The 223174-nt window shown below is 73.0% G+C and carries 212 protein-coding genes, 3 pseudogenes and 1 riboswitch (1 of these 216 cut by a window edge); of the genes and pseudogenes, 112 read left to right on the top strand and 103 right to left on the bottom strand.

Annotated elements, in window-relative coordinates; genetic code table 11:
* Both SGA01_RS07710 and SGA01_RS07705 read right to left on the bottom strand, forming a co-directional pair.
* A protein-coding gene (locus SGA01_RS07710) for a peroxiredoxin (RefSeq protein ID WP_141294601.1) crosses the window boundary here: on the bottom strand, positions 1-305 show its 5' portion. 145 nt of this gene lie to the left of the window's left edge; 305 of the gene's 450 nt are visible here — the first part of the coding sequence; it begins with the start codon at positions 303-305; its stop codon lies off the left edge, out of view.
* A gap of 104 nt (positions 306-409) precedes the next feature.
* Complete coding sequence (locus SGA01_RS07705) at positions 410-994, bottom strand: PadR family transcriptional regulator (protein WP_141294599.1); 585 nt, start codon at positions 992-994, stop codon at positions 410-412.
* A gap of 205 nt (positions 995-1199) precedes the next feature.
* Here SGA01_RS07705 and SGA01_RS07700 point away from each other — a divergent pair, with 205 nt between their 5' ends.
* The 3 genes from SGA01_RS07700 (at position 1200) to SGA01_RS07690 (ending at position 3637) form a co-directional block, all read left to right on the top strand.
* Positions 1200-1685: an SRPBCC family protein gene (locus tag SGA01_RS07700; RefSeq protein WP_141294597.1), complete on the top strand. Its 486-nt coding sequence runs from the start codon at positions 1200-1202 to the stop codon at positions 1683-1685.
* Positions 1686-1846: 161 nt separating this feature from the next.
* Positions 1847-3220, top strand: a complete 1374-nt coding sequence (locus SGA01_RS07695) for a L,D-transpeptidase (RefSeq protein ID WP_229918285.1) — start codon at positions 1847-1849, stop codon at positions 3218-3220.
* Between the two features lie 108 nt (positions 3221-3328).
* Complete coding sequence (locus tag SGA01_RS07690) at positions 3329-3637, top strand: CU044_2847 family protein (RefSeq protein ID WP_141294593.1); 309 nt, start codon at positions 3329-3331, stop codon at positions 3635-3637.
* A 20-nt stretch (positions 3638-3657) separates the two neighbouring features.
* On the opposite strand, the gene SGA01_RS07685 is transcribed toward SGA01_RS07690, so the two are convergent.
* From SGA01_RS07685 to SGA01_RS07675, 3 genes are all read right to left on the bottom strand, one after another.
* Entirely contained in the window at positions 3658-4983 is a 1326-nt protein-coding gene (locus SGA01_RS07685; RefSeq protein ID WP_229918284.1) for a threonine/serine exporter family protein, read from the bottom strand.
* Positions 4984-5231: 248 nt separating this feature from the next.
* A complete protein-coding gene (locus SGA01_RS07680) occupies positions 5232-5552 on the bottom strand; it encodes a cupin domain-containing protein (RefSeq protein WP_079037238.1) in 321 nt (106 codons plus the stop codon).
* On the bottom strand, positions 5549-6853 hold the full coding sequence (locus SGA01_RS07675) for an MFS transporter (RefSeq protein ID WP_229918283.1): 1305 nt from the start codon (positions 6851-6853) through the stop codon (positions 5549-5551). The genes SGA01_RS07680 and SGA01_RS07675 overlap by 4 nt, the downstream gene beginning before the upstream one ends.
* Before the next feature lie 128 nt (positions 6854-6981).
* Here SGA01_RS07675 and SGA01_RS07670 point away from each other — a divergent pair, with 128 nt between their 5' ends.
* Positions 6982-7869, top strand: a complete 888-nt coding sequence (locus tag SGA01_RS07670) for a LysR family transcriptional regulator (protein ID WP_141294587.1) — start codon at positions 6982-6984, stop codon at positions 7867-7869.
* 26 nt (positions 7870-7895) lie between these two features.
* On the opposite strand, the gene SGA01_RS07665 is transcribed toward SGA01_RS07670, so the two are convergent.
* Entirely contained in the window at positions 7896-9221 is a 1326-nt protein-coding gene (locus SGA01_RS07665) for a M20 metallopeptidase family protein (protein WP_229918282.1), read from the bottom strand.
* A gap of 216 nt (positions 9222-9437) precedes the next feature.
* Positions 9438-10022 carry a TMEM165/GDT1 family protein gene (locus tag SGA01_RS07660; RefSeq protein ID WP_055639632.1) on the bottom strand — a complete coding sequence of 195 codons (585 nt, stop codon included), beginning with the start codon at positions 10020-10022 and terminating at the stop codon, positions 9438-9440.
* Positions 10023-10338: 316 nt separating this feature from the next.
* Here SGA01_RS07660 and SGA01_RS07655 point away from each other — a divergent pair, with 316 nt between their 5' ends.
* From SGA01_RS07655 to SGA01_RS07640, 4 genes are all read left to right on the top strand, one after another.
* A complete protein-coding gene (locus tag SGA01_RS07655; protein ID WP_141294583.1) occupies positions 10339-11073 on the top strand; it encodes a TetR/AcrR family transcriptional regulator in 735 nt (244 codons plus the stop codon).
* Positions 11070-12575, top strand: a complete 1506-nt coding sequence (locus SGA01_RS07650; RefSeq protein ID WP_141294581.1) for an MFS transporter — start codon at positions 11070-11072, stop codon at positions 12573-12575. Before SGA01_RS07655 ends, SGA01_RS07650 begins: the two co-directional genes overlap by 4 nt.
* A 19-nt stretch (positions 12576-12594) precedes the next feature.
* A complete protein-coding gene (locus SGA01_RS07645) occupies positions 12595-13791 on the top strand; it encodes a PP2C family protein-serine/threonine phosphatase (RefSeq protein WP_141294579.1) in 1197 nt (398 codons plus the stop codon).
* A 184-nt stretch (positions 13792-13975) separates the two neighbouring features.
* Positions 13976-15895, top strand: a complete 1920-nt coding sequence (locus SGA01_RS07640) for a CocE/NonD family hydrolase (protein WP_229918281.1) — start codon at positions 13976-13978, stop codon at positions 15893-15895.
* 205 nt (positions 15896-16100) lie between these two features.
* On the opposite strand, the gene SGA01_RS07635 is transcribed toward SGA01_RS07640, so the two are convergent.
* Both SGA01_RS07635 and SGA01_RS07630 read right to left on the bottom strand, forming a co-directional pair.
* On the bottom strand, positions 16101-17465 hold the full coding sequence (locus SGA01_RS07635) for an NtaA/DmoA family FMN-dependent monooxygenase (RefSeq protein WP_141294577.1): 1365 nt from the start codon (positions 17463-17465) through the stop codon (positions 16101-16103).
* The gene (locus tag SGA01_RS07630; RefSeq protein ID WP_141294575.1) at positions 17462-18604 is read right to left on the bottom strand and encodes an LLM class flavin-dependent oxidoreductase; all 1143 of its coding nucleotides are present in this window, start codon (positions 18602-18604) and stop codon (positions 17462-17464) included. Before SGA01_RS07630 ends, SGA01_RS07635 begins: the two co-directional genes overlap by 4 nt.
* A 539-nt stretch (positions 18605-19143) precedes the next feature.
* On the opposite strand from SGA01_RS07630, the gene SGA01_RS07625 reads away from it, so the two are divergent.
* Entirely contained in the window at positions 19144-20340 is a 1197-nt protein-coding gene (locus tag SGA01_RS07625) for an alpha/beta hydrolase family protein (protein WP_141294573.1), read from the top strand.
* 130 nt (positions 20341-20470) lie between these two features.
* On the opposite strand, the gene SGA01_RS07620 is transcribed toward SGA01_RS07625, so the two are convergent.
* The 3 genes from SGA01_RS07620 to SGA01_RS07610 all read right to left on the bottom strand — a co-directional run bounded on the left by SGA01_RS07620 (position 20471) and on the right by SGA01_RS07610 (position 23398).
* Complete coding sequence (locus tag SGA01_RS07620) at positions 20471-21055, bottom strand: nucleosidase (protein WP_174867222.1); 585 nt, start codon at positions 21053-21055, stop codon at positions 20471-20473.
* A 73-nt stretch (positions 21056-21128) separates the two neighbouring features.
* Positions 21129-22532 carry a VWA domain-containing protein gene (locus SGA01_RS07615; RefSeq protein WP_229918280.1) on the bottom strand — a complete coding sequence of 468 codons (1404 nt, stop codon included), beginning with the start codon at positions 22530-22532 and terminating at the stop codon, positions 21129-21131.
* Positions 22529-23398 (bottom strand): AAA family ATPase, encoded by an 870-nt coding sequence (locus SGA01_RS07610; protein ID WP_055639625.1) that lies wholly within the window; start codon positions 23396-23398, stop codon positions 22529-22531. The genes SGA01_RS07615 and SGA01_RS07610 overlap by 4 nt, the downstream gene beginning before the upstream one ends.
* 233 nt (positions 23399-23631) lie before the next feature.
* Here SGA01_RS07610 and SGA01_RS07605 point away from each other — a divergent pair, with 233 nt between their 5' ends.
* Complete coding sequence (locus tag SGA01_RS07605) at positions 23632-24741, top strand: PP2C family protein-serine/threonine phosphatase (RefSeq protein WP_141294570.1); 1110 nt, start codon at positions 23632-23634, stop codon at positions 24739-24741.
* A gap of 135 nt (positions 24742-24876) precedes the next feature.
* Positions 24877-25242 (top strand): luciferase domain-containing protein, encoded by a 366-nt coding sequence (locus SGA01_RS07600; RefSeq protein WP_229918279.1) that lies wholly within the window; start codon positions 24877-24879, stop codon positions 25240-25242.
* A gap of 28 nt (positions 25243-25270) precedes the next feature.
* Here the strand turns inward: SGA01_RS07600 and SGA01_RS07595 are convergent, their stop codons facing one another.
* Positions 25271-25699 carry a PaaI family thioesterase gene (locus tag SGA01_RS07595; RefSeq protein ID WP_223835426.1) on the bottom strand — a complete coding sequence of 143 codons (429 nt, stop codon included), beginning with the start codon at positions 25697-25699 and terminating at the stop codon, positions 25271-25273.
* 163 nt (positions 25700-25862) lie between these two features.
* On the opposite strand from SGA01_RS07595, the gene SGA01_RS07590 reads away from it, so the two are divergent.
* Positions 25863-26336: a winged helix-turn-helix transcriptional regulator gene (locus tag SGA01_RS07590; protein ID WP_141294569.1), complete on the top strand. Its 474-nt coding sequence runs from the start codon at positions 25863-25865 to the stop codon at positions 26334-26336.
* Positions 26337-26363: 27 nt separating this feature from the next.
* Here the strand turns inward: SGA01_RS07590 and SGA01_RS07585 are convergent, their stop codons facing one another.
* Positions 26364-26663 (bottom strand): hypothetical protein, encoded by a 300-nt coding sequence (locus SGA01_RS07585; protein ID WP_141294568.1) that lies wholly within the window; start codon positions 26661-26663, stop codon positions 26364-26366.
* Positions 26664-26825: 162 nt separating this feature from the next.
* Between SGA01_RS07585 and SGA01_RS07580 the strand changes: the two genes are divergently transcribed.
* Positions 26826-27695 carry a YhjD/YihY/BrkB family envelope integrity protein gene (locus tag SGA01_RS07580; protein ID WP_141294567.1) on the top strand — a complete coding sequence of 290 codons (870 nt, stop codon included), beginning with the start codon at positions 26826-26828 and terminating at the stop codon, positions 27693-27695.
* An 18-nt stretch (positions 27696-27713) separates the two neighbouring features.
* Here SGA01_RS07580 and SGA01_RS07575 read toward each other — a convergent pair whose 3' ends face one another.
* Together SGA01_RS07575 and SGA01_RS07570 are read right to left on the bottom strand one after the other, a co-directional pair.
* Entirely contained in the window at positions 27714-28553 is an 840-nt protein-coding gene (locus tag SGA01_RS07575; protein WP_141294566.1) for an ABC transporter permease, read from the bottom strand.
* Positions 28550-29458, bottom strand: a complete 909-nt coding sequence (locus tag SGA01_RS07570) for an ABC transporter ATP-binding protein (RefSeq protein ID WP_141294565.1) — start codon at positions 29456-29458, stop codon at positions 28550-28552. Before SGA01_RS07570 ends, SGA01_RS07575 begins: the two co-directional genes overlap by 4 nt.
* A gap of 134 nt (positions 29459-29592) precedes the next feature.
* Here SGA01_RS07570 and SGA01_RS07565 point away from each other — a divergent pair, with 134 nt between their 5' ends.
* The 3 genes from SGA01_RS07565 to SGA01_RS07550 all read left to right on the top strand — a co-directional run bounded on the left by SGA01_RS07565 (position 29593) and on the right by SGA01_RS07550 (position 32310).
* Positions 29593-30927 carry a sensor histidine kinase gene (locus SGA01_RS07565; RefSeq protein ID WP_141294564.1) on the top strand — a complete coding sequence of 445 codons (1335 nt, stop codon included), beginning with the start codon at positions 29593-29595 and terminating at the stop codon, positions 30925-30927.
* Positions 30924-31691, top strand: a complete 768-nt coding sequence (locus SGA01_RS07555) for a response regulator (RefSeq protein WP_268257676.1) — start codon at positions 30924-30926, stop codon at positions 31689-31691. Before SGA01_RS07565 ends, SGA01_RS07555 begins: the two co-directional genes overlap by 4 nt.
* A gap of 118 nt (positions 31692-31809) precedes the next feature.
* On the top strand, positions 31810-32310 hold the full coding sequence (locus SGA01_RS07550; RefSeq protein WP_141294563.1) for an NUDIX domain-containing protein: 501 nt from the start codon (positions 31810-31812) through the stop codon (positions 32308-32310).
* Between the two features lie 48 nt (positions 32311-32358).
* Here SGA01_RS07550 and SGA01_RS07545 read toward each other — a convergent pair whose 3' ends face one another.
* Positions 32359-32880, bottom strand: a complete 522-nt coding sequence (locus SGA01_RS07545; protein ID WP_141294562.1) for an AMIN-like domain-containing (lipo)protein — start codon at positions 32878-32880, stop codon at positions 32359-32361.
* Positions 32881-32981: 101 nt separating this feature from the next.
* Here SGA01_RS07545 and SGA01_RS07540 point away from each other — a divergent pair, with 101 nt between their 5' ends.
* The 3 genes from SGA01_RS07540 (at position 32982) to SGA01_RS07530 (ending at position 34465) form a co-directional block, all read left to right on the top strand.
* Positions 32982-33590 (top strand): DUF6629 family protein, encoded by a 609-nt coding sequence (locus tag SGA01_RS07540; RefSeq protein WP_141294561.1) that lies wholly within the window; start codon positions 32982-32984, stop codon positions 33588-33590.
* Between the two features lie 30 nt (positions 33591-33620).
* Positions 33621-33842, top strand: a complete 222-nt coding sequence (locus tag SGA01_RS07535; protein ID WP_229918278.1) for a hypothetical protein — start codon at positions 33621-33623, stop codon at positions 33840-33842.
* A 125-nt stretch (positions 33843-33967) separates the two neighbouring features.
* Positions 33968-34465, top strand: coding sequence for a peptidylprolyl isomerase (locus SGA01_RS07530; protein WP_141294560.1), 498 nt, complete (start codon positions 33968-33970; stop codon positions 34463-34465).
* A 210-nt stretch (positions 34466-34675) separates the two neighbouring features.
* Here the strand turns inward: SGA01_RS07530 and SGA01_RS07525 are convergent, their stop codons facing one another.
* From SGA01_RS07525 to SGA01_RS07515, 3 genes are all read right to left on the bottom strand, one after another.
* A complete protein-coding gene (locus SGA01_RS07525) occupies positions 34676-35512 on the bottom strand; it encodes an NAD(P)H-binding protein (RefSeq protein WP_141294558.1) in 837 nt (278 codons plus the stop codon).
* A gap of 172 nt (positions 35513-35684) precedes the next feature.
* On the bottom strand, positions 35685-35933 hold the full coding sequence (locus SGA01_RS07520; RefSeq protein ID WP_055639612.1) for a type B 50S ribosomal protein L31: 249 nt from the start codon (positions 35931-35933) through the stop codon (positions 35685-35687).
* A 152-nt stretch (positions 35934-36085) separates the two neighbouring features.
* Positions 36086-38689, bottom strand: coding sequence for a SpoIIE family protein phosphatase (locus SGA01_RS07515; RefSeq protein WP_229918277.1), 2604 nt, complete (start codon positions 38687-38689; stop codon positions 36086-36088).
* Positions 38690-38881: 192 nt separating this feature from the next.
* On the opposite strand from SGA01_RS07515, the gene SGA01_RS07510 reads away from it, so the two are divergent.
* From SGA01_RS07510 to SGA01_RS07495, 4 genes are all read left to right on the top strand, one after another.
* Positions 38882-39646, top strand: coding sequence for an alpha/beta fold hydrolase (locus SGA01_RS07510; RefSeq protein WP_141294554.1), 765 nt, complete (start codon positions 38882-38884; stop codon positions 39644-39646).
* 213 nt (positions 39647-39859) lie between these two features.
* Complete coding sequence (locus SGA01_RS07505; RefSeq protein ID WP_174867230.1) at positions 39860-40831, top strand: universal stress protein; 972 nt, start codon at positions 39860-39862, stop codon at positions 40829-40831.
* 147 nt (positions 40832-40978) lie between these two features.
* Positions 40979-41575, top strand: coding sequence for an LURP-one-related family protein (locus tag SGA01_RS07500; RefSeq protein ID WP_141294550.1), 597 nt, complete (start codon positions 40979-40981; stop codon positions 41573-41575).
* Between the two features lie 103 nt (positions 41576-41678).
* Positions 41679-42965 (top strand): alpha/beta family hydrolase, encoded by a 1287-nt coding sequence (locus SGA01_RS07495; protein WP_141294548.1) that lies wholly within the window; start codon positions 41679-41681, stop codon positions 42963-42965.
* Here SGA01_RS07495 and SGA01_RS07490 read toward each other — a convergent pair.
* Positions 42959-43873 (bottom strand): LysM peptidoglycan-binding domain-containing protein, encoded by a 915-nt coding sequence (locus SGA01_RS07490; RefSeq protein WP_141294546.1) that lies wholly within the window; start codon positions 43871-43873, stop codon positions 42959-42961. The two genes, SGA01_RS07495 and SGA01_RS07490, sit on opposite strands and share 7 nt — an antisense overlap.
* Before the next feature lie 4 nt (positions 43874-43877).
* A riboswitch (cyclic di-AMP (ydaO/yuaA leader) is annotated at positions 43878-44031 on the bottom strand.
* A 398-nt stretch (positions 44032-44429) separates the two neighbouring features.
* Here SGA01_RS07490 and SGA01_RS07485 point away from each other — a divergent pair.
* Positions 44430-45062, top strand: a complete 633-nt coding sequence (locus SGA01_RS07485; RefSeq protein ID WP_141294545.1) for a DUF6197 family protein — start codon at positions 44430-44432, stop codon at positions 45060-45062.
* Between the two features lie 6 nt (positions 45063-45068).
* On the opposite strand, the gene SGA01_RS07480 is transcribed toward SGA01_RS07485, so the two are convergent.
* The 3 genes from SGA01_RS07480 to SGA01_RS07470 all read right to left on the bottom strand — a co-directional run bounded on the left by SGA01_RS07480 (position 45069) and on the right by SGA01_RS07470 (position 48652).
* Positions 45069-47093 carry a phosphocholine-specific phospholipase C gene (locus SGA01_RS07480; RefSeq protein WP_141294543.1) on the bottom strand — a complete coding sequence of 675 codons (2025 nt, stop codon included), beginning with the start codon at positions 47091-47093 and terminating at the stop codon, positions 45069-45071.
* Between the two features lie 172 nt (positions 47094-47265).
* Positions 47266-47772: a multidrug efflux MFS transporter gene (locus SGA01_RS07475; protein ID WP_141294541.1), complete on the bottom strand. Its 507-nt coding sequence runs from the start codon at positions 47770-47772 to the stop codon at positions 47266-47268.
* Between the two features lie 76 nt (positions 47773-47848).
* Positions 47849-48652 carry a DeoR/GlpR family DNA-binding transcription regulator gene (locus tag SGA01_RS07470; RefSeq protein WP_141294539.1) on the bottom strand — a complete coding sequence of 268 codons (804 nt, stop codon included), beginning with the start codon at positions 48650-48652 and terminating at the stop codon, positions 47849-47851.
* A 150-nt stretch (positions 48653-48802) separates the two neighbouring features.
* Between SGA01_RS07470 and SGA01_RS07465 the strand changes: the two genes are divergently transcribed.
* Both SGA01_RS07465 and SGA01_RS07460 read left to right on the top strand, forming a co-directional pair.
* Positions 48803-49726: an SIS domain-containing protein gene (locus SGA01_RS07465; protein ID WP_141294537.1), complete on the top strand. Its 924-nt coding sequence runs from the start codon at positions 48803-48805 to the stop codon at positions 49724-49726.
* A 108-nt stretch (positions 49727-49834) separates the two neighbouring features.
* Positions 49835-50671 (top strand): class II fructose-bisphosphate aldolase, encoded by an 837-nt coding sequence (locus SGA01_RS07460; RefSeq protein ID WP_141294535.1) that lies wholly within the window; start codon positions 49835-49837, stop codon positions 50669-50671.
* A 30-nt stretch (positions 50672-50701) separates the two neighbouring features.
* Here SGA01_RS07460 and SGA01_RS41810 read toward each other — a convergent pair.
* A pseudogene (locus SGA01_RS41810) lies at positions 50702-50997 on the bottom strand (FAD-dependent oxidoreductase); the annotation flags it as partial.
* 64 nt (positions 50998-51061) lie between these two features.
* On the opposite strand from SGA01_RS41810, the gene SGA01_RS07450 reads away from it, so the two are divergent.
* On the top strand, positions 51062-51595 hold the full coding sequence (locus SGA01_RS07450) for a GNAT family N-acetyltransferase (RefSeq protein WP_141294533.1): 534 nt from the start codon (positions 51062-51064) through the stop codon (positions 51593-51595).
* Positions 51596-51619: 24 nt separating this feature from the next.
* Here the strand turns inward: SGA01_RS07450 and SGA01_RS07445 are convergent, their stop codons facing one another.
* Entirely contained in the window at positions 51620-52891 is a 1272-nt protein-coding gene (locus SGA01_RS07445) for a serine hydrolase domain-containing protein (protein ID WP_371866009.1), read from the bottom strand.
* A 251-nt stretch (positions 52892-53142) separates the two neighbouring features.
* Between SGA01_RS07445 and SGA01_RS07440 the strand changes: the two genes are divergently transcribed.
* The 3 genes from SGA01_RS07440 to SGA01_RS07430 all read left to right on the top strand — a co-directional run bounded on the left by SGA01_RS07440 (position 53143) and on the right by SGA01_RS07430 (position 56336).
* Entirely contained in the window at positions 53143-54099 is a 957-nt protein-coding gene (locus SGA01_RS07440) for a GlxA family transcriptional regulator (protein WP_141294531.1), read from the top strand.
* A 114-nt stretch (positions 54100-54213) separates the two neighbouring features.
* A complete protein-coding gene (gene gap / locus SGA01_RS07435; RefSeq protein ID WP_141294529.1) occupies positions 54214-55212 on the top strand; it encodes a type I glyceraldehyde-3-phosphate dehydrogenase in 999 nt (332 codons plus the stop codon).
* 257 nt (positions 55213-55469) lie between these two features.
* Positions 55470-56336 (top strand): poly(ethylene terephthalate) hydrolase family protein, encoded by an 867-nt coding sequence (locus tag SGA01_RS07430; protein ID WP_141294527.1) that lies wholly within the window; start codon positions 55470-55472, stop codon positions 56334-56336.
* A gap of 53 nt (positions 56337-56389) precedes the next feature.
* On the opposite strand, the gene SGA01_RS07425 is transcribed toward SGA01_RS07430, so the two are convergent.
* Genes SGA01_RS07425 through SGA01_RS07415 form a run of 3 tightly spaced genes read right to left on the bottom strand, consistent with a single transcriptional unit; the run spans position 56390 to position 59147 of the window.
* The gene (locus SGA01_RS07425) at positions 56390-56887 is read right to left on the bottom strand and encodes a GerMN domain-containing protein (RefSeq protein ID WP_141294525.1); all 498 of its coding nucleotides are present in this window, start codon (positions 56885-56887) and stop codon (positions 56390-56392) included.
* Positions 56884-58455, bottom strand: a complete 1572-nt coding sequence (locus SGA01_RS07420; RefSeq protein ID WP_229918276.1) for an ATP-binding protein — start codon at positions 58453-58455, stop codon at positions 56884-56886. Before SGA01_RS07420 ends, SGA01_RS07425 begins: the two co-directional genes overlap by 4 nt.
* The gene (locus SGA01_RS07415) at positions 58452-59147 is read right to left on the bottom strand and encodes a response regulator transcription factor (RefSeq protein WP_055639595.1); all 696 of its coding nucleotides are present in this window, start codon (positions 59145-59147) and stop codon (positions 58452-58454) included. Before SGA01_RS07415 ends, SGA01_RS07420 begins: the two co-directional genes overlap by 4 nt.
* Before the next feature lie 133 nt (positions 59148-59280).
* On the opposite strand from SGA01_RS07415, the gene SGA01_RS07410 reads away from it, so the two are divergent.
* The 4 genes from SGA01_RS07410 to SGA01_RS07395 are packed head-to-tail and all read left to right on the top strand — an operon-like array spanning position 59281 to position 62925.
* Positions 59281-59958 carry a hypothetical protein gene (locus SGA01_RS07410; protein WP_141294523.1) on the top strand — a complete coding sequence of 226 codons (678 nt, stop codon included), beginning with the start codon at positions 59281-59283 and terminating at the stop codon, positions 59956-59958.
* Positions 59955-61034 (top strand): peptidoglycan-binding protein, encoded by a 1080-nt coding sequence (locus tag SGA01_RS07405; RefSeq protein WP_141294521.1) that lies wholly within the window; start codon positions 59955-59957, stop codon positions 61032-61034. The genes SGA01_RS07410 and SGA01_RS07405 overlap by 4 nt, the downstream gene beginning before the upstream one ends.
* The gene (locus SGA01_RS07400) at positions 61031-61735 is read left to right on the top strand and encodes an ABC transporter ATP-binding protein (RefSeq protein WP_141294519.1); all 705 of its coding nucleotides are present in this window, start codon (positions 61031-61033) and stop codon (positions 61733-61735) included. Before SGA01_RS07405 ends, SGA01_RS07400 begins: the two co-directional genes overlap by 4 nt.
* Positions 61732-62925, top strand: a complete 1194-nt coding sequence (locus SGA01_RS07395) for an ABC transporter permease (RefSeq protein ID WP_141294517.1) — start codon at positions 61732-61734, stop codon at positions 62923-62925. The genes SGA01_RS07400 and SGA01_RS07395 overlap by 4 nt, the downstream gene beginning before the upstream one ends.
* Positions 62926-62999: 74 nt before the next feature.
* Here SGA01_RS07395 and katG read toward each other — a convergent pair whose 3' ends face one another.
* On the bottom strand, positions 63000-65222 hold the full coding sequence (katG, locus tag SGA01_RS07390; RefSeq protein WP_141294515.1) for a catalase/peroxidase HPI: 2223 nt from the start codon (positions 65220-65222) through the stop codon (positions 63000-63002).
* A 208-nt stretch (positions 65223-65430) separates the two neighbouring features.
* Between katG and SGA01_RS07385 the strand changes: the two genes are divergently transcribed.
* Positions 65431-65841 (top strand): Fur family transcriptional regulator, encoded by a 411-nt coding sequence (locus SGA01_RS07385; RefSeq protein WP_055639589.1) that lies wholly within the window; start codon positions 65431-65433, stop codon positions 65839-65841.
* Between the two features lie 74 nt (positions 65842-65915).
* Here SGA01_RS07385 and tpx read toward each other — a convergent pair whose 3' ends face one another.
* The gene (tpx, locus tag SGA01_RS07380) at positions 65916-66416 is read right to left on the bottom strand and encodes a thiol peroxidase (protein WP_141294513.1); all 501 of its coding nucleotides are present in this window, start codon (positions 66414-66416) and stop codon (positions 65916-65918) included.
* A gap of 345 nt (positions 66417-66761) precedes the next feature.
* On the opposite strand from tpx, the gene SGA01_RS07375 reads away from it, so the two are divergent.
* Together SGA01_RS07375 and SGA01_RS07370 are read left to right on the top strand one after the other, a co-directional pair.
* A complete protein-coding gene (locus SGA01_RS07375) occupies positions 66762-67934 on the top strand; it encodes an alginate lyase family protein (protein WP_055645785.1) in 1173 nt (390 codons plus the stop codon).
* A 171-nt stretch (positions 67935-68105) separates the two neighbouring features.
* A complete protein-coding gene (locus tag SGA01_RS07370) occupies positions 68106-70217 on the top strand; it encodes a hypothetical protein (RefSeq protein WP_141294509.1) in 2112 nt (703 codons plus the stop codon).
* Between the two features lie 10 nt (positions 70218-70227).
* Here SGA01_RS07370 and SGA01_RS07365 read toward each other — a convergent pair whose 3' ends face one another.
* The 8 genes from SGA01_RS07365 to SGA01_RS07330 all read right to left on the bottom strand — a co-directional run bounded on the left by SGA01_RS07365 (position 70228) and on the right by SGA01_RS07330 (position 78206).
* Positions 70228-71406 (bottom strand): NADase-type glycan-binding domain-containing protein, encoded by a 1179-nt coding sequence (locus SGA01_RS07365; protein WP_141294507.1) that lies wholly within the window; start codon positions 71404-71406, stop codon positions 70228-70230.
* Positions 71407-71410: 4 nt separating this feature from the next.
* Positions 71411-71980, bottom strand: coding sequence for a phage tail protein (locus SGA01_RS07360; RefSeq protein ID WP_141294505.1), 570 nt, complete (start codon positions 71978-71980; stop codon positions 71411-71413).
* On the bottom strand, positions 71977-73968 hold the full coding sequence (locus SGA01_RS07355) for a putative baseplate assembly protein (protein ID WP_141294503.1): 1992 nt from the start codon (positions 73966-73968) through the stop codon (positions 71977-71979). The genes SGA01_RS07360 and SGA01_RS07355 overlap by 4 nt, the downstream gene beginning before the upstream one ends.
* Before the next feature lie 11 nt (positions 73969-73979).
* Complete coding sequence (locus tag SGA01_RS07350) at positions 73980-74378, bottom strand: GPW/gp25 family protein (RefSeq protein ID WP_024759521.1); 399 nt, start codon at positions 74376-74378, stop codon at positions 73980-73982.
* Positions 74379-74391: 13 nt separating this feature from the next.
* Positions 74392-76209, bottom strand: a complete 1818-nt coding sequence (locus SGA01_RS07345; protein ID WP_141294501.1) for a VgrG-related protein — start codon at positions 76207-76209, stop codon at positions 74392-74394.
* Positions 76206-76946, bottom strand: a complete 741-nt coding sequence (locus SGA01_RS07340) for a CIS tube protein (protein WP_055639583.1) — start codon at positions 76944-76946, stop codon at positions 76206-76208. The genes SGA01_RS07345 and SGA01_RS07340 overlap by 4 nt, the downstream gene beginning before the upstream one ends.
* A 1-nt stretch (position 76947) precedes the next feature.
* The gene (locus tag SGA01_RS07335) at positions 76948-77385 is read right to left on the bottom strand and encodes a phage tail protein (RefSeq protein WP_055639582.1); all 438 of its coding nucleotides are present in this window, start codon (positions 77383-77385) and stop codon (positions 76948-76950) included.
* A gap of 71 nt (positions 77386-77456) precedes the next feature.
* On the bottom strand, positions 77457-78206 hold the full coding sequence (locus SGA01_RS07330; protein ID WP_141294499.1) for a hypothetical protein: 750 nt from the start codon (positions 78204-78206) through the stop codon (positions 77457-77459).
* 130 nt (positions 78207-78336) lie between these two features.
* Between SGA01_RS07330 and SGA01_RS07325 the strand changes: the two genes are divergently transcribed.
* Complete coding sequence (locus SGA01_RS07325; protein WP_141294497.1) at positions 78337-79578, top strand: hypothetical protein; 1242 nt, start codon at positions 78337-78339, stop codon at positions 79576-79578.
* Positions 79579-80231: 653 nt separating this feature from the next.
* Here the strand turns inward: SGA01_RS07325 and SGA01_RS40935 are convergent.
* From SGA01_RS40935 to SGA01_RS07310, 4 genes are all read right to left on the bottom strand, one after another.
* Positions 80232-80384 (bottom strand): DUF6760 family protein, encoded by a 153-nt coding sequence (locus SGA01_RS40935; protein ID WP_017242135.1) that lies wholly within the window; start codon positions 80382-80384, stop codon positions 80232-80234.
* Positions 80381-80800 (bottom strand): hypothetical protein, encoded by a 420-nt coding sequence (locus SGA01_RS07320; protein ID WP_055639579.1) that lies wholly within the window; start codon positions 80798-80800, stop codon positions 80381-80383. The genes SGA01_RS40935 and SGA01_RS07320 overlap by 4 nt, the downstream gene beginning before the upstream one ends.
* Positions 80800-81243: a phage tail protein gene (locus SGA01_RS07315; RefSeq protein WP_024754772.1), complete on the bottom strand. Its 444-nt coding sequence runs from the start codon at positions 81241-81243 to the stop codon at positions 80800-80802. The genes SGA01_RS07320 and SGA01_RS07315 overlap by 1 nt, the downstream gene beginning before the upstream one ends.
* An 80-nt stretch (positions 81244-81323) precedes the next feature.
* The gene (locus SGA01_RS07310) at positions 81324-82904 is read right to left on the bottom strand and encodes a phage tail sheath family protein (RefSeq protein ID WP_141294495.1); all 1581 of its coding nucleotides are present in this window, start codon (positions 82902-82904) and stop codon (positions 81324-81326) included.
* A gap of 216 nt (positions 82905-83120) precedes the next feature.
* On the opposite strand from SGA01_RS07310, the gene SGA01_RS40930 reads away from it, so the two are divergent.
* On the top strand, positions 83121-84830 hold the full coding sequence (locus SGA01_RS40930) for a COG1470 family protein (RefSeq protein WP_167534036.1): 1710 nt from the start codon (positions 83121-83123) through the stop codon (positions 84828-84830).
* A gap of 75 nt (positions 84831-84905) precedes the next feature.
* On the opposite strand, the gene SGA01_RS07300 is transcribed toward SGA01_RS40930, so the two are convergent.
* From SGA01_RS07300 to rox, 4 genes are all read right to left on the bottom strand, one after another.
* Complete coding sequence (locus SGA01_RS07300; protein ID WP_229918275.1) at positions 84906-86954, bottom strand: ATP-binding protein; 2049 nt, start codon at positions 86952-86954, stop codon at positions 84906-84908.
* Positions 86955-86958: 4 nt separating this feature from the next.
* On the bottom strand, positions 86959-87627 hold the full coding sequence (locus SGA01_RS07295; RefSeq protein WP_141294491.1) for a Pvc16 family protein: 669 nt from the start codon (positions 87625-87627) through the stop codon (positions 86959-86961).
* On the bottom strand, positions 87627-88277 hold the full coding sequence (locus tag SGA01_RS07290; protein WP_055639574.1) for a helix-turn-helix transcriptional regulator: 651 nt from the start codon (positions 88275-88277) through the stop codon (positions 87627-87629). Before SGA01_RS07290 ends, SGA01_RS07295 begins: the two co-directional genes overlap by 1 nt.
* A gap of 289 nt (positions 88278-88566) precedes the next feature.
* Positions 88567-89997, bottom strand: a complete 1431-nt coding sequence (gene rox, locus SGA01_RS07285; RefSeq protein WP_141294490.1) for a rifampin monooxygenase — start codon at positions 89995-89997, stop codon at positions 88567-88569.
* Positions 89998-90205: 208 nt separating this feature from the next.
* Here rox and ligA point away from each other — a divergent pair, with 208 nt between their 5' ends.
* The 3 genes from ligA (at position 90206) to SGA01_RS07270 (ending at position 94891) form a co-directional block, all read left to right on the top strand.
* Positions 90206-92281 (top strand): NAD-dependent DNA ligase LigA, encoded by a 2076-nt coding sequence (ligA, locus tag SGA01_RS07280; RefSeq protein WP_141294488.1) that lies wholly within the window; start codon positions 90206-90208, stop codon positions 92279-92281.
* Between the two features lie 172 nt (positions 92282-92453).
* A complete protein-coding gene (locus tag SGA01_RS07275) occupies positions 92454-93101 on the top strand; it encodes a TetR/AcrR family transcriptional regulator (protein ID WP_141294486.1) in 648 nt (215 codons plus the stop codon).
* A 167-nt stretch (positions 93102-93268) separates the two neighbouring features.
* A complete protein-coding gene (locus SGA01_RS07270; RefSeq protein WP_141294484.1) occupies positions 93269-94891 on the top strand; it encodes an MFS transporter in 1623 nt (540 codons plus the stop codon).
* 24 nt (positions 94892-94915) lie between these two features.
* Here SGA01_RS07270 and SGA01_RS07265 read toward each other — a convergent pair whose 3' ends face one another.
* Positions 94916-95650 carry a TetR/AcrR family transcriptional regulator gene (locus tag SGA01_RS07265; protein WP_141294482.1) on the bottom strand — a complete coding sequence of 245 codons (735 nt, stop codon included), beginning with the start codon at positions 95648-95650 and terminating at the stop codon, positions 94916-94918.
* Between the two features lie 132 nt (positions 95651-95782).
* Between SGA01_RS07265 and SGA01_RS07260 the strand changes: the two genes are divergently transcribed.
* Positions 95783-97003: a saccharopine dehydrogenase family protein gene (locus SGA01_RS07260; protein ID WP_141294480.1), complete on the top strand. Its 1221-nt coding sequence runs from the start codon at positions 95783-95785 to the stop codon at positions 97001-97003.
* A 31-nt stretch (positions 97004-97034) separates the two neighbouring features.
* Here the strand turns inward: SGA01_RS07260 and SGA01_RS07255 are convergent, their stop codons facing one another.
* From SGA01_RS07255 to SGA01_RS07245, 3 genes are all read right to left on the bottom strand, one after another.
* Entirely contained in the window at positions 97035-98102 is a 1068-nt protein-coding gene (locus SGA01_RS07255) for a CU044_5270 family protein (RefSeq protein WP_141294478.1), read from the bottom strand.
* Complete coding sequence (locus SGA01_RS07250) at positions 98099-98731, bottom strand: RNA polymerase sigma factor (RefSeq protein ID WP_141294476.1); 633 nt, start codon at positions 98729-98731, stop codon at positions 98099-98101. The genes SGA01_RS07255 and SGA01_RS07250 overlap by 4 nt, the downstream gene beginning before the upstream one ends.
* A 103-nt stretch (positions 98732-98834) precedes the next feature.
* Entirely contained in the window at positions 98835-102152 is a 3318-nt protein-coding gene (locus SGA01_RS07245) for an ATP-binding protein (RefSeq protein ID WP_174867221.1), read from the bottom strand.
* Positions 102153-102293: 141 nt separating this feature from the next.
* On the opposite strand from SGA01_RS07245, the gene SGA01_RS07240 reads away from it, so the two are divergent.
* The 9 genes and pseudogenes from SGA01_RS07240 to SGA01_RS40920 all read left to right on the top strand — a co-directional run bounded on the left by SGA01_RS07240 (position 102294) and on the right by SGA01_RS40920 (position 110072).
* On the top strand, positions 102294-103439 hold the full coding sequence (locus SGA01_RS07240) for an alkene reductase (RefSeq protein WP_141294474.1): 1146 nt from the start codon (positions 102294-102296) through the stop codon (positions 103437-103439).
* Between the two features lie 43 nt (positions 103440-103482).
* Positions 103483-104019 carry a hypothetical protein gene (locus SGA01_RS07235; protein WP_141294472.1) on the top strand — a complete coding sequence of 179 codons (537 nt, stop codon included), beginning with the start codon at positions 103483-103485 and terminating at the stop codon, positions 104017-104019.
* Between the two features lie 107 nt (positions 104020-104126).
* Positions 104127-105533, top strand: a complete 1407-nt coding sequence (locus SGA01_RS07230; protein ID WP_141294469.1) for an amidase — start codon at positions 104127-104129, stop codon at positions 105531-105533.
* A gap of 286 nt (positions 105534-105819) precedes the next feature.
* Entirely contained in the window at positions 105820-106953 is a 1134-nt protein-coding gene (gene hppD, locus SGA01_RS07225; protein WP_141294467.1) for a 4-hydroxyphenylpyruvate dioxygenase, read from the top strand.
* A complete protein-coding gene (locus SGA01_RS07220) occupies positions 106950-108062 on the top strand; it encodes an alpha-hydroxy acid oxidase (protein ID WP_229918274.1) in 1113 nt (370 codons plus the stop codon). The genes hppD and SGA01_RS07220 overlap by 4 nt, the downstream gene beginning before the upstream one ends.
* Positions 108059-109372, top strand: coding sequence for an aminotransferase-like domain-containing protein (locus SGA01_RS07215; RefSeq protein WP_229918272.1), 1314 nt, complete (start codon positions 108059-108061; stop codon positions 109370-109372). Before SGA01_RS07220 ends, SGA01_RS07215 begins: the two co-directional genes overlap by 4 nt.
* 37 nt (positions 109373-109409) lie before the next feature.
* Positions 109410-109481 (top strand): annotated as a pseudogene (locus SGA01_RS42800) (hypothetical protein); the annotation flags it as partial.
* A 38-nt stretch (positions 109482-109519) separates the two neighbouring features.
* Positions 109520-109801 carry a transposase gene (locus SGA01_RS40925; RefSeq protein WP_167534034.1) on the top strand — a complete coding sequence of 94 codons (282 nt, stop codon included), beginning with the start codon at positions 109520-109522 and terminating at the stop codon, positions 109799-109801.
* A gap of 109 nt (positions 109802-109910) precedes the next feature.
* On the top strand, positions 109911-110072 hold the full coding sequence (locus SGA01_RS40920; protein ID WP_167534033.1) for a hypothetical protein: 162 nt from the start codon (positions 109911-109913) through the stop codon (positions 110070-110072).
* A gap of 146 nt (positions 110073-110218) precedes the next feature.
* Here the strand turns inward: SGA01_RS40920 and SGA01_RS07205 are convergent, their stop codons facing one another.
* Positions 110219-111439: an alpha/beta hydrolase gene (locus tag SGA01_RS07205; RefSeq protein WP_141294463.1), complete on the bottom strand. Its 1221-nt coding sequence runs from the start codon at positions 111437-111439 to the stop codon at positions 110219-110221.
* 399 nt (positions 111440-111838) lie between these two features.
* Between SGA01_RS07205 and SGA01_RS42795 the strand changes: the two genes are divergently transcribed.
* A complete protein-coding gene (locus SGA01_RS42795) occupies positions 111839-112033 on the top strand; it encodes a hypothetical protein (RefSeq protein ID WP_371866008.1) in 195 nt (64 codons plus the stop codon).
* Between the two features lie 337 nt (positions 112034-112370).
* Positions 112371-113780 carry an erythromycin esterase family protein gene (locus SGA01_RS07195; protein ID WP_141294461.1) on the top strand — a complete coding sequence of 470 codons (1410 nt, stop codon included), beginning with the start codon at positions 112371-112373 and terminating at the stop codon, positions 113778-113780.
* 567 nt (positions 113781-114347) lie between these two features.
* Here the strand turns inward: SGA01_RS07195 and SGA01_RS07190 are convergent.
* From SGA01_RS07190 to SGA01_RS07175, 4 genes and pseudogenes are all read right to left on the bottom strand, one after another.
* Positions 114348-114596, bottom strand: a pseudogene (locus SGA01_RS07190) (transposase); the annotation flags it as partial.
* A gap of 295 nt (positions 114597-114891) precedes the next feature.
* Positions 114892-119133 carry a caspase family protein gene (locus SGA01_RS07185; protein ID WP_141294459.1) on the bottom strand — a complete coding sequence of 1414 codons (4242 nt, stop codon included), beginning with the start codon at positions 119131-119133 and terminating at the stop codon, positions 114892-114894.
* Between the two features lie 122 nt (positions 119134-119255).
* Positions 119256-120134, bottom strand: coding sequence for an antibiotic ABC transporter ATP-binding protein (locus SGA01_RS07180; RefSeq protein WP_141294457.1), 879 nt, complete (start codon positions 120132-120134; stop codon positions 119256-119258).
* Positions 120135-120279: 145 nt separating this feature from the next.
* The gene (locus SGA01_RS07175) at positions 120280-121212 is read right to left on the bottom strand and encodes an NADP-dependent oxidoreductase (RefSeq protein ID WP_218037824.1); all 933 of its coding nucleotides are present in this window, start codon (positions 121210-121212) and stop codon (positions 120280-120282) included.
* Positions 121213-121301: 89 nt separating this feature from the next.
* Between SGA01_RS07175 and SGA01_RS07170 the strand changes: the two genes are divergently transcribed.
* On the top strand, positions 121302-122237 hold the full coding sequence (locus SGA01_RS07170; protein WP_141294455.1) for an AraC family transcriptional regulator: 936 nt from the start codon (positions 121302-121304) through the stop codon (positions 122235-122237).
* Positions 122238-122276: 39 nt separating this feature from the next.
* Here SGA01_RS07170 and SGA01_RS07165 read toward each other — a convergent pair whose 3' ends face one another.
* Positions 122277-122954, bottom strand: a complete 678-nt coding sequence (locus SGA01_RS07165) for a DUF5701 family protein (protein ID WP_141294453.1) — start codon at positions 122952-122954, stop codon at positions 122277-122279.
* 260 nt (positions 122955-123214) lie between these two features.
* Here SGA01_RS07165 and SGA01_RS07160 point away from each other — a divergent pair, with 260 nt between their 5' ends.
* The gene (locus tag SGA01_RS07160; RefSeq protein WP_141294451.1) at positions 123215-125209 is read left to right on the top strand and encodes a SpoIIE family protein phosphatase; all 1995 of its coding nucleotides are present in this window, start codon (positions 123215-123217) and stop codon (positions 125207-125209) included.
* A 162-nt stretch (positions 125210-125371) separates the two neighbouring features.
* On the top strand, positions 125372-126274 hold the full coding sequence (locus SGA01_RS07155; protein WP_141294449.1) for a YhjD/YihY/BrkB family envelope integrity protein: 903 nt from the start codon (positions 125372-125374) through the stop codon (positions 126272-126274).
* An 81-nt stretch (positions 126275-126355) separates the two neighbouring features.
* Here the strand turns inward: SGA01_RS07155 and SGA01_RS07150 are convergent, their stop codons facing one another.
* Positions 126356-126925, bottom strand: a complete 570-nt coding sequence (locus tag SGA01_RS07150; protein WP_141294447.1) for a HutD/Ves family protein — start codon at positions 126923-126925, stop codon at positions 126356-126358.
* Positions 126926-127089: 164 nt separating this feature from the next.
* On the opposite strand from SGA01_RS07150, the gene SGA01_RS07145 reads away from it, so the two are divergent.
* Positions 127090-128199, top strand: coding sequence for a chitinase (locus SGA01_RS07145; RefSeq protein WP_141294445.1), 1110 nt, complete (start codon positions 127090-127092; stop codon positions 128197-128199).
* Between the two features lie 130 nt (positions 128200-128329).
* The gene (locus tag SGA01_RS07140) at positions 128330-129523 is read left to right on the top strand and encodes an MFS transporter (protein ID WP_141294443.1); all 1194 of its coding nucleotides are present in this window, start codon (positions 128330-128332) and stop codon (positions 129521-129523) included.
* A 10-nt stretch (positions 129524-129533) separates the two neighbouring features.
* Here the strand turns inward: SGA01_RS07140 and SGA01_RS07135 are convergent, their stop codons facing one another.
* The 4 genes from SGA01_RS07135 to SGA01_RS07120 all read right to left on the bottom strand — a co-directional run bounded on the left by SGA01_RS07135 (position 129534) and on the right by SGA01_RS07120 (position 133721).
* A complete protein-coding gene (locus SGA01_RS07135; RefSeq protein WP_141294441.1) occupies positions 129534-130619 on the bottom strand; it encodes an acyl-CoA dehydrogenase family protein in 1086 nt (361 codons plus the stop codon).
* A gap of 65 nt (positions 130620-130684) precedes the next feature.
* Positions 130685-131677 (bottom strand): acyl-CoA dehydrogenase family protein, encoded by a 993-nt coding sequence (locus tag SGA01_RS07130; RefSeq protein ID WP_141294439.1) that lies wholly within the window; start codon positions 131675-131677, stop codon positions 130685-130687.
* Positions 131677-132846: an acyl-CoA dehydrogenase family protein gene (locus tag SGA01_RS07125; RefSeq protein WP_141294436.1), complete on the bottom strand. Its 1170-nt coding sequence runs from the start codon at positions 132844-132846 to the stop codon at positions 131677-131679. The genes SGA01_RS07130 and SGA01_RS07125 overlap by 1 nt, the downstream gene beginning before the upstream one ends.
* Positions 132846-133721, bottom strand: coding sequence for an enoyl-CoA hydratase (locus tag SGA01_RS07120; RefSeq protein WP_141294434.1), 876 nt, complete (start codon positions 133719-133721; stop codon positions 132846-132848). The genes SGA01_RS07125 and SGA01_RS07120 overlap by 1 nt, the downstream gene beginning before the upstream one ends.
* A gap of 45 nt (positions 133722-133766) precedes the next feature.
* Between SGA01_RS07120 and SGA01_RS07115 the strand changes: the two genes are divergently transcribed.
* From SGA01_RS07115 to SGA01_RS07100, 4 genes are read left to right on the top strand one after another with little or no spacing between them, the layout of a single operon-like run.
* The gene (locus tag SGA01_RS07115; protein WP_141294432.1) at positions 133767-134933 is read left to right on the top strand and encodes an acyl-CoA dehydrogenase family protein; all 1167 of its coding nucleotides are present in this window, start codon (positions 133767-133769) and stop codon (positions 134931-134933) included.
* Complete coding sequence (locus SGA01_RS07110; protein WP_141294430.1) at positions 134930-135718, top strand: SDR family oxidoreductase; 789 nt, start codon at positions 134930-134932, stop codon at positions 135716-135718. Before SGA01_RS07115 ends, SGA01_RS07110 begins: the two co-directional genes overlap by 4 nt.
* A 42-nt stretch (positions 135719-135760) precedes the next feature.
* Positions 135761-136390, top strand: coding sequence for a TetR/AcrR family transcriptional regulator (locus SGA01_RS07105; protein ID WP_141294428.1), 630 nt, complete (start codon positions 135761-135763; stop codon positions 136388-136390).
* Between the two features lie 35 nt (positions 136391-136425).
* The gene (locus tag SGA01_RS07100; RefSeq protein ID WP_141294426.1) at positions 136426-137583 is read left to right on the top strand and encodes an acetyl-CoA C-acetyltransferase; all 1158 of its coding nucleotides are present in this window, start codon (positions 136426-136428) and stop codon (positions 137581-137583) included.
* Between the two features lie 79 nt (positions 137584-137662).
* Here SGA01_RS07100 and SGA01_RS07095 read toward each other — a convergent pair whose 3' ends face one another.
* Genes SGA01_RS07095 through SGA01_RS07080 form a run of 4 tightly spaced genes read right to left on the bottom strand, consistent with a single transcriptional unit; the run spans position 137663 to position 141145 of the window.
* The gene (locus tag SGA01_RS07095) at positions 137663-138727 is read right to left on the bottom strand and encodes an NAD(P)H-dependent flavin oxidoreductase (protein ID WP_141294424.1); all 1065 of its coding nucleotides are present in this window, start codon (positions 138725-138727) and stop codon (positions 137663-137665) included.
* Positions 138724-139503 (bottom strand): CoA-transferase subunit beta, encoded by a 780-nt coding sequence (locus tag SGA01_RS07090; protein ID WP_141294422.1) that lies wholly within the window; start codon positions 139501-139503, stop codon positions 138724-138726. Before SGA01_RS07090 ends, SGA01_RS07095 begins: the two co-directional genes overlap by 4 nt.
* On the bottom strand, positions 139500-140348 hold the full coding sequence (locus SGA01_RS07085) for a CoA transferase subunit A (protein ID WP_141294751.1): 849 nt from the start codon (positions 140346-140348) through the stop codon (positions 139500-139502). The genes SGA01_RS07090 and SGA01_RS07085 overlap by 4 nt, the downstream gene beginning before the upstream one ends.
* Before the next feature lie 14 nt (positions 140349-140362).
* The gene (locus SGA01_RS07080) at positions 140363-141145 is read right to left on the bottom strand and encodes an enoyl-CoA hydratase family protein (RefSeq protein ID WP_057950561.1); all 783 of its coding nucleotides are present in this window, start codon (positions 141143-141145) and stop codon (positions 140363-140365) included.
* 78 nt (positions 141146-141223) lie between these two features.
* Between SGA01_RS07080 and SGA01_RS07075 the strand changes: the two genes are divergently transcribed.
* The 10 genes from SGA01_RS07075 (at position 141224) to SGA01_RS07030 (ending at position 149730) form a co-directional block, all read left to right on the top strand.
* The gene (locus tag SGA01_RS07075) at positions 141224-142000 is read left to right on the top strand and encodes an SDR family oxidoreductase (protein ID WP_141294420.1); all 777 of its coding nucleotides are present in this window, start codon (positions 141224-141226) and stop codon (positions 141998-142000) included.
* Positions 142001-142050: 50 nt separating this feature from the next.
* Positions 142051-142962 (top strand): SDR family oxidoreductase, encoded by a 912-nt coding sequence (locus SGA01_RS07070; RefSeq protein WP_141294418.1) that lies wholly within the window; start codon positions 142051-142053, stop codon positions 142960-142962.
* Between the two features lie 175 nt (positions 142963-143137).
* Complete coding sequence (locus SGA01_RS07065; RefSeq protein WP_141294416.1) at positions 143138-143920, top strand: 2-keto-4-pentenoate hydratase; 783 nt, start codon at positions 143138-143140, stop codon at positions 143918-143920.
* A gap of 7 nt (positions 143921-143927) precedes the next feature.
* Complete coding sequence (locus SGA01_RS07060) at positions 143928-144866, top strand: acetaldehyde dehydrogenase (acetylating) (RefSeq protein ID WP_141294414.1); 939 nt, start codon at positions 143928-143930, stop codon at positions 144864-144866.
* 12 nt (positions 144867-144878) lie between these two features.
* A complete protein-coding gene (gene dmpG, locus SGA01_RS07055; RefSeq protein ID WP_141294412.1) occupies positions 144879-145901 on the top strand; it encodes a 4-hydroxy-2-oxovalerate aldolase in 1023 nt (340 codons plus the stop codon).
* A gap of 35 nt (positions 145902-145936) precedes the next feature.
* Positions 145937-147088 carry a 3-ketosteroid-9-alpha-monooxygenase, oxygenase component gene (locus tag SGA01_RS07050; RefSeq protein WP_141294410.1) on the top strand — a complete coding sequence of 384 codons (1152 nt, stop codon included), beginning with the start codon at positions 145937-145939 and terminating at the stop codon, positions 147086-147088.
* Position 147089: 1 nt separating this feature from the next.
* A complete protein-coding gene (locus SGA01_RS07045; RefSeq protein WP_141294408.1) occupies positions 147090-147317 on the top strand; it encodes a hypothetical protein in 228 nt (75 codons plus the stop codon).
* Positions 147310-148365, top strand: a complete 1056-nt coding sequence (locus SGA01_RS07040) for a ferredoxin--NADP reductase (protein WP_141294406.1) — start codon at positions 147310-147312, stop codon at positions 148363-148365. The genes SGA01_RS07045 and SGA01_RS07040 overlap by 8 nt, the downstream gene beginning before the upstream one ends.
* 46 nt (positions 148366-148411) lie before the next feature.
* On the top strand, positions 148412-149188 hold the full coding sequence (locus tag SGA01_RS07035; RefSeq protein ID WP_141294405.1) for an SDR family oxidoreductase: 777 nt from the start codon (positions 148412-148414) through the stop codon (positions 149186-149188).
* 80 nt (positions 149189-149268) lie between these two features.
* Complete coding sequence (locus tag SGA01_RS07030; protein ID WP_255325159.1) at positions 149269-149730, top strand: SRPBCC family protein; 462 nt, start codon at positions 149269-149271, stop codon at positions 149728-149730.
* A 77-nt stretch (positions 149731-149807) separates the two neighbouring features.
* Here the strand turns inward: SGA01_RS07030 and SGA01_RS07025 are convergent, their stop codons facing one another.
* Positions 149808-150680: an IclR family transcriptional regulator gene (locus SGA01_RS07025; protein ID WP_229918268.1), complete on the bottom strand. Its 873-nt coding sequence runs from the start codon at positions 150678-150680 to the stop codon at positions 149808-149810.
* Between the two features lie 195 nt (positions 150681-150875).
* Here SGA01_RS07025 and hsaA (SGA01_RS07020) point away from each other — a divergent pair, with 195 nt between their 5' ends.
* From hsaA (SGA01_RS07020) to SGA01_RS06985, 8 genes are all read left to right on the top strand, one after another.
* Positions 150876-152045, top strand: a complete 1170-nt coding sequence (hsaA, locus tag SGA01_RS07020; protein ID WP_141294401.1) for a 3-hydroxy-9,10-secoandrosta-1,3,5(10)-triene-9,17-dione monooxygenase oxygenase subunit — start codon at positions 150876-150878, stop codon at positions 152043-152045.
* Positions 152046-152280: 235 nt separating this feature from the next.
* Positions 152281-153447 carry a 3-hydroxy-9,10-secoandrosta-1,3,5(10)-triene-9,17-dione monooxygenase oxygenase subunit gene (hsaA, locus tag SGA01_RS07015; RefSeq protein ID WP_141294399.1) on the top strand — a complete coding sequence of 389 codons (1167 nt, stop codon included), beginning with the start codon at positions 152281-152283 and terminating at the stop codon, positions 153445-153447.
* A 12-nt stretch (positions 153448-153459) separates the two neighbouring features.
* Positions 153460-154335: a 4,5:9,10-diseco-3-hydroxy-5,9,17-trioxoandrosta-1(10),2-diene-4-oate hydrolase gene (gene hsaD / locus SGA01_RS07010; RefSeq protein ID WP_141294397.1), complete on the top strand. Its 876-nt coding sequence runs from the start codon at positions 153460-153462 to the stop codon at positions 154333-154335.
* A gap of 108 nt (positions 154336-154443) precedes the next feature.
* Positions 154444-155337, top strand: a complete 894-nt coding sequence (locus tag SGA01_RS07005; RefSeq protein WP_141294395.1) for a VOC family protein — start codon at positions 154444-154446, stop codon at positions 155335-155337.
* Positions 155325-155807, top strand: a complete 483-nt coding sequence (locus SGA01_RS07000) for a flavin reductase family protein (RefSeq protein ID WP_079037227.1) — start codon at positions 155325-155327, stop codon at positions 155805-155807. The genes SGA01_RS07005 and SGA01_RS07000 overlap by 13 nt, the downstream gene beginning before the upstream one ends.
* Before the next feature lie 79 nt (positions 155808-155886).
* Entirely contained in the window at positions 155887-157605 is a 1719-nt protein-coding gene (locus SGA01_RS06995; RefSeq protein WP_141294393.1) for an FAD-dependent oxidoreductase, read from the top strand.
* Positions 157605-158369 (top strand): glucose 1-dehydrogenase, encoded by a 765-nt coding sequence (locus SGA01_RS06990; RefSeq protein WP_141294391.1) that lies wholly within the window; start codon positions 157605-157607, stop codon positions 158367-158369. Before SGA01_RS06995 ends, SGA01_RS06990 begins: the two co-directional genes overlap by 1 nt.
* On the top strand, positions 158366-159298 hold the full coding sequence (locus SGA01_RS06985; RefSeq protein WP_229918266.1) for an alpha/beta hydrolase: 933 nt from the start codon (positions 158366-158368) through the stop codon (positions 159296-159298). The genes SGA01_RS06990 and SGA01_RS06985 overlap by 4 nt, the downstream gene beginning before the upstream one ends.
* Before the next feature lie 101 nt (positions 159299-159399).
* Here SGA01_RS06985 and SGA01_RS06980 read toward each other — a convergent pair whose 3' ends face one another.
* The 4 genes from SGA01_RS06980 to SGA01_RS06965 form a co-directional block, all read right to left on the bottom strand.
* Positions 159400-161013 (bottom strand): flavin-containing monooxygenase, encoded by a 1614-nt coding sequence (locus tag SGA01_RS06980; RefSeq protein ID WP_141294389.1) that lies wholly within the window; start codon positions 161011-161013, stop codon positions 159400-159402.
* A gap of 13 nt (positions 161014-161026) precedes the next feature.
* On the bottom strand, positions 161027-162583 hold the full coding sequence (locus SGA01_RS06975) for a FadD3 family acyl-CoA ligase (RefSeq protein ID WP_141294387.1): 1557 nt from the start codon (positions 162581-162583) through the stop codon (positions 161027-161029).
* Positions 162584-162762: 179 nt separating this feature from the next.
* The gene (locus SGA01_RS06970; RefSeq protein ID WP_141294385.1) at positions 162763-163356 is read right to left on the bottom strand and encodes an ankyrin repeat domain-containing protein; all 594 of its coding nucleotides are present in this window, start codon (positions 163354-163356) and stop codon (positions 162763-162765) included.
* Between the two features lie 79 nt (positions 163357-163435).
* Entirely contained in the window at positions 163436-163996 is a 561-nt protein-coding gene (locus tag SGA01_RS06965) for a GlcG/HbpS family heme-binding protein (protein ID WP_141294383.1), read from the bottom strand.
* Positions 163997-164315: 319 nt separating this feature from the next.
* On the opposite strand from SGA01_RS06965, the gene SGA01_RS06960 reads away from it, so the two are divergent.
* Positions 164316-165464, top strand: a complete 1149-nt coding sequence (locus SGA01_RS06960) for a sensor histidine kinase (protein ID WP_141294745.1) — start codon at positions 164316-164318, stop codon at positions 165462-165464.
* A 3-nt stretch (positions 165465-165467) separates the two neighbouring features.
* Here the strand turns inward: SGA01_RS06960 and SGA01_RS06955 are convergent, their stop codons facing one another.
* From SGA01_RS06955 to SGA01_RS06945, 3 genes are all read right to left on the bottom strand, one after another.
* Positions 165468-166322: a S1 family peptidase gene (locus tag SGA01_RS06955; RefSeq protein ID WP_141294381.1), complete on the bottom strand. Its 855-nt coding sequence runs from the start codon at positions 166320-166322 to the stop codon at positions 165468-165470.
* Between the two features lie 141 nt (positions 166323-166463).
* The gene (locus SGA01_RS06950) at positions 166464-166889 is read right to left on the bottom strand and encodes an ATP-binding protein (RefSeq protein ID WP_141294379.1); all 426 of its coding nucleotides are present in this window, start codon (positions 166887-166889) and stop codon (positions 166464-166466) included.
* Between the two features lie 22 nt (positions 166890-166911).
* Positions 166912-167337, bottom strand: a complete 426-nt coding sequence (locus SGA01_RS06945; protein WP_141294377.1) for an STAS domain-containing protein — start codon at positions 167335-167337, stop codon at positions 166912-166914.
* A 186-nt stretch (positions 167338-167523) separates the two neighbouring features.
* Between SGA01_RS06945 and SGA01_RS06940 the strand changes: the two genes are divergently transcribed.
* The 3 genes from SGA01_RS06940 to SGA01_RS06930 are packed head-to-tail and all read left to right on the top strand — an operon-like array spanning position 167524 to position 168849.
* The gene (locus SGA01_RS06940; protein WP_141294375.1) at positions 167524-167922 is read left to right on the top strand and encodes a rho GDP-dissociation inhibitor; all 399 of its coding nucleotides are present in this window, start codon (positions 167524-167526) and stop codon (positions 167920-167922) included.
* A gap of 41 nt (positions 167923-167963) precedes the next feature.
* On the top strand, positions 167964-168389 hold the full coding sequence (locus tag SGA01_RS06935) for an STAS domain-containing protein (protein ID WP_141294373.1): 426 nt from the start codon (positions 167964-167966) through the stop codon (positions 168387-168389).
* Positions 168373-168849: an ATP-binding protein gene (locus tag SGA01_RS06930; RefSeq protein WP_141294371.1), complete on the top strand. Its 477-nt coding sequence runs from the start codon at positions 168373-168375 to the stop codon at positions 168847-168849. Before SGA01_RS06935 ends, SGA01_RS06930 begins: the two co-directional genes overlap by 17 nt.
* Here SGA01_RS06930 and SGA01_RS06925 read toward each other — a convergent pair.
* The 7 genes from SGA01_RS06925 to SGA01_RS06895 all read right to left on the bottom strand — a co-directional run bounded on the left by SGA01_RS06925 (position 168797) and on the right by SGA01_RS06895 (position 174558).
* Positions 168797-169801 (bottom strand): SigB/SigF/SigG family RNA polymerase sigma factor, encoded by a 1005-nt coding sequence (locus SGA01_RS06925; protein WP_371866006.1) that lies wholly within the window; start codon positions 169799-169801, stop codon positions 168797-168799. The two genes, SGA01_RS06930 and SGA01_RS06925, sit on opposite strands and share 53 nt — an antisense overlap.
* An 80-nt stretch (positions 169802-169881) precedes the next feature.
* Positions 169882-170634, bottom strand: a complete 753-nt coding sequence (locus SGA01_RS06920) for a nucleotidyltransferase family protein (protein WP_141294367.1) — start codon at positions 170632-170634, stop codon at positions 169882-169884.
* 113 nt (positions 170635-170747) lie between these two features.
* Entirely contained in the window at positions 170748-171764 is a 1017-nt protein-coding gene (locus SGA01_RS06915) for an iron-containing redox enzyme family protein (protein WP_141294365.1), read from the bottom strand.
* Positions 171761-172000 carry a CDGSH iron-sulfur domain-containing protein gene (locus SGA01_RS06910; RefSeq protein WP_308699043.1) on the bottom strand — a complete coding sequence of 80 codons (240 nt, stop codon included), beginning with the start codon at positions 171998-172000 and terminating at the stop codon, positions 171761-171763. Before SGA01_RS06910 ends, SGA01_RS06915 begins: the two co-directional genes overlap by 4 nt.
* Before the next feature lie 32 nt (positions 172001-172032).
* Positions 172033-172806, bottom strand: a complete 774-nt coding sequence (locus SGA01_RS06905) for a HemK2/MTQ2 family protein methyltransferase (RefSeq protein ID WP_141294361.1) — start codon at positions 172804-172806, stop codon at positions 172033-172035.
* Positions 172803-173924, bottom strand: coding sequence for a carboxylate-amine ligase (locus tag SGA01_RS06900; protein ID WP_141294359.1), 1122 nt, complete (start codon positions 173922-173924; stop codon positions 172803-172805). The genes SGA01_RS06905 and SGA01_RS06900 overlap by 4 nt, the downstream gene beginning before the upstream one ends.
* A gap of 124 nt (positions 173925-174048) precedes the next feature.
* The gene (locus SGA01_RS06895; RefSeq protein ID WP_141294357.1) at positions 174049-174558 is read right to left on the bottom strand and encodes a hemerythrin domain-containing protein; all 510 of its coding nucleotides are present in this window, start codon (positions 174556-174558) and stop codon (positions 174049-174051) included.
* Positions 174559-174637: 79 nt separating this feature from the next.
* Here SGA01_RS06895 and SGA01_RS06890 point away from each other — a divergent pair, with 79 nt between their 5' ends.
* The 4 genes from SGA01_RS06890 (at position 174638) to SGA01_RS06875 (ending at position 177633) form a co-directional block, all read left to right on the top strand.
* Positions 174638-174961 (top strand): plasmid stabilization protein, encoded by a 324-nt coding sequence (locus SGA01_RS06890; protein WP_141294355.1) that lies wholly within the window; start codon positions 174638-174640, stop codon positions 174959-174961.
* 124 nt (positions 174962-175085) lie between these two features.
* Positions 175086-176489, top strand: coding sequence for an FAD-dependent oxidoreductase (locus tag SGA01_RS06885; RefSeq protein WP_141294353.1), 1404 nt, complete (start codon positions 175086-175088; stop codon positions 176487-176489).
* An 86-nt stretch (positions 176490-176575) separates the two neighbouring features.
* Entirely contained in the window at positions 176576-176827 is a 252-nt protein-coding gene (locus tag SGA01_RS06880) for a hypothetical protein (RefSeq protein WP_141294351.1), read from the top strand.
* On the top strand, positions 176824-177633 hold the full coding sequence (locus SGA01_RS06875; protein ID WP_141294349.1) for a metallophosphoesterase family protein: 810 nt from the start codon (positions 176824-176826) through the stop codon (positions 177631-177633). Before SGA01_RS06880 ends, SGA01_RS06875 begins: the two co-directional genes overlap by 4 nt.
* A 39-nt stretch (positions 177634-177672) precedes the next feature.
* Here SGA01_RS06875 and SGA01_RS06870 read toward each other — a convergent pair whose 3' ends face one another.
* Together SGA01_RS06870 and SGA01_RS06865 are read right to left on the bottom strand one after the other, a co-directional pair.
* Complete coding sequence (locus SGA01_RS06870; RefSeq protein WP_174867220.1) at positions 177673-178674, bottom strand: DMT family transporter; 1002 nt, start codon at positions 178672-178674, stop codon at positions 177673-177675.
* The gene (locus SGA01_RS06865; RefSeq protein WP_141294347.1) at positions 178671-179255 is read right to left on the bottom strand and encodes a TetR/AcrR family transcriptional regulator; all 585 of its coding nucleotides are present in this window, start codon (positions 179253-179255) and stop codon (positions 178671-178673) included. The genes SGA01_RS06870 and SGA01_RS06865 overlap by 4 nt, the downstream gene beginning before the upstream one ends.
* Before the next feature lie 115 nt (positions 179256-179370).
* On the opposite strand from SGA01_RS06865, the gene SGA01_RS06860 reads away from it, so the two are divergent.
* On the top strand, positions 179371-180006 hold the full coding sequence (locus SGA01_RS06860) for a TOPRIM nucleotidyl transferase/hydrolase domain-containing protein (protein WP_141294345.1): 636 nt from the start codon (positions 179371-179373) through the stop codon (positions 180004-180006).
* A 62-nt stretch (positions 180007-180068) separates the two neighbouring features.
* A complete protein-coding gene (locus SGA01_RS06855) occupies positions 180069-180788 on the top strand; it encodes a VOC family protein (protein ID WP_141294343.1) in 720 nt (239 codons plus the stop codon).
* Positions 180789-180844: 56 nt separating this feature from the next.
* Here the strand turns inward: SGA01_RS06855 and SGA01_RS06850 are convergent, their stop codons facing one another.
* The 3 genes from SGA01_RS06850 to SGA01_RS06840 form a co-directional block, all read right to left on the bottom strand.
* The gene (locus SGA01_RS06850; protein WP_141294341.1) at positions 180845-181369 is read right to left on the bottom strand and encodes a hypothetical protein; all 525 of its coding nucleotides are present in this window, start codon (positions 181367-181369) and stop codon (positions 180845-180847) included.
* The gene (locus SGA01_RS06845) at positions 181369-181614 is read right to left on the bottom strand and encodes a helix-turn-helix transcriptional regulator (RefSeq protein ID WP_055639523.1); all 246 of its coding nucleotides are present in this window, start codon (positions 181612-181614) and stop codon (positions 181369-181371) included. Before SGA01_RS06845 ends, SGA01_RS06850 begins: the two co-directional genes overlap by 1 nt.
* Before the next feature lie 112 nt (positions 181615-181726).
* On the bottom strand, positions 181727-184420 hold the full coding sequence (locus SGA01_RS06840; protein ID WP_141294741.1) for an FAD/NAD(P)-binding protein: 2694 nt from the start codon (positions 184418-184420) through the stop codon (positions 181727-181729).
* Between the two features lie 299 nt (positions 184421-184719).
* Here SGA01_RS06840 and SGA01_RS06835 point away from each other — a divergent pair, with 299 nt between their 5' ends.
* A complete protein-coding gene (locus SGA01_RS06835; RefSeq protein ID WP_141294339.1) occupies positions 184720-185181 on the top strand; it encodes an RrF2 family transcriptional regulator in 462 nt (153 codons plus the stop codon).
* 51 nt (positions 185182-185232) lie between these two features.
* The gene (locus SGA01_RS06830; protein WP_141294337.1) at positions 185233-185799 is read left to right on the top strand and encodes a SixA phosphatase family protein; all 567 of its coding nucleotides are present in this window, start codon (positions 185233-185235) and stop codon (positions 185797-185799) included.
* A gap of 27 nt (positions 185800-185826) precedes the next feature.
* Here SGA01_RS06830 and SGA01_RS06825 read toward each other — a convergent pair whose 3' ends face one another.
* Positions 185827-186924 carry an ArsR/SmtB family transcription factor gene (locus SGA01_RS06825; protein ID WP_141294335.1) on the bottom strand — a complete coding sequence of 366 codons (1098 nt, stop codon included), beginning with the start codon at positions 186922-186924 and terminating at the stop codon, positions 185827-185829.
* A gap of 122 nt (positions 186925-187046) precedes the next feature.
* Here SGA01_RS06825 and SGA01_RS06820 point away from each other — a divergent pair, with 122 nt between their 5' ends.
* Together SGA01_RS06820 and SGA01_RS06815 are read left to right on the top strand one after the other, a co-directional pair.
* The gene (locus SGA01_RS06820; RefSeq protein WP_141294334.1) at positions 187047-188063 is read left to right on the top strand and encodes an NHL repeat-containing protein; all 1017 of its coding nucleotides are present in this window, start codon (positions 187047-187049) and stop codon (positions 188061-188063) included.
* A gap of 227 nt (positions 188064-188290) precedes the next feature.
* Entirely contained in the window at positions 188291-190330 is a 2040-nt protein-coding gene (locus SGA01_RS06815; protein WP_141294332.1) for a DUF11 domain-containing protein, read from the top strand.
* Positions 190331-190362: 32 nt separating this feature from the next.
* Here the strand turns inward: SGA01_RS06815 and SGA01_RS06810 are convergent, their stop codons facing one another.
* Both SGA01_RS06810 and SGA01_RS06805 read right to left on the bottom strand, forming a co-directional pair.
* The gene (locus SGA01_RS06810) at positions 190363-191289 is read right to left on the bottom strand and encodes an RNA polymerase sigma-70 factor (RefSeq protein WP_141294330.1); all 927 of its coding nucleotides are present in this window, start codon (positions 191287-191289) and stop codon (positions 190363-190365) included.
* Between the two features lie 97 nt (positions 191290-191386).
* Positions 191387-191860, bottom strand: a complete 474-nt coding sequence (locus tag SGA01_RS06805; RefSeq protein ID WP_141294328.1) for a carboxymuconolactone decarboxylase family protein — start codon at positions 191858-191860, stop codon at positions 191387-191389.
* 152 nt (positions 191861-192012) lie between these two features.
* Between SGA01_RS06805 and SGA01_RS06800 the strand changes: the two genes are divergently transcribed.
* The 4 genes from SGA01_RS06800 (at position 192013) to SGA01_RS06785 (ending at position 194065) form a co-directional block, all read left to right on the top strand.
* The gene (locus tag SGA01_RS06800) at positions 192013-192498 is read left to right on the top strand and encodes a DUF2975 domain-containing protein (RefSeq protein WP_141294326.1); all 486 of its coding nucleotides are present in this window, start codon (positions 192013-192015) and stop codon (positions 192496-192498) included.
* Positions 192498-192719, top strand: a complete 222-nt coding sequence (locus SGA01_RS06795) for a helix-turn-helix domain-containing protein (RefSeq protein ID WP_141294324.1) — start codon at positions 192498-192500, stop codon at positions 192717-192719. Before SGA01_RS06800 ends, SGA01_RS06795 begins: the two co-directional genes overlap by 1 nt.
* Before the next feature lie 123 nt (positions 192720-192842).
* On the top strand, positions 192843-193490 hold the full coding sequence (gene lepB / locus SGA01_RS06790; protein WP_229918472.1) for a signal peptidase I: 648 nt from the start codon (positions 192843-192845) through the stop codon (positions 193488-193490).
* A 50-nt stretch (positions 193491-193540) separates the two neighbouring features.
* Positions 193541-194065: an AAA family ATPase gene (locus tag SGA01_RS06785; protein ID WP_141294321.1), complete on the top strand. Its 525-nt coding sequence runs from the start codon at positions 193541-193543 to the stop codon at positions 194063-194065.
* Positions 194066-194115: 50 nt separating this feature from the next.
* Here SGA01_RS06785 and SGA01_RS06780 read toward each other — a convergent pair whose 3' ends face one another.
* Both SGA01_RS06780 and SGA01_RS06775 read right to left on the bottom strand, forming a co-directional pair.
* Positions 194116-194529, bottom strand: coding sequence for a cytidine deaminase family protein (locus tag SGA01_RS06780; RefSeq protein ID WP_141294319.1), 414 nt, complete (start codon positions 194527-194529; stop codon positions 194116-194118).
* 87 nt (positions 194530-194616) lie between these two features.
* On the bottom strand, positions 194617-195342 hold the full coding sequence (locus SGA01_RS06775) for a TetR/AcrR family transcriptional regulator (RefSeq protein ID WP_141294317.1): 726 nt from the start codon (positions 195340-195342) through the stop codon (positions 194617-194619).
* Between the two features lie 93 nt (positions 195343-195435).
* Here SGA01_RS06775 and SGA01_RS06770 point away from each other — a divergent pair, with 93 nt between their 5' ends.
* Positions 195436-196149, top strand: coding sequence for an NAD(P)-dependent oxidoreductase (locus tag SGA01_RS06770; RefSeq protein ID WP_141294315.1), 714 nt, complete (start codon positions 195436-195438; stop codon positions 196147-196149).
* Positions 196150-196246: 97 nt separating this feature from the next.
* On the opposite strand, the gene SGA01_RS06765 is transcribed toward SGA01_RS06770, so the two are convergent.
* A complete protein-coding gene (locus tag SGA01_RS06765; RefSeq protein ID WP_141294739.1) occupies positions 196247-197440 on the bottom strand; it encodes an RNA polymerase sigma factor in 1194 nt (397 codons plus the stop codon).
* An 8-nt stretch (positions 197441-197448) separates the two neighbouring features.
* Positions 197449-197856 carry a YciI family protein gene (locus SGA01_RS06760; RefSeq protein WP_141294313.1) on the bottom strand — a complete coding sequence of 136 codons (408 nt, stop codon included), beginning with the start codon at positions 197854-197856 and terminating at the stop codon, positions 197449-197451.
* Positions 197857-198258: 402 nt separating this feature from the next.
* On the opposite strand from SGA01_RS06760, the gene SGA01_RS06755 reads away from it, so the two are divergent.
* From SGA01_RS06755 to SGA01_RS06745, 3 genes are all read left to right on the top strand, one after another.
* Entirely contained in the window at positions 198259-199695 is a 1437-nt protein-coding gene (locus tag SGA01_RS06755) for an MFS transporter (protein WP_141294312.1), read from the top strand.
* Positions 199696-199718: 23 nt separating this feature from the next.
* The gene (locus tag SGA01_RS06750; protein ID WP_141294310.1) at positions 199719-200210 is read left to right on the top strand and encodes a pyridoxamine 5'-phosphate oxidase family protein; all 492 of its coding nucleotides are present in this window, start codon (positions 199719-199721) and stop codon (positions 200208-200210) included.
* Positions 200211-200379: 169 nt separating this feature from the next.
* The gene (locus SGA01_RS06745) at positions 200380-201057 is read left to right on the top strand and encodes a ScbR family autoregulator-binding transcription factor (protein WP_141294308.1); all 678 of its coding nucleotides are present in this window, start codon (positions 200380-200382) and stop codon (positions 201055-201057) included.
* On the opposite strand, the gene SGA01_RS06740 is transcribed toward SGA01_RS06745, so the two are convergent.
* The 5 genes from SGA01_RS06740 to SGA01_RS06720 all read right to left on the bottom strand — a co-directional run bounded on the left by SGA01_RS06740 (position 200991) and on the right by SGA01_RS06720 (position 206974).
* Positions 200991-201854 carry an AfsR/SARP family transcriptional regulator gene (locus SGA01_RS06740; RefSeq protein WP_141294306.1) on the bottom strand — a complete coding sequence of 288 codons (864 nt, stop codon included), beginning with the start codon at positions 201852-201854 and terminating at the stop codon, positions 200991-200993. The two genes, SGA01_RS06745 and SGA01_RS06740, sit on opposite strands and share 67 nt — an antisense overlap.
* A 298-nt stretch (positions 201855-202152) precedes the next feature.
* A complete protein-coding gene (locus SGA01_RS06735) occupies positions 202153-202809 on the bottom strand; it encodes a response regulator (protein WP_141294304.1) in 657 nt (218 codons plus the stop codon).
* Entirely contained in the window at positions 202806-204044 is a 1239-nt protein-coding gene (locus SGA01_RS06730; RefSeq protein ID WP_141294302.1) for a sensor histidine kinase, read from the bottom strand. Before SGA01_RS06730 ends, SGA01_RS06735 begins: the two co-directional genes overlap by 4 nt.
* Before the next feature lie 64 nt (positions 204045-204108).
* The gene (locus SGA01_RS06725) at positions 204109-206160 is read right to left on the bottom strand and encodes an MMPL family transporter (protein WP_141294300.1); all 2052 of its coding nucleotides are present in this window, start codon (positions 206158-206160) and stop codon (positions 204109-204111) included.
* Between the two features lie 166 nt (positions 206161-206326).
* A complete protein-coding gene (locus SGA01_RS06720) occupies positions 206327-206974 on the bottom strand; it encodes a class I SAM-dependent methyltransferase (RefSeq protein ID WP_141294298.1) in 648 nt (215 codons plus the stop codon).
* A gap of 112 nt (positions 206975-207086) precedes the next feature.
* Here SGA01_RS06720 and SGA01_RS06715 point away from each other — a divergent pair, with 112 nt between their 5' ends.
* On the top strand, positions 207087-207455 hold the full coding sequence (locus tag SGA01_RS06715; protein WP_141294737.1) for a hypothetical protein: 369 nt from the start codon (positions 207087-207089) through the stop codon (positions 207453-207455).
* 13 nt (positions 207456-207468) lie between these two features.
* Here SGA01_RS06715 and SGA01_RS06710 read toward each other — a convergent pair whose 3' ends face one another.
* On the bottom strand, positions 207469-208197 hold the full coding sequence (locus SGA01_RS06710; RefSeq protein ID WP_141294296.1) for a dienelactone hydrolase family protein: 729 nt from the start codon (positions 208195-208197) through the stop codon (positions 207469-207471).
* A 59-nt stretch (positions 208198-208256) separates the two neighbouring features.
* The gene (locus tag SGA01_RS06705) at positions 208257-209603 is read right to left on the bottom strand and encodes a HEAT repeat domain-containing protein (protein ID WP_141294735.1); all 1347 of its coding nucleotides are present in this window, start codon (positions 209601-209603) and stop codon (positions 208257-208259) included.
* A gap of 159 nt (positions 209604-209762) precedes the next feature.
* Between SGA01_RS06705 and SGA01_RS40915 the strand changes: the two genes are divergently transcribed.
* From SGA01_RS40915 to SGA01_RS06690, 3 genes are all read left to right on the top strand, one after another.
* Positions 209763-210725 carry a hypothetical protein gene (locus SGA01_RS40915; RefSeq protein ID WP_167534032.1) on the top strand — a complete coding sequence of 321 codons (963 nt, stop codon included), beginning with the start codon at positions 209763-209765 and terminating at the stop codon, positions 210723-210725.
* Between the two features lie 384 nt (positions 210726-211109).
* On the top strand, positions 211110-212894 hold the full coding sequence (locus tag SGA01_RS06695; protein ID WP_141294294.1) for a vWA domain-containing protein: 1785 nt from the start codon (positions 211110-211112) through the stop codon (positions 212892-212894).
* 19 nt (positions 212895-212913) lie between these two features.
* On the top strand, positions 212914-213708 hold the full coding sequence (locus SGA01_RS06690; protein WP_141294292.1) for a hypothetical protein: 795 nt from the start codon (positions 212914-212916) through the stop codon (positions 213706-213708).
* Positions 213709-213800: 92 nt separating this feature from the next.
* Here the strand turns inward: SGA01_RS06690 and SGA01_RS06685 are convergent, their stop codons facing one another.
* Together SGA01_RS06685 and SGA01_RS06680 are read right to left on the bottom strand one after the other, a co-directional pair.
* Entirely contained in the window at positions 213801-214454 is a 654-nt protein-coding gene (locus SGA01_RS06685) for a CoA transferase subunit B (RefSeq protein ID WP_141294291.1), read from the bottom strand.
* On the bottom strand, positions 214454-215230 hold the full coding sequence (locus SGA01_RS06680; RefSeq protein ID WP_141294289.1) for a CoA transferase subunit A: 777 nt from the start codon (positions 215228-215230) through the stop codon (positions 214454-214456). The genes SGA01_RS06685 and SGA01_RS06680 overlap by 1 nt, the downstream gene beginning before the upstream one ends.
* 449 nt (positions 215231-215679) lie before the next feature.
* On the opposite strand from SGA01_RS06680, the gene SGA01_RS06675 reads away from it, so the two are divergent.
* From SGA01_RS06675 to SGA01_RS06660, 4 genes are all read left to right on the top strand, one after another.
* A complete protein-coding gene (locus tag SGA01_RS06675; RefSeq protein ID WP_141294287.1) occupies positions 215680-217125 on the top strand; it encodes a 3-hydroxybutyrate oligomer hydrolase family protein in 1446 nt (481 codons plus the stop codon).
* A 181-nt stretch (positions 217126-217306) separates the two neighbouring features.
* Complete coding sequence (locus SGA01_RS06670; protein WP_055639496.1) at positions 217307-218101, top strand: 3-hydroxybutyrate dehydrogenase; 795 nt, start codon at positions 217307-217309, stop codon at positions 218099-218101.
* Positions 218102-218186: 85 nt separating this feature from the next.
* Positions 218187-219554 (top strand): MFS transporter, encoded by a 1368-nt coding sequence (locus SGA01_RS06665; RefSeq protein ID WP_141294285.1) that lies wholly within the window; start codon positions 218187-218189, stop codon positions 219552-219554.
* 109 nt (positions 219555-219663) lie between these two features.
* A complete protein-coding gene (locus tag SGA01_RS06660; RefSeq protein ID WP_141294283.1) occupies positions 219664-221598 on the top strand; it encodes a helix-turn-helix domain-containing protein in 1935 nt (644 codons plus the stop codon).
* 10 nt (positions 221599-221608) lie between these two features.
* Here the strand turns inward: SGA01_RS06660 and SGA01_RS06655 are convergent, their stop codons facing one another.
* Positions 221609-221944 carry a DUF4288 domain-containing protein gene (locus SGA01_RS06655; protein ID WP_141294281.1) on the bottom strand — a complete coding sequence of 112 codons (336 nt, stop codon included), beginning with the start codon at positions 221942-221944 and terminating at the stop codon, positions 221609-221611.
* A 190-nt stretch (positions 221945-222134) separates the two neighbouring features.
* On the opposite strand from SGA01_RS06655, the gene SGA01_RS06650 reads away from it, so the two are divergent.
* Positions 222135-223174, top strand: a 1040-nt coding sequence (locus SGA01_RS06650; protein WP_218037823.1) for an extracellular catalytic domain type 2 short-chain-length polyhydroxyalkanoate depolymerase, incomplete at its 3' end; no start/stop codon positions are given.

Below are 223174 nucleotides of genomic sequence, written 5' to 3'. Positions count from 1 at the left end.
CCGAACCGGTCCCGCACGGTGCCGTCCGGATCCGACAGCAGCGGATAGCCGAGGGAGTGCCGCTCCGCGAACTCCAGCTGGCGTTCCACCCCGTCGGTGCTGATGCCCACGGGCAGCGCGCCGACGGCGCGGAACTCGGTGGCGAGATCGCGGAAGTGGCATGCCTCGGCGGTGCAGCCAGGGGTCAGCGCCGCCGGGTAGAAGAAGAGGACGACCGGCCCCTCGCCCAGCAGCCCCGAGAGGGAGCGCGGGGTGCCGGTTTCATCCGGAAGGGTGAAGTCCTCGACAAGGTCACCGACGTTCATGGCGGTCCGTCCCCGATCCGTCCGTACGCGACCCCCGGCGCCTCCGGTGGCCGGCCGGTGACGTTACCGCAGAGTAGGGAATCCCGTAACCCCCGCCGACTGCCTCAGCGGGCGGGCTCCGGCACACCGCCGCGCGCGGCGGCGCGCCGGTCGAGAACGGCGAGGGCCCGCTCTCCCCAGCGCAGGTTCTCCTCCTCGAAGAACCGGCCGCGCATCAGGGTGAGATAGGGGCCGATCCGCTCCGCCTCACGGAGATACGTCTCCTCGTCCCGCCCGTCGAGCATCCGCTCCCGCAGTCGGTCGTAGCGGGCCAGCTTGGTCCGGGCCGTCTCCATCCGCTGGGCCACGAAGCCCCGGACCGCTTGCGTGTCGCCCTCGTCGCAGGCCTGCACCTGGACCATCAGCTCGTCACGGATGGCGCTGGGACGCGGGGGCGCCGACGTGTAGGCGTGCAGATCGCGATGCCCCGACTCCGTGAGGCTGAACATCCGCTTGTTCGGACGCCGTTCCTGCTCCACCACGCGGGCCGTGATGAGACCGGCCTCGGCGAGCCGCTCCAGCTCGCGGTAGAGCTGCTGCGGGGTGGCGGCCCAGAAGTTGGCGACGGACACGTCGAAGATCTTGGCCAGGTCGTATCCGGAGGCCTCGCCCTCCAGGAGAGCTGCGAGGACGGCGTGCTTGAGGGACATCCGGACAAACTAGCAGCACGTTGAATAGTTTCCTCCGCACCTATTCAACGACCGCAGGACCTGCCGCGCGCGCCGGGGGACCGGCGAGGGCCGGGCGGGCCGGGTCGCGGGTCCCCCGGCGGCGCTTCGCGCTGGCACGTCGCTCCCGCGCCTGCCTAGGCTGGAGGGAGAAGGTCTTGGGGGCGTAGATCCGAGGGGCAGCGCGATGTGCAGCGACACGTTCGTCTACATCACCTACATCCGGACCACTCCCGACGAGCTCTGGAAGGCACTCACCGACCCGGAGCTCACCCGCCGCTACTGGGGCGTGGCCTTCGAGTCGACGTGGACCGCCGGTGCCTCGATGGTGTGGGACGAGGACGGACGCAGGACCGTCGACCCCGAGCAGGTCGTCCTCGCAGCCGAGCCCGGCCGCCTTCTCTCGTACACCTGGCACACCTTCACCCCGGCGTGGGCGGAGGCCGTCGGCCTCGACCGGGAGATCTACGCGCCTTTGACCCGGGAGCGCCGGTCCCGGGTGACCTTCGACATCGAGCCCTCGGGCGACACCGTCAAGCTCACCGTCACCCACGGCGACCTGGAGCCCGACGGCATCATGCGGGGGCTGATCGGGGAGGGCTGGCCCGCGCTGATCTCCAGCCTCAAGTCCCTTCTGGAGACGGGCGAGGAACTCCCCGAGCCGCCCCGCTGACCTGCGTCGGGCCCACGCTGGCCCATTCGAGTCGTCTCCGTCCCCCACTCCGCCCCCACGCCCGGTGTCTTGATCATCTTTTCCTCCTTTCATCCGTTTTGATGCTGCGGTCGGCGACGCCCGTCGGCGCTGCTGTCGTCCGGAAAGGGAGGGTGTCCTACGTGCCGTCACGCAGATACGTACGGGGGTGGGGGGCGTTGCCCCTCGCGGTCGGAGCCGTCCTCGTCGGCACGGCGGCCCAGCCGCCCGCCGGCCCGGCCACGCTCGCGGCCGGGGCGCCGGACTCCACCGCCGTGGTCTCGGTGGACGCCTGCGGCAGCGGCCTGTGCTCCGCGCCCCGCCACACGGTGGCCCTGAGCGCCGGAGGCACCTCCGCGGCACGCACCCTCACGGGGCGCTCCGTCATGCTCGGCGATCAGGCCACCGGCCCCGTCACGCTGCTGCTCCGCACTCCCGGCCGGCTCGCCGACGTCACCGTGACCGACCGGCGCGGCCGCCGGGTCGCCGGGGTGCCGAGCGCGGACGGCACCCGCTGGACGAGCGACACCGCCCTGCCCGCCGGAGGCCGCTACACGGCCCGCCTCGTCGTCGAACGGCCCGACCATGAAGCCGGACCCGAGGCACCCCACCGCCATCTCGCCCGGCTGGAGTTCCGCACCGCCGTCGCAACCATCGATGAGCGGCTCACCGTCACCTTCGGGCCGGAGGGGGGCCGGACGTACGGAGTCGGCAGGCCGATCACCGCCGAACTCAGCCGCCCCGTCCCGGCGGACAGCCCCGGCGCACGCCGCCTCGTCGAGCGCGCCCTCCAGGTCCGCACCGAACCGCGGGTCGAGGGCTCCTGGCACTGGGTCGACTCCACCACCCTCCACTACCGGCCCCGCGACTACTGGCCCGCCCGCGCCGTCATCCGCGTCCACAGCGGCCTCGACGGGCAGCGCGTCGGCGGCGGCCTCTACGGCGGCCCGTCCCGCCCGCTCACCTTCACCACCGGAGACCGCGTCGAGGCCGTCACCGACGTGGCAGCCCTGAAGATGACCGTCTTCCACGACGGCCGGGCGGTCCGCACCTTCCCGGTGACCACCGGGAAGGCCGGGTACCGGACCCGGGGCGGCATCAAGGTCGTCCTCGGCAAGGAGCCGCTCGTCCGCATGCGGGGCGACTCGATCGGCATCGTGCGCGGGAGCCGCGACTTCTACGACCTCAAGGTCCGTTGGGCCACCCGGGTGACCTGGAGCGGCGAGTACCTGCATGCCGCGCCCTGGTCCCTGGACGCCCAGGGCAGCGAGAACGTCAGTCACGGCTGCACCGGGATGAGCACCGAGGACGCCGCCTGGCTGTTCCGTACGGTCCGCGAGGGCGACCTCGTCCGGGTCGTCAACGGCTACGGGGAGCCGATGACCCCCTTCGGCAACGGCTTCGGGGACTGGAACCTCGGCTGGGCGGAGTGGCGGCGCGGCAGCGCGCTCGCGGACCCGGCCGCCGCCGCCGGCCCCGCGGCGGCCGCGGCGGGCTCCCTGCGCCCCGCGCTCTGAGCCGTACGCCGACGCGCCCGCGCCACGCCGAGTGCCCTTCGGGCGCCCCTGTCCCGTACCCCTCGGTGATACTGACGTCCTGTCAGGTCGCCGGTCCAAGGAGCTTCGATGTCGGACGTCACCAAGGTCGAGGTCGGGGACGCGACCCTCTTCGTGGAAGCGCGGCGGCTCGGCCCCGACAGCGAGCTCGAAGGGTTCGGCGACCGGCTGCCGGACCTCTCCGCCGTCACCGGGGCGCTCGCCTCCTTCGCCGGGCAGATCGGCGAGGCGCTCGACCGGGCGGCCCCCGACCGGGCGACCGTCGAGTTCGGCTGCCAGCTCGGGCTGGACGCGGGCAAGCTCACCGCCCTCGTCGTCCAGGGCAGCGCCAATGCCAGCCTGCGGGTCACCCTCGAATGGATGAAGCCGCCCCACTGACAGGGCCGTGACGGGCCTTCTCACTCCTTCCGGATCGCGACGGCCCCTGGCGTCCCCGGCTCCGCCGCTTCGTCCGGGCCGGGCGAGTCCGGCGGAGCCGGTGCGCCCAGCATCAGCCGGGGGCGCCGCTGGAGTCCGGCGCCGACGAGGACTCCCATGGCGATCGAGGCCACGGTGATCACCATGCCGACCATGCTGTCGAGGCCGCCGCCGGTGTCGCCCGCCACGATGATCTCCGAGATGCTGGTGAGGCCGACCGCGCCGGGCACGAGCAGCCAGAAGCAGGGCAGGAACACCACCTGGTCCGGGGTGTGCGAGCGGCGGGCGATCCACTTGGCCATCGGCGGCAGCAGCATCCCGGCCGCGAAGGCGCCGAACGTCGCCCCGGCGAACTCCGAGGCCACCGACTGCACGAGCCGCTCGGTGAGCAGGGCGCCCAGGAGCCAGCCCGTGACGCGCGGCGGGGCGGAGAAGTACAGCAGGAAGCCGAAGCCGAGCAGCAGCACGCCGACCCACGGCGCCCAGAGGCCGAGGGCGGGTGAAGCGGGCCCGCCCGACGGGCGGGGGTCCACCAGCTCGGTGCCCACCAGGATGCCGATGGCCAGGAGCAGGAGCACGTTCGCGGCCCCCGCCAGGCGGGAGATGCCCGACAGTGCGGCCCCGGTGGCGAGTTCGATGGCACCCAGGGTGAGCGCGGAGCCCGGCAGGAAGGCGATCAGCGGCGGGATGTACAGCACCGTGGGCGCTTCGTGCAGCAGCGGGCCGGCCCACTGCTGCGCGGCCGCCGTGACCAGGATCGCCGCCACGACCGGCAGGGCGGTCCGGGCCGCCGGGAGCCGGTCGCCGAACAGGCGCAGCAGACCGACACCCGCGCCCAGGACCGCGTACCCGATGACGGCGGGGACGGTCGCGTGCCGCATCGTGCCCAGGCCGACGGTGAGCAGGATGTAGCCGAGGATCGTGGCGGCGGGGCTGAACCGCTCCGGTTGCGCCCGGACCTCCCGGAGCGCTCGCCGCACCTCCTCGAACGGCACCTGCCCCGAACGCATCCGCTCGACGAGTGACTGGAGCGCCTCCACCTGGTCGAGCCGCAGGTCCGGGCCTTCGACGGGGGCGAAGTCGAGCTCGCCGCCCCGGCCGTCGGGGCCGCCGCCGACCCGGACGAACAGCCCCGTGGGCACCACGAAGCTCCGCGCCCGCATGCCGTAGCGGGCGGCCACGTCGTGCAGCACCCGTTCGACCTCGGCCGTCCGCTCCCCGGCGCGCAGCAGCTCGGAGCCGAGCTCGCACAGCAGCGCGGCGAGGTCCCGCAACCACTCCCGGTCGGCGCCCTCGGCCTCCGGCACGGTCAGGGTCTTCCCCCGCCGCCGGGGTCGCAGCGCGGCAGCCCGCCGAGCAAGACCACGCACATCGAGACGGGACAAAAGGCGCATTCGCGCACGTTAGCAGCGGATTCGAACCCTCACACCCGTCCGCCCCGGTGGCCGGAGCCGACACGGGTTCCGGCCGCAAGCCTCTCCCTGTACTCGACGGTGAGAGTCCCCGGCGTGAGCCGGCCGTCCAGCCCGTCCAGCCCTGCCGGCCGTCCGGTCGGTCAGTCGTTCACGGCCGTCAGGAGGACCACCGCGTCCTCCACCGCCGTCAGCCCGTGCCGCTCCTTGGGGATCATCCGCAGCGCCGCCGCCGGGAGCTCCTCCGACCAGCCGGCCGCCGTCAGCTTGACCCGGCCCCGCAGCACCTGGAGGCTCGCGGCCGGTGGCGCGTTGTGCTCGTCCAGGGACGTGCCCGACGTCAGGGCGATGACGGTCTGCCGGAGCACCCCGTCGTGCATGACCAGATGGGCGCTGCGCCCGTGCGGCGCGGTGCGGGCCGCGGCCAGGTGCTCGTCGGCGAGCGCGGTGAGGTCCAGGATCATGTCTCTCCCTGCGGGGTTCTCTCCTGCGAGGTGCTCGAGCGGATACCCCCAGCCTCCCGTGTGGCGTCCGGGCCGCAACTCGGGACCACCGGTCGCGCCACGACCGCCACCACGAGACCGGCGACCGCGACGCACGCCCCCGCCGCCAGGAGGGCCGCGGACCAGCCGTACGCCGTGTACAGCCAGGAGCCGACGAGCGAACCGAGCGCCCCGCCGCCGAACGTCGCCAGCATGAAGACGGTGTTCACCCGGGCGGCCACGGCCCGGCCGATCGCGAATATCCGGGCCTGACTCGCCACCTGGCACGAGCTGACCCCGACCACCAGCAGATTGGCACCGGCCACGAGCGCCACGGGGGAGTACGGGGCGAACCCGGCCACCCCCAGGCCGAGCCCCGCGGCCGCCAGCCCCCCGGCGTTCACCGCCCGCGCCCCGTACCGGTCGGCCATGGGGCCGGCCACGGCCGAGAGGAGCGCCGCCGGCAGGGTCAGCACCCCGAAGAGCCCGGCGGCGCCAGGCCCGTACCCGAGGGGCGGGGCCGCCAGATGGAACGCGAGCACGGACCAGAAGACACTGAAGGCGGCGAAGACGCACGCCCCGAGCAGCGCCGAGATCCGCAGCTCCCGGTGGGCGGCGAGGAGCCCGGGCAGCCCGGCCAGAAGCCGGAGGTACGAGGAGCGGCGCCGGTCAGCAGGCCGCGCGCCCATCCGCTCGGGCAGCCGCCGGGGCAGGACCCACAGCAGTGCGGCCGTCGCCGCCGCGGCCACCACGTAGGCCGCACGCCAGCTCCCGCTCGCGTCGGTCACCGCGCCCGAGACCGTACGGGACAGCGTCGAACCCAGCGTGAGGCCGAGACCGACGAGCCCCACCACCCTGCCCTGGCGCCCCGGACCCGCGAGCACGGCCGCCACCGGGGTGAGGATCTGCGGCAGCACCGTGGTGGTGGACAGGGCCAGCGTGGCGAGCGTCAGCGTGACCACGTCCGGCGCCGCCGCGGCGACGAGCAGCGAGGCGGTGGTCAGCGCGAGGAGCGCCGAGGTGAGCCGGCGCAGCCGCGCGGTGTCGGCGAGCGGCACGAGCAGCAGGATGCCGAGCGCGTACCCGATCTGGGCCGCCGAGGCGACCAGCCCCGCCGTCCGCTCCGAGACCTCCAGGCCGCGCGCGACGGCGGCGAGCAGCGGCTGCGGGAAGTAGATGTTGGCGACGGTGACGGCCCCCGCGACGGCGAAGAGCAGGACGTTCACGGTACGGGCCGGAGGGGGCGAGGGGGCGGCAGGGACGACGGCGGGGCTCGGTTCCACGGACTCTCTTCCGTACGGGGAGGGCGACGCCTCCAGGCTCCTCGCCGTCACCCCCGTCGAACAAGATGCGATCATCGAAGCGGCGTTGAGCCACGCTCAACGATCGGAAGAAGCCCGGAGGAGGTCCGATGTTCGAACGGTACGAGCTGGAGGCGTTCCTGACGCTCGCCGAGGAGCTCCACTTCGGGCGCACCGCCGAACGCCTCGGCGTCTCCACCGGCCGGATCAGCCAGACCGTCAAGAAGCTGGAGCGGCGCGTGGGCGCCCCGCTCTTCGCCCGCACCAGCCGCAGCGTCCAGCTCACCCCCGTCGGCCTGAGCCTCTACGAGGACCTGCTGCCCGCCTACCGGCAGCTGCGCGCCGCGCTCGAACGCGCCGTCGAGGCCGGGCGTGGCGTCCACGGCAGACTGCGGACCGGCTTCGCCACGCCCTGGGGCGGCGAACTGCTCACGGCCGCCGCCGACACGCTGCTCGCCCGCCACCCCGGCTGTGAGATCACGGTCCGCGAGGTGCCGCTCGACGGCGGAACCGGCCCGCTCCGGGACGGAACGCTCGACGTCCAGTTCGTCGCCTTCCCCGTCCGGGAGCCGGACCTCACCACCGGTCCCGTCCTCGTCGCCGAGGACCGGGTCCTGCTGGTGCCCGTGGCACATCCGCTGGCGGGCCGGGCGTCCCTCGGCCTGGAGGACCTCGCGGGGCTGCCCCTGATCGCCCCCGAGGGCGCGAGCCCCCGCTACTGGCGCGATCATCACTTCCCCCGCCGCACTCCCTCGGGCGCCGCCGTGGGCCGGGGGCCCGCCGCGGCGACCTGGCAGGAGGTCCTCTCCCATGTGAGCGCCGGCCGGGGCGTCGTCCCCGGCGCGGCGCTCGGCGCCCGCTACCACCCGCGCCCCGGCATCGCCTACGTCCCCCTGCGGGACGCCCCGCCCATCGAGTACGGGCTGGTCTGGCCCACGGCCGCGGACTCCGCGCTGCTCAGGGCCTTCGTCGAGGCGGTCGGCGCGTCACACCTCTGACTCCTGCGCCGCTGACTGCTCCGCCCTCACTGCTCCGCCTCCGACTCCTCCGGCGGGGGTGCCGTCAGAGCCCCCGTCAGATGGTCGTACGCCACGTGCGCGTGGAGCCGGACACCGGTGACGAGGGTGTCGTCGTCCGCGTAGAAGTGCGGATTGTGGTTGGTGACGATCCCGCGCCCGCCCGGCACCGGCACGGGCCGCCCCGACGGGTCCAGGGCCGCGTCCTGGACCCCGAGCGTCACGTACAGGCCGCCGAAGCGGCGTACGAACTCGGAGATGTCGTCGTACCCGAGCGTGCCCCCGGTCTCCACGAGCCGGTCCTCGCCCACGACCCGGCGGAAGGTCGGCAGCGCCGACTCGACCCACGGCCTGCTGTTGTGCACGGGCGGTACGGACTGGAGGTACTCCACCGATGCGGCCGCCCCGTAAGCCGTCGCCGAGTGCTCCACGAGCGTCGTGAGGCGGCGCTGGACCTCGGCCATGTCCGACTCGACCGCGCACCGGACCGTGCCCCACAGCGTCACCGTCTGCCCGATGATGTTGAACCGGCCGACGTCCTCCACGTGCCCGATGGAGACCGTGACCGGCGCGAAGGCCGAGACCTGCCGGTACAGCTGACCCACCCCCGTCAGGACCGCCCCCACGGCCGGCATCGGATCGACGCCCTCCCAGGGAGTGGAGCCGTGCGTCTGCTTCCCGGTGACGACGACACGGACGAGGGTGGAGGCGGCGTACTGATTGCCGATCCGGTAGCCCACGTGACCCTTCGGATGGGGCGTCACATGCAGACCGAAGGCCATCGTCGGCACCGGGTCGGCGAAGGCGCCCGCCTCGACCATGGCCCGCGCCCCGCCCTCCTCGGTCACCGGCGGGCCCTCCTCGGCGGGCTGGAAGACGAAGAGCACGGTGCCGGGGAGGCGGTCCCGGACCCCGGTGAGCACCACCGCCGCGCCGAGGACCATCGCCGTGTGGCAGTCGTGCCCGCAGGCGTGCGAGACGGGGAACGGACCGCCCGGATAGTCGGAGTCCACGACTTCGGCGGCGAACTCCGTCCCGCACAGGTCCCTGACCGGCAGCGCGTCCATGTCCGCCCGGAGCGCCACGACCCGCCCGCCGGGTGACGCGCCCGCGCCGCGCAGGACGCCCACGACACCGTGTCCCGCGATGCCCGTACGCACCTCGTCGAGGCCCAGCGCGCGCAGCTCGTCCGCCACCAGCCGGGCCGTGTTCACCTCACGGTTGGACAGCTCCGGGTGCCGGTGCAGATGGTGCCGCCAGGCGACCACCCGGTCCGCGACCTTCGCCGCCCGTTCGTCCAGTTCGCCGTGTGTCGCGTCCGACTCCGTGCTCAACGGGGACTCCCTCTCGTACGGGCTCGTGCCGTGGCCATGGGGACCGTGCCCCACAAGCCTGCCACCCGGGGGTGGCGGATGGTTTCCGAACGCCGCGAGGTGGTGGCCCGGTTCGGAGGTGGTGGTCATCCCCGCTTGGCCGTACCGGGCCGGGACGCCGCACACCCCCCGTCCGGCGCGGGACGGGGGGTGTGCGGGGTGTGGGCCGGGGCGGCGTCAGCCGGTGAAGACCTCGATCAGCGACCAGATCGCGAGGCCGGCCATGCACACGCCGCCGACGCGCTGCACGGTCTTGAGCGGTACGCGCTTGGCGATGAACCGGCCCGCCACCAGGGCGAGGGCGGAGACGCTCATCAGGGCGGCGAGCGAGCCGATGGCCGTCGACCAGGTGCCGTTCGTGGCGGCGAGGTTGGCGGTGGTGATCTGGGTGAGGTCGCCCCACTCGCTGATGAAGACGGCCATGAAGGCGGTCGAGAAGACGGGCCAGAAGCCGGTCACCGTCCGGCCGCCCTCGTCGCCGTCCTCGTCGTCGCCCCCGCCGCGCAGCAGCATGAAGGCGCCGAAGCCGAACAGCAGGGCCGAGACCAGTTTGACGATCCAGCCGGGGAGCAGCCCGAGCAGGCTGCCGGCTCCCACGGCGATGGCGACATGCGCCAGGAAAGCGGTCGAGGTGCCGATCCAGACGTACAGCGGACGCATCCGCGTGCCCATGGCGAGGGACGCGAACATCGTCTTGTCGGGAAGCTCGGCGAGGAAGATCAGCCCGAAGGCGGTGAGGATCGCCAAGGGGTCGAGGTGCATACCGGGGCTCTCTGCTCGGTCCGGGCCCGTGGGCTCCACACCTCGAAGGCGACGGGAGGACCACTCGGCCCGGCATGACGGACCACGCCCACGGAAGCGCGGACGCGGTTGATGCCTGGCCGAAGGTCTCGCCCGTCCACGTCGTGCGTGGACCCGGTCACCGGGAACCCGAGGGTTCCAGTGTGTCGACGACCGGTTTGCAGGGCTACTCCCCTTCGCTGTCTCTCAGTGTAACCGAACAGGGCGCGACAGTAGGTGGACAGTGTCTGCCCGTGCTCGGTAGACAGTGTCTACTCGATCTTGGTAGACACTGTCTATGCATCTTCAGGAGAACGAAGGACACGACGAGCGCGAGGACGGACTGCGTGGACGGCTCGTCCGTGCGGGCGTCGAGCTCGTGAACGCCGAAGGCGCGCAGGCCCTGTCCCTGCGCGAGATCGCCCGCAGAGCCGGCGTCTCCCACGGAGCGCCCCGCCGCTACTTCCCGACCCACCTGGACCTTCTGTCGGCCATCGCCCGCCAGGGCTTCGCCGAGCTGACCGACCGCCTCGCCGAGGAGGACCGGGAGGACGCGGGGCCGCGCGAGCGGATCGCGATCCTCGCCCGCGTCTACCTCGCGTACGCGGAGACCCGGCGTGGCATGTACGAGCTGATGTTCCGCCATGACCTGCTCGAAAGCGGCCGGCTGGGACTGCGCGAGACGAGCCTGCCGCTCTTCGCCCACCTCACCGCGCTCGTCGCCCGCGCCACGGATCCCGGCCCGGGCCCGAACCCGACCGGCGACGCGGCTGCGCGTGCCGGAGTGGCCTCGCCCGGCGACGCAGCGCTGAGTGCCGACATGGCCTCGACCGGCGACACGGCTCTGAGTTCCGGCATGGCCTCGCCCGGCGGCGCCGCGCTGCGCGCGGGCGCGCTCTGGGCCAACCTCCACGGCATCGCCCAGCTCTGGCACTGGGGCAGCCTGCGGCTCGCCACCCGCGCCACCGACCCCGCCCCGCTCCTCGCCGCCGCCCTCGACGCCCACCTCGGGCCCGTGGAGGCCGCCCCGTGAACGCCCCGGGCCCCCGCCGCGCCTCCACTCTCGCCTGCAGCGTCGTCGGCGCCGCCGTCGTCGCCCTCGACGGCACCGTCCTCACCATCGCCCAACCCGCCCTCCAGCGAGACCTGCACGCCGGTGTCGGACAGGTGCAGTGGACCAGCACCGCCTACCTCGTCACCGTCGCGAGCCTCCTCGTCTTCGCCGGCCGGCTCGGGGACCGCTACGGCCACCGCCGCGTCTTCGCCATCGGCGCCCTGGGCTTCGCGGCCGCCTCCGCCGGGATCGCCCTCGCGCCCGGCATCGGCGCGGTGATCACGCTGCGCGTGCTGCAGGGCGTGTGCGGGGCGCTCCTCCAGCCGGCCACCCTCGGCATGCTGCGCACCGCCTTCCCGCCCGAGCGGCTCGCGACGCCGATCGCCGTGCGCACGGCCGCCATCGGCCTCGCCGCTGCGGCAGGCCCGCTCGTCGGCGGCGCGCTCGTCTCCGCGTACGGCTGGCGAGCGGTCTTCCTCCTCGGCGTACCGCCGACTCTCGCGATCGGCCTGCTCGCACTCGCCGGTCCGGATCCGCGCGCCGACGTCGCGGGGCGGCGCACCGCCTCCGGGATCGCCGCGCTCGACCCGCTCGGCGCCGTCCTGCTCGCCGCGGCCCTCGGTCTCCTGGTGCACGGTCTCGTGGACGCGCCCCGGCCCGGTGGAACGGGCACCACCGCGCTCGTGCTCGCCGCCGCCCTGGCCGCCGGGGCCGCGCTCGTCCGCCACGAGCGCCGCGCCCCGCACCCCCTCCTGCCGCCGGAGCTGATGCGGAGCGTGCCCGTCCGCGCCGGGCTCGCCGTCCTCCTCGCCGCCTCGGCCGCCCTCTTCGGGACGCTCTTCGTCACGACGTACTTCCTCCAGGACGTCCAGGGTCTCGAACCCCTCGACTGCGCGCTGCGCGTCCTGCCGCTCGCCGTGCTCATGGTGCTCGGCGCGTTCCTCTGCCCGCCGCTCCAGCGCCGCTTCGGCCCCCGGCGCACCGCCGCCGCGGGCGCCGTCCTGCTCACAATCGGCGTCCTGGTGCTCTCCCGCCTCGACGCGACGGCCTCCGCGGCCTCCGTGGGGACCGCCTCGGCCCTGCTCGGCGCGGGCTTCGCCACCCTCATGGTCACCGCGACCTCCGTCGTCGTGCACCGCGCCCCCGAGGCCCACGCGGGCGTCGCCGGCGGCCTCCAGCAGACCGTCATGAACGTCGGACCCGCCCTCGGCGTCGCCACCGCGACCCTGCTCCTCGCCCTCGTGCCGGACGCCGGCTTCGTCCCGGACCGGGGCGTCGTCCTGCCCGCCCTCGCCGCCCTCGCGGCTCTCGCCCTTCCCGCCGCCCTCGCCCTGCCCGATGCGGCGCACAAGCGGGTGGACAAGCCGGTGGACCAGCGGACGGACCAGCCGGTGAGCCAGCGGGCGGACCAGCGGATGGACCAGCGGGGAAGCCGCCCGGGGACACGCCCGGGACCCACTCCACCCGGGACCCGACGGTGATTCTGCGTACGATCACGAAATGCCCGACTCCGGCCACCGGCGCCCGCCCGGCAAGGCGGAGCGCACACAGTTCAATCTTGGTCGCGCCCTGCCCTTCCTGGTCCTCGCCGTGACAGCCGCCGCCGATGTCCTCACCCCCGACAAGGAGCGCTTCGAGCGCTTCCTCATCGCCGCGCCCGCCCTCGCGGCCGTCACCTGGAGCGTGCGCGGGACCATCGGCATCGGGCTGCTCGCCATGGTGGTCCGCGCCCTGCTGCACCTCGGCCGGGACGAGGCCCTCGTCCCGGATCTCCTCGCGAGCGAGGTGTTCCTGGTCCTGGTCACCGCCTGCGCGGCCTGGGTCAGCCATGTCCGCACCCGCTACGAGCGGGACCTCCGCGAGGTCACCGCCGTCGCCGAGGTCGTCCAGCGCGTCGTCCTGCGCCCCCTGCCCGACCGGCTCGGCCGCTTCGACCTGCACCTGCTGTACGTCGCCGCAGCCGCCAAGGCCCGGATCGGCGGCGACTTCTACGAGGCCGTCCGGGTCCCCGGAGCCGTACGGATCATGCTCGGCGACGTCCAGGGCAAGGGCCTCGGCGCCGTCGAGACCGCCTCCGTCCTGCTGGGCTCCTTCCGGGCCACCGTCAACACGGCCCCCGACCTCGCCACGCTCGCCGACACACTCGACGAGGGCCTGACCCGCTATGGCGGCTGGGACCCCGAATCCGACGCCGCCGAACGGTTCGCCACCGTCGTCCTCGTGGAACTCCCCGACGACCGGGACATCGCCCGCCTCCTCAGCTGCGGCCACCCCGCCCCCCTGCTCCAGCGCGGGGCCGAGGTCACTCCGGTCGAATTCGCCGACCCCTCCCTCCCCGTCAACCTCGCGGGCCTCGCGGAGAACCACCACCGGATCGAGGAGGTGCCCTTCGGCCCGGGGGACCGGATGCTCCTCTTCACGGACGGTGTCAGCGAGACCCGCGACCGCGCCGGCACCTTCTACCCGCTGGAGCTGCGTCTGCGCGGCTGGGCCCGGGAACCGGACGCCGAGCTGCCGGGCATCCTCCACCGCGATCTCGCCGCGTACGGAGTCGACGGCCTCGACGACGACGTCGCAGCGCTGCTCGTCGTCCGCCGGCCCGAACCCGTCCGCCCGCCCCATCCCGGCGACTCCGCCGAGCCCGGCAACCCTCCCGAGCCCAGCCGCCCGCCCGAGCCCGTCCGACCCACCTCCTGAACCCCTCTCCGTACCGCGATCGGCGCCCCCAAACATCAAGTTCGGGGCGGCTTGTGTCGTTCCCGCACGGTTACGCGACACGTGCGCCGTTCGTGCGCTCTGGCCGCTCCGGCCCTCATACGTGAGGCTTGCGACCGTCCGCAGCGCGGACAGTCTGCAGTCCACTCGAGAGGAACGGGTGCACGTGCCCCAGGACAACCCCTTCACCACCGGCTCGTCCGAAGACTTCCCCGGCTTCCCGGACGGCACGGTGGGCCTCACCGCCGCCGACACCGCCCGCATCGCGGGAAGCGGCGCAAGCGGTCTCTGGGCCGCCGACGGAACCGTGAACCCCGACGCCGTCCGCCTCGGCCAGACCCTCGCCACCGCACTCCTCGGCGGCGGCACCCCCGGCCTGGCGAGCGCCGACACGCTGCTCCCGGCCGAACTCGCCGCGCACGTCGAGGAGGTCCGCGGCGTGGCGCTGCCCGCGTACCACCGCATCGAGTCCACCGACGGCATCCGGCTCTCCGCCTTCAGCCTCCGGCAGCTCGGCCCCGGCCCGCACCCGCTCGTCGTCGTCCCGGCGGGCTGGACGCCCTACGGCTGGCCGCTGTTCCTCTGGGCGTACCTCAGCCTGGCGCGCAGGGGCTACCACGTCCTCGCGTACACGCCCCGCGGTCTCGGCATCCCCGGACTGCCCTCCACCTCCGAAGGCCTCGTCGACGTCGCCGGGCCCCACGACTGGGCCGACGGCTCGGCCGTCATCGACTTCGCCGTCGAGCACCTCGCCCCGAGCACCATCGGATTCCTCGGCGAGTCCTACGGCTCCGGCATCAGCCAGCTCGTCGCCGCCCACGACGGCCGCGTCTCCGCCGTCGCCGCCCTCAGCACCTGGGGCAACCTCGCCACCAGCCTCTACGACAACGAGACCCGTCACCTCGCGGCGGTGAAGGCACTGCTCGCGCTCACCGGCGGTCCGGTCGAGGAGAAGTTCGACGAGGAGAACCAGCGGATCCTCGCCGACTTCCAGGCGGACCGGAATCTGGACGAGGTCGTCAGGTGGGGCCGCAAGCGCTCCCCCGAGTCGTATCTGCCGCTCACCAACGAGAACGAGACGCCCACCTTCTTCTCCAACACCTGGCACGAGAGCCTCTTCCCGGTCAACCAGGTCCTGACGACCTTCGAGGGCCTGCGGGTGCCCAAGCGGCTCAATCTCTGGATCGGCGACCACGCCGCCCCCGAGGGACCGGCGCTCATCGGTACGGAACCCCGCAAGGCCAACGTCCCCATGGAGGAGGCGTACGCCTGGCTCGACCATCACCTCAAGGGCGAGCACAACGGGGTCGAGGAGTGGGAGAACGTCGCCGGCCAGGTGATGTTCACCTACGTCACGGAACCGGTCACGGACCCCGGCACCGGCGAACCGACCGGGGAGAACCGGATCGTCGAACCGGCCGTCCGCGAGACCCGCGCCGACTGGAGCCAGGTCACCACCGGCGTCGAGGTGTTCGGCCTCACCGGCGACGGGGCCCGCGGCGCCGACGGCCTGCTCGTCCCGCGCGCCGCCGAGGAGCCGGCACCGCCGGAGGGGACCGGCTGGAGCCGCGCCTTCGTCGCGGGGGTGGACACCGAGGCCACCGCCATGGACCTGCCGCTCATGAAGACCGGCCAGGCGGAGTGGCGCGGCAACCCCAAGATCTACGACACCCGCAAGATCGACCGTCGGCACGCCGTGGCCTGGGCGACGGAGCCGCTCCTCGCACCCGAGGGGGAGGGGCCGACGGGCCGCCGCGTCCGGGGGATCCCGCGCCTGCGACTCACGGTCCGCTCCACCGCCACGTCGGCGGGGCTCGTCGCGCACCTCCTGGACGTCGCCGAGGACGAGACGGCCCGGATCATCAGCCACGAACCGCTCAACGTGTACGGCCTGACGCCCGAACAGGACGCCACCGTGACCTGGAACCTCCAGGCCGCCGCGTACGACATCCCCGCGGGCCACCGGCTGATGCTGGTCGTCGACAGCATGGACCCGCTCTACGGCGGGGCCTCCATCACCTGGACGCAGACCGCCTTCGGCTCACCGGAGGGCGAGCCGTCGTTCCTGGAACTGCCCCTCGGCTGAGCCCGCGAGGCGGTACGAGGGGGAGCCGGCATGAGGGGAGCCGGCATGAGGGGGGCCGGCATGAGAGGGGGCCGGCATGAGGGGCCGGCACGAGGGGGTGGCACGAGGGGGTGGGGCACGCCAGGGGGGGCGTGTGAGGTGGGGGCGCGAGGCGGGGGGCGTGGCGTGGGGGCGGGATCGGACGCCGCGCCCCCACACCCGCCCGCTACTCCACCGGTGCGAGTCCCAGATGCTCGCGGAGCGTCGTCCCCGTGTACGCGGTCCGGTACACCCCGCGCTCCTGGAGCGCGGGAACGAGCAGGTCCACGATGTCGTCGAGCCCCTCCGGCACCAGGTACGGCGAGACGTTGAAGCCGTCGACCGCGCCGTACCGGACGAAGCGCGCGAACTTCTCCGCGAGTCCCGCCGGCGTGCCCACATGCCCGCGCTGCGGGCCGAGTTCGATCACGGCCTCCCGCAGCGACCAGCCGTTGGCCTCCGCCTTCGCCCGCCATTCGGCGACCGTCGCCAGGGTGTCCCTGAACCTGCTCGACCCGAACTTCCCGGTGTACTCGACGATCACGGGATCCTCGGCCGGCAGGGGGCCGTCGGCGTCCCGCCCCGACAGGTCGATGTTCCACAGCCGGCCCGCGATGCCGAGGGCGACGGCGGGAGTGACCTGTTCGAGGCGGACCCAGCGGGCCTTCTCCTCCGCCTCCTTCTCCGTCGCCCCGATGATGATCTCCGTACCCGGCAGGATCCGCAGCGCGTCCTCGGGCCGCCCGACCGCCCGCAGCCGCCGGCGGACGTCCTCGGCGAAGCCCAGGGCGTCGTCGAAGTCCAGACCGTGCGCGGAGAAGATCACGTCCGCGTTCCGGGCGCCGAAGTCCCGGCCCTCACCGGAGTCCCCGGCCTGGAAGATCACCGGGTGGCCCTGAGTGCTGCGCGGCAGGGTCGGCGCGAGATCGACGTCGAAGTGCGCCCCGCGCGACCGTACGCGACCCACCGCCCCCGGCACCGACCAGGAGCGCGCGTCGGCGGACGCGGCCACCGCCTCCTCCGACCAGCCGTTCCACACGGAGCGTGCCACGGTGAGGAACTCCTCGGCGCGCGTGTAGCGGTCGGCGTGGTCGAGGAATCCGCCGCGCCGGAAGTTCTCCCCGGTCCAGGCGTTGTGCGTGGTCACCATGTTCCAGCCGGCCCGGCCGCCGGAGAGCAGGTCGAGGCCCGCGAGGCGCCGGGCGAGGTCGGCCGGCTCGTTGTAGGTGGTGTTGGAGGTGGAGACCAGACCGATGCGGTCGGTTGCGGCGGCGAGTGCCGACAGCTGGGTGATCGAGTCCGGGCGCCCCGCGACGTCGAGTTCGTGGATGCCGCCCTCCGACTCGCGCAGCCGCTGACCGTCGCCGAGGAAGAAGGCGTCGAAAAGCCCTCGCTCGGCGGTCCGTGCCACCCGGAGGAACGAGGCCGGATCGATCTGCGAACCGCTCGCCGGGTCCGACCAGATCGTCCAGTGGTTGACCCCCTGGAAGAACACGCCGAAGTGCAGCTGGGCGTCCGGACGAGGGACGTCGGTGGGATCGGTGCGGGTCATCGGGTCTCCTCCCGGACGAGAGCGGCGGGGGTGGCGCTGACGGCGTCGGTGTCGGTCGCGAACCGGCTGACGGGCCGGGGAAGCCCCAGGGAGGTACGGAGGGTGGTGCCCGGCAGCGGGCGCGTCGCGAGCCGTCGGACGAACAGCTCGGGCAGGACGAGGCGGGAGAGCACCGACAGGTCCTCGTCGAGGACCAGCGGCAGCAGCCGCACACCGTCGACGTGCGCGGCGAGCTCCGCCAGGAGGGCCACAAGACCCTCGGCGGAACCCGAGTACCGGAGCCGGTCGGGGCGTTCCTCCCAGGGGGAGTAGCGCTCCAGATCGGCGATCCGCTCCCGGGCCGACTCACGGGGGGTGTCGAGGGCCACCTCGATCTCGGCGAAGGCCAGCGGCACGCCGGCGGCCTTCGCCGCCTCGCCTGCCGCGCCGGTCTCCGCCGCGGTCGTGCCACCGACCAGGGCCACATCGGTCAGTTCGGCCGGGACGAGGTCCTGGCGGGCGAGGACCACGGGGCGGCCCTGCGGGGGGCGCGGCACGATGGACGGGCCCTTCACGGAGTACGTCTCGCCCTCGAAGTCGATGGCGTGGAGCCGTTCGCGGTCCAGGTAGCGGCTCGTGGCCACGGACCGGATCACCGCGTCGTCCTCCCACGAGTCCCAGAGGTCGCGCACGACCCGTAGCCCGTCGCGTGCCTCGCGGGCCAGGGCCTCGGGGCCCTCGACGAGGGGACGGCCCCAGGCCCGCGCGGCCGTCGGGTCCTCTTCGGTGCCCACCACCCAGCCGGCGCGCCCGGCCGAGACGTGGTCGAGGGAGGAGAGCTGCGAGGAGACGTGGAACGGTTCGGCGTAGGTGGTGGCGACCACGGGGGCCACCCCGACGACGCTCGTCGCCGCGGCGACGAAGGCGGCGCGCTCGACCGCGCCGATCCGTCCGACGGGGCCGGCGCCGGAGGACGGCGGCAGGATCGAGTCGTCCAGGGTGACGAGGGTGAATCCGGCGTTCTCGGCGGCGGCCGCGGTCCGGGCGATCCGCCGCGGGGTCAGCAGCTCGGCGGGGGCGTGCGCGGCACGGCGCCACGCGGCCGGATGGGCACCGTCGCCGTCGAGTTCGACGGCCAGGCGCAGGGCAGGGCGAGGCATCGGAGGAGTCCTTCCGGAAGACGGGAGCGTGCGGCGGGCACGGACACGGGCGCGCGGAGGCGCGCCGGCGTGCGGCCGGGCGACGGGACGTCACGGAACGCGCGGACCCACGCGGGGCGGGTTCAGGCGCTGACGGAAGGACAGATGGCCGAGGAGGTACGGCAGAAGTCGACGTGCCGTCGGCAGACGAGCGGCGCCCCCGACCGGACGGGGCCGCGCGGCGTCGCGTTCGCTGCGTGCACGTGCGCCTCCCCTCGACTCCGGCCCCATGGCGTCCCGCTCCGTCCCCGGTCACCTTGGCTGAACTGGCCGTCCTGGCCGTCCTGGTTCCGGGAAGGAACGTCTCACCATAGGCAGGCGGGCTTCTGCGCTGTCAAGGCCGTCCCGGCAGGTGGGAGCGCCAGCACGCCCCGGGGGGAGGGGAGTTGAGGACAGACGGCCGGACGGGCCGTCGGGCGCGCGGGTCAGCCGTCGGTCTGACCGGACATGCGCCTGTGGGAGGACGCGCCGTCCCGGCCGTCGCCTCTAGCGTGCGACGCATGACCCGATTCACCCGCGCGGCCGCTGCCGCCGTTCTCGCCTGTTCCCTCGCCTTACCCGCTGCCCTCGCCACGGCGGGCCCCTCCGTCGCGGCTCCGGTCACGACCACCGCCCCGGCCGCGGCCGTCGCTCCGGACACCGCACGACCCGCGCTGCCCGCGCCCACGGGGCCGTACGCCATCGGCCGTACGGTCCTGCCGCTCGTCGACCGGTCCCGCACCGACCCCTGGGTGCCCACCGCCGTCGGGCGTGAGCTGATGGTCACCCTCCATTACCCGGCCGCGCGGCCTGGGGCGGGGCGCCCCGCCCCGTACGCCACCGGCGAGGAGGCGCGGCTGCTGATCGAGGCGCTCGGCGTCGGCGACGCCGTCCCGGGCGACGCGCTGGCCCGGATGCGTACCCACGGTGCGACCGACGCCCGGCCCGCCCCGGGCCGCCATCCGCTCGTGCTGCTCTCGCCCGGCTTCGGCGGCTCCCGCTGGACGCTCAGCCACCTCGCGGAGGACCTCGCCTCGCGCGGCTATGTCGTCGCCTCCGTCGACCACGCCTACGAGTCGTACGGCATCTCCGTCCCCGGAGGCCGGACCCTCACCTGCGTCGCCTGCACGGCGCTGGACGAGGGAGGTGTCCACGCGAGTGTGGTGACCTCCACCCGTGCCGCCGACATGCGCTTCGTCCTCGACCGGCTCACCGGCCCGCGCCCCGCCTGGCGTCACGCCCGCGTCATCGACGCGCGCCGTGTCGGCATGGCGGGCCACTCGATCGGCGGGGCGAGCGCGGCGACCGCCATGGCGGCCGACCCGCGCATCGACGCCGGGGTCAACATGGACGGTGCCTTCTGGGAGGACCTGCCGGCGGAGGGGCTGCGCGGCAGGCCGTTCATGATGCTCGGCACCCATGACGGCACGCACCTCCCCGGCGGGCAGGACACCAGCTGGGACCGGGTGTGGCCCACGCTCGACGGCTGGAAGCGGTGGGTCACCGTGGCCGGCGCGGAGCACTTCACGTTCTCCGACTACCCGGTGATCCAGGACCGGTTCGGCCTGCCCGGGCCGACCCTGCCCGCCGACCGGGCCGTCGCCGTCACCCGGACGTACGTCGCCGCCTTCTTCGACCGGCACCTGCGGGGCCTCGCGCGGCCCGTCCTGGACGGACCGACCGCGGGCAACCCGGAGGTCCACTTCCAGCACCGCTGATCCGTGAGCGGGGAGCCGCCGGGGCCGCTGACGCGGCTCGGGCGGCTCTGGAGGCTCCGGCGACGCCCGACCGTGCGGGTCAGGGTCAGGTTCAGGTGCAGGTCGAGATTCAGGTGCAGGGTCTTCGGCGTCAGACGCGGTACGGGGTGTTCGCCGCAGCCCAGTCGGCCAGCGCCCGCGCGCACTCGGCGACGGACTCGCGCCAGGTGCGGGCCGCGCCGTCACCGGCCTCGTCGCTGACGTGCTTGACCATCCGCAGCGGCACCCCGGCGAGCTGCGCGACCGTGGCCAGCGCGTAGCCCTCCATGTCGACGAGCGCCGCCCGCTCCGCGAGCCGCGCCTTCGAGGCCTCGTCCGCGATGAACGAGTCCCCGGTGGCCAGGACCACGTCACCGCCGTCGGGCAGGGTCAGCGGCTCGCCGTACGTCTCACCGGTCAGCGTGGCGAGGAACGCGCCGTCGAAGTCGTGCTGGAGCACGGTGCCGACGACGTGCGTCCCCATGTAGCCCGGGCGCAGCGCCCCGGCGGTCCCGAGGTTCACGATCCCGGAGGGCCGCGGCCCCCGGCCGAGTACGGTCGCGAGGGCGCTCGCCGCGTTCACCTTGCCCATGCCGGTCAGCAGCACCGGCAGATCGGTGTCGAGGAACTGCGCCTCCTCCTTCACGGCGACGACGTACAGAGGCCGGCCGACGACTATCTCTCCCAAAAGTTCCATGGAGGTCACGCTAATCGGCGCCCTTGTACGGGACAACCGACCCCCGTACGACCCCCCTACCGGCACACGCCCGTCAGACCGGTAGCAGGCGGCCGATCAGCGCGCCGAGCTGGCGTGCGTTGCGGCAGGGCCGCATGTCCACGATCTCGGCGTAGGCCGGGGCCTCCGAGTCGCCCGTGCCCCACAGCGAGGGCTGCTCGGGATTGAGCCAGTGCACCCGGCGCGCCCGGTCCGCGACCCGCTTGAGTGCCGCGAGGTTGGGGTCGGCGCGGTTGGTCCGCGCGTCGCCGAGGACGAAGAGCACCGTGCGCGGGCCGACGGCCTCCGCGTACCGGTCGGCGAACTCCCCGAGCGCCGTCCCGTAGTCGCTCTGCCCGTGCCGGCCGGTCAGCTCCGCCTCCGCGAGAATGCGGTCGCCGAGCCCCGCCGGGTCCGCCGCGCCCCGCGCGATCAGCCCGGTCACCTCGTCGACCCGGTTGACGAAGGCGAAGACCCGTACCCGGCTGAACTGGTCGTGCAAGGCCTGCACCAGCAGCATCGTGAACTGCGCGAACCCGGCCACCGACCCCGACACGTCGCAGAGGAGCACCAGCTCAGGTCGGCCGGGACGGCGCCGCCGCAGCACCGGACGGACCGGGACGCCCCCGGTCGACAGCGAGCGGCGCAGCGTCCGCCGCAGGTCGATCTCCCCGCGCGCCGCCCGGCGCCGGCGGGCCGCCAGCCTGGTGGCGAGCTTCCGCGCCAGCGGCCGTACCGTACGCCGCAGCTCGTCCAGCTGCGCCCGCCCGGCGAGCAGGAAGTCCACCCCGTCCGCCGTCCCCGCGACCGCCCGCCGCGCCACCCGGTCGCGGCCCTGGCGCTCGGCGACCCGCTGCCGCGCCTCCGTCCGGACCCGCTCGCGGAAGGCCTCGATCCGGCGCCGGATCTCCTCGTCGAGCAGCCGGTCGGCGAACTCGGGCTCCTCGCTCCGCCGGGCCTCCCGCACCCGCGCGAGCAGGGTCTCGGGGCGCAGCCGGGAGAGCGTCTGGTGAGAGGACCAGCCGTCCGTCTCCGGGCCGGAGCCGTAGCCCCCGAACCCGCCCACCGCCTCGGCGGCCAGCTGGGCGAGAGCGGCCCCGTCGTCGGCGGCCAGCGCGGCCGCGAGCCGCTCCCGCAGCTCGGCGAGGTCGGCCGCCGTGCCGTCGAGCGCCGGTCGGCCGCCGTCATCGCCGTCGTTGCCGCCGCCGAGCGGGAAGTACAGGTCGAAGACGCGGTCGAAGACGGGCCGCTGCCGCTCCCCGTGGAGCAGTGTCGCCGCCAGCGCCTCCCGGACCCGCTCGCGGTCCGTGAATCCGACCGCCTCAAGGGCGTGCCCCGCGTCCACGGTCTCGCCCGTCCCGATCCCGAAGCCGTGGTCGCGCAGCGCCGCCACCAGACCGGTGAGCCGCTCCACCGTCCCGTGAGGAGCCGTCGTCCCGGCCGGTTCCGCCGGGCTCACACCGCGTCCAGGTCGAGCTTGGCCGCGGCCCGCACGATGTCCTCCTGGTGCTTGAGGAGGACCCCCAGGCTGTCCCGTACGACACCCTCGTCCAGTCGGTCCGCGCCGAGCGCCAGCAGGGTGCGCGCCCAGTCGATCGTCTCGGACACGGACGGGGCCTTGCGCAGGTCCATGGCCCGCAGCGCCCCCACGACCCGGACGACGGAGGCGGCGAGCGCGGCGTCGAGCCCGGGCACCTTGCGGGTCACGATCCGGCGCTCCAGCTCCTCCTCGGGGAAGCCGATGTGCAGGAAGAGGCAGCGCCGGCGGAGCGCCTCGGAGAGTTCGCGGCTCGCGTTCGAGGTGAGGACGACGAAGGGCCGCCGCGTCGCCGCGATCGTCCCGAGCTCGGGGACGGTCACCTGGAAGTCGCTGAGCACCTCCAGGAGCAGGCCCTCGACCTCGATGTCGGCCTTGTCGGTCTCGTCGACGAGGAGGACGGTCGGCTCCTCGGACCGGATCGCGGTGAGCAGCGGGCGGGCCAGCAGGAACTCCTCGGAGAAGATGTCCGTCCGCGTCTCGTCCCAGGACTCGCCGCGGCCGGCCGTGATCCGCAGGAGCTGCTTCGCGTGGTTCCACTCGTAGAGCGCGCGGGACTCGTCGACGCCCTCGTAGCACTGGAGCCTGACGAGCCGGGCGCCCGTCACCTCGGTGACGGCCTTGGCCAGCTCCGTCTTGCCGACCCCGGCGGGCCCCTCGACCAGGAGCGGCTTGCCGAGCCGGTCGGCGAGGAAGACGGTGGTGGCGACGGCCCGCGACGCCAGGTAGCCGGTCGTGGCGAGCCGCTCGGCGACGTCGTCCACGGAGCTGAAGAATCCGGTCGTCATGCCTGTCCCCCCGGGGAGCGGAAATCCTTACTGGCCAGTAGCCTCAGGGGTACTTGATCAGATCCGGCAGCACCGCACAACCGTCCGGCGCGAGGTCCGTGCCCGCGCGAGGTCGGTGCCCGCATGAGGTCCGTGCCCGGGCGAGGTCCGTGCCCGTGCGCGGGCCACGACCCGCTGGTGCAATGGGGGGACCGGGCACGCCGCCCGGAGAGCCGCGCGGCGGTGGAGGTGTCGTGGCGGAACAGGACGAGGCCCTCCTGGCCAGGGTGCGGGCCATGGAGCAGGCGATCGGCGAGATCGGCACGACGCTCGACGAGACGAACACCTGCCGTGAACTCGCCACCTTCCTCGTGCGCAGGCTGGGCGGCTCGGTGGTGGTCGACCTCGCCGCCGAGCAGGGCGTGCCGCCGCGCCGCGCCGCCACAGCGCGTCTGTCCTCGGAGTCGTACCCGTCGGGGAGCACCCTCTCCGCCGCACTGGCCGTCGCCGAGGACGGGAAACCCCTCGGCACGGTCACCGCCACCCGCTCCGGCGGCGTCCCCTTCACCGCCGAGGAGGCCGCCACGGTCCACCACGCCGCACGGCTCGCCGCCCGGCACATCGGCCATGCGCGCCGCCTCGCCGCCACCGAGGACACCGCCCTCCACCTCCAGCGCGCCCTGGTGGCCGAGCCGGGCCGGCCGCATCCCAACCTGGAGATCGCGGGCGGCTACCTCCCCGCCGGGGTCCGCACCCTCGTCGGCGGCGACTGGTTCGAGACCGTACGACTCCACTTCGGCCGAAGCCTCCTCGTCGTCGGCGACGTGATGGGACACGGTCTGGACGCGGCCGTCGACATGAACGCCTACCGCACGGTGCTCCGCGAGGTCGCCGCCACGGACCTGCCGCCGCACCGGGTCCTGCGCCACCTCGACTCCGTGGTCGCCGAGGACGACGCGCGCCGCCCCGCGACCTGCCTGCTCGTCCGGGTCGATCCGGCGCGCTCCACCGCGACCTTCGCCAACGCGGGACACCTGCCGCCCGCCGTGTTCGGCGCGGACGGCTCGGCGGCGCTGGTCGACCTGCCGGTGGGCCCGCCGCTCGGCACCGGTGTCGGCGGCTACGAGCCCACCACACTCCCGCTCACGCCCGCCGAGACACTGCTGCTCTTCACCGACGGCCTCGTCGAGCGCCGGGGCGAGGACATCGACGTGTCGCTCGCCCGCCTCGCGGCCCTCCGGCTCCCGCCTGATCCAGGCCCCCACCAGGTCGTCGACGAGGTGCTCCGCCGTCTCGGCGCCCACCGTGCCGAGGACGACGTCGCCGTCCTCGCGGCCCGCGTCCGTGCCCGCCCGACGGCATGACGCCACACCACTCCCGGCCCACGAGCCTCGTGACACACGGTCACTTCGCCAAGTTCATGGCTTGTTTCACGTCTGTGCGGGATTCTTTCGCCAGGACGCTTGTGCGTGGCCCCGCGGCCCGGCACGCTCCTCGGTATGAACACGGCAAGGCATGCCAGTGAACGTCTGATGAGCTGGCCCTCGCTGACCCCCGGCCGCACCCATTGCGGTGCCGAGCTCGGCCTGGGCACCGCGACACAGGAGATCGTGCACTTCCACGGGGAGCACGAGGCCGACGTCCATCTCACCAGGGCCATGGTCGCGAAGCTGCGCCCGGCCCTCCTCGGGTCGAGCGCGGTCCGGCTGCGCGCCGGATCCGGGTGGGTGACGGTCCGTCTGGACATGGGCTCCGACATCGACCTGCTCGCCACACTGGTGAGCGCGGCCCTCCAGGCCAACGGCGTCCCCGACGTCGCCCCGGACGGCTGCACCCGCACCCGCCCCGTCCCCGGCATCCGCTGAACCCCGCCCCCGAGCGGGGGCGGTATGTCTATGCGGGCATGGGGAACAGCATGCAGGTGCTGGTCGCGTGCGCGAGCAGCCGGTCCTCCGCGTCGTACAGGCCCGCCTCCGCCAGCGCGGTCCGGCGCCCCCGCGACAGCACGGTCCCGATCGCGCGCACCTTGCCGGTGTCCATCGTGATCGGCCGGAGGAAGCGGGTCGACAGGTCGAGCGAGGTGTACGCCGTGCCCTGGGGGAGCGTCGAGTGCACCGCGCAGCCGGCTGCCGAGTCGAGCAGGGTCGCGTACACCCCGCCGTGCACGCTGCCGATCGGGTTGTAGTGCTCCTCGCCCGGCTCGAAGGCGAACACGGCACGGCCGTCCTCGACCTCCTCCAGGCCGAAGCCGAGCAGCGCGGCGATCGGCGGCCCGGGCAGTCGACCGGCCACCATCTCGCGCAGGAAGTCGAGCCCCGCCATCGTCTTCGCGGCCCGGGCGCTGGCCCCGGCGTCCTGCCACTCGACCGTCCGTGACCGCACCGTCACCACTCCGCTTCCACTCGTCCGGCTGACTCTGTACGGCGAAGCTAGCCCCCTCGTCAGCTGACTGTCAACGAAGCAGTCAGGTGGCTACAGTGTGACGATGAAGTGGCTGGAGACGGACACCGAGAACTGCTCGGTCCGCCGCACCCTCGACCTCGTCGGCGAGAAATGGAGCCTGCTCATCCTGCGGGACGCCTTCAACGGGGTCCGCCGCTACGACGAGTTCCGGCGCCACCTCGGCCTCTCCGAGGCCGTTCTCGCCGACAGGCTCCGCAAGCTCGTCGCGGCCGGCGTCCTGCGCGCCGAGCCCTACCGCGAACCCGGCACCCGTACCCGGTACGAGTACCGCCTCACGCCCAAGGGCGTCGACCTCTGGCCCGTACTCCTCGCCCTGAAGCAGTGGGGCGACGCGTACGCGGGCGATCCCGAGGGTTCCGTGCTCGACATCCGGCACACCGACTGCGGGGCGCCCGTCCGTGTGGTCGTCCAGTGCGAGGGCGAGGAGCACGCCACTCTCGCCGCCCGGGACGTCACCGTCAGACCGGGTCCCGGAGCCCGCCCCCTCACCCGCTGACACCACGGTCACGCCGGGAGGGTCCGCTCAGCTGCCGGACATCATCGCGGCAAGACCCTTGCGCAGGTCCTCCTGGTTCATCACCGGCGAGTAATGGACCCTGGCGCCCAGTTGGAGGAAGAAGGGCTCCGAGATACTCGGCATCCGCGACGGGTCCTCCAGGTCGAAGAAGATGTAGCCCGTCCGACAGCCGTCCTCCACCGTGAAGTACGCGGCCTCCGGTCGGAGACTCTCCAGGGCGCCCGCCACGATCTTCTGCAGGTTGCCCTGTCTGATGGCCTCGTTGGAGGCTTGGGTGTCCATCTGAACCTTCAGCAGCATGCGCATGACGCGGCCTCTCCCTACCGGGCAGGCGCCCCGTGCAGTACGCCCTCGACACCCGGACGTGCTCCACTCCAGCGTCCCCCCTTCCCTCCGGCGGGACCACTCGGCACCCGTTCGGCGGCACATCGGAGGTGTCCCGGCCCCCGGGCGGGTACCCCACGAACCATGCCCTCCACTCCCGGTCCGCCGGACGACGGTTCCCCCACCGAGCGCGGTCACTGGTTCCACCGGCTCCACACCCGCGTGCTCGCCTCGCCGGTCGGCCTCGCCTGGAACCGCGGCCGCGCCATGGAACTCATGCACCGCGCCATGGGCTTCGCGGCGCTCAGCCTGCTCACCCTCGTCCCCCTCCTCATCGTCGTCGCGGCGGCCGACCTCGCCAGCGGCCAGGGCTTCGCCCGCTGGCTCGTCCAGGGCCTCGGCGTCTCGGAGGTCAACGAGGAGGAGGTCGAGCGGCTCTTCGGCCAGCCGGGGCAGGCCCTCCAGCGCACCACCGCCTTCGGCCTCGCAGCCCTCGCCGCGTTCGGCGTCACCTTCGGGTCCGCCGTCCAGACCGGATACGAGCGGGCCTGGGACCTCCCCACCGCCCGCTGGCACACCATGTGGCGGCACGTCGTCTGGCTCGCCGTCCTCGTCGCGTCCCTGCTCCTCTTCGTCGCCAACCCCGCACCGGAGGACTCCCCGGCCTCGAGCACCCTCTTCGTCGCCGTCGCCGACCTCATCGGTACCTTCCTCTTCTTCTGGTGGTCGCAGCGCTTCCTCCTCTGCGGCCGCATCCGCTGGCGCGCCCTCGCCCCCGGCGCCGCGCTCACCGCGCTCGGCCTCCTCGGACTGCGGGTCTTCTCCCAGCTCGTCTTCTCCCCGCTCATCGCCTCCAACGCGGTCACCTACGGTCAGTTCGGCACCGTCCTCGTCCTCCAGTCCTGGCTCGTCGGCGTCGGCTTCGTCGTGTACGGAGGCGCCCTCACCGGGCGCCTCGTCCACGAACACCTCCTCCGCCGCCGCCTGAGCCGAGAGCTCACCGGCGGCGCCTGACCCCGACCGTGTGCGCCGCTACTGGTCCCGGCGGCGCACCGCCAGCACCGTCACCACGGCCGCGACCAGCGCCCACAGCCCGCACACGAGCCACGCGGCGCCGGTCGACCACGGGTACGGGTCCTGGCCCAGCCCCACCGGCATCTGCCGCCGCCACGCGTGCAGCGGTGTCGTGTGGGCCAGCACCGCCGTGAGGTGGCGCTGGTCCGAAAGCGCCGACGGCAGCAGCAGGAGCACCACCACCGAGCCGACGATCGAGACCGCGCTCTTCCGCAGCAGCGCGCCGATCGCCATGCCCACCAGCGCGCAGACCGGAGCGAGGAGCGCGGACGCGACGACGATCCGCAGCGCCCCCGGATGCGTGATCGGCAGGCCGAGGTCCCGCGCCGACAGCATCGCCTGCGTCGACCAGAACGAACCGGCCGCGACCACCACCCCGAACACGGTCTGCACGACCGCCACGACCAGCACCTTCGCCGCCATCACCGGACCCCGGGCCGGCACCGCCGCGAAGGTCGTCCGGATCAGCCCGCTGGAGTACTCGCCGACCACCGCCACCGCCCCCATCGCGCCGGCGCAGAGGATCAGCACCATCGACGCGTTCCCCGTGAAGGCGTCCCAGAGCCCCATGTCGTTCGCCTTGAAGTCGGCCCGGCTCTGCCCGTCGTACTGGAACCAGTAGCGGTAGTGGTCCCAGGCGGTCCCGAAGTTGAAGCCGACCACGGCCAGCGCGCTCAGCAGCAGCGCCCAGCCCGTCGACCGCAGCGACCACAGCTTCAGCCACTCCGACGCGACCAGGTCGCGGAAACGGGCACGAGGCTCCACGACGGAAGCCGCACGAAGGTCGAGAGTGGTCATCGGGCGTCTCCAGCCAGGTATTCGACACTGTCGGCGGTCAGTTCCATGAACGCCTCCTCCAGGGAGGCGGTACGGGTGGTCAGCTGGTCCAGCAGCACCCGGTGCTCCAGCGCGAGCCGGCCGATCCGTGCCGCGGAGAGCCCCGTCACCGTCAGCAGCCCGCCGTCCCGCGCCACCTCCGCCCCCTCCGCGAGCAGCAGCGGCGTCAGAGCCGACGCGTCGGGCGTACCGACCGTCACGCTCAGCCGGGCCCCTCGGGCGGCGAACTCCGACAGGCTCTCCGCCGCGATCAGTTCACCCCGGCCGATGACGACCAGCTCGTCCGCCGTGTGCTCCATCTCCGTCATCAGATGGCTGGAGACGAAGACCGTGCGGCCCTCCGCCGCGAGGCGCCGGAACAGCCCCCGCACCCACTTCACGCCCTCCGGGTCCAGCCCGTTGAGCGGCTCGTCGAACAGCAGCACCGGCGGGTCGCCGAGCAGGGCGCCCGCGATCCCGAGCCGCTGCCGCATCCCGAGCGAGTACCCGGCGATCCGGCGCCGCGCCGCCCCCGCGAGACCGACCTCCTCCAGCACCTCGTCGACCCGGGCGAGGGGGATGCGGTTGCCGCGCGCGAGGACCGCCAGATGCGCCCGTGCGGTCCGCCCGCCGTGCATGTCCCCGGCGTCGAGGAGCGCGCCGACGTGCCGGAGGCCGCGCGGCCGGTCCACGAAGGGCCGCCCGCCGACCGTCACGGAGCCGCTCGTGGGTGTGTGCAGCCCCAGGACCATCCGCAGAGTCGTGCTCTTTCCCGAACCGTTGGGCCCGAGGAATCCGGTCACGAGCCCGGGCCTGACCGTGAACGTGAGCGCGTCGACGGCGGTCGTGGAGCCGTAGCGTTTGGTGAGTTCCCTGACTTCGATCATGTGCACCACCGTGCCGCCCGGGCCCCTCCCCGGGCATCGGACCAGCAGGGACAATCGGCGGCCGGCGCTGTCACCCGTGGTCGTACACCCCCGGTCCGATGTCCCGGCCGAGGGCGCCCCTCTACGATCACCGCATGTCCGCCACTCCGTCAGCGCCGTTCCTCAAGAGGGTCACACCGGGCGGCTGGGCCGCCCTCGCCTGGCTCGCGGGCCTGCTCTTCACCGGTCTCCTGCGCCTCCGGCTGCCGGGCCAGGACGAGGCGGACGTCCTGCCCGGCGTGATCCTGCTGCGCTGGGACGGCGTCACCACCCTGCTCGTCGCCACCGCCCTCGCGCTGCGGGGCTGCGCGCTCCTGACCCGCCGTCCGGCCGCCGCGCTCCGGTGCCTGCTCGTCGCCGCGGTCGTCGCCTGCACCCCGCTCGGCGTCAACGCCATCCCGTTCGCCCAGTACCTCGCCGTCGACGTCGCCCTGTACGTCATCGCCGTCGCCCGGCCGCCCCGCGAGGCCGTCCAGGCGCTCCTCCTCGCCCTCGGCGTCCTCGCCGGCTACGTGACCTTCCGACTGCTCCGCGACTGGAACGTCGGCACCACCACCGAACTCGCCGTGGCCCTGACCGCCGTGGTCGCCTGGCTCCTCGGCCGTTCCGAGCACCAGAGCCGTACGTACGCGGAAAGCAGCCGCGCCCAGGCCGCCGCGCAGGCCGTCACCGCCGAACGGCTGCGCATCGCCCGCGAGATGCACGACACGGTCGCGCACAGCATCGGCATCGTCGCCCTCCAGGCGGGCGCGGCCCGGCGCGTCATCGACACGCAGCCCGAGGGCGCCCGGCAGGCCCTCGCGGAGATCGAGACGGCGAGCCGCGAGACCCTGGCGGGACTGCGCCGCATGCTCGGCGCCCTGCGAACCGCGGATCGGACCGACGCGGCCGCCACGACCGACGGCACGGGCATCGATGGCCCGGGCATCGGCACCGACGGCGCCGGCACCGACCGCACACCTGCCGGAATCCCCGCCGACCGCCTCGCACAGCCGTCCGGTCTGCCCGAGGCTCCCGGGCTCTCCGCGCTCGACCGGCTCGCCGAGGTCACGGGTGCCGCCGGGGTCCGCGTCACCGTCCGGCGGATCGGCGCCCCCTGCTCCCTGCCCCCGGACATCGACCTCTCCGCCTTCCGGCTCGTCCAGGAGTCCGTCACCAACGTCGTGCGCCACTCCGGCGCCGACGCCTGCACCGTGACCGTCGACCACGGGGACCCCGTCGCCGTCGCCGTCACCGTCGAGGACCGCGGCCCGGCCGCCGGCCGGGAGCGCGAACGCCCCGGCGGAGGCTCCGGTTACGGCCTCGCGGGCATGCGCGAGCGTGTCGCCCTGCTGCACGGAGAGTTCGCCGCGGGCCCCCGCCCCGGCGGCGGCTTCCGCGTCACCGCCCGACTTCCCCTCCCCACCGGCACAGGAGCCACCACCCGATGACCGAGCCCACCGCAGTGCAGCCAACGCCTGTGCCGCCCACCGGCCCCACCGGCCCCACCGGCCCCACCGGCCCCACCGGCCCCACGGGCCCCGTAGACCCCGTCGCCGTCGTCCGTGTCGTCCTCGCCGACGACCAGCCCCTCGTCCGCACCGCGCTCCGGATGGTCATGACGGACACCCCCGACCTCGTCGTGGTCGGCGAGGCCGCGAACGGCGCCGAGGCCGTCCGACTCGTCGAGGAGACCGGCGCCGACGTCGTCGTGATGGACCTGCGGATGCCCGGCACCGACGGCATCGAGGCGACCCGCCTCGTCACCGCGGGTCCCACCGGCGCCCGGGTCGTCGTCCTCACCACCTTCGACGACGACGACCACGTCTACGGGGCGCTGCACGCAGGGGCCTCCGGCTTCCTCGTCAAGGACATGGCCCTGGACGACATCCTCGCCGCCGTCCGGGTCGTCGCCTCCGGCGACGCCCTCATCGCGCCCGGCGTCACCCGCCGCCTCATCAAGGAGTTCACCGACCGCCCGCGACGGCCGTCCACCGCGCCCCGTCGTGGCACCGAGGGCATCACCGACCGCGAACGCGAGGTGCTCACGCTCGTCGGCCGCGGCCTCTCCAACACGGAGGTCGCCGCCGAGCTCCACATCAGCATCGCCACCGCGAAGACGTACGTCACGCGCCTGCTAGCCAAGCTCGACGCCCGCGACCGCGTGCACCTGGTCATCATCGCGTACGAGGCGGGCCTCGTCTCCGCCGCCTGACCCGGCTGCCGGGAGCGGTGATCACACGATCCGGTGATCTCCCCGTCACGGGCCGGACGGCGGCCCGCGGGCCGATTGGATGGAGGAGTCCCATCGGCCCGTCGAAAGAGAGCCGCCCATGACGAACATCTGGCTGCCGCCCGTCGAGTACGTCGAGACCCTGCCGAGAGCGACGGCGTACGCCTGCCTGTACTTCACCGACACGGGCGGCCGCCCGTTCCAGCTCCGTGCCTCCGACCGCACCGAGCTGTGGCAGTGGCCCGGCGGGAACATGGACCCGGGGGAGACCCCCTGGGAGACGGCCCTGCGCGAGTGCCACGAGGAGACCGGACTCGTCTTCACCGGGACGCCGCGTCTCCTCGGCACCCACTTCGTGACCGACCGGGGCGAGGAGTGGCCGGCCAACCACATCGGCTTCATCTTCGACGGCGGCGAGCTGACGGACGAGCAGATCGCCGCCGTCGTCCTCGACCCCGACGAGCACAGCGAGTACGGCGTGCGCAGCCTTGAGGAGTGGGAGCGCGAGATGCACCCGAGCGAGTTCGCCCGCCTCGCCGAGATCGACCGCGCCCGCAGGACCGGATCGACCGTGTACGTGGAGACCGGCGCCGTCACGTGACGACGGAGGTGGGGCCGCCCGCCCGGACGGCCCCACCGGCGCGGCGTCTCAGGCCCGGCAGCCGACCGGGTGGGCGATGTCGACGACGAGGCGCTCCGGGGAGTGCAGGGTGAAGGTCTTGAAGGCGGGCTTGGTGTCGAAGGCGGCCCCGATCGTGACCACACCCTCGAAGTCGCCGGTGAGAGCGAGCCCCTTGAGCGTGGGCAGATGGACCTTCAGCAGCCGGGGCCCCTGGTAGACGTTCCTTCCGTTGTCGTCGTGGGCGGCGGCGGGGGAGAGGGCGATCTCCAGGAAGTACTTCCCCGCGAGGGGGACCCGCTGCCCCGAGCCGTCGTAGTGCAGTGCGCTCGCCTGCCGGACGGTGACCGGGGGCACGGCGCCCCGTATGTCGATGACGATCCGGTCGAAGCCGGTGTGTCCGCCCCAGCGGGTGTTGACGACCTGGGCCGTGGCCGGTGGCGTCGACGCGCGGGACGGGGAATCGGAAGCACCTGCCGGGATCGTGGCGCCGATCCCGGCGGTAAGGAGGATCCCTGCGGCGACGGCCGCGAGAGTGTGACGGTGATGCATGACGTCCCCCAATTTCTCCTGCTCCGGGGACAGTGGTGTCACTGACAGAGACATCCATCCCCAACCATACGGTTCCGCCTGGTTTGGGGTAAAAGTGCGTTATGTGCTGGAGCGCGACGGCCGACCTCTGGGCGGGCCTCGGGATCGGCGCCGTCGGCCTGGTCTCGATCGCCTCCGTACGCCGCGCCGGGGACGTGCCGCTCGCCGCCCTGCCCCTGCTCCTCGGCGCCCACCAGGTCGTGGAGGCCGCCGTCTGGCGCTCCGGCGGGGGAGCGGGCCCCGCCACCCTCGCCTGGGCCGTGATCGCCCTGCCCCTCCTGCCCGTCTGGGTGCCGGTCGGCGTCCTGACCGCGGCGCGCCCCGCCGACCGGCGGCGCCTGGTCGTGCCGCTCGCGGCGGGCCTCGCGACCGCCGCCGTCCTCGCGTACCGCCTCGCGACCCGCCCGGTCACGGCCGAGGTCCGCGGACACACCCTCGGCTACGTCGTCGACCTGCCGCACGCGGCCCTGCTCCTCGCCGGCTATCTCCTCGCCACGGTCGGTGCGCTGCTCCTCGCCCGCGACCGGATCCTGCGCCTGCTCGGGCTCCTGGCCGGCGCCGGAGCGGTCGTCTGCGTGCTGCTGTGGCGCACGGAGTTCGTCTCCACGTGGTGCGCCCTCGCCGCCGCCGCGTCGCTGGTGCTCCTGGTCTGGGTGAGAAGTCGGGCGTAACCCCTCGCCGCCTCAGTAGTTGACCAGGGCATGAAGAAGCGCAGCATGCTCGCCATCGCCTCCCTCGCCGCAGGCGTCGTCACGGCCCTCGTCACCCCGGCGCCGCCGGCCAGCGCCGCGGAGAACCCCCTCGGCGGCGCCACCGGCCTCCTCCAGGAGGACCAGGGCGTCGAGACCGTCACCCAGACCGTGGACACCGTCCAGGGCGCCGGGAGCGCCCTCCAGCCGCCCCGGGCGGGCGGGCTGCTCTGACCTTTCCCCGGACCGTGGCCCCCTGTGCCCCGCGCCCCCTCGGTGGCGCGGGGCACAGGCGCGCCGTGACACGGGAGGAGGCAGCCCGTGCGCGCGCCGTGCGCGAGTAATGACAGGATGTCCCCATGAGCGACAACGTTTACTTCGACATCACCATCAACGACGAGCCCGCGGGCCGGATCACCTTCAAGCTCTTCGACGACGTCGTCCCGAAGACCGCGCAGAACTTCCGCGAGCTCTGCACCGGCGAGCACGGCTTCGGCTACGCCGGCTCCCCGTTCCACCGCGTCATCCCGCAGTTCATGCTCCAGGGTGGCGACTTCACCCGCGGCAACGGCACGGGTGGCAAGAGCATCTACGGCGAGAAGTTCGCGGACGAGAACTTCAAGCTGAAGCACGACCGCCCGTTCCTGCTCTCGATGGCCAACGCCGGCCCGAACAGCAATGGCTCGCAGTTCTTCATCACCACGATCGTCACCGACTGGCTCGACGGCAAGCACGTCGTCTTCGGCGAGGTCGTCGAGGGCCAGGACCTGGTCAAGAAGATCGAGGGCCTCGGCTCCCGCTCCGGCGCCACCAGCGCCACCATCAAGGTCTCCGAGTCCGGCATCGTCAAGGTCTGAACGGACGCTTGATTCAGAGGCCGGATCAGCAGCGCTGATCGGTAGCCTCGGCGGAGTTCGAGCAGAGGGCCACAGGCCCTCGCTCACCCGCACGGCGGGGCAGGGGAGTGCCGTCCTCGGGACGCGCCGCTCCCCGCCCCGGCCGACGCGGCCACGCGCCGCACCTCCGACGGCCGACGCCTCCGGCCCGGCGCCGTCGCCCGTTCCGCCTCAGGCGAAGGCGAACGCGTTCCGCTTCGCCCACGCCGAGAACGGGCGCGGCGCACGCCCCAGGACCCGTTCCACGTCCGGGCTCACACGCTGTTCCTCCGCGCTGGGCTCGCCCAGCACCGACAGCATGCCGTCGACGGCGTCCTCCGGCAGGAACCGCACCAGATGCGCCCGAGCCTCGGCCGCGCTCTGCACCACGAACTCCACCGGCTCGCCCACGGCTTCGGCGAGGTCCCGCGCCTGCTCGCGCGGCGACACCCCGACCGGACCCGTCAGGACGTACGTGCGTCCCGAGTGCGCCGGATCGCGCAGCGCCGCCGCCGCGACCTCCGCGATGTCCGCCGGGTCCACCACCGGCAGTGCCACATCGGCGAACGGGGACGCGACCGTCCGCGCGGTGCGCACCTGCTCGGCCCAGAGGTACGCGTTGGAGGCGAAGCCGCCGGGCCGCAGCACCGTCCACTCGAGACCCGACTCCCGTACGGCCGCCTCGAAGTCACGGAGGAAGGCGTGGGACACGGAATCGTGCCGCGTGCCCACCAGCTGGGAGGACTGGAGGACGAGGCGCCGCACCCCGCCCGCCAACGCCGCCGCCACGATCTCGCGCGGCCGCAGGGTGTCCCCGAGGCCCGCGACGAGCAGATAGACGGCCTCGGCGCCCTCGAACAACTCCTTGAGGCCGTCCACATCGGCCAGATCACCCCGCCGGTGGACCACACCGGCGGGCAGCCCGTCGGCGGGCCGGCGGCTCACCGCCGTGACCTCCTCACCAGCTGCGGCCAGTGCCTCCACCAGCGGTCGTCCGACGTTTCCGGTCGCTCCGGTCACCACGATCACAGCAGTTCCCCTTCCGAGGGTCCGCGGCGGTGCGCTGGCGCCCCGCCGTCTTCGTGACCTCATCCTGGAAGGGGAACTGGCCACCTTCTGGCCAGTTTCACGGACGGTTTCTCGGATGGGTTCCTCGGGGTGGGTCCCTCGGGCACCGACTCCTCGGAGACCGACCGGGCCGCTAACTCCCTTCGCCGAAGCGGCGCTCGAACTTCGCGATCCGGCCCTCGGAGTCCACGGTCCGGGCCGTGCCGGTGAAGAAGGGATGGCTCTCGGAGGAGATCTCCACGTCGATCACCGGGTACGTCTCCCCGTCGTCCCACTCGATGGTCCGCTCGCTGGTCGCGGTGGACCGGGTCAGAAAGGCGTACCCGGCCGACCGGTCCCGGAAGACCACGGGTCCGTACTCGGGCTGCTTGTCCTGCTGCACGTGTCCTCCTCGGGCTTCCGCCCTGACTCGTTCGCCCCGACGTGATCGTCTCGGCTAGTCCGGCCTGATCCGGCACGGCACCCCCAGCCTCCCCGGGCCCGTCGTGGCCGACCAGTGCCACGGGCCCGACCGGGTGACGCCGCGCCGTGGGCTCAGCGGGCCTCCGGCCAGCGGGCGGCGAGGAGCAGCGCGATGTCGTCAGGCCTGGCCGTGGCCTGCCTGGCCTCCCTGATCAGCCGGTCCGCCGCGTCCGAGAGCGCCATCGAACCCGTCGAGGCGAGCGCCTGCCGCAGCCGCTCGATCCCCTCGTCGATGTCCGTGCCGGGCCGCTCGACCAGCCCGTCCGTGAACAGCGCGAGGACGTCCCCCTGGTCGAGCCGCAACCGCGTCACGGGATACGAGGCCCGGTCGTCGACCCCCAGCACCACTCCGCCCGCCAGCTCCACCAACCGGGTCGTCCCGTCCGGGCGCAGCAGGAGCGGCTGCGGATGCCCGGCCCGTACGGCCCTGGCCTCTCCCGTACCGGGGTCGAGGAGCACGTAGCAGCAGCTCGCGAACTGGCCGGGATCCAGGTCGATGAGGAGCCGGTTGGTCCCCCGCATGACGTCCTGCGGCCGCTGGCCGCCCAGCGCGAAGGCCCGCACCGCGCTGCGCAGCTGCCCCATCGTGGCCGCCGCCGCCACTCCGTGCCCCTGGACGTCACCGATCACGAGCGCCAGCCGGTCGTGCCCCGTCTCGATCACGTCGTACCAGTCGCCGCCCACGTCCATGCCCTCGGTGCCCGGCAGATAGCGGCCGACCGTCTCCACCCCGGCCAGCACCGGCAGTTGGTGCGGCAGCAGCGCGTCCTGGAGCCCCCGTGCGACCGCCGATTCCGTGTCGTACCGCTGCGCCCGGGACAGGGCCTGCGCGATCAGGCCCGCCAGGGCGGTGAGCACGGTCCGCTCGTCCGGGCTGAACGTCCGCGGGCGGTCGAAGCCGAGGATGCAGGAACCGACCGGCCGCCCCGAGGCGATCAGGGGCAGGAAGGCCCGGGCTCCCGTGTGGGCGTCGAGCGGGAGACCCGGGTACTCCAGCCTCAGCTGGTCCATCGACTCGAAGAAGAGCGGCCGGCCCGTCGTCAGGGTCTCCACCCCGGGCACCCGGGAGTCCAGCGTGACCCCGTCGAAGGGTTCGAGGAAGCCCTGCGGGAAGCCGGTCTCCCAGGCGAGGTACAGGCGTCGGTCGCTCAGCAGATAGATCGCCAGCTGCCGTCCGCCGAAGGCCGGCAACAGCTCCTCCGTCACCACGGCCGACACCTGGCGGGCCGTCACGGCCTCCGAGAGGGCGATCGCCAGCGCCACCGGCCGGTACAGGGCCGCCGCCCGGTCGCCTTCGCCTTCGAGGTCGTCGTCGCCCGCGTGGACCGGATCTTCCGCACGGCCCGCTCCGTCCGGCCCGTCGGGACCGTGCGCCCTGCCCGGGCGGTCCGGCGCCGCGTCGGGCGCGAGCCCCGCCGGGTCCTCCTCGGGGACGAGGACCATGGTCACGCCGTCCCGCCCCGGATGCAGCGAGACCGTGAGCCACCGGCCCCGCTCAGGACGGGCCAGGAAGCGCACCGGCTCGTCGGAGAGCAGCGCGGCCCGGAGCTGCTCCTCGTGGAAGGGGAGGCCGAACCAGGGCAGCGCCTCCCACAGGGGCCGCCCCGCGAGCGCCCCGCGCGGCCGGCCGAGGAGCCGCTCCGTACGTTCGTTGAGGTACGTGATCCGGCCCAGCCGGTCGATCGCCAGGATCGCCCGGGGCAGCCGGTCCGTGGCGTCCGAGCCGACCAGGCCCGTTCCCAGGTCGACGAGCGTGCCCGCGAGCCGCCCGCTGGTGCGGGGCGGGCCCCCGTCCTTGTCCGGCGTGTCGCGCCGGGCCGTGGCCGACACCTCCAGGAGGTGCAGTCCGCCGTCCGGACCCTTCAACCGGACCCTGCGCACGGTGGGCCGACCGTCCTCCCCGGTCGCCTGCAGCGCTGCCGCCCACAGCGCGTACGCGTCCTCCGCGTCCAGCCGCGAGGTGAGCACCTCGATCGAGCAGGGCGAGGTCACCCCGGCACCGAGAATCTCCCGCAGTCCGCCGTCCATGGTGACCGTGCCCGAGTCCAGGTCCCAGTCGAAGGAACCGAAGCGCACGGGCGGCGCGGAACCGGACGAGAGCTGTACGCAGATGGGGTCACCGTTCCACTCGGCCCGGGGCCCGTGAGCCGTGAGGGAGGCCAGCGTCTCGCCGAGCCGGACGGCGGCGCTGGCCATCCGGCCCCGGTCCCGCGCGCTCACCCCCTCCCCGCGTCTCGGCGCCCGCAGCGCCACGAGCACCCCGAACCGCTCGCGACCCGCGACCACGGGTGCGTACAGCGAGGCGAAGGGGAACGGCAGGCTCGCCACCAGTTGAGGGAACCGGCGCATCGCGTCGTCGACGTCGTCGAGGTAGACGGCCTGCCCCGAGCGGTGGACCTCCGCCACCGGGAACGGCCGGTTGGCATGCATCCGCCACCACGGACGGAACAGCGGCCCCGGCAGCCCCACGAGGATCGCGAGCCGAAGCAGACCGGGTGTCTCCGACCGCAGGTACACGCCGCCCGCGTAGCCGCCGACCGATTCGACGGCACGCAGCGAGGTCTCGGCGAGGGCCCTGGTCAGCGCGCCGGAAGCGGGCCCGTCGGCAGCCCCGTACCCGGACGGACGCCCGGTACCGCCCGCCGGGCCGGGGCCGGACGTGCCGTGCGAGGTCACACAGCAAGGATGCGCCTGTCGGGAAAGCCCCCGCATCTCGGGCACGGCGCGCGAGGCCGTCCGAGCGCCCCGTACGCACCTCCCGCCCACCCGGCCTTGTTGACCGCACGCGCTCGCACCGTCACACTCGGTCGTCGACCAATAGCGCCGTCGCCGACGCGCGGCGCCACCACCTCGCTGCCAGGGGGCACGATGACGGGCCGGGTTCTTCCGTACGACGTTCAAGGCGAAGGCCCCGGCCGGGCCCTCGTCCTCCACAACTGGTTCGGCGACCGCACCAGCTTCGCCCCGCTGCGCGCCCATCTCGACGACGCCGCCGGCACGTACGCCTTCGTGGACTGTCGCGGCTACGGCGAGGCCCGCGACACCGAGGGCACCTACACGATGGAGGAGGTCGCCGCCGACGCCCTCGCCGTCGCCGACGACCTCGGCTGGGACTCGTTCTCCGTCATCGGGCACTCCATGGGCGGCAAGGCGGCCCAGCTGATGCTCCTCGACGCTCCCGACCGGGTCCGCTCGCTCATCGGCATCTCACCGGTCTCCGCCGCGGGATTCCCGCTCGACGGGGAGACCTGGGAGCTGTTCGCCGGCGCCGCGGGCTCCCCGGAGAACCGGCGCGCGATCATCGACAACACCACGGGCGGCCGGTACGACGACGCCTGGCTGAGCGCCCTCGTCGAGCGTTCCGTCAGCCGCTCCTCGGAGACGGCCTTCCGCGCATACCTGGACTCCTGGTCCAAGCCCGACTTCCACGAGCGCGTCCGCGACAACCCCACCCCCGTGCTCCTCGTCGTCGGCGCCCACGACCCGGCGCTCGGCACCGAAGCGATGGAGGCGACCTGGCTGCGCTGGTACCCGAACGCGCGCCTCGAAGTGCTCAAGGACGCGGGCCACTACGCCCCCGAGGAGACCCCACAGGCCCTCGCCGAGGCCATCGAGGCCTTCCTCGCGGCCTGACGGGACCTTCCGCGGTGTCACCGGGGACTTCCGTCCCGGGTGACACCCCGGTCGTCGGGCATCCGACCGGTGTACGGGTGCGCAGACGCACCGGCCGGAGGACCGGAAGACCGGAAGGGCGGGAGACACGTGGTGGCACGGGCCGAGAGGGAGCAGGGCGCGGGCGGACGCGGCGGCGAGGACGGCCGGGGCGGTGAGGCCCGGGGCGTCGTCCTGGTCGGGGCGGACGGCTCCGACTCCGCACTGCACGCCGTGGAGACCGCCGCCCACGAGGCACGCGCACGTGGCACGCGGCTCACCGTGCTCCACGCCTTCATCTGGCCGCTGCTCAGGGTCCCCCTCGGCCCGTCGCCGTACGGGCCGCCGGACGGCGGTCTGCGGCAGCAGGCCCAGGGAATCGTGGACGGCGCCGTCGCGCACGCGCGCGCGTGCGCACCCGGCATCGAGGTCACCGGGGAGGTCCTCGCGGGCGAACCGCTGACGATCCTCGCGGCCCGGTCCGCCTCGGCCGAGCTCGTGGTGGTCGGCAGTCGAGGCACCGGCGCCTTCAGCGGCCTGGTCCTCGGCTCGGTGGCCGTCCACCTCGCGGCCCACGCCGCCTGCCCGGTGCTCGTCGTCCGGGGGAGTGGGAAGCCGGGCGGGCCCGTCGTGCTGGCGGTCGACGGGTCCCGCGACTCCGAAGCGGCCGTCGACTTCGCGTTCGCCGCGGCGGCGGCCCGCGGCGCCGAGCTGCGCGCCGTGCACGCCTGGACGCCGTCCTCGGGCCCGGCCGACCTGACTCCGCTCTTCCACGGGACGGAGGAGATCCGCGGTGAGGAGGAGCGCGTCCTCGCCGCGGCGCTCGCGGGTGCGACGGCGAGGTGGCCCCAGGTGTCCGTCGAACGGCGTCTCGTCCGCGGCAGGCCTCGTCCGGTCCTCCTGGAGGAGAGCGCCGGCGCTCAGCTCCTCGTGATGGGAGCGCGGGGCCGGGGCGGCTTCGCGGGCCTCCTGCTGGGCTCGGTCAGCCAGGCGCTGCTGCACCACGCGGAGTGCCCGGTGGCCGTCGTCCGTGGTGACGCCGGTGGAGCCGGTGGCCCCGACGACGCTCGTGACGCCGCCGAATCCCGTGATGCCGCCGAATCCCGTGATGCCGACGCATCAGGGGTCGCCGTCGGCCCCGGTGGCTTCGGCGACCGGCGGGGGTGACCCCAGCGGGGACAACTCCATCCGAAGGTCGACGGGACCGGCGACTTTCGAGGACAGCGGCGGGCCACCGCCGCATCGGATCATCGTGCTCACATCCCCACGGGACGGTCGCCGACGGACCGTCCAGGACCGGCAGGAGCACTACCGATGGGCCTCGCGCAGTCGCAGCACCGCTTCCTGGTGCGGCAGAAGATCACCCTGATGGCCAACCAGTACGTGGTGCACACCATGGGCCCGGACGGCGAGGAGGCCGAACTGGTCGCCTTCGCCCACCAGAAGCGGATGGCCCTCAAGGAGCACGTCACCTTCTACACCGACGAATCCCGGCGCCAGGTCCTCTTCACCTTCCGGGCCCGGCAGGTCATCGACCTCGGTGCGACCTACGACGTCCACGGCGCGTCCGGCACACGGCTGGGCGGCTTCCGCAAGGACTTCGGCCGGTCCCTGCTGCGCAGCACCTGGCACCTGGACCGGGAGGGGGCGTCCCAGGAGACCACCGGACAGGAGCGGAACCGGACCGTGGGGATCCTGCGGCGCGGCTGGGAGTTCCTCCCCTTCACGGAACTGCTCCCCTTCGTCGTGCCGTACCACTTCGACTTCGCCGAGGCCGGACGCCACGTCATGTCGGTCGAGAAGCGCCTCGGAGTCCGCGACCGGTACGTCGTGGACATAGCCGACGCGGAGCTCGACCGGCGGCTCGCGATAGCCCAGGCCGTCGCCCTCGACGCCCTGCAGTCGCGCTGACCTGTCCCGTCGGAGCGACCCGTCTACCCTGGAGAGACGGGCAGGGGGCGGCGCACACCGTTCCTCCCCGCGCCCGGGGCCGCGTGCGGAAGGGCGGCGGACCATGGAGTTCAGCGATCGCACCGACGCGGGTCGGCAGCTCGCCGCCCGTCTCGACCACCTCAAGGGCCAGGACGTCGTGGTCCTGGGGCTCCCGCGTGGCGGCGTACCGGTGGCCGCGGAGGTCGCCGACGCGCTCGACGCGCCCCTCGACATCTGCCTCGTGCGCAAACTGGGGGTGCCGCAGCAGCCGGAGCTCGCGATGGGCGCACTGGGGGAAGGCGGGGTGAGGGTCCTCAACGACCAGGTGCTGCGCGAGACCGGCGTGGGCGAGCGGGACCTCGCGGCCGTGGAGGAGCGCGAGCACGTCGAGCTCGAACAGCGCACCCAGCGTTACCGGGGCAGTCGCCCGCCCGTGCCGCTCGACGGCCGGACGGTCGTCGTCGTGGACGACGGGCTGGCCACGGGCGCGACGGCGCTGGCCGCCTGCCGGGTGGTCCGTGCCAAGGGCGCCGCGCGGATCGTCCTCGCGGTACCGGTCGCACCGCGCGGCTGGACCGCCCGCCTCGGAGGCGAGGCCGACGAGACCGTCAGCGTCAGCGAGCCCGACTTCTTCTACGCGATCGGCCAGTTCTACCGCGACTTCTCGCAGACGCCCGACGAGGAGGTGCTCGACTGCCTCGCCCGCGGCCGGGCCGCGCGCGGCCCCGTCGTCCGGAACACGGACGTCCGGATCCCGGCGACCGGTGCCACCCTCGCCGGGCGGCTCGCCGTCCCCGACGGCGCGACCGGCATCGTCCTCTTCGCCCATGGAAGCGGCAGCAGCCGGCACAGCCCGCGCAACCGCGCCGTCGCGGACGTCCTGAACCGTGCCGGTCTCGGGACCCTGCTGTTCGACCTGCTGACCGAGGCCGAGGCGACCGACCGGGCGCGCGTCTTCGACACCCCGCTGCTCGCCGGACGGCTGGCGAGCGCCACGGACTGGCTGGCCGGCCGTCCCGAAGGAGGCGAGCTGCCGCTCGGCTACTTCGGGGCGAGCACGGGCGCGGCCGCCGCGCTGTGGGCGGCGGCCGATCCCGCTTCCGGCGTCGCCGCCGTCGTCTCGCGCGGCGGTCGACCCGACCTCGCGGGCGAGCACCTGGCCGGGGTGCGCGCCCCGACCCTCCTCGTGGTGGGCGGCCGGGACGCGCTCGTCCTGGACCTCAACAGGCGGGCGCAGGCGCTGCTGCGCTGTGAGAACCGGCTGACCGTCGTCCCGGGCGCCACGCACCTCTTCGAGGAGCCGGGGGCCCTGGAGGAGGTGGCGGAGCTGGCCACGGACTGGTTCGCCGAGTGGTTCGAGCGTCAGTAGGCCCCGTTGACGTTGTCGATGGAGCCGTAGCGGTCGGCGGCGTAGTTGCAGGCGGCCGTGATGTTGGCGACCGGGTCGAACAGGTCCGTGGACGTGCCCGGCACGTGGTAGGCGTCGAAGGTCGGCTGGATCACCTGGAGCAGGCCCTTCGAGGGGGTGCCGGCCACGGCGTTGGAGTCCCAGTTGTTGATGGCCTGCGGGTTGCCGGAGGACTCGCGCATCACGTTGCGGAGGATTCCGTCGTACGTACCGGGGATGCCGTGCTGGGCCATGATGTCCAGCGACTCCCGGATCCAGCCGTCGAGGTTGTCGGCGTACCGGGCGGCGGCGGCCGGTGCGGCCTTGACGGCGGGCGCGGCGGCGGGAGCCGCCTGCGCGGCGGAGGCGCCCGAGGCGGCGGCCGGGGCAGCGGCGCGGCGCTCGGAGCGGCTCGCCCGTTCGGTCGTGGCGGAGCTCTTCTTCTGCGGGCTCTTCTTCTGCGCGGTGGCCGGCTTCTGCGCGGTGGCCGACGCCGGGGCGGGCTTGGCGGAATCCCGACGAATCGTCAGTTCCAGACCGGGGTGAATGAGTGACGGATTGTCACCCACGGCGGACTTGTTGACCCGGTAAAGCGACTTCCAGCCGCCCTGAATTCCCTTCTTCTGGGCGATCAGGGAAAGCGAGTCACCGCTCACGACGGTGTACGTGCGCGCGGCGGCGGGGGCCGAGGGGGTGGCGGCCGGCGCGGCGACGGGCTGCGCCGCGAAGGACTGCGCGACGGCCTTCGGGGCGGCCGAGACGGTCTCGGCGCCGGCCGTGGCGGGGATGACCAGCGGCAGGGCCAGGGCGACCCCGCCCGTGCCGGCCAGTGCGAGGCCGCGGGAGACGGTGCGGTGGCGGGGGCGGCGGTGCTTACCGTGTGCAGGCATGACGGATTCCTCTCCGGCGCCTGCGGGGTGAGCTGTCGGGTTCGGACGGGAGATGTCCGGCCGCGCGCACGCGGCTTCACCCCGAGCCGTTCCGGATTCCGGACCGGCGAATTCGTGGGTCCCCCGCTCCTGCCGTCGGGTGAAAGGGAGGTGTTTCGGGCGGCGGCAGGATTAGGCGTTCCGCTCGAATGGGGGTGACCGTAGGCCAGCATTGCGGCGGATAACAAGAGGAACTGATCGTTCGCCCGCGGAATTGGATCTCCGAATTCAGGTAATTCAAGATCGACCGTATGGGGACCCCGGTGAACTTCCGTGCGCGGTACGGCCTGCGAGCGTGCGGGGATGTGGCGGGGGTGAGAAAAAGTGAACCGCGTCACCAGGAGAGTAATGTCCGAATATGAGGCGTAATTCCGTTGGTGAGTAAATGGGTGGAAATTATCCGCGGTGAGCCGTTCGCCCGTGTCGGGGGTGGGAGGGATGGGGAGGCGCGTGCAAAAGTCGCAAACCAGACATTCTTCTTGAAAGATGGAGGCACCCCGACTCAGGAGTCACCCGCATGCCGACACCCATCGCCCCGCTCAGCCCGGACACCCTCGACCGCGAGGCCGCCGCTCTCTTCGAGAGCGCCACCTGGCAGCGAATCGTCACGGACTGGACCGCCCCCGCCCCCGCCCCCGCGGTCTCTCCCGCCCCCGCACCCGATCAGCCTGCCCCCGCTGACTGGCGGGCCCTGCTCAGTGTGCCCGTGGACCGGCTCGTGGCCGACGCGCTCGACGCGCTGCCGCCGCCGGCTCCGGTCGAGCGCACGCTCCCCGGCCGGATCGGAGCCGTACTCCCCGACCGTCTGCACGCCTGGCGACGGATCGGCCGCCCCGAACTGCGCCCCTCGGTCCACCTCGGCTACGCGCGGCTGGTGCTCACCGAATGGGGCTGGCAGAACGCCCCGTACAAACTGCGCGACGTGCGGGGAGCGCGCTGCGTGTGCGGCGCGCTCCTCGCCGCCCACCGCCTCGGCTACGGCAGTGCGGACACCATGAACGAGGCGGCCGCCTGGATCATGACCGAGCTCCGGTCGCAGGGGTGGCGCGAACTGATCGGTCCCTGGAACCGGGCCCCGGGCCGTACGGCCGCCGAGGCGGTGGGCCTGCTCGACGCGACGATTCGCCGCGCCGCGCAGGCCGGCCGGTGAGCGGGTTCAGCCGGTGACGCTCGGGGATCCGGTCTCGATGTGGCCGGTGTACCGGCGTGACCAGGTCCCGTCGATGTCGGCGAGGATCGTGAAGTCGTACCAGCCGCCGTTGTAGGCCACCGCGTTGAAGAAGTCCTCGCGGCTGGAGTTCGCCGGGACGGTGTACGTCCACGGCCCGTCCGTGCGGTAGGCGTTCGAGCGGATCGTGAACGTCACCGGTCCCGCCGAGGTGTTCTTCAGGGTGAACCACAGGGCCGTCCGGCCCGTTCCTGACTCGGGTGCGAACCGGGCGGCGACCTCCACGGCCTTGCCCGCCTTGGACGCGTCGCCGATGAAGCGGCGCAGGAAGCGGTTGGGGCCCATCATCGAGATGTCGTACTTCCCGGATCCCGAGCCGAGGCCGATGTTGAAGTAGTCGGAGGCCGTGCCGCCCGGGTCGACCGTGTACTGCCAGGCCGCCGTGTCACGGTGCTGGTGCGGGTGGATCGAGAAGTGCGCCGCCCGCTCGGCCTCCGCCCCCTGGTTCGTCATCGAGAACCAGGCCAGGATCTTGCCCGCGGCGCCGAACTCGAACCGGTCGAGGTTGCCGTTCACCTGGTACGGCACGGCGCGTGCCGGGCGGGTGCCGGACTCCTGTGCGGGCAGGGCGTTGTTCTGCGGGGCCGGGTTCGGCAGCGGGCCGCAGGTGGCCTGACCGATCACCTTCGCCGTGGAGGGAAGGCCCGCTGGCACTCCGTACACCGGGTGGGCGAAGTCGAAGACCCCGGTCAGATCGCCCGTCACCTTCCTGCGCCAGGCGCTGATGTTCGGGCAGGTGGCCGGTGTGCCCAGGGCCGCCGTCCAGGTCTCCATGAAGCGCAGCACGGAGGTGTGGTCGAAGACCTCGGAGCTCACCCAGCCGCCCCGAGTCCACGGGGACATGACAATCATGGGGACGCGGAAGCCCAGCCCGATCGGCACCCCGTCGAGGTACTCGCCGGGCGTCCCCGGCGGGGCGACCGGCGGCGGCACGTGGTCGAAGAAGCCGTCGTTCTCGTCGTAGTTGAGGAACAGCACCGTCGAGTCGAAGACCTCTGCGTCGGCGGCCAGCGCGCGATAGACGAGGTCGACGAAGTGTGCGCCGTCCCCGGGAGGCGCGTACGGGTGCTCGGAGAACGCCTCGCTCGCCACCACCCAGGACACCTGCGGCAGCGTGCCCGCCACGACGTCGGCGCGGATCGCCGCGGCGATGTCGTCGGGCGTCGAGCCGGTGGCCCGGGGCACCGAGCCCATGCCCCGGTCGTACAGCGGGTCGCCGGGGCGCGCGTCGGTGAACTTCTTGAAGTACGCGAGGCCGTTGTCGCCGTAGTTGTCCTGCGCGTTCTGGTAGACCTTCCAGCTCACCCCGGCCCGCTGGAGCGCCTCCGCGTACGTCTCCCAGGTCAGCCCCGACTCCTCGCCCCCGTCCTTGCTGGAGCCGTCGATCTTGCCGCTCCACAGGAAGGTCCGGTTCGGACCGGTGGCGCTGAGCGCCGAGCAGAAGTACGCGTCGCAGATCGTGTAGTGGTCGGCGAGCGCGTGGTGGAAGGGGATGTCCTCGCGGTCGAGATGGCCGAGCGCCCGGGTGTTGCCCACGCCCGTGACCCAGTTGTCCATGCGGCCCTTGTTCCAGGCCGCGTGCTGGGACGTCCAGCTGTGGGGCAGGTCGCCGTTGCACTGCGCGAGGGTCTCGCCGTCGACGCCGCCCGCGGGCGGGGTGTCGCTGAGCTTCCACGGGTAGTGGCGACCGCCCCAGTTGGGCTGGTTGAACATCCCCCACCCGCCGGGCAGATTGCCGGCGGCGCGGTCGCCGAAGCCCCGTACACCGCGCAACGTGCCGAAGTAGTGGTCGAAGCTGCGGTTCTCCTGCATGAGGATCACCACGTGCCGGACGTCGGTGAGCGTGCCCGTCGCGGCGCGCGCGGCGGCCGACGCCCGGGCGGGCGGCAGCGCCGCCCCGGCGGCGAGCCCCGCACCGATCCCGACGAATCCCCTGCGGCTGATGGGAAGCATGCCCCGCCTCTCCTGTCACGGCGTGCCCGCGCGGCACGTCGGGAGACATGATGGGGGAGGGGAGCTTAAAGGTATACAGCCGTGCAGTAATTCCTGGGTTAACAGCGCGGGGCCACGGAAAATCAGTATGAGGATTGGTCCGACCTCATACCAATAAGGGTCTTCGGGAGGTTCACCGTCCGTCGGTGGGGACGGTGTCCTGCGCACCCTTCGTCGCGGAGCCCCGGACCTCGCGGGTCGGGGCGGTCCGGGTCCCGGGGATGCGGAGCGCCGCGAGCAGACCGAGGGCCTGGAAGCCGGAGGCCGCGAAGAGAGTCGTGCGGGTGGCTTCGGCGAAGCCGTCGTCCAGGGCCGAGACCGCGGCCGGAGCGGCGGCGCCCAGCGGACCGTCGGTGCCTTGCGCGCGGAGCGTGTCGATGGCGGAGCCGGCCGACCGGCGGGTCGCCTCCACCAACTGGCTCGCCGCCTGCGGGGGAACTCCGGGGACGCTGTCGACGTGATCCGGGAGGGTGTGGGCCAGTTGCGGCGAGAGCGGGCCGCCGATGACGGCGGCGCCGAGGGCGGAACCGACCTGGCGGGCCGTGCTCTGGACGGCCGACCCCTGTCCGGACTGCTCCACCCTCACCTCCGCGAGGGCGGTGCCGGTCAGCTGTGCCGAGGCGCCGCGTGCGGAGCGCACAGCCTCCGCATCCCGGGACGGGGAGGGCGAGGGCGGTACGCGGACGTTCCTTCGGCTGCTCGCCCCTGTCGGTGGGTCAGACGGTGAGGACCTTCACTCCGGCCTCCGTCAGTTGCGCCGTGGCCTCCGCGGAGATGTCCGTGTCGGTGACCAGGAGGTCGATCCGGTCCAGACCGCAGATACGGGCGAACGCGCGGCGGCCCATCTTGGAGGAGTCGGTCACGACGACCACCCGGCTCGACCGCTGGGCGAACAGCCGGCTGATGCTCGCCTCGTCCTCGTGGTGGGCCATCACGCCCAGCTCGGGGTCGACCCCGTCGACCCCGAGGATCACCACGTCGAGCACGACCTCGCTGAGCACGCCGACGGTCAGCGGGCCGACCAGCTCGTACGTCTGGGGGCGCGCCACCCCGCCCGTCGTGACGATCTTGATCTGCGGGCGGACCGCCAGCTCGCCGGCGATGTTGAGCGCGTTGGTGACCACGGTCAGCGCGGGCCCGGCCGTGGTCGCGCCCGGCGACTCCGCCCGGCCGCTCGCGAAGCGCAGCGCGAGCGCCCGGGCCACCTCGGTCGTCGTCGTGCCGCCGTTGAGCCCGACGACCTCCCCGGGGGTCACCAGCTCGGCCACCGCCGCGGCGATCCGCTGCTTCTCCGAGGCGTGCCGGGCCGACTTGTAGCGGAGCGGGAGCTCGTACGACACGCCGTGCGCGACCGCTCCGCCCCGCGTCCGTACGAGGAGCTGCTGCTCGGCGAGTTCGTCGAGGTCCCGGCGGATCGTGGCGGCGGAGACCTCCAGCGCGGTCGCCGCCTCCTCGACCTCGACCTTCCCCGAGGCCGCGAGCAGCTCCAGGAGTGCGTTCCACCGCTCGTGCTTGGACATGGGTCCATCCCCTCCCGATCGTGCGCGCGTCCGATTCTATCCGTCGACACGCGTCAACCCTGGCAACGGCATGCTCGTATCTGCTTGAATGAGTCCACCTTCACGCATTTTCGAACACACATCGCGCACACTTCTTGCAAGGAGTCCTGCATGACCACCTCTCGCACCTCCGTGGAGATCGACTCCCAGCCGGCCACCTGGCGCCAGGCGGCCCGCACCCTTCCCCAGCACACCGCCGCCCTGCCCCGCCGGGGCGAGCGCGTCGCCGTCATCGGCTGCGGCACCTCCTGGTTCATGGCCCTGGCCTACGCCGAGCTGCGCGAGGCGGGCGGACACGGCGAGACCGACGCCTTCGCGGCCTCGGAGTTCCCCTACGGCCGCCGCTACGACCGGGTCGTGGCCATCACCCGCTCCGGCACCACGAGCGAGGTACTGGCCGTCCTCTCCCGGCTGCGTGGAGAGGTGCCCACCGGCGCGCTCACCGCCGACCCCACGACCCCCGTGATGGACCTCGCCGACGAGGTCGCCGTCCTGGACTTCGCTGACGAGGAGTCGGTCGTCCAGACCCGCTTCGCGACCACGGCGCTCGCACTGTTCCGGGCGCACCTGGAGTCCGAGGACGCCCTGCCCGCCGGTGTGCGGCCCCTGGCCGAGGCCGCCGAGGACGCCGAGCGCGCCCTCGCCGCCCCGCTCGACGAAGCGGTCCGCACCGCTGAGCAGTTCACGTTCCTCGGCACCGGCTGGACCTACGGCCTCGCCCTGGAGGCCGGGCTGAAGATGCGGGAGGCGGCCGGGGCGTGGACGGAGTCGTACCCGGCGATGGAGTACCGGCACGGACCGATCAGCATCACCGGCCCCGGGCGCGTCGCGTGGGGCTTCGGTGCGCTCCCGGTGGGCCTCGCGGACGAGGTGCGCAAGGTCGGCGGCACGGTCGTCGAGAGCGATCTCGACCCGCTCGCGGACCTGATCCGGGCGCAGCGCCTCGCGGTCGCGGTGGCCGAGGCGCAGGGCCTCAACCCCGACACCCCCCGGAACCTGACCCGCTCCGTGGTCCTGGCCGACCACCATGCCTGACCGCCCTGACCGCCCTGACCGCCCTGACCGCCCTGACCGCCCTGACCGCACCGACCGCACCGATGGTTCCGACCGCACCGACGGCTCCGACAACCGTGAAGGAAGACCATGCCGCTGACGCCGACCGATGAGATCGTCCGCCGGGCCCGCGCGGCCGGCGTGGGCGTGGGAGCGTTCAACGTCCTCCAGCTCGAACACGCGCAGGCCATCGTCGCCGGTGCGGAGGCCGCCGACCGCCCGGTCGTCCTCCAGATCAGCGAGAACACGGTCCGCTACCACGGCGCCCTGGAGCCGGTCGCCCTCGCGTCCCTCGCCGTCGCCCGGGCGGCGAAGGTGCCCGTCGCGGTCCACCTCGACCACGCCGAGAACCCCGACCTCGTACGCGAGGCGGTCGCGCTCGGCCTGGGCTCGGTGATGTTCGACGCCTCCAAGCTGCCGTACGCGGAGAACGTGGCCGCGACCCGCGAGGTCGTGGAGCACTGCCATCAGCACGGCGTCTGGGTGGAGGCGGAGCTGGGGGAGATCGGCGGCAAGGGCGGCGCCCACACCCCGGGCGTGCGCACCGACCCCGAGGAGGCCCTCGCCTTCGTGACCGCCACCGGCGTCGACGCGCTCGCCGTCGCGGTCGGCAGCGCCCACCAGATGGTGACCCGGGACGCGGTCCTCGACTTCGAGCTGATCGCCCGCCTGCGGGAGGCGGTCGACACCCCGCTCGTCCTGCACGGCTCCTCGGGCGTCTCGGACGTGGACCTCGCGGCGGCGATCGCGGCGGGCATGACGAAGGTGAACGTCTCCACCCACCTGAACAAGGCCTTCACACAGGCGATCCGTACCCACCTGGCCGAACACCCCAACGCGTTCGACCCCCGCCACTATCTGACCCCGGCCCGCACGGCGGTCGCCCAGGAGGTCTCCCACCTCCTGACGGTCCTCTCCCCGTCCTGACGCGACCTGCGGGCGTGCGCCCGCGGCGGGTCACCTCGCGCTCGGCGCGAGGCTCGGCGCCGTCCAGTCCGCGTGCCGCAGGATCGCGCCGAGGGTCACGCGGGACGGAGCCGGCCGGAGAACGGTGTTGCGCCCGGAGACGGCGACGGGATGGGTCAGCTGCCGGCCCATCCGTCCGGCCTGACGGGCGGCGCGGGCGACGGCCTGGCTGCGCGGGCGCCGCTCGGCGTCGTACGCGGCGAGAGCCGTGCCGACGTCGGGCGCGGTGACGACGAGGCGGCCAGGGTGGCCGCGTCCTCCAGGGCCTGGCAGGCGCCCTGGCCGAGAGCCCCGACCGGCGTGGGGGGACGCGGGGGCGGGGCTCGGGACGGAATGCGTCAGGATGGGGGCATGACCGAGATCCGTACCCCCCGCCTCATCCTCCGACGCTGGACCGACGACGACCTCGTCCCCCTGGCCGAGATCAACGCCGACTCCGAGGTCATGCGTTGGATCGGGGACGGATCGGTGCGGGATCTGGACGAGACCGCCGGGGACATCGAGCGGTACGAGGAGGAGTGGGACGACGAGGGCTTCGGGCTCTTCGCCGTCGAGCTGCTCGCCTCCGGCGAGCTGATCGGCTTCGCGGGGCTCTCCGTGCCCGAGGGGCTGCCGGAGCTGATGTCCGAGGTGGAGATCAGCTGGCGCCTGGGCAGGCCCTTCTGGGGGCAGGGGTACGCCTCCGAGGCCACCCACGCGGTCCTGGAGTTCGCACTCCAGGACCGGGGGCTCGACCGGGTCGTCGCTGTCACCCACATCAGCAACACGGCCGCCGAGAACATCCTCGGCAAGCTCGGCATGAGCGCCGAGCGCGAGACGAACCACCCGGTCTTCGACGTGCCGCTGCGCGTCTACGCCATCGACCTCACCGAGTACGAGGCCTGATCAGGCCTCGTACCCGGTGTCGGCTCAGTGGCGCTCGGGCAGGTCACGCTCCGCCGTCAGGTCCGTGGCCGAGGGCGAGGCGTCCGCGCGCGCGGCCGCGGCCGCCGGCTTCTTCCCGCAGAACGCCGCCTCCAGCGTCCCGCCGAGCGCGGTGTTGGCCGCGCCGTGGTTCGAGGTGTTCGCCACCGCCGAGAGGCTGCGCATGCCGTCACGCGTCGAGAAGGCGTACGTGTAGAAGCCCTGCACGGTCCCGGTGTGGCCGAAGATCTGCGTGCCGCACGAGAGGTCGTAGCGGCGCAGCCCGAGCCCGTAGAAACGGGTGTTGGCGGCGTCCGTCGGCGTCACCGTCGTCATCGCCTCCAGCATCGCCGGCGACAGCAGCCTGCCGCGCATGAGCGCGCCGGTGAAGTAGTTCAGATCGGCGGGGCTGGAGATCACGGCCCCGGCGGACTGCGCCCAGGAGACCGTCTGCTCCGTGGAGTCCACGAGCGGCGCGCCCGCCTCGTCCGGGTGCAGGTAGCCCCGCGCGTGCAGCCCCTTGATCTGGGTGTCGGGGTGCACGTACGAGGTCTGGCGCAGCTTGAGCGGCGTGATGATGCGGCGCTTGTACGCGTCGGCGACCGGCCGGCCCGTGGCCTTCTCGATCAGCATCCCGACCACCACGAAGTTGGCGTTCGAGTACTTGTACGACACTCCGGGCTCGGTGGTCCGGGGCAGGGCCAGGGACAGGTCGAGCAGCTCCTGGTAGGAGAACACCTTCTTCCGCACCGCTTCGAAGCCGGGCACGGTGCTGTTGAACATCGCGTCCGTGTAGTCGCCGAGGCCGCTGCGGTGGGTGAGCAGGTGTCGGACCGTGATGCGGTCGTCGGGGAGCGCTCCGGGCAGGTACTTGTTGACGGGCGCGTCGAGCGACAGCTTCCCCTCCTGGACCAGCTGGAGGAGGACGACCGTGGAGAACGTCTTGCTGACGCTGCCGATCCGGAATCGGGCGTTGACGTCCATGGCCGCGCCCGAGACGCGGTCACGCACACCGGCGGTCCGGCTCTGGATCCCGTCGGGACCGACGTACCGGGCCATGGCGCCGGGGGCGCCGTTGGCCATCGCCGCCTTGAGCGCGGCGGTCACGCCGTCCATGTCGGGGGCCGGCGCGGTCGCCGGCGCGGGGGCGGCGGGGGTGACGGCGGGGGTGACGGCGGGGGCGGCGAAGGCACTGGTGGCCGGGGCGAGGCCCGCGGCGAGGGCGGCGATCAGGGTGGCGCTCACGGCCAGACGGCGGCGGTGGGACGGCAGGGCCACGATGGGTTCCTCGACTTCTTCCGGTTCTTCCGGATCGTTGAGATCGGTGTCGGATCGTTCGGTACGACGCACGGCCGCGACGGGCCGCGGGACCCGGGGGCACGCCACCGACACGGTGCGGCCCCCGACGCCCATGGATCATGAGTGCCAACGCGCGAGAAAAGGTTCCTGTCACGGCCGACGAGTTCCGGAAGGTGTCATTCCGAGTAGGGGGACGTGGTCGGCCGAAGCGGACGCGTACCCTCGTTCACGTGCCCATTTCCCATCCGCACCGCGTCGCCGTCCTCGTCCTCGAAGGCGCGAAGCCGCTCGACGTCGGCATCCCGGCGCAGGTGTTCACGACCCGCGCGAGCATGCCGTACGAGGTACGGGTCTGCGGCGCGGCGCCCGGGCCCGTCGCAGGCGGGGACGGGCTGTCGTACCACGTCGCCCACGGCCTCGACGCCCTCGCCTGGGCCGACATCGTCTTCGTCCCCGGCTACCGCTTCCCCGACCGCGAGGACCCGCCGCCGGCCGTCGTCGAGGCGCTGATCGCCGCCCACGAGCGGGGCGCGCGCCTGGCCGCCATCTCGACCGGGGCGTTCGCGCTCGCGGCCACGGGCCTCCTCGACGGCAAGCGCGCGACGACGCACTGGCACTACGCGCGGGCGCTCGCGGCCAAACGCCCCCTCGTCCAGGTCGACGAGAACGTCCTGTTCGTCGACGAGGGCAGCGTCCTGACATCGGCCGGCGCCGCCTCGGGCATCGACCTGTGCCTGCACATCCTGCGCGGCGACCTCGGCGTGGCCGCCTCGAACCACGCGGCCCGGCGGCTCGTCGCGGCCCCCTACCGCAGCGGCGGCCAGGCGCAGTACGTGCCGCGCAGCGTGCCCGAGGCCCTCGGCGAGCGGTTCGCCGCCACCCGCGAGTGGGCGCTGCACCGGCTCGGCGAACCCCTCACCCTGGAGATACTCGCCCGGCACGCGGCGGTGTCGGCGCGGACGCTCTCCCGTCGGTTCGTCGAGGACACCGGATACACCCCCATGCAGTGGGTGATGCGCGCCCGGATCGACATGGCCCGCGAGCTCCTGGAACGGTCCGGGCGGGGCGTCGAGCAGATCGCCGCCGACGTCGGCCTCGGCACCGGGGCGAACCTGCGCCTGCACTTCCAGCACATCCTCGGCACCACACCGAGCGAGTACCGGCGGACCTTCGCACAGGGTGAATAGCCCCCGTTCCGACCGCCTGGCGCGATCCTTGCGGACCGTGGCGATCACGCCGCTGTCACGGGCGGATTTCGTACGCGAGTCTGGGTCGCAACGGAACGGAAGGGACACCCGCTCATGACCCGCATCGCCATCAACGGATTCGGCCGCATCGGACGCAACGTGCTGCGCGCACTGCTCGAGCGCGACAGCGACCTCGAGGTCGTGGCCGTCAACGACCTCACCGAGCCCGCCGCCCTCGCGCGACTGCTCGCCTACGACACGACGTCCGGTCGTCTCGGCCGCCCGGTGACCGTCGAGGGGAACACCCTCGTCGTCGACGGCCGCCGCATCACCGTGCTGGCCGAGCGTGAGCCCGCGCAGCTGCCCTGGGCCGAGCTGGGCGTCGACATCGTGCTCGAGTCGACCGGCCGCTTCACCTCGGCCAAGGCCGCCCGCGCCCACCTCGACGCGGGTGCCAAGAAGGTCCTCGTCAGCGCGCCGGCGGACGGCGCCGACGTCACGCTCGCGTACGGCGTCAACACCGACGCGTACGACCACGAGCTGCACACGATCGTCTCGAACGCCTCCTGCACGACCAACGCGCTCGCGCCGCTGGCCTCGGTCCTCGACGACCTCGCCGGCATCGAGCACGGCTTCATGACGACGGTCCACGCCTACACGCAGGAGCAGAACCTCCTGGACGGCCCGCACCGCGACGCCCGCCGCGCCCGCGCCGCCGCCGTGAACATCGTGCCGACGACGACCGGCGCCGCCAAGGCCATCGGTCACGTGCTGCCGAACCTCGACGGCAAGCTGTCGGGCGACTCGATCCGCGTCCCCGTCCCGGTCGGCTCGATCGTCGAGCTCAACACCACCGTCGCCCGCGACGTGACCCTCGAGGACGTCCTGGCCGCCTACCGCGCCGCCGCGGAGGGCCCGCTCGCCGGCGTCCTGGAGTACTCGGACGACGCGCTGGTCTCTTCCGACATCGTGGGCAACCCGCATTCGTCGATCTTCGACTCCGCCCTCACCCGCGTCGAAGGCCGCCACATCAAGGTCGTCGCCTGGTACGACAACGAGTGGGGCTTCTCGAACCGCGTGATCGACTCGCTCGAACTCCTCGCGGGCCGCTGACGGCAGACCTCGGCCCGGCAGGCCCGCACACCTGCCAGGCCCTCCCGAGAGCGCTCCGGCCCCCCGGCCGGAGCGCTCCGCCGTTTTCGGAGCGGCGTTCGGGCAGTGGCCCGTCCCGCGGGGGCTGGGCAGATGCCCAGTCCGGCCGCGCCAGCTCTGGGCTCCTGCCGGGCGACAGCCGTGCCGGGGACCCCGACCATGGGCACTGGCCGCGATTGCGAGGACGCGCAACGCGCCGTATCCGTGAAGGAGTTCCCATGTCAGGAAGATTGGGCCGGGCGCTCGGCAGCGCACTGCTCGCCGTCGTGCTGGCGGCCGTTGCCATGCCGGGCGCCGCCGTGGCGGAGGAGCCGACGGGCAGGATCGCGTCGCTCGGCACGGACTGGGGCCAAACCGGCCCGTACGAGGTGAACGTCGACATCGGCGTCGTGCACACCTTCTACTACCCGCGTGACATGGGGCGGTCGGGAGAGCGGCACCCCGTGGTCATCTGGGGCAACGGCACCGGCGCCGTGCCGGGGATCTACAGCTCGCTGCTGCGGCACTGGGCGAGCCAGGGCTTCATCGTCGCCGCCGCCAACACCCCCACCTCGAACTTCGCCATCAGCATGCGGGCCGGGATCGACGTGCTGGAGAAGTGGAACGCGGACAGCGGCAGTCCGTTCCACGGCAAGGTGGACCTCGAACACATCGGCTCCGCCGGACACTCGCAGGGCGGCGCGGCAGCCATCAACGCCGCGATCGACCCGCGCGTCGACACCGCCGTCCCCATCCAGCCGGGCCCCCTCACCAGCCCGGACCTGATGGACGAGCCCGTCTTCTACCTGGCCGGCCAGCGGGACCTCACCGTGTGGCCCGCCCTGGTGAAGGCGCTCTACCGGGACTCCGGCCACGTCCCCGCCGTCTACGGCGAGGTCCGCGGCGCCGGACACCTCAGCTCCATCGGCGACGGCGGGGACTTCCGCGCCCCGACCACCGCCTGGCTGCGCTTCTGGCTGATGGGCGACGAGCAGGCCCGGGGCATGTTCTTCGGCCCCGGCTGCGGCTACTGCGTGGACGACGACCTCTTCTCCGGCTGGGACCGCAACTCCAAGGCGCTGCAGATCCCGGGCCCCTCGGCCTGACGCGCGTCACCGTGGAGTGAGCGAGGATGACGCCCGTCCCTCCCGGGCGGGCCTCATCCGGCGAGGAACTCCGCACACCGGTACGGCCCCAGTACCGCTCCCTCCGTCGGCCGCACGCTGACCTCGACGTCGTCCGCCTTGACCTTCGGGTCGAGGACGGACTGCGCGCGCGCCAGCGTGCACACCAGCTGCCCCGTGCCCTGGTCACGGCCCGACAGCGGGTACGTGCCCTCCATGTGGATCGTGACGCGCGCCCCCGACCCGCTCACCGTGTAGCCGCCGAGCTCCTGCACCAGGGACGTGAGCCCGTCGCGCTGCTCGGCGGGCCCGGGGCCCTGGGCGAGCAGCTTCACCACGGAGTTGAGGTCCTGCAGCCGCCGGTCCAGCAGCGGCACCCCGCGCAGACCGCTGTCGGACGCGTAGTACAGCCGCATCCCGCGCGTCAGCCCCGACGCGGGTTCGCCCGCTCCTATGACTCCGGTCGGCTGGACACCGCAGCCGACGAGGACGAGCCCCAGCAGCGCGACCGCGACTCCATGACGGACCTTCACTCCGAGTCCTCTCCGGTGGGCCGGTCGTCCGTGCGCCGGTCGTCGGTCGGTCGGTCGTCCGTCGGTCGGTCGTCCGTACGTCGCAGGGGCAGGCGCAGCGTGAACACCGCGCCGCCCTCCGGACCGGCGCCCGCGTCGATCGTGCCGCCGTGCAGCCGGGCGTTCTCCAGGGCGATCGCCGTGCCGAGGCCGCTGCCCTGCCCGCTGTCGTCGGCCGCGCCGCGCGTGCGGGCCGCGTCCGCCTTGTAGAAGCGGTCGAAGACCCGGTCCCCGGCACCCGGCGGCAACCCGGGACCGTGGTCGGCGACCTCCAGCGTCACCCACGCCCCGTCCGCCGCGACGCTCGTCCGGAGCGTCACGGTGACCGGCGGGGCCCCGTGCCGCAGCGCGTTCCCCACCAGGTTCGCCACGATCACGTCGACGCGGCGCCGGTCGACCCTCGCCCGTACGCCCTCGGCGAGGTCGGTCCGCACCCGGTCCGTCCAGCCGCGCAGCGCCAGCGACGCCCGTACGGCCTCGGCGAGATCCGTCTCTGCGGCGTTGAGCCGTACCGCCCCCGCGTCGAAGCGGGAGATCTCCATCAGGTCCTCGACGAGCCGGGACAGCCGGGCCGTCTCCGCGCCGACCGTACGGGCCGCGCGCGCCGCGTCCGGCGGCAGCTGGTCGGCGTCCTCCTCCAGCACCGTCGCCACCATCGTCATCGCCGCGAGGGGCGTGCGCAGCTCGTGCGACACGTCCGCCACGAAGCGCCGCGCCTTCGCCTCCTGCTCGCGCAGCTCCGCGTCGGATGCCTGGAGGGCGTCGGCGGTGTCGTTGAACGTCCGCGCCAGCTCGGCGAGTTCGTCGTGACCGGTGACGGCGACCCGGCTGCCGAGGTCGCCGGCCGCGAGTTCCCGTGTCGCCCGCCCCAGCTCCCGTACCGGACGAAGCACCGTCCGTGCGGCGAGCAGGGCCAGCACGGCGGCGAGGAGCACCACCGGCACCACCCCCGAACGCACCGAGTCCAGCAGCGCGGCGGTGTCGTCGCGCTCGGCCCGCAGGTCGGTGATCGAGAAGACCTCCAGGCCGGAGGTGCGGTGGTCCCCGTCGGCGTACGTCACCGGCATGCCGACGACCAGATAGGGCTCGCCCCGCCACGTCACCCGCTGGAAGAGCGCCTCGGACCCGGTGCGCACGGCGGTGCGCAGCCCGGTCCCGATCCGGCCCTCCGTGTCGGCGAGCGAGTCGGAGACGGCGACCAGGTCCTGATAGCGGGCGACCACGATACGGCCGCCGATGCCGTCCGAGACCTTCGCCGCGAACCGGGACAGGGAACGCTGGTCGGGCGGTACGTCGAAGTCGGCGGCGACCGCGGTGACCCGCTCCCGCAGGTCGTCCACGGCGGCGTTCTGGGTGCGCTGGAGCACGGCGGTCCGCGCGTCCCGGTAGGCGAGCGCGGTCGAGGTCACGGCGCTGAGGAGCGCGACGACGACGAAGGCGACGACGAGCCGTGTACGCAGCCCGCCGACGAGCCCGCCGACGAACCGGCCGCGCGGGCCGCCTCGCGACCGCCCGGACCGTCGGCTCACAGCGGCCCGAAGCGGTAGCCGAAGCCCCGCACCGTCTGCACGTACCGCGGCTTCGCCGGTACGTCCTCCAGCTTGGCCCGCAGCCGCCCGACCGCCGCGTCCACGATCCGGGAGTCGCCCAGGAAGGTGTGGTCCCAGACGGACGCGAGGAGCTGCTCGCGGCTGAACACCCGGCCGGGGGAGGCCGAGAGCTCGAGGAGGAGCCGCAGCTCCGTGGGCGGCAGTGCGATCCGGACCCCGCGCTTGGTGACGGTCAGCCCCGCGCGGTCGATGACCAGACCGGCGGGGTCCGTCTCCGCCCCGCGCACCGGACCGGAGGGTTCCGCCCGCCGCAGCGCGGCCCGGATACGGGCTTCGAGGACGGGTGCGGTGACCGGCTTGACCACGTAGTCGTCGGCGCCCGCCTCCAGGCCCGTCACGATGTCCCGGTCGTCGCCGCGCGCGGTCAGCATGATGACCGGCAGGGTGGCGGTCCTCGCACGGATCCGGCGGCACACCTCGAAGCCGTCGATGCCGGGCAGCATCAGGTCGAGCACGGCCAGCTCGACCCGCGCGCCGTCGGGGCCGTCCAGCAGGGCGAGCGCCTGCTCACCGGTGGCCGCCGTGTCGACGCCGTACCCGTGCCGGCGCAGCACGAGCTCCATTCCGTCCCGTACGGACGCGTCGTCCTCGATGAGCAGTACATGCGGCATGGGATCGATTATGAGCACGCCCAGGACTGATCCGGTGCCGGGGAAGGCAGCGGATTCGCAGGTCGGGGGCATTGTTACGTTCTCATCATGTGGCCATGGACAGGTCATCACGTGGCCTGGTGAGGGTGGGGCCATGAACCCCACGACGACCTCCCGTGCCACGGCCCGGCTCCGCCTCACCGTGCTCGCCGCCCTTCCCGTCCTCGTCCTCTCGGCTGCCTGCGGCGGCGCCGGCGACAGCGCCGGCGGTAAGGAGAAGAGCGACGAGATCGCCTCGGTGCCGGACACCCCGTCGGCCTCGCGACCGGGCGGCGGCAGCAGCACCGACGGCGGCAGCGACGGCAGTGCCCCGAGCACCGCGCCCGCCGGGAAGAGCGCCTTCTACGACGCCCAGGTGAAGTACGTCCACTGCATGCGCGTGAAGGGCGGCTACAAGGACTACCCGGACCCGAAGCTCAGCGGGCACCTCGACTGGACGAAGATCGAGGAGATCTCGTCCCGGCCCGGTCAGAACGAGGCCGCCAAGGGCGGCAAGAACGGCGTCTGCGCCCCCGAACTCCAGCGGGCCATGCTGGCCGAGCCCAAGCGCGACCAGCAGAAGGACTACGAGTCGATGCTCGCGCACGCCAAGTGCATGCGGGACAACGGCGTCTCACGCTTCACCAACCCGACCATGAGCGGCGGCAACGCCCAGCCGGGCGGCGACCCGAACCCGGCCTCGCCGACCATCGACACGAACTCGCCGGCGTACAAGCAGGCCCGCGAGGCGTGCGGGACGAAGCTCCTCGACGGTCTGGACGGCATGCAGTGAAGCGCCGCTCCGCCTTCCTCGTGCTCGGCGCGACGACCGTCGCCGCCGCGGTCACCGGGGGCGTCCTCGTCCTCGACCGGGGCGGGCAGGCCGACGCGTCCGGCAAGGGCGGCGATCTGCCGCCCGCCACCGCGACCGTCGTCCGCACCGACCTCGTACGCTCCAAGACGGTCGACGGCACGCTCGACTTCGCCCAGCGCCGCGTCGTCAAATCCGCCGTCGAGGGCACCGTCACCGTCGCCGCTCCGGAAGGCAGGACGCTGACCAGGGGAGAAGCCCTCTACGAGCTGAACGACAAGCCCGTCACCCTGCTCTACGGGCCGGTCCCCATGTTCCGCGAGATGAAGGCGGGCGACCGGGGCAGCGACGTCCTCCAACTGGAACGCAACCTCCGCGACCTGGGATGGGGAGCGCACCTGTACGTCGACGCGCGCTACGGCAAGGACACCGAGGCCGCCGTCAAGCAGTGGCAGAAGTCCCTGAACCGCGAACCGACCGGCAGGGTCGGCAAGGGCGACGTCGTCTTCCAGCCCGGCAAGGTCAAGGTGGTCTCCGCCGACGCGGCCCTCGCCGACCAGGTCGCCCCGAACGGCGCCGTCCTGACCGTCGCCTCCACCCAGCCCGTCGTACGGGCCCGGCTGGACCAGTCCGACGGGGCGCTCACCTCGCGCGGCACCAAGGTCGAGGTCACCCTGCCGAGCGGGAGGACCGTCGCCGGGCGGGTCGCCGGGACCGTACGCCCCGAGGAGACCGCGCCCGGCGGCGGTGGGGGAGCCCAGGACGGGATCACCGTCGAGGTCGTCCTGGACGGCGGGGCGAGCACCGCGAGCGGCGAGGACGCCAAGGCGTCGGCGAGCGTGAAGTTCGTCAGCGAGGCGCGCAAGGGCGTCCTCGCGGTCCCCGTCGAGGCGGTCGTCGCCCTGCGCGGCGAGAACGGCGGCTACGGCCTCCAGATCGTCCGGGGGACCGGTTCGACGACCGTGCGCGTCGAGACGGGCATGACCGCGGACGGACGCATCGAGGTCAGCGGCCCGGACCTGCGCGAAGGCCTGAAGGTCGGGGTGGCGGCGTCATGACACCGGCCCCGGTCATCGAACTGCGGGACGCCGGCAAGGCGTACCCCGGCGGCGTCCACGCCCTGCGCGCGGTGAACCTCACCGTCGAGGAGGGCGAACTGCTCGCCGTCGTCGGCCCGTCCGGCTCCGGCAAGTCCACGATGCTCAACGTCATGGGCACCCTCGACAAGCCCACCACGGGCACCGTCCGCGTCGCGGGATACGACGTGTCCGCGCTCTCCGACTCCCGGCTCTCCGCCCTGCGCGCCCGGCACATCGGCTTCGTGTTCCAGCACTTCCACCTGGCGGCGGGACGCGACGCGGTCGACAACGTCGCCGACGGGCTGCTGTACGCGGGCGTGCCGCTCAAGGAACGACGGACACGCGCGCGTGAAGCGCTCGCCCGGGTACGTCTCGACCACCGCGGCTCCCACACGCCGAACGAGCTCTCCGGCGGTGAGAAGCAGCGCGTGGCCATCGCCCGCGCCCTGGTGAAGGAGCCCCGTCTGCTGCTCGCGGACGAGCCGACCGGGGCGCTGGACACCGCGTCCGGCGAGATCGTCATGGAGCTGCTGCACGAGCTGAACGCGGCCGGCACCACGATCTGCGTGATCACCCACGACAACGAGATCGCGGGCTCACTGCCGCGCCGGGTGCGGTTCAAGGACGGCGAGATCGTCTCGGACACCCGCGGTCCGACGGGTGTGGAGGCCGGTTCATGAAGCGCGACCTCAAGCCCTCCCGCCTCGCTGCCCGCGACGTCCTCCGGGTCGGCGCGGTCGGCCTCCGCGCGCGCCGCGCCCGCGTGGTGCTCTCCGCGCTCGGCATCGCCATCGGCATCGCGACGATGGTCGCTGTCGTCGGCCTGTCCGAGTCGAGCCGCGCGGACCTCATGGCCCGGCTCGACCGCCTGGGCACCAACCTCCTCACCGCCGAGGCGGGAAAGGATGCCATGGGGCAGGAGATCAAGCTGCCCAAGAACGCCGTCGCGATGGTCGAACGCATCGGGCCCGTGCGGCACGCCACGGCCACCGGCGACGTCGACGCCCGTGTCCGCCGCAGCGACGTGGTCCCCGAGGAACGCACCGCGGGCGTCACCACCCAGGCCGCCGGCACCGACCTGCTGGTGGCGCTCGGCGGCGAGGTGGCGAAGGGGGTGTGGCTGGACCCGGCCCGCGAACGGCTCCCGGTGACGGTCCTGGGCGCGGTCGCCGCGGACCGCCTCGGCGTCACCCGCACCGGCGAGACGATCATGATGAACGACACACGCGTGGTCGTCGTCGGCATCCTCGCGCCGCTCGAACTGGTCCCCACCCTGGACCGGGTGGCCCTCGTCGGATTCCCTGCCGCCGAGCGCTGGTTCGGCTTCGACGGCCACCCCTCGACCGTCTTCGAGCGCTCCACGGACGCCTCGGTGGAGGACGTACGGGCGGTCCTGGCCCGCACCATCAGTCCCGGCGACGAGGGGGGCGTCAAGGTGTCCCGCCCCTCGGACGCCCTGGCCGCCAAGGCCGCCACCGACGAGGGCCTGACGACCCTGATGCTCGGCCTCGGAGCGGTGGCCCTGCTGGTCGGGGGCGTGGGCGTCGCGAACACCATGGTCATCTCCGTCCTGGAACGCCGTCAGGAGATCGGCCTGCGACGCTCGCTGGGCGCGACCCGCAACGCGATCCGGCTCCAGTTCCTGACGGAGTCGCTGCTCCTGTCGGCGCTGGGCGGGGTCACGGGCGGGCTCCTGGGGGCGGCGGCGACGTACGCCTTCGCCCGGGTCCAGGGCTGGACGGCGGTGGTCCCGCCCTGGTCGCTCGGCGGCGGCCTGGCCGCGACGCTCCTGATCGGCGTGATCGCGGGCCTCTACCCGGCGATCCGCGCCTCGCGACTGCACCCGACGGTGGCGCTGAACGCGAGCTGAACGCCGAAACGACGCCCCCGGCAGGCCGGACGAGCCGGTCTGCCGGGGGCGTCGGGAGAATCACGCCACGGTGATCAGGCGATGTCGAACCGGTCCAGCTCCATCACCTTGTCCCACGCCGACACGAAGTCGGTCACGAACTTCTCCTTCGCGTCGTCGCTCGCGTAGACCTCGGCCAGCGCGCGCAGCTCGCTGTTGGAGCCGAAGACCAGGTCGGCGCGGGTGCCCGTCCACTTGACGGCGCCGGTGGCGGCGTCGCGGCCCTCGAAGACGGTCGCGTCCTCGGACGTCGCCTTCCAGACCGTGCCCATGTCGAGCAGGTTGACGAAGAAGTCGTTCGTCAGGGAGCCCGGGGTGGTCGTGAGGACGCCGTGCTTCGACTCCTGGTGGTTCGCGCCCAGCACCCGGAGGCCGCCGACGAGGACCGTGAGCTCGGGGGCGCTCAGGGTGAGCAGGTTCGCCCGGTCGACGAGCAGGAACTCGGCCGGGAGACGGTTGCCCTTGCCGAGGTAGTTGCGGAAGCCGTCGGCCACCGGCTCGAGCGCGGCGAAGGACTCGACGTCGGTCTGGTCCTGTGCGGCGTCCACCCGGCCCGCCCGGAAGGGGACCTCGACCGCGACGCCGGCGTCCTTCGCGGCCTGCTCGACGCCCGCGGCGCCGGCCAGCACGATCAGGTCGGCGAGCGAGATCCGCTTGCCGCCGCTCTGCGCGCCGTTGAACGTCTCCCGGATGCTCTCCAGGGTGCGGAGCACCGTGGCGAGCTGGTCGGGGTTGTTGACCTCCCAGCCGCTCTGCGGCTGGAGACGGACGCGGGCGCCGTTGGCGCCGCCGCGCTTGTCGCTGCCGCGGAAGGACGAGGCCGAAGCCCAGGCGGTGGAGACCAGCTGGGAGACCGTGAGGTCCGAGGCGAGAACGCTGCTCTTGAGGGCGGCGACGTCCGAGGCGTCCACGAGCTCGTGGTCCACCGCGGGCAGCGGGTCCTGCCAGAGCAGGACCTCGGAGGGGACCTCCGGGCCGAGGTAGCGGACCACCGGGCCCATGTCACGGTGGGTGAGCTTGTACCAGGCGCGGGCGAAGGCGTCCGCGAACTGCTCGGGGTTCTCGTAGAAGCGCCGCGAGATCTGCTCGTACGCCGGGTCGAAGCGCAGCGACAGGTCGGTGGTGAGCATCGTCGGGAGGTGCTTCTTCGACGCGTCGTGCGCGTCGGGGATGATCGCCTCGGCGTTCTTCGCCACCCACTGGTTCGCGCCGGCCGGGCTCTGTGTGAGCTCGTACTCGTACTCGAAGAGGTGCTTGAAGAAGTCGTGGCCCCACTGCGCGGGAGTGGTGGTCCAGGTGACCTCGAGACCACTGGTGATCGAGTCGGCGCCCTTGCCGGTGCCGTACGCGTTGGCCCAGCCGAAGCCCTGCGCCTCGAGGGGCGCGGCCTCGGGGTCGTCGCCGACGTTCTCCGCGGGGCCGGCGCCGTGGGCCTTGCCGAAGGTGTGGCCACCGGCGATGAGGGCGACGGTCTCCTCGTCGTTCATCGCCATGCGGCGGAACGTCTCGCGGATGTCGCGGGCCGCGGCGACCGGGTCCGGGTTGCCGTTGGGGCCCTCGGGGTTGACGTAGATGAGGCCCATCTGGACCGCGCCGAGCGGGCTCTCCAGCTCGCGGTCACCGGTGTAGCGCTCGTCGCCGAGCCAGGTGGTCTCGGGGCCCCAGTAGACGTCCTCGTCGGCCTCCCACACGTCGGCGCGGCCGCCGGCGAAGCCGAAGGTCTCGAAGCCCATCGTCTCCAGGGCGACGTTGCCGGTGAGGATCATCAGGTCGGCCCAGGAGATGTTCTGGCCGTACTTCTTCTTGACCGGCCACAGCAGACGGCGGGCCTTGTCCAGGTTGCCGTTGTCCGGCCAGCTGTTGAGCGGCGCGAAGCGCTGCTGGCCCGCGCCGGCGCCCCCGCGGCCGTCGCTGATGCGGTACGTGCCGGCGCTGTGCCAGGCCATCCGGATCATGAGCGGGCCGTAGTGGCCGAAGTCGGCGGGCCACCAGTCCTGCGAGGTGGTGAGCACCTCGGCGATGTCCCGCTTCACGGCGGCGAGGTCGAGGGAGTTGAACGCCTCGGCGTAGTCGAACTCCGCGCCGAGCGGGTTCCCCACGACGGGGTTCGTGGCGAGGATCTTCAGGTTGAGCCGGTTCGGCCACCACTGGCGGTTGCCGCCGCCCTGGGTCGGGTGCGCGGCGCGGGTGTGCGCGACGGGGCAGCCGCCGCCCTCCGCCTTCGCGTCTCCGACGATTGCTTCATGGTTCTCAGACATGCGGAATCCTTCCGGACCTGGCGGATCACGGTGCTCAGGAAGTGTGACGACACGCGCGGGATGGTCCGTCACGTCGCCGTCTCCCGCCACGGTGGAGGCTTCCTGTCCCTTGGCCATCAACAGAACAGATCCTACGATGGACCTAGTCCAAGTCAAGAACCCCGCCAAACACTGTCCGACGGCTGGCGCGCCGAAGAGGTGAGTAGACATGAGTGACCTGCTCGAGCGACTGCGAGCACGAGGCTGGCGGATGACGTCCCAGCGGCGTGTCGTCGCGGAGGTCCTGGCCGGCGACCACGTACATCTCACCGCGGACGAGGTGCACGCCCGGGCCGTGGCCCGGCTGCCGGAGATCGCGCGGGCGACGGTCTACAACACGCTGGGCGAGCTGGTCGCCCTGGGGGAGGTGGTGGAGCTCTCCACGGACGGGCGGGCGAAGCGCTACGACCCGAACGCGCACCGCCCGCACCAGCATCTGGTCTGCTCGGACTGCGGCATCATCCGCGATGTCCATCCGACCGGTGACCCGCTGGCCGTCCTGCCGCCCGGGGAGCGGTTCGGCTTCAGCGTGTCGAAGGCCGACGTGACGTACCGGGGTCTCTGTCCGGCCTGCTCCTGACGCGCTGGTGCGACGAGAACGCAGAGGAGCCCCTCCGCCGGTGTCCGGCGGAGGGGCTCCTCTGACTTCGGGGACTACTTCAGGACCGAGAGGGCCTCGTCGTAGACGGGCTCGTCGGCGATCTCGCCCACGAGCTGCGCGTGCAGGACGGTGTCGTTCTCGTCGAGGACGACGACGGCGCGCGCGGTCAGACCGGCCAGCGGGCCGTCCGCGATCTCCACGCCGTAGTTGGTGTGGAACTCACGGCCGCGGAGCGTCGAGAGGTTCTTGACGTTCTCCAGACCCTCGGCGCCGCAGAAGCGGGCCTGGGCGAAGGGCAGGTCGGCGGAGATGCAGAGCACCACGGTGTTGTCCAGCTGGCCGGCCTTCTCGTTGAAGGCGCGGACGGAGGAGGCGCACGTGGGGGTGTCGACGCTCGGGAAGATGTTGAGGATCTTGCGCTGGCCCGCGAAGTCCTTCAGCGACTTGTCGGCCAGACCCTCGGCGACGAGCGTGAAGTCGGGAGCCTGGCTCCCGGGGGTCGGCAGGGCGCCGTTGACCTGGACGGGGCTGCCCTTCAGCGTGACCTGGGCCATGGGAGATCTCCTTCGGACGGTGTGAGTGGCAACGCGGAAGATCGTACGGCGTGCGGACCTTGAGCAACGACTCGGGCCGCCGGGACGACCCGCAGGGCGGACCGTGAGGGTGAACAGCTGGCTGTTCACATACGTAAACGCTCATGCTCCTCTGGAAGGCCTCGTCGGTGCCTGACCTAGCGATCCTCGGTCGATATCCGCTGAACCGCAAAGCTTGACGCCACTGGTTCAGACCTTTAGGTTCCCGACTCGACAGCCGTCCCCCGTTCACATACATGAAGAAGGGGTAACTCCTTGTCCAGATGGCGCGATGAATCCCGCACGGCACGCACCCGAAGGCATTCGCTGTTCGCCGCACCCCTGCTCCTCGTCACCCTCCTCGCCACGCTGCTCGCCGGTCCCGCCGGCGGCCGCGCCGAGGCGGCCCCCGCGACCTTCGTCCACCCCGGCGTCCTGGTCTCCCGGGGCCAGCTCGACTTCACCCGGGAGCAGGTCAACGCCGGGGCGCAGCCCTGGAAGGGCGCCTTCGACCAGATGATGGCGAGCAAGTACGCCTCGCTGTCCCGCGTCCCCAAGCCCCGCTCGGTGGTGGAGTGCGGCTCCTACTCGAACCCGAACCTCGGCTGCACCGACGAGCGCGAGGACGCCATCGCCGCGTACACGCTCTCCCTCGCCTGGTACATCACGCGCGACGGCCGGTACGCCCAGAAGGCGATCGAGATCATGGACGCCTGGTCCGCGGTGATCACGGACCACACCAACTCCAACGCGCCCCTGCAGACCGGCTGGGCCGGCTCCTCCTGGCCGCGCGCCGCCGAGATCATCCGCTACACCTCGACCGCCTGGCCGCAGGCCCGCGTCGACCGCTTCAAGACGATGCTGCGTACGGTCTACCTCCCCGAGGTGACGAACGGCTCCCACTCCAACGGCAACTGGGAGCTCAGCATGACCGAGGCGGCGATCGGCATCGCCGTCTTCCTGGAGGACCGCGCCGCCTACGACAAGGCCGTGGCCAAGTTCCGCGGCCGGGTCCCCGCGTACATCTACCTCGCGAGCGACGGCGCCCTCCCCAAGGCGGCGCCCGGCAGCGGCCTCGACACCCGTGACGAGCTCGTCCGGTACTGGCAGGGGCAGACCACCTTCGTCGACGGGCTCACGCAGGAGACCTGCCGCGACCTCACCCACACCGGATACGGCCTGGCCGCGATCTCGAACATCGCCGAGACGAGCCGCATCCAGGGCCAGGACCTCTACCCCGAGGTCGCCGACCGGCTGCGCCACGCCCTCGGCCTCCAGGCCAAGTACGAACTCGGCGAGCCGGTCCCCAGCTGGCTCTGCGGCGGCACCCTCCGCGACCACCTCGGACCGGTCACCGAGGTCGGCTTCAACGCCCTTCACCACCGCATGGGGTACGGGATGACGAACACGCAGCGGCTCACCGAGGCCAACCGTCCGGCGGGCACGAACAACCTCTTCGTCGCCTGGGGGACCCTGACCCACGCCGCCAACCCCCGCTGACCACACCCCGAGCACGCCCCGAGTACCCGCGTCCGTCTCCGAGCACGGCACACAGCCACTCGACGGGCGCGGGACATGCGACAGTACTCCGACGGAGCCGGGGGGCTCCGCGAGTGAGCGCGGGCCGATCTGACACGACGCCACCGGAGCCGAACCGCCGAGGAGCAGAACATGGCCCGCCTCCGTCACGCTGCCGCGCCCGGCGGGACTCCCGCCAGGGAGGCCTCGGATCTCGACAGCGTGAGGGGCTGGTGGAAGACGCTCGGCGGCGACGGGTTCGTGGTGCTTCCGCCGCCGACCCGCAGTCGCTACACCCAGTCCGACGGGCACGAGGACGCCGCCGAGCTGTGCGCCGTACGCGGGCTCGCCACCGGCACCTCCTTCGCGTACTGGCACTGGCAGGCGCATCAGGCCTTCGACCGCTCCGGCGCGCTGAAGAGCGAGCTGATGCTGTACTGGGGCGGTGACCACGCGGCCGTCGCCGCCGGCCTCGGGGCCGGCCCGGCAGGCTTCCGGGTCGTCGACGGAGGCCCCCAGGGCGCCTTCCGGCTGGACCGGGTGACAACCCGGGACGGTGCGGGACTGCCCGACCCGACGGACCCGGCCGGGGTACGCCAGTTCCTCGCCGCGCTCGACGAACCGGTCGACCGCACCCGACTGCCCTTCGTCCACCGGCCGCTGACCGCCGCCGAGGCCGCGTGGCTGCACGACCGGCTGCGTGACCCCCTGGACCCGTCCGCCACCGCGCGCTTCGTGGTCTCCCTGGAGCGGCGGGACGCCCTCACCGCCGAGGAGACGCGACGGCTCCTCGACGCGTGGAGGGAGCGGTACGCCGACCGGCTCGCCGACTGGGACGCGTGGCGCGCGGTGCTCCACGCGCTGTTGCGTCACCACCATGAAGAGGCCTGGGATGTCGTCGCCTCCCTCGGCGCCCGGGCGGCGGACGTCCTCGGCGAGGTGCCGTCCGAGCGCGGCCTCGCCGTCCTGCGGGAGCTCGCCGTCCCGGCGGAGCTCGCCGTCCTCGGGGGTCCCGGGCGCGCCGGCGACCGCGCCACGATCACGGCGTGGCTGACGGCGCACCGGGCGGTCCGCGAACCCGACCCCGTAAGGGCCGCGGCCGAGCTGGCCGCCGAACTGGGCGCGCACGGCACCTCGGAGGCGGCGATGCGCGCCCTCGCGATCGCCCTCACCGGCGCCGTCACGGCCGACCGGCGGCGTGCGACCGGGGCCGACTACCCGACCGGCCGCCTCTTCCGCGCTCTCGCGGCGGTCCGGTTCAGCACGGACGAACGGCTCCCGCGCGCCCTGCGCGTGGCCATCGCCGGGCTCGCGCGGGACGACGTCGACCACGTCCGCGAGGAGGCCGTCCGGCTCGGCCCCGCGTACACCGACGCCACCGGCACCGACACCGCCGAAGCACTGGCCGCAGTCGACCGGTACGAGGCCGCCCGCGACGAGCTGCTCGCCGGAACGGGCCCCGACCTCACCCTCGGCGAGGGCATTCTGTGCCGCGACTGGCACCGCTACCGGACCCTCGCCGACGCCGACGTCCGGTGGCTGCGGGCCCAGGTCGCCGACCCCGGCACCGGCGTCCAGGGACTCGCGTACTGCCTCGAACTCCTCCTCGCCCACGGCGCGGCCACCGAGGCCGAGGTCGAGGCGCTGCTGCCCCGCTGGAAGAAGGAGCTCACCAAGCGGTACCGGACCACGTACACCGAATGGCGCCACCCGCTCGTCACGCTCACCTGCCTGGCCCTCGACCTGGACCACCCGGCCGCCGCCGCACTGTCCGCCTGGTGGAACAAGCCCACACCCGTATGGAAGAACGACCTCCGCCTGCTCACCCACCTCGGCGCTCCCGATGAGACGAAGGCCGCCGAACTGTGGGACTTCGTCACCTCCGGCGCCCACGACGTCGGCCAGCTCATGACCTGGGTCCTGATCCGGGCCCGGCTCGACGGGGAGGCCCCACTGCTCGTCGCCGACCGGCTGCTGGGCACACCGGGCATCCGCGCCCACGACCTGGAGCGGGTCCTGATCGGCGTCGCCGACCCCGCGCAGCCCCTGTGGTACTACTCCGCCGACCCGCGCCGCCGGGACTGGTGGCGGCGCGCGCAGGACGTCGCGGATCATCCCGGACTGTCCGCGGAGGCCCGCGCGATCGGTCTGCGCGCGGCCCGCGACCACCACCTGATCCGCTACCCCGACGAGCTGCGCCCCGCCCCGACCGAGGCCGAACTCACGGCGGCGCGAGCCTGGATCGCCGCGCACGCCGCGGACTGACGGGCCGTCGTCAGGACACGGACCTGCCGAAGAACTCCAGCTCCGCGACGGCCACCTGCTTGCGCGGGTCGGCGCGCCACGCCGTGCGCAGCACGAGGCGGACCGACAGGGCGTCGCGCACCCGCAGGTCGACGCGCTGGGTACCGCCGTCGTTGATCAGGTGGTGCGAGACGCGCGTCTCTCCCGAGGCGTCCTTGACCACGAGGTCGAAGGTGCGCGGGGTCGCCTGCCCGTCCGCCTGCGTGGTGTTCTTCGCGCTTCCCGGGGTGATCAGCACGGACAGCAGATCCGTCGGTTCGGCGAATCCGGCCTCCAGATACTGGCCCGCCGAGTCGCCCGCGTATCCCGTGCCCCACCAGGTGTTGGAGTACCCGTCGCCCGCCAGCTTCGGGTCCTGCTTCGGCGCGGAGTGGGAGGCCGCCCAGCTGACCGGGTGCACCGGGACACGGGTGGCGAAGTGGTCCTGGACCGCGCGCGCGGCGGGCGGGCCGCCGACGACACCGCCCACGACCACGGCGACGACCGCCGTCGCGATCAGCGCGCGGACCATCCAGCGGCCCCGGTCACGGGTGAGCCCAGGCCGCCGGCCCGCGTACGGGCCCTCGGCCGTGGAGAGCCGCTCGGGGACCATGGGCGTCGCGCAGTACCGGCAGAAGTGACGGCCCGGAGTGTTCGCGAGCCGACAGGCCGGGCACGGGGTGCCGCCCTCGACGGGGGCGGGCGCGTCCGCCGCCCGCTGCGCGGGCCGAGCGGCCTCGGGGCGCGCGGGGAGCACGGGAGCGGCGACGGCCGGCTCCGCGGGCCTGTTCCCCGGGACGGGGACGAGGAGCGAGCGTACGACGGTGTCCGAACGCTCCTCGGACGCCGGGCTCGCCTCGGCCGCAGGAGCCGGGGCGGGGGCCGTGGTCGTGTCCGGGGTCACGGCGGGCAGCGGGGTCGTGATCTCCTCCGAGCGGGCGGCGGGCCTGACGTCCGGGCTGTCCGGGGCCGGGGCGCTCTCGTCGGGGCGCGCCGGGGACTCGTCCCGCGGGGCGGTGACCGTTTCCTCCTGATCGGCGGCTACGTCCGGCGTCGCCGCGGGGGCGTCCCAGCGCAGGAACGCCCCGCAGCTGTCGCAGAACGACTGGTCCGCCGCGCGGACCGGGCTCGCGCAGTCCGGGCAGGGGCGGGACAGGGGCGCGTCACTCATGGGGTCAGGCTCCTTCGGAAGAACGGGAAGTGGTCACCGAGACCGTGAACGGCAGGTGCGCGGGGCGGGCCGCGCCCACGACCGCGCGCAGTCGGTGCGGGTCCACGGCGGCCGGGTCGGCGACCCGGAGGACGACGTGCAGCCCCGCAGCGGGCGTCCCGGGGAACGGGCCGAGCGGGCGGGCCGACCAGCTCGCACCACCGCTCTCGGAGATCTCCGGCGGGACGCCGAAGGCCAGCCGGACCGCCGCCGCGAGCCCCTGCCGGGTGCCCCGGACCCGGTGCAGCGCCACGGCGGAGGCGACCGCGTGACGGCGCAGCGGAAGCGGCTCCGTGCCGTCCAGCTCCGCGCCGACCCAGGTCGCGAGGTAGTCCACGAAGTCGGCCGGGGCGAGCGCGGGCGAGAAGTACGCCTCCAGCGAGTCCAGGACGTTGAAGAGCGGGGCGAGGACCACGTCGAGGCCCGCCACGAACCGCTGCCCGAAGTCGTCCTCGGCGTACACGGCGGGCAGCGCCGCCCCCAGCGGGTACGGGGTCGCGAGCCCCGGCACCGTGCCCCGCGCGGACCCGCTCACCGCGCCTCGATGACACGCACGCGGTGGTCGAACGGGAAGAGCAGCGCGGACGGCGCCAGCTCGATCCGGTCCGTCGTGTCGCCCCGCCGGCCCGTCAGCGGATCGGCCGGGTGCAGCAGGACTTCGTCCACCAGCTCCACGCCCGGCACCCGCTGGAGCGCCGCGAAGACCTCACCGGCCCGCAGCGGGCGCCCGAACGGCCAGCCCTCGCCGTGCGCCCCGCCCGTCAGCGGGTCCAGGTACGCGTACAGCACGTCCAGCGCCTCGGCCCGTACGCGCTCCGCCTCGGCCGCCCGGAAGGAGTGCAGCGTCGCCACCACCGTCACCCCCTGGTAGAACGGCGGCCCCACCGCGAGCCGGGTACCCAGCGGGCGCCGCTCGTCCAGGAATCCGGTGACCCGCGACAGCAGCTCGTCACCCGGCACGAGCTGCTCGAACCGAAGGCGTCCGCCCCGGTCCGGCACCGCCTGCGGGACCACCAGGACCCGGACCGCGTTCTCGCCCGCCTCCGCGGTGTCCGCCGCCAGGCAGGCGATCCGCGCCGCCTCGGGCGCGGCCCGCCGTGCCAGCTCCTCGTAGTCGCGGGCGGTGACGGCCCGCTCCTGCGCCCGCAGCGTGATGGGTGCGCGGGCCTTGGCCTCCTCGACGGTCTCCCCGTCGACCCCGCCACGCGCCGCCTCGCGGTTCTCGACCCGCGCGATGTACGGGATGGAGCTGCGGAGCACGGTGATCGTGGAGCGGGCCACATTGCCCGCCCGGCCGCCCCCGGTGCCGTACCGGGCCGCGCGGATCGCGGCGCCCTTCGGCGGTACCGCCCCGAACTGCCGCAAGGTGCCGTCCGGTTGGCGGACGCACGGCCCGAAGGCGATCTCGCCGGTCGTCGCGTCCAGCGTGTAGTGCCGGTCGGCGGGGCGCGAGGACGCGAAGTCGCGGACGGCCGTCCACTCCTCCCAGCCGCCCTCGGGGTCGTCGTCGTCCAGACCACTGCCGCCCGCCCGCTCCGCGACCTGGAGGAGGAGCGGCGGCCGGTCCACGACCGGCGCGTGCGCCAGCCGTACCCGCTGCCCGGGTACGCCCTCCGACTCGCCCAGCTGCTCGCTCCGCACGGTCTCGGCATGGGCCGCACGGACCGTGCCACCGATGGTGAAGGCGCCCGCGGCCCGCACGGTCGGCGACTCGCTGTAGGACGGCAGTCCCTCGGCGGCGTCCACGACCCGGCAGCGCACCCAGCCCGCCGCGTGCCCGCCGAGCCGCGAGACCGCGTGCCCCGACGGCATGTGCAGCACCACCTCGCCCGGCCGGTTGAGCCCGCCCGTGGAGTCCTCGTCGACCTCGCACACCGTCCATCCCTCGGCCGCCGACCACGCCTCCCACACGAGCGGAGGCCGGCGCGGATCCACACCGACGCCGTCGACACGGCTGTCCAGGTCGAGGACGAGCACGCAGTCCGGCACGGCCGCCGAGAGCCCCAGGAGCAGCAGATCGCCGACGCGCGGCAGAGGAGAGAACGCGGCGACGTCCTCGCCGCCCCGGAGGTCCTGCGAGCGGTCCTCCGGCGAGCCGCCGGCCTCCTGCCGCAGCAGATGGGTCAACTCGCAGGGCACGACGGTCAGATCGGCCTGCGTCGCGAAGACGACGGCCTCCTCGGTCTCCGTGCGCCCGGTGGAGACCTCCGTGCCGGCGGGCAGCAGCACCGGCTCGGGCTGCGGCGCGGAGAGCCGGAAGGTGATCTCGGCGCGTGCGGCGGCGGGCGGGAACAGCGTGACGCCGAGGAGGTCCAGGAAGGCCAGATGGTTCTTCTCCGGCACCCGGTTGAGCCGGTAGACGAGCTGGTCCGCCATGTGCGCGACGGCCTCCACCAGGGTCACGCCCGGGTCCGAGACGTTGTGGTCGGTCCACTCGGGGCACGCCTGCTGGATGTAGCGCTTGGCGTCGTCGACGAACTGCTGAAAGCGCCGGTCGTCGAGATGGGGTGCGGGCAGGGCCATGGGTGGCTCTTTCAGTCCTCGGAGGGGATGACGTAGAAGGGGAAGACGAGATTGCGCGGGTTGTTGGCACCGCGTACCCGGTAACGGACGTCGATGTACAGCGTGGTCGGGTCCGTGGGCGCGGGGGCGACCGTGACGTCCTCCACCTCGATGCGCGGCTCCCAGCGGTCGAGCGAGGACATCACCTCGTACCGGACCCGGCCCATCGTGGCGTCGTTGACCGGGGAGAACACCAACTCGTGCACCGCGCAGCCGAATTCGGGCCGCATCGGCCGCTCGCCCGGCGCCGTGGCGAGCACCAGGCGCATGGACTCCTCGATCTCGCGATCGCGCCGGACGAGCGCGATGGAGCCGCTCGGACCGGTGCGCAGGGGGAAGGCCCAGCCCGCGCCGACGAAGTGCTCACTCATGGGTCGGTCCTCCTCAGATCAGCGGCAGGGCCGCGGCGATGGGGTTGAGCAGGGGGAGGGTCGAGGTGTTGAAGATGGGGGTGCTGACGGCGGCCTGGGTCAGTGCCGAGACCTTGAACTTCATGCCGGCCTTGATGTCCACGCCGCGCCCCGCGTCGAGGGTGATCAGCCCCTTCGCGGAGAGCGTCAGATCCGTCCCCGACTCGATCGTGACCCCCCGCGCCCCGGAGATCGTGACCGTCCCGTCGCTGTCGATGGTCAGGGTCGTCCGCGCCTCGTTCAGCTCGACGCTCAGTCCCCCCTTCGCCGTGCGCAGCCGGATGCCGTGCGAGGCGCGCGTCCGGCCGACCTCCTCGCGCAGCTCCACCGTGTGACCGGTGCGCGATGTCAGCGACCGCCACTGGGCCCGTCCGCTCGTCGGATCCACCGGCGGCACCCGGTCCGTCGCCGGGGTGTGCCGGTCGACGCCGTTGTACAGCCCCGCCAGCACGTAGGGGTGCTCCAGCGACCCGCGGTCGAAGGCGCACAGCACCTCGTCGTCCACCTCGGGGAGGACGAGACCGCCGCCCCCGCGCCCGCCGAGCTGGGCCACCCGGCACCAACCGCTCTCGTACGTCGCCGACAGCCACGGGAAACGCAGCCTGACCCGGCCGAGCGACAGGGGGTCCTTCGTGTTCGTGACCAGCGCCACCGCCACGCCCGGCATGGGCGGCGCCGGCTCGCCGCCACCGGAGGCCGTCCCGTACAGCGAACGGAACTGCCGCCCGGACACGGTCAGCCACGTGGTGAACTGCCGCCCCGAGGCGAAGACATGGCGCACCCCGGTCGCGGTGTAGCGGCCCTCGAAGGGGAAGCCCGCGCCCTTCACGGCCACCGGCTGTCCCGGCTTCAGCGCCGGGTTTCCCGTGACGGCGACCTCGACCTCCGCGAACGAGCCGGTGACGTCGTCCGCGAGCGCCGCGGCGGCCTGTGCCACCTCCGACTGCGTCGTGAACGGCGTGTCGGTCGCGGCGAGTTCGGCCGGACCGAAAGGTGCGGCGAGCTGCGCCGGAGTGATGTCGGAGACGATGTCCCGGCTCGCCACGGCGGGGGTCGGCGCGGCCAGCGCCTGCTTCGTACGAGGGTCCCAGCCGCGCACGTCGACCTTCCCGACCTGCCCGGCGGCCGTGACCGAGATCCGGCTGTGCAGGGTGTTGGCGCCGAAGTCCAGGACGTACGGGCTCTGCGCCGCGGGAGTCGTGTCCGCCGGCGCGGCGGAGGCCGGGGGCAGCGCGGCGAAGACGAGCCGGCCCGCCGGGTCGAGGGAGAGCCGGACGTCGTTCTCCCGCGCGAGCCGGGACAGGAAGTCCCAGTCGGTGATGTTGGGCTGGGTCGCCAACTCGTACACCGTCGGCGTGGCGTCGACCTTCCCGAGCGGGATCCGGTTGAGCGCGGCGAGCTTCCGGACGATGTCGGAGGCCGTCATGTTCGGATAGCCCTCGACGCGCCGGCTGCGCAGGAGGCGGTGCCCGGGGTCGTAGCCGCGCACGATCAGGTACCGGCCGTGGCCGGGTGCCGCGTCCACCTCGACGGCGGTGACCTCGCCGGTGAGCATGGGCTCGCCGAGCCGCCCGTCGGTGAAAGGCGACAGCACCGCCATGGCCCCGACCTTCAGGTACGGGAACTTCGTGGTGAGCGTGCCGTCCTTGTCGGAGAAGGTCAGCTGGAAGGCGGAGGGGACATTGACGCTGGCGTCCACCCAGCCCTCGGTGAGACGGACCGCGAGCGGGTCCGGGAGCGGCGTGCCGTCGAGCTGCACGTGAAGGACGGTGGTGAAGGTCTTCTCGCTCATGAGGTGCCCTCGGTCTCCGGCGTTTCGGTGGTGGACGGGAGCAGCAGTTCCGTGCCGGGGCGCAGCCGCATCGGGTCGTCGATGCCGTTCGCGTCGGCGATGACCCGCCAGCGGGTCGCGTCGCCGTACTCCCGCCAGGCCAGGGAGGCCAGGGAGTCCCCGGCGACCGTGCGGTGCACACGACGGGCCGAGAGCGCGCCCGAGGTCGGGTTCTGCCCCTTGGTGGCGGTGGAGACCTCGGTGAGGGACAGCGAACAGGTGGCGCGGATCGGAATGCCGCTGGGGCTGAAGAGGGTGTACGTCGCCGAGACGGAGGTGACGTACGCGACGAACCGCACCGTCGAGAACGACCCCCAGGAGAACTTCACCCAGGGCGGTGACGGCGCCTTCGCGCTGATGCTCTGCTGGGTCACCTCGCAGCAGGACAACAGCAGTTCCACCTGCTGCTGCACGTCGTTGGAGGTCGGGTCGTCGGAGCGGTCGAGGAAGACCTCCACCTGGAGCTGGGCCGGCTGGCTGCCGGTGAACTTCGGCGGCGCGCCCCGGGTGTAGGCGACGGCCGGCTCGGTGTGCCAGTTCGCGGACCGGCTCAACTGCAGCTGGTCCGGGTTGAACTGGAACTTCACCTCGCCCAGCCTGCCGCCGATGGAGCCGCCGAGATCGGTGGGCGGCTGATGGATGGCGAGCGAGGCGCGCGAGAGTCCGCGCGCGGCGAGGGCGCCCAGGAGGCCGGCCATCTCAGGCGCCCCCCGCGTCGGTGAACCCGTGGTGCGCGATCTCCAGGGTCTCGGTGGCCACCGCCGGGCTCGCCGGGTCGAGCGTCGGACCGGTCCAGCGGACCGGCAGCACCTCGACCAGACCCCACTGGGCGACGATCGACCCGTCGGCGCGCAGGGCCGCGATCTGCGCCGTCGGGCGGGTGATGCCGGTGGCCAGGGACGAGATCCAGGCGGCCACCTTGGCGGTGTCGGGGGTGAGGGGACGGGTGAGCCGGATGGTGGAGAAGGTGACACGCGTGGGGAGCTGCCAGACGAAGCCGTTGATGCCGCCCTCCTGCCGCTGCTCCACCTCCACCTCGGAGGAGAGGCCGTCGCAGCCGTTGAACAGGCCGAGGTCCTGGCCGTCGATGGTGAGCTTGAAGAAGACGGTGGATGCGGGGTCCGGCTGCGTGGGCATGGTGGCGGGTCTCTCGGGTAGTCGGTCGTGGTCGGGCGGCGAAGGCCGGGCGTGGTCCGGGGCGGTTGCGGTCAGCGCCCGTGGTCCCGGAGACGCCCCACCCGCTCGCGGTCGGCGCGGAGCTCGGCGCGCAGGAGCCGGGACAGCGGGGTGACGAGCCGACGGGCCAACTCGTCTAGCTGAGTGGGTGATTCGGCGTCGGCGGGAAGTGGCGCGCCGGCCGGTGCGGCGGCCGGGGTGGCGCCGCTGCGCTGCACGGATGGCGTCGCGGCGGCGGTGCGGGTGACCGTGGTGGCGCGGGGGGCCGGGGCGGCCTTGGGCACGGCCCGCGGCGCCGGTGCGGCGGTGGCGGCGGGCACCACGGGGGTGATTGTCGGGCCGGCCGGCGGAGCGCTCTGGCGCTGGACGGACACCGGCCGGGCGACGGACCGCGCCGGCGGGGGCGAGCCGATCGGGACGACGGGGCGGGGCTGGGCGGCGGAGGGCGCGGCGGCGTCGCTGGGCCGCACGGGGGAGGGGCCGGGCGTGAGGAGAGGGACGGCGGGGCCGGCGACGGCGTTCGCGGGAGCGCTTGCGGGGGCGGGAAGGCTCGGGGCGAGCGGCCGGGTGGAGGCGAGCGGTCGCGCGGACCGGCGCTGCACGGTGGCGGGCGCCGTGGCCCGGGGGAGGTCGGTGACGGTGACCAGGGGAAGGTCGGTGGCGGTGGCCCGGGGGACGGGCGTGACCGGTGCCGGGGTGGAGGACGGCTCAGCGGTGGTGGGCATCGAGGTGGCCGCGGAGCGTTGCACGACGGGAGGCACGGGCGCGGTGGCTGCGGGCATCGACGAAACCGGAGCCGGGGCGGGTGCCATGGGCAGCCGGGAGGTCGTCGAAGGAGACGGATCGGCAGGGTACGGCGGTGTGTTCGGCCGGACGGGCTTCCCCGGGGTGGGCTGAGCGTGCGCGCTCGGCGTGGGCGCCGCCAGGCGCTGGACCGGCGGTGACGTGGGCGCGGACGTGGGCGTGACCTCGGCGGGGCGGGAGGGTTCCGGGATCGCGGACGCGCGCGTGATGGGCGCCCCGATCGGGGACCGTCGCGGTGCCGGATTCGCGCGCGGCGCGGGTGCGTCGGGGGCGGAGTGCTGGGACGGGGTGCCGAGTCCGGGCCGGACGGGCGGCGTGGCGGTGGTCGGAGCCGGAGCCGGCGCCTTGGCCGGAGGCGTTACGGCGCTCGTACGGGGTGCCTCGGCCGAGGGGCGCGCGGACGCGTCGGAGGCGGAGCGCTGCACGACGGGAGGTCCCGAGGTGGCGGAGGTCGGAGGGGCCGTCGGGCTCGTGCGAGGCGGCTGGGCTGACGGGCGCACGGGTGCTGCCGGGGGTACGGACGCGTCGGTGGCGGCGCGGTGCACCAAGGGAGGTGTGGCGCCGGCCGGGGTCTGCGGGGCTGCCGGACTCGTGCGCGGCGCCTCGGCCGAGGGGCGTGCGGGTGCCGCCGGGGTCGTACGGGCCGGCGGGTTCGCGCGGGACGACGTGGTGACCGGGGGCGCGGGCGGGGCCGGGGGTGCCGGAGGTGCGGCCGCGGAGGGCGCTGCGCTCGCCGGGGATGCCGGAAGCACGGGCACGGCGGAAGCCTTGCTCGGCGCGGGTACCGGGAGCACGGGCGCGGTGGGCGTCTCGCTCGGCGCGGGTGCCGGGGGCGGTGTCGGGGTCGACGCCGTCGTGCTCCAGTCGGCGCCCGGGGCGCGGCGTGAGCGTCGTACGGGAGCACGGCGCTGCACCGGAGCGGCGGGCGTGCCGACCGTCGGGGAGGGTGTCCCGGGCCCCGCGGGGGGAGCGGAGCCCGGGACGTTCTGGGGCCGCACGGGAGCCGAGGCCCCCGGTGCGGCGGTCGGCGGCGCCCCTGCCGGGGCGGTGGATCCACCCTCGGGCGTACGCGAAGGGGCTGCCGCCCGCTGGACGGACGCCGTGCCCGGCGTCGTCGTGCCTCCGGGCCGGTCGGCACCGGCCGGGGCCAGCTGCCGGGGCGGCTGCACGGGCCGCGCGGAGACCAGCGGCGAGCGCCGGACGGGCGCGGGCCGGACGGGCCCTGGGCGCTTGGTGCCGGGTGTCGGCGCCACCGGACCAGGGACCGCGCCGACCGCCGGCGCGGCGGCCTCGGGCGCGGACGGCCCGGTCGCCGGTACGGGACGGCCGACGGGTCCGGCGGCTCGCTGAACCGCCTGGGGAGCCGGCCGGGTTGACGCCGCGGAGGAGGGGGACGGAGTCGGGGACGATGCGGGTGCCCCGGGCACGGCAGCCGATCGGGGCGCGGTCGTGCGCCCGGTCGCGCGAGCCGCGCCGTCCTCACGTACCGGAGCGGAGGCGTCGACGCCCCGGACCGGGTGACGACCCGGCCCCGCGCTCCGCACGCCCGCAGGGGCGGTCGCGCGCTGCACGGCCGGCGGGGGAGTGGCGCTGCCGTCCGGCCCCGGAACCGGCGCCGTCCCCGCGACCGGAAGCCGCAGCCCCGGCAGTTCGGGCGGCTCCGTGCCCTCCGGACGGGGCGCCTCCCGCCGTACGGGTCGCACGGCGTCCAGGAGCAGGCCGCCGGGGGCGTCGGGCAGGGCGCCGTGGCCGAGGTCGGTCTGGAAGGAGGGGTTCCAGTGGGTCGCGAGCGATGTGGCGAAGCCGTGCTCCGCGATCGTGCGCGGAGCGTCGACGACGCGCTGCACGGGGGGCAGAGCCCGCCACGCGTCCCCGGGCGCCGCGGCACGGGCGACCGGTGCCGCGCTCTCCGCGGAGGCACCGGCCCCCGCCTCGGACGACTTCCGTGCCCGCCACTTCCCGAACATGCCCATCCTTTCCCACCTCCCTTCGCTGTCCCGCTCCTACGCCTGTGACCGCTCCACCAGTGAGGCCACCTGTGCCACGTACCTCCGCCGGTCCGCGTGCTCCAGGTCGAGGATGTCGTCCATGCCCCAGTGGAAGTGGAAGGCGAGGTACGCGGTCTCCTCCTCGATCCGGTCGACCGCGTACGTCACGATTCCCCCAGGCGGCTCCCGGCCAGCTCGACCTCGAAGGACTCCTCGCAGTGCGGGCAGGCCACGGCGGCCCTGGTGTGGCCCTCCGCGTTGATCTGCCGGTAGAAGTCCTGGAGGAACGCCAGGTCGGAGGCGAACATGTTCTCCACCGTCCCGTCGTGGACCGACGGGAGCGTGCCCAGCCGGGTGATCACCCGGCCGAGCAGCACCACGGACAGGTAGGCCGGGTTCTCGCGGACCCGGATGTCACGCAGCGGGAGCAGCTCGTCCCGCGCCGTGGCCAGCCGCATCGCCCCGTTGCGGTGCACCGTGCCCGCCTCGTCGACGAACCCGCGCGGCAGCTCGAACTCGAACTCCGTACGGAGGGGCTCCTGTTGGCGGTGCTGCTGGGTTCCCGCCGATCCTTCGCGTCGCATTAGCCGAGGGTCAGCTCTTCGAAGGTGATGGTGACCTGCTCGGTCAGGGCCGCCGCGTCGCCGGCCTTGGTCGCGCTCAACTCCACCTTCGTGCACCAGGCGTTGCGGAGGTTGTAGCGCTTCACCTCGCTGAGCTGGTAGTCGAGGAAGATGATGGACGCGTCCTTGCGGGCCGCACCCATGTCGCCGGCGATGGAGGACGCGATCCACTCGGTGAAGGCGGCGGACTGCGTCGCACCACGGGTCACCGTGCACTCACCGGCCTTCTTCACGCCGGGAAGCTTCTTGATCATCGGCTTGCCGTCCGCCGAGACCTGCTGGAACTCGATGACGTCCTGCTCCATCGAGAGGCCGCTGATCTCCTGCAGGGTCTCGACCATGACGCCGTCGATCTGCAGGCCGAAATTGTGGGTGGTGAGGGCGTCACCGGTGTCGAGGGACATACGGGATCACTCCTGTTCTCGTGGCGGGTGCTGGTGTGAGGGAGAGGGCGGTGCGGTGGCGAGCGGAGGGGGCCGGTGGCCTACTCCTCCAGGTCGCCGCCACCGCCCTGGAACTGCGCGAGGCGGAAGACGACGAACTCGGCGGGCTTCACGGGGGCGATGCCGATCTCGCAGACCACACGGCCGAGGTCGACCGACTCCGGGGGGTTGGTCTCGGCGTCGCACTTCACGTAGAAGGCGTCCTCGGCCCGCTGGCCGAACAGGGCTCCCTGGCGCCACTCGTTGACGAGGAACGCCGAGATGTTGCGGCGGATCCGCGCCCACAGGGACTGGTCGTTGGGCTCGAAGACGACCCACTGCGTACCGACGAGGATGGACTCCTCGAGGTAGTTGAAGTAGCGGCGGACGTTCAGGTAGCGCCAGGCCGGGTCGGAGGCCAGCGTCCGCGCGCCCCACACCCGGATGCCGCGGCCCGGGAACGCGCGGATGCAGTTCACGCCGATCGGGTTGAGCAGGTCCTGCTCCCCGCGCGTGATCTGGAGCTCCAGGTCGACCGCGCCGCGCACGATCTCGTTGGCGGGGGCCTTGTGGACACCGCGCTCCGAGTCGTTGCGGGCCCACACCCCGGCCATGTGCCCGGACGGCGGAACCGTACGGGTCTGGCCGGTCGCCGGGTCGAAGGACTTGATCCACGGGTAGTAGAGGGCCGCGTACCGCGAGTCGTAACCGGCCGTCTCCTGACGCCACGTACGGATGTCACGGGCGTTGAGCCCCGGCGGCGGGTCGAGGATCGCCATCCGGTCGCCCATCAGCTCGCAGTGCGCGATGAGACCGAGCTGGACGGCCTTGACCTGCTCCAGGTCGATGAGCCCCTGCTGGTAGGCGGCCATCAGGTCGGGCACGGCGACCATGTTGATCTCGTCGTACGCCTCAAGGCCACCGAAGCCCGTACGGTCCGCGGAGTCGCCGATGAACTGCCCCGACTCCAGCGCGGCGGACCCGCCGGTCCGCGCCGCGACCGGGGCGGGAACCTGCGCGGGCGGGGCGAGGGTCACGGCCTGCGCGTCGGGCTTGACGAGCTGCGCGCCGGCCGCGGCCTCCTCGAGGACGATGGTCTTGGAACGCTGCTTGACCTGCGCCACCACGTAGTTGCGGGCGCTCTTCTTCGCGGAGGCGTCGAAGGACTCGACGACCTTCTCGCCGTCCTTGACGACGAGCTTGAAGCGCTCGGTGTCGCCCTCGACGTCCTGCACCTCGACGGTGAGCGCGCCGCCCGCCTCCGAGCCGGCGGTGATCGCCGCGACCCGGAAGGCGCCGAGGCCGACGGCCTCGCCGGCGACGAGCTGCGGCTCGACGGGCGCGGCGGTCCCGATGGCCTGCGTGGCCCCGAGCGCGTCCCCGCCGCCGACGCGCACGACGTAGGCCGCCGTGCCGCCGTTGTTGAAGAAGCCGTAGACGGAGTGGGCGAGGTAGTACCCGTCCGTGAAGTCACCGAAGGCGGCCACGTACTGCGACCAGTTGGTGACGAGCACCGGCTCGTTGAGCGGCCCGACGGGCGAGAGGCCGACGAACGCGGCGACGGAGGTCCCGACGCCCTCGATGGGACGGGAGCCGCTGGCGACTTCCTCGACGTAGACGCCGGGGGACAGGTACGTGGGCACGGTCGGTTGCTCCTCGCTGGTGGGGTCACCGCCGACTCTCCTCCGAGGCGGGCCCTCGCGGGAGGAGTGAACGGGCGGGCACGAGGGCAGGAGAACGTGCCCGAAAGTCCCGCGCCCCAAGGGTCGGCCGGAGGGGCGGAGGGGGCACGCGATGCTGCCCGCGGACAGGGACTTTCGGGCAGCCACGCACCCTGCCCGCCCCCCTAGCCTTCGCCCATGACCATGTGGACCTCTCTGGACCCGGCCGATGTGACCGTCGAGCCAGGGGCCCGGACCTCCGCCCGCCTGCGGGTACGCAACACCGGGGACACCGTCGAGGAGTACCGGCTTTCGATCGTCGGCAAACCCTCGGGCTGGTCCCGGGTGGAGCCGGACGTCCTCCGCCTCTACCCGGGCAGCGAGGGGACCGCGGAGATCTCGTTCGCCCCGCCTCGCTCGTCGGACGTCGAAGCCGGACCCGTCGCGTACGGCATCCGCGTCGACCCCCGGGAGAACAGCGGCTCCCGCGACGTGCTGGAGGGCCGGCTGACCCTCACTCCCTTCACCGAGACGCGCGCCGAACTGCTGCCGCCCGCGCTCCTCGGCCGCTTCCGCGGCCGGGCCCGGATCGCCGTGGACAACCTCGGCAACACTCCGCTGACCGCGTCCCTCGTGGCGCGCGACGACGCGAACCGGCTCACCTTCGACGTACGGCCCAACTCCGTGCAGATCGCCCCGGGCCGTGCCGCCTTCGGCGAACTCGTGGTGCGGCCACAGGCGGTGCGCTGGACCGGCGCCGAGGAGTCGCACCGCTTCACCGTGTCCGTGCGGCGGGCGGGCGACGACACCGCCCTCGACCTCGACGCCACGTTCGACCAGCGCCCCGTCCTCGGGAACTGGCTCGTGGTGGTGGGCGGACTGCTGCTGACCGCCGCGATCGCCTTCGTCGTGCTCTGGTTCAACTTCTCCCCGAAGATCGTCAGCGCGGCGAAGGAGATCCGGTCGACGAACGCGCCGAGGCCCGCGCCGCAGGGCAGCGGGGACACGCTTCCGGAAGCGCCCCCGCCGCCCAACGAGAGCGGAGGGCCGCCGGCCGGCGACAACGAGCCCGGTGGCCCCCCGCCCGCCACCGACGGAGCGGCACCGCCGCCTGCCGGTGACGACACCGGTGGGGACGGCGGTGGCGGCGATGTCGGTGGTGGCGGCGGAGGCGGCGGTGGAGGCGGCGGCGGCGGTGGAGACGACGAAACGACCGAACTCCTTCCCACCCAAGGCACGTCGACCCAGCCCGTGGAGGACGGCGGCGAGACCACCGCACCGGCACCGGGCACGGGAGACGGCGGGAACAAGCAGCCCACCACGGCCCCGCCGGTCGCCCCGGTGAGGAACGCACCCCCGTGGCGGGCCGGCGACGCGCCGGAGATCGTCGTCGAGTTCGCCCAGGAGAAGCTGGCCTCCCTGAACAACGCCTGCGATCTCAAGCCGGGTTGGACCAGGGGAGTGATCGACGCCAGGACCCGCGCCTCCCTCGTCTGCTACCAGGATCTCGTCGTCTCGGACGGCGAGAACAAGGGCAAGAACTCCGCCGCGATCTTCCACACCGACACGAGGGGCGAACTCGGCCGGGCCACCCTCACCTCGCTGTGGGCCCAGGGAATCACGCCCGACTCGGTGAAGGCGGGCGCCACGACCTGGCAGACCACCCAGCTGATGGCGGCCTTCTGGTGGGCCATCAACCGCGGCTTCGACAGCGGCGACATGGTCACGGCGCGCACCAACGCCCAGTACGGAATCGACCACTACCGTCTGCAGCGGGACAGGACCAGCAAGTACAGCACGGAGGTCGCCGCGCACATCAAGCAGTACCAGTCGGCCGTCGGCCTGCCGGCGAACGGGACCGTCAACTGGGACACGCTGAAGAAGATGGTCGGCGGCAGTGTGAAGTGAGCCGAGGAGCAGGGGCAGGAACGGCCGAGGGGGCCACCCGCACGGGTGGCCCCCTCGGCCGTTCCGGGAGGACTCCTACGGAGCCCAGGGCATGCCCGCGTCCAGCACAAGACGTCCCGCCTTCTCGTACTCGCGCCGCGCCCCGGCCCGTACGTCCGCGCCGGTCACCGTCGTGCCGCGGGCCGCCGCCAGGTACCCGGCCGTGACCGCCGCCGAGCGGATCGCGCCGCCCGCCAGCTCGAACTCCGCCGCGCAGCGCGTGATCTCCTCACCGACGTCGTCGGCCTTCGGCGTACCCGCCAGGCAGGAGTGCCAGAGCGCGACCCGCTGCGCGGCGTCCGGGAACGGAAAGTCCACGACCAGGTCGAGCCGGCGGGTGAACGCCTCGTCGATATTGGCCCGGAGGTTGGTGGTGAGCACCGCGATCCCGGCGAACGACTCCAGCCGTTGGAGCAGATACGCGCTCTCCAGGTTGGCGTACCGGTCGTGCGAGCTCTTCACCTCCGACCGCTTGCCGAACACCGCATCGGCCTCGTCGAAGAGGAGCACGCAGTCGGTGCGGTCCACCTCGACGAAGATCCGCTCCAGGTTCTTCTCCGTCTCCCCGATGTACTTGTCCACGACCGACGAGAGGTCCACCACATAGAGGTCCAGGCCCAGTTCGCCCGCGACGACCTCGGCGCCCAGCGTCTTGCCGGTGCCCGACTCGCCGGCGAACAGCGCGACGACACCCCGTCCGCGTCCGCCGCCGGTGCGCAGCCGCCACTCGCCGAGCACCCGGTCCCGGTCGCGGGCCCGCCCGGTCAGCTCGTGGAGCATCCCCAACGGCCCGTCCGGCAGCACGAGATCGGCGAATCCGACGGCGGGCCGGATGCGTCGCGCGTGGCTGTCCAGGAGCGGCGCGGAGACCAGCCGGGCGCTGCGCTGCACATGGGCGAGTGTGGGCTCGGTGCCCTCGAACGCCGCGAGCGCCCGCGCCGAGCGAGCCGCCCGGCGGACCTGGTCGCCGCTGAGGCGGTACGGAGCGGTGGCGGATTCCAGGTCGAAGTCGCCGTCCCGCTCGCCCAGTTCGCGATGCCACAGGTCACCGGGGACCGTCGCCCCGTCCGGGGCGTCGAGCGCGAGCAGCTCCGCGTCCGGTGCCCACCTCGGGTCGGGCGCGTCGGTGCCCGCGAGGACGACGGTCGCACCGGACGAGGCCAGCAGCCTTACCAGGGGCGTGGGTTGCGGCGGAAGCGGCTCGACGACCACGGCGGCGCCGCGCAGCCGTGCCTCCCGCAGCAGGGCGCGCGCCGTCGCGACGTCGACACACTCCGGCCGGTACCGGAGCACGGGCCGCCCGGCCTCGCGCAGCGCGGCCACGACGGAATCGGTGGCGGCGCCGGGGACCCGCTCCCGCAGGTGTACGGTCACGGGCCCGGCGGCCGCGACACGTGCGCCGAGCGTCCCGGCCTCCGAAGCCGACCGGGGCGCCTCCGCTCCGGTCGGCGGAAGCAACTCCACTCCCACACCGAGGAGTTCGGCGTCCAGTCGGCTGTCGTCGCCCAGCAGGTGCGCCACGAGGCGTTCCGGCACGCGGAGCGCCCGTCCGGGGAGCGGCCGGTCGGCGTCCTCGACGACCAGCAACCCTCCGGAGAGCAGCGGCGCCGCCGCGTGGAACCGGTCGCGGGCGGCCGGATCGAAGGGACCGGTGCCGGCGAGGTCGAGGGCGAGCGCCACGGTCGCCCGGCGCCGCCCGACATCGTCGTTGAGGTACCCGTACAAGGCCTCGAAGCCCCGGTCCACATCGGGCGCGAGCGCCGCGACGAGGATGTGCGCGTCGAGCGCGGACAGGCCGAAGCTCCGGGTGAGCGCCGCGAGCCGGTCCGAGCCGCCGGTGCCCGGAAGGGTGGCCACGGTGTCCGGAAGGACGGCCGCGGTGCCCGGAGGCGTGGAGGGGGCGTCCGGGAGCGTGTCGAGGGCGTCGTGTCCCACCGTGCGCACCGGCTCGGCGGCGATCCTTCGGGCCGTCTCCTCGGTGATGTACAGGCCGCGCAGCGGATCGCCCGCCGTGGGGTCTCCGGCGGCGCGGGTGTCCACGAGCGCGGCGACCCGCGCGCGCAGCGTGGCGATCAGCTCCAGCACGCCGTCACCGCCCACCCTCGGTCCCCGTGGCCTTCGCGGTGGTCGCGGCGCCCGGGGTGCTCATGGTGGTCACCGAGCGCCGCATCATGCGGGGCCTGGAGTCGCCGGGCGTTCCGTCGATCCCGCGGACGACGAGCTCGCCTTCGGTGACCGGCGGCGCGACCTGGTACACCGGTGTGACCGGGAACGGCGTGCTGATGACGACGTCCAGGGAGGGTTTGAGCTCGCCCCCGAGCGCCGACCAGATGTCCGCGAGCGACCGCGACTCGGCCGGCGGCATCGCGACGGCGAGCGGAAGGGACTCGGTGATGGGCCGCACGGACTCCGGGACGGCGTCGCCGGTCAGTACCTCATGGGGAAGCAGCAGCGCCAACGCCCCCGACAGCAGCCGGTGTTCGTCCTCCGGCCGGGCCGTCCAGGCGGTCACCAGGTACGAGAGCCGGAACCACCGCGGCGGCTGACGCCTGCGGGTCACGATCCCGTGGGCGTCCCGCTCGGCGTAGGCCCCGCGCTCCCGCCGCGCCACGTCCTCCCGGATGTCGTACAGATAGGCGTTCAGCGTGGGGGAGTTGCGACGCGCCGCCCAGTCGCGGGTCGGCGCGTCGAAGGCGATGTCGCCCGTGACGGCCGGCGCGAGGAGACGGCGCAGCGACTCGTCGATCTCATGGATCATCAGATGTAGCCTTCGCGGAGCGCGTACGCGACGGCATGCGCCCGGTTGGTGAGCTGGAGACGCGTCATCAGCGCGTGCAGGATGTTCTTGACGGTCCGCTCGGAGTACGCGAGCTTCTCGCTGATCTGCCGGGTGTCCAGGCCCTCGGCGAGCAACCGCAGGACGTCCACCTCGCGCGGCGCCATGCCGAAGAGCGGCACCGCGCCGCCGGTGGCCGCCCCCGTCGTGGTCGCCCGCTGGAGCCGTCCCACCTGGTTCAGGAGCCGGCTGACGAGGTCCGGCGGCAGCTCGCCCTCGCCGCGGGCCGCGCTGTGCACCGCGCTCACCAGCCGCTGCTCGGTCGCCTGGTGCCGCCAGATGATGGCGCGCACCCCGTACTCGACCACCGCGAGCAGGTCAGGCTCGCGCAGCTCCCGGGCGACGAGGACCACACGCTGGTCCCTGCCGCGCAGCAGACGCCGCAGTTCGGCCGTGGTCGGTTCGTCGATCCGGTCGGCGAGCATCACGGCCACCGCCGGGCAGTCCCGGTCACCGTCGTCCTGCTCGGGGATGAAGTCGACGGTCGGCTGGTGCCGCAGGTGGCTGATGAGCCCGGCCCTGCTGAGCGGATCGGATGCGTGGACGGTCACCGTCACCCGCGTGTTGAGCACTCCGGCCACCTGCCCTTTCCCGCTCGCCGTGACGGTCCGGGTGTGGTCGGGCACCCGGGCGCGGCGGTTAAAACGGGTGGGCGAGCGTCTCGCGGCCGCTGGTCGGCGCGCATGGTGGGGCCCCCTGAGTCGAGCTGGTGCGTGGCCGGTTCACCGGCCACCGTGGTCCCTTCCAGTCTCGCCAGGGGTGCTCACGCCGCACTAACGTTCCGCTGCCGCCGATCGGACCCCCCGTGCGCGGGCCCGCCATCCCATCTGCCGTGTGGCACGCGTCACGGGGGATTCCGCCTCAACGTGCCGCGGCGCCGAACCACTTCGGCAGGTGATCGAGCAGGTCCTGCTGGTCCTCGCCCACCCAGGCGACATGGCCGTCCGGCCTCAACAGCACGGCGGGTACGTCGAGTTCCTCGGTGGGGTCGACGACATGGTCGACCCGGTCGGTCCAGCCCTCCACCGACAGCCGGCCCGTGCTGTCCAGCAGCAGCCCGCGACCGGTGCGCATCAGCTCGTACAGGCGCCCCTGCTTCAGCCGCAGGTCCCGCAGCCGCCTGCCGAGCAGTTCGTGGCCCTCGCCGAGGTCGTAGCGGACGCCGACCGCGGTGATCGACTCGGTGATGTACCGGTTGACCTCCTCGAAGTCCAGGAGCTTCGAGAACAGCTCGCGCAGTGCCTTGGCGCCCGGTCCGTCCTCCAGGAGCACACCCTGCGCGAGGGTGCTGGTCAGCACGCGCTCGCCTTCCGGGTGCCGCTCGGCGTGGTAGCTGTCGAGAAGGCCCTCCGGGGCCCAGCCGTTCACCTCGGCGGCCAGCTTCCAGCCGAGGTTGAACGCGTCCTGCACACCGAGGTTGAGGCCCTGCCCGCCGGTCGGCGGGTGGATGTGCGCCGCGTCGCCGGCCAGGAGCACCCGGCCGACCCGGTACTGCTCCGCCAGCCGGCTGGCGTCGCCGAACCGCGAGAGCCAGTGCGGCGAGTGGGCGCCGAAGTCGGTTCCGGCGACCTCCCGGAGCCGCTCCGTGAACTCCTCCATGGTCGGCGTGGCCGGCCGGTCCTCGCTCACGTCCGCGGCGGGCACGATCACGCGGTACGTGCCGTCCGCGTTGGGGATGGTGCCGAAGCGGACCTGGGTCTTGCGGACCTCCGCCGTCACCTCGGCGACCGTCGCCGGGTCCTCGGCGAGCTCCATCTCGCCGAGCAGCGTCTCGTTCCTGGCCGGCTCGCCGGGGAAACCGACGCCGAGCAGCTTGCGGACCGTGCTGCGGCCGCCGTCGCAGCCGACGAGGTAGCGGGCCCGCAGCCGGGACCCGTCGGCGAGTTCGGCGGTCACCCCGTCCTCGTCCTGGCTCAGCCCGACCAGTTCGCAGCCGCGCCGGATCTCGGCGCCGAGCTCGACGGCGTGCTCGGTGAGCAGCCGCTCGGTCACGGTCTGCGGGAGCAGGAGCCCGTACGGGTGGGCCGTGTCCGCCTTCTCCGGCCACGGCTTGGTGATGGCGGAGAAGAGGGCGCCGACCGAGAACGGCTCGCCGACCGCGCGGAACCGGTCGAGCAGACCGCGCTGGTCCATCACCTCGACGCTGCGCGCGTGGATCCCGCGCGCACGCTGCTGGAGGGTGGGCTCGGCCAGTCTCTCCAGCACGACCGCCCGCACACCGTGCAGGCGCAGTTCGGCGGCGAGCATCAGTCCGGTCGGTCCGCCGCCGGCGATGATTACGTCGAGCGTCATCAAGATTCTTACCCATTTCCGCAGGTCGTGGCTGAGGTCGCTGATTCTGCGTCATACCCGGGGCCTTGCCGCAAGTCCCCCTGTGGGCTATACCTTGAAGAAGGCGAGGAGTGCGCGTACTCCTCGCCTTCGTCGTTCCCGGCCGTCTTTGTCGGCCGGCGCCGTCGCGCACCGGGCGTTGTCAGTGGCGTGCGCAAGGATGTTCCTCATGACGATCCCTTCCGCCGATGAGGCGTTCTCCAGCATGTCCAGCGCCGCCGGGCGCGCCGAGTACGAGGCCGCTGTCGACCGCCTGCGCGAGGCGTCCCGCACGTACTACGGCGCGGGCTACAGCCTCATGGACGACGTCACGTACGACCGGCTGCGGCTGGCGGTGACGGCATGGGAGGAGGGGCATCCCGAGGCCGTCGCGCCGGGCTCGCCCACCGGCCAGGTCGCCGACGGAGCCGCCCCCGAAGGCGACGTCGCGCACACCACGCGCCTGCTCAGCCTGGACAACGTCTTCACGCCCGAGGAGCTCGCGGCCTGGGGAGCGTCGCTCGGGCGTCGCCTGGGCCACGAGCCGACGGGAGGCTTCACCGTCGAGCCGAAGATGGACGGCGCGGCCGTCGCCGCCCGCTACCGCGACGGACGGCTCGTCCAGATCATCACCCGGGGCGACGGCGCCCGTGGCGAGGACGTCAGCCATGTCATCGGCACGATCGAGGGCCTGCCCGAGCAGCTGGCGGTCCCCGCCACCTTCGAGGCCCGGGGCGAAGTCCTCTTCACCCAGGCGCAGTTCGAGTCCGCCAACGAGGTCAGGACCGCGCACGGTGGCGCCGTCTTCGCGAACCCGCGCAACGGAGCTGCGGGCACCCTGCGGGCCAAGGACCGCCCGTACCGCCTGCCCATGACGTTCTGGGCGTACGGCGCGGTCGACCTCGACGGCGAGACGTTCCTCCCCGCCGGCGCCACCCACGCCGAGACGCTCGCCGCGGTGGCGCGTGCGGGCGTGCGGACGACGGCGGACAGCCCGGCCGGACTGCACGTGGTCGCCACGCTCGACGAGGCGCGGGAGAAGGTCGACGCCATCGCGGCACTGCGCGCCGGCCTGCCCTTCGGCATCGACGGCGTCGTCATCAAGGCCGACAGCGCCGCCGAGCAGGCGGCGGCCGGCACCGGCAGCCGCTTCCCGTACTGGGCCATCGCCTACAAGCTCCCCGCGGTCGAGCGGCAGACCGTGCTGCAGGACGTGATCTGGGACGTCGGCCGTACGGGCGTGCTCGCGCCCACCGCGATCCTCGCTCCGGTGGAGCTCGACGGATCCACGGTCACCCGCGCGACCCTGCACAATCCCGCCGACATCCTCCGGCGCGACCTCCACATCGGCGACACCGTCACGGTCCACAAGGCCGGCGACATCATCCCGCGCGTCGAGGCCGCCGTCGTCGAGCTCCGCCCGCAGGACGCCACACCGGTCCCCCTGCCGGAGCGGTGCCCGCACTGCGCGGGGGACATCGACAAGAGCCAGGAGCGGTGGCGCTGCGCGAAGGGCACCGCCTGCGCGCTGGCCCCGCTCATCGAGTACGTCGCCGGGCGCGACATCCTGGACATCGACGGCCTCGGCAGGAAGTACGTCGACGCGCTCATCGCCGCCGGCGACGTGGGCGACGTCGCCGACCTGTTCACCCTCACCGAGGAACGGCTCACCGCCGCCTCCGGCAGCGCCAAGCGTGGTGCGAAGCTCGCCGAGCAGATCGAGCTCGCCAAGACCCGGCCCCTCAGCCGCGTCTTCTGCGCGCTCGGCATACCGGGCACCGGCCGCCGCATGTCCCGGCGCATCGCCGCGCACTTCGGCACGATGGAGGCCATCCGCACGGCCGACGCGGCCGTCCTGCAGGACGTCGAGGGCATCGGCCCGGAGAAGGCCCCGGTCATCGTCGAGCAGGTCGCCGCGCTCGCCCCGGTGATCGACAAGCTCATCGCGGCCGGCGTCACCATGACCGAGCCCCAGGAGCAGAAGTCCGAGCAGGCCGACGAAGGGCCGCTGACCGGCAAGACCGTCGTCGTGACGGGCAGGATGACCGGTCCGCTCGACGGCTGGGGGCGCTCCGAGATGGGCGCGCTGATCGAGAAGGCCGGCGGACGCGTGGGCAGCGGCGTCAATTCCCGGACCACCTACCTGGTCGCCGCACCCTCCGCCAACGGCAAGCCGAGCTCGAAGGCCGTCAAGGCCCAGGAGCTCGGTGTCGAGGTCCTCACGCCGGAGGACTTCGCCGCGCTCACGGCCGCGTATCTGGACTGATCGGAGGACGGCTCCCGCGGGCGCGTGGAGCGGCTCGTCGGGCCCCGTGGCGTCGAGGCCCGCATGCCAGAATGAAGGCGATTCCGTTCGCCCCACGAGGCGTTCGACGCCGCCGCCGGCACTCCGTACTCCGGCCTCTCGTCCTGCTCCCCACCGATCCACCGAGGTTCACGTGACCAAGCCCGCCGCCCGTCAGCCGCTGCGACGCAACGCGCGGTCCAACCGGGCGCGCATCCTGGCCACGGCCCGGCGAGAGCTCGGGCGCAACCCCGACATCACGCTGGAGGAGCTGGCGCGCGCCTCGGGTGTCGTACGGCGCACGCTCTTCGGGCACTTCCCCGGGCGCGAGGCCCTGCTGGAGGCTCTCGCCGAGGAGGCCTCCGAGGCGCTGCGCAGTGCGCTGACCGCGGGGGCGAGGCCCGACGAGCCGGCCGAGCGGGCGCTGGCGTACTTCGTGCTCTCGATGTGGCCCGTGGGGGACCGGTACCGGATGCTGCTGGCGCTGGCCCGCCGCGACCTCGGCAACGAGCGCGTCGCCGAGATCCTGGCCCCCGCCCGCGACGCGGCCACGGCCATCCTGGAGCGGGGCCAACGAGACGGGGTCTTTCCCGCGCACCTCCCGCCCGGCGTGCTGAGCGCCGCACTCGAGGCCATGACGGTCGCACTGCTTGAGGCGGTGAACACGGGGGACCTCGGCGACGAGGGGGCCCCGGTCGCCGTCGCCGTACTCGTCGCCGCGGGCGTACGGGAGGACACGGCACGTCGGGTGGTCGACGACGTCGCGTCGGCGATCGTCCCGGAGGCGGCCCCCGCCGACTGAGGCCTTCCCCCGAGTTCCGCCCGAGGACTCGCTTCCTCTCCTCTGCCCCGGCGTACACCGCCGGGGCAGAGCCGTCTCCCGGACGCGCACGTTATTTGCACACCGATGGGCAATAACCTAGCCTGCACATCAATGGGCAATTAACTCGTGCCGCTAGGAGCCCCCTCATGCCCCCCTTCATCACCACACCCGTCGAGAAGATGGACGGGCCGTACGCGCGGCGCTGGTGGGCCCTGCTGGTCCTGTGCCTGAGCCTGCTGATCGTCGTCATGGCGAACACGTCGCTGATCGTGGCGGCGCCGGACATGACCCGGGACCTCGGCCTGAGCAGCAGCGATCTCCAGTGGGTCATCGACGGCTACACCGTCCCGTACGCGGCCCTGATGCTCGTGCTCGGTGCGATCGGCGACAAGTACAGCCGCCGGGGCGCGCTCGTCACGGGCCTGGTGGTCTTCGCGGCCGGATCCGTGCTGGGCAGCCTCGTCGACGGGACCTCGTCCGTCATCCTGGCCCGCGCGATCATGGGCGTCGGCGCCGCCGTCGTCATGCCGGCGACGCTCTCCCTGCTGGTCGCGATCTTCCCCCGGGGCGAGCGCGCCCGGGCCATCACGGCCTGGACGGCCACCTCGGGACTGGCCATCGCCGTCGGCCCGCTGGTCGCCGGCTGGCTCCTGGAGGACCACGCCTGGGGATCGACGTTCCTGATCAACGTCCCCGTCGCCGTCCTCGCCGTCGTCGGCGCCCTGTTCCTGGTCCCGCCGTCGAAGGCCCGGGGCATGGGGCGGATCGACTACGTGGGCGGGCTGCTGTCCATCCTCTCCGTCGGCGCCCTGGTGTACGCGACCATCGAGGGCCCGCACTTCGGCTGGGGCGCGGGTCCGGTCACCGCGGCGGTGGTGGCGGGCGTGGCCCTGTCGGCCTTCGTGTGGTGGGAGCTGCGGCACCCGCACCCCATGCTCGACGTCCGCAAGTTCCGGCTGCGCCCCTTCAGCGGCTCCATGCTGGCGGTGCTGTTCTTCTTCTTCGGGACGTTCGGCGCGATCTACTACGCGACGCAGTTCCTGCAGTTCGTCCTCGGCTACGGAGCACTGGAGACCGGCGTACGGCTCCTGCCGCTGGCCGGAGCCGTCTTCGTCGGTGCCGCGGCGACCGGGCGACTGACCCCGAAGCTGGGCATGAAGGTCACGGTCGCGGCCGGCATGGCGATCGGCACGGCGGGTGTCCTGCTGCTCACCCGGATCGACACCGGCTCGACGTACACCGACTTCCTGGCCCCGATGATGATGCTGGGCCTGGCGATCGGCCTGAGCGTCTCACCGGCCACCGACACGATCATGAGCTCCTTCCCCGAGTCGGAGCTGGGGGTCGGCGGCGGGGCCAACGACACCGCGCTGGAGCTCGGCGGCTCCCTCGGCATCGCGGTCCTCGGCTCCCTGCTCGGGACGGCGTACCGGGACGAACTGGCCGACCTGGTCGGCAACCGCCTTCCCGCCGCCGCGCTCCACACGGCCCAGGACTCGGTGGGCGCCGGACTCGCCGTCGCCGAGCGGGTCGCCCAGGACCCGGCCGCGGGACCCCAGCAGGCCCAGGCCCTCGTCGGTGCGGTGCACGAGTCCTTCGCCCACGGCGTCTCCGCGACGAGCCTCGTCGGCGGGATCATCATGGCCGTCGGTACGGCGATCGTCCTCGTCGTCCTGCCCGGCCGCCGCCGCGCGGAGCGCGACCGGCCCTCGGGCGAGGCGGCCGACCGGGCCGCGGGGGGAACCGCCGAGCGCGTCGACGCCGCGTAGGAGGACCCGCGGCGAAGGGAGAGGCTACGCGCCCGAGGGGCGCGTGGCCTCTCGCCCGGTCGCCCGCCCGAGCTGGCCCGCCGCGCTGTCCAGGAGCATGTCCAGGGCCGTCGGGTAGGCGCTGTGGTTCATGCGCGCGGCCAGCAGGCCGGCCGTCGCGGCGATGTTCGGGTGCGAGGCGGCCGACAGCCGGGCGTAGGTCGATTCCCACTTGTGCTCGTCGGCTTCGCGGGCGGCCGCGGGCAGGGCGAGCGAGGCCGCGTCCAGGGCGGCGAAGGCGAGGCTCTGGTCGATGAAGGCGTGGTAGATCCGTACCGCGTCCGGGTCGGGGAAGCCCGCGGTCCGCAGCACGGCCAGGATCGCCTCGTCCACGGCCGTCTCCTGCTCCCGCCCGGTGACGCGGCTCGCGGTGAGCACGGCCGCCTGCGGGTGCGCGAGGTAGGCGCCGTGGATGCGCAGACCCAGTCGGCGCAGGTCGGCGCGCCAGTCACCGGTGGGCCTCCAGCCGTCCAGCGCCCGTCCGACGAGCTCCGCGCCGATCGCCAGCGTCAGCTCGTCCATACCGGCGAAGTACCGGTAGAGCGTGCTGGGATCGGCGCCCAGCGCGAGTCCGAGACGCCGGGCCGTGAGGCCCTGGCCGCCGTGCTCGGCCAGCATCCGCAGCGCCGTCTCCACGATCAGCCGCTCAGAGAGGACCGCGCCGTTCTTCGTCGGGCGCCGCCGTCTGCGCGCCGACTCCGGCACCACCTGCTTGCCCATGACGAGGCTCCTTCCCACCGTCCCCGGGCACCTTATGCCAACGCCATAGACGTTAGCGAGGGAACGGGGGTTTCATCACCTGCACCAGAGGTCACAGCTCAGGTAACAGCCTCGGAGAGGGAGATTCCTGTCATGCGTGTACTGCTCGTCGGCGCCGGTGGAGTGGGCACCGCGATCACCCGGATCGCGGCCCGCCGTTCCTTCTTCGACCACATGGTCGTCGCCGACTACGACCTCGCCCGCGCCGAGGCGGCCGTCGCCGCCCTGGGCGACGGCGACGCCCGGTTCAGCGCCTGCCGCACGGACGCCTCCGACGAGGCGGCCGTCGCGGCCCTCCTCAAGGAGCAGCGCTGCGACGTCCTCCTCAACGCCACCGACCCGCGCTTCGTCCTGCCGCTGTTCCACGCCGCCGCCGCGGCCGGCGCGCACTACCTGGACATGGCGATGTCGCTCTCGCGCCCCCACCCCGAGCGCCCGTACGAGCAGTGCGGGGTCAAGCTGGGCGACGCCCAGTTCGCGCAGGCGGAGGAGTGGGAGAAGGCCGGCCGGCTCGCCCTGGTCGGGATGGGCGTCGAGCCCGGCCTCTCCGACGTCTTCGCCCGCTACGCCGCGGACGAGCTCTTCGACGAGATCGAGGAGATCGGCATCCGTGACGGCGCGAACCTCGCGGTCGAGGGCTACGACTTCGCTCCGTCGTTCAACATCTGGACGACCATCGAGGAGTGCCTCAACCCGCCGGTCGTCTACGAGGCCGACCGCGGCTGGTTCACCACCGAGCCGTTCAGCGAGCCCGAGGTCTTCGACTTCCCGGAGGGCATCGGTCCCGTGGAGTGCGTGAACGTCGAGCACGAGGAGGTGCTGCTCGTACCGCGCTGGATCGACGCGAAGCGGGTCACGTTCAAGTACGGCCTCGGCGAGGACTTCATCGGCAAGCTCAGGACCCTGCACGCGCTGGGCCTCGACAGCACCGCACCCGTCACCGTGGCGACGAGCCTCGGCCCGGCCGAGGTCTCGCCGCGCGACATCGTGGCGGCCGTCCTCCCGGACCCCGCCACCCTGGGCGACCGGATGACCGGCAAGACCTGTGCGGGGACGTGGGTCAAGGGCGTCAAGGACGGGGCGCCGCGCGAGGTCTACCTCTACCACGTGGTCGACAACGAATGGTCGATGCGGGAGTACGACTGCCAGGCCGTCGTCTGGCAGACCGCGATCAACCCGGTCGTCGCCCTGGAGCTGCTGGCCGACGGCACCTGGTCCCGGTCGGGCGTCCTCGGCCCCGAGGCCTTCGCCCCGCGCCCCTTCCTCGACCTGCTCACCGCGTACGGATCCCCTTGGGGCCTGCGCGAGCAGTGAGCGGGCCGCCGGTGCGGCCGGTGCCGCTGGATCAGCCCTTGCGGCCGGGGGCCTCGCCGGTCTTGTCCGTGACGCCACGGGAGAGGACGGCGGTGGTGGCGGTGACCTGGCCGGACTTGCCCCAGTTCGTGTCCTCGACCAAGACGCCCCGCTCGCCGAGGAACTCCAGGCTCTTCCTGTCGAAGATCCACTCGGTACGCTCGCCGGCGTGGACGCGGGCGACGGCGACGCCGTGACGTCCGGCCGCGTCCACCGCGTCGTCGACGACCGTGACACCCGGGATCCGGGCCGCCGCCTTGTACAGGGCGGCGCTGACCTTCGGCGGAGCGAGCTGCTCGCGCAGCAGGTCGCCGATCGTCACGAACGCCTCCTGGTCCGGCCCGGGTCCCTGCCCCTTCGTCTCGTCGTAGATCTTCTTCAGGAGCGCGTCGGGGTCGGTGGGCAGCGACTCCAGAAAGCGGTAGGTCGGGCTGTTCAGCGTGGGATGGGGATTGCCGACCGGGTCGACGGGCCGACCGTCCTTGTCCAGCGCACCGGCCAGCGGAATCTCCTCACCCCGCTCGCGGAGCAGTCCGGGCTTGCTCCCGTCCACCGAGAGCCAGACCTCGCGGCTGTGGGGGGTGTCCAGACGCATGACGGGGTCGGCGTCGCTCTGGCTGGACCAGGCGACCGTGCTGGAGACGTGGATGTACTGGTCGTCGCGGACGGTGCGGGCCGGCTTGGCGGCGGCGACGGTGGCGATGCGGTCCAGCAGCACCGTCGCCGGCGTCGCCTCCGGGGCCTTCCCGGCCGAGCCGGGGGCCACGGCGACGTTCGGCTCGGCGCCGGGCGTCGGGCCGGACGCGCCGTTCGTCGCCAGCGTGACGGCCAGCGCGCCCGCCGCGAGGGGAACGGCGACGATCGCCAGACGGCGCACACCGAACCGGGGCTTGGAGGCCGGAGCGGCGGCGGGAGCGGCGTCCTGCCGGAACTCGCGCAGCAGCTGGTCCTTGAGGGCCTGGTGGTGGCGGGCGGGCCGGTCCCGCTCGGCCGGCACGGGCAACAGCCGGGCGATCTCCTCGTGTTCGGCCGGGGTGGGCCGGGACGGGGTGGTGCTCATCGGGCTTCCTCCTGGATGGGCCGGACCGCGGAAGTGCGGTCACCATCTATCTGTCCGCGACCCGGCGCCGAGTTCCCGTTCCGTGACGAGAGGTCGGTCCCGGCGTACTTGTGGAGCTTCTTGCGGGCGCGGGACAGCCGGGAACGGACCGTTCCCACCGGGACGTCCAGCGCCTGGGCGGCGGCCGCGTAGTCCAGACCCGACCAGACGCAGAGGGCGACCACCTCGCGCTCGGGGCGCCGCAGCCGGGAGAGCGCCGCCTGGAGCGCCGCGACCCGTTCCGCGTCGTCGATCCGGCCGACCAGTTCGTCGGCGAAGTCGGGGAGCGCCTCCTCGCGCGGCAGACGGTTCAGGGCCGCCTCGTGACGCCGGGCGGCCCTGCGGGTGTTCCGTACGACGTTGGTGGCGATCCCGAGCAGCCAGGGGCGAAGGGACCCACCGTCCGGATCCACCGACGCCCGCAGCCGCCAGGCCTCCAGGAACGTCAGCGACAGCACGTCCTCGGCCGCGGACCAGTCGCCGGTCAGCCGGAAGGCGTGGTTGTGCACCGCCCGGGCGTAGTCGTCGAAGAGGGACCCGAAGGCATCGGAATCCCCCGCTCGTATTCGGGCACGCACACTCGTCTCCATATCTGCGGACTGTCCGGCCGGCCCGAACGAGTTCCCAGAACGTGACGCAGGCCACAGCAGTCCCGATGGGTCCGCGGGTGGCGAGGCCGGTGCCATGCCCGGGTCAGGTCCCGTCGCCCGCCCTGCGGACCGCCTCCGCGAGCGGCATGGCCGCACCCGCCTGGAACGCGGTGGCGTACGCGGATTCGCCGAGCGCCCGCACGGCTACCGCGGCGACGCGGCGCACGTCGGTGCGTTCGGCCTCCGGGAGCGGCGCACCGACGCTCCGGCGGGCCGCGTCCGCCGCACCGAGGAGCAGGGCGGCGCGGGTGAGCTGAGGTGAGCCGCCCGTGGCCGCGGCGACGCCGGCGAGGCCCTCGAGGGAGAGCGCGAGCGCGCGCGGATCCAGCCGCTCGGCGAACTCCAGGCCGCGGCACTGGTGGGCGGCAGCCTCGGCCACCTGCCCGCGGAGCGCGGCGACGAAGCCGAGCTCCACATGGATCAGGTGCTTCCCCGCGGTCGACGACGGGTACGCGTCGCGCATCGTCCGCAGGTGGCGTTCGGCGGCGTCCAGGTCGCCGGAGCGCCGTGCGCCGAGAGCGAGGCCCATGAGCGCGAACACCTCGCCGAACATGTGGCCCTGCTCCGCCGCCGCGCGCCGGGCCCGCTCGTGCAGGAAGCGGGCGCGTTCCCAGTCGCCGGCCATGAGCGCGAGGCGCCCGAGGCCGCCGAGCCGTGCCGAGGCCTCCACCGCCAGGCCCAGGCCCTCGGCGAGGCGCAGCCCCTCGGTCTGCCGGGCGGTGGCGGCATCGTAGTCACCCTCGATCTCGGCGAGGGCGGCGAGCACCGGCACGGTCAGCAACTCGCCCCACCCGTCGCCGAGGTCACGGAAGGCCAGGGCGGCGTCGAGACCGTCCTCGCGTGCCGTCCGCAGGTCGCCGGCGGCGAACGAGGTGTGGGCCCGCAGGGCCCGGGCCGCGGCGGTGCCCCAACGGTCGCCGGCCTCGACGAAGCGGTCGAGTGCGCGGGCGTTGACGGTGTGGGCCGCTGTCGGGTCGCCCGCGTGGTGAAGTCCGTACGCGAACAACCAGAGCGCGCGCCCGTGCCGTGCGGGGTCGGCGATGAACGCCTCAAGGTGATCGGTCTCGGAGCGGTCCGTCTCCGGCGCGCGCCCGCCCGTCAGCATGGTGAAGGCCCCGAGGAGCAGGCGGAGTTCGGCCGACTCCTCGGCGGCTGTGCCGGCCGGGAGGGCGTCCACGACGGCGGCGAGGGTGCGCCGGGCCTCGTGCAGCCGGCCTCGCAGCAGCCACCACGGGCACAGGGCGGCTGCCAGGCGCGCCGAGTCGGGCCATTCGGCCGTCCGCAGGGAGTGGTCGAGAGCGGCACGGAGGTTGGCGGACTCGGCGTCCAGCCGTGCGAGCCGACGCCGCTGGCCCGCGCCGCGCAGGTGGGGCTCGGCGCGCTCCGCGAACCGGCGATAGTAGAGGGCGTGGTGATCCGCAACGGCGGTGAACTCCCCTGCCTCGTGCAGGCGTTCACGCGCGTACGCGGCGACCGATTCGAGCAGCCGGTAGCGCGGTCCGTCGGTGGTCCGGGTCGCCGAGACGAGGGAGCGGTCGACCAGCCGGCCCACCAGGTCCGGCACCTCGTCACGGTCGATGCCGTCGCCCGCGCACACCGACTCCGCCGTGTCCAGCGCGCATCCTCCGACGGGGACGGCGAGGCGGCGCAGTACGGCCTTCTCGGGAGGGGCGAGCAGATCCCAGCTCCAGTCGATCACCGCACGCAGCGTCTGCTGCCGGGCCGGGAGACCGCGCTGCCCGGAGGCGAGGACCCGGAAGCGGTCGCCGAGGCGCACGGCCAGCTCCCGCACACCGAGGGTCCGGACGCGGGTGGCGGCGAGTTCCAGGGCGAGCGGGAGCCCGTCCAGTCGACGGCAGATCTCCGCGACGGCGTCCCGCACCCCGCCGCTCTCCTCATCTCCGGAATCGCCTCCGGTGGCGAAGTCGGGTGCGGAGTCGGGTGCCGCAGCGACGGCCCGCTCCGTGAACAGCCGGGCCGCGTCGTCGGGTTCGAGGGGCGCGACGGCGTAGACCGTCTCGCCGGGGAGCCGAAGGGACTCCCGGCTCGTGGCGAGCACTCGCACGCCCGGCGCGGTCCGCAGCAGGGACGCGGTCAGCTCGGCGGCCGGTTCGATCACGTGCTCGCAGTTGTCGAGGACCAGCAACACCCGACGGTCCCGCAGCGCGCCGTGCAGCACGGCCGAGGCATCGGCGGCGGCGCCGCGCGCCGACGACACCGTGTCGCGGATGCCGAGGGCCGCGGCCACGGCCTGGACGAGATCGGCGGTCTCGGCGGGGAGACCGCCGAACTCGACGAACCACACACCGTCGGGTACGCCCCCGTCGAGCGGAGTGTCGTCGGGCGCGGTGCCGTCGCGCGCGGTGCCGCCCGGGTCGCGGGCGAGCTGCGCGGCGACGGCCAGCGCCAGGCGCGTCTTGCCCACACCGCCGGGTCCGGTCAGCGTGACGAGCCGCTCGGTGCCGAGGAGCCGGACGACCGCCTCTTGTGCGGGGCCGCGTCCCACGAGAGTCGTCGGCGGCGTCGGGAGGTTCTGGCGGCGGGGCGTGTGAGGGTCCGGGCCGGGGCGGGCGGACGGGACCGCGGCCGTCACGCGCCGGCTCTCCCCGCCGGTGGCTCCCGCGGGTATCAGTCCGACGTCCTGGCGCAGGATCGCCTCGTACAGCGCCGCGAGCCGGGGGGTCGGGTCGAGGCCCAGCTCGTCGGCGAGCAGGGTACGGAGCTCCGTGTACGTGGCGACGGCCTCGCTCTGCCGGCCCGCGCCGTACAGGGCGCGCATCCGCACGGCGCGCAACCGCTCGCGCAGCGGATGGCGGGCGACGAGACCGGCCGTCTCGCCGAGCAGCAGGGGATCGCCGAACTCCAGCCGCGCCTCGGCCTGTTCCTCGACGAGTGTGAGCCGTTCCTCGGCCAGGCGCTCGGCCGCGGGGCGTACGAACTCCTCGTCGGCGAAGTCCGCGTACGCGGCTCCGCGCCACAGGTCCAGGGCCTCGCCGAGCAGCGCCGCCCTGGCGCGTGGCGGGGCGACGAGCCGGGCCTCCGCCGCGAGCTGCCGGAACCGTCCGGCGTCGACCTCGGCGGGACCGCCGTCGAGGCGCAGCCGGTACCCGGCAGGCTGGTGGAGCACACGGTCACGGCCGACGACCCGGCGCAGCTGGGAGACCTTGGCCTGGAGCGCGTTGGCGGGATTGCCGGGGACGGCGTCGCCCCAGATGTCGTGGACGAGCCGGTCGGCCGACACCGGCTGCCCGTCATGGACCAGAAGATCGGCCAGGAGCGCCCGCACCTTGGTCTCCGGGACGCGCACCGGCGTGCCGTCGGCACCCCACACCGCCACCGGACCGAGCACCCCGAACCTCATGCGACCCGACCCTACACAGCGATGATCATCCGACCGTCAGCGGACCGTCAGCGGACCGTCAGCGGACCCGAAGCGCGCCGCGGAACAGTCTGCTCAGCGGGCACGCCGCCCCGCCGAAGAGACGGACGAAGGAGCACGACCATGAGCACGACCACGACCTCGGTGCCGACCACGAAGGCCGCGAAGGCCGCGAAGGCCGCGACCGCCGATTCCGCGCTCTTCGAGCCCGCCCGCCTCGGCGCCCTGACGCTGCCGAACCGGCTGGTGATGGCGCCGATGACCCGGAACCGTGCGAGCGCGACGGGTGTTCCGGAGCCGATCATGGCCACGTACTACGCCCAGCGGGCCTCGGCCGGGCTGATCATCGCCGAGGCCGCGACGCCCAACGCGGTCGGTGCCACGTACCCCCACATCCCCGCGATCCACGACGACACGCACGTCGCCGGCTGGCGCCGCGTCACCGACGCCGTGCGGGACGCCGGCGGGCGGATGTTCCTCCAGCTCCAGCACGGCGGCCGGGTCGGACACCCGGAGACCAGCGGCCACCACCCGCTCGCCCCGTCACCGGTCCCGCTGCCCGACACGATCTTCACCCCGTCCGGGCACCAGGAGTCCGTGGTCCCCCGGGAAATGACGGAGGAACAGATCGGGTCCACCGTCGCGGACTTCGCCGCCGCGGCCCGCCGGGCGGTGGACGCGGGCTTCGCGGGCGTCGAGGTCCACTCCGCGAACGGCTACCTGCTGCACCAGTTCCTCTCCAGCGCCACGAACCGCCGCACCGACGGCTACGGCGGCTCCGTCGCCCACCGCATCCGCTTCACCGTCGAGGTGGTCCGCGCCGTCGCCGACGCGATCGGCCCGGAGCGGGTGGGAGTGCGCATCGCGCCCGGCGTCACCGCCAACGCGATGCGGGAGGACGACGTCGACGCCGTCTACCCGGCCCTCGTGGGCGAGCTGCGCGAGCTGGGCCTCGCGTACCTGCACGTCGTCTTCGCCGATCCCGACCAGCCGCTCTTCCACACCCTTCGCGCGGCCTGGCCGGGCACGCTGATCGCGAACCCCGCCCTGCCGTGGCCCGGCCCGCTGCCCGCCGACGGCGGCCGCGCGGCCGGAGAGAGGCTCCTGGCCGCCGGCGCCGACCTGATCGCCCTGGGCCGCTCCTTCCTGGCCAATCCCGACCTGGTCGCCCGGATGCGCACCGGCGCCCCCCTCAATCCCATCCGGGACGCGCACCTCATGTACGTCGGCGGTGAGACGGGCTACACCGACTACCCGACGCTCGGCTGAATCCGGTCGCCAGAGGTGGTCGCGGGCTGGCACGCTACCGGCCATGGAACATCCGGAAGTACTCCTCATCGGCGGGCGCGCGGGCGTCGGCAAGACGACGGTGGGGTGGGAGGTCTCGGCCACGCTGCGGGCCGCCTCGATCGGGCACGCGGTCCTGGAGGGCGACTACCTGGGCCAGATCCATCCCGCCCCGGACGACGACCCGAACCGCTGGGACATCGCCGAGAGCAATCTGACGGCCGTGTGGGCCAACTACGCCCGCGTGGGCTGCCGTCGGCTGGTCTACACGCACACCGTGAGCGTGCTGCCGGAGGTGGGGGACATGTTCGGGCGGGTGATGGGGGAGGGCGTCCGGATCGTCCGCGTGCTGCTCACCGCCTCCGACGACGTCACGGGCGAGCGGCTGACCGGCCGGGAACTCGGCTCCGAACTGGAGCAGGAGATCGCGGGCAGCGCCCGCAAGGCGCGGCTCCTGGACGAGCGGGCCCCCGCCGACACGGTACGGGTGGCGACCGACGGACGGGCGGTTCCGGACATCGCGCGAGAGGTGGTGGCGGCCACCGGCTGGGCCGGACCGTGACACACCACGGGCCAGGACGCACAGCCTCCCCGGATTCCCTCGCGTGTTACTTACGGGTAAGCAATGATGGTGTTCATCCATCCACACAGCAGGGGGCTGAGGTAACGGTGACGACTGAACGGACCACGGTGCACGCCTTCCGGGACGACGCCCTGGGGGAGCACGACGCCGTCGGGCTCGCCGACGCCATCCGGCGGGGCGAGGTCGGCGCCGCCGAGGTCGCCCGGGACGCGGTCGAGCGGGTCCGGGAGGTCGACGCACGGCTCCACGCGGTCCAGGCACACGTCTCCGCACCGGACCCCGCGGTCTGGGCGCGCGGGGCGTTCGCCGGGGTGCCGACCTTCGTCAAGGACAACACCGACTACGTGGGACTGCCCACCGGTCACGGCAGCGCGGCCTTCACCCCGCGCGCTGCTCGGAAGCACTCGCCGTTCACGCGGCAGTTCCTGAGCTGCGGCGTCACCGTGCTGGGCAAGAGCCGACTGCCCGAGTTCGGGTTCAGCCCGACCACGGAGTTCGAGGGCGCCGAGCCCGTGCGCAACCCGTGGAACACCGGTTATTCGGCGGGTGGTTCGTCGGGCGGCAGTGCGGCGCTCGTCGCCTCCGGGGCCGTGCCGATCGCGCACGCCAACGACGGCGGCGGTTCGATCCGCATACCCGCCGCCTGCTGCGGCCTCGTCGGCCTCAAGCCGACCCGCGGCCGGGTCGTCGCGCACGACCAGAGCCGTCAACTGCCCCTGGACATCGTCGCCGACGGCATCGTGAGCCGCTCCGTGCGGGACACCGCCGCGTTCCTCGCCGACGCCGAGTTGTCCTGGCGCAACCCCAAGCTGCCGCCCGTCGGCCTGGTCGAGGGCCCCTCGGGGCGGCGGCTGCGCATCGGGTACCTGAAGGACTCGCCGAGCGGTGTCCACTCCCACGCCGCCACCCGGCAGACCGTCACGGAGACCGCGGAGCGGCTCGAAAGGCTCGGACACGCCGTCCAGCCGGTCGAGTTGGACATCGACCCCCGCTTCACCGACGACTTCCTCACCTACTGGGGGATGCTGTCGTTCCTCATCGGGACCACGGGCCGCACCTTCGGCCCGGACTTCGACCGGAACCGCATGGACGGGCTCAGTCGGGGGCTGCGCGAGGAGTACCTGAAGAAGTGGCGGAGCACGCCGGGCGTGGTGCGGCGGCTGAAGCGGACGAAGGAGGCGTACGCGGCGGGATTCCGCGGACTCGACCTCGTCCTCTCCCCGGTGCTCGCCCACACGACGCCGCCGATCGGCCATCTGAGCCCGGCCGTTCCCTACGCGACCCTGATCGAGCGGATCCTCGCGTACGTCGCGTTCACCCCGGTCGACAACGTCGTCGGTACGCCGTCGATCTCGCTGCCCGCCGGCGCGACGGAGGACGGCCTGCCCATCGGCGTGATGTTCGCCGGCCGCCCCGGAAGTGAACGGACGCTGCTGGAGGTCGCGTTCGCGCTGGAGGCGGACCGGCCCTTCCGGCGCATCCAGGACGCGTGACACCGCGTCCGACGGTGCGCGCCACGGCCGGGACGGGCCCGGATCGGCGACCGCGCGTTCTCCTGCCGTAGCCGCCGAATCTCGTACGTCTTCCCCGCCGACGGCCGGTGCCGGAGAATTCTTCCGGCGGTCCTCGGCGGGGTGTCGCGCGTAAGAGGCTGGCCTTGATCGGTGCGAGCAGTCAGGATTGGCTCGATCGCGTCGAGACACGGGGGACCGAACGCGTCCCACGGGCCTCGCGGATCCGAACTGCCCGCACCGTCCCCGTACATAAGGACCCGTCCTCATGGCCCAGCCCGTCACTGCTTCCTCCTCCTCGCTGCTCGTCAGCCATGTGGAGCTGTACGTCACCGACGCCCGTGCCGCCGCCGAGGCGTTCACCGGCGGTTACGGCTTCCAGATGTTCGCGACCGCCGAACGCACCGGCGCCGAGGGCGCGAGCCGGTCGTTCGCCCTGCGACAGGGCGACATCGTCCTCGTGGTCACCCAGGCCCTCGATGCCACCCACCCGGCCGCCGCCTACACGGCCGTCCACGGCGACGGCATAGCCGACATCGCGCTGACCACCGCCGACGCGCGTGCCGTCTTCGCCGAGGTCGCCGCCCGGGGAGCGACCCTCCGGGACGGGCCCGCCGACCACCCCGGCGGCTGGGTCACCGCTCGCGTGGCCGCCGGATTCGACGACGTACACCACACCCTCGTGCAGCGGCCGGCCGCCGGAGCCGAGGCGCACGGCACGCCGCTGCCCCTGCCCGGCTTCGTGCCGGTCGCCGAACTCGCCCCGCAGGCAGCCGAGTCGCCCGCACTGACCGTCCTCGACCACGTCGCCGTCACCGTACGGACGGGCGAACTGGCCTCCTCCACCGGCTACTACGAGCGGGCCTTCGGCTACGAGTCCGTCTACGAGGAGCTGATGGTGCAGGGCAAGGAGGCCATGGACTCCAAGGCCGTCCGCAGCCCCGCGGGCGATCTGACCTTCACCGTCCTCGCCCCGAGCCCCGACCACCAGGCCGGACACATAGGCGACTTCCTCGCCCGGCACGGGAGCGGCGGCGTCCACCACCTCGCCTTCGCCACCGAGAACATCGTCGAGACCGTCGCCCGCCTCGACAAGCGCGGCATCGTCTTCCTCTCCACCCCGGACACCTACTACGAGGCGCTCGCCGCCCGCCTCGACCTGAGCCGCCACTCCGTCGAGGAGCTGCGCGAGCCCGGCATCCTCGCCGACGAGGACCACGCGGGCCAGCTGTTCCAGATCTTCACCCGCACCGTCCACCCCCAGCGCACCCTCTTCTACGAGATCATCGAACGGATCGGCGCCGACACCTTCGGCGGCGGAAACGTCCGCGCGCTCTACGAGGCCGTGCAGGCCGAGAAGGCCGAGCACGAGGGCGACACCCGCACGGAGAACGCCCAGTGACCCCCGGCGCACTCGACGGGATGGTCACCCCCGCCGACGCGGAGGCCCTCGCGGCGGGCGTCCTGCCCGTCGGAGTGGAGCGGTTCGTCACCGGCGGCGCCGGCAGCGAACTCACCCTCGCCGCCAACCGCGCCGCCTTCGACCGGCTCCACCTCGTGCCCCGCGTCCTCGCCGACGTCTCCGCCACCAGCACCACCGCCACCCTCCTCGCCGACCCCGCAGCGCTGCCGCTGGCCGTCGCCCCCATGGCCTACCAGCGCGCCGTCCACCCCGACGGCGAACTCGCCGCGGCCCGGGCGGCCTTCACCGCCGGCGTCCCCTTCACCGCCTGCACCTTCAGCAGCACACCGGTCGAGGACATCGCCGCGACCGGCGCCACCCTCTGGTTCCAGCTGTACTGGCTGCGCGACCGCGGCCTCACCAAGGAACTCCTCGCCCGCGCCGAAGCCGCCGGCGCCCGCGCCCTGATGCTGACCGTCGACACCCCGTACATGGGCCGCCGACAGGCCGACATGCGCGGCGCGTTCACCCTCCCCGAGGGCGTGTCCGCCGTGCACTTCGAGCGCGGCCGCGACGGAGTCCCGCGCGGCGCCAGGGACGGCGTCAGCGCCATCGCCGCCCAGACCGCCGGCGTCGTGGACCCCTCCCTGTCCTGGAGCGACCTGGACTGGTTGCGCGACCACACGCGGCTGCCGCTCGTCCTCAAGGGCGTCCTCGACCCCGCCGACGCCGACCGGGCCGCCGCCCACGGCGCCGACGGCATCGTCGTCTCCAACCACGGCGGCCGCCAGCTCGACGGCGCACTGCCGGCCCTCGACGCGCTCCCGGCCGTCGTCGACGCCGTCGCGGGCCGCAGCCGGATCCTCCTCGACAGCGGCGTCCGCACCGGCACCGACATCCTCAAGGCCCTCGCTCTGGGCGCCTCGGGCGTCCTCGTCGGCCGACCCGTGCTGTGGGGTCTCGCCGCCGGGGGAGAGTCGGGCGTCACCCGGGTCCTCACCCTGCTCCGCGAGGAACTGGAGAACGCCCTCGCCCTGGCCGGCTGCCCCGACCCGGCCTCCGCCGCGCGGCTGCGCACCTTCCGCGCCCAGGGCGGTGACCTCCGGTGACCACCCCCGAGGCGCCACACCAGGACGTACCCGACTCCTACGCACTGCACCCCGCCGTCGGCGACCCGCTCCTCTCCTCGATGAACTTCCTCAACGAGGTCGCCGGACGCCACCCCGACGCCCTCTCCCTCGCCGCCGGCACCCCGCACGAGGGCTTCTACGACGTCGAGGACATCCACCGCGCCCTGCGCGTCTACTGCGACCACCTGCGCACCGCGACCGGCCGCACCGAGGAGCAGGTCCGCCGCACGCTCCTCCAGTACGGCCGGACCAAGGGCATCATCCATGAACTGATCGCCCGTCAACTCGCCACCGACGAGGGCATCCACGTCGACCCCGAGGCGATCCTCGTCACCACCGGCTGCCAGGAGGCGCTCTTCCTGACCCTCCGCGCCCTCCGCCGGGACGACCGGGACGTGCTGCTCGCCGTGAATCCGGCCTACATCGGCGTCACCGGCGCCGCCCGCCTCCTCGACCTGCCGGTCCACCCGGTCGCCGAGGGCCGCGACGGTGTCGACCTGCGGGATCTGGCCGACCGGGTCGCCAAGGCCCGCGCGGACGGCCTCGACCCCCGCGCCCTGTACGTCGTCCCGGACTACGCCAACCCCTCCGGCCTGCGCATGCCGGAGGCGGCCCGCCGCGCGCTGCTCGACCTCGCCGTCCGCGAGGACATCCTGATCCTGGAGGACAACCCGTACGGACTCTTCCCGCTCGGCGGCGACGCCGACAGGGTTCCCACGCTGAAGGCCCTGGACACGCACCGCAGGGTCGTCCACCTCGGCTCCTTCTCGAAGACCGTGTTCCCCGGCGCGCGCATCGGGTACGCCGTCGCCGACCAGCCCGCGCACGAAGGGCCGTATCTGGCCGACGCGTTGGCCCGTGCCAAGTCGATGGTGACGGTCAACACCTCGCCGATCGCCCAGGCCGTGGTGGGCGGCCGTCTCCTCGAACACGGTTGCAGCCTGGTGCAGGCGACCCGGCGGGAGGCCGACGTCTACCGGGAGAGCCTGGGCCGCCTCCTCGACGGGCTCGCCGCGCGCTTCCCCGCCTCCTCCGGGGTCCGCTGGAACACGCCGGCGGGCGGCTTCTTCGTGGTGGTCGAGGTCCCCTTCGACGTCACCGACGAGTCCCTGGAGCGCTCGGCCCGCGACCACCGCGTGCTGTGGACCCCGCTCCACCACTTCTACGGCAGCGCCGTCCCCCTGCGCTGCCTGCGGCTGTCGTGCAGCGCCGTCGACCCGGGCGACGTCGACGAAGCCCTGGACCGCTTCGCAGCGTTCGTCGCCGCCGCCCGACAAGCGAACGCCTAGGCCGTTTCGTTTGGATCACCTGATCGCTGGTCTGGGCGTGCCGTTGACTGACACGCAGTGGGCGCGGATCGAGCCGTTTTTGCCAGACCGGACGCCGCAGCGGGGTGGCCGGTGGCGGGATCACCGTGAGGTGATCGACGAGATCGCGTGGAAGTCCAGACCGGATCGCAGTGTGTCCACCTGCCCGAGAAGTACGGGAACTGGAGGGGCGTCTACAACAGGCTGCGGATGTGGGCCATCGACGGCACCTGGGAACGGGTGTTCACCGCGCTCATCGCACAGGCCGACGCCGAGGAAGACCTCAGCTGGGCCGTCTCGGTCGACTCCACTGTCGTGCGCGCTCACCAGCACGCAGCCGGGGCCCGCAGAAAAGGGCCCCGGCCGGCGAGCCCGATGACAAGGCCATCGGCCGGTCTCGCGGCGGACTGACCACGAAGATCCACCTCGCCTCCGATGTCCACTGCCGACCACTGGCCTTCGTGCTCACCGCCGGACAGGCCGGTGACGCACCCGAGGCACCTCTCTGACCATGACGGAGTTGCGCACGCACATCGCCCAGCACCGGGCCGAAGTCGCTCGCCTCCTGGAGGTCGATGGGCACAGAGAGATCGCCGAGGCGTACCTCCGCGCTGGCACCCCGGCGCTGAGGATCGCGCAACTCTTCGCGCCCCTGTATGCCGATCTGGTCACCACCGAATGACTTGACGCACGGCGCCTGGCGCGCCCGAGCGCGCTGTCCGTCTCTGCGTGATGAAGCCTCTCGACGCCCGTGGACGCCGGCACGTGGAGCAGTCGCTGAAAGGCGCCTGTCCTGGGCTTCTGCCCGTCAGGCGCCTCTCAGTCGCTCTACCGCTTACCGGTCGGCATGCCCTCGAACCGCTTGCCGTCGGTGAGGTACCGCCGGAAGAAGGCTTCGGTGTAGGCCGCGCCGACCCGGCGTTGGGCGGCTTCGGTCAGTTGGGGCTCATAGGCGGAGCCACCGGGTTCGGTGCACTGGCCGGGGCGGCCGTCGTCGTGACCGGCATCGTCGCCGGCGGCGACCTCTCCGCTCTCCGGCGACCACCGTGTGTTGAAGTAGTTGTGGTTCGCGCCGGGTATCGCGACCTGGTGGAACCCGGCGGTGCTCCTGGCGGTCGCTTCGGCGGCGAAGGAGAAGGCCTCACGGCCGACTTGGCCGTCGCAGGTCCCGCGCATCACGGCCACGGGGGTCTGCGTGATCTCGTACGCGGCCATGTCCTCGGTCATGACGTTGTAGGCGGGGGCCAGTGCCATGACCGCCCTGATCTTGACCCCGGCGGGCCACTGGGCCTTGTGACGGTCGGCCGCCTGCCATGTCGCGCCCGCGCCGCCACGGGAGTGGCCCATGGTGCCGACCTTGTTCAGGTCGACGTGGCGCATGAAGTCGACGCGTCGCGGCTTGCCCGTGGCCGCGTCGCGGAACGCGCCGACGAGACCGCCGCGGCCTGAGGCACTGAGCTGTTGCCAGAGGGCAAGGTGCTTGTTGATCAGGTCGGCCCGTGCGGAGGCGTTCTCGTCGCCCGACACCGACGAGGCGTTGATGCCGTTGGCGCGGACGGACACCACGACGAAGCCGCGGGCGGCCAGTTCCTCGCCCAGGTAGTCGTAGCCGCGCTCGTTGGCGATCGGGCGGGTGCCAGGGGCGCAGGGCCAGCTGAACAGCTTCCGGCTCGCGGCCTCGTACGCGTCCCAGTCCTGGGCGAGTTCGGCGGCGGCCCGGGCCGCCGCTGCCTCCCGGTCCGCACAGGTCTCGTGCCAACCGTGCAGCTGGACGATGAGGGGCCGCGGTGTGGTGCCGAGATCCGTCGGGTAGTGCACGGTCGCGGCGATCTCGACCGGCTCCCCGGTTCCCGGCAGCCGGTAGGCCTGGTCACCCAGGTCGTAGGTGACGGCGGCGACGCGCCGCGGCCCCTGGACGGAAGCGTCGGGGGTCGCGGCGGACGCGGGGCTCCCTGCCAGGGCCTGCGGCACGAAGAGGGCCGCCGTTGACGCGGCGAGTGCGCAGGATCGAAGCGGGCGGCGGGTCGTGGGTGTGTCGTGGTGATTCAAGAGACGGTCTCCATGAACGGGTGAACGGTGGCGCCCGACAGCAGCTCCCGGGCGCCACACGAGGGCTTCATTCCGACAGACGTCCGAAGAGGCCCGCGGTTGCTTCGCCCCTCACCGCGATCTTCACCGGGCGCTCAGAGCGTCCGACGTAGCTGGGCAGCGGCGTAGCCGCCACACAGGCCGGTGGGTGTCTCCGGTCGCCGGCTGTCCGGTTCAGGCGTTGCCCCTGATGGCCTTCCGGATCCAGTCCGCGTAGGCGGGCACATCGGTGTAGAGGCCCGGCCCGCTCCGCGATCCGGATGGGCTTCTCGGTGACCGGGTGGTCGAGGCGGACCAGCGCGATGTCGTTCGCCCTTCCCGTCACCGCTCACGAAGCCGGGGTGAACCTCTGTCCGCTCGATGGCCCGGACGGTTCCCCCGGACTTCCGCTCCTCGCTGCCGATCCGGACGATGCCGTCCAGCACCAGGCCGTCGCCCCGCACGCGGTGGGCCGCCGTCAGCGCCCACTGCGGATCGATCGGCGACGCCCCGCAGGCACCGTCGTACAGCCCCTGCTTCGGGGCCGACTCCGGGATCGACGCCATGAACGGGTAGCGCTCCATGGAATCCGTGCCGTTGACGATCGCTCCGGCGCTGCCGGTCATCAAGGTGGCGCACGTCGCGACGGCGAGAGCGCCGACGGCGGTGATGCGCGCCGCGCGGCGGGCCACCTCTTCAAGCCGGACGCAGGGGGCTCCTTCCCTCGTGAATCGGAATGTGTTCGTCCACCCTGCTCGGTTCAAGATCCACCGGACCATCCGGGTAGTGGGCCAAGTGCGGTGGGGGTGTCCCCCGGTGGAAGTCGGTGGGGAACCCCAGGGCGGTCCGCGCCACAGCACACGAAGATCACTTGATCGGCTCGGGAAGCCCCCACACGCAAGGAGTGATCAGCATGCACGGGTACAGGAAGACGATCGGCCGCCGAGGGTTTCTCGCACTCACGGGAGCCCTCGCCGCCACGGCGCTGGCCGTCCCCGCGGCTGCCACGGCTGCCGCCGCACCGGACGTGCGGGCGGTCTCGCCCGAGCCCACCGCACCGGCCGTGTCCGCCGACTCGGGGACAGCGAACCGGGAAACGGCCCTCGTACGGTCCCTGGAGCGGTCCGCTCACCCGCTGCGTTCCACGGAGCCCGGCGGCCGGACCGCGGACCTGCGGGCGCTGAGCACCATGGTCGGCGACGCGAAGGTGGTGGGTCTCGGCGAGGCCACGCACGGGTCGCACGAGTTCTTCGCCATGAAGGAACGCGTCTTCCGGCACCTTGTCGAGGAGCGCGGCTTCACCACCTTCGCCCTGGAGATGAGCTGGTCGGCGGGGCTCAGGATCGACGAGTACCTCCAGGGCGGTCCCGGCGACCCGCGGACGATCGCGCAGGAGACGCTGGCCGGATCCCCTTGGGAGCGTGAGGAGTTCGTCAGCCTGATCGCCTGGATGCGCGAGCACAACCGCCGCCACCCCGACCACCGGGTCCACTTCATGGGGGACGACCTCGGGGCGCCCCAGCTCGGCGACCACATCTTCGAGCGCGTGCTGTCGTCCGTCGGCAGGACCCGGCCCGAGGCACTCCCCCGGCTCACCGAGCTGTACGCCGGGCTGCGCCCCTTCGACGACATCTTCGGCTACTTGCGCAAACCGGTCGCGGAGCGCGAGGAGAACGCCGCACGCGCCCAGGAGGCACTCGACCTGGTCGCCGAGCACCAGGAGGGCGGCGGCGACGACCCCGCGTGGACGGTGCAGCACGCCCGGAACATCGCGCAGACCTTCGCCTTCGCCACCCTCGACCTCGCCGACCCGGCCTCGGTCACCGCCGCCGAGCGCCTGCGCGACCAGGCCATGGCCGACAACGTCCTGTGGTGGCAGCGCCACACCGGCCACAAGATGCTTCTCTCGGCCCACAACGGCCACGTCGGATACCTCTCGACCCATCCGGACATGTACCCGCGGACCCAGGGCGCCGTGCTGCGCGACCGCCTGGGCAACGGCTACGCCGCCATCGGCTTCAGCTTCGCCGGCGGCTCCTTCCTCACCAAGGATGCTTCCCTCGACGGGGACTGGAAGCCCGTCACCGTCCCGGCGGCGCGCCCCGGCATGAACGAGCACGTCCTGGACCGGGTCGGGTCCCGGGACTTCTACCTCGACCTGCGGACCGCGCCCGGCGCGGCCCGCGCCTGGCTCGACCGTGCCCGGGCGGTGTACGACGCCGGCTCGACCTTCACCCCCGACCCCTTGCCCACCCTCGCCCTCGGCCGGGCCTACGACGTCCTCATCCACCTCCATCGGGTCCGGGCGGCCGACGCGCTCTGAGGGCCTGTCGTTTTGGATCTTCGATCGTTGGCCAAGGCCGCTGACCGGAGAGTCGATCGCGGTGTCGATTGTGGGGTAGGCGTCGGCGCGGAGGGCTTCCGCACGAGCTCACTGGAGCAGTTCGAAGTGGGGGTGGTACGGAGAAGACGGGCAGACATGGAGCTGCAGGTTGTTGCCTCCGGTGATGTCGATCAAGGTGAAGTTCCAAGGTCTCCTGTTCCTCGGGGGGCCGCTCGGGTGCCTCGGGATCGAGGCGAAGGCGCTCGGCCGCTGCGGTGAGGACGTGGCGCCGGAGCCGGATGTCGTCCGGGGAGTCAAATCCTGAGCGCCGCATGCCTGTCGTGCGGTTCTTCGCAGTACGGCCACGGCTCGTCGGCGGGCCACAGGAACGGCCCGCCGACGGAGCTGTCGTGCACGGTCGGCGCCCCAGGCCGCGGCTGGGTGGTAAATGTGGCGCTCATAGCGGTGATGCTGCCAGCCACCGCTGACAATGGGTGTACCGATCCCCGTCAGCTGACACCGGACAGGTTGCCTGAGCCAGCAGGCAGATAAAAGGAAGATCCCAGCAACATGGAGTCCGGCCAGGTAGATGGTCGCGGTCTTCTCGTAGCGCGTGGCGATGCCGCGCCACTGCTTCAGGCGGTTGATGCACCGTTCGACGGTGTTGCGCTGCTTGTAGGTCTCGCGGTCGAACGCAGGCGGTCTCCCGCCCCGGCGGCCCCGCCGCAGCCGATGGCCACGTTGATCTGCCGGCACGGGGATCACCGCACGGATGCCTCGCCTACTCAAGTGATCGCGGATCGCGCGAGAGGAGTACAACAAGATGGATCTTCGTGGTCAGTCCCCCGCGTGACCGGCCGATCACGTGATCGTGCGGCTCGACCACTGAGGCCCCTTTTTGCGGGCTCCAGCGGCGTGCTGATGAGCGCGCACAATTCCGCGCTCCGCGCCCCCGGCGGTCAGATCCCAGAAGCCGGCCCCGTAGTCCTCCGGAAGTATCGGCTCGATCCGCGCCCATTGGGCATCGGTCAGCGACACGCCCAGATCAACGTCCCACTGATCCAAACGAAACTGCCTAGGTCGCGTCCGGCCGTGATCCGGCGGACAGCGCTCAGACGTCGGCCGGTGACAGCACCACCGTGTCGCTGCGCATACCCAGGACGAGGTCCCGGTCCGCGACCGCGAGCGTGTCGCACGTGAGGGGCAGCCGGACCTGGGAGACGAGGCCCCGGTCCTGGAGCCGCCACACACGGACGACACGGTCGCGGCCGGTGGCCACGACGTGCGGCTGCCCCTGCCAGACGCCCGACGCCACGGCCCACAGCGGGCCGGAACCCTCCGCGATCCGGGCCGCGTGACGCGGCGACGCCAGGTCCCAGAGCCGCAGGGTCCCGTCGTGGCCGGCGGTCACCGCGTGGGGGCGGCCGTCGACATCGAGACAGGCGACGGCCCGCACCCACCCCTGGTGCCCGCGCAGCACCGCCGTCCCCTCGCGGTTCCGCAGGTCCCAGAGTCTGACCGTCGCGTCGTCCCCGGCCGTCACCGCGAACGGCACACCGCCGACCGTGGTGCAGGAGACCGCGCACACCCAGTCGTCGTGGCCGGGCAGGGTGAAGAGCGCCGCGCCCGTCCGCACGTCCCACACCCGCACGGTGCGGTCCTCGCCCACCGTCACCGCCGCGGGACGACCGTCCACGACGGCGCAGGCCACACCGCGTACGCAACCGGAGTGCCCCTGGAGCACATGCCGGGGAAGCCCGGTGTGGTGCTCCCACACGCGCAGGGTGCCGTCGTTCCCTCCCGTCACCGCCAACGCGACGCCGTCGACCTCGATCGAGTCGGAGGCACGGACCCAGTCGGTGTGGTCCTGGAACGTCGCGACCGGCTCCGCGCCGGAGAACGGCTCCCCTCCCACGTCCCACACCCGCGCCGTACGGTCGTCACCTCCGACGAGCAGGTGCCGTCCCCCGCCGGTCCGCACCGGGGTGACCGTGCGGACCCAACTGCTGCGCCCGCTCAGGGTCGCGCGCATCGTTCCCGTGCGGAGGTCCCACAGGCGCGTGGTGTGGTCGTCGGGCCGGGCGAAGGCGTACGGGTTCCCGGCGACGTGGAAGACCTCCAGACCGCGGACCCACTCGTTCTTCGCGGACAGGACGGACCGGGTCTCGTGGGTGGACAGATTCCAGATCCGTACGGTCCCGTCGTCGGCGGCCGTGACGGCGTGCGGACGCCCGTCCAGCGTGGTGCAGGACACCGCGCGCACGGGGCCGGTGTGGCCGCTGAGGTGCACGGGTTCTCCGGTGACGGGTTCGCCGTCGCCGGACAGGGACTGCAGCCGGACGAGACCGCTGTGATCGCCGTGGACCACCGCGGGGGAGCCGTCGACCACGGTCCACGCCACGCAGAGCACCGGGCGCGAACCGGTGAACAGCACGCGCGACTCGTGGCCGCCGGCGCCGTCCGCGAGATCCCAGGCCCGCACCGTCCCGTCGTGGCCGGCGGTCACCGCGATCGGCCGGCCGTCCAGAACCGCGCAGTCCACGGACCGCACCCCGCTGTCGTGACCGGTGAGCGTGGCACGCCGGCGCCGCACGTCCAGGTCCCACAGGACGACGGATCCGTCGTCGCTCGCCGTCAGCGCGTGCGGCCGGCCGTCGAGGGCGACGGAGGCGATCGACCGTACGGGGCCGGTGTGCCCTTCGAGCACGGCGAGGAGAGCGGGGTCGGAGGGGTCGGACAGGTTCCACAGCCGGACCGTGTGGTCGCTGGCACCCGTCAGGACGCACCGGTTGCCGCCCACCTCCGCCGTCGCGAGGGCACGGACCGGCGCGCGGTGTCCCGACAGGGTCGCGCGCAGCTCGGGCGTCATGAGATCGGGGAGCTCCCAGACCCGGACCGTCTCGTCGTGGCTGGCGGTGACGATGTGCAGCCGGCCGCCGAAGGTCCCGCTGGACACGGCGTGCACCGGCTCGGTGTGCCCGCTGGACGCCGGACCCTGCGCGAGGCCCGTCGTCGCCCAACGGGGCTTCCACGGGCGGGAGCGGGCGAACCGCTCGGACAGCACCGGCTGCCGGGACCGGGCCGCGTCGATGGCGAGTACGTCGCTCCGCTCCTGCGGCGACACCCGGCGGTGGATGCTGACGGAGGCCCGGTAGATGCCGGCCGCGCGGCGCGCGGCGGAACCGCGTGCCTGGCCGAGGACCCGGACCAGGGCGTCGGGACGTGCGTGGATCAGGTAGTCGGTGTCCTGGAGGAGCGGGTCGAGGGCCCCTCCGGCCGCCGCGTGCGCGGCGAGATGCTCCTTGATGTAGCCGTGTGCGGTGCCCCACTCGCGCTCGCCGGTCCACGGATCGACCGTGACGTCCGCCGTCAGCGCCCCGGCGATGCTTTGGTGGGCCTCCGCGTCACGGCCGGGGCTCCGGAGCGCCGAGGCCAGCGACTCGTGGAAGAGGCGGTAGGCGGAGCCGTACGAGGTGGACTCCTCGATGATGTAGGAGCCGGCCGTCTCCAGCAGCCACTGGACGTCCTCGTCGCTGCAGCTCTTGCCCGACAGCGCCGCGGCGACGGGTGCCCACACCGTGGACCAGGGCAGCCCCCGCCCCTGGGCGTAGGCCAGCGGGCGCAGCAGTCTGCGGACGAGCCGGGCCGAGTCGCCGAAGGAGTCCAGATAGGCGTCGAAGGCGTCGACGGCGTCCCGGGGCAGCAGCTCCTCCCACCCCGGCCGCGTCACGTCGATGTCCAGCCGGCCGTCGACCACGGCCCGCGCGGTCATCCGGGCCACGAGGAAGCAGTTCCCCGCCCGGGCGGCGATCCCGCGGGCCACGAGCGAGGCCCAGGCGACACGGGCCGGATCCGGTTCCGCCCCTGGTGCCGGGGGCGGTCCTGAGCCGTCGGTGTCGGCCGGACCTCCGCCGAGGATGAGGTCCGACGCGTACTCGATCATGTCCGAGGGCTCGTTCCACCGCTCGACGTCGAGATCGAGGACGTCGACCGCGCGGCCCAGGTGGGGCACGACCGGCCGCCGAGTGCCGATCAGCAGCCGCACGGCGGGCAGCGTGGACAGCGGCAGGCACAGCTCACGGGCGACCCGCTTGGCCTCGGTCGCGTCGCCGGCCGGGCCGGCCTCGTCGAGGGCGTCGATGACCACCGTCAGGGGGCGCTGCCGCTCGCTGACCCCCTGGAGGAGCTCGTCGAGCGAGGCGGTCGGCAGTCCCAGCGCCGCCGCCATCCGGGCGGTGAGCTCCTCGCAGGTGCGGCGCCGGGCGTGCAGGGCGAGGACCTCGGGGTTGCCGGGCGGGAGGGTGTCGTCCGCCGCGACGGTCGTGCTCCGTTCGTCGGGATCGGACAGCCGCAACACCCTGCCGAGGACGGCGGACTTGCCCGAACCGGGATCCCCGGTGACCACCTTCGCCCGGCGGTCGTGGGTGTCGGCCGCCAGCCAGGCGGCGATGGAGGCCAGCGCGGCCCTGCGGCCCCGGAAGAAGTCCCCCGCCTCCGCGGCGTGCCCGACTCCCCGTCCGCGCGGGTCGAAGTGACCGCGGCTCTCCTGCCGCAGTCGGGCCATCGTCCGGACGTCCAGGTCGTTGGCGGGAAGGCCGGGGAGGAAGGCCGGATTGGGGAAGAAGGGCGCGTGCCCGTCGCTGTCCACGGTGGTGTACCGGGCGTGCTGGGCGGGGTGGTGCTCGGCGAAGTAGCCGTTGATGCCGCGGGTCACGTCCCGGACGCTCACGAACTCCTGCCGCGCGCCGGCCTTGGGGTGGGCGAGGACATGGGTGAGGGCGCTGACGAAGGCGTTCTCCGTCGCGCGCTCCTTGCCGCGCGCGGCGGCCATCAGCCAGCGCCCGGCCGGCTCCGGGGACCTCGTACGGGCCAGGGAGGCGGCGAGCGAGGTGATGTCGGCGGTGCCCGCCCCGGCGAAACAGGTGTCGAGGACGATGAGGAGATGACCGACCGCGCTGCGGATGAGGGGCCTGCCGAAGTCCTCGCTGGCCAGGGCCGTCCCGTCCCACAGGCCGCGTTCGGTGTCGGAGAAGAGCAGGTAGTGGCGGTCGACGCTGTGGACGCCGTGACCCGCGAAGTAGAGGAGCACCACATCACGCGGACCGAGCTCGGCGGCGGTGGTCCACCGGTCGATCCCGCGCCGGACCTCGTCCGCCGTGGGATCGGTGGAGAGTGCGGGCAGCACCGTCTCGTAGCCCATGGGACGGAAGAGTCCCCGGACCTTCTCGACGTCGGCGGTGACGCCGGTGAGGTCGCTGATGGTCTCGTCCTGGTAGTGGCGCACTCCGACCGTGAGCAGGAACCGGCGCCCGGCGTCCTCTGCCCCCACCCCAGCCGTCATGGCGTATGCCATGTCCAGTCACCCCCCGGGACTCGACGTGGAGGGGGGATACCGCCAGGGGGCATGTGCTCAAACCCCAAATACCCCTGAGATAACGGGAGTTCGGCGAAGCTACACCCACCCCCGCCCCGTTGTCACCGCAGCGGCAGCCCGATCGCCGCACCCGTCTTCGGCGCGGAGAGGTAGCGCGTCAGGTCGTGCATCCGGGTGCCGTTGGTGATCCGTTCGTCCCGCACGCCATCGCCGAAGCGGGTCGCCAGCTCGTTGACGACCGCCACGATGTCGCCCGGATCCGCGACGTTCGTCCACCGCCGGACCGGCCCGGGCCAGCCCCCGACACCGTCCACGGGACCGGGCAGGAGACGGTCGAAGACGATCCCCTGGAGCCCCAGCGGCGAGCCCAGGGTGACGAAGTCGGTCACCGGCCACTCGGGGTGCGCGCAGAGCGCCTCGTAGGCCACGACCGATCCCAGCGAGTGCGCCACCAGCACCCTCGTGTCGTCCCCGATCTCGTCGGCGACCCGCGCCTGGGCCGCGAGGCGGAGCTCCGGCTCCGTGAGGTATCGGCGGACCTGCTTGAGCGTGAAGATCAGCGAGCGGTCCGAGACCTTGCCGAAGAACCGTGACCCGGCCAGGGCGTCCAGTGCCGACCGTACGAGCTCGAAGCGCAGCATCTGGGCCACACCGAACCCCAACAGGCCCCGGGTGCCCTCCTGTTCGGGAGGGAGTACTGCCGGGTCGACGAGGGCCGCCTGCTCCCACCAGGCCATGAGGAGCTCCATTTCGAGCCCGTCCTCGACATCGGTCTCGTCCCACGGCGGCAGGTCGGCCGACCGGGTGCCCTTCTCGAAGTACAGATCCCCGTAGAAGGCGCAGGCGATGTCCTCGGCGGCCGGTGTCGGCCCGTCGGCCAGCCGTACGCCGTCCCGCAGGGCGGGTGCCACCTCACGATGCATCTGGGCCGGCCCGAGGAACTGCTGCCCGATCCCGTGCACCACCACGACCTTCGCCATGCCGCTCCCCCCTGAGGATCATGCCGCTTCCCACGGTACGGCCGAGAAGGCGAAAACGCAGGAGGGGAGGCGCAGTTGGCGTCCACGCGCACACGGAACGCCCGGAGCGCGGAGTCCGGTGTGTCACGGTCGGGCCGCCAGGGGCTCAGGGAATGAGGACGACCTTGCCGCGGATCTGCCCGCCTTCGCTGAGGCGATGGACGTCCGCGAGGTCTTCCAGGGGACGTGACGCGCTGATGTCGATGCCGAGCGCGGCCGCGTCGACGAGTTCCACGAGGGCCGCGAGCTGTGCGGCATCGTTCCGGGCGACCATGTGCATCGCGCTCACGCCGGTGTCGGCAGCCGGTTCGATCGGGGTGGCGATCGAGATGATCCTCCCGCCGCGCCGCACCAGAGGCACCAGAGCCGCGGCGTCCGACGGGCTCAGCGGGACCAGATTGAGCAGGGTGTCCACCGGACCGTCGAGCGCGGCGCCCACCGGCCCGGCGGTGTAGTCGATCACGTGGTCCGCCCCCTGCCCCAGGACCGCCGTGGTGCTCCGCGGACCGGCCGTGGCGATCACCTCTGCTCCGGCGTGCTTGGCCAGTTGCGTCACGAAGCCTCCGACGCCACCCCCCGCACCGTTGACCAGTACCCGCTGACCAGCGGTGACCTTCCCGTGCTCGAAGACTGCCTGCCAGGCCGTCAGGCCGGCGACGGGAAGAGCCGCAGCGGTCGCGAGAGGGACGGACGTCGGCGCCGCGACCAGCACGTCGGCGGGCGTCCGGACGTACTCGGCAGCCGCGCCCCCGCCGTCGAGCCGCCCGATGACCCGGTCGCCGACGGCGAAGCCCTCCGCCCCCGCACCGATCTCGACCACGGTCCCGGCGACGTCCCAGCCGAGCGTGTAGGGCAGGCCCAGGGGAAAGAACGCCCGCAGCAGCCCGGCGCGCAGAGCGGCCTCGGTCGGATTGAACGAGGTCGCCGCGACACGGACGAGCACCTCACCGTGGGCGGGGCGCGGACGGGGAACAGCGTCGGAACGGATCACGGAGGAATCGCCGTACTCATGGATGCGCGCGGTCTTCATCATCGTCATACCGCGAACCTATGACCGCCCACGGAGACAATCCATGCGTCAGACGGCCCCGTTCATACGCGAGCGTCTCGTGCCCGTAGTCTCGGCGCATGGATGTGCTCAGCGACGTGCTCGCGGTGACCCGGACCGGTCGGCCCCGGTCGGCGCATGTGCGGTGGCACGCCCCGTGGGGTCAGGAGTTCGCCTCCGTCCCCGGGTCGGCCGGCTTCCAGGTGATCCTGCGGGGTTCCTGCTGGCTGCGGTCCCCGGACGCGGAGAGCATCCGACTGGGCGTGGGTGACGTGGTGTTTCTGCCCCACGGCCGCGGGCACACCCTGGCCGACAGCCCCGAAACCCCGGTGACGGCTCCGGCCTGCGGCCCCGACGACCACGAGCCGTACGCCGCCTACGCCTCGAGCAGTGTCGACCGGAGCGGCGACGGCGGTGCGGTCACCGTCGTGCTCTGCGGGGCCTACGAGCTCGACCCGTCCCGCACGCACCCGCTGCTGCTGACCCTCCCGGACCTGATCCACCTGCCGGCACACTCGGATCGCCGTCCCGAGTTGAGTTCGGCCGTGGCGCTGCTGGCCGCCGAGTTGGAGAACCCGCGCCTGGGCACGGACGCGGTCGTCCCCGCGCTCCTGGACACACTCCTGCTGTACATCCTGCGCATCTGGTTCAAGGAACAGCCGGCCGGAGAGAACACCACGGGATGGGCCGCCGCGCTGAACGACCCGCCCGTCACCGCCGCGCTCCACGCCATGCACCGAGACCCGGCGGCACCCTGGACCGTGGCGGAACTCGCCGCGGAAGCCGGGCTCTCCAGGGCACCCTTCGCCAAACGCTTCGCCCTGCTGATCGGCCAACCGCCCCTCGGCTACCTGACCTGGTGGCGCATGACCACGGCAGCGCGCCTGCTGCGGACCTCGGACGCACCGCTGCGATCCATCGCCGCCCAGGTGGGCTACACCTCCGAGTTCGCCTTCGCCCACGCGTTCAAACGCACGCACGGGACCCCACCCGGCGCCTACCGGCGGAAGAGCTGATCCGGAGCGGCGGGCCCGGGCTCCCCGCCAAGACGCGTCCTAGCTCTCACGTCCCGTCGTCGAGGCGAAGCCCAGCCAGGTGTGGCGGTTGCCCCACCAGCACCAGCCGACCTTCGGGGCGTCGCGCCGCTCGCGGCCGTCCCTTCCCGTGCCGTTGCTGATCCAGATCGCCGGGGTACGAGCGTCCATGGCGCCGTTCGCCTTGCGCAGCCGGGAGCCGATCGTCATGAAGCAGAGGTTGCGTTCGAGGGCGGCCGGCTGCTGGAGCACCCAGTGGATGCCCTCGGTGAGCACGAGCGGGGTGCGCTTCTCCTCGGTGAGCGCGGGCAGCGCCTCGTCCGGGCTCCAGTTCGACATGCGGTCACCGCGGTCGACGCCGGTGACCAGGTAGAACGGTGCGTCGGGGAGCTCGATGCCGGACGGGGCGAAGTCGTCGACGTCGGGCATGTCGACCACGACGAAGCCGGGCTTGTCGGCGCGCCGGAGGAGCGGGGCGAGCGCCGAGGCCGGAGCGCGGTCCGGGTGTACGGCGAGCAGGGCGCCGCCGTCGTCGCCTTCGGCCGCTTCGACCGCTTCGGCCGCTTCGGAGGCGAAGGTCCGCAGCGCGTCGGCGGAGACCCCGGCGATCTCGTGCACCCCCAGCTCGATCAGACGCTCGGCCTGCGCGGCGAGCGAAGGGAGCGGGGGCAGGGGCGCGGTGGGCGGCGTGACGGGCAAGGGACTCCTCGGTTTGGCGTACGGGGTACGCGGTGGGGAGAGGCGGACCTGAGGTCAACGGAGCGGCCTGCGGGAACGTTCCCCGCCCGCGGCGACTCCTCCCGTGCGCACCGGCCGTCACCGCCGTGCCCCGCCGATTCCTCCGGACCGCCGCCGGAGCTCACTCGATCGGGTCGGCCCGCCTCGCCGCCCCGCCGTCGCTCCAGCAGGCTGGAAACCGTGGTGACGACGGATCCGGGACGCGCCCCGAGGGGACCGGGATGAGCCCAGCGCCGCCCGTGGACCCGGCGGTCTTCGACGGTGCCGTCGCCGCCGTCGCGCTGCTCGCGGGCCCCGAGGGCCGGCTCCTCTACACCAACGCCGCCTTCACGAGGATGTTCGGCGCCCGGCAGGTGGGGCTGCCCGCCCGGGAGGCGTTCGCGGACCCCGACGGCTGGCGGTTCCTGTCCGTCCTGGACGAGGTGCGGGCGACGGGGCGGGCCCGCCAGGTCACCGGCGCGCGCGAGCCCGACCCGGACGCGCCCGCGCAGTCGCGGTACTTCGTGTACTCGTGCAGCCCCGTGACCACCCAGGAGGGCGACGGGATCCTCGTGGTGGCGATGGACACCACCACCGAGACCTTCGCCCTCCAGCGGTACCGGGCCCTGGTCTCGGCCGTGTCGGTGATGATCTGGGTCGTGCACGCCGACGGGGCCATGGAGGAGATCGTCCCCGGCTGGGAGCGGCTGACCGGCGCCCCCTGGCATCCGCGCGCCGACACGGGCTGGTACGCGCACGTCCACCCCCGCGACCGCGACAGGCTCGGCGCGTGCTGGCGCGACGCCGCGACGCGCGGGGCCGGCGGCGTCTTCCAGTGCACCTTCCGCGTGCGCGCCGCCGACGGCTCGTACCGCCATCTGTCCACGCGCGGCGTCCCCGTCCTGCGGGAGGGCCGGGTCGCCGAGTGGATCGCCGCCACCGTCGACATCGAGGACACCTGGCGCGCCCAGCTGCGCGAGCGGCTCCTCGCCCGGGTCGCCACCGTCACGGGGCAGAGCCTGGGGGAGGCCTTCGGCGAGGTGGTGAAGATCGTCGTGCCCGAACTGACCGACGCCTGCCTCATCCTGCTGCTCTCCCACGAGGAGTGGCCGCTGCCCGAGCACGCCCCCGTCACCGCCCGCCGGGTCGCCTCCGCCACCCGTCCCGGACTGCCGGCGCCGCCGGCCCTGCTCGGGCAGAGCGTCACGGTCACCCGTAAGGTCCGCGAGGTCCTGGAGTCCCGTGTCCCCCGCACCTTCGGCATCCCCGTCGGCGGTCCCGTACCGGCCGAGCTCCTGCCGGCCGTCACGGAACGGTGGCTCGCCGCCTCGGGGGCCACCAGCGTCACCCTCATCCCGCTGGTCGTCGACGACATCGTCCTCGGCTACGCGGCCACCAGCACCAACGGCGACACGCCGACCCTCGGCCCGACCGAGACCGAGCTGCTGCGCGAGGTCCTCCACCACGCCCAGCAGCCGATCCGCAAGGCACTCGACCTCCAGAGCGCCCGGCGGACCGCGCTCGCCCTCCAGCGCGCCCAGCTCACCCGGCCGCCCACCGTCGGCGGGGCGAGCCTGGCGGCCTCCTACCAGCCCGCCAGCTCCGCCAACGAGATCGGCGGGGACTGGTACGACGCCTTCCTCCTGCCCGACGGCACGCTCGTCCTCGACGTGGGCGACGTCGTGGGCCATGACCTAGCCGCCGCCACCGCGATGACCCAGATGCGCAACATGCTCCGCGCCCTGGCCTACAGCCGCGGGCCCGGCGCCACCCCGGCGGACGTGCTCGCCCGGTTCGACGAGGCGGCCGAGGGCCTGGGCGCGGCGTCCTTCGCGACGGCCGTCCACACCCAGCTACGGCGACTGCCCGACCTCCGGTGGCACGTGAGCTGGTCCAACGCCGGTCACCCGCCGCCCCTGCTGATCCCGGCCCACGGCGGCCCGCTCTTCCTCGACGGTACGCAGGAGGACCTGCCGCTCTGTGTCGACCTCAGCGTCCCGCGCAGCACCCACACCCGCGTCCTCGGTGCGGGGGACACCCTCCTGCTCTACACGGACGGCCTGGTCGAGACCCCCACCGCCCCGTTCGCCGACGGCCAGCGGCGACTCGCCCGCGCGGCGGCCCGCCACCGACGGGCGGCGCTGCCCGAGCTGCTGCACGGACTCCAGAGCCTCTCCGACCACCGCGACGACACCGCGATGATCGCCTTCCGCGCCGATTCACCCGAGTCGCCGTAAGGTCACATTCCGCAGATACTGCCCGAAGCGGTCAAGATCGTCCCTCGGGGCGGAGGGCGGTAGAGGAGAAGGGGGCGCTCACCGAGGAGGAGTTCCGGAAGGCGAAGGCGAAGCTCCTGGCCTGACGGCGACCGGCGCGGACCGAGAGGGGCAGGAGACGGCATGGAGTGGAAGCTGCGGTTCGAGCGGCTGCGCGCGGGCGCCGAGCTACGCTTCCCCGTCCTGGCCGAACTCACGAGCCGGCTGCTGTCCGGCAACCTCCTGGACGCGGGGACCAGGCTCGCCGCACAGGCCTTCCTGGCCGCCGTCCCCCTCCTCTTCGCCTTCGCGGCCTTCGCCCCGCTCGGCGTCCGTGACCAGCTGAGCGACTCCCTCGGAGCCATGTTCGGCCTGAGCGGGGAGTCCGAGAAACAGCTCAAGCAGGTCCTGTACCCCACGTCCGACGAGGAGGTTCGTGAGACGACCGGCGCGGTCGGCGTGATGGTCGCCCTGGTGTCGGCGACAAGCTTCAGCCGGGCCATGTCCCGGGTGTGCGAGCGGGCGTGGCGGCTGCCCAAGGCCAAGACCCGGATCGCGGCCTGGCGCTGGGTGGTGTGGCTCCTCGTCCTGGTCCTCGTGGTCGTGTTCCAGGCCCCGATCAGGAACGGCTTCGGCCTCGGCGCCGTCGTGGGCGTCGTCCTCACCTTCCTGCTGGCCACCGGTGTCTGGCTGTGGACCCAGCACCTGCTCCTGGCCAAGCGCGTCGCCTGGCTGGCCCTGCTGCCCGGGGCGCTGCTCGCCGGCACCGCCACCACCGCGCTCGGCCTCACGGCCCGGATCTACGTGCCCGGCGCGGTCGACCGGGCCGTGGCCTCGTACGGCGCCTTCGGTCTCGTCCTCGTCATGCTGTCGTGGCTGATCGTCGTCTGCGGCGCGGTCACCTTCGCGGTCACCATCGGAGCCGTACTCGCGGAAGAACCGCCGCTGAACCGGTACGTGATGCGGGACGGTGGCGGCGAGCCGCCTCCCGACGAGGAGGACGGAGACGCCGACCGGCAACCGCCGGAGGGGCCGCTCGCGCCGTGAGGGCCGCGGGCGGCGGTGTCCAGGCCGAGACCGTCCAGCCGGCCGAGACCGTCCACACGGTCGCGGCCGGCTGACCCGGAGTCATCCCGCCGGTGCGACATCCGCCCACAAGGCGGTCGCGTCGGGCGAGAGCGGTGCGACCGCTCCGCCCGGCGCCTGCGCATCCGCGTCCCACCACACGCCCTGGCCGGGTGCGAGGACGGGTCCGTCCGTGCCCGCCTGCCAGTGCCCGCCCAGGACGTGGAGGACTCCGGCGTGCCCGGAGGGCGGTACGACCCGGCCGGTGACCCGCTCCACCCGCGCCGTCGCGCGTCCGCGCCGGACCATGATGTTCAGCACCCGGCAGGCGCCGCCCGGCAGTTCGGCGGCGAGGGCGAGATCGCCGGAGAACGCGAACGGTTCGCCCGCGCGCTCCAGGAGCCGGTCGAACACCCCCGGGCAGCTGAGCCGCACACCGTCGCCCGCCAGCAGGGTGAGCGTCCGGTCGACGCCGGGGAACGCCGAGAACGGCCCGTCCCGGTCGATGTCGGCGATGCTCGCGCGCCACACGAAATCCTCGTCGCCCGCGGGCCGCGAGGCGATCTGCCGGGTCGCGCCCCCGTCGTTGCGCCACCGGCCCGCCGTCAGCGTCTCGACATCGAAGTGGTGCATGGGAGGGCTCCTGACCTGCGTCCTGTGCGAGGTGTGGATCATACGGGGAGGTCGCCGGAAGAGTCGTGACGGTGAGAGTGGTTGACGGATGGTCTGGACCAACTTACGGTCTGCTGGAGCGCGCGCCATGCCTAGGACCACCCCCCACGTCCCAAGGAGCACGCATGCCAGGCCCTCGGATCCCCCGTGTCCTCGGAGCGGGACTCGTCACCCTCCTCGCAGCCGCCGCCCTCGCCGCTCCCGGCGCCGCAGCCGCCGACAACGCGCTGTCCGCCCGCACCACCGTCTCCGCGCCCGCACCGGCGACCGCCGCCGCGGACACCTGCGCCCTCAAGCCGAAACCCGCCGGGAAGGTGCTCCAGGGGTACTGGGAGAACTGGGACGGCGCGGCCAACGGCGTCCACCCGCCCTTCGGCTGGGCACCCATCGACGACCCGCGCTTCGCGGCCCACGGCTACAACGTCATCAACGCCGCCTTCCCCGTGATCCGTTCGGACGGCACGGTGCTGTGGGAGGACGGCATGGACAGCACCGTCCGCGTAGCCACCCCGGCGGAGATGTGCCGCGCCAAGGCGGCGGGCGCGACCGTCCTGATGTCGATCGGCGGCGCCGCCGCCGGGATCGACCTGAGCTCGCGCGCCGTCGCCGACCGCTTCGTCGCGACGATCGTGCCCATCCTGCAGAAGTACAACTTCGACGGGATCGACATCGACATCGAGACCGGCCTGGTCGGCAGCGGCGCCATCGGAACCCTCTCCGCCTCACAGGCCAACCTCGTGCACATCATCGACGGAGTCCTCGCCCGCATGCCCGCCGGCTTCGGACTGACCATGGCGCCGGAGACCGCGTACGTCACCGGCGGCAGCGTGGCCTACGGGTCGATCTGGGGCGCCTACCTGCCGATCGTCAAGAAGTACGCCGACAACGGGCGCCTGTGGTGGCTCAACATGCAGTACTACAACGGCAGCATGTACGGGTGCTCGGGCGACTCCTACGCCGCCGGAACCGTCGCCGGGTTCGTCGCCCAGACCGACTGCCTGAACCGGGGCCTCGTGATCCAGGGCACGACCATCCGCGTGCCCTACGACAAGCAGGTCCCCGGCCTCCCCGCGCAGCCCGGCGCGGGCGGCGGCCACATGGCACCGTCGACCGTGGCCCAGGCGTGGAACCACTACCGCGGGGCGCTCAAGGGTCTGATGACCTGGTCGGCGAACTGGGACGGGTCGAAGAACTGGACCTTCGGGAACAACGTCAAGTCCCTCCAGGGCCGCTAGCGGCGAGCCCGCCCCGGGCCGACCCGACCCCGCCGGGGCCGGGTCGGCCCGGGGCGTCCCGGGTGACGCCTGCACGGTTTCCGCAGGTCGTGCCCCTTTCGCGAGGGCCCGTGGGGATACGGTCGGCGCCATGGAAGGTGAACGTCAGACCTGGCTCCGGTGTCTCCTCGCCGGAGCCGTGTTCGTCGTGTGCATGGCCGGCACCACACTGCCGACGCCGCTCTACCCCCTCTACCAGGAGAAGTTCGGCTTCTCCGAACTGACCGTGACCGTCGTCTACGCCGTGTACGCCTTCGGGGTCATCGGCGTCCTGCTCCTCGCGGGCAACGCCTCGGACACGATCGGCAGACGTCCGACGCTGCTCTGGGGCCTGGGCTTCTCGGCGGCGAGCGCGATCTGCTTCCTCGGCGCGGACACCGTGGGCTGGCTGTACGCGGGCCGGCTGCTGTCCGGCCTGTCGGCAGGCCTGTTCACCGGCGCCGCCACCGCGTACGTCATGGAGCTCGCCCCGCGCGGCGGCGCGTCCCGGGCGACGTTCGTGGCGACCGCCGCCAACATGGGAGGACTGGGCTGCGGCCCGCTGCTGGCCGGCCTCCTCGCGGAGTACGCCCCCGATCCACTGGTCCTGCCCTTCGCCGTCCACCTCGCCCTCGTGGTCCTCAGCGCCGGCGTCCTCCTGTGGCTCCCCGAGACCGTACGGGAACGCCGGCCCCTGACCGCCGTGCGGCCCCAGCGGCCCGCCCTCCCCGCACAGGTGAGAGCCGTGTTCGTGCCGGCGGCGATCGCCTCCTTCGTGGGCTTCGCCCTCTTCGGCGTGTTCACCTCCGTCAGCCCCGCCTTCCTCGCCCGCTTCCTGCACGTGGAGAACCATGCCGTGAGCGGCCTGGTCGTGGCCCTGGCCTTCTTCGCCTCGACCGCCGGACAGCTCGCCGTCGGCCGCGTCGGGGTGGCGCGCTCCCTGCCCCTGGGCTGCGCCGTGCTCTTCGCCGGCCTCGCCCTCCTCGCGGTGGCCCTTTATACGGACCTCCTCGTCTTCGTCGTCCTCTCGGCCGTGGTCGGCGGGGCGGGACAGGGCCTCGCCTTCCGCGCGGCGCTGTCCTCCGTCGCCGCCGCGGCGCCGGCGGACCAGCGCGCGGCGGTGATCTCGACGCTGTTCGTGGTCGCGTACACGGGCATCTCGATCCCGGTGATCGGCGTGGGACTCCTCGCCGACCCGCTCGGACTCGACCGGGCGGGTCTGGTCTTCATCGCCTGCATGCTGCTGCTCGTCGCGTCCGCCGCCGCCTACCTGATCCGCCGGCCGGTACGGGCGGAGCATCCCTGACCGCTCGCGGTCACCCGGGTGTCGTCGCCAGGCCCAGGCCGGCCGCCAGGCGGGAGCGGTGCCAGGCCGGCGGGCCGAAGAGCCGGGACGAGCCGTGCGCGCGCTTGAAGTAGCGGTGGGCGTCGTGCTCCCAGGTGATGCCGATGCCGCCGTGCAGCTGGATCATCTCGCCAGCCACGACCGAGAACGCCTCCGAGCAGGCGGACTTGGCGGCGGCCGCGCAGCGGGTCGCCTCCGCCGAGCCCACCCCGTCGGCCGCCGCGAACGAGGCCCCCAGCGCGACCGAACGCGCCGACTCCACCAGGACGTACGCGTCCGCGAGCCGGTGCTTGACGGCCTGGAACGAACCGATGGGCCGCCCGAACTGCACGCGCTCCCCGGCGTAGGCGACGGTCAGTTCGAGGCAGCGCGCGGCTGCGCCGACCTGCTCGGCGGCGAGCGCTGTACAGGCCAGGTCGAGGACCTGCCGCAGCACCCGCTCGCCGTCGCCCTCGACCCCGACCAGCCGGGCCTCCGCCCCGGCGAGGGTCAGCCGCGCCTGTCCCCGGGTCGCGTCCATCGTCACCGCCGGCTTCCGGTCCACGCCCGCACCGTCCCCGGACACCTCGAAGAGCGAGACCCCCGCTTCGGTCCGGGCGGCCACGAGCAGCAGGTCCGCGGCGGCGCCGTCGAGGACGTGCTCCTTGACCCCGGTGATCCGCCAGCCACCACCGGGCCCGCGGGAGGCCTCGGCCCGTACGGCCGCCGGGTCCCAGGAGCCGCCCTCCGCCCAGGCCAGGGCCCCCACCACGGAGCCCGAGGCCAGGCCCGGCAGCAGCTCCGCGCACACCGCCGCGTCGCCCGAGGCGAGCAGCGCCCGCACCGCCAGCACGGCGGAGCCGAGGAACGGCACGGGGCTCAGCTCCCGCCCCAGCTCTTCCATCACCACATGGACCTCAAGGGCCCCGCAGCCCGCGCCGCCGTACTCCTCCGGCACGGCCAGCCCCGCGACCCCGATCTGCTCGGTCAGCGGACGCCAGGCCGCTTCCCCCGCATGGCGTCCGAGGAGTGACCGTACGGCGGACCGCAGTTCCTCGTGCTCCTCCGTCAGTCGCATGCGCACTGTTCCTTTCCCACTGGGTTCGACGTGAAGGGGGGCTCGCCGCCGGCGAGCCGGCTGCGTCAGGGAGCGAGCACGCGGGCGCGGCAGGCGGCGGGGGTGCCCCAGGCCTCGCGCAGGGGGCGTGCCTTGCGGATCCACAGGGACAGGTCCAGCTCGTCCGTGTAGCCGACGGCGCCGTGCAGTTGCAGGGCCGCGCGGGCCGCGGCGTAGGCGGAGTCGCCCGCCGCGACCTTCGCCGCGGCGATCTCGCGCCCGGCTTCCCGGCCGTCGGGGCCGGCCAGGGCCAGCGCCGCCGAGTGCAGCAGCGGCTGGGCGAACTCCAGGGCGAGGAGCGTGTCGGCCAGACGGTGCTTCACCGCCTGGAACGAGCCGATGGCGACGCCGAACTGGGTGCGCTGCTTGACGTACGCCACGGTCCGGTCGAGCAGTGCGCGGCCGAGGCCCAGGGCCTGGGCGGCGGTGACCAGCGCGGCCACGTCGGCGGCGTGTCCGGCGGCGGCTTCCACCTCCGGGCCCCTTGCCAGGACCGTTCCGCCGAGGGGCCGGGCCAGCCGGCGCGCGGGGTCGGCGGACGGCTGGACGGGACCGGCGTCCTCGGTCAGGAGCACGGTGTCGCCCGCCACGACGAGGACGGCGTCGGTCGCGTCCGGGTCCAGGGCGTACGGGCTCCCGGCGGCCGGCACGCACAGCGAGACGACCGCCTTGCCGGCGGCGATCCGCGGCAGCCACGCGGCCGCCGCGTCCTGGTCGCCGAGGCGGTCGAGCAGCGCGGCGGCGGCGACCGTCTCGACGAGCGGGCCGGGGACGGCATGGCGGCCCAGCTCGGTGAAGGCCACGGCCAGTTCGACCGGCAGGGGGCCCAGACCTTCGTACGGCTCCGGCACGGCGAGGGCGAAGACCCCCGCCTCCGCGAGCCGGGACCAGAGGGCGCGGCCCGGCGCGGTGTCGCCGCTGGCCCAGGCCCGTACGGCTCCGGGGGTGTCGGACGCCGTGAGCATGGCGTCCAGCGAGCGGGCGAACTCCCGCTGCTCGTCGTCGAGGAGGAACCGCATCACCGGCGTCCCTTCGGCAGGCCGAGCAGCCGCTCGGCGATGATGTCGCGCTGGATCTCGTTGGTGCCCGCGTAGATCGGCCCGGCGAGGGAGAAGGTGTGGCCCTCGGCCCAACTGCCGTGGGCGGGCGCCTCCGTGGCCTCGTCCGACAGCTCGCCGTACGGGCCGAGGACGTCGAGTGCGGTCTCGTGGAGCGCGATGTCGAGCTCCGACCAGAAGACCTTGTTGAGGCTGGACTCGGCGCCGATCGACTCCCCGGCGGCGATGCGCGAGGCGTTGGAGTAGGTGAACAGCCGGTACGCCCGGGCCGCGATCACCGCGTCGGCGACCCGGTCCCGCAGCGCGGTGTCGGACGGGTCGGCGCCGTCCCGCCACAGCCCGGTCAGCCGCTCGGCGGCGGCCGTGAACCGGCCCGGACTGCGCAGGGTGAGACCGCGTTCGTTGCCCGCCGTGCTCATGGCGACCCGCCAGCCCTGGCCGGGTGCGCCGATCACGTCCTCGTCGGGGACGAAGACCTCGTCGAGGAAGAGCTCGGCGAAGGCGGGCTTGCCGTCGAGCCGCCCGATGGGCCGCACGGTCACGCCGGGCGCGTCCAGCGGGAACATCAGGTAGGTCAGGCCCTGGTGCGGCCTGGCGGCCTCCGGGTCGCTGCGGAAGAGGCCGAAGGCCCGGTCGGCGAAGGCCGCCCGCGACGACCAGGTCTTCTGGCCGCTCAGGAGCCAGCCGCCCGCCGTCCGCACGGCGGTGGAGCGCAGACTCGCGAGGTCCGAGCCGGACTCCGGTTCGGACCAGGCCTGGGCCCAGATGACCTCGCCGGAGGCCATGGAGGGGAGGACGCGGGCGCGCTGCTCGTCGGTGCCGTGCTCGAAGAGGGTGGGGGCGAGGAGGTTGATGCCGTTCTGGCTGACCCGGCCGGGCGCGCCGGCCGCGTAGTACTCCTCCTCGAAGATCAGCCACCGGAGGATCGAGGCGCCCCTGCCGCCGTACTCCTCGGGCCAGGAGACCACCGACCAGCGGTCCGCGAAGAGGGTCCGCTCCCACTCCCGGTGCGCCGCGAAGCCCTCCTCCGTCTCCAGGGAGGGCAGCGGGACGGCGGGCACGTGGGCGGTGAGCCAGGCGCGGGCCTCGGCCCGGAAGGCGTCCTCCGCCGCTGTGAAGTCGAGGTCCATCAGGCTCCCGTCGCCTTCATTGCCCGGATGTCCATGCCGCCCAGGGCGTCGGGGGCGGTCTCGGCGTTGTGCGCGTGCGCGAGGTGGTGCAGCCCGAACACCGAGTCCATGCCGGTGTGCATGCCCTGGAGGTCCTCGGCCTGGTTGACCGCGCGCTTGGTCAGGGCGAGGCCCATGCGCGGCATCTCGGCGATCCTGCCCGCCAGCTCCATGGTCCGGTCGGTCAGTTCCTCGCGGGGGACGACGCGGTTGACCATGCCGACCTCGTAGGCGCGGCGGGCGCTCATGCGGTCGCCGGTGTAGAGGAACTCCTTCGCGATGCGCGGGGGCATCACCCACGGGTGGGCGAAGTACTCGACGCCGGGGATGCCCATGCGGACGACCGGGTCGGCGAAGAAGGCGTCCTCGGAGGCGACGATCAGGTCGCACACCCAGGCGAGCATCAGGCCGCCCGCGACGCAGGCGCCCTGCACGGACGCGACCATGGGCTTGGGCAGTTCGCGCCAGCGCCGGCACATGCCCAGATAGACCTCGGACTCCCGGGCGAAGCGGCTCTCCGCGCCCTCCTTGTCCGAGTGGTCCCACCAGAGCCCGGCCCTGCGCTCGAACGGCAGGTGCGCGTCCCGCGCCGGGGTGCCGATGTCGTGGCCCGCGGAGAAGTGCTTCCCCGCCCCTGCGAGGACGACGACCTTGACCTCGCTGTCGTCGGCCGCGCGGTAGAAGGCCCGGTCCAGGGCGTAGGTCATCGCGGAGTTCTGGGCGTTGCGGTAGTCGGGCCGGTCCATGGTGACGACGGCGACGGGGCCGAGGCGTTCGTACCGGACAGGCGACGTGGACGTCGATGTCGATGTCGATGTGGTGCGGGCAGCGGACATCCGCCCTCCTTCCCTAACAAGTGTTTGGTAGGTTAACGTACGGCCATGAGCAACGTCGAGGAGTTCCGCGCAGAGTTCCGCAGCTGGCTGCGCTCCCACCTCACCGGCGAGTTCGCCGCCCTGCGCGGCCGCGGAGGACCCGGCCGGGAGCACGAGGCCCACGCCGAACGTCTCGCCTGGGAGCGGCACATGGCCGCCGAGGGATGGACCTGTGTCGGCTGGCCGAAGGAGTACGGCGGACGGGGCGCGACCCTGGAACAGCAGGTCGCCTTCCACGAGGAGTACGCCCTCGCCGACGCCCCCGCCCGCGTCGGCCACATCGGCGAACAGCTCCTCGGGCCCACCCTCATCGCCTTCGGCACACCCGAGCAGCGCGAGCGCTTCCTCCCGCCGATCGTCGCCGTCGAGGAACTGTGGTGCCAGGGCTACAGCGAGCCGGACGCCGGGTCGGACCTGGCCAACGTCCGGACCCGCGCCGAGCGCATCGACGACGCATGGGTCGTCACCGGCCAGAAGATCTGGACGTCACAGGCGCACGAGTCGGACTGGTGCTTCGTCGTCGCCCGCACCGAGCCCAGCTCGACCCGCCATCAGGGCCTGTCCTACCTGCTCGTCCCGCTGCGCCGGCCCGGCGTCGACATCCGACCGATCGTCCAGCTCACCGGCACCTCGGAGTTCAACGAGGTCTTCTTCGACGGAGCCAGGACCGACGCGGCCAACGTCGTCGGTGCCCCGGGCGAGGGCTGGAAGGTGGCCATGGCCACCCTCGGCTTCGAGCGGGGCGTCTCCACCCTCGGCCAACAGGTCGGCTTCCGCCGCGAACTGGAAGCCGTCATCGCACTGGCCCGGCGCAACGGCGCGGCCACGGACCCGCTGATCCGCGACCGGATCGCCCGGGCCTGGATCGGTCTGGAGACCATCCGGTTCAACGCGCTGCGCATGCTCGGCGGCGTCGCGGCCGGGGCCCCGGGCCCCGAGGCCTCCATCGGCAAGATCTTCTGGGCCACCTGGCACCGCGAACTGGGCGAACTCGCCATGGACGTCTGCGGAGCCGACGGAATGCTCGCGGCCGGCGAACCGTACGACCTCACCGACTGGCAGCGGCTCTACCTCTTCTCCCGCTCCGACACCATCTACGCCGGCTCCAACGAGATCCAGCGGAACATCATCGCCGAGCGCGTCCTCGGCCTGCCCAAGGAGGTCCGCCCGTGACCCGTACACCACCCCCCTACGTCCCGGGGCACGGGCTGCTCGCCGGCCGGAGCGCCGTGGTCACCGCCGCCGCCGGCGCCGGTATCGGCGGCGCCACCGCCCGACGGCTCCTGGAGGAAGGCGCGCGGGTCGTCCTCTCGGACGCCCACGCCCGCAGACTGAAGGAGTCCGAGGCCGAACTGGCCGCGGAGTTCGGCGCCGACCGCGTCTCCGCACTGCCCTGCGACGTCACCGACGAGGCCCAGGTCGCCGCCCTCCTCGACTTCGCCGAGGAGCGTCACGGACGCCTCGACATCCTCGTCAACAACGCGGGCCTCGGTGGCACCGCCGATCTCGTCGACATGACCGACGCCCAGTGGGACAAGGTTCTCGACGTCACCCTCAACGGCACCTTCCGCTGCACCCGCGCCGCACTCCGCCGGCTGAAGGCCGCGGGCAGCGGCGGCGTCGTCGTCAACAACGCCTCGGTGGTCGGCTGGCGGGCCCAGAAGGGCCAGGCCCACTACGCCGCAGCCAAGGCCGGCGTCATGGCGCTCACCCGCTGCGCCGCCCTGGAGGCCGCCGAGTACGGGGTGCGGGTCAACGCCGTCTCCCCGAGCCTGGCCATGCATCCGCACCTGGCGAAGGTCACCACGCCCGAGCTGCTGGAGGAGCTGACCGCCCGCGAGGCCTTCGGGCGGTACGCCGAGCCGTGGGAGGTCGCCAACGTGATCGTGTTCCTCGCCAGCGGCTACTCCTCGTACCTGACCGGCGAGGTCGTCTCGGTCAGCAGTCAGCATCCGTGAGCCGAGCGTGACCGGCTGCGGGAGAGCGGAGAGACGGCCGTGGTGAGCGCGGCGCCCGAGCGGCGCCACGAACTCCTCGCCACCGCCGCCGAGGTGTTCGCCGCCCAGGGGTACAACGCCACCACCGTCCGCAGGATCGCCGACGCGGCGGGCATCCTCGCGGGCAGCCTCTACTACCACTTCGATTCCAAGGAGTCGATGCTCGACGAGATCCTCACCGGCTTCCTCGACGAGCTGTGGGGCAGGTACGACGCCGTGCTCGCCGCCGGGCTCGGGCCCCGGGAGACCATCGAGGCCCTCGTCACCGAGTCCTTCCGGGAGATCGACCGGCACCGCGCCGCCGTCGCCATCTACCAGAAGGAGTCCCGGCAGCTGCGGGAGCAGCCGCGCTTCGGCTATCTCGACGACTCGCAGCAGAGGTTCGAAAGAGCCTGGCTCCGGACCCTGGAGCGCGGAGTGGCCGCCGGGGTGTTCCGCGCCGACCTCGACGTCCGGCTCACCTACCGCTTCGTGCGCGACACCGTCTGGGTCGCCGCGTCCTGGTACCGGCCGGGCGGACAGCACAGCCCGGAGGAGATCGCCCGCCAGTACCTGTCCATGGTGCTGGAGGGCGTCGCCCTCCGTACAAGACACGAACGCCGTGACACGAACCCAGTGACACGAACCCCGTGACACGAACCCCGTGAGACAAGGAAAGAGGAGCGGCCATGGCCGAGGCATACATCATCGAAGCGGTGCGCACCCCCGTCGGCAGGCGCAACGGCGGGCTCGCCGCCGTCCACCCCGCCGACCTCGGCGCCCATGTGCTGAAGGCGCTGATGGAGCGCGCGGGCGCCGACCCCGCCGCCGTCGAGGACGTCGTCTTCGGCTGCCTCGACACCGTCGGTCCGCAGGCCGGCGACATCGCGCGCACCGCCTGGCTGGCCGCCGGCCTGCCCGAGGAGGTGCCCGGCGTGACCGTGGACCGGCAGTGCGGATCCTCCCAGCAGGCCCTGCACTTCGCCGCGCAGGGCGTCCTGTCGGGCACCCAGGACCTGGTCGTCGCGGGTGGCGTGCAGAACATGTCCCTCGTCCCCATAGCCTTCGCCAGCCGCCAGGCCGCCGCCCCGCTCGGACTCACCGACGGCCCGTACATCGGCTCCGAGGGCTGGCGGGCCCGCTACGGCGACCAGCCCGTCAACCAGTTCCACGGCGCCGAGCTCATCGCGACGAAGTGGGGCATCTCCCGCCGGGACATGGAGGAGTTCGCCCTGCGCTCGCACCAGCGGGCCGCCCGCGCCATCGACGAGGGCCGCTTCGACCGGGAGATCGTGGCGTACGGCGACGTGACCACCGACGAGGGCCCGCGCCGCGACACCACCCTGGAGAAGATGGCGGGCCTCAACCCCGTCGTGGAGGGCGGTCGGCTGACCGCCGCGGTCTCCTCGCAGGTCTCGGACGGGGCCTCGGCGATGCTGATCGCCTCGGAGCGGGCCGTACGGGAGCACGGCCTGACGCCGCGCGCCCGCATCCACCACCTGTCCGTGCGGGGTGAGGACCCGATCCGCATGCTGTCCGCCCCGATCCCGGCGACGGCGTACGCGCTGAAGAAGGCCGGGATGACGCTCGACGACATCGACCTCGTGGAGATCAACGAGGCCTTCGCCTCGGTCGTCCTCGCCTGGCTGAAGGAGACCGGGGCCGACCCGGAGAAGGTCAACGTCAACGGCGGGGCCATCGCCCTCGGCCACCCGCTCGGCGCGACCGGCACCAAGCTGACGACCACCCTGCTGCACGAGCTGGAGCGCACCGGCGGCCGCTACGGCCTGCAGACGATGTGCGAGGGCGGCGGCCAGGCCAACGTCACCATCATCGAGCGCCTCTGAGACGGCGCGGGCAACGGCGAAGGCCCGCCGGGGAGTTCACCTCCCCGGCGGGCCTCTTCATGCGCGTGGAGTCCGCCGCTCAGTCCACGCGGGGGAGTGAGAGCAGCGTGGCCCGCGCCTCGGCCATGACGCGCTCGACCAGCTCGGCGCAGGACGGCAGATCGTCGATGAGCCCCGCGACCTGCCCGGAGGCCATCACGCCGAGGTCGGTCCGGCCCTCCACCATGGACGCCTTCAGCAGCATCGGGGTGTTGGCCGCCAGCAGGATCTGGCTCCACGTCATGTCCTTGCCGTGCTTCATCGCCAGGCCGTCCCGGACCATCCGGGCCCAGCTCATGTCCGTCTCGCGGCGGAAGGAGGCGGCGTGCCGGACCGCCCGCAGCAGCGAGGCGGCCCGGCCCGAGCGTTCCAGCGCGTCGACGAGTTCGGTGCGCAGCATGCGGTGCGGCAGGCCGTCGACGGCGGTGGTGACGGTGACGTCCTGGACCGTGGCGGCCAGATAGCGGGCCTTCACCGCGTCCGGCACGGTCGAGTCGGAGGTGAGCAGGAAGCGGGTGCCCATGGCCACCCCGGCCGCGCCGTGCGCGAGGGCGGCGACCAGGCCGCGCCCGTCACGGAAGCCGCCGGCCGCGACGACGGGGATGTCCACGGCGTCCACGATCTGCGGCAGCAGGACGGTGGTGGCGACGCTCCCGGTGTGGCCACCGCCCTCGCCGCCCTGGACGAGCACCGCGTCGGCGCCCCAGGCGGCGACCTTCTCGGCGTGCCGCTTGGCCCCGATGGAGGGGATGACGACGACGCCCGCGTCCTTGAGCCGCGCGATGAGCTCGCGCGACGGGGCGAGCGCGAACGACGCGACCCGTACGCCCTCGTCGATGATGATCCCCACGCGCTCGGCCGCGTCCCCGGCGTCCGCGCGCAGGTTCACCCCGAAGGGCGCGTCCGTACGGGACTTGACCTCGCGCACCGCCGAGCGGAGCTGCTCGACGGTCATCGTCGCCGACGCGAGGATGCCGAGCGCGCCCGCGGCGGCGGTGGCCGAGACGAGACGGGGGCCGGCCACCCACCCCATGCCGGTCTGCACGAGGGGGTGGCGCACCCCGACCAGTTCGGTCAGGGGCGTGGGGATCGTGACGTCGCTCATGCGGGGACCTCGCGCTCCCGCAGCCCCTTCGGGTCGATCTCCTCGCGGATCAGCCGCAGTTCCTCCGCGGTGGGCTCCCGCGTGTACGGCACGTCGTCGGGGACGGTGAGCGCGAAGCCGGTGGCGGCCGTGACCTGTTCGACGGTGACGCCGGGGTGCAGCGACCGCAGCCGCATGCTGCGGTCCGGGGTGTCGAAGTCGAAGACCCCCAGGTCGCTGACGACTTCGGGGATGCGGTGGTAGCGGGTCGCGGAGGGGCCGGCCGCGGCGGCGCGGTCGTAGCCGACCCCGGAGACCATGTCCACCCGCTCGACGAAGACCCGGGACGAGTGCTTGGGGACCCAGTAACTCGTCGGATTATTGAGGGTGTTGACGGGTGCGCCACGTACGCCGAGCAGTTGGCGCTTGGGCAGCGCCCAGTCGCCGATGCAGCTGATGTTCTGGTTGCCGTACCGGTCGATCTGGCTTGCGCCCATCATCACGTGCCGCCGCCCGGTGGTGACGAGGGCCAGGTGCTGGCGGTACGGCAGCCAGCCCTCCACCACCCGGGGCGGGGCGCCGATCGCCGGCACGTCGCCGATGAGCAGCGCCTCGCCGTCGGTCAGGAGCAGGTCGGGGGAGAAGGTGAGCCGCGCGAGCCGCGCCCCGATCATCGGGACGGTGCCCATCGGGCTCGCCAGGATCTCGCCCGCGTCCCGCCAGGCCTCGGCGCACGCCACCACGCAGTACTCGGCGCGCGTCACCGTCGTCGCTTCCGTCGTGCCGCCGCCGCTCATGCTTCCTCCTCGTGGAAGGCCGCCACCGCGGCCTGGTACGCGTCCTCGTCACCGGACAGGAACCGCTCGGCGAAGGCCCGCCAGGCCTCCGGATCGCGCGCGGCGGCGACATAGGCGCGCTGGAACGTCTCGTCGCGGCCGTAGTCGGGGGAGCAGGACGTGAAGTGCGCGCCGTTCGGGGTCTCCACGACACCCTCGACGAACGCGCGCTTGACGAGCAGCGACTGCGGACCGGAGTCCTTGAGCAGCTCGGACGTCTCCACGATCCGCTCGCACGAGAGGTACGCGGCGTCCGCGGCCTCGCAGAAGAGGTCGTCGAAGTACGGGTCGGGGCCCAGGTACTGGCCGTTGCCGTGGGCGTCGGCGCGGTTGAGGTGGACGAGCGCGGCGTCCAGGCGCAGGGCGGGGACGGCGACGAACTGCTCGCGGTCCTCGTACGGGGAAGTGACCGTCCGCAGCGACGGGTTGACGCTCATCACGTCCGAGCCGAGCCCCGCCCGGACCGGCATGAAGGGCAGCCGCTGCGCGGCGGCCGTCAGCCCCCACATCACCATGGCCTCGTCCAGCTCCACCAGCTCGATCGAACCCCTCTGCCGGGCCGCGCCGAAGTGCGGCTCCAGGGGCACGGAGTCGAGGGTCACGAAGGCCGCGACGAGCTTGCGGACCTTCCCGGCCGCGGCGAGCAGCCCGACGTCCGGGCCGCCGTACGAGACGACGGTCAGATCGGTGAGGTCCGACCGCAGCAGCGCCCGGACCAGTGCCATCGGCTTGCGCCGCGAGCCCCAGCCGCCGATGCCGATCGTCATCCCGCTCTCCAGGCGGCCGACGACCTCCTCGGCGGTCATCGTCTTGTCCCTGCTCACGACTGCTCCTCCTTCACTGTGTCGTCCGTCGTGCCTGCCGCCGGCGTGCCGAAGGTGTCGCGGACCCGGTCGGCGACACCGCTGAGGTTGGCCTCGAAGGTGAAGCCCTGCTCGAAGCGGTAGCTGCGGTGCACGTCCACCGGGTCGATGCCGTTGATCGCGGCCTTGGCGAGCCGGATCAGCTGCCCGTCCTTCGCTGCGATCTCCCGGGCCAGTTCGAGGGCCGCCTCCCGCAGCCCTTCGCGCGGGACGACCCGCCACACCGAGCCGTGTCCGTGCAGCTCCTGCGCGGAGACGGTGCGCGAGGTGTAGTACAGGGCCCGCATCAGGTGCTGGGGGACCAGCCGGGACAGGTGGGTGGCCGCGCCCAGCGCGCCCCGGTCCAGCTCGGGCAGGCCGAAGGTCGCGTCGTCGGAGGCGACGACGACGTCGGCGTTCCCGACGAGGCCGATCCCGCCGCCCAGGCAGAAGCCGTGCACGGCGGCGACCACCGGCACCTCGCAGTCGTAGACCGCGGCGAACGCCTCGTAGCAGCCGCGGTTGGCGCCGAGGAGGGCGTCGTGCCCGGTCGTGCGCTGGATTTCCTTGATGTCGACGCCGGCGTTGAAGCCGCGGCCCCCGGCGGCCAGCACCACGCAGCGCACCTTGGGGTCGGCGCCGGCGGCGCGTACCGCGGCGGCCAGGTCGTACCAGCCCTGTACGGGAAGGGCGTTGACCGGGGGGAAGTCCACGGTGACGACGGCGATGCCCTCTTCCGGGGCGGAGGTGGAGACACCCATGAGCAGATCAGCTACCTTTCCACCTAACGTTTGTTAGGTGGAAGATAGCAGCGGTTCGCGCGCTGCGGGAGGTGCCCATTGGCAGCGATCATCGATCTGTCGGGATCCGTCGCCGTCGTCACCGGCGGCACACGGGGCGTCGGAGCGGGAATCACCCGCGCCCTGCTGGCGGCCGGAGCGGAGGTCGTGACCTGCGCGCGACGACCTCCCGACGAGCCCGTCGAGGCGGCGGGGCGCACGGCCCGCTTCCTCCCCGTCGACCTCCGCGACCCGGAAGCGGTCGCCGGATTCTTCGACCGGGTGCGCGAGGACCACGGACGGCTCGACATTCTCGTCAACAACGCCGGGGGAACCCCCTTCCGGATGCTCGACGAGGGCGGCGCCGAGCGCCAGGCCCGGGTCGTCGAACTGAACCTCGTCGCCCCGCTGACCGCCTCCCTCGCCGCGTACGAGGTGATGCGCCATCAGGGCGGGGGAGGGGCGATCATCATGATCGGCAGCGTCAGCGGCACCCGCCCCTCGCCGGGCAGCGCGGCCTACGGAGCCGCCAAGGCGGGCCTGGACAACCTCGCCCGCTCCATGGCGGTCGAATGGGCGCCCCGGGTACGGGTCAACACGGTCGTCCTCGGCATGGTGCGCACCGAACTGTCCCACCTGCACTACGGGGACGAGGACGGCGTCGCCGCCGTCGGCCGCACCGTACCCCTCGGCAGACTCGCCGAGCCCGCCGACATCGGCGACGCCTGCGTCTTCCTCGCCTCCGACCGCGCCGCGTACATCAGCGGCGCCAGCCTGCACGTCCACGGCGGCGGGGAGCGCCCCGGCTTCCTCGACGCCGCCACCGTCAACCACTGACGGCCCCTGCGGAACCCGAGCCACCCATCGCTCAGCGAAAGGAACACACCATGACAGGACTGTGCGACGGACGCGTCGTCATCGTCACCGGAGCGGGTCGCGGTCTCGGCCGCGCGCACGCGCTCGCCTTCGCCGCCGAGGGCGCCAAGGTCGTCGTCAACGATCTCGGAGTCGACCCGGACGGCACCGGAGGAGGAGCCGGACCCGCCCAGCGGGTCGTCGACGAGATCGCGGCGGCGGGCGGAGAGGCCGTCGCCCACGGCGGTGACATCGCCACGGCCGACGGAGCGGCCTCGCTGGTCGCCACCGCCCTGGAGGCCTTCGGCCGCCTCGACACCCTCGTCAACAACGCCGGATTCCTGCGCGACCGCATGCTGGTCAACCTGGAGGAGGACGAGTGGGACGCCGTCATGCGCGTCCACCTCAAGGGGCACTTCCTGCCGCTCAAGTACGCCGCCGCGCACTGGCGCGCCGAGGCCAAGGCCGGCCGGACGCCCGAGGCGCGGGTCGTCAACACCAGCTCCGGGGCCGGCCTCCTCGGCAGCGTCGGCCAGGGCAACTACGCCGCCGCCAAGGCCGGCATCATCGGCCTCACCCTCGTCGCCGCCGCCGAGACCGGGCGCTACGGCGTCCAGGTCAACGCGATCGCCCCCGCCGCCCGCACCCGGATGACCGAGCGGACCTTCGCCGAGACGATGGCCGCCCCCGAGGGCGACGCCTTCGACGCGATGGCCCCGGAGAACGTCTCCCCCCTCGTCGTCTGGCTGGGCTCCGCCGCGTCGGCCGGGGTGACGGGACGGGTCTTCGAGGCCGAGGCCGGCCGGATCACCGTCATGGAGGGCTGGCGGCCGGGCCCGACGGCGGACAAGGGCGCCCGCTGGACCCCGGCCGAGGCGGGCGACACGGCACTGAAACTCCTCGCGGAGTCGGAGCCCCCGCAGCCCGTGTACGGGGCGCGCTGACCGCCCTCCCCCTCCTCGGGGCGGGCTCACGGCCGACCGCCGGGAGCCCGCCCCGAGGCACGTCCCACCCCCTCCGGGGGCCTTTCCCGCTCACCGGGAAACGGCGCTCCCCGCGGTCGTCGCTACCGGCCTAGCCTCGCCGGACAGCCCCAACCGCCCGCAGGAGGGACCCGCCATGCTCACGGACCGCCAGAGACACGAGGCGGCCGAGCTGCTGCGCTCCGCCGAACACGGCGTCACGCCGATCGCCCCGCTGACCTCGGGATTCCCCGGCATCGACACCGAGGACGCGTACGAGATCCAGCTCCTCAACATCCGGCACCGCCTCGCGGCGGGGGCCGAGGTGCGCGGCCACAAGGTCGGCCTGTCGTCCCCCGTCATGCAGCGGATGATGGGCGTCGACGAGCCCGACTACGGCCACCTGCTCCACGACATGGAGCTGCGCCCCGACGTCCCGGTTCCCGTCTCCCGCTACTGCCACCCGCGCGTCGAGGTCGAGGTCGGCTTCGTCCTCGGCGACGACCTCCCGGGCGAGACCTGCACCGCCGCCGACGTGCTGGCCGCGACGGAACGCGTCGTGCCCGCACTGGAGTTGATCGACAGCAGGATCCGCGACTGGCGGATCACCATCGCCGACACCATCGCGGACAACGCCTCCTCCGCCGGATACGTCATCGGTGAGGGCCGCGACCCCCGCGAGCTCGACCTGAGGGCGATCGAGGCGCGGCTGAGCAGCGGCGGCGAACTCCTCGCCGAGGGGCGCGGCGACGCCGTCCTCGGCGACCCGGCGCTCTCCGTCGCCTGGCTCGCCCGCACGGTGGCCCGCTTCGGGGTCTCCCTGAAGAAGGGGCACGTGGTGCTGCCCGGCTCGTGCACCCGGGCCGTCGACGTGGCGCCCGGCGCGACCTTCACCGCCGATTTCACCGGGCTGGGCCCGGTCTCCCTGGACTTCATCTGAGGTGATCATGACCACCACGACCGCACCGACCACACCGCCCACACCGACCAAGGCGACCGCCGCGATCGTCGGATCCGGCAACATCGGCACCGACCTCCTCTACAAGCTCCTCCGCTCCGAGCACGTCGAACCCCGCTGGATGATCGGCGTCGACCCCGACAGCGAGGGCCTCGCCCGCGCCCGCCGCAGCGGCCTGGAGGCCAGCCACGAGGGCGTCGACTGGCTGCTCGCCCAGGACGAGAAGCCCGACATCGTCTTCGAGGCCACCAGCGCCTACGTCCACCGGGCCAACGCCCCGCGCTACGCCGAGCTCGGCATCAAGGCCGTCGACCTGACGCCGGCGGCCGTCGGCCCCGCCGTCGTCCCGCCCGCGAACCTGCGCGAGCACCTCGACAAGCCCAACGTGAACATGATCACCTGCGGCGGGCAGGCCACCATCCCCATGGTGTACGCCGTCTCCCGCGTGGTCCCCGTGGCGTACGCGGAGATCGTGGCCTCCGTGGCCTCCGTCTCGGCCGGACCCGGAACCCGCGCGAACATCGACGAGTTCACCCGTACCACCGCACGCGGCATCGAGACGATCGGCGGCGCCGCGCGCGGCAAGGCGATCATCATCCTCAACCCCGCCGAGCCGCCCGTCATCATGCGGGACACCGTCTTCTGCGCGATCCCCGAGGACGCCGACCGGGCCGCCGTCGCCGCCTCCGTCAAGGAGATCGCCGAGCAGGTCGCCGCCTACGTCCCCGGCTACCGACTGCGCACCGAGCCGCAGTTCGACGACCCGAGCCCGGAGAACGGCGGGATGGCGCGCGTCGCGATCTTCCTGGAGGTCGAGGGCGCGGGCGACTACCTGCCGCCCTACGCCGGAAACCTCGACATCATGACCGCCGCCGCCACCAGGGTCGGCGAGGAGTTCGCCAAGGCGGTCCTCGCGACTCGCGCGTAAGGAGCCCACCCCATGCCCTACTCGGACACCCTCGACATCCGGATCACCGACTCCTCGCTCCGCGACGGCTCGCACGCCAAGCGGCACCAGTTCACGGGCGAGGACGTACGCTCCGTCGTCGCGGCCCTCGACGGCGCCGGTGTCCCGGTGATCGAGGTGACACACGGCGACGGACTCGGCGGATCCTCCTTCAACTACGGCTTCTCCAGGACCCCCGAACAGGAACTCATCACGATCGCGGTGAACACCGCGCGGCAGGCCAGGATCGCCTTCCTCATGCTCCCCGGACTCGGCGTCAAGGACGACATCCGGGCCGCCCACGACAACGGCGCGGGCATCTGCCGCATCGCCACCCACTGCACCGAGGCCGACATCGCGGTCCAGCACTTCGGACTCGCCCGCGAACGGGGCCTGGAGACCGTCGGCTTCCTGATGATGGCCCACTCGACGACACCCGAGAAGCTCGCGCGGCAGGCCCGGATCATGGCCGACGCGGGCTGCCAGTGCGTGTACGTCGTCGACTCGGCCGGCGCCATGGTCATGGACGACGTCACCGACCGCGTCCAGGCCCTCGTCGCCGAGCTCGGCGACGACGCCCAGGTCGGCTTCCACGGACACGAGAACCTGGCCCTCGGCACCGGGAACTCCATCGCCGCCGTCCGGGCGGGCGCGCTGCAGATCGACGGCTCCACCCGCCGACTCGGCGCGGGCGCCGGCAACACCGCGGTCGAGGCGCTCGTCGCCGTCTGCGCCAAGATGGGCATCCGGACCGGCATCGACGTCCTGAAGATCATCGACGCGGCGGAGGACGTGGTCCGCCCGGTCATGGACGACGAGTGCCGACTCGACCGGCTCGCCCTGCTCATGGGCCACGCCGGCGTCTACTCCAGCTTCCTCAAGCACGCCTACCGGCAGGCCGAGCGCTACGGCGTCTCCGGCGCCGAGATCCTCCTGCGCGCGGGCGAGCGCCGCCTCGTGGGCGGCCAGGAGGACCAGCTCATCGACATCGCCGTCGAGCTCGCCGCACAGAACTGAACCGATCCGAACCGACAGAAGGAACGAGGGACGAGATGACTGCGCTCAACGACGAGGTCCGTGTCATCGAGGCGGGCAACGCGCCCGCCCGCTTCGCCCGGGGCTGGCACTGCCTCGGCCTCGCCGACAGCTTCAAGGACGGAAAGCCGCACGAGATCGAGGCCTTCGGCACCAAGCTGGTCGTCTTCCAGGGCGAGGACGACGGACAGCTGCACATCCTCAACGCCTACTGCCCCCACATGGGCGGCAACCTCGCCCACGGCACCGTCAAGGGCGACGCCGTCGCCTGCCCCTTCCACGACTGGCGCTGGTCCGGCGACGGCCGCTGCGCCGGCATCCCGTACGCCCGCCGCGTCCCGCCCCGCGCCCGCACCCGCGCCTGGACCACCCTGGAGCGCAACCGGCAACTCTTCGTCTGGCACGACCCCGAGGGCAACCCGCCGCCGGCCGAGGTCACCATTCCCGAGATCGAGGGCGTCCACGGCCCGGACGCGGGCGAGTGGAGCGCCTGGACCTGGAAGACCGCGCGGGTCGACGGCTCGAACTGTCGCGAGATCGTGGACAACGTCGTGGACATGGCGCACTTCTTCTACGTCCACTACGCGTTCCCCACGTACTTCAAGAACGTCTTCGACGGGCACGTCGCCACCCAGTACATGGAAAGCGCCCCGCGCGGTGACATGGACCTGGGCAACCTCAGCTCTCCGCTGCGCTCCGACGCCTCGTACTACGGCCCGTCCTACATGATCGACTACGTGTGGACCGAGGTGGCCCCCGGCGTCGAGATGGAGATGGTGCTGATCAACAGTCACTACCCGATCAGCGCCGACAGCTTCATGCTCCAGTACGGGGCGATCGTCAAGAAGCTGCCCGGCATGACCGACGAGGCTGCCGCCGAGGCCGCCCGGAGCCTGATCGGGGGACTGGAGACCGGCTTCGAGCAGGACATCGAGATCTGGCGGAACAAGACCCGGATCGACAACCCCCTGCTCACCGAGGAGGACGGCCCGGTCTACCAACTGCGCCGCTGGTACGAGCAGTTCTACGTCGACGTCACCGACGTCAAGGACGAGATGACCCGCCGCTTCGAGTTCGAGATCGACACCCGGCGTGCCAACGAGGCCTGGCACGCGGAGGTCGAGGAGAACCTCGCCCGCCGCGCGGCGGCGCCGGAGACCGGAGCCTGACATGCGACCGGTGGAGTGTGCGACCTGCGGCAACCAGGTCCTGTGCGAGAAGTTCAGCAGGGCCCACACCTCCGTGCAGTGGACCGCCGAAGCGGCCGTCGTCTGCGCGGAGTTCCGCGACCGGGTGAGCGAGGGCGCGACCACCGCCCGGATCCGGACCTGCCGGGCCCTGCGGTCGAGCATCGAGCGCGCGGTGGACGACGGCACCCTGGAGGCCGCCGATGCCTGAGCGGCCGACCGGCGCGCGCACCCACCGGCTGCGCGTCGTCCAAGTGATCCCCGAGACGGCCGACGCGCACTCCCTGGTGCTCCAGGCGCCACCGGAGAGCGCGGACCGGTTCACGTACCGCCCCGGCCAGTTCCTCACCCTCAAACTCCCCGGCGCGGACGGGAGACCGGCCGCCCGCTGCTACTCCCTCGCCGGCTCGCCCCACACCGGCGAACCCCTGAAGGTCACCGTCAAACGGGTGGCCGGCGGACACGGCTCCAACTGGGTGTGCGACCACGTCGCGGCGGGCGACGAGCTGGAGGTCCTGCCCCCGGCCGGCACCTTCACGCCCGATTCCCTCGACCGCGACCTGCTCCTCGCCGCCGGCGGGAGCGGCATCACGCCGGTCCTGTCGATCGCCAAGTCGGTCCTCGCCGGGGGACAGGGACGTGTCGTGCTCCTGTACGCCAACCGCGACGAGTCCTCGGTCATCTTCCGCGACGAACTGCGGGAGCTGGCCGCGAACCACCCGGACCGGCTCCTCGTGGTCCACTGGCTGGAGTCGCTCCAGGGCCTGCCCCGCGCGGACCGGCTGGCCGCCGCGCTCGCGCCGTACGCCGACCGCGAGGCCTTCGTCTGCGGCCCGGAACCCCTCATGGACGCCGTCGAACAGGCACTGCGCGCGGTCGGCACGCCGGGCCACCGCATCCACCGGGAGCGGTTCTTCTCCCTCGGCGGACACGTCTTCGACGCCCCCGCCCAGGCGGCACCCACGCCCGCCGCACCGGTCGCCGGCGTCGGCACGGCGGAGGTGGAGCTCGACGGCGAGACCCACACCCTCGCCTGGCCTCCGACCACCCCGCTGCTCGACGCCCTCCTCGCGGCCGGGGTGGACGCCCCGTACTCGTGCCGGGAGGGCGCCTGCAGCGCCTGCACCTGCCGGGTCGTGGCGGGCGACGTGAAGATGCTCCGCAACGACGTCCTGGACGACGAGGACCTGGCCGAGGGATACGTCCTGGCCTGCCAGGCCCTGCCGCTCACCGACAGGGTCGCGATCAGCTACTCCTGACGCCCTCGCCCGACACCCGCCTCACACTCCCGGGAAGGAAACCCCCATGCCTCGCACCTGCCTGGTCACCGGAGCGGCCTCCGGCATCGGCAAGGCCACCGCCGCCCTCCTGCGGGCCCAGGGCCGTGCCGTCATCGGCGCCGACCTCCAGGACGCCGACATCACGGCGGACCTGGCCACACCCGAGGGCCGGGCCGAACTCGTCACCCGCGCCCACGAGCTCACCGGAGGCCGACTCGACGCCGTCGTCTCCTGCGCGGGCGTCGCCCACTTCGACCCGCTCACCGTCCGGCTCAACCACTTCGGCGCCGTCGCCACACTCGACGGACTGCGCCCCCTCCTCGCCGCCGGCACCGACCCGAGGGCCCTGGTCGTCGGGTCCATCGACTCCGTGCACCCGACCGACCCCGCGATCGTCGAAGCCGCGCTCGCGGGCGACGAGCCCGCGGCGGTGGCCGCCTCCCGGGCGGCCGTCGACCGGGGCGAGGGCCACCTCGTCTACTCCTCCTCCAAGGCGGCGGTCTCCCGCTGGGTCCGCCGCTCCGCGATCACCGACGACTGGGCCGGGGCAGGCGTCCCGCTCAACGCCGTGGCACCCGGCGTGGTCGTCACACCGCTGACCCGACCCCTGCTCGACGACCCGGAGATGCGCGGACTCGTCGAGCGGAGCGTGCCGATGCCCCTGCACGGCCACACGCGACCCGAGCAGCTCGCCCCGCTGATCGCATGGCTCGTCTCGCCCGAGAACACCCTCGTCACCGGACAGGTCGTCTTCGCCGACGGAGGCGCGGACGCCGTCCTGCGCGGCGACCACACGTGGTGACGACCGCACCGGCTGCACACCGCACCGGCTGCACACCGCACCCGGTGACGACCCGAACCGAGAGGCCGGAGGCCCCGTCCGTGCACCCCCGAACCATCGAGCGCTCCACCGTGCTCGCCGCCGGCCCCGACGAAGTGTGGGCGGTCATCGGCGGCTTCGGCGGACTCGCCACCTGGCATCCGCACGTACCGCCCGCCACCCTGGAACACGAAGCCGACCCGGAAACCCCGGGGACCGTACGGGTCTTCGCGCTCGACGGCAGGGTCGTCGCCCGTGAGCGGCTCCTCGCCCGCGAGCCCGGCACCCGCTCGTACCGCTACGCCCTCCTCGACCCGCCGGCACTGCCAGTCGCCGGCTACGAGGCGACCCTCGCCGTACACCCCCACCCCGACGGCGCCGAGGTCCGGTGGTCAGCCGTCTACCGGGCGCCGGACGAGCTGGTGCCGCAGGTGGAGGCGGTCTTCGGGGACGGCACGTACGCCGCCGGACTCGACGCCCTCCGAGCCCGCTTCCCGGACGATCCGGGCCGTACGACCCGGTGACCGACTCCGTCCCCGGTGGACACCCCAGGGTGTCCACCGGGGACGGAGTCGTCGTGTCCAGGCAATACATCTACTCGCTACATCCACTCGCTGAAGCGCAGCCACTCCATCATGTTGTCCATCGACGGCTGCGAGAACCCGGGAGCCGCCACCGCCCCGGCCGGCTGCGCCTGCTTCTCGGAGTGCCGGCCCGGACCGAACATCGCCTGCCAGACGGACCGCGCGCAGCCGCGCACGGCGGGTGCGATCCGCTCCAGCTCGCGGTGGACGCCGTTGCCGGACACCGAGATCGCGGCGACGGCCCGGCCCGCACCGCGCAGCGGCGCGGCCACGCAGAAGACGCCCCGGAACCCCTCCTCGTGGTCGAACGCCACCCCGCGCTCCCGCGCCATCGCCAGCTCGCCCCGGAAGGAATCGGGCCGGGTGATCGTGCGCGGCGTCCGCGGCCGCAGGCCGTGCCGGATCACCTGCTCCGTCACCGACGGGTCGCTGAAGGCCAGGATCGCCTTGCCCGAGGCCGTGCAGTACGCGGGCTGACGCCCGCCCGTCCGTGAGGGCACACCGGAGTCGTCCGCGCCGCCGATCCGCTCCAGGTAGACCACCTCGGTGCCGTCGAGCACGGTGAGGTGGACCAGGTGGCCCGTGGCCTCGTGCAGGGCGTGCAGATGGGGCAGCGCGGCCCGGCGCAGCCGATTGTGGTGCGAGGCCATCGCCCCGAGCTCCAACATGCCCATGCCGAGCCGGTAGTCCCGGCCCTCGCGCTCCAGCCAGCGCAGCTGCACCAGCTGATCGAGGATGCGGTGCGCGGAGGACCGGCTGATGCCGGAACGCTGCACGACCTCGGTCAGGGTGAGTCGGGGCCCCGCGCTCTGGAAGGCGCTCAGCACCTTCGCCGCCTTCTCCAGCAGGGACAGGGGCGGACATCCGGCCTCGACAGCTGGCGTCGTCATCGGCACCTCCCACACGGACGGCAGGCAAGCCCGACCACGTCCGTAATCTCCGGTATTGCGTGGAGATTGCCAGAGGGTTCCGGTGACTGTGAAGAGGGTGTTTCGTTTCGGAACAGTAACGCGTAGTTTCCCTGGCGTCAGCACTCCGCAGCAGGACGGCCCGGAGGCCGGGCTGAGGATCAGAGAGGGGCGCGCATGCGCGACGACGACGTTCTCGCGGCGGTCCGTGCCCTCGCCCCCGCCCTGCGCGAGCGCGCGGCCGGCACCGAGGCGCTGCGCCGCGTGCCCGACTCGACCGTCGAGGAGCTCGAACAGGCCGGCTTCTTCCGGCTCCTCCGGCCCAGGGCGTACGGCGGCTTCGCCGCCGCCCCGGACGTCTTCTACGCGGCGCTCCGGGAGATCGCCAAGGCCTGCGGCTCGACCGGCTGGGCAGCGGCCGTCCTGGGCGTCCACCCCTGGCACCTGGCCCTCTTCGACTCCCGGGCCCAGAAGGACGTGTGGGGCGCGGACGACACCGCCCGGATCTGCTCCTCCCACGCCCCCACCGGAGAGGTCACCCCGGTCGACGGCGGCTTCCGGCTGTCCGGCCGGTGGCACCTCTCGGCGGGCTGCGGCCACGCTCAATGGGCCCTCCTCGGGGGGCTCGTCACCGACGGCGAGGGCCGGCCCGTCGACATGCGGACCTTCCTCGTGCCCTGCGCCGACTACCGCGTCGACGACGTCTGGGAGGCGGTCGGCCTGCGCGGCAGCGGCAGCAACGACATCGTCGTCGAGGACGCCTTCGTCCCCGACCACCGGACCCTCGGCTTCGGCCCGGTGACCGCCCTGCGCTGCCCGGGACACGAGGTCAACCCCGAGCCGCTGTACCGGCTGCCGTACGCAGCCGTCTTCACCACTGCGATCTCGACCGCCATGGTCGGCATCGCCGAGGGCGCGTACGAGGAGTACGTCGCGGCAGCCCGCGAGAGCTTCCGCGCCTCCTACGGGCAGCGGGTCGCCGAGGACCCCTTCGCGCAGGTACGGGTGGCCCGCGCGGCCGGCGACATCGACGCGAGCCGGCTGCAGTTGGACCGCAACACGGCCGACCTGTACGCCGTGGCCCGCGACCGCCGGGAGCCGTCGACGTCCCTGCGCGCGCGGGCCCGCCGCGACCAGGTGCTCGCCACCGAACGCGCGATCTCGGCCGTGGACCTGCTGATGGAGAACGCCGGAGGGAGCCCCCTGCGCGGCGGCGCGGACGTTCTCCAGCGCGCCTGGCGGGACCTGCACACCGGCCGGGGGCAGGCGGCAAACGACGTGGAGCGGGCGCTGCTCCTCTTCGGCCAGGACGCCCTGGGCATCGCCGTCCACGACCCGATGCTCTGACGACCCGATGCTCTGACGGCCTGCGGCGCGCGGCCTGCGGCACGCGGCCCACCGGCCCCTCCAGTCCCACCGGCTCCTCCGGCCTCTCCTGCCACCCCTTCACCCCCTGCACGAACACCTCGCGCCCCGCGCCCCGCGCTCCTTCCCGCTCAGTGGGAGCAGCGCATTTCGCCGCGCGACACCGCGTCGTACGGTCCTGGCACTTCCCCCACCACGACCCGAAAGGGGATGCCCCATGGCCGACGACGTCCTGGCAGCGATCCGCGATCTCGCCCCCGGTCTGCGCGAGCGCGCCGCCGAGGCCGAGGCCCTGCGCCGCGTACCCGACGCGTCCATCAAGGAGATCGAGGACACCGGCTTCTTCCAGCTGCTCCAGCCACAGGCCTTCGGCGGCCGGGCGGCGGACCCGCTGGTCTTCTACTCGGCGGTCAAGGAGATCGCCAAGGCGTGCGGCTCGACCGGCTGGGTCGCTTCGGTGGTCGGCGTCCACCCCTGGCACGTCGCCCTCTTCGACCCGCGCGCCCAGCAGGAGGTGTGGGGCGCGGACCCCAAGGCCCGTATCGCCTCCTCGTACGCCCCCACCGGCAGGGCGACCGCCGTCGACGGCGGCTTCCGGCTCTCCGGCCGCTGGCACTTCTCCTCCGGCTGCGACCACGTCCAGTGGGCCCTGCTCGGCTGCCTCGTCCCCGACGCCGAGGGCAACCCGGTGGACATGCGCACCTTCCTGATCCCCCGCTCCGACTACCGCGTGGACGACGTGTGGGACACCGTCGGGCTGCGCGGGAGCGGCAGCAACGACGTCGTCGCCGAGGACGTCTTCGTCCCCGAGCACCGCGCCCTGAGCTTCGGACCGGTCACCGCCCTGAAGGTCCCCGGCCACGAGCTCAACCGGGAACCGCTGTACCGGCTGCCGTACGCCGGGGTCTTCACCGCCACGATCTCCACCCCGATCGTCGGGATCGCCGAGGGCGCGTACGAGGCCTACACCGAGGCCACCCGGCAGAGGTTCCGTGTCTCCTACGGCCAGAAGGTCGCCGAGGACCCCTTCGCGCAGGTCCGCATCGCCCGGGCCGCCAGTGACATCGACGCGAGCTGGCTCCAGATGACCCGGAACATCGGCGAGATGTACGCGCTCGCGCGGCGCGACGAGGAGCTCCCCATGGAGCTCCGCACCCGCACCCGCCGGGACCAGGTGCTCGCCACCGAACGCTGTGTCGCGGCGATCGACCTCCTCATGGAGAACGCCGGCGGCAGCGCCATGCGCACCGGCCCCGGCCCCGTCCAGCGCGCCTGGCGCGACGCCCACACCGGTCGTGGCCACGCGGCCAACGACCCCGAGCGGGCCCTCGTCATGTACGGGCAGTGCGCGCTCGGCATCGACATCCACGACACCATGGCCTGAGAGGCGCCGCAGATGGCAGAGGCAGAGCTCACCCACGCGTCCACGTCCCGCATCGCCAAGGCGGCGGGACTCACCCTCCACTACCACGAGGCCGGCCCCGGCGACGGGCACCCGGCGCCCGTCGTGATCATGCTGCACGGCGGCGGCCCCGGCGCCTCCGGCTGGAGCAACTTCGGCCGCAACCTCCCGGTCTTCGCCGAGCACTTCCGTACGCTCCTCGTCGACCAGCCCTGCTACGGCCGCTCGGACAAGCCGGAGCTCGACAAGGACTACTTCAGCTACAGCGCGGACGCCGTGGCCGCGCTGATGGACGAACTGGGCATCGAGCGGGCGCACTTCGTCGGGAACTCCCTCGGCGGCGGCACCGCCGTCCGCATGGCCCTGAACCACCCCGGCAAGGTCGCCAAGCTCCTCCTGATGGGCCCCGGCGGTGTGTCCGTCAACCTCTTCGCCCCGGACCCGACCGAGGGCATCAAGCGCCTCTTCGAGTTCAGCGCATCCCCGGAGCCGACCAAGGACCAACTCCGGGCGTTCCTGGGTGTGATGTCGTACGACCCGTCGATCGTCACGGACGAACTCGTCGAGGAGCGCTGGGCCTCGGCGAACGATCCCGACACCCGGCTGGGCAACGCCCGGATGGGGGCCTCGTTCGCCGAACCCGCCTGGGCCGAGGACGTGATGCTGTGGCGCGAGGCCCACCGCATCACCCAGCCGGTCCTCCTCACCTGGGGACGCGAGGACCGCGTCAACCCCCTCGACGGCGCCTTCGTCGCCCTCAAGACCATCCCCGACGCCCGCCTGCACGTCTTCCCGCACTGCGGCCACTGGGCCCAGGTCGAGCGGGCCGACGAGTTCAACCGGCTCGCGCTCGACTTCTTCTCCCACTGACACCACTGACACCACCGGCACTACCGGCACCACTGACACCACTGACACCACTGACACCACCGGCACTACCGGCACCACTGACACCACCTGACGGAAAGGTGCACCACCATGGACATCCGCGCTCTCGGATACCTGCGCCTGGAGACCACCGACCTCGACGCCTGGCGTCGCTACGCGCTCGACGTCCTCGGCATGGCGCAGGCGCCCGGCACCACCGACGACACCCTCCTCCTGCGCGTCGACGACCGCGCGTACCGCATTGCCGTCCAGGCGGGCGAGAGCGACCGGCTGCTCGCGGCCGGCTGGGAGGTGGCCAACGCCGCCGCGCTCGCCACGGCCGCCGCCGAGCTGGAGGCGGCCGGCGTCGCCGTCAAGGCCGCGGACGACGCCGAACTCGCCGAGCGCCGCGTCCAGGGCCTGGTCCGCGTGACGGACCCCTGCGGCAACCCGCTGGAGATCTACTGGGGCCAGGCACAGGACCACACCCCGCTCGCCACCCCGTACGGCAACCGCTTCGTCACCGGCGACCTCGGCCTCGGCCACGTCGTGCTCCCGGTCCCCGACATCGAGGCCGCGCTCGACTTCTACGAGAACCTCCTCGGCTTCCAGCTCCGCGACTCCATGAAGCTCCCGCCGCAGGCCGTCCCGACGGCCGCGGAGCAGCGGGACTTCCACTGGATGCACTTCATGAGCCCCAACAGCCGCCACCACAGCCTGGGCCTCTACCCCGGCGCACTGCCCCCGGGCATCGTGCACTTCATGGTGGAGCTGGAGACCCTCGACGACGTGGGCCGAGGCCTCGACCGCACCAAGGCCGCGGGCATCCCCATCGCCTCCAGCCTCGGCCGCCACACCAACGACCGCATGGTGTCGTTCTACGCCCAGGCACCCGGCGGCTTCCAGGTCGAGTACGGCTGGGACGGCCTGATCGTCGACCCCGCCACCTGGGTCGCCAAGGAGATCACCGCCGACAGCTTCTGGGGCCACCAGTGGAACGGCTGATCGACCCCGCCGACTTCCGCGACGTCCTCGGCCGCTTCGCCAGCGGCATCACCGTCGTGGCCGCGCTCGACGCGGGCGAACCCGTGGGCTTCGCCTGCCAGTCCTTCGCCTCGCTCTCCCTCGACCCCCCGCTGGTCATGCTCGCCGTGGGCAAGTCGTCGAGCAGCTGGCCGAGGATCGAGCGGGCCGGCCGCTTCTGCGTCAACATCCTCGCCGAGGACCAACGGGACACCTGCGCCGCCCTCGGCCGCAGCGGAGCCGACAAGTTCGCCGACGTGCCCTGGAGTGTCGGCGAGCACGGGACGGTACGCGTCGACGGGGCCCTGGCCTTCGTCGAGTGCGTACTCCACTCCGTCCACGAGGCGGGCGACCACTCCCTGGTCACCGCCCAGGTGGTCGCGCTCGACGCCCGCGAGGACGGCCGGCCGCTGCTGTTCTTCCGCAGCCGCTACGCCGTCGGCGCCTTCTGATGCCCATCGACACGGAGCCCGCACCACCGCCCGCTGATCCCGCGGCCGGAGCCGCTCGGACACGACGAGGGAGAACCCGATGAACGACACCTGGGACCACACGTACGACGTGGTCGTGGTCGGCTCCGGCTCCGCCGGGATGGCCGCGGCCCTCACCGCCCGGCTGCGCGGCCTGACCGTCCTGGTGGTGGAGAAGACCGATGTGTACGGCGGCTCGACCGCCCTGTCCGGCGGCGCCATCTGGGTGCCGAACAACTTCCACCTGGACGCCGCCGGGCTCGGCGACACCCCAGAGAAGGCCCGCGCCTACCTCGACGCCACCGTCGGCGACCGGGTGCCCGCCGAGCGCAAGGACGCCTACCTCGCGTACGGACCGCGGATGGTCAGGGAGTTCCACGACCGCACCGCCGTACGGTTCGTCTACACCCCTGGCTACTCCGACTACTACCCGGAGCGGCTCGGCGGCTACCCGCAGGGCCGCTCCGTCGAACCCCGCATCTTCGACTTCAAGAGACTGGGTCCCGAGCAGCGCGCCACCATGCGCCGGGCGGGACTGCCCACGTACGGCCTCACCATCACCTCCAAGGACTTCCGCCGGCTCAACATGGTCGGCCGCACCTGGGCCGGCCGGCGGACCGCCGCCAGGGTCGGCGGCCGGGCGGTCAAGGCCCTGCTCTCCGGGCAGCGACTGCTCTCCCTCGGCGAGGCGCTGATCGCCCGCATGCGGCACTCGCTGGACGCCCTCGGCGGCGAACTGTGGCTGTCCACGCCGCTGACCGGCCTGGTGGAGAAGGACGGCCGGATCGCCGGGATCCGCGTCACCCGCGACGGCCGGGACCTCGCGATCCGGGCGACCGGCGGAGTGGTCCTCGCCTCCGGAGGCTTCTCGCACGACCAGCGCCTCCGGGAGAAGTACCTGCCGGCCCCCACCTCCACCGAGTGGAGCGCCGCCGCCGACGGACAGACCGGCGACGCCCTGGAGCTGGCCACGGCGCTCGGCGCCGGAACCGACCTGATGGACAAGGTGTGGGGCGCGCCGTCCGTCGTGGTCCCCGACGGCACGCCGTTCTTCCTCGTCGCCGACCGCGGCGTCCCCGGCATGGTGATCGTCGACGGGGCGGGGGACCGCTACGCCAACGAGGCAGCCCCGTACCACGAGTTCGTCGACGCCATGTACGCCCACGACAAGCCCGGCGCCACCACCGTGCCGTCCTGGCTGATCCTCGACGCCGCCGCCAAGTCCCGCTACCTCTTCATGGGCCTGCTCCCGGGCCGGCCGTTCCCCAAGCCGTGGCTGGAGAGCGGCTTCGTCAAGAAGGCCGCCACCGTCGAGGAACTGGCCGGGAGGATCGGCGTCCCCCCGGCGCGGCTGCGCGCCACGGTGGACCGCTTCAACGGCTTCGCCCGGGCCGGCCGCGACGAGGACTTCCACCGCGGCGACAGCGTCTACGACCGCTACTACGGCGACCCGACGCTCCCCAACCCCAACCTGGCGCCCCTGGAGAAGGGGCCGTTCCACGCGATCCCCGTGCACCCGGGCGACATCGGCACCAAGGGCGGCCTCGTCACCGACGCGACGGCCCGCGTGCTGCGCGAGGACGGAACACCGATCGACGGCCTGTACGCCTCCGGCAACGTCTCGGCGGCGGTCATGGGCGAGACCTACCCGGGCCCCGGCGCGACCATCGGCCCCGCCATGACCTTCAGCTGGCTCGCCGTCAACGACATCGCCCGCACCCGCGAGACCCGGGAAAGCCGCGGGACCCACGAGGCGCGCGAGACCCGGGAGCGCCGCTGATGGCCGCCGACCTCACCGGAAAGGTCGCGCTCGTCACCGGCGCGGCCCGCGGCATGGGCGAGGCCGAGGCCCGTCTCCTCGTCGCCCTCGGCGCGCGGGTCGTCCTCACCGACGTCCGCGAGGCCGAGGGCGAGGCGACGGCCGCATCCCTCGGCCCCGCCGCCCGCTTCGTACGCCACGACGTGACCGACGAGCGCTCCTGGACCACGGCCGTGACCGCCGCCGTCGACACCTTCGGCAGGCTCGACGTACTCGTCAACAACGCCGCGATCTACTCCACCTCACCCATCGTCGACGAGGACCCGGCCCGCCTGGAGGCACTCCTCCGCGTCAACCTGATCGGCCCGTTCCTCGGCATCCGCGCCGTGGCCGGCGCGATGCGGGCGAGCGGCGGCGGGTCCATCGTGAACATCTCCTCGCAGGCCGGACTCCAGGGCATCTGGGGACACGGCGCCTACGGAGCGGCGAAATGGGGACTGCGCGGGCTCACCAAGACCGCCGCTCTCGAACTCGGCCCGGACGGCATCCGCGTCAACTCCGTCCACCCCGGGGCCATCGCCACCGCGATGACCGCCCACCTCGACACGTCGGCGCACCCCGCCGCACCGCTCGGCCGCTTCGGGCAGCCCGACGAGGTCGCCCGCCTCGTCGCCTTCCTCGCCTCCGACGACGCCTCCTACCTCTCCGGCGCCGAACTCGCCGTGGACGGCGGGGCGTCGGCCGGCCGGATGCCGGCCCTGCCCCCGAAAGGACCGGACGCGTGACCGAGCCCGCCCCCGAGGTCCAGGCGCTCATCGACCTGGCCGACGCCCACTTCCCGCCGCTGGGCACGGAGATGACGGACATCACCGAGGTACGGGCCTTCTTCGCCGCCCGGCAGAAGCCCGTCGTCACACCGCTCCCCGTCGCCCACGTCGAGGACGCGGACGCCGACGGCGTACCCGTACGCGTCTACGACCCGGGCGTCCACGAGAACGCCCCCGTGATCCTGTACTGCCACGGCGGCGGCTTCGTCCTCTGCGACCTCGAAAGCCACGACGGTTTCTGCCGCGCCCTCGCCCGGGGCACGGGCGCGAGGGTCGTCGCGGTGGACTACCGCCGCGCTCCCGAGCACCCCTTCCCCGCCGCCCCCGAGGACGCCTACACGGCGCTGCTCTGGGCGGCCCGGACGTTCCCCGGCGGCCGGGTCGCCGTCGCGGGGGACAGCGCCGGCGGCAACCTCGCCACGGTCCTCGCCCTGCTCGCCCGCGACCGGGGCGGCCCCGGCATCGCCTGCCAGGCGCTGTACTACCCGATGCTCGACCCCACCCGCTCGCGGCCCTCGCACCGCGAGCACGGCCGGGGCCGCTTCCTCACCTCCGACCACCTGCGCTGGTACTGGGACGCGTACCTGCGCGAGCCCGCGGACCGTACCGACCCCCGCGCGGCCCCCCTGGCCGGCGCCGACCTGTCCGGGCTCCCGCCCGCCCAGGTCGTCACCGCCGGCTTCGACCCCCTGCGGGACGACGGTCTGGCGTACGCGGAGGCCCTGACCGCCGCCGGCGTGCCCGTGGCGGCCCACCACTACGCGGGGATGTTCCACGGCTTCCTCACCATGGCCGTCGACGGTCTGCCCGAGGCGGCCGAGGCCCGCGCGACGGCGTTCGGCTTCCTGCGCACCGCCCTCGACCGCACCGCCCTCGACCCGCACTGACCCCGCGCCACCACGTAACGACGGGCCCGACGGGCACGAGCGGACAGGCCCCGCCCCACCGGATCCGGTGGGGCGGGGCCTGTCGCCGTGTCCCGCGCGGTTCAGCGCGTCAGAAGGTCGAACCCCTTGTACCCGGAGTCCGCCACGCCCGCGATGATGTCCCCGTACACCCCGAACCCCCCGATGAACGGCATGAACACCCTCGGCTTCCCCGGGATGTTGGCTCCCAGGTACCAGGAGTCCGCCGCCGGGAACAGCGTGGCGGCCGCCCGGTCTCGGCACTCCCCGACCCACTTCTCCACGGCCTCCGCGCTCGCCTCGATGCCCCGGTAGCCGTACTCGTCGATGTGGCTCAGACACTCGGCGAGCCAGTCGCCGTGCTGCTCGGCGCACAGGACCACGTTGGCCATGACGGACGGGCTGCCGGGACCGGTGAGGTTGAACAGGTTCGGGAAACCGTCGGTCCCGAGGCCCAGATAGGTGCGGGGACCCTCGCTCCAGACGTCCTTGAGCCGCCGGCCGCCGCGTCCCCGGACGTCGATCCGGTCGATCGCCCCGGTCATCGCGTCGAAACCGGTCGCGAACACGATCGCGTCCAGCTCCACCCGCGTCCCGTCGGCCAGCAGCACCCCGCCGCCGTCGACCCGCTCGATCGCGTTCCCGCGCAGGCTCACGAGACGCACGTCGTCGCGGTTGAACGTCTCGTAGTAGTGCGAGTCGGTGACGATCCGCTTGGTGCCGATCGGATGGTCCGTGGGGACCAGCAGGTCGGCCGAGCCCGGGTCGTCGACGAGGGCGCGGACCTTCTCCTCCCAGAACGCGCGCGCCGCGTCGTTGGCCGCCCGGTCCGTGAGCTGGTCGGGGAACGTCTTCGAGTACAGGACCCCGCCCAGCTCCCAGCGCTCCTCGAAGGCAGCCCGCCGCTCCTCCTCGGACACCTCGAACGTCCGCGACGGATGCCCGGTGTGCGGCGAGCCGCCGCCGCTGAGCCGGGACAGCCGCCGTCGCTCGGCGTAGCCGGCCTTCTGCCGGCCGCGCGTCTCCTCGTCCAGCGGCGCGTTGCCGGCCGGGATGCTGTAGTTGGCACTGCGCTGGAAGACGGTCAGATGGGCCGCCTGCTCGGCGATCAGCGGGATCGCCTGGATGCCGGAGGAGCCGGTGCCGATCACACCGACGCGCAGACCGGTGAAGTCCACGCCCTCGTGCGGCCAGGCGCCGGTGTGGTACGTGGCGCCGCCGAACTCCGCGACCCCCGGGACGTCCGGCACGTGCGCACTGGAAAGGCAGCCGACGGCGTACACGCAGAACCGCGCCGAGACCACCTCGCCGCCGTCCGTGCGCACCGTCCAGCGCAGCGTCCTCTCGTCCAGCTCGGCCGAGGTCACCGAGGTCCCGAAGGTGTAGCTGCGGCGCAGGTCGAAGCGGTCGGCGACATGCCGCAGATAGCGCATGATCTCCGGCTGGGTGGCGTACTTCTCGCTCCAGTCCCACTGCTGCTGGAGCTCCTCGTCGAAGGAGTACGAGTAGTCCACGGACTCCACGTCGCAGCGGGCGCCCGGGTACCGGTTCCAGTACCAGACACCCCCCACGTCCTCCCCGCGCTCGAAGCCGCGCACACGGTAGCCGAGACCGCGCAGCTTGTGGACGGCGTACAGACCGGTGACGCCTGCTCCGACGACCACGATGTCGACGGAGTCGGTGATGCTGTCGTTCACGTGCGTACTCTCCTCATCCGGTGGATGCCGTGCGAAGGGTGGTGGTGCGGCGGCGCAGCGCCGCCTTGTCGACCTTTCCGGCGGCGTTGTGCGGAAGCTCCGGCAGGAAGTGGAAGGCCCGCGGCGCCTTGAAGTTGGCCAGGCGCTCCCGCGTGTACGCCGTCAGGTCCGCCGAGTCGATCCGGGCCCCCGCGGCCGGTACGCAGTAGGCGACGCCGACCTCCCCGAGCCGCCCGTCCGGCGCGCCCACGACCGCCGCGTCCAGGACGTGCGGATGGCCGCGCAGCACCTGTTCCACCTCGGCCGGGTACACGTTGAACCCGCCGACCACGAACATGTCCTTGAGCCGGTCGGTGATCCGCAGGAACCCGCGCTCGTCGAGGACGCCGACGTCCCCGGTGTGCAGCCAGCCCTCCGCGTCGACGGCCTCGGCGGTGGCCTCGGGGTCGTCGAGGTAGCCGTGCATGACGTGAGGGCCGCGCGTGAGGATCTCGCCGGGCTCCCCGGGCGGCGCGTCGACGCGCAGCTCCGTGCCCTCCAGGGCCGTTCCGGAGGTGCGGGCCAGGGTCTCCGGGGACTCGTGGGGCCGGCAGACGGCGACCACACCCGTCGACTCGGTCAGTCCGTACGCGGTGCTGACGTTCCGCGCGCCGAGGTCCGTCCTGATCCGCTCGATGAGCGCGGTCGGGATGTTCGCGGCGCCCGTGACGGCCATCCGCATCGACGTCAGGTCGTACTCCGCGCGCCGGGGATGGTGGATGAGCGAGGTGAAGACGGTGGGCGCGCCGGTGAGGACGGAGATCCGCTCGTCGCGCATGCGGCCGAGGACGGTGTCCTCGTCGAAGACCCGCTCGGGGACGATCGTGGCTCCGCGCAGCAGGCAGGCGAGAACCCCCGCCTTGTAACCGAAGGTGTGGAAGAACGGGTTCACCAGGAGATGGCGGTCACCGCGCCGGAGCGTGACCGCTCGGGCCCACGCCTCGTACACGCCCAGGTTCTGCGCGTGGGTGGCGGGGACGCCCTTGGGCCGGCCGGTCGTGCCGGAGGTGAAGAGGATGTCGGCGGTGTCCGTGGGCCGGACGGCGGCGCTCCGGGCCAGCCGCTCCTTCCCTGTCACCCGGTCCGCGCCCGCCAGGAACCGGTCCCACTCCGCGGAGTGCAGGGTCACGGTCCCTTCGAGCAGCGGAAGTTCCTCCCCGGACGCCGCGAGGACGGCGCGGTAGTCCGTACCGAGGAAGTCGTGCTCGGTGAAGAGGAACCGGGCGCGGGAGCGACGCAGGATGTCGGCGGCCTCGGCCGCCTTGTAGCGGGTGTTCACCGGGACGAGCACCCCGCCGGCCGCCACCGCGCCCAGCGCGGCCACCACCCACCGGGCGCTGTTGGGTGCCCACACGGCGACGGAGTCGCCGGGCCGCACCCCCCGCGCGATCACCGCGCGGGCCACCCGGTCGACCCGGTCCCGCAGCTCCGTGAAGGTCCAGCGGTCCTCGTCGAAGACGAGGGCCTCCTCGTCCCCGTACGTCTCAGCGGCCCGGTCCGCGAGTCGGGCGACCGTCTGCGCGCCTGTCATGATCCGTCACGTCCTCCCTGCCGCCCGGCCCCTCGTCGGGGTCGCGGGCCCGGAACCACAGCGGTCCGGAGCCTGGCAGGGAGAGGCGGCCCGGCGCAGGAGCCAGTTCCCGCTCACCGGGAAGGTGACGGAGGATCTTCCGTCCGGCGCGCGCGGGTGATGCGGGGGAGGCCCCGGTCTCAGGCGTCGGCGAGCAGCGCCGCGATCGCGTCGAAGCCGCGGCGCCGCGCGTGCCGAAGGGCCGTGACACCGTCCGCGTCCGCGAGTTCCGGGTCGGCGCCGGCGGCCAGGAGGAGTTCGACGACCTCCTGGTGCGGGCGGCCGCCGTCCCCGAGGATGACGGCCTCCAGCAGCGCCGTCCAGCCGAGGTCGTTGACGTGGTCGACGTCGATCCCGGTCTCCCGCAGCACCGCCCGGACGTAGGCGACGTGGCCGCGCTCGCTCGCGGGGATCAGCGAGACCCCACCGAAACGGTTGCGCAGGGTCAGGTCGGGGCCCGCGGGCAGCAGGGCGCGCATCATCGCGACGTTCCCGGTCACGCCGGTGACGAGCCACGGGCTGTCGTGGCGGCGGTCCTGGGCGTTCGGGTCGGCCCCGGCCGCGACCAGCACACGGGCGGCATCGACATGGCTCCCGAGCGAGGCGAGCAGCAGCGGGGAGCGCAGCTCCTCGTCACGGGCCTCGACCCGGGCCCCCGCGTCCAGGGCGGCCCGGACCTCGTCGGCGTCGCCCCGGCGGGCGGCCGCCAGCAGGCGGCTGTCGCGGTCACGCATGTCGTTCCTCCATGTCCGTACGCGAAGACCGGCGGCACCCGGACGGGGGGCCGGGTGCCGCCGGAGTCACAAGGGGGGCTTACTTGCCGAGGGTGGCGACGCCGGCCTGGGCGAACTTCTCGTCGAGGTCGCCGGAGGGGGCGCCGGCGACGCCGATGCCGGCGATGGGGGCGCCCTTGGCGGTGACGGGGGCGCCGCCGCCGAGGAAGAGGGTGCCGGGGATGTCCTTGAGGTTGGGGGCCTGGGCGAGGCGCTTGGCGAGTTCGGAGGTGGGGGCGTTCCAGGAGACCGCGGTGTAGGCCTTCTTGACGGCGGATTCGTAGGACTGGGGTCCCGCGCCGTCGCCGCGGAGGGTGACAAGGGTGTTGCCGTTGCGGTCGACGACGGCGACGGAGACGCGCTGGTTCTCCTTCTCGGCGGCGTCCAGGGTGGCCTGCGCGGCCTTCGTGGCGGCCTCGATCGTCAGGTGCGTCGACCGGGTCGTGTTCTTGTTCTTCGCGTCGGCCTTGGCGACGGCCGCGGCGGGGGCGGCCGCCGGGGTGGCGGCGTTGGCGGAGACCGCGCCGAAGGTACCTGCGGCCAGCGCGGTGGCGGCGATCGTACCGGTCAGGACACGGGTGCGCAGGGACAGCTTCTTCACGATCGTCAGCTCCTTGGGATGCGACCCCTGGGGGTCTTGGAATGTGCCCCCTGGGGGGACTCGGGAAGCTCTGCGTTCCCGCTCCGACATCCATCCTGGTGCCGCCCCGGGCCTCGGACGGTCGACCTACGGGCTGCCTCCGGCGCCCCCTGCGGTGGACCCCGGGGTCAACCGATCGGACGATACGGAATGGATCTTTCCGGCTAGCCTGGCCTTGGAGGAGCGGTCGGCGGCAAGGAGCGAAGCAGTGCGGACGAACGAACGGTCACCCCTCGACACGGAGGCGGCCGACCCCGACGCCGGCTGGCTCGCCACCGTGATGCACGTGGCGTTCTTCGTCCTCCTGTGCTCCTCCCTGACCCGCTACCTGATCGTCCACCCCGGCGCCCCCAGCACCCCCTGGGTCGTCGTCCTCGCCGTCGTCCTCGCCCTGCTGTACGTGCTGGGCCCGGTCCTGGGGCCCCAGCGGTCCGCCGCCTCCGGCACGCTCACCGGGGCCCCCGCGCTCTGGCTGACCGGTGTGATCGGTACCTGGCTCACCCTGGTGGTGCTGGCACCGAGCTTCGGCTGGTGCGCTGTGCCCCTCTTCTACACGGGCCTGCGCTCCCTGCGTACCCGGCCGGCGGTCATCCTCGTCGCGCTGCTGACCGCCGCGGTCGTGGCCGCCCAGGTCAAGCTGCGCCTGCGCTTCGGCTTCGATCCCAACCTGATGTTCGCCCCACCGGCCGTCGCCGCCGTCGCCACGGCGGTGTTCATCTACTCCCAGCGGCAGGCCGACCGGCTCCGGACCGTCATCACCGACCTCGTCCGCACCCGCCGGGAACTGGCCGCGACCGAGCGCCGCGAGGGCACCCTCGCCGAGCGCCAGCGGCTCTCCATGGAGATCCACGACACCCTCGCGCAGGGCCTGTCCAGCCAGCAGATGCTCCTCCAGGCCGCGGACCGCCTCTGGGACGACGACCCCGTGGCCGCCAGGCGTCACATCCGTACCGCCGCCTCCATCGCCGAGCACAACCTGACCGAGGCCCGCCGCTTCGTCCACGACCTCGCCCCGGCCGACCTCGCCGACGGCGGCGGCCTCGAAGAGGCGCTGCGCGCCCTCGCCGAACGGGAGAGCTCCGACACCCTCCGGGTCCGCTTCCACCAGGACGGCACCCCCACGGCCCCGCTCCCCGAACGCGTCCAGTCGGCCCTGGTGCGCATCGCGCAGGGCGCCCTCGCCAACATCCGCGAACACGCCGACGCCACCACCGCCGCCCTCACCCTGACCTACCTCGACGACCACGTCGTCCTGGACGTCGCCGACGACGGCCGGGGCTTCACCCCCACCGACCGGCCCGGCGGCGTACGCGGCCACGGCCTGCCCGCCATGCGCGCCCGACTCCAGCAGCTCGGCGGCACCCTCGCCATCGAGTCGACCCCCGGCGAAGGCACCGTGCTCTCCGCGGCCGTCCCCCTCCCGTCATGACCCTCACCGCATGACGGCGCGAGGGTCCTTCACGGGTGCGTCGACGCTGTTGCTCCGCATGGTCTTCCGTATCCACTGCGCGTAGGCGGGTGCGCTGGAGTAGAGCCCCGGTCCCTCCGAGCACGGCACGTTCGGGGCGCCGGGGCCCGAGGTGACCCCGACGAGCTCCCAGCGTCCGTCCCGGCCCTTTCGGATCTGGGGGCCGCCGGAGTCGCCGTGGCATGCCATGGCCTTGGGCTTGGTGCTGATCGTGCACAGCCGGGTCGCGTCCGCGTAGCCGGGAGCGCACTCGGACACGGCGCCCAGGCGGGTGTCCAGCTCCTGGAGCCGGTCCGGGAAGGCGAGCTCGCCGTCGACGGTGCTGCCGAAGCCGAGGAGCCGGGTCGGCGTGCCCGGTCGCCCCGCCTTCTCGGCGATCCTGACGGGCTGCTGGGCGACCGGCCGGTCGAGGCGGATCAGCGCCATGTCGTCCTTGTTGGCGGCCTTGCCCTCGCCGTTCACATAGCCCGGGTGGACGAAGATCCGGTCGATCTCACGGACCGTGCCCCCGGTCTTGCGCCGGTCGCTGCCGACCCGGACGACGCCCTCCAGCTCAAGGCCCTCGCCCGTCACGCAGTGGGCCGCTGTCAGCACCCACTGCCGCTCGATCAGCGACGCGCCGCAGTTCCCGTCGAAGAGACCGTACTTCGGAGCCGACTCCGGGATCGTCACCATGAACGGGTAGCGCTCGGTGGCATCGCTTCCGTTGACGATCGCCCCGGCACTCCCCGCCATGAGCGTGGTGCAGGCGACAGCGGCGAGAGTACCGAGGGCGGCGATGCGGACCGTGCGACGACGAGACGACTTCAGGCTGAACACGAAGAGTTCCTTCTGCTCGGAGATGCGTACGTGCTCAGCCTTCTCGCCGAAGATCCATCAGGCCACGGTGGCAGCAGGCGTACTCACGGTCCGGGCACCCGGCCCGCAGGCGGTAGGGATATCCCCCGCAGGTCGGCCCCCTCACGGCACTACCGCCACCTCGAACCAGACCGTCTTGCCGTCACCCCGTCGGACGCACCCCCAAGCCGCGGAGAGCCGTTCCAGCAGGTACAGCCCGTGTCCGGAGGCGCGGGCCGCGTGGTGCGGCCCGTGGGGCCGGGGCCGTACCGGACTCGTGTCGCTGACCTGCACCCACAGCCGGCCGTTCATGCGGTCGAGGCGGAGCTCGTACGGGACGCCGCCATGGGTGGAGGCATTGGTGACGACCTCCGAGACCAGCAGCAGGGTGTCCTCGGTGGCGACCTGTCCGGGCGCGCCCGCCGGGCCGAACCACTCGATCAGAGCCTGCTGGGTGAGGTCACGACAGGTCCGCGCCACCCCGCCGCTCTGCGTCAGCTCGTAGCGGCGGGTGCAGGTGGTCGCACACTGTGTGTCCCGGCCGTTCATACACTGCCGCTGCCCCGGCCCCTCACGTCGAACCGCTCGACGCGGAGTCTTCTGTCGTCGGGGCGTCCGACCGGCCCCGGCCCGACCCGTCGTCGAGGGCGGCGCCCCGGTCCTCGTACACCCGGAAGATCTTCCTCGCCCCGGTGATCTCGAACATGCGGTCCACCGAAGGCCGCAGCCCCGCGAGGTCCACGCGCCCGCCCCGGGGCAGCATCCGCAGCCGCGCCTTCAGGAGGACGTTCAGGCCGGTCGAGTCGCAGAACCGCAGTCCCGAGCAGTCGACGACGACCCGTGCCGCCCCGCGGTGCTCCGTGAGCGCGGTCCGCAGGGGAGCCACCGTGTCGTGGTCGAGCTCGCCGTTCAGTATCAGGACGACGGTGCCGGGGTGTCCGCCAGGCCGGGTCTCCAGGAGGAAACGGCGGCTTCCGGTCCCCGTGGGCTCACCCATCACCTCGCACCTGCCTTCCTTCGACGGGGGCGCGACGAGCTCGACGTGGACGCGTTCCGCCGTCGGCGGCCTCGTCCCCTCAGCCTGCCGCTGCCCCCTGCGCGGCCGCGCATGCGCGTGGGGGCGGCGGCGCTTGAGCGGGGCGCACCCGGGTAGCCGCAGAGCGCGAGAGGACGTGAGTGCGCCATGGTGGCCTTCGGACTGGTGAATATGGGCCTCGCCTCGGACGAGTGGGGTACGCGTGTCGTGCCCGTCGACACACGGAGCGGGGTGCCCGTCGAACTGCCGGAGGGAGCGGTGGTCGCCGTGGCCCTCACCTTCCGCGTGGAGGCAGCCGTCGACGGACTGGCCTTCGAGGAGACCCGGCGGTTCGACGGAGGCGTCGTCGAGACCACGCGTACCGTGCTCGGCGGATTCAGAGCGGGCGGACCCTATGAGGTCAGGCTGCCTCCCGAGCGACTGCCGATCGGGCGTGCGAGCCACGGTATGTACGAGGTGACGGGCCGGTTCGTCGACGCGGTGGGGCACGAACACGCGCGGGAGGTCCACCGCTTCCGCATCGTCCCTTCGGAGAAATGGGTATAAGAAGGGCTAAAGGTGCGAAGAGGCTGAAGGTGGGTGGGTCCATGAGGGACGAGGAGCCGGCGCCGTCGGCCGGCGGGGGCGAGCCGCCGCGTGACCGGTTCACGGTGGAGGTCCGGCCGGTGCCGGACGCGGACACCGACGTCCTGGTGCTCGCCGGAGAGCTCGACCGCGACACGGTGGCTCCGCTGCGGAGGGCGGTGGAGGAGTGCATCGGGGCAGGGAGGATCGTCGTCGACTGCTCGGCCCTGGACTTCTGCGACTCCTCCGGGCTGAACGCGCTCCTGAGGGCGCGGCTGCGGGCACAGGAGGCCGGCGGGAGGCTGGAGCTCGCGGGGCTGCGACCGCCGGTGGACCGGACGTTCGAGATCACCGGGGCCCGGGTGGTCTTCCGGGTGTACGGGACGGTGGGCGAGGCGCTCGCCGAGAGCGGCGGTGAAGGCGGCGGGACGCATGGCCGAGAGCGGTGACGGTCGCCGGAGCCAGGTTCGCAGGCTGGTACTGCACGGGACCCGGGGTGTGGTGTCGCGCTGCCGGGACTTCACCGCCGAGGCGCTGACCGACTGGGGATGGCTTCCGGCGGAGACGGCGGAAGAGCGCGAGCGGGCGGAGGACGTCCTGCTGCTCGTGTCGGAGGTCGTCACCAATGCCTGCCTGCACGCGGGCGGCCCCCAGGAGCTCGTCCTGCGCCACGCGGCCGGTCGGCTGCGGGTGGAGGTGGCCGACGCCAGCCCCGTGCACCCTCGCCTGCGGGTCGCGCGGTCGCCCGGGCTGCCCGGCGGGCACGGGCTGATGGTGCTGGACCGGCTGGCCGGTGCCTGGGGCAGTGAGGACAAGGCGTCGGGCGACGGCGCGGGCAAGGTGGTGTGGCTGGAGGTCAGCCGCCCGTCCCCTCCGCCGTGGGGCCGTCGTCGAGCAGACCCGTCCTGAGGTCGCCGAGGATGCGGGTGAGCAGGCGCGAGACGTGCATCTGGGAGAGGCCGACACGCAGACCGATCTCCGTCTGGGTGAGTTCCTCGCCGAAGCGCAGCTCCAGGATGCGCCGGTCGCGGGCGTCGAGGCGGGCGAGCAGCGGCCGCAGGGCGGTCAGGGACTCGATCAGCTCGTAGGGAGAGTCGTCCGAGGCCAGTCGCCGGGCGCTCGCGCCGGGGGCGGGGTCCTCGTCACCCGCCGGGGCGTCCAGCGAGCGGGCCGCGTAGCCGTGGGCCGCGAGCTGTCCCTCGGCGACGTCCTCCTCCGTGACGTGCAGCCGCGCGGCCAGCTCGGCCCGGGTGGGGCGGCGGCCGAGGCGCTGTTCCAGGATGTCGGCGGCCTTCGCCAGTTCGATGCGGAGTTCCTGGAGGCGGCGGGGGACCCGTACGGCCCAGCTGGTGTCCCGGAAGAAGCGCTTCATCTCCCCGACGATCGTGGGGAGGGCGAAGGCGGAGAAGTCGACGGCGCGGTCGGGGTCGAAGCGGTTGATCGCCTTGATCAGGCCGATCGTGCCGACCTGGACGATGTCCTCAGCGGGCTCCACGCGGTTCCTGAAGCGCCGTGCGGCGAACTTGACCAGGCTGAGGTTGAGCTCGACCAGGGTGTTCCGGACGTACGCGTACTCCGGTGTGCCCTCGTCCAGCTCCTGCAACCGGCGGAACAGGGCGACCGAGAGGGTGCGCGCGTCGTCCGTCGAGGCGCCGGTGGGGTCGACGGGCTCGGGGAGCCCGCCCAGCGCCGCCCGGCGGAGCGACGCCCCTGATGCAGAGGCGCGCGACGAAGCGGGTGAAGAGGCGCGGGCGGTGGGCGGACGGGCTCTGGCGGTGGACATGAGAAGTCCTTCGACGGGTGGCGGTGGGCCTGCCGCCACGGCCGCAAGGGAGCGGCGGGGGGTCCGTCGGTCGAGCATCTGAGGTAAGGATGCCCACTATCAGGCGGTTTGACACTGTTTCTCGAGGAAGCCCGCTCACTGCGTGGGACGGGCCCCTGCTACGTGGTGGCGGCGCCGTCGTGCGGCAGTACGTCCAGCAGTCCCAGCAGGTACAGGAAGGCCGTCGCCATCGGGGCACCGTCGGTCTCCTCCCGGACCCGCGCCCAGTCGACCCGCTCCCGCAGCCCGCGCGCCACCGGCAGCAGGGGCCCGAAGTCGCAGTGGTGCTCGGAGAGCGCGAGCAGGCGGCAGATCATCAGGTCGCTCGGGGCGAGCACCGGCATGTGGACGGAGTCCACGGGAAGCGTCTGGGCCCGGGCCAGCAGCTCGGTGGTCACCGGCCGGCCGGCGAGGGCGAAGATCAGGTCGATCTCCTCGCCGCCCGCGCGGGCCTTGACGAGCCAGTCCTCGGGCGGGTCCACGATCTGTACGCCGTGTTCCCGCAGGGACCGGGTGACGAGCTCGGCGTCCTCCCGCCGTACCGCGAAGTCCGTGTCGTGCTGGAGCGGGACCGGGATGCCGTGCGCGTAGGCGGCGACACCGCCGACGAGGGCGAAGGGGAGCCCCGAAGCCTTCAGGACGGCCCCGACCTCCTTCGTCGTCTCCAGGATCGCCTGCGTGTGGTCCGCGGGCAGGGCGGCGGCGGCCGAGCCGCTTTCGTCCGTCGCCCGCGGCGCGTTGCCCGCGCCCCGCCGATCCCCGTCGCCCCCGGGGGGACCGTGGCCGACGGACGCGGTGGCCTGCCGGGCGACCGGGCCGGACTCCGCCGCGTCGTCGGCCCGGTCGGGGAACGGGCCTTCTGTGAGGTTCATGGCCTGCTCCTGTCTCGTCGTCGGCGGGCGGGACCTGCGTCTACCCCGCCCGGCTGCCGTCATCCGCACCGCGCCGCGCCGCCCCCGGGTCCTGCCCGCCCCCGGCAGCGCGGTCAGTGACTCGGCGCGGCCGGGGTCCGGAGCGCGCTCGCGCCCCGCGACCAGGCCTCCGTCAGCCGCTCGCCGAGCCGTTCCTCGACGAGACGTGTCGCGGCGATGCCGAAGGCCACGTCCGGGGCGAGCTCCGGCTCGTCGTCGAGGAGTCCGGCCACCACCTCCCGGCGTACCAGCTGCTCGTGGACGGCGTCGGCCTCCACGTGCTCGTCGAAGTACCGCTCGGCGGCGGGACCGGCCCCCGTACGGCGCATGACCTCCGCGAGCCGGGCGGCGGCAGGCGGCGAGGTCGTCTCCAGAAGGGCGAAGTGCCCCACGAGAGCCCCGCGCAGTCGACGGTGCAGACCGAACAGCGACATCACGTTCGAGGCCGCCAGCAGCTCGGCTCCGGCCGCGTCCACGTACCGTCCGTACGACGGGTCGAGACCGAGGTCGGCCATCAGATCCGCGTAGAGCCGCGCGTGCATCCGCTCCGCCCGGCCGCAGCCGTACTCGTCGTACTCGATCGCCACCATGGCGGCCTTGGCGCGCCCGCGCAGCCGGGGGACGACCCACAGGTGCGGATCGGCCTCCCGGAGCTGATGCACGGAGCGCAGCGCCGCGTACTCGCGCACCTGCCACAGCTGCCCTCGGGCCAGGAGGAAACGGGAGACGCCCGTCCCGCCGACCGGCTCCACGAGGACGTCGGCCAGCGCCTCCTCCACGTCCGGGCGGTGCCGGCAGTCGTGCCGCAGCGCGCTCTCGAAGCGGTGCTCCGCCAGGGCCCGCACCCTGAGGAGGTCCGGGTCCCATTCGAGGGTGTCCGGGACCCTCGCGAAGCCCTGGTAATGCAGCTCGTAGCAGAGGTGCAGGGCGAGTTGGAGGTCCTCGCCGTACGGCGAGGCGCGCGCGACGTCCGACTCGCGGGGCAGCCGCCCCGGGCCGCCGAGGAGCCGGTCCCGGATGCCCCGCGACACCTCGCCGCGGGCCTCGGGAAGCTCGGGTCTCGTCGCCACGGCGTGGTGGATGACGGTCATGACGGTCCCGACTCCTCGGCCGGGCCGGAGGCCGCCGCGTCCGTGGCGTTGCTCCGTGCCGCGCGCGTCGCGCGGGGGCGCGAGCGGTGGCTCGTGTCGCAGAACGGTGCGCGGAGCGTCCGCCGGCACGTGCAGAGGGCCACCACGGGCCGCTCGCAGAGGATCACGGACCCGTCGGGCAGGACGATCTCCGCAGGCCCCTCGACGAGCAGCGGCCCTTCGGCGACGGGCGTCACCCGAGGGATCTTCCGGTCCCGGGAAGCCGACATCACACACCACCGATCGGATCCGCCTGCGCTGACACCGCGCGACTGCCCGGCCCCACGGCCCCCATGCGCGGACCGGCCACGGCCGGGGACGCGACCGACGGCCTGCACGCGCGGATCACCACGAGCTCTTCCGTGAGGGTCCCCGGAGAGATCAGTCCCCGGGCCGCGAACCACCCCTGCCGGGCCGACATCACCGGGCCGAAAGGCCGCGTACGGCGCTCGACGACCCGGGCCGTCAGCCCGCCGCGCCGGAGCGCGTCCAGGGTGGCCGCGATGCCGGAGAGCGACGACTGCACGAGCAGCAGCGTTCCGGACGACGCCAGCAGGTGCGGCGCCCGCGCGCAGACCCGGTCGAGGAGGAGCCGGCCGTCGTGTCCGGCGTCCCAGCTCCGCCGCGCTCCCCGGGCGGGCGCCTCCGCGTCCTCGCAGGGCACGTAGGGCGGATTCACCGTGATCACGTCGAAGCGCTCACGGTCCACCGGCCCGTCCAGGTCGCCCCGCAGGGCGCGGACCCGGCAGCGGTGCAGCAGCGCGTTGAGCCGTACGGTGACGATCGACGTCCGGGAGATGTCGACGGCGGTGGCGCGTGCGCCCCGCCGCGCGGCGACGAGGGCGAGGACGCCGGTGCCGGTGCACAGGTCGAGCGACCGGACGCCGGGCCGGAGTTCCTCGCGGCGGAGGTGCGCAAGGAGGAGACGGGTGTCGGCCTGCGGCGCGTACACACCGGGGAGCCGGAACAGCCGCGACGCGGTACGCCGGGAGGCCATCGTCATCGGCTTCCCACGGTCGCGGCGGCCAGCGCGTCCACCACCGCGCTGTACCGGCCGTGCCGGCGGAACACGGCACGCTGCCGGGACGCGCCACCGCCTTCCGCACGGATCCGCGCCCACCGCTCGCGGGCCCAGTCCGAGTCCCCGGCCGCGTCGAGACCGGGCCGGGCGAAGTCGATCAGCGTGTCCAGGAGTTCCACCGCGGGGCGCTCCCGGCCGTCCACCGGGTCAAGGCCGATGCCCCGGATGCCGTGCACAGCCGCGAGCCGATGGGCCCTCAGCAGGGTCGGGCCGGGGATGCGCGGCGGCCGCTCGGCCGCGTCCACCCGGGGAAGCAGGGTGTCGGCGAGCCCGCGGATCAGGATGGCGAGCAGCACCACCGTGTCGATCTCCGCGTTGACGTCCGCCACCCGCACCTCCAGCGTGGGAACGTGCTCCGAGGGCCTGGCGTGCCAGTACACCATCCGGTTGTCGATGAGCGTCCCGTCCTTGACGAGCCCCGCGACATGGGCGAGGTACTGGGCCTCGTCGAGGACGGGGGTGGGTCCCACCGTGGGCCACCTCGCGTGCTCGACGGAACGCCAGCTCTCGTAGCCGGTGTCCTGGCTGTGCGCGTAGGGGGAGTTGCCGGCGAGCGCCTGGACGACCGGCAGCCACGGCCGCATGTGCAGCGCGAGCGCGAGAGCCCGCTCGCGGTCCAGCGTCCCGACGTGGACGTGACATCCGCAGACGAGCCCGTCGTCGCGAGGGACCCCGTCCTCGCTCGTGATCAGACGGGGGAAGCGCCGGGCCATCAGACGGTACCGCGCGGTGTCCGTCACGGTGAGCGGCTCTTCCGGAGGCAGGACGGGCGTGCCGCAGGCGACGGGCGCGCACCGCGCGTCCCGCGCGACCGCGCCCACGACCCCGCGCAGCCAGAGGAGTTCCTCGCGCAGGTCGTCGCGGGAGGCGGTCGGCCCGGTGCAGATCTCGATCTGCGCGTTGAACAACTCGGCCTGTACCTGCCCGCCGAGCTCGCGAGCCGCCTGTCGGATCACCTCGGGAGCCCGGTTCACCGGCGCCCGCGTCACACGGTCGACCAGCACGAACTCTTCCTCGACACCCATGGTCAGGCTCTTCATGGCGGGCTCCTAACCTCGCCACGCGAGTACCCGGCCCATGCCCCGCCATGCCCCGCCGACAGCCCGGCGGCGCTCACACGACGGGGTTCGGACGGGCTCCGAAGGGAGGGCGTCAACCGCCGCGTCAGCCGCGGACGAGCTCACGCACATGCTCCACGCTGCCGCAGTCCGAGGCGAGTTGCCTCGCGCGCTCCTCCTGGAACGCGATGCCCAGCTCGGTCCTCCGGCCCTCGGGAACGCTCTCCCTGGCCTCGTTGAGGACCGTCCGCTCCTCCTCGTCCATGTGATGCGAGACCGCCTCGACCAGCTTCGCCAGCCGCGTGTCCCACGCGTCGGAGCCGACGTCGTCCACTTCGAGCAGCGCGAGCAGCGCCTTGGTCCCGTCGGCGTGCTCCTCCTCGCCGTGCTCCACCTCCTCGGTGTCGACGCCTCCGAAGCGTTTGAGCGCCCCGTAGACCTCGGCCTCCTCGGCCTCGCTGTGCGCCACGAGCAGTGCGGAGAACTCGTTCAGGGCCGCGGCGCGGTCCTCGGCGTTGCTCCGCATCCGGCGGAAGAGGCCCTCCATGGTGCGGTGGTCATCGATGATCACCGCGACGACGTCCTGATCCTGTGTCCTGTCGGCCTTGGCAGTCATGGCTCTCCGTGTACCCGCGCGATTGATCGGCATTCGTGGGGGTACACGCCGGTCCTCACCCCGCAGAGAGGAAACCGTCATGCCCCGTGGATCGAGCCCCAAGAGGGAACGCCAGTACGAGCACATCAAGGAAAGCGCGGAGCAGCGCGGCGAGAGCACCGAGCGGGCCAAGGAGATCGCCGCCCGCACGGTGAACAAGGAACGTGCGCGCTCCGGCGAGTCGCGCACCGCGAGCAAGACGTCCCTCCAGGACATGTCGTCCTCGAAGCGGGGCGGACAGCGCTCGCACAGCGGCTCGCAGGGCCCCACCTACGACCAGCTGTACGAAGAGGCCAAGCGCCGCAACCTCCACGGCCGGTCGTCCATGAACAAGTCCGAACTGAAGAAGAAGCTCGGGCACTGACCGAGGCACGGTCTTCAGCCGGTCGGCGCCGCGCACACCTCGAGCGGCGTCGAAGGCGGGCCGCCGACTGCGCGCGAACGTTCCGGGTAGACGCCTGACGGTCGACCGCGGAGAGGAGCAGGTCATGCGCGCGACCGAAAGCTCGTACTGGATGGATTCGGCCCCGCCCCGCCACGGGTTCCCCCCGCTGGAGGGCGACCTCGCCGCCGACGTGGTCGTCGTCGGCGCCGGCATCGTCGGACTGTGCACCGCACGCGAGCTGAACCGCGCCGGGCGCGACGTGGTGGTGCTGGAGGCCGGCCGGATCGCGGCCGGGGTGACCGGGCACACCACCGGCAAACTGACCTCCCTGCACGGGCTGTGCTACGACCGTCTGAGCCGGCGCCAGGGCCAGAACGCGGCCACGCTGTACGCCGAGGCCCAGGAGGAGGCCCTGCGGCAGGTGACGCGGATCTGCGGGGAGCTGGGGATCGACGCGCACCTGGAGACCCGCCCGGCCTACACGTACACCCGCGACATCGAGCGGGTGGAGGAGATCCACGCCGAGGCGGCCGCCGCCTCAGCCGCCGGCCTGCGGGCCGCCGTGGTCACCGACACGGGACTCCCGTACCCGGTCGCGGCCGCCGTCCGCGTCGAGGACCAGCTCCAGTTCCATCCGCGCCGCTTCCTCCTCGGCGTGGTGGACGACCTCGTCGCCCACGGCGTCCGCCTCCACGAGAGCACCCGCGTCACGGACCTCCGGGAGGGAGCCGACTGCCGCCTCACCCTGGAGGGCGGAGGGACGGTGCATGCCCGTGACGTCGTCCAGGCCACCCAGTTCCCGCTCCGGTGCCACACCACCCTGCTCATGCGGCTCTCCCTGAGCCGCGAGTTCGTCGTCGCCGCCCCGGTCGAGGAGCGGCGTGCCCCGTACGGCATGTACGTGACCTCCGACCACGGGACCCGGTCGGTGCGCACCGCCCCGCTGGACCAGGGACGGCGCCTGCTGATCGTCGCGGGAGAGACCTTCGAACCCGGCAGCGAGGGCGCGGGCGACCGGCTCGAACGCCTGGAGGAGTGGGCGCGCGCCCGGCTCCCCGGCTTCGCCGACGCGCCCGACGTCCACCGATGGGCCGCCGAGGACGTCCACACGGTGGACGGCATGCCCTGCGTCGGTCACGAACACCCCGACACCCAGCACGTCTACGTCGCCACCGGATTCGGCGGCTGGGGACTGAGCAACGGGATCGCCGCGGCCCGGCTGCTCACCGCGCACCTGACCGGCGCGCCGCGTCCGGCCTGGACGGAGCTCTTCGACCCGCGGCGCCGGCTGCCCGTCCGAGAGGTGCCCGAAGTGGTACGGCGGCAGGCCGCCGTCGCCGGTCACTACCTGTCCGGCAGGCGGACCGGCCGACGCTGTACGCACATGGGCTGCGAGCTGGGTTTCAACGAGGCGGAGCGGACCTGGGAGTGCCCCTGCCACGGCTCGCGCTTCGCCGCGGACGGCAGGGTGCTCCAGGGCCCGGCCACCCGCCCGCTGGAGGACTGAGTCCGCACGCGTCGAGCCGAGGAGGACGTCATGACCGCGACGACAGGACCCCGGCGGAGTGGGAAGACACGGCTGGAGGGACGACGATGAACACCGACGAGGGTGAATACCGGATCGCCAGGTTCAGAGACCGGCTCGCACGCGGCGACGTGGCCGAACTCGGTGTGCGCGTCGAGATGCGGGGCACCTCCGTCCTCCTGACGGGCACACTCCCGTCGGCCGGCCGCCGTGACGAGATCCTCCGGATCGCGGCAACGGAGCTGGGCGGCATTCCGCTGCACTCGGACCTCCTGATCGCCTGCGCGGACCCGCCCGACCGACCCGAGGAGCTGTCGTGACGCGCGACGGCGGGACGAACGGCGCCGTCGTCCGGGTGGCGGCGGTGGGGGACATCCACCTGAGCCCCGACTGCCGAGGCCTGCTCCGCCCCTCCTTCGCGACCCTGCCGCTCTGCGCGGACGTCCTCCTCCTCGCCGGCGACCTCACGCGCCACGGCACGGTCCCCGAGGCGGAGGTCGTCGCCGAGGAGGTACGGGACCTCGGCGTCCCCGTGGTCGCCGTCCTCGGCAACCACGACTACCACTCCGAGCAGGAGGCCGACGTCGCCCGTGTCCTCGGCGACGCCGGGGTCACGGTCCTGGAGGGCGACAGGGTGCTCCTGCCGATCGGGGGCGGAAAGGTCGGCATCGCCGGGGCGAAGGGCTTCTGCGGAGGTTTCGCGGGAAGCAGCGCCGGCGAGTTCGGCGAACGCGAGATGAAGGACTTCGTCCGTGCCGCCCGCCGCGAAGCGGACGGCCTGTACCGGGCGCTGAGCGGCATGGACGCCGAAGGCTGCGGGGCCAGGATCGCCCTCACGCACTTCGCGCCGGTGCCCGACACGCTCGCGGGCGAACCGGTGGAGATCTATCCCTTCCTGGGCAGCTACCTCCTCGCCGAGGCCATCGACGAGGCGGGCGCCGACCTCGCGGTCCACGGCCACGCCCATCTGGGGACCGAGCACGGCATGACGGCGGGCGGGGTACGCGTCCGCAACGTGGCGCAACCCGTCATCGGCAAGGCCTTCGCCCTCTACCACCTGCCGCTCGTCCCGACTCCGGTCCATCCGACGCCGGGGGAGCCGCCGGCCGAGCCCGCCTCCCGGTGACGTGACCTGAGACGCGGAGACGCGCTGCGGGCGTACGCCTCAGGGGGCCGTCCTCGCCGCGTCGCCGACCTCGTCCCGCCGGACCGGCCCCTCGGGCGGCTGCCCGCCGCGTCGGCGGCGCGCGACGGGCGCCGGCGCGGTCAGGACGGCGAGGCACGCGACGACGAGGGCGATGCCCGCCCAGCCGGCGGCCGGGAGGCGCTCGCCGACGACCAGGACGGCCAGCACGGCGGCGACGGCCGGTTCCAGCAGGGACAGGGTGGTCGCGGTACTGGCGGGCACCCGCGCCAGCCCCCAGCCGAACAGGACGTAGCCGGCGAACATGGGGACCAGCGCCATGTAGACGCCGACGGCGGCGTTGGACCAGGAGGCGACGACCGGGGCGCCGGTGACGAGCAGCACGGGCAGGAGGAGCAGTCCGCCGAGCCCGAAGACGGCGCCCATCGCCGGGCGGGACGGAATTCCCCGGCTGATGAGCCGGTGTGCGGCCCAGGAGTACAGGGCGTACGTCGCGGCGGCGAGCAGACCGAGGCCCACGCCGAGCAGCGTGTCGGCCGTGGACGGCCCCGAGCCGTCGGAACCGTGGGCGGCGGCTTCGGCGACGCACAGCAGGACGGTTCCGAACAGGCCGAGCGCCGCCGCGACCGTCCAGCGGCGGGTGAGCCGGCGGCGGTCCACGACCCGCTCGATCAGCGCCGAGGCCAGCGGGGCGGTGCCGATCGACACGACGGTGCCGACGGCGACTCCGGCCAGGTGCATGGAGCTGTAGAACGCCAGGGGATAGACCGCCACCGAGGCGGCCCCGATCAGCACGGTGCCGCGCTGACCGCGTAGGCGGAGCGCGTGACGGCGGATCTGCCGGGCTGCGACGAGTGCCTGGAGGAGACCGCCGAGCCCCATGGCGACGGCGCCGACGGCGAGCGGGCCCACGCCGGGTGCGAACGTCGCGGCCGTGCCCGTCGTACCCCACAGGACGGAGGCCGCCAGGACGCACAGCGCCCCCGTCCCCACGGCCCGGTCCGGCCCGGCGGGGCGCGTCACAGGCGGTCCAGCAGCGTCGCCGCCAGCGCGCGGGCGTGCCGGAGCCGCTCCCCGTCGCCCTCCAGACCGGCCCGGGCCATCGCGCCCTCCAGGAGGAACGCGAGGTGCTCGGCCGTCGCGCGCGCATCGGTGGGACGCTCGGGCAGCAGCTCCTCCAGGTGGCCGGCGATCAGGCGCTCGACCTCCTCTTTGTGGGCGCGCACCACGCCCCGGCCCGGGTCCCCGGCGGGCAGCTCGGCGGCGGCGTTGAGCAGGCCGCACCCCCGAAAGCCGTGCTCGTAGGCGAAGGCCGCGTGATCGGCGTACGCGTCGAACACCGCGAGCACGCCGTCCCGGGGCCCTCCGGCCCGCTCGATACGGGCCCGGTAGAGCCCGAGCCACTCCTCGTGCCGGGCGTCCAGATAGGCCAGGACCAGCTCGGACTTGGAGGCGAAGTTGTTGTAGAGGCTCATCTTCGCGACGCCCGCGTCGGCGGTGATCGTGTCGATGCCGGTCGCCGCCACCCCGTCGGCGTAGAAGCGGCGGGCAGCCGCCTCCAGCAGCCGCTTCCTGGCGGGACGGGGCCTTCCGCTCTCGCTCATCACACTCCGCAGAGGTCCATAATTAGGTAGGTAGGTCTACCTAGACTAGCTCACCGTCGAGGGTGGCCGTCGAAAATCCCGTGCTGTGCCGTCGGCGGAGAGGCAGACTCGCGCCATGCAGGAGATGGAAGAGTTCCGGACGGCGGTCGGCGACTGGGCGAGCGATGGGTCGAGCGAGCCGGCGGGGGAGCGGGCGCGGGAGCTCGCGGCCCGGCTGGGGGTGCGGACGGTGGTGCTGCTCGAAGGGCTCAGCGACCTCGCCGCCGTCGAAGCCCTGACCGAGCGCCGCGGCCGGGACCTCGCCGCCGAGGGCGTGTGCGTGGTGTCGATGGGCGGCGCGATGAACGTCGGCCGTTACGCGGCCCTGCTCGGCCCGCCCGGCCTCGGCCTGCGCCTGACGGGACTGTGCGACGAGCGTGAGCGGCCCTACTACGACCGGGGCCTGACGCGGGCCCGGGCGCGGGCCTCGGAGCGGGACGTCTTCGTGTGCGCGGCGGACCTGGAGGACGAGCTCATCCGCGCGCTCGGCACGGAGCGGGTCGAGGAGATCGTCGAGACCGAGGGCGACCTCCGCCCCTGGCAGACCTTCCTGCACCAGCCCGCGCAGCAGGGGCGTCCCCGGCACCAGCAGCTGCGCCGCTTCCTCGGCACGAAGAAGGGTCGCAAGATCCGCTACGGCACCCTCCTCGTCGAGGCCCTCGACCCCGGGCAGGTGCCGGCCCCGCTCGAGGACCTCCTCGCGAACGTCTGAGCGCGATCGGCCGTTCGGTTAATCGGTTGATCGTTCGGAGTGCTTCGGGCAGGGTCCGAGGAATGACGTCCCACCTCCACGCGCTTGACATCGACGCGAACGACCCTCCCCTTCTCGCCCGTTTCTGGGCCGGCCTCCTGGGCTGGGAGGTGAGCGACGAGACCGACGACGGCATCGTGCTCCTCCCCGGGGACGACACCGGGTTCCGGATCCGCTTCCTTCCGAACCCGGCGAGGAAGACCGTCCAGAACCCCATGCACTTCGACCTGACCAGTACGTCGCTCGACGATCAGCGGGACGTCGTGGCGAGGGCGCTCGCACTCGGCGGCCGGCACATCGACGTCGGCCAGACGCCGGAGGACGAGCACGTCGTGCTCGCCGACCCCGAGGGCAACGAGTTCTGCGTGATCGAGCCGGGCAACAACTTCCTGGCCGACTGCGGGTTCATCGGGGCGCTCGCGTGCGACGGTTCGCAGGCCGTCGGGTACTTCTGGAGCAAGGCGCTGGGCTGGCCGCTGGTCTGGGACCAGGACCAGGAGACCGCGATCCGCTCACCGCACGGCGGACCGAAGTTCACCTGGGGTGGTCCGCCCATGATGCCGAGGGACGGGCACCGGCTGCGCTTCGACCTCGCACCCCCGGCCCACGGTGACCAGCAGGCGGAGATCGACCGGCTCGTCGAGCTCGGGGCGACGCGTGTCGACACGTCCGCGGCCGGGACCGGTTGGGTCACGATGGCCGACCCCGACGGCAACGAGTTCCGCGTACTGACTCCCCGCTGAGACCGAGGAGCCGCCACGCCGCCCGAGTCGAGACCTCCTCGGGCGGCGCGCTCCGCTCAGGACGCTTCGGCGAACTCGTCTTCCGTGTCTCCGAGTTCGTCCTGGACCCGCAGGGCCGCCACCCACAGCGGCATCATCCAGTGCGCGGCAAGCACGCCGACGAGGACCGGCGTCACGGCCGCACGCAGAGGCGCATCCGCCAGGGCGCTGTAGGCACCCGCCCCGATCACCGCGGCCACGAGCAGCCACAGGGTGATCCGGTGGGCCAGAGCCCGCACCCGGTCGCGCTCCACGAGCTGCCGCTCGTCGAGCATCCGGCCCCGGAGTTCGAGCAGTCCGCGGGTGGAGCCGTTCAGGACGCCGGTGAGCAGGACCCAGGGCAGCAGCGCGCCCGCGACCACAAGGGCCAGCCCCCACCCGGGCCCGAAGACCGTGCCGATCCAGGCGCCCACCCCGACGGCGGTAAGGGCGACATGGGCCGTGACGGCAAGCCGCCGCCGGGTCGTGGTGGCGTGGACCGCAGCCGCGCGGCGGTCGTTCATCAGCGCGTACATGTGCCGGTCGTAGCGCGTCGTGGTCATCACTGCTTCCTCCCGTAGACCTCGTCGGTGAGCGGCTGGAACGGCTCCAGGGAGAACAGCGCCTCCACCGGCAGCCCGAAGAACCGGGCCACCTTCAGGGCCAGGTCGAGGCTGGGGTTGTACTGGCCGCGCTCGATGTAGCCGATGGTCTGGTAGTGGACGCCCACTGCCTCGGCCAGTGCCTGTCGCGACACCTTCCGCTCGGCCCGTACGACTGCCAGCCTGTTGTGCACCTGCTCGCTCATGTATAAGAAGTACTACATCTGAGAGTAGGAGCGCAACATGAAGGAGGGGCGGGGACCGTGGTCCCCGCCCCTCCCGTGACGATCCCTCACATCGACGTCTTCGCCTCGCCCGTCAGACGTTCAGCCCGGCCAGCCTCCTCCGGTCGAGCGGGGACGCGCGCCGGTCCAGGCGCTGTTCGAGCAGGTCGCGGGCGGTGTCGCTGTGCCCCGCCTCGACCAGCGCGTACAGCAGGGTCTCCTCGATGACCTCGCGCTGCGCCGCGCTGCCTCCCACCCGGCGCAGCGAGGGCAGCAGCCCGCGCAGTTCCCGCACCGCCGTCGCCCACTCCTCCTCCAGTACGGCTTCCAGCGCGCCGCACAGAGGGACGATGACCTCCCGCTGGACCGGGTCCGCGCCGGCCGCGTGCGTGCTCAGGCGGCGCAGCGCCGGGAGGTCGCCGGCGGCGGTGAGCGCGACGGCACTGTGCAGCGCCGTGAACGCGGTCGCGGGACGCTCGACGAGCTCGCGGGCCACCGCGTCGAGCACCCCGTCGACGGGCACGCGCCCGGTCCAGTTCCGCGACATCCGGGCCCGCCACAGCAGCGACCCGGAGTCGACGAGCGCCCGCACCCCGTTCACCTGACCCGGCGCCAGCTGCGCGAACCACCGGCGGCGCACGGCCGCGGAGTCGTCGAGGGCCAGCTCGTGGAGCGCCACGTGCCAGGAGAAGTGCGCCCGGTGCACGGCGCCCCGCCCCTGGTTCCCGATCCAGCCGTCGAGCCAGTCCCGGCCGGTGCCGTGCTCCCCGGACTCGTAGTGGACGTGCGCGAGGGCGTGCACGGCATGGCCGGAAGCGGGTTCCTCGGCGAGCGCCGCCCGGGCCAGCTCCCCGGCCTCCTCGATCCGTCCCTGCTCCTGCCGGACGAACGAGAGGAGCGAGGTGTGGAACCAGTGCCCCGCGTAGGCGGGCGCGGTCCGTTCCACCAGTCCGAGCGCCAGGGTCCCGTCGAGGTCCGTGACGCCGGAGAAGGCGATGGTCGGGACCGCGATCCCGAGCGCGAACGCGTCGTCGGGATAGCGCTCGAGGTGCTCGAAGAGCGCCGTGTCACCGTCACCCGCGCCCGCCCCTCGGCCCGCACCGCCCCCCTGCGCGTCGTGCTCCGTGATGCGGCGCGTGACGACGTCGACGAACGACCGCTCCCGCTCGTCACCGCGCTCCCGCACACTGCGCTGGGCGTCCGCGAGCTCCCGGGCGACGTCCACATCCGCCCCGCACTCGTGACCGAGCAGGGCGAGCGCGGCGTGCCCGAGCGCGAACCCGGGATCCGACTCGGTGGCGCGCGCGAACGCCTCGGCCGCCTTCGCCCGTACGGTGATCACCCGGCCGAGTCCGCACCGGAAGGACGCCGCAGCGGCGGCGTGCGTGGACAGCGGCAGCCCGAACTGGTCGGTGGGCCGCCGGCGTACCGACCGGGGAGCGCGCGCCAGGGGGGCGAGCACGGCCTCGGCGACCTCCTTGGCCTGGGCGCGGATCTCCGGGATCGCCGTCGTCTCCCACAACTCGCCCCGGCGGGACGCGCCGAGAGTGAACAGCGGCCGCCCCGGGTGCCCTTCGGCGTCGAGTAGCCGGCCCTGGTCGGTGGAGACGCCGATGCCGAGCGGCCCGGGAACGGCGAGTCCGTCGGCGAGCAGACCCGACCACAGCGGTTCGCCGCCGGCGTCGGCCCGCAGCCCCGGCCCCGTACAGTCCACGACCCAGCCCACACTCAGCTCCCGGCCGTCGGCGAGGGAGACGACCAGCCCGCCGTCCTGCCCTGGTGCCGCGGCGGCGACTCGGCCGGCGTGGATGCGGAGCCTGCGGGCGGCCCGGGCCCGGGCGACCGTCTCGGCCGTGGACGGCGCCATACGGTGCCGGTGCACGTTCCAGGGAGTGGCGTCGCGGCCCAGGAACTCCGCCCGCTCGTCGTCGGTGAGGCCTTGCCAGAGCCGTACGATCTCGGGCCGCAGCCCGTCGAGCGCGGGCCGCCAGTCGCCGTGGACGCGCCGGGTGGCGGCGAAGTGCCGCGTCAGCTCCCGGCGGAGACGGTGGAAGGGGAGCCCGGCGAGGCCCGGCGGCGGCGGAACGGCGGGCAGCGGGGCGACCGCGTGCGGCTGGGGGAGCAGCCCGCTGCGCGACACGGCGTGCACCGTGCGGCCGGGACGGTCGAGGACGAGCGCGAGATCGACGGCGGTGAGACCCGTGCCGACGAGCAGGACGTCGTCCGCGTCGCCGACGTCGTCGAGTGCGCCGGCGGACCACGGGCGGGAGACGAACCGGTCGGAGGTGACGAGCTCGGCCGGGGCCCAGCTCGCCCTGCCCGCCGCCGGCCCGGTGGCGAGGACGACGCTGTCCGCCGTCACCGCGCCACCGTCGGCAAGCCGGAGCTCAAGGCGTCCGTCGGCCGCGTCGGAGCACCCCGTGGCCCGGGTGCGCAGCCGCCGCACGGAGACCGTGCCGTGCGCGGCGATGACGGCGCGCCCGAGCGTGTCGGCGAGATACGAGCCGTAGCGGTACCGGGAGGCGAAGTCCGCCGCCGTCACGGTGGATTCGCCGTGGCGGCAGAGCCAGCGCCGGAAGTGCCCGGGGTCGTCCGGGTAGCAGCTCATGCCGCCGACGGGCACGTTGAGCCGGTGCTCGGGGACCTCGGTGGCGTACGCGACACCCCGGCCCGCCTCCGGCGCCGGGTCGACGAGGACCAGGTCGAGCGCGATACGGCGCCGGGCCGCGGCCTCGCAGAGCTGGACGGCGACGAGCGCACCGGCCGCGCCCGCGCCGACGACGGCCACGGTGGGCCGCGAAGGCCGTCCGGACTCGGCGGGTTCCGGGACTTCGGCTGACTCGGCCGACGCGACGGCCGACGACGACACGACAGGTACCACGGACACCACGGAGACCTCCGAAACGAGGGGACGGGCACGTACGAGCAATGTTCACTATCTCGATGAACAAAGTGCAGTGGCAACGCCGCTTCCGGACAACAAGCCCGCACTGCCAAGCCCGTTGGCGAGTCCCCCGCCGGGTTCGTCGGCCGGCCCGTAACAAGCCGCCCAGGTCAGGAAGGAGCCAGTCGTGAGACATTGAGTCCGTGAGGATCTCTGCACGAACGGACTACGCCATCCGGGCCATGGCCGAGCTGGCCTGCTCCCCGGACCGCCCTCTCAAGGCCGAGGACATCGCCGGCCGCCAGGACATCCCCGTCCGCTTCCTCTTCGTCGTGCTCGGCGACCTGCGGCAGGCGCGACTGGCGCGGAGCGTGCGCGGTCCCGACGGCGGCTACACCCTCACCAGACCGCCCGAGGAGATCACCCTCGCCGACGTCATCCGCGCGATGGACGGACCACTGGTCAGCGTGCGCGACCTGAAGCTGACGGGCCTGGAGTACCAGGGCGCGGCGGCGCCCATGCCGGACGTGTGGCGCGCCGTGCGGACGAGTCTGCGCCAGGTCCTGGAGGGCACGACCCTCGCGGATCTCGCGGCGGGCACCCTGCCCGAGCTCGTACGGGACCGGGCCCGCGACTACAACGACGACGTCCGCACGTACCCGTAGCGCCCCGCGCGTCCATGGCTGTCCGACGGACCGCCCCCTACGCTCGGCCAGGTGACACCCTCCACCGAAACGCCCGAGCACACCCGGTCCGCCGAAGGCCGACCGCGCCGACTCGTCGTCCTCCGGCACGCCAAGAGCGCCTGGCCGGAAGGCGTCCCCGACCGGGACAGGCCCCTCGGCCCCCGAGGACTGCGCGACGCCCCGGCGGCCGGGCGCTCCCTGGCGGAGACCGGAGTGCTGCCCGACCTCGTCCTGTGCTCCCCGGCCCGGCGCGCCCGCCACACATGGGACCTGGCCGCCGCCGAACTGGACAGCCCTCCACCGGTCCGCCACGACCCCCGCCTGTACGGGGCGGACGCCGACGACCTCCTCGACGTCCTCCACGGCGTGCCCGACGCGACCGGAACGCTGGTGCTCGTCGGGCACAACCCGGGCCTCGAAGACCTCGTCCTGCTGCTCGCGGCCGACGGCGTCGGGGACGCCCTGGACCGCGTACGGACCAAGTTCCCGACCTCAGCGACGGCCGTCCTGACCTGGCACGGCAGCTGGCCGGGCCTCCGCCCGGGCGGAGCGCTCCTGACGGACCTGGTGATTCCGCGCGGTCGGAAGAACCCGTGAGCAGCACTCAAAGGTGGGCGCCGCCGGTCAGGTTCCGGCGAGGAGGCCGTGCCCGAGGGGCGTGAGGGTGTGGAGGACGGCGACGCCGGTCCGTGTGGTGTCGACGAGACCGGCCTCGCGCAGCACCCGTGTGTGCCGGCTCGCCGCCGGCAGCGAGATGTCGGCGCGCTCGGCCAGGGCGGTGGTCGTGGCGGGAGTGCGGAGCAGGGCCAGCACCTGCGCGCGGGTGCGGCCGAGCAGCGCGGCCAGGGCTTCCGGCCCGCCGCCGGTTCCGGCCGCGCAGGCGCCGGCTGCACCCGTACCCGCGTCCGCGTCGCCGGAGCCGTCGGAGCCGTCGTGCAGGGGGTACACGAGCACGGTCGCCGCCCGGGGCCGGTACATCACCAGCGGGCCGGTCGCGAACCAGGAGGGCACGAGGAGCAGTCCGCGACCGCAGAGCGGGATGTCGTACGCCGAGGCCGACGGCAGGTGGAGCGTCGGCGGCTGCCACCTCCAGGTGGGCGCCAGGGTGGTGAGCAGGGCGTCCACGCCTCCGCGCAGCAGCATCTCGGAGCGCAGCGCGCGATCGGTCAGGGCGTCGCCGCGAATCCGTGGCCAGAGCGGCTCGACCGTGGTCCGGAAGTACCGGCGGGTGTCGTCGACGAGCGTGCGGGTCGCACTCGCGGAGCCCTGGGCGAGCTCCAGGGCCCACGGTCCGGGTCGGGTCAAGTGGCCGTTCCGCCCCGCTGCCCTGGGGATCCCGAGGTCGATCGCGAGCTGCTCCGCCGGCGTCGAGACGGCCGCCTCCAGCGCGTCGGCGAAGCCGTGCAGGGACGGCTGGAGCAGGAAGTCCGGCATGAACCCGTCCTCGGTGACGAGTTCGGCCAGGACACCGGCCCGGGCACTCGCGGTCCCCCGCAGGGACCGGTGCCATTGCCGGGCGGCGGGACGCGGCCTGTCCCACAGCCCGTACCCGTGACTCCCGCCACCGCCACCGCCACCGCCACCGCTGGCGCGCTCGCGCGCACCGCCCGCACGCAGGCGCAGGCTGAGCCGCAGACTCAGGGCGGTCTCGGAGAGCGCGTTGGCCGCCGGGGCGAGGGTGATCTGACGCAGATCGGCGGCCGTGAAGTGAAGGCGGATCATGTGAGCCGATTATCGGCGCGTCGGACCCTTTTACCCAGAGGGGAAAGGCGATGCGTCACCGCCGACTCCGTTGCACGCTGCGGGTGTCCACGTCGTCGACCCCCTCACCGGAGGCCGTACCGATGCGCCGCATCCCTGCCCGAATCCCCGCCCGAATCCCCACGAGGATCCCTGCCCGAAGAACCGCCCGCTCCGTCGTCCGCCTCACCGCCACCACCGCCCTCCTCACGGTCCTCGCCGCCGTGCCCGCCCCGGCCGACGCCCGCGACCTGCCCGATTCCTATGTCGTCTCCCGCGCACCCGGCGTGCTCCCGGAGGGCATCGCCATCACCCCGGACGGCACGATGTACGTGTCCTCGGACGGTACGGGCGCCCTCTACCGAGGCCGGGTCGGTTCCCCCGAGATGAAGCCCTTCCCGGCGCGCGGTCTGGAGGACCGCCCCAGCTCTCTGGGCGTCCACACCGACCGGCGCGGCCGTGTCCTCTCGGTGGGCGGCGCGAAGCTGACCGTCCACGACCGGCACGGACGACTGCTGGCCACCCGGACGGCCCCCGACGGACCCCTCGGCGCGCCCGACCTGAACGACCTGGCGGTGACGAAGGACGCGGTGTACGTGACCGACTGGGCCAACCCCGTCGTGCTCCGGGCGGAGATCCGGGGCGGCGCCATCGGCCCGCTCGAACCCTGGCTCGACATCCGCTCCGCGTTCCCGCAGTTCCCCGCGCGGTACTGGCTGCTGAACGGCATCGTCGCGAACGACTCGGGCACCGCCCTGCTGGTCGCGTCCAACGGCACCGAGGCCGTCTGGCGCGTCGGCACGGCCGACCGGGACGTCAGCCGACTCGACCTGGGCACGGAGTCCTTCGGCGCGGACGGCATGGTGCTCCGTGACCGGACGCTGTACGCCGTACTCAACTACGGCGCCCCGCACGGTGTGTACATCGCCCGGCTGGACGAGGAGCTGAGGTCGGGCACGGTGACCCATCGCCTCACCGAAGGTCCTTTCGACCTGCCGACCACGCTCGCGCGGCACGGCTGCCGCCTGTACGTGGTCAACAGCCAGCTCGACGACCCGCCGGGCCGGCCCCCGTACACGGTGAGCGCGATCGCCGACCCGACGTGCGGCGAAGCCGGCTGACCGAGGACGCCGGCTGACCGAGGACGCCGGCTGACCGAGGACACCGGACGGGCGCGGGTCGCCCGTCCGGCGGGCGGCCGGCCGCCCCGAGTGCGCTCCCTCGCCGGAGTGGTTCGAGAGGGCCAGTGGGCGCAGTACCGCGGTGCCCGCGGCGAGCGGGCGGGCTCCGGTCAGGAAGCTGTGCGCCGCTGCTGTCCGCACTTCCCGACCACGGAGGCCGTACGCCCATGAATGCTGCACACCCGAGATCCGCGCGGCGGCGCCGAAGAGCACGGGGGAGGGCCGCGGCCTCGTCCCTGCTCGCCACGGCGCTCGTACTCGCGCTGCCCGGCGCGGCGTGGGCCGCGCCCGGGGACCTGGATCCGACGTTCGGCCCGGGCCCGGGCGGCCGGGTGATCACGCCCTTCCCGGGTTACGCGGAGGGCCACGACATCGCGCGGCAGGCCGACGGCAAGCTGGTCGTGGCGGGCCTGAGCGAGGGCGGGTTCGCACTCGCGCGCTACCTGCCCGGCGGCGGCCTCGACCCCGCCTTCGGTACCGGCGGCCTGGTGACCAGCGACTTCGGTGGCGGCGCCCACTCGGCGAACGCGGTCGCGATCCAGCCCGCCGACGGGAAGATCGTGGTGGCCGGAACCACCGAGGTGTTCGGGGAGGAGGGCGGAGGCTGCTGCTTCTTCTCCGTGGCCCGCTACCTGCCCGACGGCACCCCGGACCCGGAGTTCGGCGAGGGCGGCCTCGTCCGGGTCGAGGAGTTCGGCGGGTCCGCGGACGGCGCGGACGTGGCGGTGCGGAGCGACGGCCGGATCGTCGCCGTGGGCAAGGGGGGCGGCGGCGGGTTCGCGCTGGTCCGCCTCGACACGGACGGGAACCTGGACCCGAGCCTGGGCGGTGACGGCGCGGTCGTCGCCGGGTTCACGCCCTCCTCGCCCCAGGAAGCCGGCGGCATCGCCCGGAGCATGGCCCTCCTCCCGGACGGCCGGGTCGTGTCGGTCGGCTACGTGGGCAACACCGCCTTCGACATCGGCGTCGTCCGCTACCTGCCCGACGGCAGCCTCGACACCGGCTTCAGCGGCGACGGCATGGTCACCGCCGACTTCGGCGGCACCGAGTTCGGCACCGCGGTCGCGGTCCAGTCCGACGGCAAGATCCTCGCCGCGGGCTCCGGCGGCGCCGGCTTCGCGCTCCTCCGCTACCAGGCGAACGGCAGTCCCGACGCGGGCTTCGGCACCGGCGGCCGTACCTCCGTGGGCTTCCCCGGGGACGGCGGGATCGCGTACGCGATGGCCCTGCAGGCGAACGGCAAGATCGTCCTGGCCGGCCGGGCGGACGACCCCGACAGCGCCGAGGCGAACGACTTCGGGCTGGCCCGCTTCCACCCCAACGGCACGATCGACACCGGCTTCGGCGGCGACGGCTTCGTGGTCACCGGTTTCGGGGACTTCGACGAGGCCCGCGCGGTACTCGTCCAGCCGGACGGCAAGGTCGTCGCGGCCGGCTACGGGGCGGGCTTCGCCTTCACGCTCGCCCGTTACGAGGGAGGCGACGGTACGACGCCGCCGCGCGCGGACCTGTCGGTGACGATCAACCCCACGGCCGCGGTGAGCATCGGCGACCGCGTCTCGTACACGGTGACCGTCGCCAACAAGACAAGCTCCACCGCCACCGCGACCGGCATCACCCTGACGGACACCTTCGCGGGCGCCGGCGTGACCCTGATCTCCGCCACCCCCACCCAGGGCACGTGCACGACGACCTCGACACAGGCGACCTGCGCCCTCGGTTCCCTAGCCCCCGGCGCGAGCACGACGCTCACCTTCACGGCGGAGCCCCGCTCCACCGGCACCCTCACGCACACCGCGACCGTCGCGGGCAGCCCGTCGGACCCCATGACCTCCGACAACACGGCCACGACGACCACAGCGGTGAACAACGCCCGCGGCTGCACGATCATCGGCACCAGCGGCGCGGACACCCTGACCGGCGGCTACTCCAACGACGTGATCTGCGGCCTCGGCGGCAACGACACCGTCCGCGCGAGCTACGGCCACGACACCGTCCACGGCGGCTTCGGCAACGACAACCTCGACGGCTCCTTCGGCGACGACACGATGAACGGCGGCCCCGGAAACGACACGCTGACGGGCTCGTACGGCAACGACCGCCTCACGACCACCGACGGCGTCTCCGCCAACGACACCGCCAACGGCGGCCTCGGCACCGACACCTGCACCACCGACACGGGCGACACCCGCATCAGCTGCCCCTGACCCACGCCCGGCGCCGTGGCACGCCCCTCCCGTCAGGGCGTGTGACGGCGCCGGGCCCGCTTGACCTCGTCGGTGACGGCCCAGGCATCGGCGACGGGCCCGAGGTGGCGGAGCTTGTCGGGGTTGCTCACGGAACGGATGGCCTGGATCCGACCCTCGACCACGTCGAGGGCCATGGTGTGCAGGATCCTTCCGTCCCGGTCGCGGAAGACGGCGCCGGGCTGGCCGTTGACCTCGGCCGGCGTGAGCGAGACCTCGATCCGCAACAGCCAGGGGAAGACCGAGGCCAGGAGCCGGGCCACGTTCTGCGCGCCGGCGACGGCCCTGGCCAACTGAGGCGTCTTGCCGCCGCCGTCGCCGAGGAGCTGCACGTCGGCGGTGAGCAGGCTCTGCAGTCCGTCGACGTCGCCGTTCTTGAGCGCGTCGAAGAACCGGGTCGCCAGCTCCTCCCGCTCCTCGCGGTCCGGAGCGAACCGGGGCCGCCCCGCCTGCATGTGCCGTCGTGCCCGTACGAGCAGCTGCCGGCAGGCCGCCTCGGAGCGTTCCACCGCCTCGGCGATGTCCTCGAAGCCGAAGCCGAACACCTCGCGCAGCAGGAAGACGGCCCGCTCCAGCGGGCTGAGCCGCTCGAGGAGGAGCAGGGCCGCCATCGACACCGAGTCGGCGAGCTCCGCCGACCGGGCAGGGTCCTCGTACGGGTCGTTCAGCAGCGGTTCGGGAAACCACGGGCCGACGTACTCCTCCCGCCGCACGCGCGCGGACCGCAGCACGTCGATGGAGATCCGTGTCACCGTGGCGGACAGGAAAGCCTTGGTCGACGTCGGCCGGGTGCCCGAGCCGTCGTACCGCAGCCAGGTCTCCTGGACCGCGTCCTCGGCCTCGCTGACGCTGCCCAGGATCCGGTAGGCGATCGAGAACAGCAGCGGCCGCAACTCCTCGAACTCCTCGACCTTGCTCACGCGCGTCTCCTCTCCCTGTGACGTCCCACGGCCCGGCCGGACTTCGGCGGTACGGGCCCTTCCCATGATCATCCGGACCACCGGCGCCCGGAGGAGATCAGTGGAACGAGCCGGGCACGTAGTCGCCGGCGGGCTGGCGGGTGATGACGTTCAGCCGGTTCGCCAGGTTCATGAAGCCGATCAGAAGGACCAGGGCGTTGAGCTGCTCCTCGTCGTAGTGCAGAGCGGCACGCGCCCACACCTCGTCGTCCACTCCGCCGGCCGCGTCGGCGGTACGGGTCCCCTGCTCCGCCAGCTCCAGCGCGGCACGCTCGGCCTCGGTGAAGACCGTGGCCTCCCGCCACGCCGTCACGAGGTTCAGCCGCACCGCGGTCTCGCCGGCGGCGGTCGCCTCCTTGGTGTGCATGTCGATGCAGACGGCGCAGGCGTTGATCTGGCTCACGCGCAACGACACCAACTCCTGCGTCGCGGCCGGCAGCGACGACTCCTTGACGGCCTTGCCCGCCGCCATGAGGTGCTTGAAGGCCTTGCCGGTGACGGGGCTGGCGAAGAGGTCGAGTCGCGCGTCCATGATGTGCTCCTTTGCTGCGGTGGAAGGTGGCTACACCCCTGAGACGAGGCAGCCCGCCCCCTTGTGACACGAGCGGATGTGACCTGGGTCTCCCTTGCGGCACCTATCGAAAATCGATAGATTTCCATCGCAACTCGATGGAAGGCTGGGTCATGGGAAAGCTGACTGTGCGTGCGCTGCGCGCCGTGCTCCTGGTGGTGCTCGCAGGCACCGTGTCCGTCCAGGCATTGATGGTGTGGGCGCTGGCCACCGACCCGGAGGACGGGTCGCTTCCGCTGGACCCGCTGCGCGTGCTCACGATCCTGGGCATGGTGGCGGCCCAGGTCGCCCTGGTCTGCGTATGGCGGCTGGTGGCGATGGTGCGACGCGGAACCGTGTTCTCCCACGCGGCCTTCCGGTACGTGGACGGCGTGATCGGCGCGATCGTGGCCGCCGCCCTCGTGTGGTTCGCGGTCACGGCGGTCAACGCGCCGGGCCAGCGGGAGGACCCGGGTGTCACGGTCATCATGGCCGGCGTCGGGCTGGCCATCCTGGGGGTCGCGCTCGTCGTGCTCGTCCTGCGGATGCTGCTCGTCCAGGCCGTCGCGCGCGACGGCGAAGCGGCGCGGATGCAGGCGGAACTGGACGAGGTGATCTGATGCCGATCGCCGTCGACATCGATGTGATGCTGGCCAGGCGGAAGATGTCCGTGGGTGAGCTCGCGGACCGCGTGGGCATCACACCCGCCAACCTCGCGGTACTCAAGAACGGCCGCGCCAAGGCGGTGCGCTTCGCGACGCTCGCCGCGCTCTGCGACGTGCTCGACTGCCAGCCGGGCGACCTGCTGCGCTGGGAGCCCGAGGACGCCACGGACGACTGAGGCGGCCGAGGGCGGGCGCACCCCACGCACATGCACCGCCCGGGAATCCTCTACCGTCTGCAGGTCCGTCCGGCCCAAGGGCGGTGTGAGGGAGGAACGTTCATGCGGCAGCGGGGAGCGGGCGTGCGTCTGAGGACCGCGGGGCGGGTCATGGTGGCGGGCGGAGTGGTCCTGGTGCTGGGCGGCATCGGGTTCTTCTTCACGACTCACCGGGGGGCCACCGTCATGGGCGCCTCCATGGAGCCCACCCACCGCGTGGGCGATCGCCTGTCCACCGAGCGCGTCGACGCGGACGCCATACGCCGGGGCGACGTCCTCCTCATCCGCGTCCCCGAGCGCTACCGGGACGCGCCGGTCCTGCAGCGGGTCGTCGGGACGGGCGGCGACCACGTCGTCTCCGACGGAGACCGGATCACGGTGAACGGGCGGCCCTTGGACGAGCCGTACAGGAACGACGGCCCCATCGGACCGGCAGCGGAGCCGTACGACGTGCGTGTGCCGGAGGGGTTCCTGTTCCTGTTGGGCGACAACCGGGGGAACGCGAACGACTCGCGGCAGTTCCTCGACGACAACGCGGGCGGCGTCGCGACCTCCGCCGTCCTCGGACGCGTCACCGAGGGCCCGCCGCCGGCGGTCACGGCGGCCGGAGCCCTCGGAGCCGTACTGGCCCTGAGCGGCGCCGGACTCTGGTACACGGCCAGGCGGCGAGCCGTGAGGGACATCCACAGCACCCTGCGCCAAGGGGCGGCTTGGGCGCGTACCGAGTCGTGACGATCGGTGATACGCGCCTGCGTCGTGCTGTCCGGCGCTAGCGTGAGGCCATGATCGTATGGCTCAACGGCACCCATGGCGCAGGCAAGACGACGACCAGTGCGCTCGTACAGCAGCTGATCCCGGATTCTCGGGTGTTCGACGCCGAGAAGGTCGGCGAGACGCTCATGGACATCACGCCGGGACTGCCCGAGACGGGCAACTTCCAGCACTGGCCGCCGTGGCGTCCGCTCGTGGTCGAGACCGCCCGCCACGTCCTCGACTACACCGGCGGCACTCTGGTGATCCCCATGACCGTCCTGGTCGAGCAGTACTGGCGCGAGATCAGCGCCGGCCTCGCGCGGCACGCGATTCCGGTACGACACTTCGTCCTCCATGCCGACCGGGACACCCTTCGCGGGCGCATCGCGGGCGACACCGTGGTCGGCCCCGACTCGCCCTTCCGTCTCGCACACCTCGATCCCTACGCCGAGGCGGCCCGCACCTGGCTGCACGCGGAGGCCGAGGTCGTCGACACCACGCACCTCACTCCCGCCCGGGCCGCCCTGCGGATCGCGGAGGCCGTCAAGAGCTGAGTGCCGTCTCACGGGTGGTCGGTGGTGCCGGCGCGTTCCGGGCGGCGCGGCTACTCGGCGTCGAGCTGGTGGTCGGCCCAGACGTAGCTTTCGGGAAGCAGGTCGGCGATGCGGACGGTCCGGAGGCGATCGCCTTCGCCGACGATGACCTTGAGGGTCGGGAAGTAGTCGAGGAGGACCTGGCGACACCGGCCGCACGGCGGAACGACCCCACGGTCGCGGTCGCCCACCGCGACGATCGTGTTCAGCTCGTAGGCGCCCTGGGAGGCTGCCGCGCCGATGAGGACGAGCTCGGCGCAGGGTCCTCCCGTGAAGTGGTACGCGTTCACCGCTGTGACGATCCGGCCGTCCTGGGCGCGGGCAGCGGCTGCCATGGTGTGGTTGTCGCCCCGGCAGCGCGTGCGAGCGACGTGCGCCGCTGCCTCGATGAGCTCGTGATCGACGGGATGGTTCTGCGCGGTCATGGTCTCTGCCTTCGTCAGGTGTCACGCGATGTTCAGCCGAGTGACGAGGGACCGCAAACGAATATCACGGTGCCGGTCCCATCAGCCTCACGGACCATGCCCTTCCCCCGCCTGGGGCTGTGGCCGCATGCCACTCGGGTCCTCGTCCGGGTGGAGGGCGTCGAGGACGCGTGCGAGGCCGAAGGTGAACTCGTCGGCGTAGTCGTAGCCGGGCGTGAGGACGAGCTGGGTGGCCAGCTCGGTGAGGTGGGGGTAGGTGTCGGCGGGCATGTCGTGCAGGATCGCGCCCGCGACCTCGTCGAGCTCCGCCGAGCCGCTGAACGGCAGGCTGATTTCCTGCAGGACGAAGCCGTACAGGTAACTGTCGATCAGCGAGACGGCGTGCGCGGTCATGGGTACGGAGAATCCCGCGGTGCGCAGCGCGCCGATCACGGCGTCGTGGTGGCGCAGGGTCGCCGGACCGGGCCGTGAACGGGAGTCCATGAGACCGATGGCCCACGGATGACGCAGGAGCGCGGCGCGGGCGGAGAGCGCGCGGGCGCGCATGGCGCTCTTCCAGTCCGTGTCGTGCGGCGGCAGGTCGATCTCGCCGAACACCGCGTCCACCATGCCGTCGAGGATGTCGTCCCGGCCCGCGACGTGGTGGTAGAGCGACATCGCCTCCACACCCAACGGCGCCGCGATCGCCCGCATGCTGAGCGCCGCCGAGCCCTTCTCGTCCGCGACGGCGACCGCCGTACGGATCACGCGCTCACGGCTCAGAGGCGTACGCCCCGCCCCGCCTCGCCCCTTGCCACCGGCACGCTCACCCATCCACCGCTCCTTCCGGCTCCCTTGACCGCCTTACGCCATAAGGCTAGCGTTTCTTACAGCATAAGGTCGGCATTCCGTGGAAGGGGCTGCGCCATGAAGGTCTGCATCGTCGGGGCTTCGGGGAAGCTCGGGCAGTACATGGTCCGCCACGCGCTGGAGCGCGGCCACGAGGTGGTCGGCGTGTGCCGGGAGACCAGCGTGCCGAAACTCGCCGCGTTCGAAGGCCGGATGACCGTGGTCCCGGGACCCACCGACGACCCGGAGGTGATCGCGCGAGCGGTCGCCGGCTGCGACGGCGTGCTGACGGTGCTGGCGCCCTGGGGCGTGCGCCAGTACTCCTCGGGCACGGCGCAGGCCGTCCTCGACCACGCACGGCCGGGCGCCCGCCTGATCTTCTCCTGCGGCTGGCACATCACGCGCGACGGCAAGGACACGTACTCGCGGATGTTCACCACCGGCGTCAGGATCGCCGCCGTGCTGGGCAAGCTCGTCCGCGCGGTCGAGCTCGACGACCAGGTGGAGGCCTGCCGAAGGGTGTTCGCCAGCGCCACCCGCTGGACCGTGGTGCGCGGCAGCACCCTGGAGGAGGGCGAGAGCCAGGGCCTGCCCGTCTGGAGCCGGCACGTGGGCGACCCGGTGCTGGCGAGCAACCTCACGCGCCGGGTGGACTTCGCGCTGTTCATGGTGGAAGCCCTGACCGACGACACACTCGTCCAGGAAGCCCCGGCGATCGTCGGCTGCCGCACCCCCAGCGCCCTGGCCCACGCAGCCGACCTCCGCAGGCGCGCGGAGGGGCACACCGACTGAAGGTGGGCGTCTGGGTGGTGGGCGTCGAGGACGACACGGACAGTGTCCCGTCTCTCGGCCGACATCGTGTACAGCGTGGACTACACCTGACGATCGCTCACGACCCGCGCGTCGACTCGTCCTCTCGCTCGCCCTCCCTCCTTTCGTCCTTCCTCCCGGCTGTGTTGAGTCGGGCGGCCTGGCGCGTGAGGTGCTCGCGTTCCGCGAGGTTCGACGCTTTCCCGGCGGCCACGGCGTAGAGCCGCGCCGCGGTCGCCGGGTCGCCGGCGCGTTCGTGGAGGTACGCGGCCACGGCGGTGTGACGGGGGAGCGCGTCGTCCAGGGCGGCGAGCGCGGCGAGGCCGGCTCGTGGTCCGTCGGCCTCGCCGAGGGCCACCGCGCGGTTGAGGCGGGCCACGGGGCTGTCGGTGAGGCGGACGAGTTCGTCGTACCACTCGACGATCTGCACCCAGTCGGTCTCCTCGGCGGTCGGCGCGTCGGCGTGGAGCGCGGCGATGGCGGCCTGGGCCTGGAACTCGCCCAGCCGGTCACGGGCGAGCGCCGCCTGCAGGATCGTGACGCCCTCGGCGATCGCGGCCGTGTCCCACCGGCCGCGGTCCTGCTCGGCGAGGGGGACCAGGGCGCCGTCGGGCAGCGTCCGGGAGGCGCGCCGGGCGTGGTGGAGGAGCATGAGGGCGAGCAGCCCGGCGGCTTCGGGGTGGTCGATCGCGGCGGTCAGCTGCCGGGTGAGCCGGATGGCTTCGGCGGCGAGGTCGACCTCGCCGGAGTAGCCCTCGTTGAAGACCAGGTAGAGGACGCGCAGGACGGTGGCGACGTCCCCGGGCCGGTCGAACCGGACGCCGGAGACAGTGCGTTTGGCCCGGCTGATGCGCTGCGCCATCGTCGCTTCGGGGACGAGATAGGCCTGGGCGATCTGGCGGGTGGTGAGCCCGCCGACGGCCCGCAGCGTGAGAGCGACCGCGGACGAGGGCGTCAGGGAAGGGTGGGCACACAGGAAATAGAGCTGGAGAGTGTCGTCGGCCGGGGCCGCGGGGCCGGGCGGCGGTTCCTGGTCGATGCGGTCCTCGCGGCGGCGACGGGCGGTGTCGGACCGGGCCGAGTCGAGGAACTTGCGCCAGGCCACCGTGACCAGCCAGCCCTTGGGATCGCGAGGCGGGTCGTCCGGCCACAGGCGGACGGCTTCGACGAGGGCGTCCTGTACGGCGTCCTCGGCCGCCGCGAAGTCGGCTCCGCGGCGGACGAGGACGGTGAGGACGCTCGGCGTGAGGGTGCGCAGCAGGGCGTCGTCCATGGGTGAGGTCACTCGGTGATGGTGGGCGGCGCGGTCAGGAACGGGCGTACCTCCAGCCATTCGTGGATCGGCTTCCCGCCCGCTCCGGGGGCCGCCGACAGTTCCCCGGCCAGTTCGACGGCCCGCTCGTAGGTGTCGACGTCGATCACCATCCAGCCGGCGATCAGGTCCTTGGTCTCGGCGAACGGGCCGTCGGTGACGGGCGGGCGGCCCTCGCCGTCGTACCGGACGAAGGTCCCTTCGGGCGCGAGCGCCTGGCCGTCGACGAACTCGCCGGACTTCTCGAGCCGGGCCGCGAAGTCGTGCATGTACTGCATGTGGTCCGAGATCTCCTGCGGCGTCCACTGGTCCATGGGCACGTCGTTGAAGGAGGCCGGGGCGCCTCGGTAGTGCTTGAGCAGCAGGTACTTGGCCATGGTGGTTCTCCTCGGTCTGATGCGGCCCATTGTGGCCGCCTTCACTACGGGGACGGAGCAGGCCGCGGCTTCTCGACACCACCTGCCGAAGTTTCTTTCCGGCTTCCTCGGGCGAGGGGCCCGCGCCCACGCCCACGCCCGTGCCCGCGTCCGTGCGCCGGGTCGGTACCCCTGAGGTGCCTGGGTGACTTCAAAGTGCGTTCTTCCGCGTTTCCGGCCGTCGCCGCATGATTCCGGTAGTGGAAAGCGGGGACGCGGAAATCCGGTTCTCACGCGCACGTCAAGGGAACTCCACTCGCCCGCGGCCAGAATGCGGGCGGCTCCCTGGAAATATTCCCTCGCTTACAAGGAGATAATTCTGTGTCCACACCGCAAGCGCTTTCGGGAAGCGACACCGGACGGATGAGCGGGCGCGCGTGGGGCGTGCTGTTCGTGCTCTGCGGTGCGATCTTCCTCGAAGGCATCGACGTGGCCATGCTCAATGTGGCCCTGCCCGCGATCCGTGAGGACCTGGAGATGTCCACGGGCATGCTCCAGTGGGTGATGAGCGCCTACGTGCTCGGCTACGGCGGGTTCATGCTGCTCGGCGGCCGGGCAGCCGACCTGTTCGGGCGCCGCAGGATGTTCGTGTTCTGGCTCGTGGTCTTCCTGCTCTTCTCCGGCCTCGGCGGCTTCGCCACGGAGGGCTGGATGCTCATCGTCGCCCGGTTCGTGACGGGTGTCGCGGCCGCGTTCATGACCCCGGCGGGCCTGTCCATCATCACCACGAGCTTCGAGGAGGGCCCGCAGCGCAACAAGGCCCTCCTGGTCTACTCCGGCACGGCCGCGGGCGGCTTCTCCATCGGCCTGGTCGTCGGCGGTCTGCTGGCCGCCGTGGACTGGCGCTGGGTGTTCTTCGCCCCGGTCGTCCTCACGTTCCTCATCCTCGTCGCGGCGGTCGTCCTCATCCCGAAGTCCCCGCGCCCGGACCGCCAGGGTCAGAGCGTCGACCTGGCCGGTGCGCTCAGCGTCACCGGCGCGATCCTGCTCCTCGTCTTCGGCGTCGAGCGTGCCGCACACGCCTCCGCGGCCTGGACGGCGGCCACGATCGGGGCCGGCCTGGTCCTGTTCCTCGTGTTCGTCGCGATCGAGCGCAGGTCGGCCTCGCCGCTGGTACGCCTGGGGATCTTCCGCAGCGGCTCGCTGGTCCGCGCGAACCTCGCCGGCATGCTCTTCGCCGCGGGCTTCTTCGGCTTCCAGTTCATCGCGGTGCTCTACCTGCAGGAGCTGCGCGGCTGGTCGACCCTGCAGACCAGCTTCGCCCTCATCGTCATCGGCGTGGACGCGATCCTCTCTCCCACCCTCACGCCCCGGCTCGTGGCCCGGTTCGGCAACGCCCGGGTGATCTTCGGCGGCCTGCTCCTCGCGGCTCTCTCCTACGCCCTGTTCCTGCCGATCGGCGCGGACTGGACGTACTGGGCGATGTTCCCGAGCCTGATCATCCTGGGTCTGGCCTTCTCCCTGGCCTACGGGCCGCTCACGATCCTGGCCACCGACGGCGTCGCGGAGGAGGAGCAGGGCGTCGCCGGCGGCCTGCTGTACACGTCCTTCCAGTTCGGAGCCGCCCTCGGCCTGTCCTCCGTCGCGGCCGTCAACATCGCGGCGACGGACGGAACGTCCCCGGCGGCCCTCCTCGACGGGTACCGCGCCGCCCTGGTCGTGCCGCTGGTCGCCGCCCTCGTCGCCGCCGTCATCAGCGCCTTCGGCCTACGCAGCAGAGCAGGGGCGGGGGAGGGCGACACCGGCCCCGTACCCACCGCGGCTCCCGAGAAGAACGTACCCGTCGAAGCGGCGCGCTGATTCTCCTCCCGAAAGGAACCGACATGTCTGCCACCACGGTGGAATCCTTCTCGGAAATCGAGGAGAAGTTCTTCGCCTACATCCAGGACATCGTCTACTGCACCATGATCACGGTGGACAGGAAATCCCGCCCCAGAGCCCGTGTGCTCCTGCCCGTCTGGGAAATGGTCGACGGAAAGCCGGTCGGCTGGCTGGCGGCCTACAAGACACCCGTCAAGGTGGCTCATCTGGCCCACAACCCGCATACGACCTACTCGTACTGGAACCCCCGCCAGAACGCCGTGTTCATCGACAGCGTCTCCACCTGGGCCACGGACCCGGAGTCCCGGCAGCACGCCTGGGACCTCTACCGCGAGGGAAGCCCCGCGGGCGTGGGGTACGACCCGATCGGCTTCTGGCGCGGCGGCCTCGAAGACCCCGGCTACCACGTCCTGCGCATCGACCCCTGGCGGGTGCAGGTGCTCCGTGGCTCGGACCTCAAGAGCCGCATCTGGACCGACGGGGACCGTCGCTGAACCGCGGCGCGGACGGCAGAACGGCCCCTTGCTCAGGGCGACACCGACGGCGTGGCGGAGCCGGCGGATCGGACCCGGAGCGAGGGGGCCGGGCTGCGATCGCACGATAAGATACCGCGCGAGCGGTCTCTTTCGATGGTGACGGAACCGCACGAGGTGAGGAGTGGCTGTGGCACAGCAGGAGCGGGCGATCCGCACCCGGAAGATCATCCTGGAGGCCGCGGCCGCGACGTTCGACGAGCACGGCTACGAGTCGACGACCATCGCCGAGATCCTGGAGCGGGCCGAAGTCACCAAGGGAGCCCTGTACTTCCACTTCCCCTCCAAGGGCGACCTGGCGCGCGGGGTCCTGGCCGCGGCCGTCACCACCGAAGGCGTCCGCCCGCACGCACTCAAGCTGCAGGAACTAGCCGACACCCTGCTGCTGCTGGCCTACCGGCTGCCCCGTGAGCCGATGCTCAGCGCGGCCCTGCGGATCGCGGTCGACCCCCAGGCGCGCCGCCAGTTCGGCACCGCCTGGCCGGACTGGGCCGAGCTGATGGCCGGCTTCCTCAGGGAGGCCAAGGCGCGGGGGGAGGTGCTCGCGCACACCGACGAGGAAGAGGTCGGCCGCATGATCGTGTCCACCTGGACCGGTGTCCGGGTGGTGACCGAAGGCCTTCCCGGCACGTACGACCTGCCGGGCGAGATCGCCCTGCTCCTCCGGCTCCTGCTGGCGGCCGTGGCGACCCCCGCCGTCCTGCCCCGCCTGGACATCTCGGCCGCCCGCGCCGCCCACCTCTACGACGACATGCCGGCCCGGCGCGCCGAGGTGGCCGAGTCCGCCCCCCGAGGCATCTCCGGCTGACCGTCTCCGTCGAGCGTCGCGGCGGGCGCCGACGGGACCCGGAGAGGGCTGAGCACCCGCTCGTGCAGCCGCTGGACGTCGGGCGACGGTTCGAGTCCCAACTCGTCGCGCAGCAGGCGCCGGACGCTCCGATAGGCGTCCAGCGCCTCGGCGCGCCGCCCGGCCTCATGCAGTGCGGCGATCAACCGGCCGTGAAACCACTCGTTGAGCGGGTAGTCGTGGACGAGGGCGCGCAGCTCGGGGATGAGCTCACGCAGTCGCCCGAGCAGACGCAGAGCCTCGATCCGCACTTCGAGCGCCCGGATCCTCAACTCCTCCAGATGGACGATCCGGCCGGCGAGGACGCCGCCCGTCGGCACGTTGGAGAGCACCGGGCCGCGCCACAGCCCGAGCGCCGAGCCGAGAGCGTCGGCCGAGGCCTCGTACCGGCCCGCCCGGAACTCCTCCTTCCCCCGGGAAACCATCCCCTCGAAGACCTTGACGTCGACGGCCGCCTCGTCGACGTGCATCGTGTACCCGCCGAACTGCGTGCTCAGCACAGGGCGCCCGCCGTCCGGCCGGACGTCCGGTAAGGCGACCAGGCGGCGTGCGTGATGCACGTACGTCTGCACCGTGTTGAGGGCCGACCGCGGCGGGCCGTGCTGCCACAGCTCCCGGATGAGCGTGTCCGGCGTCACGGGGGTGTTGGCATGGGTGAGGAGCAGGGCCAGGACCTGGGAGACCTTGGGGCTTCCCGCCGGAAGGACCCCGCCGTCGAAGCCGACGATCTGGAACGGTCCGATGAGGTGGAATCGCACGGCGCACTCTCCTTCAGGGTGAACGGCCCGGGCGCCCCGGCGCAGGCCACGGGGCTCACCGCACCCGGTTGCGCCCATGGCACGCCCAAGGGATGCCACGCCAAGGCAGGTCCCGCAGCGTGACCCTCAAATCAAACCACACGTGCGGTTTATTGTGAGGACCTAGGAGCACACCACCAGCAAAGCCACCGCAAGGCCACCGCGCTGCCCGGCGCCACCCGGACGGGCCCCCGGAGCGGCGATGCCGGCCACCCGCACCCACCGACCAGGGCACGTACTCACCGACCGGGGACCACACTCACCGACCAGGAATCACCAGCCCCGACTCGTAGGCGACGATGACCAGTTGGGCGCGGTCACGCGCCGCCAGCTTCCCCATGATCCGGCTGACATGCGTCTTGGCCGTGAGGGGCGACAGCCCCAGCGCTTCGGCGATCTCCGTGTTGTTCAGTCCCCGGCCCACCAGCGTCAGCACCTCGCGCTCACGGTCCGAGAGACCCTCCGGTCCGCCCGTCACAGGAGTCGGGGGCAGCGCGAGGGCCCGGGCGATCAGCCGTGACGTCGGACCGGGCGACAGCAGGGCCTCCCCGCCCGCCACCGTACGTATCGCGGCCAGGAGCTCGGCCGGGCGGATGTCCTTGACCGCGAACCCCGAGGCGCCCGCCCGCAGCGCCTCCATGACGTGCTCGTCCGTGTCGTACGTCGTCAGGACCAGCACCCGCACGCCGGCCAGGTCCTCGTCGGCGGCGATCAGCCGGGTCGCACCGATACCGTCGAGCTCGGGCATCCGGACGTCCATCACCACCACGTCGGCCCGCGCCGAACGGGCCAGCTCCACCGCCTCCTTGCCGTTCGCCGCCTGTCCGACGACCTCCATGTCCGGCGCCGACTCGACGAGCATCGCGAACGACGCCCGCACGAGGTTCTGGTCGTCCGCGAGCAGCACCCGGATCACACCGCCACCTCCTTCATCACGAGCGGCAGCCGCGCCGACACCTCGAAACCCCCGCCTGCGCGCGGCCCCGCGCTCAAGGTGCCACCGACGCTTCTGGCCCGCTCCCGCATCCCGAGAATCCCGTACCCCGCCCCACCCGCGAGTCCCGGACCAAGCACACCACCACCACCATCGCCACCCGATCCACCATCCCCACCCACATCACCGACGGCTCCCGAGGCGCCCGCCCCGCCCTGTCCGCCGACGCCACCCCCATTGGTCACCCGCACCGTCAACACCTCCTCCACGAGGCCGACATCGACCCGCATGTCAGCTCCTCGGCCGCCCCCGTGACGCACGGCGTTGGTCAGCGACTCCTGCACGATCCTGTACGCCGCCGCGCCGACCGCCGCGGGAACCTTCGTCGTCCCCGTCCGCACCGTCAGATCGGCGCCCGAGGTCCGGACGAGATCGGGCAGCGAGGCCAGGTCGGGCAGCGGGCCCTCCGGAGCGGCCCTCAGCACGTCCAGGGTCGTACGGACCTCGGCGCGCGCGTCCCGGCAGGTCTCGGCTATCTCGTCGAGCGCCCGGGCGAGCGCCTCCCGGTCGAGCCGGTCCGGCGTGGCGACCAGCACGTGCGCGGCGACGGACGTCTGGACGCCGATGAGGGTGATGGAGTGGGCGAGGAGGTCATGGAGGTCTCTGGCTATCCGCAGCCGCTCCTCGACGACCTTCCCCTCCGCCTCCCGCTCGGCCCGCTCCATCACACCGGCCACCAGCTGCCGGTAGAGCCGGATGCTCGCGCCGAAGACGAGCATCGCGATCACCCAGCCCGAGACCCGGAGCAGCTCCACCATCTCGTGCGGGTTGACCACGAGTTGGATCGTGAGCGTGACGGAGGTGACGGTGAGACCCACGAGCACCGTCCGCCGCGGCCGGCCGGTGGACGCGACCGTGTACAGGGCGGTCATGGAGGCGGGTATCGGCGCCAGGTGCATGTAGTCGAGCGCGTGGTACGGGGCGACGCAGGCCACCACGGCGAGGAGCACCGGCATGGGCGCCTTTCGCCGCCAGGCCAGCGGGACGTGCGCGGCGAGCAGCAGCGCCCAGCCGAGGAGGTCCGGGCGGCGGCCGTCGTCGACGGTGAGCGCGAGGACGGCCGCGAGAACCGCGAAGGCCGCGGCGGCCGTCGCGTCGCACCGCACCGGATACGGTGCGGCCTGCGGATCACGGGTGAAAGCCGCTGCGAAGTCCATGGTGTCCATCCTCCCAGTGGGCGGGGGCTCCTGACCGTCCGGGGGAGCCCCCACCCACCCCTGATCAGACCCCTACGGGCCGCCGCCCGGATTCCGAACGGGCCGTGGACACGGGCTTCTTGGCCAACGGACCCGGCCACCACACCCTGCGGCCGAGGAGCACGCTCGCACTGGTCACGAGATACGTACGGACCAGGAAGGTGTCGAGGAGGACGCCGACCGCGATGACGAAGCCGAGCTCGGCCAGCTGGACCATCGGCATGTTGACGAGGACCGCGAAGGTGGCGGCGAGCACGAGTCCCGCCGAGGCGATCACCCCGCCGGTCGTGCGCAGCGCGGCGAGGGCCGCGGGCCCCGCCTCGAGGCCGTTCAGGCACTCCTCGCGCATCCGGTGCATCAGGAAGATGCCGTAGTCGACGCCGAGGGCGACGAGGAAGACGAAGGAGAGCAACGCCAGTCCCGTATCGGTGCCTTCGAAGCCGAAGAGCCCCTCGAAGACGAGACCGCCGATGCCGAGGGCCGCGCCCCAGACCGCGACGACCGCGGCGACCAGGATCAGCGGTGCGACGAGACTGCGGAGCAGCGCGATGAGCACGATCAGCACCACGACGAGGACGAGCGGGATGGCGATCCTCTGGTCACTGGCACTGGTGTCGGCCATGTCGAGCTGCTCGGCGCTGGGCCCGCCGACGTACACCCCTTCACCGAGTGCGGAGCGCAGCTCCCTGATGGTTGCGGTCTCGCCGGCGGACTGCGGCGCGTGTGCCGCCACGACCGAGATCTCGCTCCAACCGTCGCCGCTGCGGCCGCGCTCGGCCCGCGAGACGCCTTCGGTGGCCCGCACGCGCTCCAGCACTTCGGCGGTGGAGCCGTCCGGGGCGATGAGCGTGATGGGCTGGGTGCCCAACTGCGGGTACGCGGCGGCCAGCGTCTTCATCGCGGCGACCGACTCCGGCGTGGAGCTGAAGGAGTCCTCCTGCTTGAGGGTCCCGGGCAGGTTGAGTACACCGAGGGCCAAGGCCGCCAGAGCGGCGGCACCGGCGAGGAGGACGGGCAGGGGGCGCCGGCCGGCGGAGGAACCCATGGCGGCGAACAGCGAACGGCGCGCGACCTTCGGCTCGCTTCCGTACGCGGGAATCAGCGGCCAGAACACCCGCCGCCCGAGCACGACGAGCAGGGCGGGCAGCAGCGTCAGCATCGCGACGAGGGCGCACAGCACACCCACGGCGGCCGTGGGCCCCATGCCCCGGCTGCTGTTCATGTCGGCGGCCAGCAGGCAGAGCATGCCCAGCGCCACGGTCCCCGAGGACGCGAGGACGGCGGGCCCGCAGCCGCGCAGGGCGGCGACCATGGCGTCGTACGGGCGGGGGACCCGGCGAAGTTCCTCGCGGTACCGGGAGACCAGCAGCAGCGCGTAGTCGGTGCCCGCACCGAAGACGAGGATCGTCATCACGCCGGTGCTCTGGCCGGAGACGCTGATGTCGAAGCCCTGGTGCAGGGTGTAGGTGACGGCCATCGACAGAAAGTCGGCGACCCCGGCGACGACCAGCGGCACGAGCCACAGGAACGGACTGCGGTAGATGACGATCAGCAGGACCGCGACGACGGCGACCGTCGTGTAGAGCAGCGGCCCGTCCAGGGAGCCGTACACCTCGCTCGCGTCCGTGGCCAGGGCGCCGGGTCCGCCGACCTCACCGCTCACCTTCTCGCGGACGTCGTGGACGAAGGCGTCCCTGGCCACCTCGTCGGTGCCGGGCTCCGTGCTGGACACCGCGTACAACAGGGTCGTCCCGTCCTGGGAAGGGACCGGACGCGGGGGCGAGGTGAGCGGATGCCCGGCGGCGACCTCCGCCACCTCCCGGGCGGCGGTCGCCCGGTCGGCGGCGGTCAGCCCGCCGTCACGGTGGTAGACGAGGACGAGGTCGGTGGAGTCGCCACCGGGCAGCTGCTCGGTGATCTTCGCGACCTGGGTCGAGTCGGCACTCGCGGGCAGGTAGTCGACGGCCCGGTCTCGCTGTACGTCACCGAGCTTGCCGGCGAGAGGCGCGGCGAGAGCGATCACGATCACCCACAACGCCAGCACCCCCCAGCCGACGATCCTCTTGCGCCCTTCCATCGGGTCTCCCTCCACGGTTCCTCAGCAGGTCGATCCCAGATTCCCGCTCCGAGAAGGGCGATTCATCGCACCGAAGGCCGAGGTGAGGACTACTGCCGAGGGCGGCAGACGCCTCCGACTACTCCCCGGGATGTATCGGGGAGGAGACCAATCGGGGAGGAGACCCTCAGGCCTTGCGGGCGAGGAGGTGGATCTCCTTGAACTGCCGTCGGTCCGTGGGCTGGGGCTCGCGCACCGTCCGGGCCACCTCGGCCAGTCCGGACTCGCGCAGCAGCGCGGCGAGGTGATCGGGCCACCACCGATACGCCGGTGCGACGGCGTGATCGAAGACCTGCGTCGGGTGCGACGGATCCTCGCTCGCCGAGAAGCCGATCAGAAGGTGACCGCCGGGCGCCAGCACGCGATGAAACTCCGACAGGATGACGGGGAGTTCTCGCGGCGGAGTGTGGATGACGGACCAACGCGAGAGTACGCCGCCCAGGGCGCCGTCGGCGATCCCCGACGCCGCCATCGAGCCCACGTCGAACCGCAGACCCGGATAGGCCTCACGAGCCAACTCGATCATCGCGGGAGAGGCGTCGACACCGAACGCCGCAAGCCCGAGCCCGTCCAGATAGGCGGTGACATGACCGGGCCCGCACCCCAGGTCCGCGACCTGACCGTCCCCGCCCGCACTCACCGCCTCGGCGAAGACACCCAGGATCGCGCGGTCGAGCGGACTGTCACGCAGCGAGTCGCGGAACAGCTGCGCGTAGGTGGAGGCGGCGGCGTCGTAGGCATGGCGGGTGGCGGTGAGGGCATCGTGTTCGATCACGTCGGCGAGAGTAGCTCCCGGCCCCGAGGCCCGCTTGTGCTTCCGCTCCCCCTGACGTTGGGTTTCCGGAGTCGAAGCAGCAACGGAGAGGGGAGACACGGTGGACGAGGCAATGTTCGTGAGGTTCCAGGGAACGGTCCGCGGCCCACGAGGGAACTTCCCCGGCATCTTCGCGTTGGCCAATGGCCTCGCTCGCGAGGGCCGGCTTTCCGGGGACGAGTACACGTTCTGGCGGACGAACAACGACTGGTACGACGCCAACTACCCCGACCCGTCGAGCACGGACCCCCGCGTCTACGACCACGAGCTGCACCCGGGCGCCGCCGCCTGGTTCAAGACCACAGCGGTGCACCTCGTCGACCGGGTGGCCGGATACCTGGACCTCCTGGCCGCGCACGGGGTCGCGTGCGAGCGGGTCGAGTCCTCGGCCCCGGGGCGGATCATCTACGAGGACGACGTGCAGGTGGTGGTCGTGCCCTGACGGACCGGACGGCTCATTCCGTGACAGGCACGCATTCGGTGAGAAGACCGACGATGTCGCGCCAGGCCCGGTCTGCGTGGAGCGGGTGGTGACCGATGCCGGGCAGCACCGTCTGATCGACGGGCGGGTGGTGGAAGGCGTGCAGGGCCCCGCCGTAGACCGCAAGGCGCCAGTCGACACCCGCGGCCTGCATCTCGGCGGTGAACGCGTCCCGTTGGGCCGGCGGCATGATCGGGTCCTCCGACCCGACCCCGACCCACACGGGACAACGGATGCGTGATGCCTCGCCCGGTCGGCCCGTGGTCAGCGCGTTCACGGTACCGATCGCCCGCAGGTCGACGCCGGCGCGCCCGAGCTCCAGCACGATGGCGCCCCCGGTGCCGTAGCCGATGCCGGCGATCCGGTCGGGGTCGGTCCGGGGTTCGGCGCGCAGCACGTCGAGTGCCGCGTTGCCGATGGCCCGCATCCGGTCGGGATCGGCGAGCAGCGGGGTCGTGTGCGCCAGCATCTCCTGTGGATCGGTGAACCAGCGCCCGCCGTTGATGTCGAAGGACAAGGCCACATAGCCCAGTTCGGCGAGGGCGTCGGCCCGACGGCGCTGGAAGTCGTTCAGGCCCGGCCCTTCGGGCCCGATCAGGACCGCGGGCCGGCGGTCGACACCGGCGGGCAGCGCGAGGTGGCTGATCATCGTGAAACCGTCGGCCGGATAGGCGACCGTGCGTGTGGTGACCGTCGTCGTCATGCGTTCGGACTGTAGTGATCGGCATGGCCGGACGGGCCGGTCTTCACTGTCGGCGGAAATCACCTGTCGTGCTCCCACTTCCAACTCCAGCACGCGGAGACACGGTGGTCGTGCTCGAAGCCGGGGCGGTTGAGAGGGCCGACCCGGTCGATCGCCTCCCCGGTGTGCGGGTGGTGGCGCCGGAGGAGACCGTAGGCGGCGTTGAGCCGCGTCCCGAAGTCGTCCTCGTCGAGCAAGGACACAAGCGCGTCGGCGACCGCCGTGGAACGATCCGGGCTGCCCGCGACGGCCTCCGCGATACAGGCACGCACACCGGCCACCGGATCCCGGAGCAGCCCGACGACGACGTCCCTGAAGTCGGCGCTGCCGTCCTGCGCCGCGATCATCGCCCGGCCGGCTTCGGTCCTTACTCCCCAGTCCTCGTCCCCGGCGAGCAGCAGCAGGGCGGCACGAGCCGCCGCGCCGAGAGGAGGGGGAGGAGTGTCCCAGCTGAGCAGGAGGTCGGGGACCTGGGTACGGACATGCGGGGCCGGGTGACCGGCGTACCGCAGTCCCACGTCCGTCGACTTCGGGTGCTCCGTCTCGCTCAGGACGCGCAGCACGTCGGCGAGGACGCCGGGGTCGTCCTCCCCGTCGGTCGCCCAGGCGACGAGCAGTTCCGCAGTCTCCGTCTCGTAGGAGTTCAGCCGGCTCGACGGAGACAGGAGGAACCCGAGGAGGACGTCGAGGACGAAGACGCGGTGCTGGGGATCCGGGCTGCGGCGGTAGGTCGTGAGGGCCGGCCAGGTCTCCTCGCTGCGGCGTTCGCAGAGGACCCACCGTGCGGACGACCAGTCGACATGGTCGGGCTCGCGCTGTGCCACGGCCCGGGCCACCAGTTCGTCCACGGGCGTCAGGATACGAAAGGCCCATTCCAGGTCGGTGAGGATCGCGCCGTGCCCGCCGCGTACCGTGAGGCCGTCGAGCGTCAGCTGTGTCACGTGGTTGTAGTCGTCGTCCATCACCCTCGACCGGTCCGCGGGGCCGTGGTCACCCGTCCTGTCCCGGAGTTCGTCCTCCGCGCCCCGCTCGTACCAGCGGCGGGCCAGAGCGAGCAGTTGCTCCCTGTCGGCCGCCGCGAGGCGCAGTCGGGGCTCCCGGCCCAGCACGGCCGTCGCCATCGCCGGAGAGCCGCCTTCGATGGCCCGTATCAGCGGAGTCGTTCCGTCCGGCAGCTGCCGGTCCGGATCCGCACCACCCTCGACAAGAGCACACGCGACAGCGGTGTCAAAGGCGGCGACCGCCAGGCACAGCACCGGCAGGCCGTCGTCCGCGACCGTGTCCGGGGCCGCTCCGGCCTCCAGCAACGCGGTCACGGCCTCCGGGTCCCCTCGCCGAACCGCCGCGACCAGCTGTGTACGGTCCATCTCGCGCTGTTCCTCCGTCTCGTAGTGGATCGCCGGTCCGATCAGTAGATTCCACCACCTTGAACGCGCCGCCACGTCATGGCCGAACGCAGGCCATGGTCCTGCCTGTCCGGTCATCATTGCCTTTTGACGTCTCATCAGGACGAAAGGCTGCCTCTCTTGCTGATCTACGCTTTCCGTGATGCCCGTGGTGTGTGGCACGGAGATCCGGACGCCGCCCTTCCCGGCATCGAGCCGGGGCGCGGTGTGCTCACCCTCCCCTCCACCGTCCCGGGCCAGGGCCCCGGCGCGTTCGACGGGCAGCGGGTCGAGGTTCTCTACGCGGGATGTGACCAGGAAGCCAGCGAGGCGACGTACCGACTCGACAGTGGCGAGACGTTCCTCGCCACCTGGCACGTCCACGAGTTGTTGTCTCCGGCATACCGGGGCGTGGCCGCGGCTCCCGCGGCAGCGCAGGACGCGACGACGACCGTGAGGCTCGAGGTCGGCGGTCCGCACCGCCGCTACAACCTGCATGCCGAACTCGTGGCGGAGGGACGTGTGGAGATCAAGGTCGTCGTCAGCTCTCCCGACGGTGTCATCCACGGCGAACTCGCCGGCGAGCTGGACCCACGGGATCTCGGCGAGATCGGCCGCCATCTCGCCTCGGTCGCGAGGACCGCGTCGTTCACCGCTCCTCCGGTCGAGGCCAAGGCGACCAACCGCGGTCAGGCATGGACCCCGGAAGCCGTCACCCAGCTCCAGGAGCGCCATCGAGCCGGCAAGAGCCCGGAGCAGCTGGCGGAGGAACTCGGGCGCAGCGAGAACTCCATCCGCTGGAAGCTCCACGGCCTCAAGCTCGCGCCCTACCCCGGCGACCTCGTCCCCGCTCCCCGCACCCCTGCCGAGCGGGAAGAGCCCAAGGCGTACACCGTCGAGGACAAGCGGCGGGTGTATCCCAACGCGTACAAGCCGTGGGAGCCCGCCGACGAACAGCGGCTCGCCGAACGCTGTGCCCAAGGTGTGTCCCTGCTCGACCTGTCGAAGGAATTCGGGCGCAACGAAGGCGCCATCGCCTCGCGACTGGTGAAGATCCAGGCAGAGGGACCGGCTGCCGAGGAAGCCTGGGAGTACGGAGGGTAGGACGGCGCCGAACCGGCACGCCCGGCCGGCGGCGTGCGCGGAAGGAGGGGCCGGGAATCCTCGGCTGATCCGCCGATGCCTCCCCGCGCGATCCCGAGGGAAAGTCGAACCTCCTGACGGGTTGCATCCACATGGGAATCGTTCAACAATCCTCCACAGTAGGCGAGTTGACGAGTCTTCGCCCGGCGGGCAGTAACGCTCCGGGGGTGCGCCGAGGGGAACCGGCGTGACGCCGGTCGGCGTCACCGGTGGCACAACGGGGTGGCACGGCGGGGGCGCGAGGGGCATCCGGGGCGGTCGGATCGCCCTGAGCGGGTGCTCGATGGAACGTCCCGGACCACACGAGCGGTGGCGGGGTAGGCGTACCGGAATGGGGGAACGGACATGAGTCACAACCCGTACAGATCGCGGCGCTGGACGCTTTCGGTGACCGTCGGAGTGGGTCTCGCGGCGATCCTGGCCACGTTCTTCGTGGTCCGGGCAGTGACAGGAGGCGGGGACCGGGACTGCTCCGTCCGGCTCACGGTGACATCGTCCACGGAGAAGGCAGAGTTGCTCTCCGACCTCGCCCAGGACTACGGCTCGGCGGGGCGCGAGTTCGGCGACGGCCAGTGCGCCGAGGTGAAGGTCCAGGAACTGACCTCGGGTGCGGCCATGGAAGCGCTCGCGTCGGGCTGGGACGAGAAGCGGGAAGGGATGGCCGAGCCCCAGGTGTGGACGCCGAGTTCGTCGCTCTGGCTGACGCTGCTCACACAGAAGACCACCGCGGCCGACCGCGCCCTGACGGTGGCCAAGCCCGTGTCCCTGGCCACCAGCCCCCTCGCCATCGGCATGCCCCGCCCCATGGCCGAGGCGCTCGGCTGGCCCCAGAGGCAGGTGGGCTGGAAGGACGTGCTGTCCCTGACGGAAAAGGGCTGGGGCGCGTTCGGTCACCCCGAGTGGGGCGCCTTCCGTCTGGGCAAGGACAACCCCCACACCTCCAGCTCCGGACTGGCGTCCACCGTGGCCGCGTTCTACGCGGCGACGGGCCGCTCGGGCGACCTGACCGAGAAGGACGTCCAGAACCCGAAGGCGCGGAAATTCGTGGCCGGCGTCGAAGCAGGCGTCCTGCACTACGCGTCGGACGCGACCGTCTACATGGCCAACCTCGCGGAGGCCGACGCCGCCGGCGGAGCGCTGTCGTACACGAGCGCCGTCCCCGTCCAGGAGCAGCTGATCCACCTCTACAACCAGGGCAGCCCCAAGGGTGACACCCGGCAGATCGGCAAGGGGAGGAAGCCGAGCGTCCCGCTGGTGGCCGTGCACCCGTCCGACGGCACGCTCATGATGGACCACCCGTTCGTCGTCCTGCCCTCCGCCACGGCACAACAGAAGGCCGCGGCCGCCGACTTCCAGCGCTTCCTGCTGGAGAAGGACCAGCAGCGCCGCTTCCAGGAGCTCGGCTTCCGCGATCACGAGGGTACGGCCGGCAAGGAGCTGGCGACGTCGGTCGGGCTGTCCTCCACGGAGAAGCTGTCCTTGATCGACCCGCCCGCGCCCGCGGTCCTGGGGCGGATCCTCGACAGCTGGGACGACCTGCGCAAGAAGGCCCGGGTGGTCATGGTCATGGACGTCTCGGGGTCCATGAACCAAGCCGCCGGAGACGGCCGCAGCCGCCTGGAAGCGGCGAAGTCCGCCGCCGTGAAGGCCCTCGACCTGTACCACCCCGACGACGAGGTCGGCCTGTGGGCGTTCTCCACCGAGACGGACGACCGGAGCGAACCGTACCGTCAGATCCTCCCGCCGCGCCGCATCGCCGAAGGGAAGGCGGGGCTCGTCGGCGCCATCAACGGGCTGCACGCCGAGGGAGGTACGGCGCTGTACTCGACCGTCCGCGCCGCGCAGCGCGCCGTGCTCGCCGACCTCGACAGCGACCGGATCAACGCCGTCGTCCTGCTCACCGACGGCCGGAACGAGTACCCGGCCGACAACGATCTCGACTCCCTGCTGCGGGACATCGACGCGAGGAACCTGGAACGCTCCGTCCGCGTCTTCACCGTCGCCTTCAGCGAGCAGGCCGACTTCGGCACGCTGGAGAAGATCGCCAAGGCGTCCAAGGCCGACGCCTACGACGCTCGTGACCCTGCGCTCATCGACAAGGTGATGCTCTCCGTCATCAGCAACTTCTGACCCGGGAGGAGTGGTTCCCATGGCCGGACACGGCCGGAGTCCCAGGGCCGTCGGCGCCGGCGCGAGCGTCGTACTGGGCATGGCCGGCGCCGGGGTGGCGGCCCTGGCCGGGGCCGCGTCCTGGGCCGCTCCGACGCTCGGCGTCATGATCGCCGCCGTCACCTGGGGCGCCCACGCGGCGGCGGACCGGCTCGGCCGCACCCCGGCGTCGCCCCCCGTCCCGGACAGGCCGGCCCCCGCCCGGGACCGGACGGTCCCCGCCGACACGAGCCCCTGGCTCACCAGGGCGTCCGAGGCGGCGGCCAAGTTGGACCGCCACCGCCGTGAGAGCACCGACCCCACCCTCGCCCAGGCACTCGCCAACGCCTCCGACCGGATCCGCTCCGCGGCGGACCAGCTGCGCACGCGCGCGGACGTCGTGGGCGTCATCGACGCCACCACGGCGGGTACGGACCGGGCAGCACTGCGCCGGGACGAGCGCCGACTGGCGAAGGAGGCGACCGCCGCCGCCCCCGGTCCGGTCCAGGAGGCCAAACGTGCCTCCGCTCACGCGGTCGCCGAGCGACTGGCCTCCCTGACACGCCTCGCGGACCTCAGGGACCTCATGACGGCCACCATCGAAGCGACGGCCCTGCGCCTGGAAGCGGCCGCCGAGCGCGGCTCGATGCTCGTCTCCCTGAGGGCCGCCGACGAGGCGGGCACCCGTCCGCTCGATCTCACGGCTCTGGGGGACGAGCTCGAAGCCGTCCAGGCAGGGCTCGACAAACTGGACGAGATCACCCGGATCCTGCACGACACGGATCCCACCCCGTAGAGCACTGCACGAGGGGACCCGTGCCGAGCGGGCGGGGCGTGGCGAGTCCGCCGGTCCGGTGGCTGTCCGGGACACCGGAACGGCGGAAGACCTCAGGCGGTCGGTCCGACCCCCTGCGGGACGCGCAGCGGTGCCGCGGTGGCCGCGACGACCTGCTCGACGGTGACGCCGGGGGCGAGTTCGGCCAGGACGAATCCGTCGGCGGTGATGTCGACGACGGCGAGGTCGGTGATGACACGCTGGACGACGCCTCGGCCGGTCAGCGGCAGATCGCAGGTGTCGACGAGCTTGGGGGCGCCGTCCTTGGCGGTGTGCTCCATGAGGACGATGACCCGTCCGGCACCGTGGACGAGGTCCATCGCCCCGCCCATGCCCTTCACCATCTTGCCCGGGATCATCCAGTTGGCGAGGTCGCCCGCGGCCGAGACCTGCATGGCGCCGAGGACCGCCGCGTCGATGTGGCCGCCGCGGATCATCCCGAAGGAGAGGGCCGAGTCGAAGAACGAGGCGCCGGGGAGCGTGGTGACGGTCTCCTTGCCGGCGTTGACGAGGTCGGCGTCGAGCTCGTCCTCGGTGGGGTACGGGCCGACGCCGAGGATGCCGTTCTCGGACTGGAGCACGACCTCGACGCCGGGCGGGAGGTGATTGGGGATGAGCGTCGGGAGTCCGATGCCGAGGTTGACGTAGCTGCCGTCGGTCAGCTCCAGGGCGGCGCGGGCCGCCATCTGCTCGCGGGTGTGGGCCATCAGGCGTCGCCTTCCTGTCGTACGGTCCGGCGCTCGATGCGCCGCTCGGCCGCGGGGTCGCCGGGTGCGACCCGGACCACGCGCTGGACGAAGACGCCGGGGAGGTGGACCTCGTCGGGGTCGAGCTCGCCCGGTTCGACGAGGTGGTCGACCTCGGCGATGGTGATGCGTCCGGCCATCGCGGCCAGCGGGTTGAAGTTGCGGGCCGAGGAGCGGAAGACGAGATTGCCGTGCCGGTCGCCGATGGTCGCCCGGACCAGCGCGAAGTCGGTGGTGATGCCCTCTTCCAGCAGGTACGGACGGCCGCCGAACTCCCGGGTCTCCTTCGGCGGCGAGGCCACGGCCACCGAGCCGTCGGTGGCGTAGCGCCAGGGCAGTCCGCCCTCGCCGACCTGGGTGCCGGTGCCCGCGGGGGTGTAGAAGGCGGGGATGCCGGCGCCGCCGGCCCGCAGCCGCTCCGCCAGCGAGCCCTGCGGGACGAGTTCGACCTCCAGCTCCCCGCTGAGGTACTGGCGGGCGAACTCCTTGTTCTCGCCCACGTACGAGCTGGTCATCCGGGCGATCTGCCCGGCGGCGAGCAGGAGGCCGAGGCCCCAGTCGTCCACACCGCAGTTGTTCGAGACGACCTGGAGGCCGCCAGTTCCGCGCTGCCACAGCGCGTCGATCAGCGTCCCCGGGATCCCGCACAGCCCGAAGCCGCCCACGGCGAGCGAGGCCCCGTCGGAGATGTCGGCCACCGCCTCCGCCGCGCTCGCGACCGTCTTGTCCAGACCCATGAGGATCCCTTCCCTTGGGCAGCCGGATGACCTCGCTGGTCAGAGCCGGTGCCGGTACTAGCGACGAGTACGGAGCCTAGGCAGCGGGCTGTGGGCGCAACCATGGCTGCCATCCACATACCAACCCCCTCCGATGTGTCGGTGACCGCTGTCTCCGCGGCTGCCGGACGGGGGGCCGCGACAGCGCGCGAGGCACCCGCGAGGCGGCGTGAGGCATGCGCGAGGCCGGCCGCCCGTGGCCACGCGCGGGGGTCGTCAGGCCGACTGGGCGCGGTCCGCGAGAGAGCGGAGGGCGTGGGTGGTGAACACGTCCACTTTCGGCCATCCGGCGAGGGTGGTGGGAGGGCCCATCAACAGGCCTCGGATGGTGGGTCGCACAGCCATGTCTGGCGGTCGAGCGGCCGCATAGCCTCCCGCGAGACCCCTTCCCCGAGCTCGGAGGCACACCGATGCGTCGTCCCACTTTCCGCTCCTCGCCACGCCTCTGGCGGCGGGGCGCGCCGGCGGCACTCGCCCTGGCCGCACTCACCCTCACCACCGCCCCGGCGACGGCGACCCCGTCCGCCCCCGGTGGACACTGCGCCCGCCTGGCCCACCTCCGGGTGCCGGGCGCCGAACACCAGCAGGCCGCCTGCCTCGACGAACTGACCACGGCCGGCACGGTCGCCTCCGGCCACACCGACCCGGCCGACTGGGCGGGTCTCACCCCCAAGGACCTGGCCGCCCCCAGCGGCGTGCCCGGCATCCAGATCGACGGCTACTTCCCCGACAGTTCCACCACCAACACCAACCACGGGTGGAATCACGACGCCCAGTTCGTCGTCCGCATGCCCGACCGGTGGAACGGCGGCCTGGTGATCGCCGGCACCCCCGGCAACCGTGAGCAGTACGCCAACGACCGGGCCATCGCCGACTGGGTGCTCGCCCGCGGATACGCGTACGCCGCCACCGACAAGGGCAACACCGGGCTCGCCTTCCACCGGGACGGCGACGCGCCGGGCGACGCCATCGTCGAGTGGAACGACCGCGTCACCCAGCTCACCCGCGCCGCCCGTGCCACGATCGCCCAGCGGTACCACCGCCCGCCGACCCGCACCCTGGTCACCGGCATGTCCAACGGCGGCTATCTGGTGCGCTGGCAGCTGGAGAACCACCCCGAGCTCTACGACGGGGGAGTCGACTGGGAGGGCACCCTCTGGCGGGCCGACGGCCCCAACCTCCTGGACTTCCTGCCCCGGACGCTGCGCGCCTACCCCGTGTTCGCCGCGGGCGGCGAGGGCGCGGAGGAGGCACGCGAGGAGATGCACGCGGCAGGGTTCCCCGCCGGGTCGGAGTTCCTGTGGCCGTACCACCACAAGGTCTACTGGGACCTCACCCAGCGCATCTACCGCGAGGAGCTGGACCCCGGCTACGACGGGGCGGCCGAGGCGGGCACGCCGTACTGCGCCACGGGCACGCCGGGCTGTGACACCGACTACGACTACGCGACCCGCCCCGACGAGGTCCGGCAGGCCGTGGAGAGGATCGCCCTGACCGGGCGCATAGGCAAGCCTCTGATGACCCTGCACGGCACCCTCGACGCCCTGCTGCCCATCGGCCAGGACTCCGACGTGTACGCACGGATGGTGCGCGAGGCGGGCCGCGGCCGACTGCACCGCTACTACCGCATCGAGGGCGGCACCCACGCCGACTCCCTCGTCGACGCGTTCCCGGACAGGCTCAGGCCGCTCACGCCGTGCCACCGCACCGCCTTCACGGCCCTGGAGGAGTGGCTCACCAAGGGGCACAGGCCGCCCGCCTCGGGCACCGTCGCCCTGCCCGCGGGCCAGGATCCCGTGACCCTGGCGAACACCTGCTCCCTCGACGTGGAGAAGCGCGCCGGCACGCGGTCCTGACCGCCGCCGCCCGGTGCTGCCCCGGCCGGCCCGAGCCCTGTTCGGCACCGCCGCCCGGTCCTGCCCTGCTCAGCGCCTCCGTCCGGCCCGCTCCTATGGTGTTCTGCTCCATTGATCCAGCTGTCTTTATGGTGGCTGCATCCATGGGGCAGAGACCGGGCTCTCCCTACTGTTTCCGGCCATGACGAACACATTTCCCACCCCGGACCAGCGGCCGTCACCTGCGGCCGCGGCCGAGCTGAGCGGCCGCACCGCACTGGTGACGGGCGGCGGCAGCGGCATCGGCCGGGCCTGCGCCCTCGCCCTGGCGCAGGCAGGGGCCTTCGTCCACGTCGTCGACCGGGACGCCGACTCGGCGAAGGCCGTCGCCGAGATCGCCGGCGGCCAGGCGCAGGTGGCCGACCTCGCCGACCCGGGCGCCATCGGCCTCCTGCCCACCGAGATCGACATCCTCGTCAACAACGCCGGTCTCCAGCACGTCGCCCCGCTCACGGAGTTCCCGCCGGACCGGTTCGAGCTGATCCAGAAGGTGATGGTCACCGCCCCGTTCCTGCTCATGCAGAGGACGCTGCCGCACATGTACGCCCGCGGGTGGGGCCGTGTCGTCAACGTCTCCAGCGTCCACGGACTGCGGGCGAGCGCCTTCAAGTCGGCCTATGTCACCGCCAAGCACGCCTTGGAGGGGCTGAGCAAGGTCGCCGCGATCGAAGGCGCCCCGCACGGCGTCACCAGCAACTGCGTGAACCCCGGCTACGTCCGCACCCCGCTGGTCGAGGGCCAGATCCGCGACCAGGCCGCCGCCCACGGCATCAGCGAGGGCGACGTCCTGTCCAACGTGTTGCTGGCCCGCTCGCCCGTCAAGCGGCTCCTGGAGGCCGACGAGGTCGCCGCGGCCGTGCTGTGGCTGTGCGGTCCCCACTCCGGCTACCTGACCGGTGCCTCCCTGCCGCTCGACGGCGGCTGGACCGCGGGCTGACCCGCTCCCGCCCTTCGAGTCCGCCCTCCAGGCACCCCCCTCGCGTTCCACCCCCGTCCCGTCCGTTCGTGAAACCGGTGAATCCATGTCTGACACCACCACCCAGCCGAGAAGCGGCATCGGCCGCATCGTCGCAGCGAGCCTGATCGGCACCACCATCGAGTGGTACGACTTCTTCCTCTACGGCTCCGCCGCCGCGCTCGTCTTCAACACCCTGTTCTTCCCCAGCGCCGACCCCTTGGTGGGCACGCTGATCGCCTTCATCACGTACGCCATCGGATTCGCCGCCCGGCCGCTCGGCGGCATCGTCTTCGGGCACTTCGGGGACAAGATCGGACGCAAGAAGCTCCTGGTGCTGAGCCTCCTGATGATGGGCGGCGCCACCTTCGCGATGGGCCTGCTGCCCACGTACGAGAACATCGGCGTCTGGGCGCCGGTCCTGCTGACCGTGCTGCGGCTGGTCCAGGGCTTCGCCCTGGGCGGCGAGTGGGGCGGGGCCGTCCTCATCGTCTCCGAGCACGGCGGCGACAAGCACCGCGGCTTCTGGGCCTCGTGGCCCCAGGCCGGCGCCCCGGGCGGCAACCTGCTCGCCACCGGTGTCCTGGCGCTGCTGGCCGCCGTCCAGTCGGAGGCCGACTTCCAGGCCTGGGGCTGGCGGATCCCGTTCCTGCTGTCCGGTCTCCTCGTGCTGATCGGTCTGTGGATCCGCGTCTCGGTCTCCGAGTCCCCGGTGTTCCTGGAGGCCCAGGCGAAGGCCGAGGCGGCCGCCGCCGCGGGCGTCAAGGAGGAGGCTCCGGTCGTCGAGGTGTTCCGGCGCAGCTGGCGCGAGGTGCTGTCGGCCATCGGCACCCGCTTCGGCGAGAACATCTCGTACTACATCCTCACCTCCTTCCTCCTCGTGTACGTCACCGTGCACCTGGAGCTGCCGAAGAGCACCGCGCTGAACGCCGTCCTCATCGGCTCGGCCGTCCACTTCGTCACCATCCCGATGTGGGGCGCTCTCTCCGACCGCATCGGCCGGCGCCCGGTGACCCTGATCGGCTCCTCGGGCATGGCGATCTGGGCCTTCGTCTTCTTCGGCCTCGTCGACTCGAAGTCGTTCGTGGTGATCACCCTGGCCGTCACCGCCGGCCTGCTGCTGCACGGCGCGATGTACGGGCCGCAGGCCGCGTTCATCTCCGAGATGTTCGACACGAAGGTCCGCTACTCCGGCGCCTCCATGGGCTCCCAGCTCGCCTCCATCCTCGCCGGCGCCCTCGCCCCGATCATCGCGGTCGAGCTCCTCAAGGACTACGGCACCTCGACGCCCATCAGCATCTACCTCTGCGCGGCGGCCGTGATCACCACCATCACCGTGGCCGTCACCAGGGAGACCCTCGGCCGCGACCTCAGCCGCGGCCGGGACGAGGAGCCCGCGGCGGCGCCCGCGGTCACCGCGGGCGACCGCGCCTAGCCTTGCCACACCCGTGAGCTGTCCGGTCCGTCGTCGTCATGGGCGTGAGGACGACGGACCGGGCTCGCTCACCGCAGCACCACCCGCCCATACGGCCGCAGGAGGCCCCATGACCGCCGGTCGCCGAGCCGATGCCCGAACGCCTTCGCCCACCGAGACGGCCGCGCGCCGCATGCTGGACCTTCTCGCCGCCGACTCCCCGGCCCAGGAGCTCGCGCGCGAGCCCGCGCGCTCGCGGGCCGGCGGGGCCCTCCCGGCGGACGTCGAATGGATCGAGGAGACCACCGAGGTCGCCCTGTCGGTGCGGCGGGTGATCGACCAGTACCGGCGCCGGGAGGCGGAACTGGTCGCGCTGTTCGACACCGCCGGCGACCTGGCCCGGCTGCGGGACCTCGACGCCGTCCTGCGCGCCATCGTCCGCCGGGCCCGGACGCTCCTCGGATCGGACGTCGCCTATCTGACCCTGAACGACCCGGTCGCGCACGACACGTTCATGCGGGTCACCGAAGGTTCCGTCTCGGCGGCCTTCCAGCAGCTGCGACTGGGGATGGGCGAGGGCCTGGGCGGCCTGGTCGCGCAGACCGCCCGCCCGTACGCCAGCACGGACTACCACGCCGACCGCCGCTACCGGCACACCGGAACCATCGACGACGGCGTGTCCGAGGAAGGGCTGCGCGGCATCCTCGGCGTCCCCCTGCGCCTGGGCGAGGAGATCATCGGCGTCCTCTTCGCGGCGGACCGCACCCCGCGCGAGTTCACCCCCGACGCCATCGCCCTCCTCGGCTCGCTCGCCGACCACGCCGCCGTCGCCATCGACAGCGCCCGCCGGTTGGGGGAGACCCGCACCGCGCTCGCCCGGCTCGAAGCCGCGACCGCCAGGGCACGCGAGCACAGCGAGGCCCTCCACCAGGCCTCCGACGCCCACGACCGGCTGTCCAAGCTGGTGCTTCGCGGCGCCGGCACGGACGAGGTCGCCGCCGAGATCGCGGCGCTCCTCGGCGGCGGGGTCGCCATCCACGACACCGACGGCAGCGAACTGGCCCGGGTCGCCACCGATCCGGTCACACCCCCGCCCGCGAGCCTCGACGCGTCGCACACCGAGGGCCGCGCGGTCCACGCCGACGGTGTCTGGACCTGCGCCGTCCTCGCCGGAGCCGAGCCGCTGGGCAGCATCGTCCTGACCGGACGCGCGGACCTCCCCGAAGCCGACCGGCGACTGTTCGAACGCGCGGCGCTCGTCACCGCGATGCTCCTCCTGATCCGCCGCTCGGTCGCCGAGACCGAGGACCGCGTACGCGGCGAACTCCTCGACGACCTCCTCGCCGGACCCGCCTCCTCGGCGCACTGGGACGGAGGCAGCCTCACCCTGCGCGCCCGACGCCTCGGCCTGGACCTCGCCCGCCCCCACGCCGTCGCCGTCCTCGACTGCGAACCCGCCCTGCGCCCCCGGCTCGCCGCGGAGAACGCCCGCACCGCCCGCAGACTCGGCGGCCTCGCGGGCACCCGGCACGGCAAGACCGTCCTGCTCGCGCCCTGCGACCGGCCCGGCACCCTCGCCCGCGACCTCGCCGCCGACCTCGCCCGGATCATCGGCGCACCGGTCACCGTGGGCGCGGCCGGCCCGGGCACCGGCCCCGAACACCACGCGGCCCTCCACGCGGAGGCCCTGCGCTGCCTCACCGCCCTGCACTCCCTCGGCCACACCGGCAGCGGAGCCGACATCGCCGACCTCGGCTTCATCGGCGTCCTGCTCGGCGACCGCGCCGACATCGCCTCGTACGTCGATCGCGTCCTCGGCCCGGTCCTCGCCTACGACACCGAGCGCGGCACCGAACTCGTGCGGACCCTGCACGCCTACTACGACCAGGGGGCGAGCCTGGCCCGCGCCAAGGACGCCCTCCACGTCCACGTGAACACGGTCGTCCAGCGCCTCGACCGCGTCGCCCAACTCCTCGGCCCCGACTGGAACACCCCCGCCAGCGCCCTGGAGATCCACCTGGCGCTCCGCCTCCACCAGCTGTCCCACGGGACTCCCGGCCACTGAACAGCGGCCCCTATGCGGGGCGTTCCGAGAGCCCTTGGGGTCCCGAGTCGTAGCGGTCCAGGAACTCGTCCGCCGAGAGGTCGAGCGCATGCAGTACGGAGAACACCTCCGTGCCCGCGCCCACTTCCTCGTCGCCTTCGCAGATCCGGTAGGCCTGCACCATGTCGAGGACCTCGAAGTCGCTCTCCGCGGCGTACTCGGCCGACTCCCGCTCGGCCAGTTCGACGGCTTCGTCGAGGGACCGTGCCCGGAACAGCACGACCCGCTCCTCGTAGGGTCGGTTCTCCCAGGTCAGCCATCTGTAGAAGGTTCGGGCGCTGTACCACGCCTTCGGCTCTTGCTTCATTGCCGGTCCGTCATCCCCTCGCGCCACACCGTGATCTTCACCAGAAGAGATCCACTTTCTGGCCTGATCCTTTCGTTTCTATGGCAACGCGCGCCACATTACGGTCCGTGGAAGTGGTGGGCCGACATGTGGGCCCGAGTCACCGCTGTTCATCAGGATGTCCGCATCTCACCCCCATCTGGAGATGCGAATGAAGATCAGACAGCTCCTCGCCGCCGCCTTCGCGGCCGTCGCCATCGCCGCCACGACCGTCGGCGGTGCGACGGCTGCCGTCCCCACACCGACCCCGGGCTCGCTGCAGCAGTACAACATCAGCTCGACCTACGTGAGTGGGCTCTCGTCCGGTGGGTTCATGGCCAACCAGATGCACGTCGCCTACTCCGACGTCTTCAAGGGCGCGGGGATCTTCTCGGCCGGCCCGTACGACTGCGCCCAGAACAGCGTCAACACGGCCCAGTACGCGTGTATGGAAACGTTCATGGCCCGCAAGACCCCGGCCCAGCTGGAGCAGTTGACCCGGGACCGGGCGACGGCCGGCAAGGTCGATCCGGTCGCCAACCTCTCGGGTGACAAGGTCTGGCTGTTCCACGGCACCAACGACGCCACCGTCAAGGCGGCCGTGAACGACGACCTCGCCACGTACTACCGCGACTTCGGCGCGGACGTGGTCTACGACAACACCTCGTCCTCGGGCCACGCCTGGGTCAGCCCGCTCGGCCCCAACTCGTGCTCCTCCACCAGCTCGCCGTACGTCAACAACTGCGGTGGCGACCCGGTGAGGGACATGCTGACCCACCTGCTCGGCGGCGTGAACCCGGCAAGCTCCTCGGCCCTGACGGGCAAACTGGTCCAGTTCGACCAGAGCACCTACGCGCCCGGCGGAAGCTCCAGCGCGATCAGCATGGGCAACGAGGGCTTCGCCTACGTCCCGCAGTCCTGCCAGAGCGGCGCCTCCTGCAAACTGATGGTCACCCTCCACGGCTGCTACCAGTACTTCGGCGTGGTCGGCAACGCCCTCATGGACAAGGCCTACCTCAACGAGTACGCCGATACCAACAACATGATCGTCCTCTACCCGCAGGCCACCACCATGACGGGCAACCCGCGCGGCTGCTGGGACTGGTGGGGGTACAAGTCGCCCGACTACGCCCAGAAGAGCGGCCCGCAGATGACGGCCGTGATGAACATGGCCAAGGCGCTCGGCGCAGGAACCGTGAACCCCTCGCCCCT

The organism is Streptomyces gardneri (assembly GCF_006539185.1).
In the GTDB taxonomy this organism is placed as follows: domain Bacteria; phylum Actinomycetota; class Actinomycetes; order Streptomycetales; family Streptomycetaceae; genus Streptomyces; species Streptomyces gardneri.
This window is presented reverse-complemented; position numbering and strand designations above follow the sequence as displayed.

Coding starts and splice junctions, on each gene's coding strand:
- SGA01_RS07705 (WP_141294599.1), bottom strand. CDS start 994: ATGTCCCTCAAGCACGCCGTCCTCGCAGCTCTCCTGGAGGGCGAGGCC.
- SGA01_RS07700 (WP_141294597.1), top strand. CDS start 1,200: ATGTGCAGCGACACGTTCGTCTACATCACCTACATCCGGACCACTCCC.
- SGA01_RS07690 (WP_141294593.1), top strand. CDS start 3,329: ATGTCGGACGTCACCAAGGTCGAGGTCGGGGACGCGACCCTCTTCGTG.
- SGA01_RS07680 (WP_079037238.1), bottom strand. CDS start 5,552: ATGATCCTGGACCTCACCGCGCTCGCCGACGAGCACCTGGCCGCGGCC.
- SGA01_RS07670 (WP_141294587.1), top strand. CDS start 6,982: ATGTTCGAACGGTACGAGCTGGAGGCGTTCCTGACGCTCGCCGAGGAG.
- SGA01_RS07660 (WP_055639632.1), bottom strand. CDS start 10,022: ATGCACCTCGACCCCTTGGCGATCCTCACCGCCTTCGGGCTGATCTTC.
- SGA01_RS07655 (WP_141294583.1), top strand. CDS start 10,339: ATGCATCTTCAGGAGAACGAAGGACACGACGAGCGCGAGGACGGACTG.
- SGA01_RS07645 (WP_141294579.1), top strand. CDS start 12,595: ATGCCCGACTCCGGCCACCGGCGCCCGCCCGGCAAGGCGGAGCGCACA.
- SGA01_RS07635 (WP_141294577.1), bottom strand. CDS start 17,465: ATGACCCGCACCGATCCCACCGACGTCCCTCGTCCGGACGCCCAGCTG.
- SGA01_RS07630 (WP_141294575.1), bottom strand. CDS start 18,604: ATGCCTCGCCCTGCCCTGCGCCTGGCCGTCGAACTCGACGGCGACGGT.
- SGA01_RS07625 (WP_141294573.1), top strand. CDS start 19,144: ATGACCCGATTCACCCGCGCGGCCGCTGCCGCCGTTCTCGCCTGTTCC.
- SGA01_RS07620 (WP_174867222.1), bottom strand. CDS start 21,055: ATGGAACTTTTGGGAGAGATAGTCGTCGGCCGGCCTCTGTACGTCGTC.
- SGA01_RS07610 (WP_055639625.1), bottom strand. CDS start 23,398: ATGACGACCGGATTCTTCAGCTCCGTGGACGACGTCGCCGAGCGGCTC.
- SGA01_RS07600 (WP_229918279.1), top strand. CDS start 24,877: ATGAACACGGCAAGGCATGCCAGTGAACGTCTGATGAGCTGGCCCTCG.
- SGA01_RS07595 (WP_223835426.1), bottom strand. CDS start 25,699: ATGGCGGGGCTCGACTTCCTGCGCGAGATGGTGGCCGGTCGACTGCCC.
- SGA01_RS07590 (WP_141294569.1), top strand. CDS start 25,863: ATGAAGTGGCTGGAGACGGACACCGAGAACTGCTCGGTCCGCCGCACC.
- SGA01_RS07585 (WP_141294568.1), bottom strand. CDS start 26,663: ATGCGCATGCTGCTGAAGGTTCAGATGGACACCCAAGCCTCCAACGAG.
- SGA01_RS07580 (WP_141294567.1), top strand. CDS start 26,826: ATGCCCTCCACTCCCGGTCCGCCGGACGACGGTTCCCCCACCGAGCGC.
- SGA01_RS07575 (WP_141294566.1), bottom strand. CDS start 28,553: ATGACCACTCTCGACCTTCGTGCGGCTTCCGTCGTGGAGCCTCGTGCC.
- SGA01_RS07570 (WP_141294565.1), bottom strand. CDS start 29,458: ATGATCGAAGTCAGGGAACTCACCAAACGCTACGGCTCCACGACCGCC.
- SGA01_RS07565 (WP_141294564.1), top strand. CDS start 29,593: ATGTCCGCCACTCCGTCAGCGCCGTTCCTCAAGAGGGTCACACCGGGC.
- SGA01_RS07555 (WP_268257676.1), top strand. CDS start 30,924: ATGACCGAGCCCACCGCAGTGCAGCCAACGCCTGTGCCGCCCACCGGC.
- SGA01_RS07550 (WP_141294563.1), top strand. CDS start 31,810: ATGACGAACATCTGGCTGCCGCCCGTCGAGTACGTCGAGACCCTGCCG.
- SGA01_RS07545 (WP_141294562.1), bottom strand. CDS start 32,880: ATGCATCACCGTCACACTCTCGCGGCCGTCGCCGCAGGGATCCTCCTT.
- SGA01_RS07540 (WP_141294561.1), top strand. CDS start 32,982: ATGTGCTGGAGCGCGACGGCCGACCTCTGGGCGGGCCTCGGGATCGGC.
- SGA01_RS07535 (WP_229918278.1), top strand. CDS start 33,621: ATGAAGAAGCGCAGCATGCTCGCCATCGCCTCCCTCGCCGCAGGCGTC.
- SGA01_RS07530 (WP_141294560.1), top strand. CDS start 33,968: ATGAGCGACAACGTTTACTTCGACATCACCATCAACGACGAGCCCGCG.
- SGA01_RS07510 (WP_141294554.1), top strand. CDS start 38,882: ATGACGGGCCGGGTTCTTCCGTACGACGTTCAAGGCGAAGGCCCCGGC.
- SGA01_RS07500 (WP_141294550.1), top strand. CDS start 40,979: ATGGGCCTCGCGCAGTCGCAGCACCGCTTCCTGGTGCGGCAGAAGATC.
- SGA01_RS07495 (WP_141294548.1), top strand. CDS start 41,679: ATGGAGTTCAGCGATCGCACCGACGCGGGTCGGCAGCTCGCCGCCCGT.
- SGA01_RS07490 (WP_141294546.1), bottom strand. CDS start 43,873: ATGCCTGCACACGGTAAGCACCGCCGCCCCCGCCACCGCACCGTCTCC.
- SGA01_RS07485 (WP_141294545.1), top strand. CDS start 44,430: ATGCCGACACCCATCGCCCCGCTCAGCCCGGACACCCTCGACCGCGAG.
- SGA01_RS07480 (WP_141294543.1), bottom strand. CDS start 47,093: ATGCTTCCCATCAGCCGCAGGGGATTCGTCGGGATCGGTGCGGGGCTC.
- SGA01_RS07470 (WP_141294539.1), bottom strand. CDS start 48,652: ATGTCCAAGCACGAGCGGTGGAACGCACTCCTGGAGCTGCTCGCGGCC.
- SGA01_RS07465 (WP_141294537.1), top strand. CDS start 48,803: ATGACCACCTCTCGCACCTCCGTGGAGATCGACTCCCAGCCGGCCACC.
- SGA01_RS07460 (WP_141294535.1), top strand. CDS start 49,835: ATGCCGCTGACGCCGACCGATGAGATCGTCCGCCGGGCCCGCGCGGCC.
- SGA01_RS07450 (WP_141294533.1), top strand. CDS start 51,062: ATGACCGAGATCCGTACCCCCCGCCTCATCCTCCGACGCTGGACCGAC.
- gap (WP_141294529.1), top strand. CDS start 54,214: ATGACCCGCATCGCCATCAACGGATTCGGCCGCATCGGACGCAACGTG.
- SGA01_RS07430 (WP_141294527.1), top strand. CDS start 55,470: ATGTCAGGAAGATTGGGCCGGGCGCTCGGCAGCGCACTGCTCGCCGTC.
- SGA01_RS07415 (WP_055639595.1), bottom strand. CDS start 59,147: ATGCCGCATGTACTGCTCATCGAGGACGACGCGTCCGTACGGGACGGA.
- SGA01_RS07410 (WP_141294523.1), top strand. CDS start 59,281: ATGAACCCCACGACGACCTCCCGTGCCACGGCCCGGCTCCGCCTCACC.
- SGA01_RS07400 (WP_141294519.1), top strand. CDS start 61,031: ATGACACCGGCCCCGGTCATCGAACTGCGGGACGCCGGCAAGGCGTAC.
- SGA01_RS07395 (WP_141294517.1), top strand. CDS start 61,732: ATGAAGCGCGACCTCAAGCCCTCCCGCCTCGCTGCCCGCGACGTCCTC.
- katG (WP_141294515.1), bottom strand. CDS start 65,222: ATGTCTGAGAACCATGAAGCAATCGTCGGAGACGCGAAGGCGGAGGGC.
- SGA01_RS07385 (WP_055639589.1), top strand. CDS start 65,431: ATGAGTGACCTGCTCGAGCGACTGCGAGCACGAGGCTGGCGGATGACG.
- tpx (WP_141294513.1), bottom strand. CDS start 66,416: ATGGCCCAGGTCACGCTGAAGGGCAGCCCCGTCCAGGTCAACGGCGCC.
- SGA01_RS07370 (WP_141294509.1), top strand. CDS start 68,106: ATGGCCCGCCTCCGTCACGCTGCCGCGCCCGGCGGGACTCCCGCCAGG.
- SGA01_RS07365 (WP_141294507.1), bottom strand. CDS start 71,406: ATGAGTGACGCGCCCCTGTCCCGCCCCTGCCCGGACTGCGCGAGCCCG.
- SGA01_RS07355 (WP_141294503.1), bottom strand. CDS start 73,968: ATGGCCCTGCCCGCACCCCATCTCGACGACCGGCGCTTTCAGCAGTTC.
- SGA01_RS07350 (WP_024759521.1), bottom strand. CDS start 74,378: ATGAGTGAGCACTTCGTCGGCGCGGGCTGGGCCTTCCCCCTGCGCACC.
- SGA01_RS07345 (WP_141294501.1), bottom strand. CDS start 76,209: ATGAGCGAGAAGACCTTCACCACCGTCCTTCACGTGCAGCTCGACGGC.
- SGA01_RS07340 (WP_055639583.1), bottom strand. CDS start 76,946: ATGGCCGGCCTCCTGGGCGCCCTCGCCGCGCGCGGACTCTCGCGCGCC.
- SGA01_RS07335 (WP_055639582.1), bottom strand. CDS start 77,385: ATGCCCACGCAGCCGGACCCCGCATCCACCGTCTTCTTCAAGCTCACC.
- SGA01_RS07330 (WP_141294499.1), bottom strand. CDS start 78,206: ATGCCCGCAGCCACCGCGCCCGTGCCTCCCGTCGTGCAACGCTCCGCG.
- SGA01_RS07320 (WP_055639579.1), bottom strand. CDS start 80,800: ATGCGACGCGAAGGATCGGCGGGAACCCAGCAGCACCGCCAACAGGAG.
- SGA01_RS07315 (WP_024754772.1), bottom strand. CDS start 81,243: ATGTCCCTCGACACCGGTGACGCCCTCACCACCCACAATTTCGGCCTG.
- SGA01_RS40930 (WP_167534036.1), top strand. CDS start 83,121: ATGACCATGTGGACCTCTCTGGACCCGGCCGATGTGACCGTCGAGCCA.
- SGA01_RS07295 (WP_141294491.1), bottom strand. CDS start 87,627: ATGATCCATGAGATCGACGAGTCGCTGCGCCGTCTCCTCGCGCCGGCC.
- rox (WP_141294490.1), bottom strand. CDS start 89,997: ATGACGCTCGACGTAATCATCGCCGGCGGCGGACCGACCGGACTGATG.
- ligA (WP_141294488.1), top strand. CDS start 90,206: ATGACGATCCCTTCCGCCGATGAGGCGTTCTCCAGCATGTCCAGCGCC.
- SGA01_RS07270 (WP_141294484.1), top strand. CDS start 93,269: ATGCCCCCCTTCATCACCACACCCGTCGAGAAGATGGACGGGCCGTAC.
- SGA01_RS07265 (WP_141294482.1), bottom strand. CDS start 95,650: ATGGGCAAGCAGGTGGTGCCGGAGTCGGCGCGCAGACGGCGGCGCCCG.
- SGA01_RS07260 (WP_141294480.1), top strand. CDS start 95,783: ATGCGTGTACTGCTCGTCGGCGCCGGTGGAGTGGGCACCGCGATCACC.
- SGA01_RS07255 (WP_141294478.1), bottom strand. CDS start 98,102: ATGAGCACCACCCCGTCCCGGCCCACCCCGGCCGAACACGAGGAGATC.
- SGA01_RS07250 (WP_141294476.1), bottom strand. CDS start 98,731: ATGGAGACGAGTGTGCGTGCCCGAATACGAGCGGGGGATTCCGATGCC.
- SGA01_RS07245 (WP_174867221.1), bottom strand. CDS start 102,152: ATGAGGTTCGGGGTGCTCGGTCCGGTGGCGGTGTGGGGTGCCGACGGC.
- SGA01_RS07240 (WP_141294474.1), top strand. CDS start 102,294: ATGAGCACGACCACGACCTCGGTGCCGACCACGAAGGCCGCGAAGGCC.
- SGA01_RS07235 (WP_141294472.1), top strand. CDS start 103,483: ATGGAACATCCGGAAGTACTCCTCATCGGCGGGCGCGCGGGCGTCGGC.
- hppD (WP_141294467.1), top strand. CDS start 105,820: ATGGCCCAGCCCGTCACTGCTTCCTCCTCCTCGCTGCTCGTCAGCCAT.
- SGA01_RS42795 (WP_371866008.1), top strand. CDS start 111,839: ATGGCCCGGACGGTTCCCCCGGACTTCCGCTCCTCGCTGCCGATCCGG.
- SGA01_RS07195 (WP_141294461.1), top strand. CDS start 112,371: ATGCACGGGTACAGGAAGACGATCGGCCGCCGAGGGTTTCTCGCACTC.
- SGA01_RS07185 (WP_141294459.1), bottom strand. CDS start 119,133: ATGGCATACGCCATGACGGCTGGGGTGGGGGCAGAGGACGCCGGGCGC.
- SGA01_RS07180 (WP_141294457.1), bottom strand. CDS start 120,134: ATGGCGAAGGTCGTGGTGGTGCACGGGATCGGGCAGCAGTTCCTCGGG.
- SGA01_RS07175 (WP_218037824.1), bottom strand. CDS start 121,212: ATGACGATGATGAAGACCGCGCGCATCCATGAGTACGGCGATTCCTCC.
- SGA01_RS07170 (WP_141294455.1), top strand. CDS start 121,302: ATGGATGTGCTCAGCGACGTGCTCGCGGTGACCCGGACCGGTCGGCCC.
- SGA01_RS07160 (WP_141294451.1), top strand. CDS start 123,215: ATGAGCCCAGCGCCGCCCGTGGACCCGGCGGTCTTCGACGGTGCCGTC.
- SGA01_RS07155 (WP_141294449.1), top strand. CDS start 125,372: ATGGAGTGGAAGCTGCGGTTCGAGCGGCTGCGCGCGGGCGCCGAGCTA.
- SGA01_RS07150 (WP_141294447.1), bottom strand. CDS start 126,925: ATGCACCACTTCGATGTCGAGACGCTGACGGCGGGCCGGTGGCGCAAC.
- SGA01_RS07145 (WP_141294445.1), top strand. CDS start 127,090: ATGCCAGGCCCTCGGATCCCCCGTGTCCTCGGAGCGGGACTCGTCACC.
- SGA01_RS07140 (WP_141294443.1), top strand. CDS start 128,330: ATGGAAGGTGAACGTCAGACCTGGCTCCGGTGTCTCCTCGCCGGAGCC.
- SGA01_RS07135 (WP_141294441.1), bottom strand. CDS start 130,619: ATGCGACTGACGGAGGAGCACGAGGAACTGCGGTCCGCCGTACGGTCA.
- SGA01_RS07130 (WP_141294439.1), bottom strand. CDS start 131,677: ATGCGGTTCCTCCTCGACGACGAGCAGCGGGAGTTCGCCCGCTCGCTG.
- SGA01_RS07125 (WP_141294436.1), bottom strand. CDS start 132,846: ATGGACCTCGACTTCACAGCGGCGGAGGACGCCTTCCGGGCCGAGGCC.
- SGA01_RS07120 (WP_141294434.1), bottom strand. CDS start 133,721: ATGTCCGCTGCCCGCACCACATCGACATCGACATCGACGTCCACGTCG.
- SGA01_RS07115 (WP_141294432.1), top strand. CDS start 133,767: ATGAGCAACGTCGAGGAGTTCCGCGCAGAGTTCCGCAGCTGGCTGCGC.
- SGA01_RS07100 (WP_141294426.1), top strand. CDS start 136,426: ATGGCCGAGGCATACATCATCGAAGCGGTGCGCACCCCCGTCGGCAGG.
- SGA01_RS07095 (WP_141294424.1), bottom strand. CDS start 138,727: ATGAGCGACGTCACGATCCCCACGCCCCTGACCGAACTGGTCGGGGTG.
- SGA01_RS07090 (WP_141294422.1), bottom strand. CDS start 139,503: ATGAGCGGCGGCGGCACGACGGAAGCGACGACGGTGACGCGCGCCGAG.
- SGA01_RS07085 (WP_141294751.1), bottom strand. CDS start 140,348: ATGACCGCCGAGGAGGTCGTCGGCCGCCTGGAGAGCGGGATGACGATC.
- SGA01_RS07080 (WP_057950561.1), bottom strand. CDS start 141,145: ATGGGTGTCTCCACCTCCGCCCCGGAAGAGGGCATCGCCGTCGTCACC.
- SGA01_RS07070 (WP_141294418.1), top strand. CDS start 142,051: ATGACAGGACTGTGCGACGGACGCGTCGTCATCGTCACCGGAGCGGGT.
- SGA01_RS07065 (WP_141294416.1), top strand. CDS start 143,138: ATGCTCACGGACCGCCAGAGACACGAGGCGGCCGAGCTGCTGCGCTCC.
- SGA01_RS07060 (WP_141294414.1), top strand. CDS start 143,928: ATGACCACCACGACCGCACCGACCACACCGCCCACACCGACCAAGGCG.
- dmpG (WP_141294412.1), top strand. CDS start 144,879: ATGCCCTACTCGGACACCCTCGACATCCGGATCACCGACTCCTCGCTC.
- SGA01_RS07050 (WP_141294410.1), top strand. CDS start 145,937: ATGACTGCGCTCAACGACGAGGTCCGTGTCATCGAGGCGGGCAACGCG.
- SGA01_RS07045 (WP_141294408.1), top strand. CDS start 147,090: ATGCGACCGGTGGAGTGTGCGACCTGCGGCAACCAGGTCCTGTGCGAG.
- SGA01_RS07040 (WP_141294406.1), top strand. CDS start 147,310: ATGCCTGAGCGGCCGACCGGCGCGCGCACCCACCGGCTGCGCGTCGTC.
- SGA01_RS07035 (WP_141294405.1), top strand. CDS start 148,412: ATGCCTCGCACCTGCCTGGTCACCGGAGCGGCCTCCGGCATCGGCAAG.
- SGA01_RS07025 (WP_229918268.1), bottom strand. CDS start 150,680: ATGACGACGCCAGCTGTCGAGGCCGGATGTCCGCCCCTGTCCCTGCTG.
- hsaA (WP_141294401.1), top strand. CDS start 150,876: ATGCGCGACGACGACGTTCTCGCGGCGGTCCGTGCCCTCGCCCCCGCC.
- hsaA (WP_141294399.1), top strand. CDS start 152,281: ATGGCCGACGACGTCCTGGCAGCGATCCGCGATCTCGCCCCCGGTCTG.
- hsaD (WP_141294397.1), top strand. CDS start 153,460: ATGGCAGAGGCAGAGCTCACCCACGCGTCCACGTCCCGCATCGCCAAG.
- SGA01_RS07005 (WP_141294395.1), top strand. CDS start 154,444: ATGGACATCCGCGCTCTCGGATACCTGCGCCTGGAGACCACCGACCTC.
- SGA01_RS06995 (WP_141294393.1), top strand. CDS start 155,887: ATGAACGACACCTGGGACCACACGTACGACGTGGTCGTGGTCGGCTCC.
- SGA01_RS06990 (WP_141294391.1), top strand. CDS start 157,605: ATGGCCGCCGACCTCACCGGAAAGGTCGCGCTCGTCACCGGCGCGGCC.
- SGA01_RS06975 (WP_141294387.1), bottom strand. CDS start 162,583: ATGACAGGCGCGCAGACGGTCGCCCGACTCGCGGACCGGGCCGCTGAG.
- SGA01_RS06970 (WP_141294385.1), bottom strand. CDS start 163,356: ATGCGTGACCGCGACAGCCGCCTGCTGGCGGCCGCCCGCCGGGGCGAC.
- SGA01_RS06960 (WP_141294745.1), top strand. CDS start 164,316: ATGCACGTGGCGTTCTTCGTCCTCCTGTGCTCCTCCCTGACCCGCTAC.
- SGA01_RS06950 (WP_141294379.1), bottom strand. CDS start 166,889: ATGAACGGCCGGGACACACAGTGTGCGACCACCTGCACCCGCCGCTAC.
- SGA01_RS06945 (WP_141294377.1), bottom strand. CDS start 167,337: ATGGGTGAGCCCACGGGGACCGGAAGCCGCCGTTTCCTCCTGGAGACC.
- SGA01_RS06940 (WP_141294375.1), top strand. CDS start 167,524: ATGGTGGCCTTCGGACTGGTGAATATGGGCCTCGCCTCGGACGAGTGG.
- SGA01_RS06935 (WP_141294373.1), top strand. CDS start 167,964: ATGAGGGACGAGGAGCCGGCGCCGTCGGCCGGCGGGGGCGAGCCGCCG.
- SGA01_RS06930 (WP_141294371.1), top strand. CDS start 168,373: ATGGCCGAGAGCGGTGACGGTCGCCGGAGCCAGGTTCGCAGGCTGGTA.
- SGA01_RS06925 (WP_371866006.1), bottom strand. CDS start 169,801: ATGCTCGACCGACGGACCCCCCGCCGCTCCCTTGCGGCCGTGGCGGCA.
- SGA01_RS06920 (WP_141294367.1), bottom strand. CDS start 170,634: ATGAACCTCACAGAAGGCCCGTTCCCCGACCGGGCCGACGACGCGGCG.
- SGA01_RS06915 (WP_141294365.1), bottom strand. CDS start 171,764: ATGACCGTCATCCACCACGCCGTGGCGACGAGACCCGAGCTTCCCGAG.
- SGA01_RS06905 (WP_141294361.1), bottom strand. CDS start 172,806: ATGACGATGGCCTCCCGGCGTACCGCGTCGCGGCTGTTCCGGCTCCCC.
- SGA01_RS06900 (WP_141294359.1), bottom strand. CDS start 173,924: ATGAAGAGCCTGACCATGGGTGTCGAGGAAGAGTTCGTGCTGGTCGAC.
- SGA01_RS06895 (WP_141294357.1), bottom strand. CDS start 174,558: ATGACTGCCAAGGCCGACAGGACACAGGATCAGGACGTCGTCGCGGTG.
- SGA01_RS06890 (WP_141294355.1), top strand. CDS start 174,638: ATGCCCCGTGGATCGAGCCCCAAGAGGGAACGCCAGTACGAGCACATC.
- SGA01_RS06885 (WP_141294353.1), top strand. CDS start 175,086: ATGCGCGCGACCGAAAGCTCGTACTGGATGGATTCGGCCCCGCCCCGC.
- SGA01_RS06880 (WP_141294351.1), top strand. CDS start 176,576: ATGAACACCGACGAGGGTGAATACCGGATCGCCAGGTTCAGAGACCGG.
- SGA01_RS06865 (WP_141294347.1), bottom strand. CDS start 179,255: ATGAGCGAGAGCGGAAGGCCCCGTCCCGCCAGGAAGCGGCTGCTGGAG.
- SGA01_RS06860 (WP_141294345.1), top strand. CDS start 179,371: ATGCAGGAGATGGAAGAGTTCCGGACGGCGGTCGGCGACTGGGCGAGC.
- SGA01_RS06855 (WP_141294343.1), top strand. CDS start 180,069: ATGACGTCCCACCTCCACGCGCTTGACATCGACGCGAACGACCCTCCC.
- SGA01_RS06850 (WP_141294341.1), bottom strand. CDS start 181,369: ATGACCACGACGCGCTACGACCGGCACATGTACGCGCTGATGAACGAC.
- SGA01_RS06845 (WP_055639523.1), bottom strand. CDS start 181,614: ATGAGCGAGCAGGTGCACAACAGGCTGGCAGTCGTACGGGCCGAGCGG.
- SGA01_RS06825 (WP_141294335.1), bottom strand. CDS start 186,924: ATGATCCGCCTTCACTTCACGGCCGCCGATCTGCGTCAGATCACCCTC.
- SGA01_RS06820 (WP_141294334.1), top strand. CDS start 187,047: ATGCGCCGCATCCCTGCCCGAATCCCCGCCCGAATCCCCACGAGGATC.
- SGA01_RS06815 (WP_141294332.1), top strand. CDS start 188,291: ATGAATGCTGCACACCCGAGATCCGCGCGGCGGCGCCGAAGAGCACGG.
- SGA01_RS06805 (WP_141294328.1), bottom strand. CDS start 191,860: ATGGACGCGCGACTCGACCTCTTCGCCAGCCCCGTCACCGGCAAGGCC.
- SGA01_RS06800 (WP_141294326.1), top strand. CDS start 192,013: ATGGGAAAGCTGACTGTGCGTGCGCTGCGCGCCGTGCTCCTGGTGGTG.
- SGA01_RS06795 (WP_141294324.1), top strand. CDS start 192,498: ATGCCGATCGCCGTCGACATCGATGTGATGCTGGCCAGGCGGAAGATG.
- SGA01_RS06785 (WP_141294321.1), top strand. CDS start 193,541: ATGATCGTATGGCTCAACGGCACCCATGGCGCAGGCAAGACGACGACC.
- SGA01_RS06780 (WP_141294319.1), bottom strand. CDS start 194,529: ATGACCGCGCAGAACCATCCCGTCGATCACGAGCTCATCGAGGCAGCG.
- SGA01_RS06775 (WP_141294317.1), bottom strand. CDS start 195,342: ATGGGTGAGCGTGCCGGTGGCAAGGGGCGAGGCGGGGCGGGGCGTACG.
- SGA01_RS06770 (WP_141294315.1), top strand. CDS start 195,436: ATGAAGGTCTGCATCGTCGGGGCTTCGGGGAAGCTCGGGCAGTACATG.
- SGA01_RS06765 (WP_141294739.1), bottom strand. CDS start 197,440: ATGGACGACGCCCTGCTGCGCACCCTCACGCCGAGCGTCCTCACCGTC.
- SGA01_RS06760 (WP_141294313.1), bottom strand. CDS start 197,856: ATGGCCAAGTACCTGCTGCTCAAGCACTACCGAGGCGCCCCGGCCTCC.
- SGA01_RS06755 (WP_141294312.1), top strand. CDS start 198,259: ATGAGCGGGCGCGCGTGGGGCGTGCTGTTCGTGCTCTGCGGTGCGATC.
- SGA01_RS06750 (WP_141294310.1), top strand. CDS start 199,719: ATGTCTGCCACCACGGTGGAATCCTTCTCGGAAATCGAGGAGAAGTTC.
- SGA01_RS06730 (WP_141294302.1), bottom strand. CDS start 204,044: ATGGACTTCGCAGCGGCTTTCACCCGTGATCCGCAGGCCGCACCGTAT.
- SGA01_RS06725 (WP_141294300.1), bottom strand. CDS start 206,160: ATGGAAGGGCGCAAGAGGATCGTCGGCTGGGGGGTGCTGGCGTTGTGG.
- SGA01_RS06715 (WP_141294737.1), top strand. CDS start 207,087: ATGTTCGTGAGGTTCCAGGGAACGGTCCGCGGCCCACGAGGGAACTTC.
- SGA01_RS06710 (WP_141294296.1), bottom strand. CDS start 208,197: ATGACGACGACGGTCACCACACGCACGGTCGCCTATCCGGCCGACGGT.
- SGA01_RS06705 (WP_141294735.1), bottom strand. CDS start 209,603: ATGGACCGTACACAGCTGGTCGCGGCGGTTCGGCGAGGGGACCCGGAG.
- SGA01_RS06695 (WP_141294294.1), top strand. CDS start 211,110: ATGAGTCACAACCCGTACAGATCGCGGCGCTGGACGCTTTCGGTGACC.
- SGA01_RS06690 (WP_141294292.1), top strand. CDS start 212,914: ATGGCCGGACACGGCCGGAGTCCCAGGGCCGTCGGCGCCGGCGCGAGC.
- SGA01_RS06685 (WP_141294291.1), bottom strand. CDS start 214,454: ATGGCCCACACCCGCGAGCAGATGGCGGCCCGCGCCGCCCTGGAGCTG.
- SGA01_RS06680 (WP_141294289.1), bottom strand. CDS start 215,230: ATGGGTCTGGACAAGACGGTCGCGAGCGCGGCGGAGGCGGTGGCCGAC.
- SGA01_RS06675 (WP_141294287.1), top strand. CDS start 215,680: ATGCGTCGTCCCACTTTCCGCTCCTCGCCACGCCTCTGGCGGCGGGGC.
- SGA01_RS06670 (WP_055639496.1), top strand. CDS start 217,307: ATGACGAACACATTTCCCACCCCGGACCAGCGGCCGTCACCTGCGGCC.
- SGA01_RS06665 (WP_141294285.1), top strand. CDS start 218,187: ATGTCTGACACCACCACCCAGCCGAGAAGCGGCATCGGCCGCATCGTC.
- SGA01_RS06660 (WP_141294283.1), top strand. CDS start 219,664: ATGACCGCCGGTCGCCGAGCCGATGCCCGAACGCCTTCGCCCACCGAG.
- SGA01_RS06655 (WP_141294281.1), bottom strand. CDS start 221,944: ATGAAGCAAGAGCCGAAGGCGTGGTACAGCGCCCGAACCTTCTACAGA.